The 230686-nt window shown below is 64.5% G+C and carries 174 protein-coding genes and 2 pseudogenes (1 of these 176 cut by a window edge); 102 read left to right on the forward strand and 74 right to left on the reverse strand.

The features are described 5' to 3' along the window. Nucleotides 1–312: 312 nt before the first annotated feature. From AC1DSJ_RS17025 to AC1DSJ_RS17035, 3 genes are all read right to left on the reverse strand, one after another. Entirely contained in the window at nucleotides 313–1269 is a 957-nt protein-coding gene (locus AC1DSJ_RS17025) for a LysR substrate-binding domain-containing protein (protein ID WP_054423354.1), read from the reverse strand. Between the two features lie 101 nt (nucleotides 1270–1370). Then, nucleotides 1371–1895 carry a RidA family protein gene (locus tag AC1DSJ_RS17030; RefSeq protein WP_441371831.1) on the reverse strand — a complete coding sequence of 175 codons (525 nt, stop codon included), beginning with the start codon at nucleotides 1893–1895 and terminating at the stop codon, nucleotides 1371–1373. Between the two features lie 23 nt (nucleotides 1896–1918). Beyond that, complete coding sequence (locus AC1DSJ_RS17035) at nucleotides 1919–3376, reverse strand: 2-hydroxymuconic semialdehyde dehydrogenase (RefSeq protein ID WP_175170289.1); 1458 nt, start codon at nucleotides 3374–3376, stop codon at nucleotides 1919–1921. A 165-nt stretch (nucleotides 3377–3541) separates the two neighbouring features. Here AC1DSJ_RS17035 and AC1DSJ_RS17040 point away from each other — a divergent pair, with 165 nt between their 5' ends. Then, nucleotides 3542–4018: a MarR family winged helix-turn-helix transcriptional regulator gene (locus AC1DSJ_RS17040; protein WP_427947074.1), complete on the forward strand. Its 477-nt coding sequence runs from the start codon at nucleotides 3542–3544 to the stop codon at nucleotides 4016–4018. Between the two features lie 196 nt (nucleotides 4019–4214). On the opposite strand, the pseudogene AC1DSJ_RS17045 reads toward AC1DSJ_RS17040, so the two are convergent. From AC1DSJ_RS17045 to AC1DSJ_RS17065, 5 genes and pseudogenes are all read right to left on the reverse strand, one after another. Next, nucleotides 4215–5105: pseudogene (locus AC1DSJ_RS17045) on the reverse strand (YihY/virulence factor BrkB family protein); the annotation flags it as partial. A gap of 340 nt (nucleotides 5106–5445) precedes the next feature. Further along, nucleotides 5446–7086 (reverse strand): chaperonin GroEL, encoded by a 1641-nt coding sequence (gene groL / locus AC1DSJ_RS17050; protein WP_054423092.1) that lies wholly within the window; start codon nucleotides 7084–7086, stop codon nucleotides 5446–5448. A gap of 37 nt (nucleotides 7087–7123) precedes the next feature. Beyond that, complete coding sequence (gene groES, locus AC1DSJ_RS17055) at nucleotides 7124–7411, reverse strand: co-chaperone GroES (RefSeq protein WP_054423089.1); 288 nt, start codon at nucleotides 7409–7411, stop codon at nucleotides 7124–7126. 795 nt (nucleotides 7412–8206) lie between these two features. Beyond that, on the reverse strand, nucleotides 8207–9157 hold the full coding sequence (locus AC1DSJ_RS17060) for a sce7725 family protein (RefSeq protein ID WP_346551456.1): 951 nt from the start codon (nucleotides 9155–9157) through the stop codon (nucleotides 8207–8209). Nucleotides 9158–9220: 63 nt separating this feature from the next. Next, a complete protein-coding gene (locus AC1DSJ_RS17065; RefSeq protein ID WP_391565712.1) occupies nucleotides 9221–10078 on the reverse strand; it encodes a sce7726 family protein in 858 nt (285 codons plus the stop codon). Nucleotides 10079–10761: 683 nt separating this feature from the next. On the opposite strand from AC1DSJ_RS17065, the gene AC1DSJ_RS17070 reads away from it, so the two are divergent. Then, nucleotides 10762–11211 (forward strand): lysozyme inhibitor LprI family protein, encoded by a 450-nt coding sequence (locus AC1DSJ_RS17070; RefSeq protein ID WP_441371832.1) that lies wholly within the window; start codon nucleotides 10762–10764, stop codon nucleotides 11209–11211. A 373-nt stretch (nucleotides 11212–11584) separates the two neighbouring features. Here AC1DSJ_RS17070 and AC1DSJ_RS17075 read toward each other — a convergent pair whose 3' ends face one another. From AC1DSJ_RS17075 to AC1DSJ_RS17085, 3 genes are all read right to left on the reverse strand, one after another. Then, entirely contained in the window at nucleotides 11585–13978 is a 2394-nt protein-coding gene (locus tag AC1DSJ_RS17075) for a TonB-dependent siderophore receptor (RefSeq protein WP_441371833.1), read from the reverse strand. A gap of 103 nt (nucleotides 13979–14081) precedes the next feature. Continuing rightward, on the reverse strand, nucleotides 14082–15017 hold the full coding sequence (locus tag AC1DSJ_RS17080; RefSeq protein ID WP_441371834.1) for a FecR domain-containing protein: 936 nt from the start codon (nucleotides 15015–15017) through the stop codon (nucleotides 14082–14084). After that, nucleotides 15014–15523 (reverse strand): sigma-70 family RNA polymerase sigma factor, encoded by a 510-nt coding sequence (locus AC1DSJ_RS17085; RefSeq protein WP_054423081.1) that lies wholly within the window; start codon nucleotides 15521–15523, stop codon nucleotides 15014–15016. Before AC1DSJ_RS17085 ends, AC1DSJ_RS17080 begins: the two co-directional genes overlap by 4 nt. A 271-nt stretch (nucleotides 15524–15794) precedes the next feature. Here AC1DSJ_RS17085 and AC1DSJ_RS17090 point away from each other — a divergent pair, with 271 nt between their 5' ends. From AC1DSJ_RS17090 to AC1DSJ_RS17110, 5 genes are all read left to right on the forward strand, one after another. Further along, nucleotides 15795–17186: an SWIM zinc finger family protein gene (locus AC1DSJ_RS17090; protein WP_441371835.1), complete on the forward strand. Its 1392-nt coding sequence runs from the start codon at nucleotides 15795–15797 to the stop codon at nucleotides 17184–17186. Then, nucleotides 17183–19762, forward strand: a complete 2580-nt coding sequence (locus AC1DSJ_RS17095; RefSeq protein WP_441371836.1) for a DUF6493 family protein — start codon at nucleotides 17183–17185, stop codon at nucleotides 19760–19762. The genes AC1DSJ_RS17090 and AC1DSJ_RS17095 overlap by 4 nt, the downstream gene beginning before the upstream one ends. 197 nt (nucleotides 19763–19959) lie before the next feature. Then, the gene (locus AC1DSJ_RS17100; protein WP_054423075.1) at nucleotides 19960–20511 is read left to right on the forward strand and encodes a hypothetical protein; all 552 of its coding nucleotides are present in this window, start codon (nucleotides 19960–19962) and stop codon (nucleotides 20509–20511) included. An 81-nt stretch (nucleotides 20512–20592) separates the two neighbouring features. Continuing rightward, the gene (locus AC1DSJ_RS17105; RefSeq protein WP_441371837.1) at nucleotides 20593–21990 is read left to right on the forward strand and encodes an Nramp family divalent metal transporter; all 1398 of its coding nucleotides are present in this window, start codon (nucleotides 20593–20595) and stop codon (nucleotides 21988–21990) included. A gap of 62 nt (nucleotides 21991–22052) precedes the next feature. Further along, a complete protein-coding gene (locus tag AC1DSJ_RS17110; protein WP_441371838.1) occupies nucleotides 22053–23033 on the forward strand; it encodes an NAD(P)H-quinone oxidoreductase in 981 nt (326 codons plus the stop codon). Nucleotides 23034–23088: 55 nt separating this feature from the next. Here AC1DSJ_RS17110 and AC1DSJ_RS17115 read toward each other — a convergent pair whose 3' ends face one another. Together AC1DSJ_RS17115 and AC1DSJ_RS17120 are read right to left on the reverse strand one after the other, a co-directional pair. After that, nucleotides 23089–23643, reverse strand: coding sequence for an arylsulfatase (locus AC1DSJ_RS17115; RefSeq protein WP_441371839.1), 555 nt, complete (start codon nucleotides 23641–23643; stop codon nucleotides 23089–23091). 193 nt (nucleotides 23644–23836) lie between these two features. Beyond that, a complete protein-coding gene (locus tag AC1DSJ_RS17120; protein WP_054423067.1) occupies nucleotides 23837–24388 on the reverse strand; it encodes a cytochrome b in 552 nt (183 codons plus the stop codon). A gap of 105 nt (nucleotides 24389–24493) precedes the next feature. On the opposite strand from AC1DSJ_RS17120, the gene AC1DSJ_RS17125 reads away from it, so the two are divergent. From AC1DSJ_RS17125 to AC1DSJ_RS17155, 7 genes are all read left to right on the forward strand, one after another. Further along, nucleotides 24494–24997, forward strand: a complete 504-nt coding sequence (locus tag AC1DSJ_RS17125) for a hypothetical protein (RefSeq protein ID WP_441371840.1) — start codon at nucleotides 24494–24496, stop codon at nucleotides 24995–24997. Nucleotides 24998–25225: 228 nt separating this feature from the next. Continuing rightward, nucleotides 25226–26362, forward strand: a complete 1137-nt coding sequence (locus tag AC1DSJ_RS17130) for an RNA ligase RtcB family protein (RefSeq protein ID WP_175170239.1) — start codon at nucleotides 25226–25228, stop codon at nucleotides 26360–26362. Further along, the gene (prfH, locus tag AC1DSJ_RS17135; RefSeq protein ID WP_175170238.1) at nucleotides 26362–26985 is read left to right on the forward strand and encodes a peptide chain release factor H; all 624 of its coding nucleotides are present in this window, start codon (nucleotides 26362–26364) and stop codon (nucleotides 26983–26985) included. The genes AC1DSJ_RS17130 and prfH overlap by 1 nt, the downstream gene beginning before the upstream one ends. Nucleotides 26986–27260: 275 nt before the next feature. Beyond that, the gene (locus AC1DSJ_RS17140; protein ID WP_441371841.1) at nucleotides 27261–28529 is read left to right on the forward strand and encodes a PepSY-associated TM helix domain-containing protein; all 1269 of its coding nucleotides are present in this window, start codon (nucleotides 27261–27263) and stop codon (nucleotides 28527–28529) included. 122 nt (nucleotides 28530–28651) lie between these two features. Then, nucleotides 28652–29161 (forward strand): sigma-70 family RNA polymerase sigma factor, encoded by a 510-nt coding sequence (locus tag AC1DSJ_RS17145; protein WP_054423061.1) that lies wholly within the window; start codon nucleotides 28652–28654, stop codon nucleotides 29159–29161. After that, a complete protein-coding gene (locus AC1DSJ_RS17150; protein WP_441371842.1) occupies nucleotides 29158–30105 on the forward strand; it encodes a FecR domain-containing protein in 948 nt (315 codons plus the stop codon). The genes AC1DSJ_RS17145 and AC1DSJ_RS17150 overlap by 4 nt, the downstream gene beginning before the upstream one ends. 151 nt (nucleotides 30106–30256) lie before the next feature. Beyond that, nucleotides 30257–32656 (forward strand): TonB-dependent siderophore receptor, encoded by a 2400-nt coding sequence (locus AC1DSJ_RS17155; protein ID WP_441371843.1) that lies wholly within the window; start codon nucleotides 30257–30259, stop codon nucleotides 32654–32656. Nucleotides 32657–32797: 141 nt separating this feature from the next. On the opposite strand, the gene AC1DSJ_RS17160 is transcribed toward AC1DSJ_RS17155, so the two are convergent. From AC1DSJ_RS17160 to AC1DSJ_RS17170, 3 genes are read right to left on the reverse strand one after another with little or no spacing between them, the layout of a single operon-like run. Then, on the reverse strand, nucleotides 32798–33553 hold the full coding sequence (locus AC1DSJ_RS17160; protein WP_054423057.1) for a SapC family protein: 756 nt from the start codon (nucleotides 33551–33553) through the stop codon (nucleotides 32798–32800). Nucleotides 33554–33562: 9 nt separating this feature from the next. Beyond that, nucleotides 33563–50374 (reverse strand): filamentous hemagglutinin N-terminal domain-containing protein, encoded by a 16812-nt coding sequence (locus tag AC1DSJ_RS17165; RefSeq protein WP_441371844.1) that lies wholly within the window; start codon nucleotides 50372–50374, stop codon nucleotides 33563–33565. Nucleotides 50375–50398: 24 nt separating this feature from the next. Beyond that, complete coding sequence (locus AC1DSJ_RS17170) at nucleotides 50399–52132, reverse strand: ShlB/FhaC/HecB family hemolysin secretion/activation protein (protein WP_082387055.1); 1734 nt, start codon at nucleotides 52130–52132, stop codon at nucleotides 50399–50401. A gap of 378 nt (nucleotides 52133–52510) precedes the next feature. Between AC1DSJ_RS17170 and AC1DSJ_RS17175 the strand changes: the two genes are divergently transcribed. The 3 genes from AC1DSJ_RS17175 to AC1DSJ_RS17185 all read left to right on the forward strand — a co-directional run bounded on the left by AC1DSJ_RS17175 (nucleotide 52511) and on the right by AC1DSJ_RS17185 (nucleotide 57797). Further along, the gene (locus tag AC1DSJ_RS17175; RefSeq protein ID WP_054423052.1) at nucleotides 52511–53344 is read left to right on the forward strand and encodes a response regulator transcription factor; all 834 of its coding nucleotides are present in this window, start codon (nucleotides 52511–52513) and stop codon (nucleotides 53342–53344) included. Further along, a complete protein-coding gene (locus AC1DSJ_RS17180; protein WP_441371845.1) occupies nucleotides 53337–56183 on the forward strand; it encodes a hybrid sensor histidine kinase/response regulator in 2847 nt (948 codons plus the stop codon). The genes AC1DSJ_RS17175 and AC1DSJ_RS17180 overlap by 8 nt, the downstream gene beginning before the upstream one ends. Nucleotides 56184–56492: 309 nt before the next feature. Further along, complete coding sequence (locus tag AC1DSJ_RS17185) at nucleotides 56493–57797, forward strand: pyridoxal phosphate-dependent aminotransferase (RefSeq protein ID WP_441371846.1); 1305 nt, start codon at nucleotides 56493–56495, stop codon at nucleotides 57795–57797. A gap of 67 nt (nucleotides 57798–57864) precedes the next feature. Here the strand turns inward: AC1DSJ_RS17185 and AC1DSJ_RS17190 are convergent, their stop codons facing one another. Both AC1DSJ_RS17190 and AC1DSJ_RS17195 read right to left on the reverse strand, forming a co-directional pair. Further along, complete coding sequence (locus AC1DSJ_RS17190) at nucleotides 57865–58743, reverse strand: PhzF family phenazine biosynthesis protein (RefSeq protein WP_441371847.1); 879 nt, start codon at nucleotides 58741–58743, stop codon at nucleotides 57865–57867. Continuing rightward, complete coding sequence (locus tag AC1DSJ_RS17195; RefSeq protein WP_254600592.1) at nucleotides 58736–59704, reverse strand: Bug family tripartite tricarboxylate transporter substrate binding protein; 969 nt, start codon at nucleotides 59702–59704, stop codon at nucleotides 58736–58738. Before AC1DSJ_RS17195 ends, AC1DSJ_RS17190 begins: the two co-directional genes overlap by 8 nt. A 224-nt stretch (nucleotides 59705–59928) precedes the next feature. Between AC1DSJ_RS17195 and AC1DSJ_RS17200 the strand changes: the two genes are divergently transcribed. After that, nucleotides 59929–60696 carry an AraC family transcriptional regulator gene (locus AC1DSJ_RS17200; protein ID WP_441371848.1) on the forward strand — a complete coding sequence of 256 codons (768 nt, stop codon included), beginning with the start codon at nucleotides 59929–59931 and terminating at the stop codon, nucleotides 60694–60696. Here the strand turns inward: AC1DSJ_RS17200 and AC1DSJ_RS17205 are convergent. From AC1DSJ_RS17205 to AC1DSJ_RS17240, 8 genes are all read right to left on the reverse strand, one after another. Continuing rightward, entirely contained in the window at nucleotides 60693–62354 is a 1662-nt protein-coding gene (locus AC1DSJ_RS17205) for an ABC transporter ATP-binding protein (RefSeq protein ID WP_441371849.1), read from the reverse strand. The two genes, AC1DSJ_RS17200 and AC1DSJ_RS17205, sit on opposite strands and share 4 nt — an antisense overlap. Nucleotides 62355–62358: 4 nt before the next feature. Beyond that, nucleotides 62359–63249, reverse strand: coding sequence for an ABC transporter permease (locus AC1DSJ_RS17210; RefSeq protein WP_441371850.1), 891 nt, complete (start codon nucleotides 63247–63249; stop codon nucleotides 62359–62361). Nucleotides 63250–63274: 25 nt separating this feature from the next. Then, nucleotides 63275–64216: an ABC transporter permease gene (locus tag AC1DSJ_RS17215; protein WP_054423042.1), complete on the reverse strand. Its 942-nt coding sequence runs from the start codon at nucleotides 64214–64216 to the stop codon at nucleotides 63275–63277. 6 nt (nucleotides 64217–64222) lie between these two features. After that, on the reverse strand, nucleotides 64223–65827 hold the full coding sequence (locus tag AC1DSJ_RS17220; RefSeq protein ID WP_175170229.1) for an ABC transporter substrate-binding protein: 1605 nt from the start codon (nucleotides 65825–65827) through the stop codon (nucleotides 64223–64225). A gap of 67 nt (nucleotides 65828–65894) precedes the next feature. Then, complete coding sequence (locus tag AC1DSJ_RS17225; RefSeq protein ID WP_441371851.1) at nucleotides 65895–67340, reverse strand: amidase; 1446 nt, start codon at nucleotides 67338–67340, stop codon at nucleotides 65895–65897. Nucleotides 67341–67493: 153 nt separating this feature from the next. Beyond that, nucleotides 67494–67967 carry a DUF2269 family protein gene (locus AC1DSJ_RS17230; RefSeq protein WP_175170227.1) on the reverse strand — a complete coding sequence of 158 codons (474 nt, stop codon included), beginning with the start codon at nucleotides 67965–67967 and terminating at the stop codon, nucleotides 67494–67496. Further along, a complete protein-coding gene (locus AC1DSJ_RS17235; protein ID WP_441371923.1) occupies nucleotides 67964–69220 on the reverse strand; it encodes an SDR family oxidoreductase in 1257 nt (418 codons plus the stop codon). The genes AC1DSJ_RS17230 and AC1DSJ_RS17235 overlap by 4 nt, the downstream gene beginning before the upstream one ends. Before the next feature lie 162 nt (nucleotides 69221–69382). Further along, nucleotides 69383–69913 (reverse strand): GbsR/MarR family transcriptional regulator, encoded by a 531-nt coding sequence (locus AC1DSJ_RS17240; protein ID WP_175170225.1) that lies wholly within the window; start codon nucleotides 69911–69913, stop codon nucleotides 69383–69385. A gap of 98 nt (nucleotides 69914–70011) precedes the next feature. On the opposite strand from AC1DSJ_RS17240, the gene AC1DSJ_RS17245 reads away from it, so the two are divergent. Further along, a complete protein-coding gene (locus tag AC1DSJ_RS17245) occupies nucleotides 70012–70548 on the forward strand; it encodes a DUF1697 domain-containing protein (protein WP_342067865.1) in 537 nt (178 codons plus the stop codon). 87 nt (nucleotides 70549–70635) lie between these two features. Here AC1DSJ_RS17245 and metE read toward each other — a convergent pair whose 3' ends face one another. Further along, entirely contained in the window at nucleotides 70636–72930 is a 2295-nt protein-coding gene (gene metE, locus AC1DSJ_RS17250) for a 5-methyltetrahydropteroyltriglutamate--homocysteine S-methyltransferase (protein WP_441371852.1), read from the reverse strand. Nucleotides 72931–73165: 235 nt separating this feature from the next. Continuing rightward, nucleotides 73166–75646 (reverse strand): mechanosensitive ion channel domain-containing protein, encoded by a 2481-nt coding sequence (locus AC1DSJ_RS17255; protein ID WP_441371853.1) that lies wholly within the window; start codon nucleotides 75644–75646, stop codon nucleotides 73166–73168. A 442-nt stretch (nucleotides 75647–76088) separates the two neighbouring features. Between AC1DSJ_RS17255 and AC1DSJ_RS17260 the strand changes: the two genes are divergently transcribed. The 6 genes from AC1DSJ_RS17260 to AC1DSJ_RS17285 all read left to right on the forward strand — a co-directional run bounded on the left by AC1DSJ_RS17260 (nucleotide 76089) and on the right by AC1DSJ_RS17285 (nucleotide 80483). Then, nucleotides 76089–77090: a polymorphic toxin type 44 domain-containing protein gene (locus tag AC1DSJ_RS17260; RefSeq protein WP_441371854.1), complete on the forward strand. Its 1002-nt coding sequence runs from the start codon at nucleotides 76089–76091 to the stop codon at nucleotides 77088–77090. Nucleotides 77091–77097: 7 nt separating this feature from the next. After that, nucleotides 77098–77466 (forward strand): hypothetical protein, encoded by a 369-nt coding sequence (locus AC1DSJ_RS17265; protein WP_441371855.1) that lies wholly within the window; start codon nucleotides 77098–77100, stop codon nucleotides 77464–77466. A 60-nt stretch (nucleotides 77467–77526) separates the two neighbouring features. Continuing rightward, complete coding sequence (locus tag AC1DSJ_RS17270; RefSeq protein ID WP_441371856.1) at nucleotides 77527–77724, forward strand: hypothetical protein; 198 nt, start codon at nucleotides 77527–77529, stop codon at nucleotides 77722–77724. Nucleotides 77725–77805: 81 nt separating this feature from the next. Next, nucleotides 77806–78810: a polymorphic toxin type 44 domain-containing protein gene (locus AC1DSJ_RS17275; protein ID WP_342067862.1), complete on the forward strand. Its 1005-nt coding sequence runs from the start codon at nucleotides 77806–77808 to the stop codon at nucleotides 78808–78810. Beyond that, nucleotides 78807–79175, forward strand: coding sequence for a hypothetical protein (locus tag AC1DSJ_RS17280; RefSeq protein ID WP_054423024.1), 369 nt, complete (start codon nucleotides 78807–78809; stop codon nucleotides 79173–79175). The genes AC1DSJ_RS17275 and AC1DSJ_RS17280 overlap by 4 nt, the downstream gene beginning before the upstream one ends. A 60-nt stretch (nucleotides 79176–79235) precedes the next feature. Further along, the gene (locus AC1DSJ_RS17285; protein WP_441371857.1) at nucleotides 79236–80483 is read left to right on the forward strand and encodes a hypothetical protein; all 1248 of its coding nucleotides are present in this window, start codon (nucleotides 79236–79238) and stop codon (nucleotides 80481–80483) included. Here the strand turns inward: AC1DSJ_RS17285 and AC1DSJ_RS17290 are convergent. Further along, complete coding sequence (locus AC1DSJ_RS17290) at nucleotides 80468–80890, reverse strand: hypothetical protein (RefSeq protein ID WP_346551408.1); 423 nt, start codon at nucleotides 80888–80890, stop codon at nucleotides 80468–80470. The two genes, AC1DSJ_RS17285 and AC1DSJ_RS17290, sit on opposite strands and share 16 nt — an antisense overlap. Nucleotides 80891–81058: 168 nt before the next feature. Then, nucleotides 81059–84898 (reverse strand): response regulator, encoded by a 3840-nt coding sequence (locus AC1DSJ_RS17295; RefSeq protein WP_441371858.1) that lies wholly within the window; start codon nucleotides 84896–84898, stop codon nucleotides 81059–81061. Nucleotides 84899–85529: 631 nt separating this feature from the next. Here AC1DSJ_RS17295 and AC1DSJ_RS17300 point away from each other — a divergent pair. The 8 genes from AC1DSJ_RS17300 (at nucleotide 85530) to AC1DSJ_RS17335 (ending at nucleotide 94677) form a co-directional block, all read left to right on the forward strand. After that, nucleotides 85530–86534: a ligase-associated DNA damage response exonuclease gene (locus tag AC1DSJ_RS17300; protein WP_441371859.1), complete on the forward strand. Its 1005-nt coding sequence runs from the start codon at nucleotides 85530–85532 to the stop codon at nucleotides 86532–86534. A gap of 36 nt (nucleotides 86535–86570) precedes the next feature. Next, on the forward strand, nucleotides 86571–88175 hold the full coding sequence (locus tag AC1DSJ_RS17305) for an ATP-dependent DNA ligase (RefSeq protein ID WP_441371860.1): 1605 nt from the start codon (nucleotides 86571–86573) through the stop codon (nucleotides 88173–88175). After that, the gene (locus AC1DSJ_RS17310) at nucleotides 88172–90634 is read left to right on the forward strand and encodes a ligase-associated DNA damage response DEXH box helicase (protein WP_441371861.1); all 2463 of its coding nucleotides are present in this window, start codon (nucleotides 88172–88174) and stop codon (nucleotides 90632–90634) included. The genes AC1DSJ_RS17305 and AC1DSJ_RS17310 overlap by 4 nt, the downstream gene beginning before the upstream one ends. Then, nucleotides 90618–91301 (forward strand): ligase-associated DNA damage response endonuclease PdeM, encoded by a 684-nt coding sequence (pdeM, locus tag AC1DSJ_RS17315; RefSeq protein ID WP_175170215.1) that lies wholly within the window; start codon nucleotides 90618–90620, stop codon nucleotides 91299–91301. Before AC1DSJ_RS17310 ends, pdeM begins: the two co-directional genes overlap by 17 nt. Before the next feature lie 83 nt (nucleotides 91302–91384). Continuing rightward, a complete protein-coding gene (locus AC1DSJ_RS17320) occupies nucleotides 91385–92425 on the forward strand; it encodes an acyl-CoA dehydrogenase family protein (RefSeq protein ID WP_441371862.1) in 1041 nt (346 codons plus the stop codon). Then, nucleotides 92413–93000 carry a class I SAM-dependent DNA methyltransferase gene (locus AC1DSJ_RS17325; RefSeq protein ID WP_054423008.1) on the forward strand — a complete coding sequence of 196 codons (588 nt, stop codon included), beginning with the start codon at nucleotides 92413–92415 and terminating at the stop codon, nucleotides 92998–93000. Before AC1DSJ_RS17320 ends, AC1DSJ_RS17325 begins: the two co-directional genes overlap by 13 nt. Nucleotides 93001–93010: 10 nt before the next feature. Continuing rightward, complete coding sequence (locus AC1DSJ_RS17330; protein ID WP_441371863.1) at nucleotides 93011–93688, forward strand: glycosyltransferase family 2 protein; 678 nt, start codon at nucleotides 93011–93013, stop codon at nucleotides 93686–93688. 197 nt (nucleotides 93689–93885) lie between these two features. Beyond that, nucleotides 93886–94677: a BON domain-containing protein gene (locus tag AC1DSJ_RS17335; protein WP_441371864.1), complete on the forward strand. Its 792-nt coding sequence runs from the start codon at nucleotides 93886–93888 to the stop codon at nucleotides 94675–94677. A gap of 22 nt (nucleotides 94678–94699) precedes the next feature. Here AC1DSJ_RS17335 and AC1DSJ_RS17340 read toward each other — a convergent pair whose 3' ends face one another. Beyond that, nucleotides 94700–95011 carry a hypothetical protein gene (locus AC1DSJ_RS17340; protein WP_054423002.1) on the reverse strand — a complete coding sequence of 104 codons (312 nt, stop codon included), beginning with the start codon at nucleotides 95009–95011 and terminating at the stop codon, nucleotides 94700–94702. A 184-nt stretch (nucleotides 95012–95195) separates the two neighbouring features. On the opposite strand from AC1DSJ_RS17340, the gene AC1DSJ_RS17345 reads away from it, so the two are divergent. Then, nucleotides 95196–95747, forward strand: a complete 552-nt coding sequence (locus AC1DSJ_RS17345) for a type 1 glutamine amidotransferase domain-containing protein (protein ID WP_175170210.1) — start codon at nucleotides 95196–95198, stop codon at nucleotides 95745–95747. A gap of 60 nt (nucleotides 95748–95807) precedes the next feature. On the opposite strand, the gene AC1DSJ_RS17350 is transcribed toward AC1DSJ_RS17345, so the two are convergent. The 9 genes and pseudogenes from AC1DSJ_RS17350 to AC1DSJ_RS17390 all read right to left on the reverse strand — a co-directional run bounded on the left by AC1DSJ_RS17350 (nucleotide 95808) and on the right by AC1DSJ_RS17390 (nucleotide 110835). Beyond that, a complete protein-coding gene (locus AC1DSJ_RS17350) occupies nucleotides 95808–103163 on the reverse strand; it encodes an autotransporter domain-containing protein (RefSeq protein WP_441371924.1) in 7356 nt (2451 codons plus the stop codon). Nucleotides 103164–103193: 30 nt separating this feature from the next. Beyond that, nucleotides 103194–103298, reverse strand: a pseudogene (locus tag AC1DSJ_RS17355) (ESPR domain-containing protein); the annotation flags it as partial. A gap of 160 nt (nucleotides 103299–103458) precedes the next feature. Continuing rightward, nucleotides 103459–104400: a 2-hydroxyacid dehydrogenase gene (locus AC1DSJ_RS17360; protein WP_441371865.1), complete on the reverse strand. Its 942-nt coding sequence runs from the start codon at nucleotides 104398–104400 to the stop codon at nucleotides 103459–103461. Nucleotides 104401–104482: 82 nt separating this feature from the next. After that, nucleotides 104483–105184: a GntR family transcriptional regulator gene (locus AC1DSJ_RS17365; protein ID WP_427948824.1), complete on the reverse strand. Its 702-nt coding sequence runs from the start codon at nucleotides 105182–105184 to the stop codon at nucleotides 104483–104485. Between the two features lie 5 nt (nucleotides 105185–105189). Continuing rightward, a complete protein-coding gene (locus AC1DSJ_RS17370; RefSeq protein WP_441371866.1) occupies nucleotides 105190–106191 on the reverse strand; it encodes a 5-oxoprolinase subunit C family protein in 1002 nt (333 codons plus the stop codon). Beyond that, nucleotides 106188–106955: a 5-oxoprolinase subunit PxpB gene (gene pxpB, locus AC1DSJ_RS17375; protein ID WP_441371867.1), complete on the reverse strand. Its 768-nt coding sequence runs from the start codon at nucleotides 106953–106955 to the stop codon at nucleotides 106188–106190. The genes AC1DSJ_RS17370 and pxpB overlap by 4 nt, the downstream gene beginning before the upstream one ends. Then, a complete protein-coding gene (locus AC1DSJ_RS17380) occupies nucleotides 106952–108025 on the reverse strand; it encodes an ABC transporter ATP-binding protein (RefSeq protein WP_441371868.1) in 1074 nt (357 codons plus the stop codon). The genes pxpB and AC1DSJ_RS17380 overlap by 4 nt, the downstream gene beginning before the upstream one ends. Before the next feature lies 1 nt (nucleotide 108026). Further along, entirely contained in the window at nucleotides 108027–109733 is a 1707-nt protein-coding gene (locus AC1DSJ_RS17385; RefSeq protein WP_441371869.1) for an ABC transporter permease subunit, read from the reverse strand. A gap of 52 nt (nucleotides 109734–109785) precedes the next feature. Next, on the reverse strand, nucleotides 109786–110835 hold the full coding sequence (locus AC1DSJ_RS17390; protein WP_441371870.1) for an ABC transporter substrate-binding protein: 1050 nt from the start codon (nucleotides 110833–110835) through the stop codon (nucleotides 109786–109788). Nucleotides 110836–110980: 145 nt separating this feature from the next. On the opposite strand from AC1DSJ_RS17390, the gene AC1DSJ_RS17395 reads away from it, so the two are divergent. Next, the gene (locus AC1DSJ_RS17395; RefSeq protein ID WP_175170202.1) at nucleotides 110981–111757 is read left to right on the forward strand and encodes a LamB/YcsF family protein; all 777 of its coding nucleotides are present in this window, start codon (nucleotides 110981–110983) and stop codon (nucleotides 111755–111757) included. Between the two features lie 41 nt (nucleotides 111758–111798). Here AC1DSJ_RS17395 and AC1DSJ_RS17400 read toward each other — a convergent pair whose 3' ends face one another. Further along, nucleotides 111799–112737 (reverse strand): LysR family transcriptional regulator, encoded by a 939-nt coding sequence (locus tag AC1DSJ_RS17400; RefSeq protein WP_054422912.1) that lies wholly within the window; start codon nucleotides 112735–112737, stop codon nucleotides 111799–111801. 296 nt (nucleotides 112738–113033) lie between these two features. On the opposite strand from AC1DSJ_RS17400, the gene AC1DSJ_RS17405 reads away from it, so the two are divergent. The 4 genes from AC1DSJ_RS17405 to AC1DSJ_RS17420 all read left to right on the forward strand — a co-directional run bounded on the left by AC1DSJ_RS17405 (nucleotide 113034) and on the right by AC1DSJ_RS17420 (nucleotide 117734). Further along, a complete protein-coding gene (locus AC1DSJ_RS17405) occupies nucleotides 113034–114023 on the forward strand; it encodes an N-carbamoyl-D-amino-acid hydrolase (protein WP_054422910.1) in 990 nt (329 codons plus the stop codon). A 42-nt stretch (nucleotides 114024–114065) separates the two neighbouring features. After that, nucleotides 114066–115094 carry a threonine ammonia-lyase gene (locus tag AC1DSJ_RS17410; protein WP_082387040.1) on the forward strand — a complete coding sequence of 343 codons (1029 nt, stop codon included), beginning with the start codon at nucleotides 114066–114068 and terminating at the stop codon, nucleotides 115092–115094. Between the two features lie 148 nt (nucleotides 115095–115242). Continuing rightward, on the forward strand, nucleotides 115243–116229 hold the full coding sequence (locus AC1DSJ_RS17415) for a Bug family tripartite tricarboxylate transporter substrate binding protein (protein WP_175170200.1): 987 nt from the start codon (nucleotides 115243–115245) through the stop codon (nucleotides 116227–116229). Nucleotides 116230–116234: 5 nt separating this feature from the next. After that, the gene (locus AC1DSJ_RS17420) at nucleotides 116235–117734 is read left to right on the forward strand and encodes an N-acyl-D-amino-acid deacylase family protein (RefSeq protein ID WP_441371871.1); all 1500 of its coding nucleotides are present in this window, start codon (nucleotides 116235–116237) and stop codon (nucleotides 117732–117734) included. A 61-nt stretch (nucleotides 117735–117795) separates the two neighbouring features. Here the strand turns inward: AC1DSJ_RS17420 and AC1DSJ_RS17425 are convergent, their stop codons facing one another. Next, nucleotides 117796–118140 carry a type II toxin-antitoxin system PemK/MazF family toxin gene (locus tag AC1DSJ_RS17425; RefSeq protein ID WP_346551371.1) on the reverse strand — a complete coding sequence of 115 codons (345 nt, stop codon included), beginning with the start codon at nucleotides 118138–118140 and terminating at the stop codon, nucleotides 117796–117798. A 17-nt stretch (nucleotides 118141–118157) separates the two neighbouring features. After that, the gene (locus tag AC1DSJ_RS17430) at nucleotides 118158–118427 is read right to left on the reverse strand and encodes an AbrB/MazE/SpoVT family DNA-binding domain-containing protein (protein WP_175170198.1); all 270 of its coding nucleotides are present in this window, start codon (nucleotides 118425–118427) and stop codon (nucleotides 118158–118160) included. Nucleotides 118428–118791: 364 nt separating this feature from the next. Here AC1DSJ_RS17430 and AC1DSJ_RS17435 point away from each other — a divergent pair, with 364 nt between their 5' ends. From AC1DSJ_RS17435 to AC1DSJ_RS17450, 4 genes are read left to right on the forward strand one after another with little or no spacing between them, the layout of a single operon-like run. Further along, nucleotides 118792–122220, forward strand: a complete 3429-nt coding sequence (locus tag AC1DSJ_RS17435) for a response regulator (protein WP_342067280.1) — start codon at nucleotides 118792–118794, stop codon at nucleotides 122218–122220. Between the two features lie 35 nt (nucleotides 122221–122255). Next, nucleotides 122256–123095, forward strand: a complete 840-nt coding sequence (locus AC1DSJ_RS17440) for a CheR family methyltransferase (RefSeq protein ID WP_441371872.1) — start codon at nucleotides 122256–122258, stop codon at nucleotides 123093–123095. Then, nucleotides 123092–123730: a chemotaxis protein CheB gene (locus tag AC1DSJ_RS17445; protein ID WP_441371873.1), complete on the forward strand. Its 639-nt coding sequence runs from the start codon at nucleotides 123092–123094 to the stop codon at nucleotides 123728–123730. The genes AC1DSJ_RS17440 and AC1DSJ_RS17445 overlap by 4 nt, the downstream gene beginning before the upstream one ends. Before the next feature lie 20 nt (nucleotides 123731–123750). After that, a complete protein-coding gene (locus tag AC1DSJ_RS17450; protein ID WP_175170194.1) occupies nucleotides 123751–124899 on the forward strand; it encodes a hybrid sensor histidine kinase/response regulator in 1149 nt (382 codons plus the stop codon). A gap of 104 nt (nucleotides 124900–125003) precedes the next feature. Here the strand turns inward: AC1DSJ_RS17450 and AC1DSJ_RS17455 are convergent, their stop codons facing one another. Both AC1DSJ_RS17455 and AC1DSJ_RS17460 read right to left on the reverse strand, forming a co-directional pair. Continuing rightward, complete coding sequence (locus AC1DSJ_RS17455; protein WP_441371874.1) at nucleotides 125004–127064, reverse strand: DUF8189 domain-containing protein; 2061 nt, start codon at nucleotides 127062–127064, stop codon at nucleotides 125004–125006. A gap of 246 nt (nucleotides 127065–127310) precedes the next feature. After that, nucleotides 127311–128030, reverse strand: a complete 720-nt coding sequence (locus AC1DSJ_RS17460; RefSeq protein WP_441371875.1) for a hypothetical protein — start codon at nucleotides 128028–128030, stop codon at nucleotides 127311–127313. Nucleotides 128031–128154: 124 nt separating this feature from the next. Here AC1DSJ_RS17460 and AC1DSJ_RS17465 point away from each other — a divergent pair, with 124 nt between their 5' ends. The 20 genes from AC1DSJ_RS17465 to AC1DSJ_RS17560 all read left to right on the forward strand — a co-directional run bounded on the left by AC1DSJ_RS17465 (nucleotide 128155) and on the right by AC1DSJ_RS17560 (nucleotide 150317). Further along, nucleotides 128155–128703 carry a fimbrial protein gene (locus tag AC1DSJ_RS17465; protein ID WP_245636317.1) on the forward strand — a complete coding sequence of 183 codons (549 nt, stop codon included), beginning with the start codon at nucleotides 128155–128157 and terminating at the stop codon, nucleotides 128701–128703. A 286-nt stretch (nucleotides 128704–128989) separates the two neighbouring features. Continuing rightward, nucleotides 128990–130396: an amino acid permease gene (locus tag AC1DSJ_RS17470; RefSeq protein WP_441371876.1), complete on the forward strand. Its 1407-nt coding sequence runs from the start codon at nucleotides 128990–128992 to the stop codon at nucleotides 130394–130396. A gap of 153 nt (nucleotides 130397–130549) precedes the next feature. Further along, the gene (locus AC1DSJ_RS17475) at nucleotides 130550–130957 is read left to right on the forward strand and encodes a hypothetical protein (RefSeq protein WP_342067285.1); all 408 of its coding nucleotides are present in this window, start codon (nucleotides 130550–130552) and stop codon (nucleotides 130955–130957) included. Nucleotides 130958–131012: 55 nt separating this feature from the next. Further along, entirely contained in the window at nucleotides 131013–131546 is a 534-nt protein-coding gene (locus AC1DSJ_RS17480) for a fimbrial protein (RefSeq protein ID WP_054422889.1), read from the forward strand. Nucleotides 131547–131783: 237 nt separating this feature from the next. After that, nucleotides 131784–132314 (forward strand): fimbrial protein, encoded by a 531-nt coding sequence (locus tag AC1DSJ_RS17485; protein WP_054422888.1) that lies wholly within the window; start codon nucleotides 131784–131786, stop codon nucleotides 132312–132314. A 93-nt stretch (nucleotides 132315–132407) separates the two neighbouring features. Continuing rightward, nucleotides 132408–133160, forward strand: coding sequence for a fimbrial biogenesis chaperone (locus tag AC1DSJ_RS17490; RefSeq protein ID WP_054422886.1), 753 nt, complete (start codon nucleotides 132408–132410; stop codon nucleotides 133158–133160). A gap of 11 nt (nucleotides 133161–133171) precedes the next feature. Continuing rightward, entirely contained in the window at nucleotides 133172–135715 is a 2544-nt protein-coding gene (locus AC1DSJ_RS17495; RefSeq protein ID WP_441371877.1) for a fimbria/pilus outer membrane usher protein, read from the forward strand. Further along, complete coding sequence (locus tag AC1DSJ_RS17500) at nucleotides 135706–136893, forward strand: fimbrial protein (protein WP_175170188.1); 1188 nt, start codon at nucleotides 135706–135708, stop codon at nucleotides 136891–136893. The genes AC1DSJ_RS17495 and AC1DSJ_RS17500 overlap by 10 nt, the downstream gene beginning before the upstream one ends. Nucleotides 136894–136949: 56 nt before the next feature. Next, nucleotides 136950–137378 (forward strand): acyl carrier protein, encoded by a 429-nt coding sequence (locus AC1DSJ_RS17505; RefSeq protein ID WP_175170187.1) that lies wholly within the window; start codon nucleotides 136950–136952, stop codon nucleotides 137376–137378. After that, the gene (locus AC1DSJ_RS17510; protein WP_054422882.1) at nucleotides 137368–138588 is read left to right on the forward strand and encodes a beta-ketoacyl-[acyl-carrier-protein] synthase family protein; all 1221 of its coding nucleotides are present in this window, start codon (nucleotides 137368–137370) and stop codon (nucleotides 138586–138588) included. Before AC1DSJ_RS17505 ends, AC1DSJ_RS17510 begins: the two co-directional genes overlap by 11 nt. A 308-nt stretch (nucleotides 138589–138896) precedes the next feature. Next, a complete protein-coding gene (locus AC1DSJ_RS17515) occupies nucleotides 138897–139535 on the forward strand; it encodes a response regulator (protein ID WP_054422880.1) in 639 nt (212 codons plus the stop codon). A 121-nt stretch (nucleotides 139536–139656) separates the two neighbouring features. Then, nucleotides 139657–141291, forward strand: coding sequence for a Na+/H+ antiporter (locus tag AC1DSJ_RS17520; RefSeq protein ID WP_427948862.1), 1635 nt, complete (start codon nucleotides 139657–139659; stop codon nucleotides 141289–141291). A gap of 97 nt (nucleotides 141292–141388) precedes the next feature. Further along, nucleotides 141389–141661: a YtcA family lipoprotein gene (locus tag AC1DSJ_RS17525; protein WP_441371878.1), complete on the forward strand. Its 273-nt coding sequence runs from the start codon at nucleotides 141389–141391 to the stop codon at nucleotides 141659–141661. Nucleotides 141662–141705: 44 nt separating this feature from the next. Continuing rightward, nucleotides 141706–142755, forward strand: a complete 1050-nt coding sequence (mdtN, locus tag AC1DSJ_RS17530; protein ID WP_175170184.1) for a multidrug transporter subunit MdtN — start codon at nucleotides 141706–141708, stop codon at nucleotides 142753–142755. Beyond that, nucleotides 142739–144661 (forward strand): FUSC family protein, encoded by a 1923-nt coding sequence (locus AC1DSJ_RS17535; RefSeq protein WP_441371879.1) that lies wholly within the window; start codon nucleotides 142739–142741, stop codon nucleotides 144659–144661. Before mdtN ends, AC1DSJ_RS17535 begins: the two co-directional genes overlap by 17 nt. 1 nt (nucleotide 144662) lies before the next feature. Beyond that, nucleotides 144663–146159, forward strand: a complete 1497-nt coding sequence (locus tag AC1DSJ_RS17540) for a TolC family protein (RefSeq protein ID WP_441371880.1) — start codon at nucleotides 144663–144665, stop codon at nucleotides 146157–146159. Nucleotides 146160–146195: 36 nt separating this feature from the next. Next, nucleotides 146196–147692 carry a metal-dependent hydrolase family protein gene (locus AC1DSJ_RS17545; protein ID WP_476760345.1) on the forward strand — a complete coding sequence of 499 codons (1497 nt, stop codon included), beginning with the start codon at nucleotides 146196–146198 and terminating at the stop codon, nucleotides 147690–147692. A gap of 144 nt (nucleotides 147693–147836) precedes the next feature. Continuing rightward, the gene (locus AC1DSJ_RS17550) at nucleotides 147837–148532 is read left to right on the forward strand and encodes a response regulator (protein WP_175170181.1); all 696 of its coding nucleotides are present in this window, start codon (nucleotides 147837–147839) and stop codon (nucleotides 148530–148532) included. A gap of 69 nt (nucleotides 148533–148601) precedes the next feature. Continuing rightward, complete coding sequence (locus tag AC1DSJ_RS17555) at nucleotides 148602–149879, forward strand: EAL domain-containing protein (protein WP_175170180.1); 1278 nt, start codon at nucleotides 148602–148604, stop codon at nucleotides 149877–149879. A gap of 30 nt (nucleotides 149880–149909) precedes the next feature. Continuing rightward, nucleotides 149910–150317 (forward strand): DoxX family protein, encoded by a 408-nt coding sequence (locus AC1DSJ_RS17560; protein ID WP_181953187.1) that lies wholly within the window; start codon nucleotides 149910–149912, stop codon nucleotides 150315–150317. A gap of 21 nt (nucleotides 150318–150338) precedes the next feature. Here the strand turns inward: AC1DSJ_RS17560 and AC1DSJ_RS17565 are convergent, their stop codons facing one another. Next, on the reverse strand, nucleotides 150339–151010 hold the full coding sequence (locus AC1DSJ_RS17565; protein WP_054422859.1) for a response regulator: 672 nt from the start codon (nucleotides 151008–151010) through the stop codon (nucleotides 150339–150341). 274 nt (nucleotides 151011–151284) lie between these two features. Here AC1DSJ_RS17565 and AC1DSJ_RS17570 point away from each other — a divergent pair, with 274 nt between their 5' ends. Together AC1DSJ_RS17570 and AC1DSJ_RS17575 are read left to right on the forward strand one after the other, a co-directional pair. Beyond that, nucleotides 151285–154005, forward strand: coding sequence for a hybrid sensor histidine kinase/response regulator (locus tag AC1DSJ_RS17570; protein WP_441371882.1), 2721 nt, complete (start codon nucleotides 151285–151287; stop codon nucleotides 154003–154005). Between the two features lie 68 nt (nucleotides 154006–154073). Continuing rightward, nucleotides 154074–157538 carry a hybrid sensor histidine kinase/response regulator gene (locus AC1DSJ_RS17575; RefSeq protein WP_441371883.1) on the forward strand — a complete coding sequence of 1155 codons (3465 nt, stop codon included), beginning with the start codon at nucleotides 154074–154076 and terminating at the stop codon, nucleotides 157536–157538. Nucleotides 157539–157541: 3 nt separating this feature from the next. On the opposite strand, the gene AC1DSJ_RS17580 is transcribed toward AC1DSJ_RS17575, so the two are convergent. Further along, entirely contained in the window at nucleotides 157542–158432 is an 891-nt protein-coding gene (locus tag AC1DSJ_RS17580; protein WP_054422851.1) for a LysR substrate-binding domain-containing protein, read from the reverse strand. A gap of 130 nt (nucleotides 158433–158562) precedes the next feature. On the opposite strand from AC1DSJ_RS17580, the gene argH reads away from it, so the two are divergent. Then, nucleotides 158563–160095 carry an argininosuccinate lyase gene (argH, locus tag AC1DSJ_RS17585; protein WP_441371884.1) on the forward strand — a complete coding sequence of 511 codons (1533 nt, stop codon included), beginning with the start codon at nucleotides 158563–158565 and terminating at the stop codon, nucleotides 160093–160095. A gap of 25 nt (nucleotides 160096–160120) precedes the next feature. Next, nucleotides 160121–161083 carry a Bug family tripartite tricarboxylate transporter substrate binding protein gene (locus AC1DSJ_RS17590; protein WP_054422847.1) on the forward strand — a complete coding sequence of 321 codons (963 nt, stop codon included), beginning with the start codon at nucleotides 160121–160123 and terminating at the stop codon, nucleotides 161081–161083. Between the two features lie 39 nt (nucleotides 161084–161122). On the opposite strand, the gene AC1DSJ_RS17595 is transcribed toward AC1DSJ_RS17590, so the two are convergent. Continuing rightward, nucleotides 161123–162889: an alpha/beta hydrolase gene (locus AC1DSJ_RS17595; protein WP_441371885.1), complete on the reverse strand. Its 1767-nt coding sequence runs from the start codon at nucleotides 162887–162889 to the stop codon at nucleotides 161123–161125. Nucleotides 162890–163020: 131 nt separating this feature from the next. Between AC1DSJ_RS17595 and AC1DSJ_RS17600 the strand changes: the two genes are divergently transcribed. After that, nucleotides 163021–163788 carry a class II aldolase/adducin family protein gene (locus AC1DSJ_RS17600; protein WP_175170174.1) on the forward strand — a complete coding sequence of 256 codons (768 nt, stop codon included), beginning with the start codon at nucleotides 163021–163023 and terminating at the stop codon, nucleotides 163786–163788. Between the two features lie 150 nt (nucleotides 163789–163938). Here AC1DSJ_RS17600 and AC1DSJ_RS17605 read toward each other — a convergent pair whose 3' ends face one another. After that, complete coding sequence (locus AC1DSJ_RS17605) at nucleotides 163939–164745, reverse strand: hypothetical protein (protein WP_054422843.1); 807 nt, start codon at nucleotides 164743–164745, stop codon at nucleotides 163939–163941. 233 nt (nucleotides 164746–164978) lie between these two features. Between AC1DSJ_RS17605 and AC1DSJ_RS17610 the strand changes: the two genes are divergently transcribed. The 3 genes from AC1DSJ_RS17610 to AC1DSJ_RS17620 all read left to right on the forward strand — a co-directional run bounded on the left by AC1DSJ_RS17610 (nucleotide 164979) and on the right by AC1DSJ_RS17620 (nucleotide 167207). Beyond that, nucleotides 164979–165563: a YceI family protein gene (locus AC1DSJ_RS17610; RefSeq protein WP_054422838.1), complete on the forward strand. Its 585-nt coding sequence runs from the start codon at nucleotides 164979–164981 to the stop codon at nucleotides 165561–165563. Nucleotides 165564–165706: 143 nt separating this feature from the next. Then, nucleotides 165707–165964 (forward strand): helix-turn-helix domain-containing protein, encoded by a 258-nt coding sequence (locus tag AC1DSJ_RS17615; RefSeq protein ID WP_175170173.1) that lies wholly within the window; start codon nucleotides 165707–165709, stop codon nucleotides 165962–165964. Then, entirely contained in the window at nucleotides 165957–167207 is a 1251-nt protein-coding gene (locus AC1DSJ_RS17620; RefSeq protein ID WP_441371886.1) for a type II toxin-antitoxin system HipA family toxin, read from the forward strand. Before AC1DSJ_RS17615 ends, AC1DSJ_RS17620 begins: the two co-directional genes overlap by 8 nt. A 33-nt stretch (nucleotides 167208–167240) precedes the next feature. Here AC1DSJ_RS17620 and AC1DSJ_RS17625 read toward each other — a convergent pair whose 3' ends face one another. The 3 genes from AC1DSJ_RS17625 to AC1DSJ_RS17635 form a co-directional block, all read right to left on the reverse strand. Then, nucleotides 167241–167687, reverse strand: coding sequence for an SRPBCC family protein (locus tag AC1DSJ_RS17625; protein WP_054422837.1), 447 nt, complete (start codon nucleotides 167685–167687; stop codon nucleotides 167241–167243). 86 nt (nucleotides 167688–167773) lie between these two features. Continuing rightward, a complete protein-coding gene (locus AC1DSJ_RS17630; protein ID WP_441371887.1) occupies nucleotides 167774–169339 on the reverse strand; it encodes an FAD-dependent monooxygenase in 1566 nt (521 codons plus the stop codon). A gap of 249 nt (nucleotides 169340–169588) precedes the next feature. After that, complete coding sequence (locus tag AC1DSJ_RS17635; RefSeq protein WP_054423329.1) at nucleotides 169589–170098, reverse strand: DUF1993 domain-containing protein; 510 nt, start codon at nucleotides 170096–170098, stop codon at nucleotides 169589–169591. 198 nt (nucleotides 170099–170296) lie between these two features. Here AC1DSJ_RS17635 and AC1DSJ_RS17640 point away from each other — a divergent pair, with 198 nt between their 5' ends. The 3 genes from AC1DSJ_RS17640 to AC1DSJ_RS17650 all read left to right on the forward strand — a co-directional run bounded on the left by AC1DSJ_RS17640 (nucleotide 170297) and on the right by AC1DSJ_RS17650 (nucleotide 172910). Further along, on the forward strand, nucleotides 170297–171172 hold the full coding sequence (locus tag AC1DSJ_RS17640) for an NAD(P)-dependent oxidoreductase (RefSeq protein ID WP_054422833.1): 876 nt from the start codon (nucleotides 170297–170299) through the stop codon (nucleotides 171170–171172). Between the two features lie 67 nt (nucleotides 171173–171239). Continuing rightward, entirely contained in the window at nucleotides 171240–172205 is a 966-nt protein-coding gene (locus tag AC1DSJ_RS17645) for a Bug family tripartite tricarboxylate transporter substrate binding protein (RefSeq protein WP_054422832.1), read from the forward strand. Between the two features lie 36 nt (nucleotides 172206–172241). Then, nucleotides 172242–172910, forward strand: a complete 669-nt coding sequence (locus AC1DSJ_RS17650) for an RraA family protein (protein WP_054422831.1) — start codon at nucleotides 172242–172244, stop codon at nucleotides 172908–172910. 163 nt (nucleotides 172911–173073) lie between these two features. Here the strand turns inward: AC1DSJ_RS17650 and AC1DSJ_RS17655 are convergent, their stop codons facing one another. From AC1DSJ_RS17655 to AC1DSJ_RS17680, 6 genes are all read right to left on the reverse strand, one after another. After that, entirely contained in the window at nucleotides 173074–173436 is a 363-nt protein-coding gene (locus tag AC1DSJ_RS17655; protein WP_427948889.1) for a hypothetical protein, read from the reverse strand. 39 nt (nucleotides 173437–173475) lie between these two features. After that, the gene (locus AC1DSJ_RS17660) at nucleotides 173476–174141 is read right to left on the reverse strand and encodes a GntR family transcriptional regulator (protein ID WP_391565829.1); all 666 of its coding nucleotides are present in this window, start codon (nucleotides 174139–174141) and stop codon (nucleotides 173476–173478) included. Nucleotides 174142–174208: 67 nt separating this feature from the next. Continuing rightward, complete coding sequence (locus AC1DSJ_RS17665; RefSeq protein WP_441371888.1) at nucleotides 174209–175075, reverse strand: nucleotidyl transferase AbiEii/AbiGii toxin family protein; 867 nt, start codon at nucleotides 175073–175075, stop codon at nucleotides 174209–174211. Nucleotides 175076–175095: 20 nt separating this feature from the next. After that, the gene (locus tag AC1DSJ_RS17670) at nucleotides 175096–175722 is read right to left on the reverse strand and encodes a DUF6088 family protein (protein WP_254600582.1); all 627 of its coding nucleotides are present in this window, start codon (nucleotides 175720–175722) and stop codon (nucleotides 175096–175098) included. Nucleotides 175723–175893: 171 nt separating this feature from the next. Beyond that, nucleotides 175894–177249 (reverse strand): ATP-binding protein, encoded by a 1356-nt coding sequence (locus tag AC1DSJ_RS17675; RefSeq protein ID WP_441371889.1) that lies wholly within the window; start codon nucleotides 177247–177249, stop codon nucleotides 175894–175896. Next, nucleotides 177246–177914 (reverse strand): response regulator transcription factor, encoded by a 669-nt coding sequence (locus AC1DSJ_RS17680; RefSeq protein WP_441371890.1) that lies wholly within the window; start codon nucleotides 177912–177914, stop codon nucleotides 177246–177248. The genes AC1DSJ_RS17675 and AC1DSJ_RS17680 overlap by 4 nt, the downstream gene beginning before the upstream one ends. 132 nt (nucleotides 177915–178046) lie before the next feature. On the opposite strand from AC1DSJ_RS17680, the gene AC1DSJ_RS17685 reads away from it, so the two are divergent. The 4 genes from AC1DSJ_RS17685 to AC1DSJ_RS17700 all read left to right on the forward strand — a co-directional run bounded on the left by AC1DSJ_RS17685 (nucleotide 178047) and on the right by AC1DSJ_RS17700 (nucleotide 182596). Next, nucleotides 178047–178811, forward strand: a complete 765-nt coding sequence (locus tag AC1DSJ_RS17685) for a MipA/OmpV family protein (RefSeq protein ID WP_054422824.1) — start codon at nucleotides 178047–178049, stop codon at nucleotides 178809–178811. A gap of 171 nt (nucleotides 178812–178982) precedes the next feature. Beyond that, a complete protein-coding gene (locus AC1DSJ_RS17690; protein WP_441371891.1) occupies nucleotides 178983–179972 on the forward strand; it encodes a Dyp-type peroxidase in 990 nt (329 codons plus the stop codon). A 320-nt stretch (nucleotides 179973–180292) separates the two neighbouring features. Further along, entirely contained in the window at nucleotides 180293–181261 is a 969-nt protein-coding gene (locus tag AC1DSJ_RS17695) for a reverse transcriptase family protein (RefSeq protein WP_441371892.1), read from the forward strand. A gap of 3 nt (nucleotides 181262–181264) precedes the next feature. Further along, a complete protein-coding gene (locus AC1DSJ_RS17700) occupies nucleotides 181265–182596 on the forward strand; it encodes an AAA family ATPase (RefSeq protein WP_441371893.1) in 1332 nt (443 codons plus the stop codon). A gap of 204 nt (nucleotides 182597–182800) precedes the next feature. Here the strand turns inward: AC1DSJ_RS17700 and AC1DSJ_RS17705 are convergent, their stop codons facing one another. Beyond that, nucleotides 182801–183448, reverse strand: coding sequence for a hypothetical protein (locus AC1DSJ_RS17705; RefSeq protein ID WP_441371894.1), 648 nt, complete (start codon nucleotides 183446–183448; stop codon nucleotides 182801–182803). Further along, a complete protein-coding gene (locus tag AC1DSJ_RS17710; RefSeq protein ID WP_441371895.1) occupies nucleotides 183438–183977 on the reverse strand; it encodes a hypothetical protein in 540 nt (179 codons plus the stop codon). Before AC1DSJ_RS17710 ends, AC1DSJ_RS17705 begins: the two co-directional genes overlap by 11 nt. Nucleotides 183978–184086: 109 nt before the next feature. On the opposite strand from AC1DSJ_RS17710, the gene AC1DSJ_RS17715 reads away from it, so the two are divergent. Then, a complete protein-coding gene (locus AC1DSJ_RS17715) occupies nucleotides 184087–185115 on the forward strand; it encodes a hypothetical protein (protein ID WP_441371896.1) in 1029 nt (342 codons plus the stop codon). Between the two features lie 65 nt (nucleotides 185116–185180). On the opposite strand, the gene AC1DSJ_RS17720 is transcribed toward AC1DSJ_RS17715, so the two are convergent. The 3 genes from AC1DSJ_RS17720 to AC1DSJ_RS17730 all read right to left on the reverse strand — a co-directional run bounded on the left by AC1DSJ_RS17720 (nucleotide 185181) and on the right by AC1DSJ_RS17730 (nucleotide 189670). Beyond that, nucleotides 185181–186986 (reverse strand): ATP-binding response regulator, encoded by a 1806-nt coding sequence (locus AC1DSJ_RS17720; protein ID WP_441371897.1) that lies wholly within the window; start codon nucleotides 186984–186986, stop codon nucleotides 185181–185183. A gap of 18 nt (nucleotides 186987–187004) precedes the next feature. After that, nucleotides 187005–188792: a sensor histidine kinase gene (locus tag AC1DSJ_RS17725; protein ID WP_441371898.1), complete on the reverse strand. Its 1788-nt coding sequence runs from the start codon at nucleotides 188790–188792 to the stop codon at nucleotides 187005–187007. A gap of 194 nt (nucleotides 188793–188986) precedes the next feature. Beyond that, nucleotides 188987–189670 carry a LuxR C-terminal-related transcriptional regulator gene (locus AC1DSJ_RS17730; RefSeq protein ID WP_054422817.1) on the reverse strand — a complete coding sequence of 228 codons (684 nt, stop codon included), beginning with the start codon at nucleotides 189668–189670 and terminating at the stop codon, nucleotides 188987–188989. A gap of 233 nt (nucleotides 189671–189903) precedes the next feature. Here AC1DSJ_RS17730 and AC1DSJ_RS17735 point away from each other — a divergent pair, with 233 nt between their 5' ends. The 5 genes from AC1DSJ_RS17735 (at nucleotide 189904) to AC1DSJ_RS17755 (ending at nucleotide 197358) form a co-directional block, all read left to right on the forward strand. Then, nucleotides 189904–191763, forward strand: coding sequence for a methyl-accepting chemotaxis protein (locus AC1DSJ_RS17735; RefSeq protein ID WP_054422813.1), 1860 nt, complete (start codon nucleotides 189904–189906; stop codon nucleotides 191761–191763). Nucleotides 191764–191855: 92 nt separating this feature from the next. Then, nucleotides 191856–192662, forward strand: coding sequence for an alpha/beta fold hydrolase (locus AC1DSJ_RS17740; RefSeq protein ID WP_441371899.1), 807 nt, complete (start codon nucleotides 191856–191858; stop codon nucleotides 192660–192662). A 92-nt stretch (nucleotides 192663–192754) separates the two neighbouring features. Next, complete coding sequence (locus AC1DSJ_RS17745) at nucleotides 192755–194296, forward strand: hypothetical protein (RefSeq protein ID WP_441371900.1); 1542 nt, start codon at nucleotides 192755–192757, stop codon at nucleotides 194294–194296. A 52-nt stretch (nucleotides 194297–194348) separates the two neighbouring features. Then, on the forward strand, nucleotides 194349–196877 hold the full coding sequence (gene uvrA, locus AC1DSJ_RS17750) for an excinuclease ABC subunit UvrA (RefSeq protein WP_441371901.1): 2529 nt from the start codon (nucleotides 194349–194351) through the stop codon (nucleotides 196875–196877). Between the two features lie 31 nt (nucleotides 196878–196908). Continuing rightward, nucleotides 196909–197358: a GNAT family N-acetyltransferase gene (locus AC1DSJ_RS17755; RefSeq protein WP_441371902.1), complete on the forward strand. Its 450-nt coding sequence runs from the start codon at nucleotides 196909–196911 to the stop codon at nucleotides 197356–197358. A 66-nt stretch (nucleotides 197359–197424) separates the two neighbouring features. On the opposite strand, the gene AC1DSJ_RS17760 is transcribed toward AC1DSJ_RS17755, so the two are convergent. Continuing rightward, nucleotides 197425–198201 carry a bestrophin-like domain gene (locus AC1DSJ_RS17760; RefSeq protein ID WP_054422804.1) on the reverse strand — a complete coding sequence of 259 codons (777 nt, stop codon included), beginning with the start codon at nucleotides 198199–198201 and terminating at the stop codon, nucleotides 197425–197427. 144 nt (nucleotides 198202–198345) lie between these two features. On the opposite strand from AC1DSJ_RS17760, the gene AC1DSJ_RS17765 reads away from it, so the two are divergent. The 3 genes from AC1DSJ_RS17765 (at nucleotide 198346) to AC1DSJ_RS17775 (ending at nucleotide 202406) form a co-directional block, all read left to right on the forward strand. After that, entirely contained in the window at nucleotides 198346–199395 is a 1050-nt protein-coding gene (locus AC1DSJ_RS17765) for an NADP(H)-dependent aldo-keto reductase (RefSeq protein WP_441371903.1), read from the forward strand. A 14-nt stretch (nucleotides 199396–199409) separates the two neighbouring features. After that, nucleotides 199410–200018 (forward strand): hypothetical protein, encoded by a 609-nt coding sequence (locus AC1DSJ_RS17770; RefSeq protein WP_441371904.1) that lies wholly within the window; start codon nucleotides 199410–199412, stop codon nucleotides 200016–200018. 222 nt (nucleotides 200019–200240) lie between these two features. Then, nucleotides 200241–202406, forward strand: a complete 2166-nt coding sequence (locus tag AC1DSJ_RS17775) for a TonB-dependent siderophore receptor (protein WP_175170157.1) — start codon at nucleotides 200241–200243, stop codon at nucleotides 202404–202406. On the opposite strand, the gene AC1DSJ_RS17780 is transcribed toward AC1DSJ_RS17775, so the two are convergent. Further along, the gene (locus AC1DSJ_RS17780) at nucleotides 202403–203212 is read right to left on the reverse strand and encodes a metallophosphoesterase (RefSeq protein WP_054423324.1); all 810 of its coding nucleotides are present in this window, start codon (nucleotides 203210–203212) and stop codon (nucleotides 202403–202405) included. The two genes, AC1DSJ_RS17775 and AC1DSJ_RS17780, sit on opposite strands and share 4 nt — an antisense overlap. A gap of 180 nt (nucleotides 203213–203392) precedes the next feature. Between AC1DSJ_RS17780 and AC1DSJ_RS17785 the strand changes: the two genes are divergently transcribed. Continuing rightward, nucleotides 203393–203803 (forward strand): lysozyme inhibitor LprI family protein, encoded by a 411-nt coding sequence (locus AC1DSJ_RS17785; RefSeq protein WP_054422797.1) that lies wholly within the window; start codon nucleotides 203393–203395, stop codon nucleotides 203801–203803. After that, nucleotides 203800–204468: a DNA-3-methyladenine glycosylase I gene (locus AC1DSJ_RS17790; RefSeq protein ID WP_441371905.1), complete on the forward strand. Its 669-nt coding sequence runs from the start codon at nucleotides 203800–203802 to the stop codon at nucleotides 204466–204468. The genes AC1DSJ_RS17785 and AC1DSJ_RS17790 overlap by 4 nt, the downstream gene beginning before the upstream one ends. Before the next feature lie 188 nt (nucleotides 204469–204656). Here AC1DSJ_RS17790 and AC1DSJ_RS17795 read toward each other — a convergent pair whose 3' ends face one another. Then, nucleotides 204657–205277 carry a TetR/AcrR family transcriptional regulator gene (locus AC1DSJ_RS17795; RefSeq protein ID WP_054422794.1) on the reverse strand — a complete coding sequence of 207 codons (621 nt, stop codon included), beginning with the start codon at nucleotides 205275–205277 and terminating at the stop codon, nucleotides 204657–204659. Nucleotides 205278–205393: 116 nt separating this feature from the next. Between AC1DSJ_RS17795 and AC1DSJ_RS17800 the strand changes: the two genes are divergently transcribed. The 8 genes from AC1DSJ_RS17800 (at nucleotide 205394) to AC1DSJ_RS17835 (ending at nucleotide 213469) form a co-directional block, all read left to right on the forward strand. Beyond that, entirely contained in the window at nucleotides 205394–205954 is a 561-nt protein-coding gene (locus tag AC1DSJ_RS17800) for a chalcone isomerase family protein (protein ID WP_441371906.1), read from the forward strand. After that, entirely contained in the window at nucleotides 205951–207240 is a 1290-nt protein-coding gene (locus AC1DSJ_RS17805) for an NAD(P)/FAD-dependent oxidoreductase (RefSeq protein WP_441371907.1), read from the forward strand. Before AC1DSJ_RS17800 ends, AC1DSJ_RS17805 begins: the two co-directional genes overlap by 4 nt. Further along, a complete protein-coding gene (locus tag AC1DSJ_RS17810) occupies nucleotides 207237–208055 on the forward strand; it encodes a DUF1365 domain-containing protein (RefSeq protein ID WP_441371908.1) in 819 nt (272 codons plus the stop codon). The genes AC1DSJ_RS17805 and AC1DSJ_RS17810 overlap by 4 nt, the downstream gene beginning before the upstream one ends. Continuing rightward, nucleotides 208045–209274: an SAM-dependent methyltransferase gene (locus tag AC1DSJ_RS17815; protein ID WP_245636312.1), complete on the forward strand. Its 1230-nt coding sequence runs from the start codon at nucleotides 208045–208047 to the stop codon at nucleotides 209272–209274. The genes AC1DSJ_RS17810 and AC1DSJ_RS17815 overlap by 11 nt, the downstream gene beginning before the upstream one ends. Beyond that, entirely contained in the window at nucleotides 209271–209693 is a 423-nt protein-coding gene (locus AC1DSJ_RS17820; RefSeq protein ID WP_441371909.1) for a nuclear transport factor 2 family protein, read from the forward strand. Before AC1DSJ_RS17815 ends, AC1DSJ_RS17820 begins: the two co-directional genes overlap by 4 nt. Nucleotides 209694–209863: 170 nt before the next feature. Then, the gene (locus AC1DSJ_RS17825; protein WP_441371910.1) at nucleotides 209864–210829 is read left to right on the forward strand and encodes a bifunctional helix-turn-helix transcriptional regulator/GNAT family N-acetyltransferase; all 966 of its coding nucleotides are present in this window, start codon (nucleotides 209864–209866) and stop codon (nucleotides 210827–210829) included. 173 nt (nucleotides 210830–211002) lie between these two features. Further along, complete coding sequence (locus AC1DSJ_RS17830; protein WP_082387030.1) at nucleotides 211003–211182, forward strand: hypothetical protein; 180 nt, start codon at nucleotides 211003–211005, stop codon at nucleotides 211180–211182. Nucleotides 211183–211231: 49 nt separating this feature from the next. Beyond that, nucleotides 211232–213469, forward strand: coding sequence for a phosphocholine-specific phospholipase C (locus tag AC1DSJ_RS17835; RefSeq protein ID WP_054422782.1), 2238 nt, complete (start codon nucleotides 211232–211234; stop codon nucleotides 213467–213469). 12 nt (nucleotides 213470–213481) lie between these two features. Here the strand turns inward: AC1DSJ_RS17835 and AC1DSJ_RS17840 are convergent, their stop codons facing one another. After that, complete coding sequence (locus AC1DSJ_RS17840) at nucleotides 213482–214177, reverse strand: pentapeptide repeat-containing protein (RefSeq protein ID WP_441371911.1); 696 nt, start codon at nucleotides 214175–214177, stop codon at nucleotides 213482–213484. A 270-nt stretch (nucleotides 214178–214447) separates the two neighbouring features. Between AC1DSJ_RS17840 and AC1DSJ_RS17845 the strand changes: the two genes are divergently transcribed. Next, nucleotides 214448–215608 (forward strand): BamA/TamA family outer membrane protein, encoded by a 1161-nt coding sequence (locus AC1DSJ_RS17845; protein WP_175170297.1) that lies wholly within the window; start codon nucleotides 214448–214450, stop codon nucleotides 215606–215608. Nucleotides 215609–215626: 18 nt separating this feature from the next. On the opposite strand, the gene AC1DSJ_RS17850 is transcribed toward AC1DSJ_RS17845, so the two are convergent. The 4 genes from AC1DSJ_RS17850 to AC1DSJ_RS17865 are packed head-to-tail and all read right to left on the reverse strand — an operon-like array spanning nucleotide 215627 to nucleotide 223701. Beyond that, complete coding sequence (locus AC1DSJ_RS17850; RefSeq protein WP_054422778.1) at nucleotides 215627–216277, reverse strand: response regulator; 651 nt, start codon at nucleotides 216275–216277, stop codon at nucleotides 215627–215629. A 55-nt stretch (nucleotides 216278–216332) separates the two neighbouring features. Next, on the reverse strand, nucleotides 216333–219641 hold the full coding sequence (locus AC1DSJ_RS17855) for a hybrid sensor histidine kinase/response regulator (RefSeq protein ID WP_441371912.1): 3309 nt from the start codon (nucleotides 219639–219641) through the stop codon (nucleotides 216333–216335). 14 nt (nucleotides 219642–219655) lie between these two features. Continuing rightward, nucleotides 219656–220873 (reverse strand): EAL domain-containing response regulator, encoded by a 1218-nt coding sequence (locus AC1DSJ_RS17860; RefSeq protein WP_054422775.1) that lies wholly within the window; start codon nucleotides 220871–220873, stop codon nucleotides 219656–219658. Nucleotides 220874–220875: 2 nt separating this feature from the next. Next, nucleotides 220876–223701 (reverse strand): ATP-binding protein, encoded by a 2826-nt coding sequence (locus AC1DSJ_RS17865; protein WP_082387029.1) that lies wholly within the window; start codon nucleotides 223699–223701, stop codon nucleotides 220876–220878. Nucleotides 223702–223997: 296 nt separating this feature from the next. Here AC1DSJ_RS17865 and AC1DSJ_RS17870 point away from each other — a divergent pair, with 296 nt between their 5' ends. Beyond that, nucleotides 223998–224807 (forward strand): hypothetical protein, encoded by an 810-nt coding sequence (locus AC1DSJ_RS17870; protein ID WP_054422773.1) that lies wholly within the window; start codon nucleotides 223998–224000, stop codon nucleotides 224805–224807. A 78-nt stretch (nucleotides 224808–224885) separates the two neighbouring features. Here AC1DSJ_RS17870 and AC1DSJ_RS17875 read toward each other — a convergent pair whose 3' ends face one another. Both AC1DSJ_RS17875 and AC1DSJ_RS17880 read right to left on the reverse strand, forming a co-directional pair. Further along, nucleotides 224886–225332: a gas vesicle protein gene (locus AC1DSJ_RS17875; RefSeq protein ID WP_175170146.1), complete on the reverse strand. Its 447-nt coding sequence runs from the start codon at nucleotides 225330–225332 to the stop codon at nucleotides 224886–224888. A gap of 47 nt (nucleotides 225333–225379) precedes the next feature. Next, a complete protein-coding gene (locus AC1DSJ_RS17880; protein WP_441371913.1) occupies nucleotides 225380–226663 on the reverse strand; it encodes a ParB/Srx family N-terminal domain-containing protein in 1284 nt (427 codons plus the stop codon). Nucleotides 226664–226946: 283 nt separating this feature from the next. On the opposite strand from AC1DSJ_RS17880, the gene AC1DSJ_RS17885 reads away from it, so the two are divergent. Then, on the forward strand, nucleotides 226947–227618 hold the full coding sequence (locus AC1DSJ_RS17885) for an ankyrin repeat domain-containing protein (protein WP_441371914.1): 672 nt from the start codon (nucleotides 226947–226949) through the stop codon (nucleotides 227616–227618). A 135-nt stretch (nucleotides 227619–227753) separates the two neighbouring features. Here AC1DSJ_RS17885 and AC1DSJ_RS17890 read toward each other — a convergent pair whose 3' ends face one another. After that, entirely contained in the window at nucleotides 227754–228863 is a 1110-nt protein-coding gene (locus AC1DSJ_RS17890; RefSeq protein WP_476760346.1) for a porin, read from the reverse strand. A gap of 300 nt (nucleotides 228864–229163) precedes the next feature. Between AC1DSJ_RS17890 and AC1DSJ_RS17895 the strand changes: the two genes are divergently transcribed. Together AC1DSJ_RS17895 and prs are read left to right on the forward strand one after the other, a co-directional pair. Next, nucleotides 229164–229835, forward strand: coding sequence for an NUDIX hydrolase (locus AC1DSJ_RS17895; protein WP_441371915.1), 672 nt, complete (start codon nucleotides 229164–229166; stop codon nucleotides 229833–229835). A gap of 96 nt (nucleotides 229836–229931) precedes the next feature. Then, on the forward strand, nucleotides 229932–230686 hold the 5' portion of the coding sequence (gene prs / locus AC1DSJ_RS17900; RefSeq protein WP_441371916.1) for a ribose-phosphate diphosphokinase. Its footprint extends 88 nt past the window's final position; only the first 755 of its 843 coding nucleotides appear in the window; it begins with the start codon at nucleotides 229932–229934; the stop codon falls past the right edge of the window.

The following is a 230686-nucleotide window of genomic DNA, read 5'->3' on the forward strand; positions in this document are numbered from 1 at the left end:
AGACCTCGGGCACGCCAAGGCCCTTGTCTGTCACCATCCGCACCGCCTCGAGCTTGAACTCCGCCGTAAAGGCACGCCGTTTTATCTTGGTCATGACTCACCTCCTAGGTTCAACCTATCTGGGTGTCCACCAAAATTAAACCACCACACGCCGCGCGGGCGGCCTTGTGGGGCGTCGGCAGTGTCTTGCGTCGGGATGCTGTTGTGCGGGGCGCTGCGTTGACCTCGTTGCTCTCGTAGGGTGGGTGACGCGCGCGCGGTACGTCATCGGTGCGCTGATGGTGATCGCGCGCAACCCATCTCGGCATTGCCTTACGCGCGTTGTGCCGTGATGGTTTTTAGATATTCCACCAGCCTTTGGCAGGCGGGCGTCATCGGCCTGTCGGCTCGTATGGAATATCCTACGTCGCCGAAATCTCCGAATACCTCGGTGGGCAGGCGGGCTAATAGTCCCATCGACAGAAACTGCGCCGCGGCGTCGTACGGAATGAGTGCCAGCGCGTTGCTGTGCATCAGGATGCCGATGTTGGTCAGCAGGGATAGCGACTCGACGTGGCGGGTGGGCAGGCGCAGGCCGGCGTCGAAGAAGGTGCGTTCCACCGATGCGCGTAGCGGGGAGGTGGGGGCGGGCAAGATCCAGATGTGGTCGATCAGGTCGGCCAGTGAGATGTCTGGCGCGGTGGCCAAGGGGTGTTGGGCGCCGACGACCAGGCAGAGCGATTCGCGGTAGAGCTTGTGATGGTCGACGGCGACGCCGGAAATGGATGCCATGTCGGCGCCGGGCAGGCGGCCGACGACGATGTCGACGTCGCCTGTGGCGAGCGCGGGCAGGAGTTGGGCCGAGGGGCCTTCGCGGACCGTAACCTGAATGCCGGGGTGGTCGGTCATCAGGCGGGCGATGGCTTCGGGCAGCAGTTTGGCGGACGCGGCGATCAGGGTGCCGACGACGACGTGGCCGCTGGCGCCGCCCAGGACGGCGTCGATGTCGTCGGCCATGTAGCGCACTTCGGCCAGCATGGCGTGTACGCGGCGGCCCAGCACCAGCGCCAGTTCGGTGGGGGTGACGCCTCGGTTCGAGCGTTCGAAGAGTGTTGATCCGAAGAACGCTTCCAGGTCGTGGATGGCTTTGGTGACGGTGGGTTGGGTCAGGTGCAGTTCACTGGCCGCGCGCGATAACGAGCGGCGCGCTAGCACGCGTTCGAAGATCTGCAACTGGTGCAGTTTCAGCTTGTGGCTGAGCGCGTTGGGCGTGATGCGGAAGTTCGACATGCCTGCGGTCGCCCGGGCGGCGTGCCGCGAGCCATCGTCCTGTGCTTGGTGTGAACACGAAATGCCGTCGCCCATCATGCATGCGCCGCGTCGTCTTGTGGCTAACGCGCCAGCGGTTTGTAGGCGACCGCCTTGATCTCAATCAGCAATTGCGGGTGCGGCAACTGATGCACCGCGACGGTGGTGCGCGCCGGGCCATCGGCGTCGAAGAACTCGCCGTAGACGTGATTGTATCCACCGAAGTCGTTCATGTTGACCAGGAAAGTACTGATCTCGACGACGTCGGCCAGCGTGGCGCCGGCGGTGGCGAGGATGTCTTGGATGTTCTCGATGACGGCGCGGGTTTGCACGCGGATGTCGAGCGTGGTGGTGCCCATGGCGTCGACTTCAGCGCCCGCGATGCGGTTGTCGGGCAGGCGTGAGCTGGTGCCTGATACGAAGAGAAAATCACCGGCGCGTTTGATGTGCGGGTATTTGCCGCGGGGCGTGGCTTTGCCGGCGACGATGGTGGCGCTGGTGCTGGTGTTGGTGTTGGTGTTGGGGGTGGGGGTGGCGGTGGTATTGGCGACGGCGTCGGTATTGGCGTTGGCCTGGTTGCCGTCGGCGGTGGTATTGGGCTGGGTCATCGTGCGTTCCTTTGCGTGCGGGGTCAGAGCTTGATGCAGACGTTGGTGGGCTCGGTATAGAAATGCAGCGAGTGGCGGCCGCCTTCGCGTCCAATGCCTGATAGTCCGCTGCCGCCAAATGGGGTGCGCAGATCGCGCAGGAACCAGCAGTTCACCCAGGCGAGTCCGACTTTCATGGCTTGGGCCACGCGGTGTCCGCGCGTGAGGTTCTGCGTCCAGACGGCGGCGGCCAGGCCGTAGCGTGTGTCGTTGGCCAGGCGGATGGCTTCGTCTTCGGTGTCGAACGGGGCGATGTGGCAGACCGGGCCGAACACTTCTTCCTTGATGCAGCGCGCGTCTTCTTTCAGGCCGGTCCAGATGGTGGGCTGGACGTAGGCGCCCGCGTCGCGCGCGTCGCCAAACACCGGCACGCCGCCGCCCGCGACAACGGTTGCGCCTTCTTCGCGCGCCAAGGCGAAGTACGACAGCACTTTCTCGCGATGCTCGCGCGACACCAGCGGGCCCATTTCCGTATCCGGGTCCATGGGCCAGCCGATGCGCATGTCACGGGCGCGCGCGGCCAGCGCGGCGACGAAGCGGTCGTAGATAGGGCGTTCAACGTAAACGCGTTCGGTGCACAGACACACTTGCCCGCAGTTGGCGAAGACCGAGCGCGTGACGCCGTCCACCGCCGCATCGAAGTCCGCGTCGGCGAAGACCAGCGCGGCGTTTTTGCCGCCCAGCTCAAACGACACCGGCTTCACGCCGGACGCGACGGCCCGCATGATGGTGGCGCCCGTGGCGGATTCGCCAGTGAACGTGATGCCGTCGATGTCCGGGTGCGAGGTGATGAACTCCCCCGCCGAGTCCGGCCCAAACCCGTGCGCCAGGTTCAGCACGCCAGCCGGCAGCCCGGTGTCGTTCGCCACTTCCGCCAGCAGCGTGGCCGTGCTGGGCGTGACTTCCGACGGCTTCATGATCACGGTGTTGCCGAACGCCAGCGCGGGCGCGACTTTCCACGTCAAGAGCAGCAGGGGCAGGTTCCAGGGCGAGATCACGCCGACCACGCCCAGCGGCTTGCGATAGGCGTAGTTCAGCGCCTGCCGGCCGTCGGGCGTGTCGGTCATATAGCTTTCCATGTCCAGCGTGCGGGCCAGTTCCGCGAAGGCGCGGAAGTTGGCGGCGCCGCGTGGAATGTCGATCTTGCTGGCCCAACTGACGGGCTTGCCGGTGTCGCCGATCTCGGCTTGCAGGAAGTCGTCGAAGCGGCGTGTGATGCCATCGGCCAGCGCCAGCAGGTGATCGGTGCGGGCCGCCACTGACAGGCCCGCCCAGGCCGGCAGCGCGCGATGCGCGGCGGCGACGGCGCGGTTGACTTGATCGCGGCTGGCTTCGTGCACCTGGGCGATGCGTTGGCCGTCTACGGGGCTGTGTTTGTCGAAGGTGGACGCGCCGTCTTCAAAGCGGCCGTCGATGTAATTGCGCAGTTGGCGGATCGTCACGATCGGGCCCCTTGAATGGTGTTCGGGTCTGACGGGAATCAGGTAAAAATAAATACGTATACGTACTAATTGTTCGGATAATAGGCAGCGCGACCGCTCAAGTCAATGCGCATTTGCGAGCGGGGCAGCGCCTACAATCGCCAAGCGTCTTACCCTGGAAGCCCCATGAGCTCTACTGTCCGACCCGCCTCGCCCCGTGCGTTGAAGTCCTTCGATCTGACCCAAGTGGCCTCGCACCTGCTGCGCCGCGCGCACTTCCGTGCCGAAGCGCTGTTCGTGCAGGCGTTTCCGGACGAAGACCTGACGCCGCGCCAGAAAGCCCTGCTGATCACCGTGTATCAGAACCCCGGCGCCACGCAGAACCGCATCGCCGAGTTGATCGCGCTGGACCGCAATTCGTTTGCCGAGATGATGGCGCGGATGACGGCCAAGGGCTATGTGCGCCGCACGCGATCCGCCGAAGACGGGCGGGCGTATGCGTTGGAGATTACGGATGAGGGCGTGGCGCTGCTGGCGCGCATTCTGCCGCAGGATGCCGAAGTCGAGGCGCAGGTGCTGGCGCCGATTCCTGAAGAACTGCGGCCGGTGTTTTTGAAATGTCTGCGGCTGATGGCCGGCCTGGACTCGCAGGACGCGGCCTGATCGGGGATTACGCGCCGGGAGGACGATTCGAGGGGAGGGAAGAAGGGGCTGACGAAGGGGCTGACGCCGACGTCGGAGCTGACGAAGGGGCTGACGAAGGGGCTGACGCTGGCGCCGACGTAGGAGCTGACGTAGGAGCTGACGCAGGTGACTGCGTCGGGGCTGAAGAAGGCGACGGCGGTTCCGGGTTCGTCTGGGCTGCGGGCGGTTTGCCCGCCTTGCCGAATCGCACTGCGAATTGCCGTGTGAACACCGCGCCAAAGAAGAAGATCTGCGCGGAATAGTAGATCCACAGCAGCAGCGCAATCAGCGATCCCGCCGCGCCGTAGGCCGACACGGCGGCACCCCGGCTGAGATACAGGCCGATCCCCCACTTGCCCACCAGGAACAGTGCGGCCGTCACGATGGCGCCCGGAATCACGTCGGGCCAAGAGATCCTGGCGCTGGGCAATAGCTTGAAGATCACGGCGAAGAGCGCGACCACAATGGAAAAGGAAAACAAGGTCGACAGCCAGTCCGCCACCGTCGCGAAGGTGGAGGCCATCCACAAGTCGCCATAGTATTTGCTGGCCGCGCCCAGTGCAGCGTTGACGGTCAGCGACACCAGCAGGAACAGCGCCAGCACCAGCACCAATCCAAACGACAGCATGCGGCTGCGCACCATGCCCTGAATGCCGCCTTTCTGGTTGGCGGGCACATCCCACAAATCATCCAGGCTGGCCTTGAGTTCGGCAAAGGCCGTGGTGGCGCTGAAGATCAGCACAAAAATGGAAATCAGCGCGGCAATCCAGCCGCCGCCGGATTCATGCGCGCTGGCCAACACCGTCTGGATGACTTCCGCGCCGCGTTCGCCCGTCAGGTCGCGCAATTGCGTGAACAGTTCCGACCGCACGGCCTCTTCGCCAAAGAACGCGCCGGCCACGGCGATCACCAGGATCAGCATGGGCGCCAGCGAAAACACCATATACAACGCCAGCGCCGCGCCTTTGCTGGACGCGCGGTGGCTGGACCACTGGTTGGCGGAGTCCATCAACAGTCCGCCGATCTGAGACGGACGCAAGGCGCGCAGGCTGTGGGGAAGTCGCATAAGGCAGGGCGGCTTGGGGCTGGGAAGCCTTCATTGTAGGGACGCATGCGCGCGGGCGAAACCGCCAGTTTGTGCGCAAACGTGTTCGCAAGTCACTGAAGCAACAAGGTCAGCCTCATCAATACGGCCTGCCCAATCAATAAGGCCTTGCCCAATCAATAAGGCCTTGCCCAATCAACAAGGCCTGCCTAATCAACAAGGCCTGCCTCATCAACAAGGCCTGCCTCATCAACAAGCGCCGCCACAAAAAGAAAAACCCCCGGGGCGAAGGTCCGGGGGTCTTTCGGGATACTGCATTCCCCGGCGTAGCGCCGGGGAGGCCTTGCAAGGGAAGCGGGACTTAGAAGTCCATGCCGCCCATGCCGCCCATACCACCCGGCATGGCCGGGGCAGCGGGCTTGTCTTCGGCCAGTTCGACCACGGCGGCTTCAGCCGTCAGCAGCAGGCTGGCGACGGAGGCAGCGTTTTGCAGGGCGGTACGGGTCACCTTGGTGGGGTCCAGAACGCCTTGCTCAACCAGGTCGGTGTACTCGCCGGTTGCAGCGTTGTAGCCGTAGTTGCCCTTGCCTTGCAGCACGTTGCTGACCACGACGCTGGCTTCTTCGCCGGCGTTCGTGACAATGGTGCGCAGCGGCTCTTCCACAGCACGCAGGATCAGCTTGATACCGGCGTTCTGGTCAGGCGTGTCGCCCTTCAGGTCAGCGATGGCTTGCTTGGCGCGCAGCAGTGCAACACCGCCACCAGCCACAACGCCTTCTTCCACTGCAGCGCGGGTAGCGTGCAGGGCGTCTTCGACGCGAGCCTTCTTTTCCTTCATTTCGACTTCGGTGGCAGCGCCAACGCGAATCACGGCAACGCCGCCGGCCAGCTTAGCCACGCGTTCTTGCAGCTTTTCACGGTCGTAGTCGGACGTGGCTTCTTCGATCTGKATGCGAACTTGCTTGACGCGAGCTTCGATCGACTTGCTGTCGCCAGCGCCGTCGATGATCGTCGTGTTTTCCTTGCCCACTTCGATGCGCTTGGCTTGGCCCAGTTCAGCCAGGCCGGCCTTTTCCAGCGACATGCCGGTTTCTTCGGAGATCACGGTGCCGCCCGTCAGGATGGCGATGTCTTCCAGCATGGCCTTGCGGCGGTCGCCGAAGCCCGGAGCCTTGACGGCGGTGGTCTTCAGGATGCCACGGATGTTGTTCACAACCAGGGTGGCCAGCGCTTCGCCTTCGACGTCTTCTGCAATGATCAGCAGCGGACGGCTCGACTTGGCAACTTGCTCCAGCACGGGCAGCAGGTCACGGATGTTGCTGATCTTCTTGTCGAAAATCAGGACAAACGGATCTTCCAGCACGGCAACTTGCTTTTCCGGGCTGTTGATGAAGTAGGGCGACAGGTAGCCGCGGTCGAATTGCATACCTTCGACGACGTCCAGCTCGTTTTCCAGCGACTTGCCGTCTTCGACGGTGATGACGCCTTCCTTGCCAACCTTGTCCATCGCGTCAGCGATGATCTGGCCGATGGAGGCATCGCTGTTGGCCGAGATCGAGCCGACTTGAGCGATTTCCTTGCTGGTCGTGACCGGCTTGGATTGCTTCTTCAGTTCGGCGACGGCGGCGGCGACAGCCTTGTCGATACCGCGCTTCAGGTCGATCGGGTTGAAACCGGCGGCAACGTACTTCAGGCCTTCCATGACGATGGCTTGAGCCAGCACGGTGGCGGTCGTGGTGCCGTCACCGGCGTTGTCGGAGGTCTTGGAAGCAACGTCCTTGACCAGTTGTGCGCCGATGTTCTCGAACTTGTCCTTCAGTTCGATTTCCTTGGCGACGGACACGCCGTCCTTGGTCACGGTCGGGGCGCCGAACGAGCGCTCCAGCACGACGTTGCGACCCTTGGGGCCCAGGGTGGTCTTAACAGCGTTGGCGAGAACATTCACGCCGCGGACGATGCGCACGCGGGCGTCGTCACCGAACAATACTTGCTTGGCAGCCATTTCTTAGCTTCCTTCGAAAATTCGTTTGAGGCGGGGTTTACAGAACCACGGCGAGGATTTCGTCCTCGCGGATGACGAGCAGTTCTTCGCCATCAACCTTCACGGACTGGCCGGCGTACTTGCCGAACAGAACCTTGTCGCCAGCCTTCAGGTCGACCGGCAGAATCTTGCCTTCTTCGGTCTTCTTGCCGGGGCCGACGGCCACGACTTCGCCTTGATCAGGCTTTTCTGCGGCGCTGTCGGGGATGACGATACCCGAGGCAGTCTTGCGCTCGTTTTCGAGGCGTTTGACGATCACGCGATCGCCCAGGGGACGCAAGGCCATGAGGAACTCCTGTTTGCTTAAAAAGTGAATGATCAGTTAGCCCCGGGAGGGCTGTTAGCACTCACCGGTGTCGAGTGCTAATTATAGGGATGATGTTCCGGGGTTCAAGGGGGGGAGGCTGCGCTGTTACATTTTTAGGTGGGTCAGGCGATAACGGCGTATCGGGGACGCACCCCCTGTCGAAATTCATCTAGCTTGGGACTTACGTCATGCAGTTTGGGAATCGATAATTTTCGATATACAAGCTCTGGCGCGGCCTCCAGCCCGTTTTCACCCCTGGAGGTCCGATTTCCTGTGTCACAGTAGGGCGATCCGCCGTTCTCCCCGGTATGGTGCCTTTGCCTGCGGCTAGCACTGCGACGTGTCAAACGACGCCCGCCAGGACCTGCTTTGGCCGTGTACGCCAAATACGGCTGCCAAACCACGGTCGCTCTCTACCTGGTCTGCTATTGGACGACGGGCCGCTTCCGACCCATTACGGCCATTGGTCTAGATAGTTTGATCGGCTGCAATGCAGCGATAGTGGACCTAGCCTGCGGAACAGTTCGGGACAGCCATCTGAGCCGGCTTGAGTTAGTTGCTAGCCGCCGAACACGTTCCGATGCCTGTACGCCTACGGCGGGGTAAACCAGTCGCGGCTAGGCAAACCAAGTGCAACACGTTCTCCAACTGAGGTGGGGAGTGGCGACACTGCTCACACCTCATCCGGCAAGAAAGGGTTGCAAACATGGGACATCTTTGCAGCGGCCAAGCTATATCGTCTGGACTACTGGCCCCAGAAGGCTCGTGCCGACTTTAGAGAGTGCCGTCAAGTAGGTCCAGCATCAGGCAGATGTGATGTTCTAGCTGCAGAACCTTGTTGGTACCGAGCCCGGGGAAATGGCTCGCTGCGACGTGATTGGCGTACCCGTCTAGCGCGAAATTTGTGCCGAATTCCTTGGGGCGGGTCTTCGCAGCCTTCACGAGCTTGCGGGCGGCCTGGAGGAACTTGTCTTCGGTGCTCCCGACATCCTTGTCGGTGTCGTCAGACACGAAGTGCTCAATCCATACGTCGCTGGACTTGTGCTTGTAGATGGCGTGAATCGCTACGGCCGCAGGCTGACCGCCACCTGGCGTGAATGCCGAGCCAATGGCTGCATAGTCGCCGAACCCCACCCACGAGGGTTTGAACGTCTTGTACCGGTCGGTGAAGAGTTCAGCGCCGTCGTAGTCGGAGTTGCGGTCCAACTTGTTGAAATAATCGCGGATGTCAACCCGCCTGGCAGACGGCAGGAGCGTCTGCTGAGCTACGGTCATCTTCTCGTTCAACACGATGTGGAAACGCACGTTCGCATCGGCGGCAAGCGTCTTTAGCTCAGCGTCAGTCAAGGCCGGGCTTGAGTAGGCTAGTGCGACTTTTCGCCCGGCAAAGCGCTTGAGGAAGGACGAAACATGGGCGAGCGTCGTAGTCGAGACGCATCGGAAAGTCGGCAAGATGGAATCGTGCTCATCAACGACCTCCAGGACCTCTTTGAGCCATGCTTTTGCCTCGTCCTTGGGCTTCAACTCATGCTTGTCTGGGTTGAGGATGACTGCCAATGTTTGACCGGCCTTGCCGAACTCCTTGATGCATCTAGCAAGGTCTGAGCTATTGCGCTTGACCGGCTCTATCACCGGCACCAGAGCCTCGAGCGACCTATGGTCGTCCAGCATGGCGCGCAAGGCTAGGAATTCGGAACGACGCCCATAGACAAACGGGAAATACATGACACCTCCCCCAATCTCGTATCCGTTACGAAATCTAATAATTAGGAGGTAAATGTAATGGGACTAAATGGATTCGGCAAGGGCATCCAAAAGGCGCTGTCGCTTAGGTCGTGAAAGCGGCGTCTCGTACGCCAATACTCGAAGGCTCTGCGGCAGGGAGGAAACGAACGCCACCGAATCTTCGTCAGTCGTGCGCGCACGCATGGTGGAGACGAGTACCTTGTGCGCTTGCGGACTAGTCAGGCGGCAGAAGAGCTGCTCGTAGTGCTGATGGAGACGCCCATTGGGCATCGCTGGCTGAGGCCCGAAGTGTTTGTGAACCGCGTCCATGTACTCTTGACGGCGCAGCATGCGGAAGACGACCGCGGTTTCAACGCGAGAAATGTCACGGACGGACTTACGCACCTCTCGAAGGCTGCCCTTATCGGTAAGGCAAAGGATGCCCACACGTTCGTCGACCAATGATGCGTAGCGCCGGGCGAGGTCTGGATGTGTCACCACGTAGACGCTATCGAAGGCTCGAAGATACGCAGGTGTTTGCGTGTTCAATCGTCGATGGCTGTCGTATTCGGTCTTGACCTCGTAGGCCGTCGAAGTTCCGTTGAAAACGGCCACATCGATGATGGAACCAGCGACGCCGAGCTCGATGCTCATGCTGGAGGTGCGAGGGCTATGCCTGCCGAAGACAATGCGGTTGGCAATGGCCGCCTTGTACACGTACTCGCAGCGGAATTCCTGTCCCAGTTCAGCAAGCGATGCATCGAACAGATCCGCTACGGAGGCGTCGTGCTTGGCTGTCCGCACACCTAGCCCCGCGAGTCGCTTCGCGACGTGCTTCGCCGTTCCCCGCCGTGCGATGTCATCAAGCACAGGTCGGGAGAAGATGCGGGCAATTAGGCGGGAGCGTTCGGTTTCGGTCATGGAGAAGGGTGGTGTCGCTCAGGATCCAATGTGAGAGCGACCGCTTAAACGCGCCACCAAACCTCGCGGCGCAGCCGCAGAGTGTAGCTTTTAATGGGGAAGCCCGCGACCGCTCGGTGGCCCAAGGAGGTCGTGGGGCGAGGCTCTAAAGCAGGGGCGCTTGCCAACCTTTTGATTGGTGAAATCCCCTAGGACGGAATGACTGCTACCAGCCTGAAGCGGGCACTCAGCCAAACTTTCCAGTGACCGCTCCTGGCCGCTGGCAGACGTTCGTCAACCGCGTCTAGCTCACAGCCGTTGTAGGGTAGGGCAGGCGCACTGGCATGGGGGCCTCGAGATGTGATGGTCCCAATCATCACCCAAGTTCAATGAACTTTTTGGGGAAGAATGCGATGTTCAATGAACCACTGCGGCCAAAGTGAATGAACCAAATTTCGCTAAGTCCATGATTTACAACATGTCGAGTTTCCACCTTCAATGAACTTCGACATGGAGGTCCAATTTCGTGTGTCACGCCTAGGGTGATATCGCTTTAAACCGGCCGTCATCGATGTAGCGCTTGAACACCTGCCACGGGTTCAAGGCATACGAGAGCCAAAAGTTGCACAACTTTTCGACAAACGGGAAAATCGTCTACTTGGTCCACCCTATCCGTGGCCGCAGACTATTCAGGAGTGAAGGACGTGCGCAACCCCGTTCTCGCGGCAATACCGACCGGCATCATGGAAGGCCGGTGCCGGCAAAGCGCTCAAGGCAAACACGCGATCCTGCATGCTGTAATTTGCGCGGTCCTCGCCAGCGCTCCTTTCCTGCAGAGCGACGCCGCCTATGCCGCCGGCTTCGACTGCAAGGCCGCGAAAACCCATGTCGAACATCTCATCTGCGCCGAACCATCGTTGTCCAAGCTGGACGATCAGGTGAAGGAGCTTTACGACAAGATTCAGGCCGAAACCGCTGGCCGTGACGGTGAAAGCGGTGAATGGCGCGATCCTGTAGCGAAAGAGCAGACGCAATGGCGCACCACTGTGCGCGACCGTTGCCCCGACGCCGCCTGCCTGAAGTCCGCCTACGTGGACCGCATCGCTGCCATGAAAAAGAACTGGGCAGAGGCGCTGGGCGCCGCAGGCAAGTAATACGCGAAGCCCTCCGGGGGGGGGGCGAATTTTGCTATTTAAAAGCATCCTGTGGGGGCCGAAGTAAAAGTGAGCCGCCATGCGTCCGATCGCCGGTTCGATGGCGCTGCAGTGATCTCACCAAGCCGAGATCGAAGCCGCAGGGCGGCTTGCCGATATCGCAAACTCCCAAGCTAAGTGACGCTTTCACCGCAAAATCTCAACTTAGGTGCTCACCCGATCCCAGTGCCAGAGATTGAAGGCTTCTAACCCGTTGAATTCGCTGCCATCCGGGTTTCATTTTTCGCGCAGTTCGACACCAGAAACGCTTCCCCCTGGACTCCATGCCGCCCCCGCACGAAATCCGGAGTGACTGATCAAGCTTGTTTTCTCTTCAGTACTGGTACCGCATCGTCAGCATGACGCTGCGCGGCTGGCCATAGTAGTTCTGGCGCGAGCCGCCGCCGAGCTTTTCGTAGTAGACGCGGTCGAAGACGTTGTCGACGGTGAGGGTGCCGTCGAAGTGCTTGTTGTAGCGGTAGCCGACCTGGGCTGAGAGGGTGGTGTAGCTGCCCTGGTCCCAGCGGACGTTGCCGGTTTGCTGGTAGAAGCCGCTGTTGTAGCGCACGCCCGCGCCGACCGAGAAGCCTTGCAACTCGGGTTGGCTGAAGTGGTAGCGGGTCCAGAGGTTGATGGCATGGCGCGGGGTGATCTGACTGTATGCCATGCCCTTGGTGGCTGCGGGGGCCTCAAGGTACTTGGTGTTGGTGTAGGCGTAGCCGGCGATGATTTCCCAGCCGGGCAGCGGGGAGCCGCTGACTTCGGTTTCGAAGCCCTGGCTGCGCACTTTGCCCGCGGCGATGGAGAAGAGCGGGTTGTCCGGATCGGTCATGGCGCGGTTGCGGTCGACGATCTGGAACAGGGCGGCGTGCGTGTTCAGGCGGCCGTCGAGCAATTCGCCTTTAAGGCCAGTTTCGACTTGGCGGCCGGTGCGCGGCTGGAGGGTGGAGCCTTGGGCGTTGGTGGCCGTCTGGGGCTGGAAGATGTCGGTATAGCTGACGTAGGCCGACCATTGGGGGGTCAGATCGAGGATGAGGCCGGCGTAGGGCGAGGTGCGGGCGTCGATGCGGTCGACATTCTGGCTGAAGTCGCCGAAGTACACGTTGTCGCTGCGTGCGTCGTTTTTCCACCAGGCCAGGCGCGCGCCGACGACGAGCTTGAGCGGGTCGGCCAGTTGCAGATTGGCGCGCGTGTAAAGGCCGAATTCGCTGACGCGCCCGTTGCTGCCGTTGACCTGCTCCATGTCCGGCTTGGGCATGTTGGTGACGGGCTGATAGATGTTGGTCGGGAAGATCGCGCCACCCCCATAGGTGAACTCCTTGTGGGTGTAGCTGTAGTCGGCGCCGACGAGCAGCGAGTGTTCGCGCCCGAAGGCCTGGAAGGGCTGGTTCAGGTTGAGGTCGGCGCCGGTCGTTTTCCAGTGGTTGCGGTAGGACCAGGCGATCAGGTTGGTGTTGCCCGTGGCGGGGTCGACGGCGCGGTTGGGCCAGGTGAAGTCGCGCACGGGGGTGTCGGTGTCGCGATGAAAGACGCCGGCCTTCACGCGGCCGCCGCCATCCAGGCGATGCTCGAGGTCGGCGAAGATTTCGGTGGTTTCTTCTTCGATGCGGTTCCAGTCGGCGCTCAGATTGGTGGAACGCCGCACGTCAAGCAGGCCGCCGTCGGCGTAGGCCGGCAGGCCGAAGGCGGGGGTGGCGCGCAAGCGCTGGTGGGTGATGCCTGCCGCCACCGTGGTGCGGGACGTCAGGTCGGCTTCGACGATGCCGTAGAGGGTCGGGCGCTGCGACTCGACGCGGTCGACGAAGGAACCGCGGTCTTCATAGGCGGCGATGAAGCGGCCGCGCACCTTGCCTTCGCTGTCTAAGGGGGTGCTCAGGTCGGCGACGGCGCGGTAGTAGTCCCAGGACCCGACGCTGGCTTGGGCGCTGAAGGCGAAATCTTGCAGGGGCCGCTTGCGCACCAGATTGATCGAGCCGCCGGGTTCGCCGGTGCCCTGGTAGATGCCAGCGGGGCCGCGCAGGACTTCGATGCGGTCGTAGATGGCCAGGTCGAAGCCCGGCGAGAGGTTGCCAGCGCCGGCCGGGGTGGACAGGCCATCGACCTGGAGCTTGTCCAACGAGTAGCCGCGCGAGATGAAGCCGGACATGCCGCCGCCGGAGCTGAGCGTCTCGACAGTCACGCCGGTGACATTGCGCATGGCGTCGCCCAGGCTGTTGAGGTTCTGGTCGTCAAGCTGCTGCCGCGTGATCACGGACACCGATTGCGGGATGTCTTTCAGACGCTGCAGACCCTTGCCGATCGTGACGGCTTCGGAGGTGTAGGAGCCGGTTCCTTCGCTGGTGGCGCGTTCCGCCATGCCGGTGACGGTCACGGGAGCGAGTTCGCTAATGTGGGACTCGCGGTGCAGGGCATAGCCCCCGGCGCCATCGGGCACCACCCGAAAACCACAGCCGGCCAGAAGACGATCGAAGCCTTCCTGCACACCGTAGTTGCCGGTCAGGCCGGGGCTTTGGCGGCCGGCAAGCTGGGCCTGGTCGAAGACCAATTGCACACCGGCGGCGGCCGAGTAACTGGCGAGCACCGCGCTCAAGGGGCCGGCGGCGATTGCTACCGGGCGGGCCTGCGCGGTGCCCGGCAGGACCACGGCGCCGGCCACCAGGGCGCCGCACAGCGCCGACAACATCCAAAGCTTGCGCGGGCCCAACCCGGCGTGATTGCGTGCAGTCACTCTTTCGTCCTTTCTGTCATCTGGGGAAATTCGCCCGCCGAAGCGGTGTCATTTCCCTAGCCGCACGAGAAGGAAAAAGTGCTCATGTCCGACAAACTTTTTTTCACCGGGAGGCGACCGTCACCCAATAGGCGCTGCGGCGCAGCACCTTGACTGGCAAGCGGGCGGCCATTACGCGCAGGGCGGCGTCTGTGTCGCTGACCGACAATGCGCCCGACAAGCGCAGGCCGGCGACTTCGGCGTCGCAACGCAGCACCCCGGGACGGTAGCGGCCGAGCTCTGCCACCACGTCGGCCAGACGCTCGTCGCGCACCACCAGCATGCCTTGCTCCCATGCAGTGTCGTCGGCGTTGGCGGGCAGGGGCATGTCGATGCCTGCCTCGGTAAAGCGGGCGGATTGGCCGGCGTCCAGCCGCAGCGGCTGGCCGTGACGCGGGCGGATTTCGACGGCATGCTCGAACACGGCTGCCTTGCAGGCGCGCTCGTTCAGGCGCACGCTGAACCGCGTGCCCAGGGCCTGGACTTCGCCGTGCGGCGTCTGAACGAGCAGTGGCCGGGCCGCGTCCTTGCCGGTGGTCAGCAGCAGTTCACCGGCCAAGAGGACGAGCCGGCGCTCGGTGGCGGTGAAGCGCACGTCCACGGCGCTGCCGGTATTGAGCACGACGCGCGTGCCGTCGTCCAAGGTCCAATCGCGCTGTTCGCCCGTGGCCGTGCGCAGGTCGGCCATCCAGACCGGTGCTTGGCGCCAGGTTATCCAGCCGGCCGGTAAGAGCAGCCCGCCCGTGATCAGGGCGCGCACGACCGAGCGGCGTCCGCGCGAACGCAGGACGTCGCGCCCGATGCTGGCGGGAACGCGATCGAAATGGCCCAGCACCCGTTCGGCGCGCGCCCAGGCCCGGGCATGGGCGTCGCTCTGGGCCAGCCAGCGCGCGAAAGCTTCGCGAGTATCCGCATCGGGGGTGTCGTAGCGCAGGCGGATGACCCAGTCGGCCGCAGCGTCCAGCAGGGCGCGGTCCATCGCGCCATCGGCGGCGCTCATGCCGCGACCGCCATGCAGGCCGTCAGCGCCTTGTGCAGATGGCGGCGCACGGTGATAAGCGGCTTGCCGGTGCGCGCGACGATCTCGGCTAGCGTCAGGCCCTCGAGCTGAGCCAGCAGGAAGATATCGCGCGTGACGGTAGGGAGCCGGCTCAGCATGGCGTCGATCTCGATCAGGGTCTGGATGATGATGAGGCTGGTCTCGGGCGACGGCGCCTGCGGCTCCGGCAGGTGGGCTACCGCTTCCAGGTAGGCCTCCCGCACGGCGCGGCGCCGCCAGTGGTCCACCAGCAGCCCCTTGGCGATATGGGTGATGAGGGCGCGCGGCTCCTCGCGCAGCACCGTGCCCTGGCGGCCGGTCATCAGGCGCACGAAGGTGTCCTGTGCCAGGTCGGCCGCATCGCTGGCGTCGCCGACTTTGCAGCACAGCCACCCCCGCAGCCAGCCGTGATGGCGGCGGTACAGGGTTTCGATCGCGGGGAGGGTGAGCGGGTCGGGCGTGGACAAGATGCCCGCAAGTCTACCCAATAAGAATGAGAAAGACTATCAATGCGATTTTGGTGCGGCGTCTGTGCAACATAGGCAGACTGCACTATCCCAACCCGGGAAAATGGGGACGCCCGTTATCATGTCACCCAATGAATACGCAGCGAAAAGTCTCATCGACACAGACGCCCGGCAGCAGGCGTTCGCCTCAGCCAGATCGCGCTCGGCGGCCCCTTACCGCGACGGCACAGAGTCAGCGCGGCGTCCCGCCTATAGCTAGAAGCTACGCAGCATGACGGAGCTGGCCTATGCCTATCTTGCCCCCTCCGAATTCGCCCAGCGGCAGGGCCAGGCCGACCTGAGGCTGGCTACCAGCGGCGGTCTTACGCCGTCGGGCGCGGTGGCGCATCCCTTCTTCTTTTCCGGTTTTGTGGCGCAGCCCGCCGTGGTGGCGCAAGCGCTGCTGATGCTGGCGCGGGTGGCGCGCACGCGTTTCTATGTGCCGCCGAATACGCTGGCCGCGGTGCTGCGGGCGGCGGACCCGGTCGTGACGTCCACGCCCGAGGGTTTGCGCTTCGAGTCCTTCAGCGTGTGCTGCGGCGTGTATGCGCGCCTGGACGTGGACGCGGCGGCGCTGGACGTCACGCACTCGGCGGCGGGCGTCACCAACGTGGACGTGAATCCACCGCTGCGCCAGGCGCTGGCGGGGTTGCGCGCGTCGGAACCCTTGCACCTGAAAGTGGGCGGTGATGCGTTGCGGGTTGCGACGCCAGAGGGCGAGATCGTCGAAGAGAAAGTCCCTCTGCCCACGCGCTGGCTCAAGGGGTTTGCCGAGACGCAGATGCTGTCTGCGGGCATGATGCCGCGTCACGAATTGACGGGCGTGGCGTTGCGCCAGTTCGTGCAGGCACTGCCGCGTTCGTCGGCGACCAAGACGGTGATGTGGGCGACCCAGGCCGCCCGTTCACTGCGGCTGGCGACGCAGGCGACGCCCGGCGCGGTTTGCGTTGCGGGACCGGAGCGGCTGCGCGCGCTGGAGCCGCTGCTGCGCTACGCCACGGCGTTGCGCGCCTACGGGGCGGATGTGGCGGCGGGCGGGCAGCCGCAGGCCAGCGCCTGGGTGCTGGAGCTGCCCGGGGCACGGGTCACGCTGGGGCTGAGCCCGGAGAAGGCGCGCGGCTTTTCGGGGGAGGGCTCGGTGCTGCATCTGATCGCGGGCGGGGATGCCAACGAGGACGCGGCATTTGTCTCAACGCTCCTGGCCTTCGAACCCCGCATCGATATTGCCCATCTGGCCGCGCGGGCCATGTTGCCGGAAGCGCAGATCGCGTCCGCGCTGGGCGTGCTGGCGTCGTCCGGCCAGGTGGGTTTCGATCTGGCGGCGGGCGCGTATTTCCATCGTCCGCTGCCGGTGAAGGCGGGGCTGCTCGATACGTTGCATCCGCGGCTGGCCGACGCGCGCAAGCTGTTGGCGGGCGGCGGAGTGCAGCCGGAGGGCGAGGGGCAGTACACGGTGCAGTCGGGGCAGCAGCACTACCGGGTGGCGCTGGGTGCCGAGCCGGCGCAAGACCGCTGTACCTGCCCCTGGAACGCCAAATATCAAGGCACGCGCGGGCCTTGCAAGCACACGCTGGCCGTGCGCATGTTTCTCGATCCTCTCAACGCGCCTGGAGCCGACGCATGACCCTGATGAGCCTGACCGAACGCCGCGCGGCGCTACGCGAGGCCGCTAGCGGCAGCGCGACAGACATCGCCGCCTTTGCCCGCGCGCTGGCAGGCGCGAGCGAGGAAGACCGCGCCGCGCTGGCCAAGGCCTTGCCGCCATCGCGCCTGTTCAGCGCGGAGGGGCCGACGCCCAGGGCGTGCTTCGTGTTGGCCGCGCTGGGCAAGCCCAAGCTCGTGGCGGACACACTGGCGCCGGCGGATATGCAGCGCAAGCGTGAATATGGCGCACTCCATGGCGCGATGGCGCCAGCCGTCATCGCCGCGGGCAGCAGTCGGGACGCACCGTGGCGCGCCGCATTCATCGAGCTGTTGGCAGAGCAGTACTGGTGGGGCGAGCATCTGGTATGGCCGGTATGCCACGCGCTGGTGCAGCTGGACGGCGACGCGCCCTTGTCCGTGGCCTATCTCCGGAGTTTCGTGCAACAGGTCACCGCCATCGGCGGGGACGGGCAACTGGACGAGGACCATGGCAAGCTCATGGCCGCACATCTGCAGGCGCACCCCGATTGGATCGAGCGCGAGTTCTGGGCCTTGTTCCGCGTCGAGGGCATGGGTGCCGATTACCTCCTCATCGAGCGTACCGGACCCGCATGGGACGCCGCTGTTCTGGCGCTTTGCCAGGACAGCCCGGCGTTCCGGCAACGCCTGCTCACGGAGTCGCTTGCGGCCCTGCTGCGAGATTTCTCGGCGAAGACCATCGCCTGGTACCTGCGCATGCACCGTTTGGCCGATCCGTCCGCGCAAGAAGTCGCGGCCAGCCCGCACACGTATTTCTCGGTGCTCGGCACGGCGCCCAGCACGGCGGTCGGCCTGGCCCAGGACATGCTCAAGCGTGCTGCGGGGCAGTTGGACGCAGACGCCATGATCGAGGCCGGGGCCGCCGTGCTGACCCGTTCGGAGAAAAAACTGGTCAAGGCCCAGCTCGGGCTGCTTGCCGCGCTGAAGACCGATGCCGAACAGCGGGATCGCATCTCGGAGATTGTCGGCGGGGCGCTGGAAGGCATGCCGTTGGACCTCGCTGCGCTGGCGCGCAAGCTGGTGGTTCCGTCCCGCGAGACGCAACCGGCCGATGCGAATGGCGACGCGCGCACGAAGGATGACGCCGGAACCCGGGCGATCATGATGCCGGCTCCGCGCCGCGAGCCGCTGCCAGATCTTCCCGATCAAGCGCCCGCCATTGGCGACGACGAGGAATTGCACGCGTTGATCGGGGCGCAGTTCGAGGGCGCCGGGCACGGCGCTGTGTTGCCGCGCATCTTCGACTATTTGGCTGGCCGTCCGCAAATGCCAATGCCCGAGGCGCTGCAACGCCGCGGCGCCGAGATCATCGAGTCGGTGTGGGATGAACGCCATGCCTCGCCGCGGCGCCTTCTGGCCGCCGCGCTGCTGGGCAGGGATGACGTCAGCTTCAAGGGCTATGCCCGCTTCGTGGCAGTCAGCGCGGGCAAGCCGGACCCCGTTGGCGTGGCACTGCAGGACCACGCGTTCACCAGTAGCGAATACGACGTGGAGACTGGCAACTGGGAAATCACGGAGACGGGGACTTCCCGCTGGGGCTATCAATACGTGCCGACCCATTCGCCGCTGGCCTTGCTGGCCGGCGCCTTTCACGACCTGCGGTCGAGCCGGGCGCAGGGCAAGCCGTTCAGTCCGCCGGCGGCAGTCTCGGGGCAGCGTTTCGTGTGGGAGCGAGTGCTTGCCGCGCCGGGCGAGGGCACGTTCTCGCGCGACCTTGACGTGTTGGGAGAGGGACCCAAGCCGTTCTGGATCGCGACGGGCGCCACCAGAGAGGCCGACGCCTCTGCCTCGCCGGCCCTGGATGTCACCGCAGTGTCCGCCGAATTCACTTTCCGCGCCCAAGAGGCGCGGGAGCAGGATGGCTACGACCAGGTCGTGCAATGGGCGGCCTGGCTGCTGCGGTCCAACCCCGACACGCTGGCCGCGCATTTTCATCCGATGTTGTGCGCGGCGGTGCAGGTGATCAATGTGCGCGGCCTGGGGCCACTGCTGACGGCGTTGGGCGCGTCCCGGCTGGTACCGGGTGCGCCCGTGTACTCGGCCTTGGCGCTGGCCGCTTCGGCGAAGATGTCCGAGCATCGCGCCCAGGCGGCAGAGGCGATTGCGCGGCTGGCCGATTCCGGCTTGCTTGATCCCGCGCCGTTCGCCGCACAGATCGCGGCGCATCTGGCGCAGGGCTTCGCGTTGGCCGGACGTTTGGCGCAAACCCTGGCCGACGCCGCGTCCATCAGCGCGCTCGCCGGCTGCCGAGTGCTTCAGACGTTGGCGGCGCTGCTGCCGCAGATGTCCGATGTCGAGGGCAAGCCACTGGCCCAGGCCGGCAAGCTCATCGAACTTGCCGTGCGCCTGTCCAATGACTACGGTATGCCAGTCGCTTTGCCCGCCACGCTGGCGGCGCGGCGCAAGGGCGCGTCTGTGCTTGCGGTGAACTTGCGCAGCCTGGAAGCCGTCGTGCCGCGTGTGACGCCTTTGGCCGAAACCGCCGCTGCCGCCGCGCAGCAGACGCACGAGGCATAGCCTCTCGCGACTGAAAACCACGCTTTGGTATGACCTTTCCGGTCGGTTCCGCATACCAAGAGATAACTGGTTGAAGGCTTGATTCAGGCCGATAGTGAGGCCTCATTCAACGACGTCAGCAGCAGGTGCGAGCGTGTTGATGAGTTCATCAGCCGCCACTTGAGCAGCGGCCTAATCGCCTACCAGGAAATCTGATCATGTCCGACATCATCATCACTGAAAAGCAGCTGTCTTCTTCCGCTTACAGCGCAGTCATCAACGCTCCGATCGAAAAGGTCGACATCGCCGACTGGCTGTTCAACCTGCCCGAGGCCGAGTATCAGCGCTGCTGCGCGCCTGACCATATCTCGGCAGGCGCCACGACTACCGATGATGGCAAGCGTATGTCGATCAATGTTGAGATGATTGGCAAGACCCTGATGGTTCAACATTACGTCGCCGAAGTGGCAACGCCTACGCTGTGCAAGATGGTCTCTACCTCGGACGCGTTCACCCCCAATGGCCGCACGCGGGTGCAAGTGATCTGGACGCTGAGCGTGAAGAAGATTGACGACAACACCTGCGAATACACCAATAGCGTGGTGGCGCACCCGACGCAGGAATTTCTGAACTTCATCGAACTGCATGGCACGCCGTTCCAGGACGCCGCCGACGCGCGTCAGCGAGACGGCGGCGACCATAACAGCCGCGAGACGCCGCTGTTTGCCGCCAGCATCGAACGTCGCGCGTTGGCGGCGAGCGCGGCTTGAGCAACCTGATGGGGCAGGACGCGTGGCGGGCGTAGCGCCGCCGCGCCCGCCCGATGCTGTCTGCATGAACAGGAGACTGCTGTGCCCGGACAGGAACAGCTGAATGTGGCGCCAGGCGGCAGCGCGGCCGCCATGGCCGGCGTGCGTGGCCGGGATCTTGTGGGGCGCGGTGTGGCCACGCTCAAGCGATCACGCAGGTTTCTTGGCCCGGCGCTGCTGGTGAGCGTGGGCTATATGGACCCGGGCAACTGGGGGACCGACCTGCAGGCGGGCGCGCAGTACCGGTACGCGCTGCTGTGGGTGGTGGCCTTGGCCGGCGCGATGGCAATTGTGCTGCAGTTGCTGGCAGCGCGTCTGGGTCTCGTCACCGGCAAGAATCTGGCCCAGGCGTGTCGCGACTGGTATCCCAAATGGTGCTGCATGCCGCTGTGGATATTCTGCGAGATCGCGATTGGCGCGTGTGACCTGGCCGAGGTGCTCGGCTCCGCCGTCGCGATCAATCTCTTGTTCGGCACGCCGATCCTGATGGCGGTGATGTTCACCGCCGCCGACGTGCTCCTCTTGCTCATTCTGCAGAAAAGCGGAATGCGCGCCATTGAACGCGTGGTCGTTGTGTTGGTGCTCACCATCGCAGGTGCGTTCTTTATCGAACTCTTCGTGCTTCCCGGCACCAGCCTGAATTTGCATGAGATGGGCGCGGCGCTCGTGCACCCTTCGCTGGCCGGCGCGGGCATGGCGAGCATCGCGGTCGCGATCATCGGCGCCACGGTGATGCCCCACAACCTGTATTTGCACTCAGCGTTGGTGCAGCGTTCTGAAGCGGACCCTGCCGGCGGTAAGGCATCGGCCAAAGTGGCGTTGCGGTTGAACGCCGTGTCGACGGTGGCATCGCTGACGATGGCGTGCCTGGTCAACGCCGCGATCCTGCTCTTGGCGGCCAAGGTCTTTCATGGCCGCAGCGACATTCTCGTGAACGGCCAACGCTTCGTTCTGGGGGATGACACCGACTGGCTCCAGCTTGCTTACCTGACGTTCACGCCCGCGCTGGGCACAGCGGTGGCGAGCCTGATCTTTGCGGTGGCGCTGCTGGCGTCGGGGCAGTCGAGCACGATCACGGGCACCCTGGCCGGCCAGGTCGTGATGGAAGGTTTCACGCACTGGCGGCTAACCCCGTGGAAGCGCCGGCTCATTACACGTTCGCTGGCCATCGTGCCTGCGGTCATCATTATCGGTTTGCGCGGAGACAGCAGTGTCAACGACCTGCTGATTCTGAGCCAAGTCGTATTGGCGCTGCAATTGCCGTTCGCGATGTTTCCCTTGCTGCATTTCGTGACCGCACGCCGCCTGATGGGCAACTGGCCCACGCCGTGGAGCTTGCTGGTGCTGGGCTGGTGCTCGGCGTTGGCGATCACTGTGTTCGATATTGTGGGTTTGCCCGGCAGTGTCGCGGATGCGGCGCGTATCGTGTTCGGACACTAGCCGCTATTCATACCGCCTTGGCGATGGTCGCCGGGGCGCTCTACAACCTGATGGAGATGGCCATGAAAGCCATTGATTTTGATAGTTTCGGTTCCGCTGATGTGCTGCATTGCGTGGATGCGCCCGATCCCGTGCTGCGGCCGCATGATCTGTTGGTGAAGGTTCACGCGGCCGGTGTGAACCGTGCGGATCTGCTGCTGCGCACGGGCCATTACGGCCGCCCGGACTTTGGTGATTCCCATCTGATGGGGCTGGAAGCCGCAGGCGAGGTGGTCGCGGCAGGCGCCGAGGTGCAGGGCTATCAGGCCGGTGACCGCGTGATGGCCATCACCGGCGGCGGCGCGTACGCCGACTATGCCCGCGTTGACTATCGCATGGCGATGCCGATTCCCGCGGGGTTGGACTACGTGCACGCCGCCGCCGTGCCAGAAGTCTTTGTGACCGCGCACGAGGCGCTGATGCATCTTGGGCGGCTTCAGCCCGGCGAAGCCGTTCTGATTCACGCTGCGGCGGGCGGTGTGGGGTCAGCCGCCGTGCAACTGGCGCACGCGGTGGGCGCCAAGGTATTGGCATCGACGACCGCAGAGAAGGCTGCCCGGCTACGCGCATTGGGCGCGGACGTGGTGATCGACTACCGGTCAGAGGACTTTCATGATGTGGTCACGCGTGAGACCGCGGGCGCCGGTGTGGATGTGATTGTGGATTTCGTCGGCGCGCCGAATTTCGCCCGCAATATCCGATCGATGAATTTTGGCGGACGCTTGGTCCAGGTCGGGCTGCTGGCAGGCGGAGCAGGCGCGGAGATTGATCTGCAGACCGTTCTATACCGTCATCTGCAGATCATGGGGACGGTGATGAAGTCGCGTCCGCAATCGGTGAAGCACGCCATGGTGGCTCGCTTTCGCGACCGCTGGCTGGATGACTTGGGCGCTGGGCGTCTTACGCCGGTCATCGACAGCACGTTCCCGATGGCGCAAGCCGCAGACGCGCATCGCCGCATGGAAACCAACCAGAGCTTCGGCAAAATCATTCTGACGAATTGAACCCGCCTGCCGCGTGGCCGTCGCAAGGGGAGGCGGGGCGGGTTGAGCATCCGCTTCAGAACGACGAGTGGGCGCCGACCGCGCGCAGCGCCGCCTGCGCGCCGTGCATCGGCTGGCATTCCTCTCCCACCAATGCACTGGCGCCTGCCATCCAGGGGTGCGCATAGGCCACGACATCAAAGCCCTGAGCATGCGCGTCACGTGCGGCTTGAGCGCATGCCGCCATGCACTCAGCATAATTGCCTTCCTGATAGAGCGCCCAGGCGCCAGGGATCAGTTTGACGGTCACGCGAGCACCGGTCGTGGCCGCGTAGCGCCCGAAGAGCACCTGATTCGGCGCCACGGTGGATTCGACCGCACAGAGTACGGCGATGTTGTTTCCTGCGCGCGAAGCCGCTTCCGCCAGGGCCGCGTCGGCCCGGATGATGGGAACCGTGGATGATTCCAGGGTGTCGATCGCGGGGCCCAGCGTCGCACAAGTCACGATGATTGCATCGGCCTCGGCCGCCAAGCCCTGCAGCGTCTGGTGGATCAGGGTGTGTGCATCGCCGCCTGCGCCTGGCGGGTGCGCCATGGCCTGCCGAAGATCTTCGCGCACGGTATGGCGCATACGTTCTGGGGGGCAGCCGGCTTGCTCAGCTTCGTGTCCGAAGACCGCTACGCTGCTTGCCATCGTGTGCAAGAACGAGATTCGCATTTGAACAATCCTCTCAAGTAAATCGTCGAGAGGGATTGTTCTATTGGCCCCGTTCGGCAGCAAGACCATTGGTGATGCTGGTATCCGTACTACCCCTTGCGACGTGTCAGCGCCGTCCGGGCAGCATGCGCACAAGCGTGTTGTCGCGAAGCATATAGTGGTGCAGCAGCGCTGCGGCGGCATGCAAGCCCACCAGGAAGTAGCCGACCGTCGCCAACGTTTCGTGCAGTTCCTTCACCTGGTCCGCCAGGGCTTTGTCGGCGCCCACCAAGGCGGGCACGTTCAGGCCAAACAGCGGAATCGGCTTGCCGGCTGCGCTGAGCGTCAGCCAGCCCAAAATCGGGGTGGCGATCATGAATGCATACAGTGCGTAGTGCATCAGCCGCGCAAGAATGTCTTGCCATCGTGGCATCGGCGGGCGGACAGCGGGCGCATTGCCTGCGGCCATTCGGATTGCGAGCCGCAGGACGACAAGCCCGATCACGCATAGCCCAAGCGAGAAATGCAGCGCTTTGATGTTGTTGTACAAATCGCTGCCTTTCGTGGCCAGCCCGCGCAATTCCATACAGGCGTAGACCAACGCCAGCACCACGAGCATGAGCCAGTGCATGGCAATGACCAGGCCTGCATACTGCTTGTCGGAATTCTTGATGGACATGGCTTTTCCTTTCTTTATCGCCCGCGGCCGATGGTTGGCATCGATGCCAGGCCGGTTCTCAGAATACTGCGCGAATGCGCCCTGTGAGCCACCTGATCTCTGTGCATGCACCGCGATCAGGTGGTTCACGGGGGTGAAGCATATGCCCCCAACTCTGAACCCATGATGAACGAGCCGCGGCGGGGCAAACGTCAATTCATGCCAATCAAGGCGCACGGCAAGATGCAGGACAAGGCGCATGGCAAGACGCATGGCAAGACGTATGACAAGACGCAGGACAAGACGCAGGACAAGTCAGCCAGCCAAGACCTCATCGGGGATGTGCGGGTGTCGCGAATTTCCGACACAACGTTGTGCGCCGAGGGATTTTTTAATTCCCATCGATACCGCTCACAAGAACCGATGATAAAGTGCTCGCACTCGGCAATATGCGCCATGCGCAGCAAAAAATCATTGCCCTGGATCAAACCTATTCGCAGCCGCAGCCGATCATTGCGTCCCACGCAAACCCCAACGGTATCCGCTTCTGCCCGCCCAAATAACAACCGTACTGCACAGGAGGAAATCATCATGCAAAAACAAACTTCCCGCCTTGCAGGCCGCGCCTAGTCAGACCGAATTCTTCCTTCTGTAAATCCTACAGAACGCATTCGCAGTATCTCGGCCCGGACCTGTCACACAGGGTCTTTTCGCAAGCATCGCCCGCGCGCACGCATCCTGCATGGATGCACGTTGCGTGCGCGTCTGCCCGCCGCGCCACGCCTGTACACCGGGCACGGCGGCGCGTGGACGCCTGCGATGCAAGCAAGCCCTTTCATGACCTGATCTGGAATTTCCATGGGCAATTGCATTCAACAATTGTCCGAGAGCGTGACACTCATCGCCTCGGACGACACGTGGATCGAAGGCAACGCGATCCAACAACTACACACCACTTCCAAGCTTGCCGGCATGCGCCGCGTGGCGGGCTTGCCTGATTTGCATCCCGGCCGGGGGTATCCGGTAGGCGCCTCGTTTTTCTCTGTGGGGCGCCTGTATCCCGCGTTGATTGGCGGGGATATCGGCTGCGGCATGGCGCTGTGGTCCACCAACCTTGCCGCTGGCAAGGTGGCGGTCGACAAGCTTGAGAAGCGGCTGGGCAACATCGATGGTCCGCTGGACGCATCGTGGCAGACGCTGGTGTCGCAGCTGGCGCCAGCGGGCGTGGGCTTTGGCCAGGCCTTGGGCACGATCGGCGGCGGCAATCATTTTGCCGAGCTGCAACGCATCGACGAAATTTATGACCCGCACGCGCTTGCCGCGACGCCGTTCAACGCCAAGCAGCTGGTGCTGCTGGTGCACAGCGGTTCACGTGGACTGGGCCGGGCCATTCTTGAGGAACACGTTCAGCGTCACGGCCATCATGGCCTGGCGGACGATAGCGCCGACTGCCAGGACTATCTGGCGCAGCACGACGGCGCGTTGCAGTTTGCGCGCGCCAACCGGCAATTGATTGCGCGCCGCATCCTGAGCCGCTTGGGCGCAACCGGCGAAGCGCTGCTGGATGTGGATCACAATCTGGTTACGCCCGCGCGGGTCCAGGGTGAGCAGGGCTGGCTGCACCGCAAAGGCGCCACGCCGGCGGATGCGGGCATGGTCGTCATCCCGGGTTCGCGTGGGGATTTCAGCTATCTGGTGCAGCCTGAACCCAGCGAGGCCAGCTTGTTTTCGTTGGCGCATGGGGCAGGGCGCAAGTGGATGCGCAGCGAGTGTAAAGACCGGTTGGTCAAGCGCTACACGCCGGCGCAACTGACCAGGACCAAGCTGGGCAATCATGTTGTCTGCCAAGACAAGGCGCTGATCTACGAAGAAGCGCCCGAGGCGTACAAGCCAGTGGACAGCATCGTCGCCAGTCTTGCCGAGGCGGGCTTGGTGAAGGTGCTGGCAAAGCTGCGTCCGGTGTTGACCTACAAGACGCGCGGAGGCTGCTGCTGATGGAGCTATTACAGTTATCCGCCGCGCACGGTCCTGACGAGTGCTGCCTGGCGGTGGCCAAGGCCTTGGGCTTTCTGTTGCGCGAAGCGCGGGCGCGCAGCGTGTGCGCCGATGTTCTGGAAAGCGAAGCCGGAAGCCGGCCAGGCACGTTGCGTTCCGTGTTGTTAAGCCTGGACGGCGACGGCGCTGACGCGCTCGCGGCCGCATGGGAAGGGTCGATCCAGTGGATCTGCCCAAGCCCCTACCGGCCTGGGCATTTGCGCAAGAACTGGTTCATCGGCGCTTCGCGTTGCGAGGCGCCCGCCACGAACGTGTCAGGTGACATCCGCTTTGAAGCGACGCGGGCGTCAGGCCCGGGCGGCCAGCACGTCAACAAAACCGAATCGGCGGTGCGCGCGACCCATGTCGCGACCGGCATTTCGGTGAAGGTCCAGACAGAGCGCAGCCAGCATGCCAACAAGCGCATCGCCGTGCTGCTGATTGCGCATCGGCTGGCCAACCGTGAGCAGGATCTGCGGGCGGCCCAGCGCGCGCAGCGCCGGCAGTTCCATCACGAGGTCGAACGCGGCAGCCCGGGGCGCGTGTTCAAGGGGGAAGGGTTCGAGCTCGTAAAGGGAAGGTGAAAAAGAACGTGTGAGAAGGGTACGTGAGGCGGGCATGTGAGGCGGGCATGTGAGGCGGGCATGTGAAGCGGGCATGTGAAGCGGGCATGTGAAGCGGGCATGTGAAGCGGGCATGTGAAGCGGGCTGTGGCGTAGCGGCATGGGCGTGGCCGAAGCGGCCCGCACCGGCCGCAACGCCCGTGAACGCGTCACGCCCTGGCATCTTTTTCCGTCTTGTCCGGTGTACCTGATAAGGCCCCTGCACATTCGCAGGCGGCCAGTCATCGGGTGCAAGAATGAAAGCCGCTTCAGCCTCCACCAGCCCACGCTCCGCCGTTGCATCGGCCAGCGCCTCCAAGCGGAAATGGTGGTTTTCCGTGCATAGTTGGGCGGGGTTGAAGCTCAGCCTGTTGATGGCCTTCATCTGCATGACGGGCACCTTGGCGGTCATCGCCACCGAGCTCGACTGGCTGGTGCAGCCGGCGATGCGGGTTGAGCCGGCACCGCGCCACGCCAGTTGGGGCGACATGGCCGAGGCCGCTCAGGCGGCGTACCCGGGCTGGACGCTGTTATCAATCACCGCGCCCCATGCCTCCCGCTTTGCTGCGCAGGCCCTGATGCGCACGCCGCAGGGCAAGCAACGCTTCGTCTGGATCGATCCTTATCGGGCTGTTGTCACCGGCGACACGTCGTGGTTCAGCATCCAGCGTTGGCTGCGCAATACGCACCGGCACCTGTTCTTGCCCACGCGTTATGGCGTGCCGTTGGTGTCGGCGCTGTCGATTCCGTTGACCGTGCTGATCGTGACCGGCCTGGTCATCTACAAACGCTGGTGGCGCGGCTTTCTGGCGTGGCCACGGCGCGGCAAGCGCCGGCTGATGTGGGGCGACATGCATCGGCTGCTGGCCGTATGGAGCCTGTGGTTCGCCGTGGTCATTGCCGTGTCGGGGTTGTGGTATTTGATCGAATCGTTGGGCGGCCATGCCCCACCGCTGCCGGCGATCACCACCAAAGACGCGCCGCGCGCCGCGACGCCATTCAACGCCCAAACGCTGGATTCGGCTATTGCCCGAATTCGCCAGCAATGGCCGGAACTTGAAATCCGAGTCTTGCGGCTGGAGGCTGGCGGGCGGGCAGGGCAGGTGGAAGGGCAGACACCAGCCTGGCTGGTCCGGGATCGCGCCAATGCCATCCGCCTGCCGCTGGAACAGGGCGAGTCCGCGCGCCGCAGCGCTGCCGACCTGAGCGTGCACCAGCGCATTTCGGAACTGGCCGATCCCATTCATTTCGGTTCGTTCGGCCCTTGGCCGGTGCGCGTCATCTGGTTCCTGTTCGGCGCGGCGTTGACAGCGCTGTGCCTGACAGGCGCTTATCTATATGGACTGCGCATTGCGGGCGGCAGCGCAACGGCCAGGGCAAAGGCCGGGCATGGCGGTGAACCCGCCACGCCTGCGCGCGAGGCGTGGACCGGCATGCGGCCGTGGCGATGGCTGTGGGTGGCGCTGTTGCTCTTGTCGCAGGGGTTATTTGTGTGCGAGGCGATGGGCTGGGTCAGTCTGTTCTGATGATCCGGGCGGACGCCAGGCTGAAGATGATGCAAGAGACGGGCGCGATTCCAGCAGTAGATTCCAGTATTATTAACAGAACTCATTATCACTAAGATCTTCTGCTGGCAGTTCCTGGTCCCATGTCCCAAACCTGCGCGCCTCGTCCCCTGGCCCTGAGCGGTCTCTACGCTGATCATCACAAATGGCTATACGGCTGGCTCCGTAAACGTCTGGGCAACGCATGGGATGCCGCGGACCTGGCCCATGACACGTTTCTGCGCGTGTATTCCAGTAATCGCTCCCTGGAAATGCCGGAGCCCCGCGCATTTCTCACTCACGTCGCCAAAGGCCTGGTCGTCGATTTATGGCGGCACCGCAATGTCGAGCAGGCCTATGCCGATTCGGTGGCGACGCTGCCCCCCGAAACCGCGCCGTCGCCAGAGACGCGCGCGCTGATCCTCGAGGCGCTGTATTGCATCGACCGGATGTTGGACGCCATGCCGGGGCGGGTGCGCAATGTCTTCCTGCTGGCGCAGCTTGATGGGCTGACGTATGCCGAGATCGCCGCCGAAACCGGCTTGTCGGTGCGCACCGTCAACCGCCACATGCAACACGCGTATCTGGCTTGCCTGACGGCGATAGACGCATGACGTCCGCGCACGTCCCCGACGCGCTGCTGGCTGAAGCGGCCGGTTGGATGGCCCGATTGCACGATGCGCCCAATGATGAAGCCTGCTTGCGGGCGTTGTCCCGTTGGATCGCTTGCAGCCCCGCGCACGCGCAGGCGTGGGCGCGTGCCGAGCGCGTGATGGGAACCTTCGGCCAAGTGCCGCCGGCCATGCGTGCTCAGGCGCTGCAAGGGCTGGCCAAGCCAGATCGCCGGCGCCTGGCTGCGCGGCTGCTGTGCCTGACGGCCGTGGCGCCCATCGCGTATCTGGCGTGGCGCACGCAACAAGCGGACCTGGAAAGCAGCACCGGCCAGATCCGCCAGACCACGCTGGCGGACGGGACGGCGCTGACGCTCGATACCGCCACGCGAGTGGATGTGCGCTATTCGGATACCGAGCGATTGCTGTGGCTGCGGGCCGGCCGCATCTTCGTGTCAACGGCCCCGGACGCCGCGCTGCGCGCGCGCCCCTTTCTGGTTCAGACGCCCGTGGGCGTCGTGCAGGCCATCGGTACGCAATTCACGGTCAGCCTTCAAGCAGACAGCGCTCAGGTCAAGGTCTATGACGGCGCGGTGATGGTGCGGCCCAGGGATGGCGCGGGCAGCCAGGTCGTGCGCGCCGGCCGGCAGGTGCGCTTTGACGCCGCAACCGTGGCCCCCGACGCGGCATTGCCCGAGGCCGAACCCGCGTGGAAGCGGGGCGTGCTGACCGCGGACGACTTGCGGCTGGCCGACTGGACGCAGGCCATGGCGCGGTACCGGCCAGGCATCCTGCGGTGCGCCAGCGACATCGCAGACCTGCGCGTCGTCGGTTCGTTTTCGCTGCAAGACACCGACGCCAGCCTGGCGCTGCTGGCGCGGACCTTGCCGGTGCGCATCGCATTTCGCACGCGGTATTGGGTGGAAATCCAGGGGCGCAACGCCTAGCGGACCGGCGCGGGTGGCTTGCCACGCAGGGTGGCATGTTTTCCGGCGTCGAACGGTGTACAGGATATAGGCCTTGAAACCGCATCGGGATCAGGCTGAGTTCCGATCCGAAACCGTTTCTTTGAACATCTACTCTCGCGGCGCCGTCCTCATGTCCCAGTCCAGTCATTCCGTCGTCCGTGCGACCGCGGTGCTTTGTCTTTCCGTTCTGTTGCCCGTTGCCGGTGCAGCGCAGGCGCAGGGGCAGCAGCAACCCGCCGCCACCTCATCTGCAACGCGCGACTATCGCCTGCCGGCCGGCTCGCTGGGGTCGGTGCTTGCCCAGTTCGCCACCCAGTCCGGCGTGCGTTTGTCGTTTGCGGGCGCCTTGGTGGAAGGCATGCAATCGCCGGGCTTGAGCGGCAGCTACACGGTGGACGCAGGCTTTGCCGCGTTGCTGTCCGGAACCGGGCTGACCGCGGTTCGCGCGGGCGCCAATGCCTACACCTTGTCCGCTGCATCCGCGCCCGTCGCGCAAATGGAAGCCGTGACCGTCACTGCCGCGTACTCGGGCGCGCTGATGCCGGCGTTCGCGGGCGGCCAAGTCGCAAGCGGCGCAAGCCTAGGCATGCTGGGCGAAAAAGGCATCATGGATACGCCCTTTTCGGTCAGCGCCTACACCAGCGCGCTGATGCAGCAACAGCAGGCGCAAAGCGTGGCCGATGTCGTGTCCAACGACGCGTCGGTGCAGAACACCAACCCCAGGACCAGCCGCTTCGACCAGTTCTCCATTCGGGGCTTTCCGGTCTTGAATAGCGACATCGCGTTGAACGGCTTGTACAGCGTCTTGCCGACTTATGCGCTGGCGGTGGAAAGCCTGGAGCGGGTCGAAGTGCTGAAAGGCCCCAACGCCCTGCTTAACGGCATGGCGCCGTCGGGCGGCGTAGGCGGCGCCATCAACGTGGTGCCCAAGCGGGCGGAAGACACCCCGACGCGGCAGGTCACGGCCAGCTATGGCACGCATGACGTGGCGGGCGGCCATGTCGACCTGGGTCAACGTTTTGGAGACAAGGGCGAACTCGGCATCCGCATCAACGGCGCCTACAAGGGCGGCGACACGGGCGTTGGGTCGCAGCACATGACGCGTGGCCTGATGACATTGGGCATGGACTATCGCGGCGAGCGCACGCGCTGGTCCGCCGATATCGGCCATCAAGACCGCAAGGTCGACGCGCCGCAGGAACGCGTGGGCGTGGCGGCGGGCGTACCGGTGCCGGACGCGGGGCGGGTCGATCGTGGATACGCACCCGACTGGACGTATGCCAATTCACGCGACAGCTACATCGCCTTGCGCGCCGAGCATGATGTCACGGACCAGACCATGGTCTATGGCGCGTTCGGCGCACGCCAGGGCGATTACAAGTTTCTGCGCCTGAATGTCACGGCGCGCGATGCTGCCGGAAACTTCTCGGGCAGCCCCAGCTATTTCCTGCGCGATGAAGAGGTCCGCACCGGCGAAATCGGCGCACGAACGCGCTTTGCAACCGGCGCCGTGTCGCACGCGGTGTCGCTGAGCGCCACGCAATTCGACAAGACGTTCGGCAATCTCAGCTATGACTTTGCCACGGTTCGATCCAACATCTATGCCCCGCTTGCAACGACCGCGCCGTCCGTGGCGGGATTGAGCACCGACATTCCGAAGTCCGGCGAATCGCGCCTGACCAGCTTTGCGCTGGCCGACACGCTGTCGGTGTGGGACGAGCGGTTGCAACTGACGGTGGGCGCGCGCTCCCAGCGAGTGGTCACCGATCAATACGATGAAGACGGCAATCGAACCAGCCGATACGACAAACGCAAAGTCACGCCCGCCATCGCCTTGCTGGGCAAGCCGTCGCAGCATGTATCGGTCTACGCCAACTACATCGAAGGCCTGAGCGAAGGGCCGACCGCGCCCCTTACCGCGGTGAATGCCAATGAGGTGTTTGCGCCGATCAAGTCCGAACAGATCGAGGCCGGCGTGAAGGTCGAATACGGCGACGTGGGCGCAACGTTCAGCGCCTTCCAGATCCGCCGCCCCAGCGGGCTCACGGACCCGGCCACAGGCATCTATTCGGTCAACGGCATGCAGCGCAATCGCGGGATGGAGTTCAACGTGTTCGGAGAACCCGTCAACAACGTGCGCGTGCTGGCGGGCGTGATGTTTCTGAATGGCCGGTTGACCAAAACCGGCAATGCGCTCACCGAGGGCAACGTCGCGCCCGGCTCGCCGCGCTACAGCATGAACCTTGGCGTGGAATGGGACACGCCATTTCTGGCCGGCCTGACCATGTCGGCGCGCGCCCTGCGCACGACGTCGCAATACCTGGACGCCGCGAACCGTCAGGAGATCCCCAGCTGGACTCGCGTTGACGTGGGCGCACGCTATGCGTTTCGCGCGGGCAACACCCCGGTCACGTTGCGCGCCACCGTCGAAAACGTGTTCAACAAAGCGTACTGGGCCTCCGCGTCCTCCAACGGCCTGACGATCGGCGCACCACGCACGGTCCTGCTGTCGGCCACGGTGGATTTTTAACGGCGGCTCGTATCACGCGTCACACGTTCGGCCATAAAAAAAGGCGCCGATTGCGTCGGCGCCTAAAGGCCTCGAAAAAAAATTTCCGAGTGGGCGGGGGCAAGCCGGTGCGGTGACCGGCCTTGCCGCGCTGCCAGGAAATCACGCCTCGGCGGATTCCTCAGCCACCGCCACCGGCTGCACTTGGTTGATCAGGGCAGGCCACGTGTTGATCGACAGCAGGTGGCAATAGACCAGCGGCAGCCAGCCGTTGGCACGCCAGCGCAGGAACTCTTCATCCGACAGCTTGTTGAACTTGGCTTCGTCGATCACCTTGAAGCCGGACATGGCCAGGCGCTGGCCGTCGGGCAGGGTGATGTCGGCGCGGTTCTCGATCAGCAGGTCGGCAGCGGCCAGGGCTTGTGCGAACTCCATCGTGTAGGCGTGCTGGTTCTGGTAGTCGCGGCAGAATTCCAGGGCGCTGCGCGCCAGGTCGGTGGGCTCGCCGGCGTCGTCGAAGAACGGGTTGTCACGGCCTTCCACCACGGATGCGGCCTTCTCGTCCACGCACAGCGTGAACTGGCTGCGGTCTTCGTTCTCCATGAAGATGAACGGGTAGCGGCGCACGTAGGCCGGGATGTAGGTGCCGGCGCGCCATTGGCCGTCGGCGTCGACGAACAGGTTCTCCTGGCCGCGCACGCCTAGCACCGCGACGGGCGTGGGTTGCTCACCGTCGGTGAAGACGATGGGGAAGTGGCGGCAAGCCGTGGGCAGCTCGGTGGCCACCAGCGGCACGGCGTTGGTGTTGGCGGCATAGGCAAAGCCCGTGTTGCCGGCCAGCGACAGGTTGGCGTGCACGCCGGCAGCCAGAGGACGGGGTTGTTCGTAGAACAGGGGAAGCGAAGTCTGCGTAGTCATGGTGTCGAATCAAAGAGTGCGGGATTGCGCGTCGTTGTCGCGACGCTCGTCGTCGGAAGACGGATTGCCTTCGGCGACAGGTTGTTGCGGGTTGCTGCCCGGGGCTTGCAGTACCGACGTGTTGCCGGCCGGTACGTTCAGCATGGCGTTGTCGCCGGAAGGCAGCAGCCAGTTAAAGCTCGCAGCGGCCACCTTCAGCACCTGCGGATCGGCGTATGCATTCAGCGCATCAGGGCCGAAACCATCAGGCGGGACCGTACCACGGAACAAAGAATCGGCGGTAGGCGTGGTCGGGATGATCGGCTGCGGCGCGGTGATGGCGGCCAGGCGGTCGATGGTGCCCGTCGGCCCCCACGTGACGCCGTTCAGGTAATACGGCGAACCCACCAGCGAGCTCTTGATGGAAGCGGCCGCCAGGGCGCCCGTCTTGCCACCGACCGTGCCCCACACGTCGGCCGAACCGGCGGTGGGAACGATCAGCTCAGCCACGTCCAGCTTGTGGCTCAGGTTGCCGTCGTTCAGACCGATGCGCAGCGCGCCCAGCGGGCCGGCGGCCAGCGTCAACGAAGTTTGCGGGCCAGACAGGCCGACGGCGGTGATGTTGCCGTTGGTGCTGATGGTGGCATTCGCGCCTTGCAGCGTGGCCGGGGCGCCCAGGTTGATGGGGCCTTGGGTCACCAGCAGTTGCGCGGGCAGCGTCAGGCCGGCGCCGCCGGTCTGGGTGAAGCCCGTGGCGGCCTTGACCGTGGAGCCGGAGGCAAACGTCGTCGTGCCGGCCGGGTCGGTATTGGTGACACGGATCGCGCCGGTGTCGGCGGTGACGTCCTTGCCGAACGACACGGTGCCGCCCGAGATGTCGATGCCGTCCGGTCCCGTGGCACGCACCGCGCCGTTGTAGCTGGCGGACTTGGCCTCCAGCTGCTGCACGCGGTAGGCGCTGACGTCACCGTTGAACACAATGGTGTCGACGGCGCGCAAGGTCAGCGAACCCAGGCCGGTGGCGTCGCCCGCCACCTGCACGTTCTTGCCGGCGTTGATGGCCAGGTTATTGCCATTGCCGCCGTCCAGCTTGCTGCCCAGCACGACGGAGCCCGTGCTGCTGGTCAGTTCGCGGTCGCCCGTCAGCGTGACCGCGCCGGTGTAGACCTGGTCGCCCGTGGTGACGACCTTGCCCGGACCCATCGTGGTCGTGCCTTGGACGGCCAGGCCGCGCAGCGGCGTGGTGCCGCCGACGTCGCCCTGGATGTCGGCGTTGCCGGCAATGATCAGGCCTTGTTGGCCCGGCTCGGTGCCGTCCACGCCGGCCTTCAATTGCACGTTGGTGCCGGTCAGCGTGGTGTCCACGCCAGACAGGATCACGTGCTGGCCGTACTGCTGAGCACCCGTGGTGTTGACTGAACCGCCGTTGATCAGCAGGTCGCCGTTGCCGCTGGTTTGCAGCGAGGCGGTGCGGACCGGGCCGTCCAACACGGTGTCGCCCGCGGCGTTGATCGTCAGGTTGCCCAGACGTGAATCCTGGCCCACCGGGCCGGCGAAGGTGACGTCACCCTTGCCTGCCGAGACCGCCAGATCATGCGTGCCGTCAACCGAGTCGTTGAAGCCGATATCGCCGTCGCGGCTGGCCACCAAGACGTTGCCGCCCAGCGTGACCGCGCCCTTGTACGACTGGTCGCCCGTGGTGGCGATGCTGCCTTCACCCAGCGTGGACTTGCCGTTGACCGTCAGGCTGGCCAGCGCGTCTTGCGCACCGAACGGGCCCTTCAGCACGGCGTCGCCGTCGATCGTCAGGTCGTGTGCGCCGTCACCGCCGCCCAAGAGACTCACGGTGCTGCCCTTCAATACCGTGTCGCCGCCCAACACGGCCAGTTCGCCGTAGGACTGCGTGCCGGTCGTGTCGACCAAGCCGCCGTTGATGGCGAGCGTGCCGCCGGCATCCGACGTGATCGATGCCGCGTACACCGCGCCGTCCAGCGTCGTCGCGCCGTTGCTGGCGATGGTGATGTCGCCCAGACGGCCGCCCGTGGCGTCGCCGACGGGGCCCGTGAAGGTGACGTCGCCTGCGCCCGTGGACAGCGACAGGCCATGGCCATCGCCTTGGCTGCTGGCGACCGTGTCGTTGAACGCGATGTTGCCGCCTTGCGTGGTCAGCGTGACATCGCCGTCCAGCGTGACGGGGCCGTTGTACGACTGCTCGCCCGTGGTGCCGATGCTGCCATCCAGGCTGGACGTGCCGTTGACCGTCAGGCTGGCCAGTGCGTCTTGCGCACCGAACGCGCCCTTCAACACGGCGTCGCCGTCAATCGTCAAGCCGTGTGCGCCGTCGCCGCCGCCCAACAGGCTGACGGTGCTGCCCTTCAACACGGTATCCGCGCCCAGCACGGCCAGTTCGCCGTAGGACTGCGTGCCGGTCGTGTCGACCAAGCCGCCGTTGATGGCGAGCGTGCCGCCGGCATCGGTGGTGATGGAGGCCGCGTACACCGCGCCGTCCAACGTCGTCGCGCCGTTGCTGGCGACGGTGATGTCACCCAGGCGGCCGGCGGCGTCGTCGCCCACTGCGCCCGAGAAGGTGACGTTGCCCGTGCCAGTCGCCAGCGACAGGCCGTGGCCGTCTTGAGCCGAACTCACCAGCGTGCCGCCGAAGGTGACGTCGCCATTGGCGCTGCGGCTGTCCAGATCGTCGGTCAGCGTGACGTTGCCTTGATACGACTGCGCGCCAACCGTGTTGATCGTGCCGCCGCCCAGTTCTGCGTCGCCGGTAATGGTCAGCGAGGCCAGGCGGGCGTCGGTGCCGTTACCCAGTGCGCCGTTGACCACGGCGTTGCCGTCGATGGTCAGGCCTTGGGTTTCGTCAACCGAATCCGCGCCTTGCGCCAGCGTCACGTTGCTGCCCTTGAGCACCGTGTCCGCGCCCAGCACGGCCAGTTCGCCGTAGAACTGCGTGCCGGTCGTGTCGACCAAGCCGCCGTTGATGGCAAGCGTGCCGCCCGCGTCGGTGTTGACGGACGCGGCATAGACCTCGCCGTCCAGCTGGGTGGCGCCGCTGCTGTTGATGGCCAGTGCACCCAGGCGGGCGCCAGCGTCGTCGCCGGCCTTGCCCGACAGGGTGACGTTGCCCAGACCTGCGTTGATCGTCAGGCCGTTGGCGTCGCCGTCCGTGCTGGCGATGGCGCCGCCGAAGCTGACGTTGCTGCCGGCCGCGCCGTTGGTGTTGACCACCAGCTCGTCGGACAGGGTGACGTTGCCTTGGTACGACTGCGCGCCCACGGTGTTGATCGTGCCGCCGCCCAGTTCCGACGCGCCGGTGATGGTCAGCGCGGCCAGGCGGGCGTTGTCGCCCACCGCGCCGTTGATCACGGCGTTGCCGTCGATGGTCAGGCCTTGGGTTTCATCAACCGAATCCGCGCCTTGCGTCAGCGTAACGTTGCTGCCCTTGAGCACCGTGTTCGCGCCCAGCACGGCCAGTTCGCCGTAGGACTGCGTGCCGGTGGTGTCGACCAAACCGCCGTTGATGGCGAGCGTGCCGCCCGCATCGGTGGTGACGGATGCCGCGTACACCGCGCCGCCCAGCGTGGTTGCGCCGTTGCTGTTGATGGCCACATCGCCCAGGCGGGCAGTGGTGGCGTTGCCCACCCCGCCCACAACGTTGACGTTGCCGTTGCCTGCGCCGATCGTCAGGTTGTTGGCTTCGCCCGCGGCGCTGGCGATGGTGCCGTTGAACGTGACGTTGCTGTTGGCGGTGTGAATGTCCAGATCATCGGACAGCGTGACGTTGCCTTGGTAGGACTGTGCGCCGACGGTGTCGATGCTGCCGCCGTTCAGGTCAGCCGCGCCAGAGATGGTCAGGGACGCCAGGCGCGCGTTGTCGCCCAATGCGCCGTTGATCACGGCGTTGCCGGTGATGGTCAGGGCTTGGGTTTCGTCAACCGAATCCGCGCCTTGCGCCAGCGTGACGGTGCTGCCCTTGAGCACCGTGTTCGCGCCCAGCACAGCCCGTTCGCCGTAGGACTGCGTGCCGACCGTGTCGACCAGACCGCCGTTCAGCGCCAGCGTGCCGCCGGCGTTGGTCGTGACCGAGCCTGCATACACCGCGCCGTCCAGCGTGGTGGCGCCATTGCTGTTGATGGCCAGCGCGCCCAGACGGGCGCCGGCGTTGTCGCCGACCTGGTCCGCCAGGGTCACGTTGCCCAGGCCCGCGTTGATCGTCAGGCCGTTGGCGTCGCCAGAGGTGCTGGCGACCTTGCCGCCGAAGCTGACGTTGCTGCCCGCCGCGCCCTGGGTGTTGACCACCAGATCGTTGGCCAGCGTGACGTCGCCTTGGAAGGACTGCGCGCCCACGGTGTTGATGACGCCGCCGTTCAGGTCCGCCGTGCCGGTGATGGTCAGCGAGGCCAGGCGGGCGTTGGCGCCCGCGCCGACCGCGCCGTTGATCACGGCGTCGCCGTCGATGGTCAGGCCTTGCGTTTCGTCGGCCGACTTCACGCCTTGAGCCAGCGTGATCGCGCCGCCCTTCAGGACGGTGTCCGCGCCCAGCGTGACCAGCTCGCCGAAGGACTGCACGCCCGTTGTGTCGACGCGGCCGCCATTGATGGTGACGGTGCCTGGCGCATCGGTCTGCACCGATGCTGCGTACACGGCGCCGTTGAAGGCGGTGTCGCCCGCGGTGTTGACCGTCACGTTGCCCAGGCGTTGGCCTGCGGCGCCCACGGCGTCAAAGCTGACGTCGCCGCCCGCCGTCGAGGCGATGAGGAGGTTGCGCGGGCCGTTCAACGTGTCGTCGAACGTGACGTTGCCGGTGGTGGTGGACAGCGACTGATCGCTGCCCAGCGTCACGGCGCCCTGGTAGTGCTGGTTGCCCGTGGTGGCGATGCTGCTTGCGTTCAGCGTGGCCGGGCCGTTCACGGTCAGGCTGGCCAGCTTGGTGTTGGCGCCGATGGCGCCCGCCAGCGACGCGTCGCCGCTGATCTCCAGCGCATGCGCGCCGTCTGCGCCCTGGCGCAAGGTGACCAGGCTGCCGGTAAGCGCGGTGTCGTCGCCCAACACCACGCGGCCTTCGTAGTACTGCGAACCGGTGGTGGTGACGTCGCCGCCGTTGAGGGCGACGGCGCCCGTGCCCGCCTGCCCCAGCGTGGCGATGTTGATCGCGCCATCGTAGGTGGAGGCGCCGGTGGTGTTGACGGTCAGCGTGTTGGCGCCCGACACGTCACCCGTGAACGTCACCGCGCCGCTGCCCGTCACCACGCTGACGCCGCTGGCCAGAATGGCCGCGCCATCCACGCCGAAGGCGCCGTTGGTCGTGATGTAGTTGCCGCGCAGCGTCGTGTCGCCGTTGTACTGCTGCGCGCCCGTGCTGTAGACGTTGCGCAGGGCGATGTGGTCGCCGGTGATGGTCAGGCTGGCCAGGTTCTGGGCGTCGCCGCCCAGCGTGACGTCGCCGTCGCTGGCGGTGATCACCGCCTGTTGATTGCCGCCGTTTAGCGAGCCCGTGATGCTGATGTCGCCATTGGCGCCGGTAGCGGTCAGGGTGCGCTTGGCGCCGTTAAGCGTGGCGTTGCCGGTAATGTCGATGGCCGTGCCGGTCAGGTCGCCGGTCAGCGTGACATTGCCGTTGTAGGTCTGCGCGCCTGCGGTGTTGGCGGCGGCCATGCCGATTTGCGCGCCGATCACCGTCAGGTTGTTGACGTCGGTGTTGGCGATGGCGTGGTTGACGCCGACGTTGCCCGAGACCGAGCCCAGGAACACGTCGCCGTGATTGCCCGCAGACAGCTTGACGGTGCTGATCAGGTCGCCCACAGCGGCGATCTGGATGTCGCCATCGGCCGTCGCGATGTTGCCCAGCGTCAACGGGCCGGTGCCGTCCACGAGGATGTCGCCTGCGCCCAGCACGTTGGCCTTGAGATAGCGCGCCGACGTGTTGAAGGCGGCGCTTGCGTCGCCAATGCCGTTCAGGCTGGTCAGGTCCAGGCTATTGGTCGTGAGGTTGATCCCCGCGCCCACCAGCGAACCTTCAGCGGCGGCCAGGATGACCGCGCCGTTCGTGGCGCCGGCATCGATCAGGCCGAACGCCACGTCGCCGTGCTGCGAACTCAGGTCGATGGTGCGGCTGTTGCCGAGGGCCGCAGCCGACACGTTCAGCGTGCCGGTGGCGGTGGCGGTGATGTTGCCGTTGGACGTGTTCAGATCCGCGGTCAGCGCGCCGGTGTTGTTCAGCGTGAGGTTCGCCGGCGCCGTGATGCCGGTCAGGTTGACATTGGCGTTGGCGACTTCCGTCGTCAATACCGTGTTGCCGCCTGCCGCGCCGCTCGTGAAGTTCAGCGTATCGCCGCGGACGGTGATATTGCGCGGCGTCGCGCCGGCTGCGACCACATCCCGCGTACCCACCAGGGTGACGGTGTCATTGGCTTGTACGCCCGCGCTTGCAACCGTCAGCGTGCCAGCCGAAGACAGCAGCACATTGTCGGCGGTGTTGGACAGGCCGGAACTGGCGTTCAGGTCGCCCGACGAGCGGATGTAGACCGAGCTGTTGTCGCCCGTCTGGGTGACGTCGCCGTTGAGCGTCAGGGCGCGGGTGCCCACGTTGTTCAGGACGATGACCGCGCCATCGGCGCCCGTCGTCAGATCGCCCAGCGACGCAACGTTGGTGCGCAACGCAAGGCCGCCCGTGCCGTTGGCCAGGTTGGCGGCCGTGCCGATGCTGCCGCCGGCCGCCGCCGTCAGGCTGTTGCCGAAGACCAGGTTGCCCTGCAGTGCGCCCAGGATCGAGCCAGCCGCTTTCAGCGTGACGTCGCCCGAGTTCATGGCGTCGATCGTGTTGATCCACAAGTCGCCATTGGACGTGGCGATCGAGATGTCGTTCGCCGTCGAGTTGGTCTTGGTGATGGCGCTGGTGACCAGCGTGGGGCCAGCCGTGGTGATGCCGATGGCGCCGTTCTGCGTAATGATGGAATTCAGCGTTGTGCCGGCCGCGCGGTTGTCGTCCAGGAAGATCGAGCCGTTGCCGGTGACTTCCGCCGTGATGATGGCGGCGGTCGTCTGCACCTTGTCAGGCGAGCCTTCGGCGCCGCCGATGCCCGCGCCAGCCTTCAGCGTGACCGAATTGCCGATGATGCGCGTGGATTGCTCGCGGTCATCAACGATGGTGCTGCCGGTCTTGCTGTAGTCGATGTTGACCGAACCCACGCCCGCGTCGATATTGCCCGCAACCAGCTGGCTGTTCGTGCCGTTGCCGACGATCTTGATCGTGCCGTTGCCGTTGGCGGCGATGGCGTTGGCGATTTGCAGGTTGCCAGCCGCGGCGATGTCGATGGTGTTGCCCGACAGGTACGAGTAGACGGAGTTGTTGTCCGCCGCCAGGTACATCGCGCCGTTGGTGGTGGCTTCCACGCGCTGGCCGGTTGCGTTGATGCGGCCCAGCGTGCTGTTGGCGCCGATGCCGCTGCGGGCGTTCAGCGTTACGCCGTACGCCTTGATGGTCGCGCCGGCCGCATCCGCCAGGATGGAGCCGTTCTCAGCGTTCAGCGTGATCTGGCCTTGCGTGCTGCCAGCCTGCACGTTCTTGACGGTGATGTTGCCCGAGGTGGTGTTCACCGAGATGCCGTTGCCGGCTGCATCGGTGCCTGACGTCATGCTGGTGAGCACCAGGTTGCCCGCCGACGTGACACGCGTTGCGCCGTTCGCGACAGACGTTGTCAGGCCGCCCAGCAGGTTGGTGGTGCTGTTCAGGAACAAGGAACCCGCGCCGGTGACGGTGGCGGACACGGGGTTGTACGGCGCCGCGATCTTGATCGCGGCATCGTTCGTGCCGATGCCATTCTTCGCGGTCAGCGTGATGGCGCCCGTGCCAGAACCCGAGATGGCGCCGCCGCCGTCCAGGATGCTGCCGTTCTGGGCGTTCAGGGTCAGCGTTTTGTCGGTGCCGTAGCTGACCGCGCCGACCAGGATGTCGCCCGTGGTGGTCGTCACCGACAGGTCTTCGCCCGCGCGCAGATTGCCCAGGTTGATCGAACCTGTCTGCTTCAGCCAGATGCCACCCGAGGCCGTGGCCGAGATGTTGTTGACCTGGGTGTTCAGGGCGTTGCCCGCGGAGCCGATCGCGTTGGTGGTGTTGCCCGACGCGGTGGACAGCGTCAGGTCGCCCGCCGTGATCTTCGACGAGCCGTTCATGCCCTGGATGGAGCCGCCGGTGTAGTAGTACGGATTGGTCGACAGGTTGACCGAACCGTTGGACGTTACGTCGATATCGTGCAGGGTGATCGAACCGATCGCCTTGTACGTGAAGTTCAGGCCGGTGGTGTCACGAACGACGGTCAGCGCGGTGTTGGTGCCGTTGTCGTCGCCGCTGAACGTCAGGTTCTGAGCGTTGATGGCCAGGACCCCATTGCTGCCATTCTGATTGCCCGTGGCGTTGTTCCGGTTGATCGTCAGGTCGGTCAGGTCGGCCAGGTTATCAACGTAGATGGCGCCCGGGGTGTTCAGCGTCAGCGACGGCGTGTCCAGGTGGAGACGGGTCGTGATCGTGCCGATGCTGCGTGCCGAGCCATAGTCGGCCGTCAGTGTGACGCTCTTGCCGGTGATGCGGTTGTTGTTGTCCACACCGATGATGTTGCCTTGGCCGGTCTTCAACGCCACCGCGCCATCGGTGGTGCTGATGGTGCCCACCAGCAGATCGCGGCCGCTGCCGGCGGTGTCTGCCGTCAGGGTGATGTTGCCGTCGGCCGTGGCCGATGCCACGCGCAAGCCGTAGGTTTCGGTCAGCGCAATGCTGCCGTCCGCCGTGGCCGTCTTGCGCGCGCTCAACGTCACAGTCGTCGTAGCGCCACTGATGTTGGTGGTGCGGATGGCGCTCTTGTTGCCGATCGAGCCGTTGGCCGTCAGGTCGACGGTGGTGGCGTTGCTGATCGTGCCGCTCAGGATGGAGCCGCCGGTGTTGTTGACCGAGAACGCGTTGCCGTTGGTGTTGACGGTGCCAAGCTCGATGTCGCCCACGGTATTGCTGACCGAGCTTGCGCCCGTTGACGTCAGGCTGGGCAGGCTGGTGTTGCCTTCCACCGTGATGTACGCGCCGCCATTGCCGGCGCGGCCCGTCAGCGTGCTGACACGGGTGTCGATGGCGTTGCCAGCGCCCGCGGCGCCGATCGCGTTGTTGGCGTTCAGCGTCAGCGATGCGGCGTCGATCTTGGTGTTGGCATCGCCATCGCCCAGCAACGAGCCGTTGCGCGAGGTCAACGCGACGTTGTCGTAGCCGACGTTGATGGTGCCGACGGTGATGGTGCGGTCGCTGGTGACGGACAGATTCAAGCCGCCCGCGTCCGTGATGTTGCCCAGCACCAGGCCAGCCGCGCTGCCGCTGCCGCCGTCGGTGGCGGTAAAGCCGATGTTGCCGCCCTCGCGCGTCGGCGAGTTGATGCTGTAGGTGCGCGCGGCGTTGCCCATCGCGTACAGCGACAGCGAATCGATGTGCGTGTCGGAATCGATGTAGACGTCGCCGGTGTTCTGGATGCTGACAATCGGCGCGGACAGATTGATTTCGCGGCCCACGGCGCCAATGCCGCCCGTGCCTTGGGCGACGATCGATACCTGGCCCGCGGTGATGCGCTGGCTGTCGTCGGCGTTGCCCAGGATGCTGCTGTTGCTGGACAGGCGGACGGTGCCGGTGGTTTGCGTGTCGATGATGCCGATGTCCTGGCCCACGCTGCTGGCCAGCGACAGGTTCAGGCCGGTGTCGTCACGGACTTCGTTGACTTGCAGGCGGCCGTTGTGTTCAACATTGAACACCAGTTGGTCCGACGTGATGTCGTAGGTCGACGGCGCTACGCCGGTCGCGTAGAGCGACAGGCTGGCCAGGTCGCGGTCGTTGTTCACATAGACGTGGCTGCCGCCCGTCAGGTAGAGCTCGCTGGTCGTCGTTTGGATCTTGTCGGCCGGGCTGGTGCCGATCTGGCCGGTGGCGAACAGCGACACCGAATCGCCCGTGACGTGGGACGTCGGCGACAGGTTCACGATGTTGCTGCCGGCGCCGTTGGCGGCCAGGCTGACGGTGTGGGCCGGGCCCGTGTCGATGTTGCCGATGTTCAGCGTGCGGTCACCAGAGAACGAGAAGTTCAGGCCGGTGGTGTCGCGCACGTCGAACAGGTTGTAGCCGCCGGTATCGGTGACGTTGAACGTCAGGCCCTGGGCAGCGACCTGGACCACGTTGTCCACAGCCTGGTTCGCGTGGTTGGCGGTGACGTTCAGGCTGAACAGGTTCGACGCGTTGTTCAGGTACAGATCGCGGCCGGTCTGTGTGATCAGCTGGCGCGTATCGGTTTGCACCGCGTTGCCGGCGGCGCCGATGGATTGCGTGGCGGTCAGCGTCAGCGCGGGGGCGACGAAGCGGCTGCCGGCGCCTTGCATGATCGACCCGTTGGTGACGTTCACCTGCGCGGAGCTGGCGGCGCTGTTGTTCAGCAGCGTCAGGTTCTTGTTGTTCGACACCCACAGGCTGCCGCGCACATTCGAAGACAGCGTGTCGACGCTGACATACAGCGGTTGGACCGTGTTGTACGTGCCCGAGACCGAGCCCGCATTCAATGTCAGATCGCCCGTGGTGATGTTGGGGCTGCTGGCGCTGGAACTGTTGCCGTAGATGTTGCCGCTGCTGCCCAGCGTGACCGAGCCGCCCGCGCCGGTGTTGACGTTGCTGACGGTTAGCGTGCGGTCCGACGACAAGGACAGCGCCAGGCCGTTGGACGTGATGTTGTTGAGCGTCATGCCATTGACGCCGTTCGAATCGCCGAGCGAGAAGTTCAGGCCGGTGGCCGAGATCGCGTACGAGTTGGTCTGCGCGCCGGTGGTGTTGCTGTGGTTCGCCGTCAGCGACAGCGACGACAACTGCTTGGTGTTGGAGACGCTGACGTTGCCAGCCGAGGCGATGGACAGGTTGTTGGTGTTGGTGGACCCCGACACGCTGCCGTTCGTGCCCAGTGCATTCAGGCTGACGCTGTTGCCGGTGATCTGGCCGGAATTGCGCGAGATCGTGGGGTTGAGCAAACTGTTCGCGTAGCGCGAGGTCAGCGACACCGAACCCGTGGCGCCCGTATTGATCGTATTGGTCGCGATGGTGGAATCGGCGCTGATGGCCAACGCGGCGCCGTTCATGTCTGCCGTGATAAACAGGACGGTGCCGCCGCTGAGCGACAGCGATTGGCCGCCCAGCCCGGCAAAGGAATAGGCGTTGGTATCGGCAATCGTGTCGTTGTAGGCGTCGCGGCGCGTCAGGTTCAGGTCGATGCTGCTAAGCGCCTGCCCGCCGTTGTTCAGGGTGATGTCGCCATTGTTGGCGATCACCAGATTGTTGGCGGTGGTGCGCAGGGCGCGGCCGGTGCTGCCGATGGCGCCCGTATTGGCGTCGCGAGCGGTGTAGCTGTCGCTGCCGGTTGCCGACAGTTTGACCGTGCCGGCCGTGATGCGGCCAGCGCCAGCATCGCTGGTGATGCTGGAATAGACGCCGCCGCCCGCCGTGGTCAGGTTGACCGCGTTGGTGGCGGTGATGGCGCCCACCTGGATGTTCTTGCGGCCGGTGAAGCTGAAGTCCGTCAGCCCGCCGGTGATCTGTTCCAGGTACTGCGTGGTGCCGTCATCGCTGATCTTGATGGTCTGGCCGGCACCGCCGCCAATGGCGATGGTGCTGGTGGCGCCCGCCGAACGCAGGCTGTTGATGGCCAGGCTGCGCAGCACGGTGTCGCTGGCGACATAGAAGCTGTTGCCCGCGGTCAAGCTCAACGCCGACGTGCCGTTCAACGCCAGCGTGCCGCCGGTGGCCGACGAGCCGATCGAGCCGCCAGCCCCCGCCGTCAGCGCGACCGTCCCGGCGCGGATGGCGCCGGGGTTGGCCAGATCGTCGTTGGCGATGTTGTTGGACGAAACCAGGCTGACCTTGCCGCCCGCGCCGGCATCGATGTTGCCGACCAGGATGTTCTTGCTGTTGGCGGAAAAGCCGAAGTCCAGATTGGTCGAGCTGGCGATGTCCTTCAGGTGGATGCCGCTGGCGTCATCCGTCAGCGTGAAGGCCGTCAGGTTGGGCGCGGTGATCGCATAGGAGCCGTAGGCCGAACCATTGCGCGTAACGGCCAGGCGCGTCAGACCCGTCAGGTTGTCAACGGTGATGTTGCCGCCGCTGGTCAGGCTGACGTCCGGGGCCTGCAAGGTCAGCGCAGCGCCTGCTGCGCCCAGTTGGCCGCCCGCCGACAAGGCAATGCTGCCGGCCTGGATCTTCGTGGCGGCGTCGCCGTCGTCAAGGAGGGAACCCGAGGTGTTGGCCAGCGACGCCGGCCCAGTGGCTTGCACGCTGCCCACCGTCGTGGTGCCGAACGACTGGGTGTAGCCGAGCTGGCCGCCCGCCGTCAGCGTGACCAGCTTGACGTCGCTGGTGGTGCCGTTCAGGTAGATGTCGCCGCCCGCATTGGCCTGGACGTTGACCAGACCCACGCCGCCTACGCCCACATAGCGCAAGGCGCCCGCGTACGTGCCGCCGATGGAGCCGGCTGCCGTCAGCGCGATGTCGCCGCCGCCGGCGTACGCGTTGCCCGAGCCATTGGCCAGGATGGAGCCGTTGGCCGCGTTCAGCGTAACGTCGTCGTTCCAGCTGCGTACCGTGCCGGAGACCACCAGGTCGCCCTGGCGCGCATCGATCTGCACCGCGTCGGTCGCCGTGATGTTGTTCAGCGTGATGATGCCGGTGGTGTTGCCGGAGCCGGTGGGCTTGAGCAATTGGGCATAGAAGCCGCCATTGCCGGCCGAGCCAGACAGGTTGCTGGTCAGAATGTCCAGATAGCCCGTGCCGGTGGCGCCGATGGCGCCGCCAGCGATCAGGTTCACCGAGTTGGCCAGTAACTGGGTGTTCTTGTTGCCGTCGTCGCTGATCGCGCCCGTCGTGTTCAGCGTGATGGAACCGCTGTAACCCGTATCGATGCTGCCGACGGTGACGTCGCGGTCGCTGATGAAGCTGAAGTTCACCGAGTTGCTGTCGCGCACCTCGTGAATGGTGTGGCCGGTGACGTCGTCCGTGATGTTGAACAGCAGCGACGGCGCGCGCACGTCCAGCACATAGTGGTCGTCTTCGCCCTTGTGGCGAGCGGTCACCGTCAACGAAGACAGGTCGGCGATGCTGGTTGCGTAGAGATTGCCGCGCGTGTCCAGCGACAGGTACGGGGCGTTGACCGAGACGAAGTTGCCGCTCGTGCCGATGTCTTGATTGGCGGAAAGGGTGACTGCGCTGGCCGTGACCCGCGTTTCGGCGTTGCCATCGTCCAGAATGCTGCCTTGCGTGGACGTCAGAGAGATCCCGCTACTGGCGCGGATGTTGCCCAGCTTCAGCGTCTGATCGCCGTTGAAGATGAACTGGTTCAGCAGCGAGCTGTAGACCTGCTTCAGTTCGTACGCGTTGCCCACGTCGTCATTGACGTCGAAGGCGAGGTAAGGGGCGGACACCAGCAGCGTGTTGCGCCGGGCCGGGTCCATGTGCGTGTTGCTGATCGACAGAGACGTCAGCGTCTTGCCGGGGTTGTCGATGTAGATGTCGCCGCCACTGCCCAGCGTCAGGCTGGTCGTCGCGGTCTTGATTCGGTCGCTGCTCGTGCCAATATGGCGCCGGGCTTGCAGGTTGATGCTGTTGCCCGCCAGTTCGCTGTTGGCATTGGCGCGCAGGATGTCGCCGCCCTGAGCAGTGAGCCAGAGGGTGCCGGTGCCGGCATCCAGCTTGTTGGCGGTCAGGTCGGCGATGCCGATAACGGAAATGCCGTTGAAGGCTTTCAGGTCATCCAGCAGCACCGAGCCTTGCGCTTGGTTGATGTAGATGCCGCCGCCCGTGGCGTGCAGTTCACCCGCCGCCGTGCGCAGGAAGGTGCCGGTGGTGCCCACCGTGTAGGTGCTGCTGGCCGCCGGGGCCAGCAGGGTGACGACGTTGCCGGTGATCAGCGATGCCGACGACCCCGTGATGCTGCCCGCGCGCGCGGTAAGCGTGACGTTGCCCGACCCCGCGTTGACCTGACCGGCGAAGATGCTGTTGCCGGTCAGGTTGACGGCGCCGCCAGACGAGCTGACGTTGTTGGCCGACACACTGCCCGCGCCAGTGATCACGATGGCGGCGTTGTTCGCCTGTGCCTGCGTGATGGTCAGATTGCTGCTGGTGCTGTCCAGATACACGCCCGTGCCGCTGGTGGCGGACACGCTGCTGGCGTTGGTCTTCAGGCTGCGGTTCGCAGCGCCGATGATGCTGTTCTGCGCCGACAGAGTCAGCGCGTTGGTGTTGATCGAGGTGGCGTCGTCGCCATCGTCAAAGATGCTGCCTACATTCGACGTCAGCACGGTCGTGCCGGCCTTGATGGCGCCCACCTTCAAATGACCGCCGGCCCAGACGGACAGCGCGCCCGTGGTGTCGATGGAGCGCAGCGTCATGCTGCCCGAGTTGTTCACATACACGCCGCCCGACCCACTGGCGGCCGTGAGCGAGGTCGTGTGCGTGTTCAGCGCCAGCGCAGAGGAGCCGATGGCGCCATTGCCGCCGGTGCTGCCTGCGGCCTTCAGCGCGATGGTGCTGGCGCCGATGCTGTTGAGGCTGTTGCGGGCCAGGATGTCTCCGGCCGTGGACGTCAGCGACAGGGCGCTTGCGCCCAGCGCGATGGTGCCCACGTTGATCGTGCGGTCGCCGGTGAACGAGAAGTTCAGACCGGCCTGGCTGACGGTGTTCAGCTGATAGCTGCCGTTGTCCGTCAGCGAGAACGTCAATCCGTCGGACGACAGTTCGTACGAATTGTTGACGCCGGGTTGCGCGTGGCGGCTGGTGATGTCCAGCGTGTTCAGCACCGAGCGGTTGGCCACAGCCAGGTTGCCGCCGGTGGCCAGCGCCAGCTTTGCGGTCTGGGTGTTGATGGCGTTGCCGATCTCGCCGATGCTGCCGCCGCTGGCGTCCAGCGTGACGGTGTTGCCCGCCACGACCTGGTTGGCGCCGCCCGTGTTGCGGATGGTGCCCGCGCTGGTGCGCACCAGCGCTGCGCCGCTGCCGGCGTCAATGACGTTGGCCAGGTTGATGTCGCCGGTGGCGTTCAACGTGATCGCGCCGCCACGGCTCGTCAGCTTGCCGATGTTGTCCAGCGTGCTGCCCACACCCAGCGCTTCCAGCGTGATCGCGCCGCCCTGGGTGCTGATTTCAGTATTCGAATTCTCGAAGCGGATGCCGCCCGTCTGCGTCGAGCGCAGCGTGAAGCTGTTGCCCGAGGTGGTTTGCAGATTGATCGCGGCCATGTCCGCAATCGTGATCTGGCCGGTGGCTTCCAGCTTGATGTTCGTGGTGCCGGCCAGGCTTTCCAACAGGCCGCGCGACACGGTGTTGTTGGCCGCGTTGGCGTCGCCGCCGTTGACGGTGCCGTCACCGGCATTGCCGTCCAGCGCGCCCGAGCCGGCGTTGGAATCAACGATGCGCAGGTCGGTCGGGTCGATCAGCAGCAGGCCCGTCTTGCCCTTGGGCGCGCGCATGTCCACCGAACCGGTCAGGCCGATGTTCTTCTTGCTGGAGACTTCGGCAAAGCCGCCGTCACCGCCTTGTTCACCGCCACGCGCCGACAGGCTGCCGGCGAACGCCGTGGCTTCGTTGGACCACATCGTGACGCTACCGCCGTTGCCCTTGACGATGGCGTCGGCCTTGAGCGTGGCGCCCGCGGCCACCTTGACGGTGGACGACTTGCCGCTGAACGCGGCCGAGCCGTCGTCCGGGGCAACGCCCAGGCTGCCCAGTGCAATCTCGCCGCCGCCTGCGGCGCCGGAGACGTCGATGGCGGCGCTGCGCGTCACATCGACGTGTTCGCCGGTGACAACGACCTTGCCGCCTTGCTGGCCTGCGCCAGCGCCCGTGGCGTCGACCGTGCCAGCGATCTTGACCGTGCCGGCGTCACCGCCAGACAGCACGATCTTGCCGTTTTGCGTACCGACCGATTTGGCGCTGATGATGCCGTCAGTGTTGACGACGTTGTCGATCACGCCCTTGACGGCGCGCGCCGTCATCAGCACGGTGCCGCCGTCTGCGCGGATGACGCCAGTGTTGGTGACCAGGGCCGACACGGGCTTGCCGCTGGCGTCCTTGGGCAGTTCGCCGACGGTTGAGGTGGCGTCAAAGCTGAGCAGCCCGTCGCCTTGGAAGTCGACCGTAACGGTCTTCGCGCCCGCCAGGGCCACGCGGCCCAGCTTGGCTTCGATCACGCCCGAGTTGCGCACCGACGGCGCAACCAGCGCGGCCAGGCCGCTGTCCTTGATGCTGATCGTGCCTTCGTTCACGATCATGGCATTCGCTTTGGACGACGCCTGGTTGAACTTGTAATTGCCCGCCAGGAAATCCTTGTCGCTGATGTTCGCCGTGGTGGCGACCAGGCCGCCCACGTCGATGCGCGCACCCTTGCCGAACACCACGCCGTTCGGGTTGACCAGCATCACCGTGCCGTTGGCGTTCAACTTGCCGAAGATCGCCGAGGGGTCATTGCCCACCACGCGGTTCAGCGTGACGCTCTTGCCGCCGGGCTGGCGGAAGTTGACCGTCTCGTTGGCGCCAATGCTGAAGTCTTTCCAGTTGATGATGGCCTTGCCGGTCGACTGGTTGATGTCCAGTGTGCCGTTGCCGCGGTCGATTATGCTGGCGGCGCCACCCACCACGTTGCCGCCGGTGGGATTGGCGTGCGCGCCGCCTGTGGCGAGCGAACCAATCACCATGGCCAGCGTGCTGAGCGCGGGCAGGGCGGTTTCTTTCTTCAGGCGCGAACGGCGAGCGGATTGGGCGAGGCTGCGGGAATTGCGATTCATGGTCGGTCTCTTGTCGTTCGCTGCTTAGTACTGCGCCGAGATGCTGAAGAACACGCGGGGATCTTTGTTGCCCTGGGTCAGGACATCCGAGCTGGTGGGCTTGGCCACTTCAAGCGTGGCGTACAGGTTCTTGCTCAGGTTGGCGCGCATGCCCGCGCCAAACGAGGACACGTTGGCGTGCGTCAGGGGCGCGCTTTCGCTGCGCGACCAGATGCGGCCGCCGTCGATGAACGAATACACGTGCGCGCCGTGCGGCAGGAATTGGTCGGTGGACACCGCGTAGCGCAGTTCCAGCGAACCGGCCACGCCGGAGTCGGCAGACATTTCGCCGTCGTCGTAACCGCGGCCGAAGTTGGGGCCGCCCAGCGCGAATTCTTCGCTGGCCAGCAGCGGGCTGGCGCTGTATTGCCCTGCGAAGGTGGCGACCAGCGACAGGCGTTCGGTGAGCTGTTGCAGACGCGTCAGTTCGGCGGTGAACTTCAGGAAATCCGAGCGACCCTTGGCGCGCGAGGCCAGCTCAGCGCCTTCTTGCGTAGCGCCCATCGCGTTCAGGCCCTGGTGCACCGTGCCGCGGATGGCGGTGATGCCGTTCCAGCTGTCGGTGCGGTCATAGCTCAAGCCGCCGCGCAGCACGCGCAGACGGTCGCGCGTGAAGGGCGTGTCGGTGATGTCGGTGGCGACGTTGCGCACATCGAACATGCCGAAGGCACGCAGGTTTTCCAGGCGCGAACGGATCAGCGGGTAGGTGAGGGTGGCGGTGTAGGCCTGCACGTCGCTGGCGACGTTCAGCGGGGCCAGATCGCGGCCCGGCTCGCTCTTGGCATAGCTGGCGGCCAGACCAAAGGTCATGCCGCTGTCAGAGACCAGCATGTCGTAGTTGCCGGCGACGGCCTGGCTGCGATACGCCGGAAAGCCCAGGCGGCCGCTCAACGTGAACGTGTCGGCGCGTTCGCCGAACGAATTCAGCGTGATCTGGCCGGTCATTTCGCTCCAGCCCAGGTAGGGCGAGCCGCGGTTGTCAAAGCCCAGGCGCGCGTCGACCGGCTTGCGTTCGCTTTGCACCACCAGCACCGAGCCGCCCACTTCCTTGGGCGAGGCCTCAAGCGATGCGCGCACGACCAGGCCGTTCAGGTCATTGGCCAGCAGCAGCTGGCGTTCAACCTCGGCCACATTGATGGGGCGCACGCCGCGCAGGCGCTGCACCAGCTTTTCCACCGCCGCTTGCGCGGGGCCGATATCGCCTTCGTACTTCACATCCGAGACGTAGCCTTCAACCACCACGATGCGGAAGACGCCGCCATCGACGGTCTGCTCCGGCACGATGACGCGCGTGGTCACATAGCCGTCGTTGCGATAGAGCAGTTCGATGTCATTGGCCACCTTGAAGGCGTCAGCGACGGTGATCGTCTTGCCCAGCAGCCCTTGATACAGCGCGCGCACTTTCTCGGGGGAATAGTGGGTAACGCCGTCCACGCGCATGTCAGTCAGCGTGAAGCTCAGCTTGTCGGCGCCCGCGGGGGCCTCGGACGCGCTGCCCTGCTGCACGGTCACCTGCGGCGCGGTGGTCATGCTTTCCGGCATGGCCGGTTGCGGCAGCGTGCGGCCCGGCTCGGCGGCCGACGGCAATTGCGGGCGCACGTTTTGCGCCGCGACCGGTCCGGCGGCAAACGCCAGGGCTGCGGCGGCAAGGCCAACTTGCAGGGAAATGGGGGACAGGCAGAGGGCGGCAGGACGGCAGAATCGGGATAGGCGGCGCATGGGTGCTCGGACGGCGGCTTGTTACATTTGGAATATATAGATGCTATTTGACATATAAGTCACGCTTGGGTACACAACATTTTTGCAACCGCCAAGCGCGGATATAGGCCTTCGCTCATGACGCCGTCACTGGGCAGGTAGAGGGAAATTCAAGGAATTGCAGGTTCCGGCAGGCTGTGGCGGCAACGCGACAGCCAGGCGGAAAAAGTGGTTACCCAACCAGTTTCGCGCTGTAACAAACATTATCGTAAGTACGCAAATATTCCATTACTGAGGTTTGCTGGAATGCCAGGTAGGTTTGCCGCAAGGAAAATTATTCGAGCCGCGGCCTCGGTTTTGTCTCCTATTGCCCACGCGAGCGTCGGCCGGCATGAAAGAATGCGCGGCATGAACGACGCCTTCTTTCCGATGGCTCCGGGCCAGCTCGCCGGTTTACGCGTGCTGGTCGTCGAGGACCGCCCCGAAGACCGCATGCTGCTGGTGGATTTCCTGACCAGTCAGGACTGCCGGGTCTATGTGGCCGAGGATGGCAACGACGGCTATCGCAAGGCGCAGCTGGTGCAGCCGGACATCATCCTGATGGACGTGACCATGCCGGTCTGCGACGGCTTGGCGGCCTGCCGTCTGCTGAAGGCCGACCAGGCCACGCGCGCCATTCCCATCATCTTCCTGACCGCGGCAGCCTTGCCCAGCGAACGGGTGGCCGGGCTGTCGGCGGGCGCGGTCGATTACGTGGCCAAGCCGTTCGATTTCGAGGAAGTGCGCCTGCGCCTGCTGATTCATCTGCGGGTGGCGTCGACGCCTGCGTCTTCGCCGGCTCAGGCCGCGCCCGAGACAAGTGCCGAAGACGGCACCTCCGCCGCCGCGGCAGGGGCCACGCTGGACGGCGTTCTGTTTCGCGCCGCGCGCAAGCTGCTGCGCGAACGCTTGGACCACACGCCCGAACTGATGGCGCTGGCCCAGGCGCTGAACACCAACGCGCGGCGGCTGAACCAGGCGTTCCGGCGCTGCGCGGGAACCACCGTCTTCGAGTTCCTGCGGGAAGAGCGCATGCGCGAGGCGCGCCGGCTGCTGTGCGAGACGGGCCTGGATATTCAGGCCATTTCACAAGCGGTGGGCTATGGCAACCGCGGCAATTTCTCCACCGCTTTCCGCGAGCGCTTCGGCATGCCGCCGACCGCCTTGCGCCAGGAATTTGATCCTCATGCCTGATCGTCGCCTGGGCTTGCCGGGCTGGCTGCCGCTTTCGTTGCCGTTGCCGTTGCTGTTGCCGTTGCGGTTGCTGTTGCCGTTGCGGTTGCTGTGGTCGTTGCCGTTATTGCTGTTGGCCCTGTCATGCCTGCTGCTGCCCGCGCGCGCGCAGGCGGCCGAAGCCGTGCAACCCACGCAATCCGCTCAATCCGCGCAACCTGTGCAACCCGCGCAACCCGCGCAACTCGCGCAACCCGCCGTGGACCTGAGCGCCGTGACCGGCAGGCTGCACCTCAACCATGAATTGCTGGGTATCGAGGACAAGACCGGTAAGCAGGACGCCAGCCAGATGCTTGACGGCCCCTGGCAACCCGTGACCCCCGCCTGGCTGAACCAAGGCTTTTCGGCATCGGTGTTCTGGCTGAAGCTGGACGTGCAGAATCCCACCGAAGGCTTCCTGGAGCGCTGGCTGTCGTTCGGCGTGCCCCGGCTGGAAGATGTGCGGTTCTATCTGTATCCCGACGGTCAGCGGCAACCCTACAAAGTCTTGCTGGCCGGCAACCGCGAGCCGCTCGCCTTGCGTGAAGTGCCGTCATCCGTGTCCGTGGCGTCGTTGCTGCTGACCCCGGGTGAGCGGATGACGGTGCTGGTGCGGGTGCAAAGCCGCTCGGCCATCAGCATGGAGCCCACCTTGTGGACGCCGGGGGCGTTCGTGGGGGCGGCGCAGCGCGGCACGCTGATCCTGGCGCTGTTGATCGGCGCGCTGCTGATGGTGGCCATCTACACCGGGGTGCTGGGCATGGCTCAGCGTGATCTGGTGTTCCTGCTGCTGGCCGCCGCCATCATCACCGAAATTCTCTACAGCATTTCTTTCCAGGGTTTGCTGTACCGCTACGTGCTGACGGGCGGAGGCGAGGCGGTGCTGCGCGCGCCCAGCGTGCTGGGCACGCTCGCCGCTACCGTGTTTGGCTTCTCGGTAATGTTGTTTGCCGACTTGCATCGGGTGCGGCTCTGGCGCTGGGTGTATGGCACGCTGATCGTCATGGGCCTTGCAGGCACCGTGTGGGCGGCCGTGGGCAATTACCGCGTCAGCGCGCAGGCGTTGGTCGGGCTGGTTTTCCTGTGGGGCTTGGTCTGGCCTGTTTCCATGGCCGACGGCTGGCGGCGCGGGCATGCCAATGCGCGGATCTTCCTGCTGTCCTTCGCGGTGTATTGCGCCTGCCTGTTCCTGCGGCTGGCCTTCATCCATGGGCTGCTGCCCGGGCGCTGGGAAGGCGGGCCTGAGGTGGCTTGGGATCTGTTGTCGGTCTCGCTGATGCTGGCCGTGTTGGTGCACGGGCGCACGCGCCAGCATCGCCAGGAAAAGCTGGCGGTGCAGCGCGAACTGACCGAGGCGCGCGAACGCGAACACCAGCGGCTGGACCAGGCCGTCACCGAGCGCACGAAGGCGTTGCAGGCGGCGCTTATCCAGGCCGATGAAGCCGGCCGCGTGCGCCAGGACTTCCTGGCGCGCATCAGCCATGACCTGCGCACGCCGCTGACGTCGATCATCGGTTTCGCAGACCTGATCCAGGCAGGCGGCCGCGATGATGCGCCGCGCGGCGCGATCATTCGCCGTAGCGCCGACCACATGCTGGGCATGGTCAATGATCTGATCGACTACGCGGCCGGCGCGGGCGGCCAGGCGCTGCGCTTGTCGCCCGAATATGTGCACGCGTTGCTGGATGCCGTGGCCAAGGAATCCGCCCCGATCGCCGCCCGGCAAAACAACCAGTTCGTGCTGCGGGTGTCGGAGTCGGTGCCGGCCGTGTTGGAGATGGATGGCAAGCGCGTGCGGCAGGTGCTGTCCAACCTGATCGACAACGCCGCCAAGTTCACGCGCGGCGGCGTCCTGACCTTGACGGCCGACTACACCGCGCCCGCCGCGGGCGAGGCCTCGGGGCGGCTTGCGCTGTCGGTGCGTGACACCGGCTGCGGCATAGCGCCGCAAGACCAGCAGCGCATTTTCGAACCCTTCCAGCGGCTGGCGTCTGCGGATAACCAGCCGGGTGTCGGGCTGGGGCTGCCCATCGTTCAGCAATGGGTGCTGCGCATGCAGGGCCATATCCGCGTCGAGAGCCACGTGGGGCTGGGTACGTTTGTCTGCGTGACGATACCGGTCAGGAAGATGGATGAGTCCGGCATCTCGCACCACTACATTGCCGCCGCGCCGCATGTGTTGCCGACGCTGGATGGATCGGGCATGCATCTTTGGCTGGCTGAAGATACGCCAGAGATCCGTGAGTTCCTGGTCGAAGAACTGGCCAGCATGGGTTTTCAGGTGCATAGCGAGGCCGATGGCCAGGGCATGGTCGCGCGCATCCAGGCTGACGACGCCCGCCGGCCCGACTTGATTCTGACGGACCACCGCATGGAAGGCGTCGACGGTTCGGCGGTGCTTGCCGCCGCGCGCGCGCGCTGGCCGGACCTGCCGGTTGTCGCGGTGTCGGCAACGCCGCACAACACGCAGGGCCTGGGCGGGGAAGACTACGACGCCAGCTTGCTCAAACCCATCAGCCTGGTCGAGCTGCGCCATGTGTTGGCCAAGCTGTTGCATCTGGCGATCAAACCATCGGGCAACGACGCCGAGCCGGTGTCGGTGCAAGCGCCGCATTTGTCAGGCGCGGAGCTGGCGCAGGTGCAATTGCTTCTGGACAGCGGCGCTATTTCGGACCTGATCGACTGGGCGCGCGCGCTCCAGACGCGCGACCCGGCGTTTACGGACTTCAGCGAACAACTGCGGCGCATGGCGAAACAGGGCGACATCGGCGCGATTCGCAAGCTGTGCGAGACGATGGGCGAGGCATCGGGTCAGGAATAGTCCAGGGTGACGTCATTCAGACTGCAATTTACCCGCGTAGTCAGACTGCACAGATAAATTGCGGTCTGACTGCACAAAAGTCCACGACGCTGGGCAAGCAGGGCTCGGAAGACCTGGTCTGGGGCTTGCCGGTGCAGGTGCCCGAGGGCAGGTAAAAGGCGACAGAACGGGTTTCGGGGACGGAGTTCAGGGTGCGCCGCAGCAAAGCGCCCGCCAGAGGGCGTATTATTTGCATCCATCCGGCGACCAAGCACCTGATTGATCAATGCGCCCGACCTGGATACGCGCGCATTCCACGGAACTCCGTTCATGAAGACCATTAGCAAATCGAGCAAGCTGGCTCACGTCCTGTACGACATTCGCGGCCCCATCATGGATCGGGCCAAGCAAATGGAGGACGAAGGCCAAAAGCTCATCAAGCTGAACATCGGCAATCTGGCTGTGTTTGGTTTCGATGCCCCCGAGGAAGTCCAGCAGGACATGATCCGCAACTTGCCGAACTCGGCGGGTTATTCGGACAGTAAGGGCATCTTCGCCGCGCGCAAGGCGGTCATGCACTACACGCAGGCGCAAGGCGTGGAAGGCGTGACGCTGGAAGACATCTATTTGGGCAACGGCGCGTCCGACCTGATCGCGATGGCCACCAACGCGCTGCTGGACGATGGCGATGAGCTGCTGCTGCCCGCTCCCGACTACCCGCTGTGGACGGCCGTGACGAGCCTGTCGGGCGGCACGCCCGTGCACTATCTGTGCGACGAGGCCAACGGCTGGATTCCGGATCTGAACGACATCCGCGCCAAGATCACGCCGCGCACCAAGGGCATCGTGGTCATCAACCCGAACAACCCGACCGGCGTGATCTACCCCGATCACGTGCTGCAAGAAATCATCGCCATCGCGCGCGAGCATGGGCTGGTGATTCTGGCGGACGAGGTCTACGACAAGGTCCTGTACGACGACGCCACGCACACCGCGATGGCTAGCCTGTCCACCGACGTGCTGACGCTGACCTTCAACTCGCTGTCCAAGAGCTATCGCGCTTGCGGCTACCGCGCCGGCTGGCTGGTGGTCTCGGGCGACAAGCGCGCCGCCCGCGACTACATCGAAGGCCTGGACATGCTGGCCAACATGCGTCTGTGCGCCAACGTGCCGGGGCAGTGGGCCATCCAGACCGCGCTGGGCGGCTACCAAAGCATCAATGACCTGGTGTGCGAAGGCGGCCGTCTGCGCCGTCAGCGCGACCTGGCTTACGAGCTGATCACCGCCATTCCAGGGGTGACCTGCGTCAAGCCGCAAGCCGCGCTGTACATGTTCCCGCGGCTGGACCCCGAGATCTACCCCATTGAGGACGACCGCCAATTCTTCCTGCAACTGCTGGAAGTGACGCGGGTGATGCTGGTGCAAGGCACGGGCTTTAACTGGTCGCGCCCGGATCACTTTCGCATTGTGTTCCTGCCGCACGAGACGGACTTGCGCGAGGCGGTTGCCCGCATCGCCAAGTTCCTGGCCGATTACCGCGCCAAGCATGCCAACAAGTCGCTGGCGTCCGTGGAGGCCGAGACGGCCGAGAGCGCGGATGATTTGCAGCTTGAGCGGGCGAAGAAAACGGCGTAGTGGAAACTGCGTCAACGCAAGGGCGTCGCGGGGTAGCAGTTACCCTTCGACGCCCTTCTTGTTTACCTCACATCCACTGCGTGACGCCGCTTAGCCAACAGCCCTGCGCGTCGCCGCGCGCACGCAGCTGGATGGCGGAGGGCGACCCCATCGCCACGCCCTGGCGCACTGTGTAGACCTCACTCGCCGGCACGCTGCCGGTCTTGTTCAAGTAGCCCCACAAAGCTGCTGCCGCGATGCCGGTGGCGGCGTCTTCGGGGTAGCCGGATGCCTTGGGAAATTGCCGGGCGCTGGCACCGTCGTCGCTCAGCGCGTAGGGATACAGGCCGGTCGATTCGATGGCTTCGCATACCTCACGCACCGCGCTGAAGTCAGGCGCCAAGGCGTTCAGCGCCGCCACGCTGGGCAACCGGATCAGCGTCTTCACGCGGCTGGTGCTGGCGTTGATCATGTGCAGGCCCGGCAAATCAGGATCAATACGCAGCACCGCCGCAATCGCGCGGTATTGCTCTGCCGTCAGTTCGGACGTGGTGACGGCGGGCTGCGAGACCCAGGCGCGGTCGCGGGCGCTATCCCATTCAATGTCCACGCTGCCGCTCAGCGTCTGCACGCGCGCAGACGGCGTCGTCCAATAGCCCCATTGGCGCAGCGCCCACAGCGTGCCCACGGTGGCGTGGCCGCACATTTCCATTTCATGGCCCGGCACGAAAAAGCGCAGCCGGCACAAATGGCCTTCGCGCTCGGCCGGCACCACAAACGATGACTCATGGCCGTGATGCGCCGCCAGCGCCTGCATGTCGCTGGCCGCCATGCCTTCCGCGTCAAGCACCAGCGGCACGGGGTTGCCGCCTTGCGCCGCCTGGGCGGGGTCAACGAACACGCGTAGCAAGGCCGCCTCGCCGGCAGGCGGCGGGGCAGGGGGGCGAGGGGGTTGAAGGTCAGTCAAACTGGACTCCGGTAGTGGTGATGAGCTCGCCCCAGAAGGCGAGGTCGTGAGAGACGGTGCGGCTCAAGGCCTCGGCCGTGTCGGGGCGCACATCCACGCCCTTGGCCGCCAGGTCTGCGGCGATGGCCGGATCGCGCAGCACGGTGTTCAGCGCAAGATTCATTTTTTGCACGATGGCGGGCGGCGTGCCTTTGGGAAAGGCCAGGCCATACCAGAGCGACTGCGTATACGTCGGCATGCCCTGGGCGGCGAAGGTCGGCACGTTCGGCAGGATGGGGGTGGCCTGGGTGGTGGCCACGGCAATCAGCTTGCCGCTCTGCACGAAGGGCGCCAGGCCCACGGGGTTGTCGAACATGATGTCGACCTGGCCGCCGATCAAATCCGTATAGGCGGGCGCCGCGCCGCGATACGGCACATGCGTCAAATCCAGCTGCTTGTCTTTCTTGAACATCTCGCCCAGCAGATGCGACACGGTGCCCGCGCCCACCGATGCATACGTGCCGCTGCGGCGTGCCTTCAGCGCATCGATCAGCGCGGGCAGCGTGCTGGCCTTCAGCGCCGGCTGCGCCGCCAGCACATAGGGCGACGTGCCGATGAAGCCGATGTAGTCGAAGTCCTTCTCCGGGCGGTACGGCAGGTTCTTGTACAGGTTGGCGCTTAGCGCCGTGGTGCTGGTTGTGACGGCCAGCGCGGTGTAGCCGTCGGGCTTGGCGCGGGCGGCCTGGCCCGAACCCACCGTGCCTCCCGCGCCGCCCGCGTTCTGGATGATCACGGTCTGCTGCAGTTGACGCGTCAGCGCCGGTTGCAACGTCCGCACCACCAGATCCGTTCCGCCGCCAGCGGGGAAGGGCACGATAAGGGTGATCGGTTTGTCAGGCCACGCGGATTCGGCCCCCGCGTGGGCGGCAGGCAAGAGCAGCAGGGCGGCGGATAGCAATGCAGACGGCAGTGCGCGATTCATGAAATTCCCCTTGTATGTAATGGATTGAATGACCCGATCGTAGGGAGCCGCCGGCCCGGCGGCGAACCACCACGCGACAGCGGCTGATCCCGCATGCGACAGCCCGAACGCGGCGCGGGCGGCGGGCTTGCGTCAAAGCCGCCGTGCGCGGATACTGGCCAAACGCCTATTTCTTGCCGCCGCCGGGAATCCCGCTGGCGAACATCACGCCCCGCACGCCCCTCATGAAGCGTTCCGTCCCGCTTTCTTCCAAACAGGATCTGATCGCCCAGACTGGCTTCGCCCTGGCGGCCAGCCGCCAGCCGCGCTACGCCTTTCACTGGCACGAGCACGACTGCGCCATGCTGCTGTGGCCGCGCGCAGGCGCGCTGGGTAGCGCTTGGCAAGATGAAGAAGGGGCGCGCCGCCGGTGCCGTCTGGTTCGTGGCCAGGCGCTGCTGCTGCCGTCTCACGTCGAACACAGCACGCGCGCCGAGAGCGTCGCGCAGCAGCACGGCGAACTTTATCTGGCTCCGGAACTGTTGCGCGCTTGTCAGGCTGGGGGCGTCCTGCAGCTGGACGGCGCGGCGCAGGCCATGCTGGATGCGCTGTGGAAACCCGCGTTGTCGGCGTCGGCGCTGCCCATGCTGGTCGAAGCCTTGATCGCCCAGCTTGACGCCAGCCACCGGCAACAAGCCCAAACCCGCGCGTTGCAGGCGCCGTTGCCCTTGGCGCGGCAATGGATGGAGCTGTTGCGCGCCCGGCTGGAAGAGGGCCAACCCTTGCCGGCCATCGCCGAATCCGCCAACGCGCTTGGCGCCACCACTCGCACTTTGCAGCGGGCCTGCCTGGACGCCTATGGCCAATCCCCCATCGCCTTGCGCCGCAAGGTGCTGGCGCAGGCCGCGCGGCAACGGATCGCACTGGGCGAACCGGTTGCGAGAGTCAGCGCCGAATTGGGATTTTCCAGTAGCGGACACTTGGGCAGGCTGCTGCGCGCGGTGGAAACCTAAACCGCCGTGGCGGGCTGGGGGGACGCGTGGCCCGGAATGGATGCGACGAGCTCGCGCGTGTAGTCGCACGACGGCCGCAGGAACACATCCCGCGCCGCGCCAATCTCTACCACCTTGCCCCGCTGCATCACCGCAATGCGATGGCATAGCCGCGCCGCCACACGCAGGTCGTGCGTGATGAACAGGATGCTCACGCCCAGCCGTTCGCGAATCGATTCAAGCAAGTCCAGAATCTGCGCCTGCACCGACACATCCAGGGCCGAGACCGCTTCGTCCGCAATCAGAATTTCCGGTTCCATCATGAGCGCCCGCGCGATCGACAAGCGCTGCCGTTGCCCGCCCGAGAACTCGTGGGGAAAGCGATCCAGCGCACTCGCATCCATGCTGACCAGCGCCAGCATGTCGAGCATGCGGGCATGGACCTGCCTGGGGTCCGCGCCAAAATTCAGCGGGCCTTCGGCCAGCGTGCGGCCCACCTTGCGCCGGGGGTTGAAAGAACGGAACGGGTCCTGGAACACCATCTGCACGCGCTTGCGATAGCTGCGCGCCTCGCGCGCGCCCAGTTTTCCCACGGCGTTGCCGTCAATGTAAATCTCACCCGAGGTCGGCGTGGCGAAGCGGGCCAGGCACCGGCCCAGCGTGGTCTTGCCGGAACCCGATTCGCCCACAATGCCCAACGTTTCGCCGCGCGCCAGTTGCAGCGACACGCCGCCCAGCGCATCGACGCGGCGGCGCTTCGACTTGAACATCGATTTGGTTTCGAAGCGCAGCGTCAGGTCGCGCACTTCCAGCACGGGCGGGTCGGAGGCGGGCAATGCCTGGGCGCGGAAATCTCCGCGGGGGCGCGCGGCCAGCAAGCGCTGCGTGTAGGGGTGCTGGGGGCGTTCCAGCACATCGGCAGCCGCGCCTTGTTCAACGATGCGGCCTGCCTGCATCACGATGACCCGGTCTGCAATTTCGGACACCACGTCGAAATCGTGCGTGATGAACAGCACGCCGTTGTCGTGGCGGCCACGCAGGTCGTTCAGCAATCGCAGCACCTGCGCCTGCGAAGTCACGTCCAGCGCGGTGGTGGGTTCGTCGGCGATGATCAGGCCGGGCTCCATCACGAGCGCCATCGCGATCATCACGCGTTGGCGCTGGCCGCCCGACAACTGATGCGGATACGCATACTGAAGCTTCTCGGGGTGCGGCAGCCGCACGTCGGAGAGCAGGTCCAGCACGCGGCGGGCGACGGCGTCGCGGCTGAGCCCCTTTGCATGGAACTCGAACACCTCTGCAACTTGGTCGCCGACGCGCATGAGCGGGTTCAGCGCCGTCATCGGCTCCTGGAAGATCATGGCCATGCGGTTGCCGCGCAGCTTCTGCAATTCGTCACGTCCGGCGTGCGTGATGTCGCGGCCGGCCAGCAGGATCTGGCCGCTTTCCAGCGTCAGCACGCCCTTGGGCAACAAGCCCATCACGGCGCTGGAGGTCACGGATTTGCCCGAGCCGGATTCGCCCACGATGCAGACGATTTCACGCGCATGGACGGTGAACGATACGTCGTCCACGGCGTAGCGGCGGTCACCGCCACCGGGCAGACGCACCTTCAGGCTGCGAATGTCCAGGATGGGCGAGGCGGACGGCATGGCTTGCGGCCGGGTTGCTGGGTTCATGGCGTCAGCTCTTGGTTTTGCGTGAAAGACGGGGGTCAAGGCGGTCGCGCAGCGCGTCGCCGAACATGTTGGCGGCCAGGATCAGCAGGGCCAGGAACACGCCCGGCACCAGCACAATCCATGGCGCGCGCTGAAAGAACGGGCGGCCTTCGGCAATGATGCTGCCCAGGCTGGGAATCTCGGGCGGAAAGCCCAGCCCAAGAAATCCCAGCACGGCTTCGGTCAGGATGGCCGCGGCGCAGACGAAGGTGGCTTGCACCACCAGCGGGTTGATGGTGCTGGGCAGAATGTGCCGCCACAACACCTTGAGCGCGGGCGTGCCGGAACCGATCGAGGCTTCGACGTAAGGTTCTTCACGCACCGACAACACGACGCTGCGCACCAGCCGCGCCACGCGCGGAATCTCGGGGATAGAAATGGCGATGACCATCGTGACGATGTTGGCGCCGCCAAGCGCCACCATGGCCACCGCCAGCAGCAGGCCCGGAATGGCCATGATGCCGTCCATCAACCGCATGACGGGCGCGTCCAGCCGCCGCACATAGCCCGCAGCCAAGCCGATGACGAGCCCCGCGACAATCGCAATGAGGCTGACCAGCGCCGCCAACGTGATCGACAGGCGGCCGCCATACAGCACGCGCGACAGCAGGTCGCGGCCCAGCGAGTCCGTGCCCAGCCAATACACATCGGACGAGCCCTGAAGCCGTGCGCGCGGCGTCAGTGCGCCGGGGTCATGGGACGCCAGCAGCGGCGCGCCGACGGTGAGCGCCACCAGCAGCAACAGCAACAGCAGCGAGCCGAGCATGACGGGGTCGTGGATGACGGCGCTTGCAGCTAGACGCCAGCGCGAAGGCGGCGGCGCGGCGGGCAGGGCAGAGGCGGGAGAGGTTGACATCAGATAACTCCGGATCGTCCGCGGGTCAGTAGCGGATACGGGGATCAAGCACGACGTAGGCCATGTCGATCAGCAGATTGACGAACACGTAGATGAACGAGAAGAACAGAATGGTTCCCTGCACCACGGGGTAGTCACGGGCCAGCACCGAGTCAACGATCAGCCGGCCCACGCCCGCGATGTTGAAGATGGTCTCGGTGACCACCACGCCGCTGATCAGCGTGGTCAGCGCCACGCCCACGATGGTGACGATGGGAATCGCGGCATTGCGCAACGCATGGCGAAACAGCACAAAGCGTTCGGTGACGCCCTTGGCCCGCGCCGTGCGCACAAAGTCTTCGCCCAGCACATCCAGCAGGCTGGCCCGCGTGATGCGCGTGATCAGCGCCACAAACACCATCGCCAGCGTTACGGTGGGCAGCAGCAGGTGCTGCGCATACCGGCCCACGCCATCGGCAAGCGGCGAATAGCCCTGCACCGGCAGCCAGTTGAGCTTCACCGAGAACACCAGAATCAACAGGTATGCCACGACGAACGCCGGCACAGAAAACGCCAGCACCGCGCCAGCCATGATGCCGCGATCCGCCAGGCCCCGATGCCGCCATGCCGCCAGCACCCCCAACGGTATCGCCGTGGCGATGGTCAGCAGGATGGCCCACGCGGCAAGCGAGAACGTCGGGCCCAGCCGCGCCTTGATGAGCGTGGTGACGGGCTGCTTGGATTGGATCGAATGGCCCAGATCCCCTTGCACCAGCGCGCCCATCCAGCGCAGGTATTGCGTGCCGATGGACTGGTCCAGGCCCATCTCTGTGCGGATCTGCGCGATGGATGCTTCGCTTGCCATGTCGCCCGCAATGACGCGGGCGGGGTCGCCCGGCGCCATGCGCAGCATCAGAAACACCACCGTGGCCACGATGAGCATCACCGGAATCGCCGCCAACAGGCGCTTAAGGATGAGTTCAATCATGGCGTGCTACCAGAACAGCGGGATCTGCGCGTCCGTCATGCGTCCCAGCTTGGCGGCGTTGTAGCCCTTCATCTTGGAGTACGTGCCCAGCGGAATGAAGAACACCTGGTCGTAGTTGAGCTTCTGAATTTGCAGGGCGATGTCCTTTCTGCGGGCCGGGTCGTCCGTTTCCGCAAATTGGTCGCGCAGCTTTTCCATCTGTTCGCTCTTGGACCAGCCGACATAACCCGCCGTGCCGCGCCCATCCAGGTTGGGATTGGTCAGCGGGTTCATCAGGTCCAGGCTGGTGAAACCCGTCTGGAAGATGCTCCAGCCACCTTCTGCCACCGGGTCTTTCTTCGAATAGCGCGACAACAAGGTCGCCCAGTCCATGGACTGGATTTCGACGTTCATGCCGATGGTCTTCAACGCCTGCGCGGTGACGGACGCCAGGCTGGCCAGCACGGGCAGGTCGGTCGGATGCAGAATCACGACCTTGCTGCCGTCGTAACCGCTGTCTTTCAACAGCGCCTTGGCGTGCGCCAGGTCAGGCTCTTTGGTTTGCGTGGCGCCGTCCTCTGACGCGTAGGGCGAATTGCAGCTCAGCACCGCGCCGCACAGCTTGACCATCTTCTCGTCGCCAATCTGCGCGGCAAGATAGTCGCCTTGATACACGGCGGCGAGCACGGCGCGGCGCACCTTCACGTTGTCAAAGGGCGGTTGCAGCCAGTTCATGCGCATCGTGAAGATGTTCGTGCTGTCGCCATAGGACTTCAGCGCCACGCCCTTCGCGTCCGCCAGCTGCGGCAGAAGATCGGGCGGCACGTCTTCAACAAAGTCGATCTCGCCGCGGCGCAGCGCGTTGACGGCGGTCTGCGAGTCAGAGATGTTGACCAGTTCCAGCCGGTCAACGACGGCGACCTTGGCGCCGGCGAATCCGCTTGCCGGTTCCTTGCGCGGCACATAGTCCGTGAACTTCACGTAGGTGGCTTTCACGCCGGGCTGGAAGTCCGCCGCCACGAACTTGTACGGGCCCGAACCGATCACTTCGGTGATCGTCTGCGAGACCGGCACGGACGCGATGCGCTTGGGCATGATGAACGGCACGGGCGACGCGGGCTTGGCCAAGGCGTCGATCAGCATGCCGAACGGCTGCTTGAGGTGGAACACGATGGTCGTGGCATCGGGGCTTTCCAGGCTGCGGGTGGCGGCCATCAGGCGCAGGCCCAGCACATCGCGTTCGGCCCAGCGCTTGAGCGAGGCCACGACGTCTTCACCCGTGACCGGCGAGCCATCATGGAACTTCAGGTTTGGGCGCAACGTCAGCGTGACGGTCAGCCGGTCGGGGCTTTCCTGCCAGCTTTCCACCATTTCCGGCTGCGGCTTGCCATTGGCGTCCAGCGCGAACAGCGTGTCGAACACCATGTAGCCGTGGTTGCGGGTGATGTAGGCGTTGGTCAGGATGGGGTCGATCACGCGCAAGGGCGCCTGCATGACGATCTTGGCGGTCGTTTCGGCGTGCAGCGTGCTGATGGGCGCAAGCGTTGCCGTCAGTGCGGCGGCGCAAAACAAGGCGGGGGCAAACGCGGCGGGCGCGCGGACGCGTCCCAGGCCGGGATTCAATTTTTTCATACCGATACCTTCAAGGTGAGGGTGAATCAGGCGAAACGGGGCAAGGCTCGGCGGCGAGCCTTGCCGATCAGCCGAACTGCGGTCTGCGTGCGGCCCACGGGGCCAGGCGCTCAAGCTGCGCCGAGAGTTCAAGCACGATGTCTTCACGCCCGAAATGGCCGATCAACTGCGTGGCGACGGGCAAGCCGTTGGCCGTCCACGACAGCGGCAGGCTGGCGGCGGGCAATCCCGCGCCATTGATGACGGGAAGAAAGGTGGAATACGTTGCTGCACGCGCCCGGTAATCGCGAAAACCCAGACCGTCGGACGTGTTCAATGCCAGGTAGTCGAGCTTGCAGGGAAGCTGCGCCAGCGTCGGCGTCAGCAGCACATCCACGTCAGCCATCGCCGCGGCAAACGCGCGCCCCACGGCATGCAGGCGTGATACCGCGTCGATGTACGCCACGGCGTCGAGCCCCTTGCCGACGTGATAGCCGTCGAGAATGACGGATTCAAGGTCGCCATCGCGCAACGCGCGGCCAAGCAGCTTCAGGCGCGCGTCCACGGCCACGACGATGTTGCTGGCCAGGATGCTGCCGTGCGCATGGACGAAGCCGTCGTAGTCGATGACGGGCAAGGGCGCTTCGAACACCTTGTGCCCCAGGCGCTCAAGCAGCGTTGCGGTATGCGTGACGGCGGCGTCGCACTCCGGCGAAATCGTGATGCCATTCCAGCCGTTGCGCAGGATGCCCACGCGCAGCGGCCGAACGGCTTGTTCGCGTACCGCATCGATGAACGAACGCGGCTTGGGCGGCGAGCCATACGGCGCGCCGGGCTCGTAGGCGTCGATGCTATCCAGCGCTGCGGCCGTGTCGCGCACGGAAATGCTTAGCACGCCATCTGTCGACATGCCGGCCCATCCTTCGCCGCGCATTGGCCCCATCGGCACGCGGCCCCGCGAGGCCTTCAAGCCGAACACGCCGCAGCAGGCGGCCGGAATGCGGATGGAGCCGCCGCCGTCGCTGCCGTGCGCCACCGGTACGATGCGCGCCGCCACGGCCGCTGCCGCGCCACCGCTGGAGCCACCCGCCGAGCGTGTGCGGTCCCAAGGGTTCAACGTGGCGCTGCCGTTGCGCACGGCCTCGGTAGTGCCGGCCATGCAGAGTTCCGGCACGGTCGTGCGCGCAAACGGGATGAAGCCCGCCGCTTCGAATCGGTTGGCGACGGTGGCGGAGTACGAGTAGGTGGTGTCGTTGAACAACGCCGAGCCGATGCTGGACGGAAACCGCTGGTGGGCGAAGCCGGAGTCCTTCAGCAGAAAGGGAATGCCGCGAAACGGGCCGCGTGGAGTCCAGTCGGCCGCGATGCGGCGCGATTCGTCGTAGCGCGGGTAGGTGATGGCGTTAAGCGTGGGATTGCGCGCTTCGGCCAGTGCGATGGCGCAATCCATGAGCTCGGCGGACGTGGCCTCGCCGCGCTCGAGCAAGTCGGCCAGCGCAAGGCCGTCCAGGCGCTCGTAGTCGGTGGTTTGCATGTTTCCCCTTGTATTTGCTGCCTGTGTCGTTCACGGCAGATGCAAAGTCTAGGGATGCATGTGGCAGGGGCCAAACCCGGATGCGACAGTGCGCCCGTCCCAAATGCGACATGCCCAAGGACGTTGGGGAAAACTCGGGGGGCCTTTCGAAACCTACAGCGCGGGCTTGAACACCATCAGGAAATACACGGCCACCATCGCCAGAAACGCCGGGTAGCCCAGGCCTTCCCACCACCGCGCAAAGCGCCAGTAGCGTGCGGGCAGCGCCGTATCGCCGGCCGTGTGCGCAGCGCCCGCCATCTTGGCCATTTCGTATTGCAGCCACACCACCGGCAGCCAGCACACGCCCGCCAGCAGATACAGCGCAATCGAGGCCAAGATCCACGGCGTGTTCCATTGCCAGCCGGCCGCATGCGCCAGCCACAACCCCGACAAGGGCTGGATGACGACGGCGGGCGTGGTGAACCACAGGTCGGCGCGCACCACCAGTTTCGACACCGCGCTGATTGCCGGGATGTTGCCGGTGCGGTTGGCGAAGAACAGATAGAACGCCGTGCCAAAGCCCGTGCCCACGAGCAGCACCGACGAGAGAATGTGCAGGGTCTTGATGGTCAGGTACGGGTTCATGGCTTGGGTTCCTCGGTAAGCAGAATGAAGAGCAGCGCGACGACGGCGGCGTTTTTCAGGACCGGGCCGAACGGGTGCAACAGGAATTCGGGCAAGGCGACGGCGATCACGGCCGTGTACCCCAGCACCAGCGCCAGCTGCGCGGCCCACAGGCGCCGGCCGGGCCACCAGAGCGTGGCCACGCCGAAGGCGAAGTCCAACCCGGCCGCCAGATACAACGCCGCCACCGCCGCGCCGCCATGCAGGCCGACCGGTTCCAGCAGCTTCACGCTGCCCGCAACGGGATAGAGCCAGACGCTGCATATCGCCGTCCAAAACCAGATCAGCGCCAGCGCACCGCGCAGCAGGCCAGGGCGCCACGCCGCCAGCGCCTGGTGGCGCAGCGCCAGCGCATCGGCAGGCGCGATGAAGGATTCAATGCCGGCGGGCGGGCGGCCCAATGCGTGAGTGGTGGTGGCGGCGTCGGCGGTGTTGCCGGCGCGCAGCATTCGCCAGGTGTCGCGCGTCAGCAAAGAGCCGGGAAGCCGGTTCAGCAACACCGCGCCGGTTGACACCAGCCAGGCTGGCACGGGCACCTGCGATGCGGGCGCGAACCCCATGGATGCCCGGTACGCCGCCAGCATCTGGCGAAACGCCACCTCGGTGCCGCCGACCAAGTCGAGCACGGCAGGGCCATCAGCATCGCCACGCAGCAAGCGGACGACGATCTCGGCCAGTTCATTCACATGGATTGGACGGAGCCGCTGGTGACCGCCGCCGGGCAGAAGATGCACAGGCACTGTTGACAGCGCCCGGAAGAATCGCGCCGATGCGCCGTCTACGCCATACACCAGCGCCGGCCGCAGGATGTGGTGCGCGATGGGCAGCGACTGCAAATAATCGTCGGCGGCGCGCTTGCTTTGGAAGTAGGGCGTATCGCCATGCTCGGCGCCCAGCGCCGACAGTTGCACGATGTGCCGGACGCCCGCGCGCTGGGCGGCATCGAACAAGGCAATGGGCGCGCGCTGGTGGACGTTGTCAAACGTGGCGTGGGCGCTTTCAATCAGGATGCCAACGGCGTTGATGACCACATGAATGCCGCGCAGCCGATCCGTCCAGGCGGCCGGGTCGGTGTCCGCCATGTAGTCGATGGCGATCTCGTCCGGCCCGGTTGGCACGCGCACGCCTTTCAGCACGCGGTGGCCGTCGCGCGCCAACGCCTCGCATAGGGCACGTCCTACAAAACCGTGGGCGCCGCAAACCAGGATGTTCATGCCGTTGCCTTGTTGGAGTAAGCCGTTCATGGCGGTTATGAATGCAGGTGAAGAATGCAGGTGAAGAATGCGGATTTAAAGATTCTTCGGTTTCTGCAATTTCTGTACAGACAGAAATAGCAGATCAAAAAAAGGGCGCGGCTTTTCACGCGCCCTGGGTGGCTACGCCTTGCCGCGCCGCATGGTCTTGCTGATTTTCGCGCCCATGCCCAGCGTCTTCATCAAGGTTTCGGGTTTCATACGCAGCATCTCGTCCGACCACGTCGTCAGGATTTCCAGGAATTCCAGCGTCTCGCGCACGCGTTGCTCGGTGGCGCGGCTTTCGTTTTCGATTTCGGGGCTGGCCAGGCTATCGCGCAGCATGGTCAGCGTGGGGTCGATCTCGCGTTGCCGGCGGCCTTCGACGATGAGCTTGAACAGCTCCCAGATATCGGTCGACGTTTCAAAGTGGTCGCGCCGGTCTTCCATTACATGCACCACGCGCGCCAGCCGCCACGCCTGCAACTCCTTCAGGCTGTTGCTGACGTTCGAGCGCGCAACGCCCAGCGTGTCGGCAATTTCTTCAGCGGGAACGGGGCGGCCCAGCAGATAGAGCAGGGCGTGGATCTGGGCGACCGTGCGGTTCACGCCCCAGCGCGAACCCATTTCGCCCCAGTGCAGGATGAATCGTTCGGCGATGGGTGTGAGTGTCATGGAAGCCACTGTAGGAGGTTTCTGTTATTTCTGTCAAGACAGAAATAACAGAAACCAACTATGCTGCCCGGCATCGCAATTTGCCCAGATGCCGGACCATGAAGACAACGATCATTCTGTTGCGCGGCGTGATGCCAACGGGAAAGAACAAGGTGCTGATGGCGCCGCTGCGTGCGGCGCTGGAAGCGGCAGGCTTGCACAATGTGCGCACATACATCCAAAGCGGCAACGTCATTGCGTCCACCAAGCTGGGTCAGGCGTCCGTTGAAGACCTGGTGCATCGCGTCATCCACGAGCAGTTTGGCGGCGATATCAAGGTCTTGGCCCGGCCGCCGTCCCATTTGATCGATGCGCTGGAAAACAACCCGTTCAAGGGGGAAGACCCCGCCAAGCTGTACTTCACGCTGCTTGCCTCCCAACCGGAAGGCGCCATGCTGTCGTCGTTCCACGGGCTGAGCCACGCGCCGGATCAGGTGCAAGTGGTGGGGGACATGGCCTATGTGTTGTGCGCCACGAAATACAGCGATCTGAAGGCCAACAACAATTTCATCGAACGAAAGCTGAAGGTGGCCGCCACCACGCGCAACTTCAACACGATGTCGAAGCTGATTGCGCTAAGCGCGGCTGGCGAATAAGCCCGCGGGATAAGTGCGGATGCACAAAAAAACCCCCAAGGCCGCAAAGCCTCGGGGTTTTTCACGTCTGCAAAGCCGCGTGTGCGATCAGTTCGCTGCGGCGCGCAGCGCCTTGGCCGCCTGCACCATGTTCGTCAGCGCCGGCAGCACTTCGCTCCATTGGCGGGTCTTCAGGCCGCAGTCGGGGTTCACCCACAGGCGTTCCGGCGGCACGCGTTCGGCCGCCAGCTTCATCAGCTTCACCATGTATTCCTCGTTCGGAATGTTCGGCGAATGGATGTCATACACGCCCGGGCCGATTTCGTTGGGGTACTCGAAGCTCTTGAACGCGTCCAGCAGTTCCATGTCCGAACGGCTGGTTTCGATGGTGATCACGTCCGCATCCATGTCGGCAATCGACTTGATGATGTCGTTGAACTCCGAATAGCACATGTGGGTGTGGATCTGCGTGTCGTCCGTCACGCCGTTGGCGGTGATGCGGAACGATTCCACGGCCCAGTCCAGGTATTCCTGCCATTGCGCCTTGCGCAGCGGCAAGCCTTCGCGCAGGGCGGCTTCGTCGATCTGGATCACGTTGATGCCGGCCTTTTCCAAGTCCAGCACTTCTTCGCGGATGGCCAGCGCCAGCTGGTAGCACGACACCGAACGCGGCTGATCGTCGCGCACGAACGACCAGTTCAGGATGGTGACGGGGCCGGTCAGCATGCCCTTCATGGGCTTCGTGGTCAGCGATTGCGCGTACTTGATCCACTCAACCGTCATGGCCTTCGGACGGCTGATGTCGCCAAACAGAATCGGCGGCTTCACGCAGCGCGAGCCATACGATTGCACCCAGCCGAACTGGCTGAAGGCGTAGCCTTCGAGCTGCTCGCCGAAGTATTCGACCATGTCGTTGCGCTCGGCTTCGCCGTGCACGAACACGTCCAAGTCCAGCGCTTCCTGTTCCTTCACGCAGCGGGCAATTTCAGCCTGCATGGCGGTCTTGTAGGCGGCGGCGTCCAGGCGGCCTGCCTTGAATTCGCTGCGAGCGTGGCGAATTTCAGCGGTCTGCGGGAACGAGCCGATGGTGGTGGTGGGGAACGCCGGCAGCTTCAGCAGTTCGGCTTGCTTGGCGGCGCGTACTTCGTAGGGGTTCTTGCGCTGGCCCAGCTTGGCGTCCAGTTTGGCAATGGCGGCCTTGACCGCAGGATTGTTCACGCGCGGCGAGTTGCGGCGCGCGTCAACGGCGGCGGCATTGGCGGCCAGTTCGGCGCGCACGGCGTCGCGGCCTTGGTTCAATGCGGTGGCCAGCACCGACAGTTCGGCGAGCTTCTGCTTGGCGTACGACAGCCACGACTTGATCTCGCCATCCAGCTTTTGTTCGCTGTCCAGATCCACCGGCACATGCAGCAGCGAGCACGACGGTGCGACCCACAGGCGGTCGCCCAGTTGCTTGGCAACCGGTTCCAGCCAGTTCAGCACGGCGGTCAGGTCGGTCTTCCAGATGTTGCGGCCGTTGATCACGCCCAGCGACACCACGCTTTGCGCGGGCAGGGCGCGGATCAGCGCATCGACTTCGTCGCGGGCATTGATGGCGTCCAGGTGCACGCCTTGCACCGGCAGGCTGGCAACTAGCGGCAAGTTGCTTTGCAGCTGGCCGAAGTAGGTGGCCAGCAGCAGCTTGACCTTGCCCGTGTTCAGCGCCTGATAGGCCTTCTTGAACGCGGCGTCCCAGCCGGCTTCCAGTTCCGTCACCAGGATGGGCTCGTCGATTTGCACCCACTCGACGCCTTCCTCGGCCAGCTTGGCCAGCAGTTCCACGTACACCGGCAGCAGGCGATCCAGCAGCGCCAGCTTGTCGGAATCATCCTTGGCCTTGCCCAAGGCAAGATAGGTCACCGGGCCGATGATGACGGGCTTGGCTTTCACGCCTTGCGCGCGGGCTTCGGCCAGTTGCTCCAGCAGGCGCGAGGCGTCCAGATTGAACGCGGTATCCGCCTTGAATTCCGGGACGATGTAGTGGTAGTTGGTGTCGAACCACTTGGTCATTTCGCCTGCGGCAACGCCGCCGCAGCAGCCGGCGTGCGCTTCGGCGCCTTGCGCCGAACGGCCACGGGCCACGCGGAAATAGTTGTCCAGCACGTCGCCATGGAAGCCTTGGACGCGGCTGGGCAGGTTGCCCAGCGTGAAGCTCATGTCCAGCACCTGGTCATAAAAGGCGAAGTCGCCCACCGGCGCCAGATCCAGCGCCGACTGCAGCGCCCAGTTGATCTTGCGCTGCTCAGCGCCCACGGCCTTGAGCTCGTCGCGGCTTGAAAGCCCCTTCCAATACGATTCAAGGGCGAACTTCAATTCGCGCTTTGCGCCGATACGGGGGAAACCCAGATTATGAAAACGTGCCACGACGACCCTCCTGTCGATTGATAGAGTGCTGCCATCGTAGGATGCTTGATCTATGAATAAAAATGGTATTAATTCATAAATCAATGAATTATGCGCATGTGTGAGTGGACGCAAGCGGCGTCGCCTGACCGCTTTTCCTGAGCGTGCGTGAAGCCGATGTGCGAATCGGCTGGCGGCGCGCGTTGTGCAGATGGCGCTCGCCCATCGGAATGAGCGGTAGCGCCATCTGGGCGGCTTAGGTCCGCGCCGGGTCTGCCTCTGCCTCTTCGCGCGCCTCGAGCTCGTTGCCCAGCACCTCGGAAGAATCGTCGTTGCTGGCTTCCGGTTTCAGGCGGCGGCGCGTGTGGCCCGCAGCGCGGGCGTCCTCGCCTTCGTCGGGGCTGTCGGGCTGCAAGGTCACGTTGGCGGGCGGCGCGTAACCCCGCTTGTCTTGCCCGAAATACACCACCGTGTGCGGGTACGGCAGCTCGATGCCGGCGGCGTCGAAGTGCTTCTTCAACAGCCGGTTGTAGCCGCGCTGCACGGCCCATTGCATGCCGGGCGTGGTCTTGATCAGGATGCGGATGGTCACGCCCTTGTCGTTGACAGCCGTGACGCCGGCCACCGTCATCTCTTCCAGGATTTCAGGCCCCAGCACCGAGTCGGTCATCAGCTCGGCAAACGCCGCGCGCAGATGCTCGATGGCGTCGTCCACGCTTTCGCGATGTGCGATGGTGTATTCACCCAAGTGATACGAGAAATCGCGCATGTGGTTGGCCACCACATCCACCGACGAGAACGGCACCAGGTGATACCCGCCGTCCAGCGTGCGGATGCCTACCGAGCGGATGGTCATCTTTTCCACGGTGCCGAACACGCCCGCGACTTGCACCACGTCGTTTTCGTTCATGCCGTTTTCAAGCTGGATGAAGACACCGGTGATGATGTCCTGCACCAGCTTCTGCGCGCCAAAACCAATGGCCAAGCCCACCACCCCCGCGCCTGCAATCAGTGGCCCGACGTCGATGCCGATCTGCGACAGCAGCACCATCAACGTCATCGTCACAATGACGATCAGCGCGGCGTTGCGAAACAGCGCCAGCAGCGTGCGCTCGCGCGCGGTGGGCATGCCGCGCCCCTCGCTCTGGCTCAGGCGGTGCTCGATGACGCTGGCGATGACCGTCCAGGCCAGCGCCGCGATCAACAATACGATGGCGATGTTCACCACCATCCTGATGGCCGCGCCGCCCGCATCCGAGGCCAGCCAGCGCGACAAGTCGAACGCATGCCACGCATCCAGAATCAGCAGCACAACCACAATGCGGATGATCCAGCCGACCACTTTCAGAATGGCCGGCACGTAGGCGTTGACGCGCGCCTCCAGCAGCGGCAGGCGCCGCCGCAGGTCATCCGACAAACGGATAGGCTTGGACAGCACGGTGTTCAGCAGCAGAATCAACAAGCTGCCCACGCCGATGACCAGCAGCGTTTGCGCCGTCGCACGCGCCATGAAGGGCAGCGCGTTCAGCGGGTCGATCTGGCTGACGATGAGCAGGATGGTGAAGTAGCCAATGCCCAGCACGTGCCAGATGCGCGACAGAAAGTGCAGCCGCGACCCCAGGAACGTGGCCGCCGTGGCGGCGTGGCGGTTCATACGATCGCGCACCGCATGGCGGTTCTGCCAGATGACGCGCACGGCGTACACGTACACCGCCAGCATGATGACCATGCTGGCCAGCCGCCCCAGCGCGGGCGACAGCGCGGCGGACATGACGGGGTCGATCAGCAGCGTGCCGTAACCGGCCGCCGCAACCACGCGAACCAGCCACGCATTCCAGTACTTGGCCAGTTCATCGGACATGGGCAACAGGCGCAGATGCGGATGGCGCACGGCGAACACCGTGCGGATCAGCACCTTCACGATTTCCACCGCCACGAAGGCTTGCAGGAACACGGCGGCCAGCGAGTCGAGCGTGCCGCGTCCGGGCGTGCTCCACAACGCGGCCGCGCCGCCCGCCATGGCAGCCAGCAGCACGACGCCCGCATCGATAGCCACCGCGCCGATGATGGCGCCCGCGCGCCGCGCCAGCACGCGCATGGAGGCGGGTGAGCGGCGCTTGGACGATGGGCGTGGCGCAGCCGTCGTCATGATCGGGGGCACGGACGCGGGCGCAAGCACGGGCGTGGCCGCAGGGTCTGGCATCGCTCCAGGCGCGCGAGCATCCGACGCCGCTTCAGTCTCGCAACCATGCTCGGCCACCCAGCGGTCAATGCGCGTGTAGATGCGCATCGCGATCATGCGCAGCAGGATGAAGGCGATGATTGTGGCGACGGCGGCCAGCAACAAGGGCATCAGCGCGCGGCTTGCGGTGCCGCTGTCCATGCGCAAGCTGCGTCCTGATGCCAGCGCGCTCATGTCGTCCACGCCCTGGCCCATGTCCGAGGCCACACCGGTCAGAAAGCGCTGCACGCCATCCGCCATGCGTTCCTGTAGCCCGGGCGCTTCTGCTTTCTTGGGCGGCTCGGCCGCAGCGGCAGCGCGGGAAGACGCGGGCTTGGCCCCAGATGCCTGCGCCCGCAATTCATCGACCAGCGCCTTGCGCGCCTCGGGGTTCTCCAGCAGATCCGCCAACGCGGCGGGCGTCAGCGCAGTCGCTGCCGCGGCAGGCTGCTGCGGCGCCAACGGATTCGCCGCCACGGCTTGCGCCTGCCACACGACCGACAAGCAACTTAGCATCACCGCCAGCAACAAGGCCGCCAGCCAGGGCCTTTCCCGTCGTCGCCGCCAAAAATGGGCGGCATGGTGCAGGGGCGGGAAGGAATGGGATGCTGTCGTTGCGGATCGAACCACTAATAAATCTCCTCTACGATCAAGGCAAAAACGCGGCGCTGGAGCACGGCCGCAGAGTCGCTACGGGGTTGATGATAAAGCCTTGTGATGCTGGCAGCCGGTTCAGGCGGGGCGTTGCTCGAGTCTTCAAGGACGATGCTGGGCTGCATATTGAAGTGAGAATTTGCAGTCTGAAATATTGATAGCCATCTGTGAAATTGGTTTGAAGCGGCGTCAACGTGCGGGTTTGCGCCGCTGGGTTTGGTAATCGTCTGATTCTTGGTGGTGGGATCAGCGGGACATCTGTTTCCCTAAGTAGACTCGGCACGACCTCACATCAGGAGCGAACATGGCCGGCCTTCCTATTGTTCGGATGGGCGACAGCACCACCCATGGCGGAACCGTTTTGCAGGGCGTTGACCAATACACCATTGACGGCCGGCTTGCGGCGGGTCTGGGTCATCTGGTGAGCTGCCCCAAGTGTGAGGGGACGTTCCCGATCGTGCAGGGCGTGGCTGCCTTCACTGTCGATGGCGTTGCGCTGGCGGTTGAGGGGATGCGAACGTCATGTGGCGCGGAGCTGATTGCCAGCCAAGGCATCGCGTTCTTGGAACCCGGTCCAGGAGAGTTTGCGAGTCAACCGCTATGGAACCCTACGCGACATACGCCATGCAATCACCCCGATACCGTGCTCGGCATCGCCGAATACATGGCCCGTGAGATGAAAACAAATCCGTTCTCGATTCGCGGGCGTGAGATCTATGACGCAAACCACTACGATCTGGCCGCCCACGTTCAGCAGCGCGAAGCGCTTCCCTGGTATGCAAGAGCGACGGCGGGAAAGAGCTATTCCGAGGCAGTGGTCGAGCGCAAGCTTGCCGCCTATGCGTTGTGGGCGGATATCGTCGGGCCGGGTCAGCCTTGGGACCATAAGCCCTTCTTGCGCGCCAATTTGGTATCGAAGGGAATTTTTAATAGGGGATGGCTGAAGTATCGAGACAGCGAGTATTTTTTTGATATTTGGTCCAATATCCACTACGGCTACGTTGGCGTAGCGCTTGGCTTCTCTGCGACCGAACTCATCCACGGAGCAGGGCTGGCACAGGCGCTGGACGATTACCTTAAAGATAGGCCGCAGCAGCATCACCCAGAGCACGGGGCGTGGCCGGCAAGTGCGGACGATGTGCCTGACCATATTTCGATCACACTCGGAACGTCCTTGTACGACGAGGTTAAGCCCCACGAATTGACAGTCGATGTGCTGCTGGAAAAGATTGAGGCCGTGGCGCTTCCATGGGGAGCGGGAAAGAATCAAGCGAAAAGGCGGCATCGCTGCGAATTCGAGGACTGATAAACGTATGGGAAAGCGCTACTTGAAGTGGGTCGCCATTGCAATTCTCATGGCGCCGTTCGTATGGATCGCCTTTTGGTTTCATTGCAGGCCCATCATCGCGCTGCACTACTCGGATGAAGCTAAGGACGCGATCGGCTATTTTCTCAACGACAATGATGTCATTACCAAGCGTGGATTGAATCCGGGAGAATCCGTTAAGTACCCTACGGCAATGTTCCCTAAGCCTGACATGTGGATCTTGCTGACTTTTCCCTTCGACAGCAATGACGCCCTAGAAATCACAAAACCCTTCAGCCGCATCGATGTGTTTATCGGCCCAGGGGCAAAGATAGAACGAACGGAAGTCCACGACGGATTCTTTGCTCGTTTTTGATCCGCACTATTGCGCACCTGCGCCACACCGCCATTTCACCAAGCCATCACCCAATCGACGATGAACAAGCCTGAAACCGACCCCCGCAAACGCTGGCTGATGTCGGCAGCCGGTTCAGGCGGGGCGTTGCTCGCGTCTGGAATCCTGATGCGCCGCTGCATTTTGAAGGGAGAATTGCAGTCTGAAATATTGAGGGCCATCTGTGAAATTGGTTTGAAGCGGCAACAACGTGCGGGTTTGCGCCGCTGGGTTTGGTAATCGTCTGATTCTTGGTGGTGGGGTCAGCGGGACATCTGTTTCCCTAAGTAGACTCGGCACGACTTCACATCAGGAGCGAACATGGCCGGCCTTCCTATTGTTCGGATGGGCGACAGCACCACCCATGGCGGAACCGTTTTGCAGGGCGTTGACCAATACACCATTGACGGCCGGCTTGCGGCGGGTCTGGGCCATCTGGTGAGCTGCCCCAAGTGTGAGGGGACGTTCCCGATCGTGCAGGGCGTGGCTGCCTTCACTGTCGATGGCATTGCGCTCGCGGTTGAGGGGATGCGAACGTCATGTGGCGCGGAGCTGATTGCCAGCCAGACGGTCGCAATTCTGGAACCCGGTCCCGGAGAGGTAACGAGGCAGTCGCTATGGAACCCTACGCGACATACGCCATGCAATCACCCCGACACCGTGCTCGGCATCGCCGAATACATGGCCCGTGAGATGAAAACAAATCCGTTCTCGATTCGTGGGCGTGAGATCTATGACGCAAACCACTACGATCTGGCCGCCCACGTTCAGCAGCGCGAAGCGCTTCCCTGGTATGCAAGAGCGACGGCGGGAAAGAGCTATTCCGAGGCAGTGGTCGAGCGCAAGCTTGCCGCGTATGCGTTGTGGGCGGATATCGTCGGGCCGGGTCAGCCTTGGGACCATAAGCCCCATCTGCAAAGGATGCTTGGGGCAGACTTTAATGACGGATGGAATAAGTACGGCGAGTTCGACTATTTCTACGATATTTGGTCGAACATTCATTATGGCTATGTGGGCGTAGCCCTTGGCTTCAGTTCAGCAGAAATGATAAATGGGGCTGGCTTGGCTCAGGCATTGCACGACAAGTGGACAGGCAAGCGGCTGCAGCATCATCCGGAGAACGGGTCATGGCCGGCAAGCGCTGATGATGTCCCGGATCACATATCGATCAAAGTAGGAGCCGAACTGCACGGCCACGTAAAGCCTCACGCGTTGACGGTTGATACGCTGCTCGAGCTGATTAGCTCTGTACCCGCACCATGGGGCACGGGGGAAGATTTTGCGAAGGAGCCGCATAACTGTGACCGGAAGCTCAGAAAGAAATGAAAATTCGAATTCTGAAATGGATGGGCATTATTGCCCTCCTGACGCCGCTGCTGTGGATCATGTTTGTTTACTTCTGCCGACCTGTTGTGGCCCTGCACTATTCGAAAGAAGCCACCGAGCGCATTGGCTACTTTTTTAACGACAATCATGCCATCTCCAAGCGGGGCTTAAGTCCAGGTGAGTCTGTCGAATACCTTACTGCCATGTTCCCTAAACCTGATATGTGGATTCTGCTAACGTTCCCGCGTGACAGCAATGACGCCCTAGAGATCACAAAACCCTTCAGCCGCATCGATGTGTTTATCGGGCCAGGGGCAAAGATAGAACGAACGGAAGTCCACGACGGATTCTTTGCTCGTTTTTGATCCGCACTATTGCGCACCTGCGCCACACCGCCATTTCACCAAGCCATCACCCAATCGACGATGAACAAGCCTGAAGCAGTCCCCCGCAAACGCTGGCGCGAGCAGCAACGTTCCCAGCGGTTGGAACAGGCGGACGAGCAGCAGGCGGCGCTGCTTGTGCAAGCCAACGCCCAGCAGGCATGGAACGCGCGTGCRCGGCAAGCGCCGGTTGTGGATCACGTGACCTGGCAAGGCCAGACATACCGCGTATTGAATCTCGCGGATGCGCAGTCGCTGCTGGGCCGGATTCGAGATACCGACAAGGCGCCGTACTACCACTTGCTGGACGAGGCCGCGATGGCGTTGCGGCCAGTCAGTGATGACAAACAGTGGGTGGTGTTGGTGGCGGAATCGCCCGTCACGGCGCTGGCGTTGGAGTTGCCTGCGCAATTGCCCGATCATCCGTCGTTGCAGATTGCAGGATGGGTGTGCACGGCGGGGTTGAATGCGGAAGTCGTGCGCGTGGAAGACGGCGTGATGTTCGCCGTGCTGGGGCCGGCGCGCGCCGGCTTGATGGTGTTGTCTGCGGGGCAGCACGCCTTCACGGAAGGCTTGAACGTGTCGGCGCTGTTGTGCAGACACTATCGTTGTCAGGTGCTGGTGCGCGGCGCTTTGCTTGCGGACTGTTTGATCGGTGCGGGGAATGACGTGGCTTGCACCGACCCACCGCTGATCAATCTGCTGGCGACTGATGACGCCGACCGTCATCGCAGCCGCATCATGACGCGGCAGGGGCGCAGTTATCGCTTTTATCCGCCCACGCACGCGCTGGAAGCCATTGTGGCCCCGCGCTGGCTGCGCCGTGACGCACGCGGATCTGCACGGCTCGTCGAGCGCCTGGACGAGCTATCCGATGCACAGACGTTGCTGCGGCCGCGCGATGCAATCGATGCGGTCTACGACGGTTTCGCGGCCGAACTTGAACAGGCCATGGAGACACTGTCGGCCGTGCTGCGCCACGCCGGGCCGGCGCAACTTTCCGCGCGATTCGGCCCCAGCCCTTCCAACCATGCGCAGTATTCCGAGACGGCCGAGGGCGGGCGCGAGCTTGTGCGGCAGATTGATCATTCGGAAACGGTTCGCGTCAGCGCGACGCAGCCGCGCGCGGGTGGGCCGGCCGCGTTGCAGGTGATGCATCTGAGCGCACCCGTGCGCGACCGCCACGTGCGTAATGCCCAGCCCGATGATGACGACCCCGAGGCGCGCATGATCAAGCTCGCGTTGCGCGATGCCGTTGCAAGGTTATTGGCGCATTACGATCCGGCTTGACGGGCCACGGGCTGGATCACCTCGCGGATCGCCTCGCGCATCGCTTGCAGGTCCAACGCCCGAGCGGCGGCTGACAGCGGCATCTGCTCCAGTCCTTGAGCGACGCAGGCCGCGATGGCCTCCGGCGTAGCGGCGTCGCCCATCGCGGCGACCTCCGCGCGCGGCACGCTGATGACCACGTCCAGCGTTTCTTTCTTGGCGTAGTACTTCGCCGACGCCTCAACGCCCGGCCCGGCGCACGCCGAAATGCTGCCGCCCAGCCATAGTGTGATGTCCAGCGTTGCCAATCCCGGCACGGCAAGGGGCGCCAGCGCGGCCTTCAGCTTCGGGCGAAGCATGACGATGGCGGCCAGGCACCGAACGCCGGTTTCCGGGCCGCCCATTCTTCCGTTCAATGTCACGTTCACCGTGGCTCCTGTCGATTTGCCGCTGCACTTATAGCATCCCCCATCGCCGCCAGCAGGTTGCCGCTACCAAGGCACCAGCGACAGCGCAAGCGATACGGCGACGACAAGTACGACGAGGGTCAGGATGTGTTTGGTTCGCATGCAGACTCCTTGGATAGGGATGACGCATTACCCGCGCTCCGCATGGCCGGCAGGTTGCACCAGCATCGCGAAGACGCGTTCGAGCTGCTGCGGACTGTAGGGCTTGAGCAATTGATGCACACCGTTCAAACCCGCGCGGGTACTGGCGTCGGCCAGCACGTCGCGCCCCGACGAGAACACGACGGCCAGCGTTGGCTGGCGGGTGCGCGCCCAGACGGCAAGGTCGATGCCCGAGCCATCAGGCAACCCGACGTCCGTCAGCAGGATGTCGATATGGTGCTGCAATAACTGTTCGCTTGCCTGTGCAGCGGTTGCGGCATGTATCACCTCATGTCCGAGGCTGCCCAGGATTTCTTCGGTGGTCAGGCGCACGGCCTCCATGTCTTCCACCAGCAGCACGCGCTTTGCCAATGCGGTGGTGGGCAGGGCGGTGTCTGAACGCAAACCCGAAGCCTGCGGCCGTGCGCGCAGCACCTGGCGCAGTTTGCGCGCCAGCGTGGCGGCGGTGTAGGGCTTGGACAGCAGCTCGATGCCTTCATCCAGCCGTCCGCCGTGGACGATGGCGTTGTCGGCGTAGCCGGACGTGAACAGCACGGCCAGCCGGGGCAGGCGCGCGCGGGCACGCAGCGCTACGTCGCGGCTGCGCAAGGGGCCGGGCATGACGACGTCGGTGAACAGCAGGTCGACGTTGACGCCGCTTTCGATGATGGACATGGCGCTTTGCGCGTCGGCGGCCTTCAGCACGCGATAGCCCAGGTCTGCCAGCATCTCGACGACCGTGGTGCGCACGTCTTCATCGTCTTCTACCACCAGCACCGTTTCATCGCCGCCTTCGGCGTCGCTGGCATCCAATTCCGTGATCTGGTCTTCCGCCTGATTGGCACGCGGCAGGTAGAGGCGCACCGTCGTGCCCATGCCGGGTTCGCTATAGATCTTGACGTGGCCGCCCGTCTGCCTGACAAAGCCATACACCATGCTTAAGCCCAGCCCGGTGCCTTGGCCTTCGGGTTTGGTGGTGAAGAAGGGTTCGAACGCGCGCAGCACCAGTTCCTTGTCCATGCCGCAGCCGGTGTCGCTGACGGCCAGCATCACGTACTGGCCGGCGCGCACTTCGGCGTGGCGCGCGGCGTAGTCGTCATCCAGCTGTGCGTTGCCGGCCTCGATGGTGAGCTTGCCGTGCCCCTCCATGGCGTCGCGCGCGTTGATCGCCAGGTTGAGCAGCGCGTTCTCGACTTGGTAGGGGTCGACGAGCGTGTTCCACAGCCCTCCCGAAATCACGGTTTCCACTTCGACGCCGTCGCCCACCACGCGGCGCAGCATGTCGTCAAAGCCGCGCAGGAAGCGGCCCAGGTTGACGACTTTGGGCGCCAGCGGCTGCCGCCTGCCGAACGCCAGCAGTTGCGACGCCAGCTTCGCGCCCCGCTCAACGCCGGCCATGGCGTTGCGCGTGCGTTGCTGGGCGCGTTCATCACCGGCCAGACTGCGGTTAAGCAACTGGAGGTTGCCGCCAATCACCTGCAATAGGTTGTTGAAATCATGCGCGACACCGCCGGTAAGTTTGCCCAGCGCTTCCATCTTCTGCGCCATGCGCAGCGCCTCTTCGGTTTCGTGCAGCGTTTGTGCGGATACCTTGTCAGCGGTGATGTCGCGGCCCACGCCGTGAATGCTGTCCGACTCGGCGTCGAACGACCACATCCACGCCATCCACCGCCATTCGTCATCTGCCGTGCGCAGCCGGTGCTCGGCCCGCAGGCTGCGCGTGCCCCCGCGCAGCGCATGAAACTGCGCCTGCGCTTGGGCAAGGTCGTCAGGATGGAGCAGGGCGTCGTATCGCTGGAACACCAGTGCCGTGTCGGGATGGCCCAGGCGCCGCGTCCAGGACGGGTTCAGCCGCAGCATCCGCCCTTGGCTATCGGCAATGACGAAGAGATCGTCGCTGTGTTCCCACAAGCGGTCGCGCTCGGCGATGGCCTGATTCACGCGCAGCTCAAGCGTGCGGGCTTCTTCAGCCAAACGCTTTTCCGTTTCTTGGCGCAGCGCGTTCAGGCGCAGGCTGCTGCTGACGCGCGCCAGCAATTCGCGCGCGGAAAAGGGCTTGATCAGATAATCGTCAGCGCCCGCGCGCAAGCCTTCGACCGAGGCTTCTTCGCCCGCGCGTGCGGACAGCAGCAGCACGGGTATGGTGCGCAGCGCGGCGTCTTGGCGCAGTGCGGCAAGCAGGCCGAAGCCGTTCAGCCGCGGCATCATGACGTCGGACAACACCAGGTCGGGCCGGTGTTGGCGCACGTGGGCAAGCGCGGCTTCACCATCCTTGGCGGTGTGGATACGGTAGTGCGCGGTACGCAGCACGCGGCAGATGTAGGCGCGCATGTCGTCGTTGTCGTCCACAACCAGAATCGTGCCCAGGTGATCGGTCTGGGTCTGGGTTTGAGTCTGAGTCTGAGTCGGGGAGAGCGCCGTGTCGTCCAGCGCCGGCGCGTCCCAATCGGCCGCATCGATGTAGTTGCGTGACAGCGCGTGCATCACGCCAGGGGCGATGGCGCTGGATGCCGCTGCGATGTCCAGCGCCGGCCCCAGCGGCAGGCGCAGCGTGAAGGTCGTGCCGACGCCCGGTGTGCTGGCGACAGCGACCGATCCGTTTTGCAAGCGCATGAATTCCTGGACCAGCGCCAGCCCGATGCCGCTGCCCTCGATGCTGCGGCCATGCACGCCTTCCACCTGATGAAAGCGGTCGAACACACGCGGCAATTCGCTTTCGGGAATGCCCATGCCCGTATCGGAAATTTCCACGACGGCGGTTTCGCCATCGGGCGACACGCTGGACGCAATCCGCACGCCGCCCCGATACGTGAATTTGTACGCGTTGGACAGCAGGTTCAGGATCACCTTTTCCCACATATCGCGGTCCAGCATGACGGCGCGCGGCAGGGGCGGGCAGTCTACGTCCAGCGTCAGCCCGGCCTTTTCAAGCGATGACTGAAACAGCGAGGCCAGGTCCGCGGTGAACGCAGAGATCTCGGTGGCGCGCAGGTCCAGCTTCACGCGGCCCGCCTCGATGCGCGAGAAGTCCAGCAGCGTGTTGACGAGCTTGAGCAGGCGCTGGCCGTTGCGGTTCGCCATCTCCATCGCGCCTTGCAGGCGGGGCGGCATGTCGGGGTCGGTCAGCATGTCTTCCAGCGGCGCCAGCATCAAGGTAAGCGGCGTGCGGAATTCGTGGCTGATGTTCGAGAAGAATGCAGTCTTGGCGTGATCCACTTCGGCCAGCGCCTGCGCCCGCGCGCGTTCGTGTTCGTAGGCGCGGGCGTAGCGGATTGACGCGCCGATCTGCGCCGCGGCGAGCGTCAGAAATTCGCGGTAGTCGTCCGTGAACAGGCGCAGCGGATTGAGCGCGCTGATCAGCAGGCAGGCGGGTTCGCCTTCGCTGGAGGGCAGGATGGGGATCAGCACCGCTTGGGCGGCGGGCCGGTCCCATACCGTATTGGGGAGCTGCCCGCCGAACTGAGCGGCCAGGTCGGCGACCAGCAGCAGCGCGCCCGCGCGTAGCGCCTCGCCGCAGGGCCACGCGCCGCCGTCCAGCGGCAGGGCCTGTGGCGCACCAGGGCCGTCGGGCTCGATGCCGTAGGCGCCCACCAGCTCGGCCGTGCCGGTGCCCGAGTCCACGGCGTAGAGCATGGCGAAAGGGATGTCGTAAGGGTTGGCGGCAAAGGCCTGGGCGCTGAGCGCGCAGGCCTGGCGCCACGTGGCTGACTGCGGCATGGCGATCGCCAATTCGCGCAGCAGGTTCTGCTGGCGGTCAGCGATGACGCGGCGGGTTTCGTCGCTGTTGACGCAGATGATGCCGCGGGTGACGCCGTCGTCGCCCGGCACGGGGCTGAACGAAACGTGTAGTAGGTTTCCTCCGGATACCCGTTGCGTTCCATGATGAGCAGCTTGCGCTCTTCGTAAGTGCCTTCCGCGTCCGCCATGGCGGTTTGCAAGAGCGGCTCGATGTACGGCCAGATTTCGTGCCACACGAGGCGCGTCGGTTGCGCCATGGCGGCCGGATGCCTGCCGCCGATGATGGACAGATAAGGATCGTTATAGAAGAACAGCAGGTCCGGCCCCCACCCGATCCAAATAGGCTGGCGCGCGGTCAGCATGATCCGAAGCGCCGTCTTCAAACTTAGCGGCCAGCCTTCCGGTGAACCCAGCTCCGACCCCGCCCAATCGTGGGCGCGGATGAGCGCGCCGGTCTGGCCGCCGCCGGCAAGAAAAGCCAGGGGGTCCGCTGAGGCGGAGGCGGGCGGATGGTCGGGCACGTTCAGATCCTTTTGTCGGTGGCCTGGCCGAATGGCGCGCGGCCGCTCGGCATGAAAGTTGCGATTTCGACGCTACTTGTTATCCCGTTTGGCGTCTGAAACCGAACTTTAATTTCCACGTCGGAAGGTTTCGGCGGCTTCGCGGTATAACGTTTTTTCCACTGGCTGCGGCGTTTGCTGCGGTGCATCGGGAGCAAGCCATGCGTGACATCGTGCAATTGCGTCCGGAAGGGCTGTATTGCCCCGCCGGGCGGTTCTATATCGACCCCTGGCGTCCCGTTGACGTGGCGGTGCTGACCCACGGCCACGGCGACCACGCCCGCGTGGGCATGGGCTGCTATCACACCAGCGCCGAAGGGCTGCCCATTTTGCAATGGCGCCTGGGCGACCAGGACTATCGCGTGCATGGGTATGGCGAAGCCTTTGTGCTGGGCGACGCGCGGGTGTCGCTGCATCCGGCCGGCCACGTGTTGGGATCGGCGCAAGTGCGCATCGAAGTGGACGGCCAGGTCTGGGTCGTGTCTGGCGATTACAAGCGGCAGCCCGACCCCACGTGCAGCCCCTTCGAAGTGGTCCCCTGCGACACCTTCATCACCGAGGCGACCTTCGGCCTGCCGATCTACCGCTGGCCCAGCGCCGCCGATGTGGCGCGTGACATCGTCCAATGGCGCGACCACTGCGCCGCGCGCGGCGAGGCCGCCATCTTGTATTGCTACGCGCTGGGCAAGGCGCAGCGCGTGTTGGCCGAGCTGAAGCCCGTTATCGACCGGCCGGTGTTCTTGCACGGCGCCATTGCGGCCGGGGTGGACGTGTACCGCCGCGCAGGCATCGGCATGGCCGACACCCGGCTCGTCATGGAAGACGGCGGCAAGTCGGCGGCGGCAGGCACGGGGTTTGCTGGGGAGCTGATCCTGGCGCAGCCATCGGCGGCCGGCAGTGCGTGGCTGCGGCGCTTTCGCAAGGCGCAGCACGGCTTTGCGTCGGGCTGGATGCGGCTGCGCGGCAACCGCCGCCGTCGCAACATGGACCGTGGCTTTGTGGTGTCTGACCACGCGGATTGGCCGGATCTGCTGCGCACCATCCACGAGACCGGCGCGCGCCGCGTGATTGCCACGCACGGCGATACCGACGCGCTGGTGCGCACGTTGAACGAAGGCGGCGTGGCGGCCGATACGCTGGCCACGCAGTATGGCGAGGATGACTGACGGCGCTGACCATCACCCCGGGAGACGGACCCCAGCATGAAGCGATTCGCGGCGTTGTATCAGGAACTGGACCGCAGCACGGCCACCTTGGATAAGCGGGCGGCGCTGGTGGCGTACTTCCGCGATGCGCCGCCGCGCGACGCCGTGTGGGCGCTGTATCTGCTGGCGGGGGGCAAGGTCACCAGCGCGCGCCGCAAGATTGCGGCGGTCGGTGAGATGCGCGCATGGGCAGCCACTGCGTCCGATACCGCGCCGTGGCTGGTCGATGCCAGCTACGACCAGGTGGGCGATCTGGCGGAAACTTTGGCGTTGCTGATTCCCGACCCCACCCAAGCCGCGCCCGAACGCGGGCTGGCCGACTGGATTGAAGAGGTGCTGGTGCCCATCGCCAATCGCGACGAGGCCGAGCGCCGCGATGTCATCGTCAATGCCTGGCTGGGCTTGCCCTTCGACGAACGTCTGGTCTTCAACAAGCTCTTGACGGGTGCGCTACGCGTGGGCGTGTCGCAACGCATGGTGCAACAGGCGCTGGCGGAAATGTCGGGCGTGCCGATTGCGCGCATCGCGCAGCGCATGCTGGGCGCCTGGGCGCCCAGCCCCGCGTTCCTGCGCGATCTGCTTAGCGCCGACGAACTGCCGGGCGACCGTCAACAGCCGTACCCTTTCTTTCTGGCCTCGCCGCTGGAAGGTGCGCCCGCCGCGCTCGGGGCCATCGACGACTGGCTGGTGGAATGGAAGTGGGACGGCATCCGCGCGCAGTTGATCCGGCGTCATCGTGAAGTGGCGTTGTGGTCGCGCGGTGAGGAACGGCTGGATGGCCGTTTCCCCGAAGTGGAGTCCGCCGCCGCTGCGCTGGATGTGGACTGCGTGCTGGATGGCGAGCTGCTGGCCTGGCAGGACGACACCGCCGAGCCCATGCCGTTCTCGGCGTTGCAGACCCGCATTCAGCGCTTGAAGCCTGGGCCAAAATGGCTGGCCGAGGCGCCGGTGCGCATGCTGGCGTACGACTTGCTGGAGCTGAACGGCACTGATCTGCGCGACCTGCCGCAGGCCGAACGCCGCCGCCAATTGGAAGCCCTGTTGCTGCGGCATCCTGACCCGCGCCTGCGCCTGTCGCCGCTTGTGAACCTGGCGAACTGGGACGAGGCCGGGGCGCTGCGCGACGAATCCCGCGAGCGCGGCGTCGAAGGCTTCATGCTGAAGCGCCGCAACGCAGCGTATCAAAGCGGCCGGCGGCGCGGGGATTGGTGGAAGTGGAAGATCGACCCGCTCACCATCGACGCCGTGCTGCTGTATGCGCAGTCGGGCCATGGCCGGCGCAGCACGCTGTACACCGATTACACCTTCGGACTGTGGCAGGGCGATGCGCTGGTGCCCATCGCCAAGGCGTATTCCGGTTTGGATGACAAGGAAATTCTGGAGCTGGACCGCTGGCTGCGTGCGCACACGCGTGAGCGCTTCGGCCCGGTGCGCTCGGTGGAACCTGTGCAGGTTTTTGAGCTGGGCTTTGAAGGCGTCAATCTGTCCAAGCGCCACAAGTCCGGCGTGGCCGTGCGCTTTCCGCGCATTCTGCGTTGGCGCCATGACAAGCCGGCCGATCAGGCGGATCAGCTGGACACGCTGAAGGCGTTGGCGCGATGAGTGCCGGGCCTCGGGGCCGCGATGCGCCGCTGATCGCATGGTTTGCCGCGCGCGGCTGGAAGCCTGCGGCGTTTCAGCGTGAGACCTGGCGGCGCTATCTGGCCGGCGAATCGGGCCTGCTGCACACGCCCACCGGCAGCGGTAAAACGCTTGCGGCGTTTGGCGGACCCTTGCTGGAAGCGTTGGCGCAACAACGCGACGAGCCGCCCGCGGCGGGCAGCGGGCCGCAGGTGCTGTGGATAACCCCGTTGCGCGCACTGGCGACGGATACCGCACGCGCGTTGGCGCAAACGTCAGCGGAACTGGGCCTGGATTGGGCCGTCGCCATGCGCACCGGCGACGCCAGCGCGCGCGACAAACGGCTGGCTCGACAGGGCAAGGCGCAGGTGTTGGTGATCACGCCCGAGTCGCTGGCGCTGCTGCTGTCCTACGCGGACGCGTCCAGCCGTTTTCGGGCGTTGCGCTGCATCGTCGTCGATGAATGGCACGAGCTGCTGGGCAATAAGCGCGGCGTGCTGTTGCAGCTGTGCCTGGCGCGGCTGGCGCGTTTGTCTCCGGCCGCGCGTACGTGGGGCTTGTCGGCCACCTTGGGAAACCTGGAAGAAGCGCGTGCGGTGTTGCTGCCCCGCGCGCCGGACAGCCCGCTGGTGGCGGGCGCACGGCCTCGCAAGATTACCGTCACGACCTTGCTGCCCGAGCGCAACGCCAGCTTGCCGTGGGCGGGGCATCTGGGCTTGTCGCAGTTGCCGCGCGTATTCAAGCGCTTGTTCGATGTGCGCGCGTCGTTGCTGTTTACAAACACGCGCGCGCAGGCAGAGTTATGGCATCGGGCGCTGGAATCCATCTGGCCGGAAGACCTGTCCACGCTGGCGTTGCACCACGGCTCGCTGGACCCCCGCCTGCGTGCGGCGGCTGAGCAAGGTTTGCGCGATGGCGCCATCCGCTGCGTGGTGGCGACGTCCAGCCTGGATCTGGGCGTGGACTTTCCCGCCGTGGATCAGGTGTTGCAGATTGGCAGCCCCAAAGGTGTCGCGCGCCTGCTGCAACGCGCCGGGCGCGCCAAACATCGGCCGGGGGAATCGGGCCACGTCATCTGCGTGCCGGCGCAGGCGTTGGAGCTGATTGAATATGCCGCCGCACGTCAGGCCATCGCGCGAGGGGAAATCGAATCGCGCACGCCGCCGCAGGGCAGCCTGGACGTGCTGGCGCAACATGCGGTGACGCTGGCGCTGGGCGGGGGATTCGACCGGGACGAGCTGTACCAGGAAGTGCGCGGCACGCACGCGTACGCCGGGCTGGACGCGGCCACGTGGCAAGCCGTGCTGGACTTCATTGTGCAAGGCGGCCGGGCGCTGGCCAAGTACCCCGACTTTCATCGCGTGGTGCGCGATGACGACGGCTGCTACCGCGTGCATGACCGTCGCATCGCGTTGCGCCATCGCTTGTCCATTGGCACCATCACCGCCGATGGGGCGGTGTCGGTGAAGTACTTGCGCGGCGGCAGCCTGGGGTCGGTGGAAGAGGGGTTTCTGGCGCGTCTGCGTCCTGGCGACCGCTTTCAGTTCGCGGGCCGCACGCTGGAACTCGTCAGGCTGGAAGGCATGACGGCTTACGTTCGGCGGGCCAAGGGCGGCGATGGGCCGGTTGCCACCTGGCAGGGCGGGCGCATGCCCTTGTCCACGCAATTGGCGCGCGAAGTGCAAAGCCTGTATACCGAGCCCGGCGCGCACCCTGAAATGCGCGCAGTCGAGCCGCTGCTGCGCATTCAGGAGCAGGCCAGCGCGTTGCCGCAACCCGGGCGTCTGGTGGCCGAACGCATCGGCACGCGGCGCGGCATGCATCTGTTCCTGTTCCCATTTGCGGGCCGGGCGGTGCACGAAGGCATGGCGGCAATGCTGGCGTTGCGTTGGGGCAGGCGGCAGGCGAACACGTTTTCCTACACCGTCAATGACTACGGCCTGATGCTGACGCTGGCCGAACCGGCTGCGCTGGATGGCGCCTTGCTGCGGCAATTGCTCAGCCCGGATGACATGGCGGATGACTTGCGTGATGGCGTCAACCTGGGCGAACTGGCGCGCCGCCAGTTCCGCGAAATTGCACGAGTCGCGGGCCTGTTGACGCCGTCCTTGCCGGGCCGCGCCGCGCGTTCGTTGCGGCAGGTGCAAGCGTCCAGTGGTCTGCTCTACGACGTATTACGCCGCTACGATCCCGACCACTTATTGCTGGCGCAGGCAGAGCGCGAGGTCTTCGAATTGCAGCTGGAAGCGCCGCGTCTGATGGCGGCGTTGCGCGATTGCCAGGCGCGAACGCTGGCGCTGACGGAACCGCGCGCGTTGACGCCGTTGTCGTTTCCGCTGTGGACGGAAAGCCTGCGCGGCCAGCTCAGCACCGAGACCTGGCAGGCCCGCGTGCGCCGCGCCGCCGAACAACTGGAAAAGCGCTATGCCCGAATCGCGTGAGGGTGCGTTGAACATCGTGCTGGCGGGTGAGGCCGTCGTGTTGCTGGGCGAGCGCGCCCTGTTCTGGCCCGCGCGTTCGCGGTTGATCATCGCGGACTTGCACCTGGGGAAAAGCCATGTGTTCCGCCGCGCGGGCATCGCCGTGCCACGCGGCGCGACGCAGGAAGACTTGCAGCGTCTGGCGGCATTGGTCTTGGCGACGGCGGCGCGCGAATTGTGGATTGTGGGTGACGTGCTGCATGGCCCGGCGTCGCAAGCCGCCTGGCGTGACGCATGGTTGCAGTGGCGGCAGGCGCACGCGGCGCTGGACGTGGCGGTGCTGACGGGCAATCACGACCGCGCGTTGGATGGCGCGGCGTTGGGCATGCGCGAATTGGGCGAGGCGCAAGCCGATGGCCCGTTCCTGTTTCGCCATCTGCCGCAGCCTGATTCGCAAGGCCGTCATGTGATTGCGGGCCACGTGCATCCCAAGACGCGCATTCCCGGTGTGCCGCGCAGTTGGCCGGCGTTTTGGATGCGGCCGGGTATCACGGTGCTGCCGGCCTTCTCGGATTTCACGGGCGGGCATGCGGTGGGCTGGGAGCCAGGCGCGGGGCTGGTGGCGTGCGTGGAGGGCGCCGCGGTGCCGTTGGGGCGCATCCCGCCCGATTCGCCCGGCTCGCCCTGATTCCTTCCGCGTGCAGCAGCGGTTCTGCCTCAGGCACGAGGCTTGCTGTATCGGGGCACACCTCACCCCGCTACCCGCCCGCCATGACTGACCGCCCCGGCTTTGTCTCCCTGTTGGAATCTCCGTTGCATTCCATCAGCCAGTTGCTGGCCGATGCGCACGCGCCGGTCGACCCCGGCGTTTGGTTGCGCGCGTTGGTGGACCACGGGCATGACCAACTTCCGCTGCCGGGCGGGGGCGACACGCTGGGCCGCTGGCAGGTGCTGGCGTGTGTCGCGGCGGCGGACCTCAGCCTGGCCAAACTCTTCGAAGGGCACACCGACGCGCTCGCCATCCTGGCCGAATTGTCGGCGCCTGCGGGCGAACCCGGCTCCCGCCTGTGGGGCGTGTGGTGCGCGGAACCGCCCGGCCATCGGCTGGCCATCGTGCCCGGGCCGGCCGGTTCCGCGATGTTGCGCGGTACCAAGGCGTGGTGCTCTGGTGCGGGCGCATTGACGCATGCCTTGGTCAGCGGCTGGAACCCGGCGGGCGAGCCTTGCCTGGCTGCGGTGGCGCTGGACCAGCCGGGCGTCACCATCACGGACCAAGGCTGGCACGCGGTGGGCATGCGGGCGTCAGGCAGCGTCGATGTGGTGTTCGACAACGCGTCGGCAACACTGATTGGCCCGCCCGGCGCTTACGTGCATCGCCCGGGCTTTCTGCATGGCGGCGCGGGGGTGGCGGCGTGTTGGTACGGCGGCATGACCCGGGTGGCAAATACCCTGCTTGCCGCACTACCCGGCGGTTCTGCGGATACGCATCGGCTGGCGCATCTGGGCGCAATCGATGTCGCCATGGTTCAGGCGCGCGCGGTGCTGCGCGAGGCCGCCGCCGATATCGACGCGCATCCTCGCGACGCTTGCGCGTTGTCGTGCGCCCGCGCTCGTCTGGCCGTGGAGTCGGCCGCGGCGCAGGTGCTGGAACGCGCGGGCCGTGCGCTGGGCGCGGGGCCGCTCTGCCGCAACGCCGCGTTTGCGCAGGTGATGGCCGACCTGCCGGTATTCATCCGGCAAAGCCATGCCGAACGTGATCAGGCGGCGCATGGCGCCGCCGTCCTCAAGCAGGAGACCCCATGGGCGCTATAGACACGCATCATTTCGAACATCTGTACCGCGCGCATGCCGACCCCTGGCATGTGGCCAGCGCCTGGTATGAACGCCGCAAGCGCGAACTGTTGCTGGCCACGCTGGGCCGCGAAAACTATCTGCATGCGTTCGAGCCGGGCTGCGGCAACGGCGAGATGACGCGCCGTTTGGCGCCGCGTTGTGCGCGCCTGTGCGCGGTGGATGTGGCCAGCGCGGCCATCGGCCGTTGCCGCGCGCGTCTGGCCGCCGACGGCATCCGCCATGTCGACGTCATGGCCTTGGACTTGCCCTGGGAATGGCCGCCGATACCGCCGGGCGGTTTCGATCTGATCGTGGTGTCTGAGCTGGCGTACTACCTGGATGATGCGGCGTTGACCCAATTCCTGAATGCGGTGGATTCGTCGCTGGCCAGCGGCGGCGAGCTGATCGCCTGCCACTGGCGCCCGGACTTCAATGACCGCGTGCAGTCCACCGATGTCATCCATGACACGATGGCGGCGCTGCCCGGACTCACCGCCCAAGCGCAGCATCGCGAAGACGCATTCCGCCTGGATCTTTGGCGCAGGCAATCCTAGGAAGCGAGCCATGATCGGAATCTGCATCCCCGCGCACAACGAAGAGAAGGCCATCGCCACCTGTTTGCGCGCCGTCACCCGGGCGGCGCAGCATCCCGGCCTGCGCGCGGAGCCGGTGAAAATTGTGGTGGTGCTGGACCATTGCCGCGACCGCACCGCCACCGTATCTGCCGCCTGGCCCGTCCATTGCCTGAGCATTCAAGCCCGCAACGTGGGCGTGGCGCGCGCATTGGGTGCGCAGCATCTGCTGGACGCCGGCGCGCGGTGGCTGGCCTTTACCGACGCAGACACCCGCGTGTCGGCCGCCTGGCTGGTGGACCAGCTTTCCCTGGAGGCGGAAGTCGTGTGCGGCACGGTTGCCGTGTCGGGCTGGGCCGCGCATGGTGTTCACGCGGCATCCGCGCGAAAGCGGTTTGCGCAGCACTACCAGGACCGCGATGGACACCGCCACGTACACGGCGCCAACCTGGGCATCGAGGCAAACGCGTACCGGCGCATCGGCGGCTTCGCCGCGCTGTCGTGCAGTGAAGATCAGGCGCTGGTCGACAAGCTGGAAGAAGGCGGCGCGCGTATCGCCTGGACGAGCCTGCCACGGGTCACGACCAGCGCACGTCCCTATTCGCGCGTGGAGGGCGGCTTCGCCAGCGCGCTGCGGGAAGGGTGGAATCAGCCCCGGAAAACCCGCTGAAGCCGCAGCCCATCGCGGTACTTCTTACCCGGCTTGTAAGAACTGCCGGACGCACGGTGCGTGAAAGCCGAAGCGCCGGGTTCGTGCGTTGTCTTCGCCGGCCGTCCGGCACACCACTTGCTGCGCGAATGGCTGAGCGCGCCCGCGCGGAACCTCTGCGCAGGCGCGGCAGCACACCCACTTTGAGGAGGCTGAACATGAACCGTGACCAACGATATCCGTGGCGTGACGACGAGGATGATTTCAACCGCAATGTCGGCCACGACGCGAGCGCCCCGCAGGCCCGCGACCCCTACCGCCAGGCGCAGCAACGGGGACGGCAGGGCGGGCAAGCGCCGCGTGACCCCGCCTGGGATGCGCGCAGGCAGCAACACGCCGGCAACCAGGAACCCTGGCGTGACCTGGCGCCCTCATTCGGCTACCAGGGCGAAGGCACAAGCCGCGCACCGGGTACGCGCGAAACACGTGACCGCGTGCGCAGCCGCAGCGCCGACCCCGGCCAAAGCAGCTACGGCGGTTTCAGCGGCCAAGACCCGTCCTACCAGCGCGAGCAGGTGTACGGATCGCGCCAGCCGACGTACAGCGGCCCCACTTCTTATGGCGACGACGAAGGCGGTTACTACGGCGACCGTCCGCAATGGGCGGATGAACCCGAGGCGTCTTTTGAAACCGCCGAGCGCGGCGGCTACAACCGCGGGCCGACGGCATGGCGGGATCGCGGCTCCCGGCGCACCGACCCCAAAGGCTATACGCGCACCGACGAACGCGTGCGCGAAAACGTCTGCGAACACCTGGCGCACAGCGGTCTGGATGTGAGCGATGTGTCGGTGGCCGTGGCGGATGGCTGCGTCACGCTGGAAGGCACCGTGCGGGATCGCCGCACCAAGCATCGCATCGAAGATTGCGCGGATGCGTGCGTGGGCGTGCAGGATGTGGATAACCGGATTCGCGTTGCCGGTGCAGCGGAAAAAGGGGCGGCGTCGGCATGACGTCACCCCTGTCGCCGCGCCGTCAGGAAACGAAACGGTAGGCCAGGGCCAGCGTCAATAATATGGCGCTGCCCAGCATCCAGAATGCAACCGCCAGCGCAATGGCTGGCGGTACCCGCAACGGGCGGGGGGCTTTCGGATGCAGGGAAATCGGGATGGCCGGGACACTGATCGGCGGCAGCATCGCGCCGACGCGAACATCCGTCAGCACGCTGTCGTTGGCCGCTTGCGGCGTCGGGGCGGACGCAGCCGCGGTGACTTGCGGCGCAAGGCGGACGGTGATGATGTTGCCGACCGCAGTCGACGGTAGAGGGAGAAGTTCGGGCGAGTTCATGGCAGTCTCGGCGGTTGAGCAATACCACAACGATTAAAGAGTGGAGGGGGAAAGGGAAGGGTCCGTGGTGACGGGCTCGGGCACTACAGCAAGCCGCGTGCCTGAGCGTGCGGTGCCTGCCGGCCGTGGCATGGCGATTGCTGAAAGCCCTGCGCACAGGTCTCAACCAACACAGGGAACAACCATGGGAACACTTAACGATCTCAACGTCGCGATGCTGGCCGTCGACGGATTTGAACAAGTCGAATTAACGGGGCCGCGCCACAGCCTTCAGGCGGAAGGCGCGCGCACCGTGCTGGTGTCGGCGCGCACCGACCCGATTCTGGGGATGCATCACGACAAGCCGGGCGACCGATTTCCGGTTGACCTGACGTTCTTGCAGGCCGCCACCGAACCCGAGGTGTTCGACGCGCTGCTGCTGCCCGGTGGCGTGGTCAACGCCGATGAAATCCGCATGCACCCCAAGGCGCAGGAGTTGGTGCGCGCGATGTTCGACGCCGGCAAGCCCGTGGCGGTGATCTGCCACGGCGCATGGCTGCTGATTTCGTCAGGCGTGGTCAAGGGCCGCAAGATGACCAGTTGGCCGTCCTTGCAGGACGACCTGAAGAATGCCGGCGCCGAGTGGGTGGATCAGGAAGTGGTGGTGGATGGCGTTCTGGTTTCCAGCCGCAAGCCGGACGACATCCCGGCGTTCAACCGCGCCTTCATCGAGGTATTGCAGGCGGCCAAGCGGTAGGGGCAGCACAACAAAAAAAGGGACGCCATTGGCGTCCCTTTCTTCACATCGCAGCGGGCCTCAATAGCGCCAGCGCACGTTCAACGACCCCGCATGTTCGCGGTTGCCGCCGCCGTACTGGCCGCTGTAGTTCAAGCCCAGCGACGCATTGCGCGACACGGCCACTTCCGCGCCCAGCTCCGCCACCGCCGCGTTGCGCGCGATGGGCGCGCCCGCCACGGTGAACGCCTGACCGCCGTCAAACGCCATGGTGGACTGCGGCAACACGTCGCCAAACGCATGGCGCCAGCCCAGCGTGCCGCGCAGGCGGCCTTCGGCGCCGGCCAGCGTGAAGTCCGTTTGCGCGCGTACGCCCAGCGTGCTGCTGGTTTGCTTGTCGCTGCTGCTCTGGCCGGTCAAGGCTGCCGAACCGCCCGTCTCCTGGAAGCTGCGGCTGCGCAGATCGCTCCACGCCACGCCCGCGAAGGGTTCCAGGGTGGTGCGATCGGACAAGGGCATCGCATAGCCCAGTTCGGTAAAGAGCTGGGTGGTGCTGGCGCCGTAGTCGGCGGTGAGCTTTTGCGATGCGCCAGCAACCGTCGCGTAGCGTTCCGTGTTGACGTCGTGCCAGGTGTAGGACGTGCCGACCAGCAGGTTCAGCTTGCCCGCGCCCGCGTCAAACGACTTGCCGCCGTAGATGGACGCGCTGTAGCCGGACACGTCCGCCTTCGAGGCCAGGTCGTCAACGCGGATCTTGCTGTCGGTGTAGCCAACCGCGCCGCCCACGCGCCAGCCGTTGCCCACCGCATGGTCAGCGCCGGCGAAGACGCCGCCGGTGTGCTGACGGACTTGCGCAGTGTTGTCGGTGGCGTTCTGCGTTTGCCAGTTGCCCACGAGCTCCGCCCAGGCGGGCTGCGCGTTGGACGAGGGCAGGGCGGATGCGGACAGCGTGCCGCCGGCTTGCGCCGTCGGTGCGCCAGGGCGCATGCCCGCGTTCAGGTTGGCGCGCAGGTGCGACAGCGGCAGCGTGCGCACGGTGTTGATGGAACCCATCAGGCTGGACGCCACGCTGGCGTGCGCTTCGCCCGACAGGCTGTTGAAGGCGGCAGCGGGTGCGCCTTCCGGCAAGGTCAGGATGTACTCGTGCAGCGCATTGCCCGACGGCAGGCTGTCCAGCGCGTTGGCCACGGCGCGCTGGTTGCCGGTGCGTGCGGCGTCCGCGAACGCGATCGGACGGCTAGGCGTTGCCGGGTCGCCTTGCACTTGCTTGCGGCCGAGTTGCAGCGTGACGTCTTGCGCGCCGTAGCGCAACGCCGGGTCCAGGAACGCGTAGTTGGACGACACGGTGTTGAACTGGCCGTTGATGGAACCCGCCGTCAGGATCGTGTACTGACGCGTGCTTTCAAAGCCGCCTTCCGGCCCGACGTGCACGACGGAACCGGCAAGATTCGCCACGCCGCTCACCACCACGCGCGCGCTGGCGGACGAGGCCGGGTCAGCCGCCACTTGGTAGACCGAACCCGGCATGAACGTCAGGTCGCCCGCGACGTTCAGCGTGCCGTTGACGTTGCCCGGCGCAAGAATCGCACCGCTTTGCAGCGTGGTCGCGCCCACCTGGCCCGCGCCTTGCAGCAGCGCGCCGTTGGCCAGCGTCAGCGTGCCACCGAGCTTGCCGGCTGACGCGATGTTCAAGACGCCCGATTGCACCAGCGCGTTGCCGGTGTAGGCGCTGCCGTCGCCCGACACGGTGAGCATGCCCGCGCCGGTCTTGGTTACGTCACCGCTGCCAGTGATGGCGCCAGCCAGGCCGAACGTCGTGCCGGACGCCACATCGATGCCGCTCGATCGCGTGATCGACACCGCGCGGTTCGTATCGAAGCTGGCCGTCGTGGCCAGCACGCCGCCGCTTAGCGTCAGGCCGCCTGCGGCTGCGCCCAGGTTCGCGTCCTTCGCCACCGACAAGGCGCCCAGGCGCACATCGGTGCCGCCGGTGTAGGTGTTGTCTGCGGTCAGCACCAGCGTGCCGTAATCGGTCTTGGCCAGCTTGCTGGCGCCGGTCAGGCGGGATGCGATGGTGCCGGTCGTGGCGGCGTCCGCACTTGATCCCGCGCCCACGCGGATGATGCTCTCGCCGCCAGACCCTTGCAGCGCGATGTCGTCGCCTTGGATGCGATAGCCGTCAGTGACGATCTGCATGCCGGTGACGCCGATTGCGCCGGCCGAGTTGTCGACCGTGACCGTGCCTGTCGTGCCTTGGAAGATGGCGAACGTGGGGTTGGGCTGGAACACGCCGTTGAGCGTGCCGTCCATGTTGGCCCAGTTGCGGCCATCGGCGCGCCACGTGCCCGAGCCGCCGTCGATAACGCCGTTGTCGTGGCGGGCGGTATTGCTGCCGTCCCAGAAGCTCAGCGTGGCGCCGGACGTTGACGCCAGGTTGACCTGGCCACGCACCGCGGTTTGCAGCGTCAGCGCGCCGGCGGCGACGCCAGCCGGCGTGGCGCCCACGGTCAAGCCGTTGTCCACCAGGTTGCCGCCGTAGTCGAACAGGCGATAAATGCCCGCGCCAAACCCGCCGCTATCGGTCACGTTCAAGGTGCCGGCCAAGGTCAGGTTGCCGCCCACATTAAACAAGGCCGAGGCCGGGGTGGGCGCGCGGCCCAGGAATACGTTGACCTGGGTGGCGCTATCCAGGGTCAAGTCGCCGTCAATGGAAAGCTGGGAGCCTTGCTCGGCGAGCAGCACGCCGCCTGCCAGCGTGGCGTTGCCCGTGATACGGCCACCGTTGAACAGCGTGCCGCCACCGCTGATCGCCGCATTGCCGTCCAGCTCGCCAGTAATGTACAGAAGCCCGCCCGTGATCGAAGCATCGCCGCCCAGCTTGTTCAACACCATCAGCGTGCCGGCTTGCACGTCGGTGCTGCCGGTGAAGGCGCTGCTGTCGGCCGTCAGCGTCAGCGCGCCCGTGCCGGTCTTGGTGAGCTGGCCTGCGCCAGACAGCACGCTGTCGTAAGAGGAACCCGCCGTTTGATCAAAGTGCAACGTCGCGCCCGAGGCAATCATCGTATTGCCGGTGTAGCGTCCTGCGCGAGCCGTAAGGATGCCCGCATCAATGCGCCAGTTCTGACCGCTGATGCCGGTCAACGTCAATTCGCCCGCGCCTTGCTTGACCATCGAACCGTTGCCGGAGATATAGCCGGCGTAGCTGGCATCGGTGGCCTGTTTGAACACGACGGAGCCTTCGTTCGCCAGGTCGCCTCGCACAGAGGCCGCATCGCCCACGAGCGTGCCGGCTAGCACTTGCGTGTTGCCGTAGCTGTTGGCGCCCGTCAGCGTCAAGGTGCCTGCGCCCAGCTTTTGCAGGGTGCCCGTGCCGCCGATGGCGCCTTGCAAGCCCAGTGAGGTGCCTGCCGCCACCGTGATGGCGCCGGCCTGCGTCAGCGTGACGGCGCGCGCGGAATCAAAGCTTGCCGTAGTGGCGAGCGCGCCGCCATTGAACGTCAACCCGCCTGCGGCCGCGCCCAGATTCGCGTCGGACGACACGGACAAGGTGCCCGCGCGAACTTCGGTGCCACCCGTGTACGTGTTGCTGCCTGCCAGCACCAGCGTGCCGTAGTCGGCCTTCACGAGCTTGCTCGCGCCGGTCAGGCTGGAGGCGATGGTGCCGGAGGTGGCCGAGCTGGACGCCACGCCCGAACCCACGCGCAAAATGGTTTCCGCGCCGCCCGCCAATGCAATCGGATCGCCTTCGATGCGGTAACCGCTGATCGCGATCTGCATGCCCGTCACAGCCACGCCGCCGGCCGTCGCATCGACAGATACCGTGCCTGCCGTGCCTTGGAACACCGCGAAAGTCGGGTTGGGTTGGAAGCGGCCGTTGAGGGTGCCGTCTGCGTTGGTCCAGTTCAGCCCATCCGTGCGCCACGTGCCCGCGCCGCCGTCGATGACGCCGTTATCGCGCCGCGCGGTGTTACTCCCGTCCCAGAAGCTCAGTGTGGCGCCCGCGGTGGACATCAGGTTGACCTGGCCGTTGACCGCGGTCTGGATGCGCAAGTCATTGGCGGTGATGCCGGTGGGGGCGGTGCCGATGGCCAGCGTGTTGGTGGTCAGTGCGCCGCCATAGTCGAACAGGCGGTACACGCCCGCGCCGAATGCGCCCTGGTCGGTGATGTTCAGCGTGCCAGCCAAGGCCAGGTTGCCACCCACAGTGAACAGCGCGTTGGCCGGGGCGCGGCCCAGCGCCACGTTGACCTGGCTGGCGCTATCCAGCGTGAGGTCGCCGCCGATCTTCAACGTTTTGCCTTGCGTGCCTTGCAGGATGCCGCCCGTCAACGTGACGTTCTGGCCGATGGTGCCGGCGCCAGACAGGATGACGTTGTTGCCAATGGCGGCGTTGCCGCTCAAGGTGCCGTTCACATGCAGGCGGCCGCTGGTCACATTCGCATCGCCGCCGAGTTTGTTGGTGACGATCAGCGTGCCGCTCGTGACGTTCGTCGTGCCGGTGAACGCGCTGCTGTCCGCGTTCAGGCTCAGCATGCCCGCGCCGGTCTTCTCGAATGTGCCGCTGCCGGACAACTTGCCCGCGTAGTCGGCATCGGTGGCTTGGTTGAAGCGCAGGGTGCCGGCAGCGCCGATGGTGGCGTTGGCCGAGTACCGGGTCACGTCGCTGACGAGCGTGCCTTGCTCGATGTTCCAGTTCAGCGTGTTCAGGCCATTCAGCGTCAATATGCCCGCGCCGCGCTTGGTAATGGCGCCGGTGCCGAGCAGCATGCCGGACACGCTGTCATCCCACGTTTGATCAAAGATGACCGTGCCGGCGTTCTGCAAATCGCCGCGGATGGATGCGCTGTTGCCGATCAGCGTGCCGGCTTGCACACGCGTGCTGCCGTAGGTGTTGGCGCCGGTCAGCTCCAGCGTGCCAGCGCCCTGCTTGATGAGAGCGCCCGAGCCCGATACGGTGCCGGTCAGGCCCAGCTGCGTGCCAGTCGCGACGTTGATGGCGCCGTCTTGCGTCAGCGCGATATTGCGGTTGGTGTTGAAGCTGGCCGTGGTGGCCAGCGTGCCGCCGACCATGGCCACGCCGGTGTTGGCGGCGCCCAGGTTGTTGTCGGCCGAGACCGACAGCGTGCCGAACTGAATGTCGGTGCCGCCGGTGTAGGTGTTGTTGCCGCCCAGCACCAGGGTGCCGTAGTCGGACTTGAACAGCTTGCTTGCACCGGTCAGTGATGCGTTGATGGTGCCGGTGAAGGCGCTGCTGGCCGGGGTGCCGTTGCCGACCCCTATCGTCGTCTGGCTGCCGCCTTGCATCGCGATGGAATCGCCTTCGATGACGTAGCCGTCCGTGCCGATCGTGATGCCTTTGACGCCGATTGCGCCCGCGCTGGCATCCACGGTCACGACGCCCGCCGCTCCCTTGAACGTGGCAAAGGACGGCGTTGTGAACGTGCCGTTCGTCGCGCCATCGGACGTGGTCCAGTTGCTGTTGCTGGCGTTCCAGACGCCCGAACCGCCGTTGACGGCGCCGTTGGTGTGCGAGCCGGCGGTGTCGCCATCCCAGTAGTCAAACACCGTGCCGACGGTGGACACCAGATTGATCTTGCCCCAGAGGAACTGTAGCGTCAGATTGCCCGCGCTGACCCCGGTGGGCATCGACCCGTAGCCCACTGAGCCAATCGCCGTCGTGCCGTAGTTGAACAGGTTGTAGACACCTGTGCCGAGTCCGCCCAGATCCGTCACATTCAGGGTGGCATTGTTGAGGGTCAGGGAGCCGCCCACATCGAACAAGGCGGCAGATGACCCCGCAGCGCCCAATGCCACATTGATCTGGACGTCCGATGCGTTCAGATTGCCACCGATCGTCAATGTCTGGCCTTGCGTCCCTTGCAAGGTGCCGCCCGACACGCCAACGTTTCCACTGATCGTGCCGGAACCCGCTAGCGTGGCGCCGGGAGACACGGTGACGTCGCCGCCTAACTTATTCGAGACGGTCAGTCCGCCGCTGGACACGGTCGTTGAGCCCGTAAAGGCGCTGCTATCGCCAGTCAATGACGCAACGCCAGTACTATTTTTAACGATGGTGCCGGCACCGCTGAAGGCGTTGCTGAGCGTTGCGTTGTTGGAACGGACCAGGGCGACCTGGCCATTGTTCACGATGGCGCCCGAGCCAAGGCTGCCCGTCGTGCCGCCGGTTCCGAGTTGCAGGATGCCGCCCGACACGGTGGTGGTCCCTGCGTAGGTGTTGTCGGCCTGCAGCGCCAGGGTGCCCAATCCGCTCTTGGTCAAGCTGCCCGCACCCGATAGCACGCCACCGAGGATGAGCGCGTTGCTACCGGATACGGTCAGGCCACCGGGGGCCAACACCACCGCATTACTCAGGGTCAGGCTCGACGCGCCCGCTAGCAAGTCGCCGCCGTTGGCGGTCACCGCGCCGGGGCCCAGCGCCGCTGCGTTGTCGACGGTCAGCCGGCCGCCATTGAGCGTGGTGGTGGTGGTGCCTGTCAGGACCGGGCCGGACAGGTTCCACGTGCCGCTGGTGACGATCAGGTTGTTGAAGTTGACGTAGTTGGCGGAGGAAATGCTGCCCGAACCGGCTGTGCCGGAACCGCCACCGATGGCGTTTTGCAGCGTCAGGGTGTTGTTGCCGCCCACGCCGCCATCGACCAGGCCGGCTTTCGCGAACGCCATTGTCGAGTTCTGAACCGGAAGGGCATCCATCATGCCGGCGCCTTGATCCACCCATGAGCCCGTAATCGCGGTGAATTGGTTCGGGCCTTTCCCGGCGCCCAGAGACACGCTGCCCGCGATTGTGCCGGTGTTGGTGAATTCGTTGCCGCCCGCCGATGCTTCGAACGCCACGCGGCCGGCAATGGTGCCGGTGTTCGTCATGCTGACCTGGCCGCCGCCCGAGATCGCCACGACAGGCGCATCGGCGGTCGCCATAGAAATCCCCAGCAGGGGCATCGATGAAATGGTCCCCGAATTGGTGACCGTCGTGGTGCCGAAGGCGCCGTTCTGGATATTCAGCGCCACGCCCTGAACAGTAGGCAGGTTGACGCCCAGCACCCCCACGGTACCTTTGATAACTCCCAGGTTTGTGACGCTCACAATGCTGTTGTTGGCATTCCCGATGGTGACGCCAGAGGCCAACATTGTGCTGGGGTTCCCCGACGGCTGAACCGTGCCGAGGTTAGTAAACCGTGTGTTGTTGCCGCTCAACGTCAAGGCACTTGGATCGCCCAGTATCACGTTGACCTCCGCGCCGGAGGCCACCGTGACATCCATATTGCTGACGAACGAATTGAGGCTGAAGTCGAAGCCCGTGCAGATGACCCTCGCGCCCGTGCTAAATCCCGGGCTGCACGTAGCCTGCGCCGCAGGCAAATAGCCGAATAATCCGCACACCGCCGCCATGGCGACCACCAGGCTGCGCTTGCGCGGCATGCTGCGTGTTTGTGGCCCTGCGATGTGGCCTGCTGCTCCACGGGTAGCGCTCTTGCCCCTGACCCTTGCGGTTTCTGGCGCGGCGACCCAGGCGCCCAGGGACGGATTCCAAATGGAGCAGAAGGTTTTATTCATAGCAGCCTATTAATGGGAGGCGTAGGCTGCTCCTCTTGAGTCAGCCCGGTTGTATCGGATTATTACGCAACATTTTAAATCCTGTAACAAATTTTAGAAATAACTGAAACTGGGTAGTTACATGGGCGCCACACTGGCGTAATGCCGTCACACCGATGTCTTAAATCGGGGTAAGCAGCGGTTCCCCGGCATACAGGCGGCGGGCGTTTTCCAGGAACTTGTCCACCATCAGTTGCATGGCCTCGGGCGACCAGCCGGCCACATGCGGCGTCAGCACCAGGTTGGTCAGATCCGCCAGCCCTGCGGGCAACTGCGGTTCGCCTTCGTAAACATCCAGCGCCGCGCCGGCAATCGTTTGTTCGCGCAGCGCGCGTTCCAGCGCGGCCGTGTCCACCACGCTGCCACGCGCGATGTTGATCAGGTACCCGTTCGCGCCCAGCTGCGCGAGGACATCAGCGTTGATCAGGTGATACGTCGAATCGCCGCCCGGGATGGCGACGAGCAGCACGTCGGCCCATTGCGCCAGTTCATCCAGCGTTGAAAAGTACCGGTGCGTGGCGCCCGCGCGGGGACGGCGGTTGAAGTAACCGATCTCCATCTCGAACGCCAGTGCCCGCGTCGCCACCTTTTCGCCGATGCCCCCCAAGCCCACGATGCCCAGCTTCTTGCCCGACACGTTCGGCGGCAGCGGCACCTGGGTGCGCCAGACGCCTTGACGCGTGAGCTGATCCAGGCGGGGAATGCCGCGGATGACGGCAATCAGCAGCCCCATGGCGTGGTCCGCCACACAGCTGTCATTGGTGCCCGCGCCGTTGGCGACTTGCACGCCGCGCAGCCTGGCATGCGCCAGGTCGATCTTCTCGTAGCCCGCGCCCATCGAATAAATCATTTTCAGGTTGGGCAGCGCGTCGATCTGTTGCGCAGTCAGGCCGATGGCGCCGATCGTCAGAACGACGTCAACGCGTGCGGCGTGCGCGGCCACGGCGTCTGCATACTGTTCCGGCGTGGGCGCGAAGATCACCTCGAAGTGCTGGGCGATCTGGTCCCGGTCGGCCTGCGTGACCGGGTTCATGATGATGAGGAGGGGGGGCGAAGGCTGCATGCGGAGTCGGAGAGGCGAAGTGGGGGGCAAAATTCGGAAGGCGGAATGTTCGGAAGGCGGAAAGCGGAATGGGGAATGCACCCTAGAGTTCGGTGTGCCGCGCCACCAAGCCCACGCGCACATTGCTTAGGTGCCGCTGCATGGCCGCGCGCGCGGCCTCCGGGTTGCGGTCCAGGATGGCTTGCAGAACATCCATGTGCTCATCGCAACAGGGAATCAGCCGTTCGGGCGCGCCGTTCTGATCAAAGCAGCGCGCCTTGATGCGCAGGTCGTGAATAGCCTGCGCCATCAAGCGGTTGCCGCTGGCTGCTGCAATGCTGTCGTGCAGCAGGTTGTCGACGCGGTGATTCTCTTCATGAGTGGAATGCTGGCGGCGTTTGATCTCGCTGACCTGCTCAAGAATCGCGGCGGCCTGCTCGGGCGTCATGCGCGTGGCGGCGGCGGCGGCTGCGTCGCCTTCCAGCAGCAGGCGCATTTGAAAGATCTCAAGATACTGGCGCAGCGTGGGCTCGGGCACGATCAATTGCCCGCGCGCCGTGCGCACCGCGAAGCCGCCGCCAATCAAGCGGCTCATTGCTTCGCGCAGCGGCGTGCGCGAGACGCCCAGCGCACTGGCCAGATTGCGTTCCTGCAAGGGCTGGTTGATGGGCAACTGGCCCAGCTGGATCATGTCGAGCAACGTCGAATAGGCTTCATCGACCAGATCGCGGGACTCATCGGCGGCGCTTGCCGCAACCGGCGCGGCCGCGCGCGCAGGGCGTTCCATGGCTTGAGTAGGGGGCATAGGAATCACGGAAGCAGAAGAGGGAAGATGGGAAAGTTCGGATCGGCGCGCAGCTCGCGTTCGCGAGTGTCCAGCCATTGCGTATCAGAGCGCAAGCGTTCTATGGCGGCGGCCGCATCCATCGCTTCGAATCGCAGCGGCTGGCCCGGCCGCATCTGCGCCAGGCGCGGCAGGTCGGCGCTGATGACGGTGGCAATCTTGGGGTAGCCGCCGGTGGTTTGACGGTCATTCATGGCGATCAGAGGCTGGCCCGCGCCAGGGATCTGGATGCTGCCTGCCGCGATGGGGTCGGTGATGATATCAGCGCCCTGGGCGTGCGCGATGGCGGGACCGTCCAGGCGCAAGCCCATGCGGTCGGACTGCGGCGCCAGCCGATAGGTGGCGCTCAAAAAGCGGCGGATCTCGCTGGCGGAAAAGTGATCTTGCTGCGGCCCAAGGATGACGCCGATGGGGGCATCGCGATAGAACCACGCGGTGTGGCGCAACGGCACCCAGCGCCGCTGGAACGGCGCGCGGGCGCGGCCGATGGGCAGGATGTCATCGCGCTTTAACGCTCGGCCTTCGATCCCGCCCAGGCCAGCGCGCGTGAGCGTGGACGCGCTGCCCAGCACCGGCTCCACCGCGATGCCGCCGCTTGCCGCCAGGTAGCCGCGCATGCCGCGCGCAAGTGGCCCGATGGTCAAGGTGGCGCCGGCCGGCACGCGGTGCGACTGCCACGGCGCGAGCGTGCGCGCAGGCAAGCTGCCCGCCGCCGACACATGCAGCGCGGCGCTGCCCGCAAACGCCAGGGTGCAGTCGGCATCCAGCACGCGCAGCCGGCCGCCCGTCACCGTGAATTCCAGCGCGGCAAGTTCAGCCGGGTTGCCCACCAGCGCATTGGCCAGACGCAGCGCGCCCGGGTCCATCGCGCCCGACGGCGGCACGCCCATGTGTTCATAGCCGGGCCGGCCCAGGTCTTGCACGGTGGTCAGCATGCCCGGCGCAACGATGTGCAGCCGCGCGCTCATGCGTGGCCTCCGGTGCGCGGCTGCGGCCGGTAGCTGGGATCGGCATGCAAGGCGTCGATGCGCGCGAATTCGTCTTCGCTGATCGGCGTGAACACGATTTCGTCGCCCGCCTCGAACAGGAAAGGATGGGCGTGGCGCAGGTCGAAGCTGCGCCATGGCGTGCGCCCGATCAAGTGCCAGCCGCTGGGGCCAGGCACCGAGGCGATGGCGGTTTGCTGGCCGCCAATGTTCACGCTGCCGGCAGGCGTATGTGCGCGCGGCATGGCGCGGCGCGGGGTGTGCAAGACGGGGTCCAGCCCGCCCAGATACGCAAAGCCCGGAAGAAACCCCACCATGAACACGCGGTACACCGGCGCGCTGTGGCGCGCGATGACCTGGGCGGGTTCTAGCTGATGACGTTCCGCCAGCGCGTGCAGGTCTTCGCCATGCCCGCCGCCGTAGCAGACGGGCACGTCCCAGCGGCGCGGCGTGGCGTGGCGGGTAATGGCCGACGTGTCCAGGCAATGCGCAATCACGTCTCGCACCGCCGCAGGGCTGATCGTCAGCGGGTCGAAGCGGATGCTTAGCGAGCGATAGGCCGGCACCACGCCCAGCACGCCGCGCGTCTTGCGCTGATGCGCCCGCAACGCCTGCGCCAGCGCCAGCACGCGCGCATTGGTGTCGGCGTCGATGCGGTTGGCGAATTCGACCAGCAGCGTGCCATCGCCCGCCGCCAGAATGCGCGGCGCGTCGTCGCTGCAAGAGGAAGGCGTGGCGCTCGTCATGCTGCGGCGGAAAATTCCATGGCGTCGGTGGGGTGAAAGCCCCACGTCACGGCTTGGCCCGGTGTGCGCTCGGCCGCGTCGATGCCCAGCGGTGCATACGCCAGGATGACCTTGTCGTAGGCTTCGATGAACACTTTCCAGTGCAGGCCGCAGAAAGTTGCGGCCACGACGCGGCCCGCGTGACGCACGTCCGCGCCGCCCAGCTGGCTGCCCAGGCGCAGGTGCTCGGGCCGCACGCCCAGGGTGGCATCGGTACTGGTGTTGGCCGCCGGCAGAAAATTGCATTCGCCCAAGAACCCCGCCACAAACGCGCTGGCGGGCTGGCGGTACAAGCCTTCCGGCGAACCGGCTTCGACGATGCGGCCTTGCTCCAGAATCACGATGCGGTCAGACAGGTTCATGGCCTCTTCCTGATCGTGCGTCACAAACACCACCGTCAGCCCCAGGTCTTGATGCAAGCGGCGCAGTTGCAGCTGGATGGCCTGGCGCAGGTTCTTGTCCAGCGCGCCCAGCGGCTCGTCCATCAACAGAATGTCGGGGGTGAACACCAGCGCGCGCGCCAACGCCACGCGCTGTTGCTGGCCGCCCGACAGTGCGCCCGGCTTGCGGTCTTGCAGCGGCACAAGGCTCACCAGCTCCAACGCTTCCCCCACGCGGCGGCGGATGTCGTCTTCATTCAAGCGCCGCATGCGCAAGGCGAAGGCCACGTTCTCGAACACGCTCATGTGCGGAAACAGCGCGTAGTTCTGAAACACCATGCCGATGTTGCGGTCCGAGATTGGCGTGTGCGTGACGTCGCGCCCGCCGATCTTCACCACGCCCGCGTCAGGCGTCTCGAAGCCCGCAATGATCTTCAGCAGCGTCGTCTTGCCCGAACCCGACGCGCCCAGCAGCGTGCAGAATTCACCGCGCGCAACCGTCAGGTCAACATCGGGCAGCGCCACGGAATCCCCGTAGCGTTTGTGGATGCCGGTCATGACCAGCTCCTTGCCCTGGCGTTCCGGCGGACGTTGCGGACGGATGTCGTAGGCAGGCGGCATATCAGTGGTGTGCGTATCAGCGGTGTGCATATCAGTCTTCCTTCTTCCTGCGCAGCAGCAGGTTGGCAAGCAGAATCAGCGCCGTTGCCCCAACCAGCAGGCAAGAGGCCGAGATAACCGTGGGGTCGAAGTCGTTGGCCAGGCCTTCGAACATGAGTTTGGGTAGCGTGCGGTTGCGGATGGTCGTCAGGAACAGCGCCATGACGACGTCGTCGAACGAACTCACCAAGGCGAACACCGCGCCGCCGACCAGGCTGGGAATCAGTGCGGGCAACATCACCAGCCGGAACATGCGTGGCCACGACGCGCCCATGCCCAGCGCGGCCAGTTCCAGGTTCGGGTCCAGGCTGCGCAGCGCCGCGCGCATGGTGATGTAGACGTAGGGCGCGGCCAGCACCGTGTGGCCCAGAATGACCGCCATGGAGTTCGCCACCCAGCCGATGGGCGCAAACAGGTAGTACAGCGCCACCGCCGTGACGATGGCCGGCACCGACATCGGAATGATGAAGAAGGCATCCAGCCAGCCCTGGCGGCGCGCGGCCAGCCGGCTGACGCCCAGCGCGGCGGCGGTGCCAAGCACGGTGGCCAGCAGCGTCACCACCATGGCGATCTTGGTGCTGGAGGCCAGCGCCGCCAGCCACTTGCCGTCGGTGAAGAAGTTCTCGTACCAGCGCAGGCCATAGCTGGGCGGCGGAAAGATCGGGAAGTCCGTCGTGCCAAAGCTCATCGGAATCACGACGACGATGGGCAGCAGCAGGAAGATCGCGCAGGCCACGCCCAGCAGCGCCGCCACGCGCCCGCCTGGTGTGCGCCGGTAGCCCGTGTGGTTGCTGCCTTTGCCGGAGCTTGCGCTGATCAGGTTGTTCAGGCCGAAGAGACGGTTGAACAGCCATAGCGACAGCAGCACCGTCACCAGCAGCACGCCGGCCAGCGCCGACGCCAGCCCCCAATTCAGTTCTTCGGTGATGTTGTGCGAGATGAGTTCGGCCGCCATGCGTTGGGCAGGCCCGCCCATCAGCGACGGCGTGATGTAGTAGCCCACCGCGTTCATGAACACGATGATGCCGCCTGCGACCGCGCCGGGGCTTGTCAGCGGCAGGATGACGCGGCTGAAAATGCCCGCGGACCCCGCGCCCAGGCTCTGCGCGGCCTGCACCAGGCTGCCGTCCAGCGAGCGGAACGACGCATACAACGGCAACACCACAAACGGCATGAGCACATGCGTCATGCCGACCATCACACCCGTGAAGTTGTACAGAAACGCCATGGGCTGATCCAGAATGCCCACGGTGGTCAGCAGCGTATTGAGCGGCCCGTTCTTGCCCAGCAGCGCAATCCAGGCCGACGTGCGCACGAGCGCGCTGGACCAGAAGGGCAACAGCACGGCAAAGAACAGCACGCGCGCCACGGTCGGCGACACCGTCGCCATCAGATAGGCCAGCGGATAGCTCAGCACCACGCAAGACACGGTGACGGCCGCGGCAATCGTGAAGGTGTTGCCCAGCACGATGCGGTAGATCGGGGTGTCCAGCAGATGCCGGTGATGCGCCAGCGTCAGGCCGCCGTCCTCGCCCTTGAACCCATTGCTGAGCAGACCCGCAATGGGGCCGGCGAAAAACAGCAACAGGAACAACAGCAGCGGCAATGCGGCAAGCGCCGCCACACGGCCGCGCCGGCGAGCGGCGGCCGGACGAAGTCGGGCGGCGGGCAGGGGTAGGGCGTCGGTGCTCGTAGTCATGGCAGGGGGACGCCGGCGCGCACGCCGGCGTCTGGGTAAGGAGGGTGGCGGATCAGCGGGCGCGGACCTGGTTGTAGCGCTCGGTGATGGCGGGGCCGTTTGCGTCCCAGAATTCCGAGTTCAGGAAGATGCTGTTCTTCAGGCGCTCGGTGGTCGACGGCAGACGTTCCAGCCGCTTGGCGTCAATCAGGGGCAGCGCCGCTTCGGTGGTCGGGCCGTAGGCGATGTACTTGCTGAACTCGGCCTGGTTCTTGGGCTGGATCATGAAGTTCAAGAGCTTGATGGCCGCATCGCGGTTGGGCGAACCCTTGACGATGGCGAAGTAGCCGACTTGCGCAATGCTGTCGCCCCAGCCCATCGCAATCGGCAGGCCCGAGTCGATACCGGCCTGAAAGCGCCCGTTCCAACCCAGCGCCATCACGACTTCGCCGCTGCCCAGCGCGTTGACGGGCTCGGCGCCGCTTTTCCACCAGCGCGCCACATGCGGCTTGATGGCTTCGATCTTCTTGAAGGCGCGGTCCAGGCCTTCTTTGGTGGCCAGCACCTTGTAGACGTCGGCGGGCGCTACGCCATCGGCGATCAGCGCAGCCTCGATGACCGTTGCCGGGTCATCCTGCATGGTGCGCTTGCCGGGGAATTTCTCCACATCCCAGAAGTCGGCAAAGGTGCTGGGTTGCGGCTTGCCGGGGGGGAAGGCCTGTGTGGAAAAGCCGATGTTGGTCGAGAAGATTTCCGACGGCACGCCATAGTCGTTGCGTGCGTTGGCAATGACGTGATCCTGCTTGACCATGTCCGGCGTGATCTTTTCAAACGCGCCCAGCTTGATGCCGCGTGTGAGGCGGGCGCTGTTCTCGGTCACGACGTCCCACGTGACCGACTTGGTGTCGATCATGGCGCGGATCTTCGCCACTTGCGGGTCGGTGTCCTCGTGGATGGTGATGCCGCTTTCCTTCGAGAACGGCTTGAGCCACGCGTCACGGATGGCGCCCTGGTAATTGCCGCCCCAGCTTGCGAAATTGAGTTCGGCGGCTTGCGCCACGCCTGTGGCCATTGCCAACGTGGCGGCGACGGCGCACGTGACATTCTTCCATTTGAGATGCATTGCTTGGACTCCGTTCGAGAAGAAAAACGCGATGGGCAGACCTGCCCCGATCCTGGGCATATCGCCTCAGCAAGTCCTTGGCATGCAAATTGCATGCCAACGGTATGCCAAACATCGACATTCGCTTTTTTTCGGAGTCCCACACATGTACGACGTAGACCTCAATTCCGACCTGGGAGAGAGCTTTGGCCCCTACAAAATCGGCGCAGACGAGGCCATGCTGGACCTCATCACATCGGCCAACGTGGCCTGCGGATTTCACGGTGGCGATGCTTCCGTCATGCACCAAACGGCGGCATCCGCCCTAAAACGGGGCATAGATGTGGGCGCGCATCCGGGCTTTAACGACCTGTGGGGATTTGGCCGGCGCAAGATCACGGGCGATAGCCCGCAAGCGATTGGCGACATGATTGCGTACCAGATCGCCGCGATGCAGGGCATGGCGCGCGCGGCGGGGCATCGCGTGTCGCATGTGAAGCTGCATGGCGCGCTGGCCACGCAGGCCTTCGAAGACCGCGCGCTGTCGGAAGCGTTGACGTGGGCCATGCGCGCGCTGGACCCGGACCTGGTGCTGGTGTGCACGCCGCATAACGAAACCGAGCGCGCGGCGCGGCGGGCGGGCATCCGCGTGGCGTGCGAAGTGTTTGCGGATCGTCTCTATGGCGACAACGGCCTGACGCTGCCGCGCAGCGAACCGGGCGCCGTCATTCACGACCCGGTGGCGGCGGCCGCGCAGGCGCTGCGCATGGTGCGCGAACAGGCGATACGGACGGTGGGCGGCAAGGTGGTGGCGATGCCGGTCCACACGATCTGCGTGCATGGGGACAACCCGCAAGGGGTCGCCATTGCGCAGGCCGTGCGCGATGCGCTGCTGGCCGAAGGCGTGCGCCTGCGGCCGATTTCGCAGCTTGACTTTCAGTAGGACGCGCCGCCACGCAGGGCGCATCGTTAGTCGGGGATTCTTTAGAAAGGCGCGTCTTTCTGCGCCTGCTTGATCAGCGCCTTCAGCACGCTGGCAAAGCGCCGCGCGGTGCTCGATAGCGGGCTGCTGGCCGAATGCAGCAAATGAATCGCATGGCCCAGCGCCGGGTCGGTGGGCAACAGCACGAAGTCTTTGCCGAAGCTTGGGTGATAGCCGAACGACTCGATCAACGCCACGCCCACGCCTTGGCGCACCAGCGCCAGCGCTTCGGGTGTCGAGCGGATTTCAATTTGCGGCTGCACCGGCACCGGGCCGGAATTCAGAAAGCGGCTGGCCAGCCGCCCAAATGGCGTGTCCGCGCCGTAGCCGATCAACAGATGCCCTTGGAGGTCTTCCGCGCGCACGCGGCTGCGCACCGCCAGCGGATGGCCGCGCGGCACCGCACAGCCCAGCCAGCCCTGGCCGATTTCTTCACTGACGATATTGGCGTTGACCGGGGGCGGCATCGAGGCCAAGCCAAAGTCGGCCTGACCCAGCAGCAGGTGCGGCAACAGCGCATCAAAGGCCAGCGGCCGGTAGCGGATGGGCGTGTCGGGGTGGCGTTCACGAAACTTCTGGATGGCGTGCGGAATCAGCCATTCGCTGAAGCTGGGGCTGGACACCAGGCTGACCGTGCCGGCCGACCCTGCGCCCAACGCGCCCGCCAGGGCGTTGAAGCGGTTGACGCGGCCGAAGATTTCTTCGGCCTCGGCGTACAGCCGCCGCGCTTCCGGCGTGGGATGCAGCCGGCCTTTGACGCGTTCAAACAGCTGGTAGCGCAAGCGGTTTTCAGCGGAGGCCAGCACGCGGCTCACGGCGGGCTGCGTCACGGACAGCATGCGGCCGGCTTCGCTTAACGAACCGGTCAACATCACCGCGTGGAAAACCTCGATCTGGCGAAGCGTCAGGGCTCCGGGCGCCGAAGGGAGGGGGCCGGCCATGGGAAGGAACGTCCGCAAAGGAAAAGGGTGGCTGCCATTTTATGGCCTGGCCGGGTCGCGCGGCGTGTCCGCCACGCGCGCGCCATGACGTTTTGCGCGTAGCCCATAACTAAATGCACAGTCCTTGGCAGTTTGTCCGCGTGCGGTGCTGCGGTCAGAACCCTTTGTTTTCAACGGTTTCCAGCGGATTTCCCCCGTCGCTGCACGCGATTTTCTGCGCCACGGGACGGCTTCCCGGCGCGCGCGCCGCGCGGCATGCTGCCAGCAACCTCCCTTTCACCCTCCAGGAACGCCTTATGTCCCGCATCGTCACTGTCGCCGCCGCCCAGTTGGGTCCCATTCAACGTGCCGAGGGGCGCGAGGGGGTGATCGGCCGCATGCTCCGATTGTTGGAGCGCGCGCACCAGCGGGGCGCGCAGGTGGTGGTGTTTCCCGAGCTGGCGCTGACGACGTTTTTCCCGCGCTGGTACTGCGAAGACCTGGACGAGGCCGACGCCTGGTTCGAACCCAGCCTGCCGTCGCCCGCCACGCAGCCGCTGTTTGACGCCATCAAGCGCTTTGGCGTGATGGTGTATCTGGGCTACGCCGAGCTGGCGTGGGAACCGGACGAGCAGGGCATTGTGCGCAAGCGCCGCTTCAATACGTCGGTTGTCATCGCGCCCAACGGCGAGATCGTGCTGAAGTACCGCAAGGTCCACCTGCCGGGTCACGCGGAATTTGCCGAGCACCGCCAGGTGCAGCATCTGGAAAAGCGCTATTTCGAAGTGGGCAATCTGGGCTTTCCGGTGGTGCGCGCACCCGTTGCGCCGGGCGTGGACGCCAACCTGGGCATGCTGATCTGCAATGACCGGCGCTGGCCGGAAGCGTGGCGCGTGCTGGGTTTGCAGCAGGTGGAGCTCGTCATGCTGGGCTACAACACGCCCAGCCGCAATCAGGACAACCGCGGCTTTGAAGCGCACCACCTGCGCGTGCTGCACTCGCATCTGTCGATTCAGGCGGGCTGCTACCAGAACGCCACCTTCGCCGCCGCCGTCGCCAAAGCCGGCACCGAAGACGGCCACGAGCTGCTGGGCCATTCCATCATCGTCAATCCGCAAGGCGAAATCATCGCCATGGCCGCCACCTGGGACGACGAACTGATCGTTGCCGACTGCGATCTGGATCTGTGCGAGCTGGGCCGCAACACCGTCTTCAACTTCGCCAAACACCGCCGCCCCGAAGCGTATACCCGCCTGGTCGAACAGACCGGCAGCGTGGCCCCCGCCGTGTGGACGCCGTCGGTCTGACGCGCGCCCCAATCGACTCTTTCCCTGGATTGAACCTGCCTCATGACCGCGACGCTACTGCCTCCGACCATCGAACATGAAATGCTGGGCACGATGCGCGTGCCCGGCTACGCCGACGTCACCGCTGCCGCCGAGCGCCTGGCCCCCCACGTGCGCCGCACGATGCTGCTGCGCTCGCCCGTGCTGGATGAGCGCGCGCAAGCGCCCATCTGGCTGAAGCTGGAAAACCTGCAAGTCACCGGCTCGTTCAAGGCGCGTGGCGCGTTCAACGCGCTGCTGAATATGGATGCCGCGCAACGCGCGCGCGGCGTGGTGGCGTACTCAACCGGCAACCACGGGCAGGCGGTGGCGTGGGCCAGCCGTTGCCTGGGCGTGCCTGCGACCATCGTGATGCCGGTGGATGCGCCAGAGAACAAGGTGGAAAAGGCGCTGCGCCATGGCGCGAAGGTCGTGCGGTATGACCGCCTGCGCGAAAGCCGAGAAGCCATCGGCATGCGGCTGCTGGCCGAAACCGGCGCGACCTTGCTGCCGCCGGGCGATCACCCCGATGTGCTGGCGGCGCAAGGCACGCTGGCGCTGGAAGCCTTGCAAGACCTGCCCGCGGCCGCACGCGAAAACCTGGGCCTCTTCGCCACGCCTTGCGGCGGGGGCGGCATGGCGGCGGGGTGTTCGCTGGTGTTGCGTGAGCTGGCGCCGCAGGCCCGCATGGTCGCGGTGGAACCCCGTGAGTACGACGACACAGTGCGGTCCCTGGCGTCCGGCAAGCGCGAAAGCAATCCGGCTGGCGCCAAGACGATTTGCGATGCGTTGCAAGCCGCGACGCCTGCTGAACTGCCCTATGCGATCAACAGCCGCAGCCTCAGCGCGGCGGTGTCGGTCAGCGATGCCGAAGTTGCCGCCGCGATTCGTTTCGCACTGGATGAATTGCGTCTGGTCGTGGAACCGGGCGGCGCGGTGGCGTTGGCCGCGTTGCTGGCAGGCCATATCTCGGCCGACGGCCGCGACGCCGTCATCGTGCTGTCGGGCGGAAATATCGATTTGCCCTTGTTGCGACAAATCGCGCTGGAGTAATTGTTCGCGCCGGGCTCCCGGTTGACGGGAGCCGCAAGGACTCTTGCCATGCAGTACCGCAGTACCGCAGTACCCGCAGTACCCGCAATACCCGCGCCGGACGCAGAGCTGGCGTGGAAACACCCATAACAGTCCAAGGAAGAAAACCATGTCCACGTACCAAAGCAGCGCCAAGCGCTGGCTCGCCGCGGCGAGCGCCGTGCTGAGCCTGACGGCGGCGTCCGCCGCGCAGGCCGCCTACCCCGAGCATCCCGTCACTATCATCGTGCCGTTCAACACCGGCACCACGCCCGACATCGTGTCGCGCCTGCTGGCCGCCGAAATGGCCAAGCAGACGGGCGGCAACTTCGTGGTGCAGAACCGCACGGGCGCCTCCGGCATCATCGGCACGCAGGCGGTGGCCAACGCCACGCCGGATGGCTACACGATCGGGTTCGCCAACGTGGCCACGCTGGCCATCAACCAGGGCCTGTACGCCAAGCTGCAATACGACGCCGACAAGCAATTGGCGCCCGTGGCGTTGACCGGTTCCGTGCAGAACATCCTGGCCGTGCGCCCCGGTTTGAACGTCAAGAGCGTGGCCGACCTGATCGCGCTGGCCAAGAAGGAGCCGGGCAAGCTGGTGGTGTCGTCAGGCGGCAACGGCACGACGGGGCACCTGAGCGCCGCCATGTTCAGTTCGATGGCGGGCGTGGAATTCATGCACGTGCCGTACAAGGGCGGTGTCGAGGCGGACCTGGCCGTGCTGCGTGGCGAAGCCGATCTGGTGTTCGACAACATCTCGTCCATCGCGTCGTTCGTGGACCAGGGCAAGGTCGTACCGCTGGCCGTGACCGACCTGCAACGAGATCCGTCCATGCCTGCGCTTGCCACGATGGACGAGCAGGGCTTGAAGGGCTACCGCGCGGTGGCGTGGACAGGGTACGTGGCGCCCGCCGGCACCGACCCGAAGGTGCTGGACTACCTGAACGCCGCGATGAACAAGGCGCTGCAATCGCCCGACGTTCAGGAAAAGCTGAAGAGCCTGGCCTATGTGCCGAACATCGGCCCGCGCCAGCAGTTGTTTGACCGCGCGCATGCCGAACGCCCGGTGTGGGCGCAGGTGATCAAGCAAGCCAACGTGAAGATCGACTGACCGCCATGACCCTGACCGCCGTGACCCAGAACGCCGTGATCCAGAACGCCATGATCCAAGAACGCTACGACTTGCTGATCCGTGGAGGCACGGTGATTGATGGCACGGGCGCCGGCCGCGTCCGCGCCGATGTGGCCGTGCGCGCGGGCCGCATCGCGGCCGTTGGCGACTTGCATGGCGCACAGGCCGCGCAAGTGCTGGATGCCGCCGGCCGCATCGTCGCGCCCGGCTTCATCGACACCCACACCCACGACGACCGCTACCTGTCGATCGACCCCGGCATGCCCGCCAAGCTGAGCCAGGGCGTGACGACGGTAGTGACGGGTAACTGCGGCATCAGTCAGGCCCCGTGGCGTTCGGGCTGGCGCAGCGACGTGCCTGCGCCGGTCAACCTGTTGGGCAATGACGTCAGCGATTTCCCCTACGAAACGTTTGGCGCCTACCTGCGCAACCTGGACCGCCACCCACCCGCCGTGAACGCCGCCTGCCTGGTGGGCCATACGTCGCTGCGCGCCGCCGCCATGGACGAGCTGGACCGGCCCGCCACCGCCAGCGAGATCGAACACATGCAGGCCTTGCTGCGCGAGGCCATGCAAAGCGGCGCGATCGGTTTGTCGACCGGCACGGCGTATCCAGCCGCCATGCCCGCCACGCTGGACGAACTGATGGCGGTGGCCAGCGTGCTGCGCGAACACGGCGGCCTGTACGCCAGCCATATCCGCGACGAAGGCGACCGCATCTTCGCGGCGCTGGACGAAGCCTTCGCGGTGGGCGCGGCCGGCGGCGCACCGGTGCTGATCTCGCATCACAAACTGATCGGCCCGCGCAACCACGGCCGCTCGGTGCAGACGCTGGCGCACATCACCGAAGCCAGCCAGCGCCAGGAAGTGGCGCTGGACTGCTACCCCTACGTGGCCGGTTCCACCATTCTGCGCAAAGACCGCCTGGCCGTGTCCAGCCGCGTCATCGTGACGAAGTCGGTGCCGTACCCGCAGTACGCCGGGCGCGATCTGGATGACATCGCCCGGGAGCTGGGCTTGAGCCCGGAAGACGCGGTGGACGCCCTGCAACCGGCAGGCGCCATCTACTTCATCATGGACGAGGCCGACGTTGAACGCATCCTGGCGTACCCCGGCACGATGATCGGCTCGGATGGCATGCCACACGACCCCGCGCCGCACCCGCGCCTGTGGGGCACCTTCCCGCGCGTGCTGGGCCACTACTGCCGCGACGTCGGCCTGTTTTCGCTGGAGCAGGCGGTGCACAAGATGACCGGCAAACCCGCCGCCTACTTCCGCCTGCCCGAACGCGGCCGCATCGCGGTAAACCATGCGGCGGATATCGTCGTGTTCGACGCCGACACCATCGCCGACACGGCGACGTGGGCCGCCCCGACCCGCCAGGCCGAAGGCATCGACTACGTTGTGGTCAACGGCAGCGTGGCGTGGCAGGCGGGCGCAAGCACGGGATCGCGTAGCGGCTTGGTGATCCGGCCGGGGGTGTGAAGATCAAAAGACCCGGGCATCAAACGACCCGAGATCGAAAGACCTCGAATGGGGCCTTTTGCTAAGAGAAGATCTGCCGCAAGCGGGTCAGGATCTCGGTCAGTTGTGCGGGGTCGACAGACCCCGCCAAGGACTGCAACCGTCTTTTGTCCAGGGTGCGTACCTGGTTCAAGACGGCGTAGCCTTTGGCGCCGTCGGCTTGCACCCAGAGCGTTAACCGGTCTTCCTTGCCCTTCGAGGTAATCGGCAAGGTTATGACGGTGTTGTTCGCCGCGATACGGTTCAGGGCGTCAGGCCCCACGATCAATACGGGGCGGCGGTTGCCTTGTTCGCTTCCGATGACGGGATTCAGATCGGCCCAGTAAATCTCACCGCGCCGGGGTTGCGGAAATACAGCCGAGCTCATGGGCGGGGCCTCCTGGATTAGAAGTCGGCGTCCTCGGGGAACACATCGGGAATCAGCGTGGGGGTGACGGCGCCGGCGTCGATCTGCGCCAGCATGGCCGCACCAAAACCGAACGGGTCCGCATTTTCCTCAACGGGCTGCAGGCGCAGCTCTTGGCCCGTCTTCACCACCCGGATGCCATGCGAGAAATCGAGCCCTTCCAGCATGGCTTTGGGCAGCACCACCCCTTGCGAATTCCCAATCTTCCGTAAGGACAGGATCATCGTTTTGTCTTCCACTTTGGGCATAGGTCCTCCGGGATGGCGATACGGCCACAGAAGTTATAACGGTTATAACTACCCGGAAGCGTAAGTCAGGCGCGCCCGAACTGTCAACGGCGGCGCCCGGGCCAATGATCAGCGCCAATGCAGCGCAGCGGCGCGCGCGACGTGATTTCTAGGACACAAGGGTGTCTGGCAATAGAAAAATAAGACCAAATCACCCAGACGGCGTAGCAGCCTTCGCCCCTGCGGCGGCTCCCCGTCGCCGCTTCGACCCTGTATAGTCCTGCGCTTGCACCGCTTGCTATGACTGCGCCTTGTTTCCATCAGCTTGCGCATCGGCTCTGCGCGCCGCCGCAGGCCTGAATCCATTGGACCGGTACCCGCCCTCATGCCGAATTCGTCGCCTCAGCGTTCCCGCCGCTATCCTTTTCCGAAGACGTTGCTTGCCGGATTCATCACGGCAGCCTTGGCCACCTTGGTCATCGCCTTCGTCAACGTGCGCTCCGCCGATACCCGGGTGCAGGCCGTGAAGGCCATGGACCGCACGACGGAAGTCTTGCGGCAGTTGAGCTTGTTCAACTCGGCGCTGAAAGACGCCGAGATCGGGCAGCGGGGGTATCTGCTGACGGGTGACCTGGCCTACTTGCAACCCTATCTGCGTTCGTTGCCGCTGATCGAACAGCGGCTGGGCGTGGTCAAGGAAGCGGCCAGCGAAGATTCGGCGCAGCGCCGCATTGCCAACGATATCGATGGCATCACGCGCCAAAAGCTGGTGGAACTGCGTGACACCATCGAGATGCGCAAGGCCGGTGATGTGGAAGGCGCGATGGCGGTGGTGCGCACCGATGCGGGCAAAGAGGCCATGGACCGGCTGCGTGACCTGGTCGCCGACCTGTACTCGCGACAGATGGGCGAGCTGGCCGAGGGAAAGGAAGCCTGGGCCGCCGCCGCCACGACCTCCACGTATTACTCGTGGGGCGGCTCGATGGTGCTGCTAGTGCTCATCCTGATTTCCGGCGCCATGACCATGCGCGAGTACCGCGTGAAGGCGCGCCAGACGTGGGTGACGACGGGTCTGTCGGGCCTGAGCATGCGTTTGCAGGGCGATCACCGCGTCGATGAAATCGGCAAGCGGTCGCTGGAATATCTGGCCGAATACCTGGACGCGAATGTGGGCGCGGGCTACGTGCTGGACCGCAGCACGGGCGAACTCGAACTCTTTGGCGGCTATGCGCTGCCGCCCGAGCGGCTGGCGCAGAAGATCCAGCCGGCTGAAGGGCTGATCGGGCAGGCCGCCGCCTCGCGCAAGCTGCTGCATGTGCGCGACGTGCCGGCGGGCCACCTTGAGATTGCATCCGCCTCGGGCCGCTCCAATCCGGCCGAGCTGATCCTGGCGCCCGCCATGCAGAATGGCCGCGTGTATGCGGTGCTGGAGCTGGGCTTCAACCACCCGGTGGGCGAGACCGAGCGCGCCCTGCTGGAAGGGGCGTCGGAAATGCTGGCGTCGTCCATCCGCTCGGGCCTGGACCGCACCCGTCTGGAAGCGCTGCTGGAAGAAACGCAGCGCCAGTCCGAAGAGTTGCAGACCCAGCAGGAAGAACTGCGCGTCAGCAACGAAGAGCTGGAGCAACAGAGCCGCATCTTGCAGGAATCGCAGGCGCGCATGGAGCTGCAACAGACCGAACTGGAGCAGACCAACGCCAACCTGGAGCAGCAGGCCGAACAGTTGATGCGCGTGCAAGATGCGCTGTCCGACAAGGCCCGCCAGCTGGCGCAGGCGAGCCAGTACAAGAGCGAGTTCCTGGCCAACATGAGCCACGAACTGCGCACGCCGTTGAATTCCACGCTGATCCTGGCCAAGCTGCTGTCGGACAACAAGCCCGGCAACTTGAGCACCGAGCAGGTCAAGTACGCGCAGACCATCTACGCGGCAGGCACCGACCTGCTGACCTTGATCAACGACATTCTGGATCTGGCCAAGATCGAAGCGGGCCAGGCCACCGTAGAGGTCGAGCAAGTCGCCATCCCCGCGCTGCTGCAACGCTTGTTCGACCCGCTGCGGCCGATTGCGCAAGAGAAGAAGCTGGCGTTCGAACTTGAGGTGGACGCGGATGTGCCCGCGGCCATGTATACCGATCCGCAACGCTTGGGCCAGGTGCTGAAGAATCTGCTGTCGAACGCGTTGAAGTTCACGCAGCAAGGCTCGGTGGCGCTGCGCGTGTCGCGCGCGCCGGGCAACCGGCTGTCGTTCGCCGTGCGGGATACCGGCATCGGCGTGCCGGAAGACCAGCAGGAACTGATTTTTGAAGCCTTCCGCCAGGCCGATGGCAGCACGCACCGCAAGCATGGCGGCACGGGGCTGGGCCTGTCGATCTCGCGCGATCTGGCCGATTTGCTGGGCGGCTCGCTGACGGTGGCCAGCACGCCGGGCCAGGGCAGCGTGTTCACGCTGCAAGTGCCGATTCGCCTGACCGCCGCGCCGCCCACGCCTGCCCAGCGCGCCCGCAGCGCGCCGCCGGCCCCTCAGGCACGCCCGGCAACGTCAGACATGGCCGCACGTATCCTGCAAGATGCAATGCCCGCCGCGCAGTCGCGGTCGGACGAGGCTCCGGCCGACCCCCAGGTGCCAGGCCGCACCATCCTGGTCATCGAAGACGACGAACGCTTTGCCGGCATTCTTTCCGACTTGGCGCGCGAGATGGGCTTTGGTTGCCTGCTTGCGCATACGGCAAGCGACGGCCTGGCGCAGGCGGTGCAGCAAAGCCCCAACGCCATCGTGCTGGACATCAACCTGCCTGACTTCTCCGGGCTAGGCGTGCTGGATCAGCTCAAGCGCAATCCGCAGACCCGCCACATCCCTGTGCATGTGGTGTCGGTGGCTGATTACGCGCAAGAAGCGATGGGCCGTGGCGCCATCGGCTACGCGCTCAAACCCGTCAAGCGCGAAGAGCTGGTTCACGCGTTGCAGCGCTTGGAAGCCAAGTTCACGCAGAACATGCGGCGCGTGCTGGTCGTGGAAGACGACGACCGCCAACGCGAAAGCGTGCGCCAGCTGCTGGCGCGCAATGATGTTGAGATCGTGCCAGCCGCAACCGCCGCCGCCGCCTTGAATCAGTTGCGCGAAACCACCTTTGATTGCGTAGTGATGGACTTGAACCTGCCAGACATGAGCGGGTACGAGCTGTTGCAGCAGATGACCGAGCAGGACAGCGTGTCGTTCCCGCCCGTCATCGTCTATACCGGCCGCGCGCTGTCGCGCGACGAAGAGCAGCACCTGCGCCGCTTCTCGAAGTCGATCATCATCAAGGACGCGCGTTCGCCCGAGCGCCTGCTGGACGAAGTGACGCTGTTCCTGCATCAGGTCGAAGCCGAGCTGCCGCCCGAGCATCGCCAGATGCTGGAGCAGGCGCGCAGCCGCGACGCCGGGCTGGAAGGCCGCACGGTGCTGGTGGTGGAAGACGATGTGCGCAACGTGTTCGCGCTGTCCAGCATCCTGGAGCCGACCGGTTTGCGCGTGGAGATTGCGCGCAATGGCCGTGAAGCGCTGGATGCGCTGGAACGCGCGGGTTCCGATGGCCACGCGTCGATTGACCTGGTGCTGATGGACATCATGATGCCCGAGATGGATGGCTACACCGCCATGCGCGAGATACGCACGCGGCCCGAATGGCGCCGCCTGCCGATCATTGCGCTGACCGCCAAAGCCATGAAAGACGATCAGGAGAAATGCCTGGCCGCGGGCGCCAATGACTACATCGCCAAGCCGCTGGACGTTGAGCGCCTGCTGTCGCTGGTGCGTGTCTGGATGCGCAACTAAGGCGCTGCCTGCGCAACATCGAGTCGAGCACAGCCATGCCCCACAAGACCAAGGCGCATATCGCGGACATCGAGCAGCGGCTGCTGCTTGATGCGATCTATCACCAGTACCACTACGACTTTCGCGCGTATGCGCAGGCGTCGCTCAAGCGCCGCCTGCAAAGCGCGCTGACGCAGTTCAGCTGCAAGACGCTGTCGCAGCTGCAAGACCGCGTGCTGCATGAGCCCGCCGTGTTCACGGGCCTGCTGCAATACCTGACGGTGCAGGTCAGCGACATGTTCCGCGACCCCAGCTACTTTCTGGCGTTGCGCAACGAGGTCGTGCCCATCTTGCGCACCTATCCGTCCATCAAGGTGTGGGTGGCCGGGTGCAGCACCGGTGAAGAGGTCTATTCGCTGGCCATCCTGCTGCACGAGGAAGGCTTGCTGGACCGCACGTTGATCTACGCCACCGACATCAATCCGCACGCCTTGCGCGCGGCCGAGCAGGGCGTTTTTGACCTGGACCGGGTGGCGGCCTTTACCGAGAACCATGTGCGTGCGGGCGGGCGCAGCTCGCTGTCTGACTACTACACCGCCCGCTACGGCCGCGTGGTGTTCGACAAGGCCTTGCGCGAACACATGGTGTTTTCCGATCACAGCCTGGCCACCGACAGCGTGTTCGCGGAAGTGCATCTGATTTCGTGCCGCAACGTGCTGATTTATTTCGAGCGCGATTTGCAGAACCGCGCGCTTGGCCTGTTCCACGACGCGCTGGTGCATCGCGGCTTTCTGGGCCTGGGTTCGAAAGAGTCGTTGCGGTTCTCGGCGCAGGCGGAGCACTTTGACGACTTCGTGCTGGAAGACCGCGTCTATCGCAAGAAGGCCGGCCGATGAACGCGAGCGCGGCGAATGCACCCAACACGCCGGCTGGCGGCCCAGGAGGCCCCTACCAAGCGATCGTCATCGGCGGTTCGTCGGGGGCGATCGACGTGTTGAACGTACTGTTGCCGCGCCTGCCCGTGGGGCTGCGCGCGGCGGTGATCGTGCTGCTGCATTTGCCGCGCGACCGCCGCAGCCTGCTAGTCGATATTTTCCGCACGCGTTGCGCGCTGCCGGTGCAAGAGGCCGAAGACCAGCAGCTGATACAGCGCGGCCATCTGTATTTCGCGCCGCCGGACTACCACTTGTTGATCGATAACGGGCCGCGCCTGGCGCTGTCCGTGGATGCGCCGTTGCATTTTTCGCGGCCTTCGATTGACGTGTTGTTCGAGTCGGCCGCGGACGGCTACGGCGACAAGCTGGTGGGCGTGCTGCTGTCTGGCGCGAATGATGACGGCGCAGCCGGCCTGGCCGCCATCCATGCAGCAGGCGGCTACACCATCGTGCAGGACCCCGCCAGCGCGTCCATGCCCACCATGCCCGAAGCGGCGTTGGCGCGCTTTTCGGGCCAAACCCCGGCCCCCCACGTCCTGACGCCGGATGCCATTGCGGCCCGGTTCATTCAACTGCATGCGCAACGATTGTTGTGATCCCAACCTGTTTTGACGCCATGATCCTGACATCCGCCAAGCCCCTTGAAGACCGCATCAAATGCCTGCTGGTCGACGACGTCCCCGAGAATCTCGTTGCGCTGGAAGCGCTGCTGGGTAGCGATCGGGTCGAGGTGCTGAAAGCGCAGTCCGGCCCGCAAGCGCTGGAACTGTTGCTGACCCATGGTGATGTGGCGCTGGCGCTGCTGGATGTCCAGATGCCGGACATGAATGGCTTCGAACTGGCCGAACTGATCCGGGGCAGCGAACGCACCCGTCACATCCCGCTGATTTTCATTACGGCCGGCACGCGTGAACAGAATTGGCAATTCCGTGGCTACGAGAGTGGCGCGGTGGATTTTCTGTACAAGCCGATCGACCCGCACATGCTGAGCATGAAGGCGAACGTGTTTTTCGAGCTGCATGAACGCAAGCGCGCGCTGGCCCGGCAGCTGGAAGAGCGCACGGAAGCGTTGCGGGTGAACGAGATGTTCATGGCGGTGCTCAGCCACGATCTGCGCACGCCGTTGCAGTCCATCGTGATGGGCGCCGCGCTGTTGCAGCGCCAGAGCGACCCGGCGCGTGTCGCCAGCCTGGCCCAGCGCATGGCGCAAAGCGGCGAACGCATGACGGGCCTGATCGAAGATCTTCTCGACGTGACGCGTATCCGTCAGGCGGGCGGGCTGACGTTGTCGCCGGCTGAAACCAGCATGGAAGGGCTGGTTCAGCGCACGCTGGATGAAGTGCTGGCGGGCGCGCCCGACCGCGTGATCGAACCCATCTACGAAGGGGATCTGATCGGCACGTGGGATGGCAAGCGGCTGAGCCAGGTGCTGGCGAATCTGATGGGCAATGCTTTGCATCACGGAGATGCCGATCTGCCAATTCGCGTGGAAGTAGATGGTACGCAGCCGGGGCAGGTGGGTGTCACGGTCAGCAACGGCGGCACGATTCCGCCGGCCTTGCTGCCCCACCTGTTCAACCCGTTCCGGGGAGGCGAGCGCCGCCCCGATAGCCACAAGGGCCTGGGGCTGGGGCTGTTCATCGCGCAGCAGATCGTGCTGACCCACGGCGGCCGCATCAGCGCGGAATCCAAGGACGGCATCACGCGCTTTCGCGTGGAGCTGCCGCGCCAGGTGCCGGTGCTGGCGCCGCCGCGCGTCTTGTAGCGTTCAGTCGATGCCGGTGGCGCCTGTCCCGTAGTGTTCAGTCGATGCCGGTCGCGCCTGTCCGCGTCACCGGCACGCTGCGGGGCGACGCCGGCTGATCCCGCTTACTGCACCGTCGTTGGCGTGGCGGGCCGTGACACCTGCGTGGGCATGCGCTCGATGCTGAGCGTGCTGGGATCGGTCGTTGAAGGCCGCACCACCACGGTGTTGTTGGCGCCGTGCGAACCCAGGTTGGGCAGATCTGCCGGGCGGGCCGCCAGCGTGGCGAAGGGGCCGCCGCCTGTGGCCGGCACGCCATCCAGCGTGACTGCCGTGGCCCATGCGCCGCTGCGCCGCGACAGCACCTGATAGCGCTGCGGGCCGCCTGCGGTGCGCGCCACGATGTAGAGCGTGCCATCGATGATGTTGAGCGCGGGCGGCGAGGCGGCTTCGGCGTCCAGCCGCGACGGTTTGCCATGTTCAACCAGCCACAGGTGGCCATCCGCGCGTTCCAGCACGGCCAGCACCACGTTGCCCTGCGCATCGGCGTTGATGGCCGGGCGGCCGATGAAGGGCACGCCCAGGTCGGCGGCCTTGCTCCAGTCCATGTCCATATCCGTGGTGTCGCCCGCTTCCACCAGCTGGGTCAGGTGGTTGCTGCCGCGCTGGCGGAAGTAGAGTTCAACGCGATTTTCATGATTGCGAATGGCCGCCAGCCCGCCCGCCGTTTCGGGCGCGGGGACGCGACGCCAGGCATGCCATTCGGGCCGCTGGCCTTTGGCCGCGGGCAACTGGCGGGTGTAGAAGAGTTCGCCTTGGGTGGTGGAGGCAAAGATCACATAGCGCCCGTCGGCGCCGCGCGCCGCAGCCGGCGCGCCGGTGGCCCCTTCCAGCGGCGGCAAGTCTTGCCAGGTGCTCCAGCTGCCATCGATGCCGGACGGCGCAATCCAATGGAGCAGGCCGTCATAGCCTAAGGCCACAGCAGCGGCTTCGCCGCGCGGCGCCACGGCCGGAATCTGCGTCACGCGCAGGCCGCCCAGCGCTTGCCAGCCCTGCCAGGTGCCGTCGTGCCGTTGCTTGTTGGCCCAGACGCCGCCCAGCGGGTCGCGCGCCATCAGCCCGGCCGTGCCATCGGCATGGGTGAACGACACCAGCGGGCCGCTCGTGCGTCCGCCCAGGCTTTGCCAGCGTTGCTGGCCCGAGTCCCAGCGGTTGACGGCGGCATTGGTTTCGCCCGCGGCGAACACGACCAGGCCGCCGCGCCCATCCGGGTACAGCTGCGGGGCGATGTCCTGGCGCGACACGTAGTACGCGCGTTGCACCCAGGCGGCGGCGGGGCCGGCGGGTTCCTTGCAGCCGGTCGGGCCTGCGCAATAGTGGTAGTCGTTCCAGGCGTAGTGCTGGAAGATCACTGACTTGGTCTCAATTTCCGCTTCAGCCAGGTTGGTGGCGCGTTCCTGGCTGGGGTAATCGATGTAGCCGGTTTCGGCGTAGTTGCCGGGCGCGCGCACCATGGCTTCGCGCACCAGCCGCGCGCTGGCGATGTGGTCGGGGTGGCCGTGGCCGGCGCAACGCCAGCACAGCTGCGTATACGGCACGCTGATGGTGTCGTCCAGATGGCGCACCGTGGTCGGCCCGTATTGGCGGATCAATTCCGCCAGCGTGTCGATCAGTTGTTCGCGCGTGTAGACCTCGGGGTTGGGGCCTAGCGTATCCACGCTTTGCCCGGCTTCAGATTCGGTGCGCGACAGCGGCGTCAGGCTGCCCCAGCCCTTGCCCAGCCAGGGGTCTTTCAGGCGCATGTGCCAGAGCTGCACGCGCGGATTGCCCTGCAAGGTGAAGCGCGCAATGTGGCGGCCGTCGGCCATGCCCACGTCCGTTTTCCACAAGTCGGGCTTATGCGCCATATAGGCGTAGGCCGCGCGCACGCCGCGCTCACGGCCCAGCATGTACGTTTCGCCTTCACCGGCATCGCTGGCGGTCATGTAGACCACGCGCACGCATCCGCCCGCCTCGATGTTCGAGGCGATGTCCGGGTTCATGAATAGCAGGTCGTCGTCCAGGTGGGCGACGAAAGCCAGGTCTTTGATGCCGTGGCATTGCGCCAGCGTGGGCGGGGCGGCCAGCGCGGGCGAGCAGACTAGGGCGAAAACTGCACAGAGTAGGGCGCGTCCAAGGGGACGCATCAGGGCCGTCAACAAAGGCATAAGTGAGCGTCGCTTAAAAGGCGCGGCGCGGGAAAATGGAAGTGAAACGAGTATAGCGGCGGGGTGATGCAGCTTGATGAGCCGTGCGGCACAGGATGTTGGATAGGGTGTCCGGGTGCAATCGGTCCGTCACTTATTTTTTGCGGGTGCGCCAGCGCCGGGCGCGTGGCTCAACGCGCGGGGGAGCGCTACCCCCGCTGTCCCCGTCTGATTGCGATGGTGCCGTCAGACCGCGCGCCGCCACTGCCCCGATTCCGGGCACACCACCGCGCGCACGCCGTCCACCCACACCTGTTCGTCAGCCAACTGCTTCGCGGTGGCGGGGTCCACATCAAACGTCACGCCCAGCGCCTGCGCCACGCGGGCGTCTTCAATCGGAAGCTCCCAGGTCAGGAACCACTGCGACAGGTCTTCGTCTTCTGGAAAATCAGACGCCGTGTAGCCACTGGCGCCGCGGCGGATGACGGCGTGGGGCTGGCAGGTATCGAACAGCATGGCCACGCCGCGCGTGAGCGGGATGCGTTGGCCCGTGTGCGGAAAATGCACGTCCAGCCCCTTGTCGTCGGAGACGAACAGGTTGCAGAAGGCGGCGCTGCCGTATTGCTCGCCATCATGGTGATACCGCGCGCCCCGGCACGCCATCAAGGCGATGTCGCTTGCGGCCAGCAGGTCTTGCAGGCCGATCGATTGCGTCCAGGCTTGCATGGCGCGCAGGCAATCGTCGAATGCCGGCCAGCGAAAGCGCGTGCGGGCGAGCGGCATCTGTTCCACGTCGCCGGGTTCCAGCAGGGTTTGCGTGCGCGTCTCGCGTTCCCAATTCGCTACGACGCGGGCAGGGGGCGCGGGCGTGTCGATCACACCGTGCAAGACCGCGCCGCCGACGCTGCGGCTGCGCAGAACGTTGGCGCTCAAGTAGAAAGACGTGGAGGGCTGTGGGCTGAACATGCCGAAAAAATAGGACCAGTCCGAGGTTTCCGCGATTATGGCTTTTTTTTGGTTCGCATCCGATATCAAGCGCCGGGACGCATCGGTACACTCAGAAAAAATTTATCCATGCACTGAATAAACAATGAAAATGAATCTTGCAACGCCGCTCCTGATGATGGCGTTGAGCCTCACGGGCGCGACCGCTCACGCGCAAAGCTACGCACTGACCATGACGGGCCTGGTGACCAGCCCGTCGTGCGGGCTGACGGTTGACGCCATTGCCTTGGGCGACGTGCCGTTGTCGGAATTCACGTCGTCGAATGTGCCGGCCTCGCGGTACAGCAAGTCCTTCGACGTCAGATTGCAGAATTGCGAAGTCAGCTCCTTGTCGGCGGCCTCGTTGAAGTTCTCGGGCACGATCACCGGCAGCACGTCGATTCTGGCGCTGACGAATATGAATGGCGCGGGTGTGGCGGTAGGCATCGGCGTGCAAATCACCACGAACGATTCCCAGCATGGCAGCACCGGCACGCCCGTCAAATTTGATGGCTCTGAGTCGTATGCGTTCCGGCCGTCGTCGGGAAAGAGCAGCTATACCTTCCTGGCGAGCTATATCCGTTCACCGACGGCACCTTCACGCGCGCCCGGCACCGCCAACGCGACCGCAACGGTCACGCTGACGTACTCCTAATCACGCTCTCAAGCCGCGCGGCCTTTGCGCCGCGTGCGCCATTCAGCCAGCTCCGGCTGAAAGTCCCGCCCACGCGCCCCGTCCACGCGACCCGTCCTGGCTGATCCGCATTCGGCTCACGCCCGGCCCAGCTTCGTACTCGTCCGATTGAACGGGGGTACGGCGTCCTGCACACTTTCCCCATCGTATTTGCCCATGCCCGCCAGTGATCCTGCTGCGCGTGTCGAGCGCCGCCGCACGTTTTGCGCGTCTGTTTCGCGGCCTAGGCGCATCCTTCTCTTTTGCTATGAAAATCAACCAGATCATTCGCCGGGAATCCGGCCTGCCCGCAGTATTTACGCGCGGACAATTGGCGGCGATTGCGGTCGGCGCCGTCATTAGTTATGGCGTCGTGTCGGGCAGCGCATTTCCGCTGACGGTGGCCGGCCCCGCCGCGGTGCTGAGCTATGCAGCGGCCGCGCTGATCGCGCTGTTGTTGATGCGCTGCCTGTCAGACATGACGGCCGCCCATCCCACGCCGGGCGGTTTCGCGTCGTATGCCGAAGCGTTTCTGGGCCATCGCACCGGTTTTGTCGTGCGGGCCGCGTATGTCGTTTCCGTTGTGACGATCGTGGGAACCGAAATCGCCATGCTGGAGCGCGTGCTGGCCTGGTGGATGCCGCAGGTTCCACCTTCGCTGGTGGTCATTGCGTTGCTGGCCGGACTGAATCTTCTGCATTTGGCGGGCGCACGTGTGTTTGCCTGGGTCGAGTTCGCATTAAGCGCCGTAAAAGGGCTGGCGTTGCTTGCCCTGATCGTGATTGCGTGCGTCTACGCCTTCAATGCCGCGCCGCCCACGGTTGACGGCGCGCGCACCGCATCGTCCACGATTCTTGCGGGCATGACTGGCCCGCAGGTGTGGCAGGCGTTCACGATTGCAACGATGGGCTTTATCGGCCTTGAAGTGATGTCGATTGCGGGTGCCGAGACCCGTGTTCCGGCCCGTGTTCCGGCCCGGGCGCTGGGCCGCTCGATGCGGATGGCGGCGTGGTGGGTGGTGGTGCTGGTGGTGGCGGGCGTCGCCGCATCGGCATGGTTCCAGTGGCATGAGCCCGTCGCGCCCAACCTCACGCCGTTTGTGCAGTTGCTTGAACTGGCGAAGTTGCCGGGCGCGCAGCTGGCGTTCACTGTGTTGATGGCCGTGACCGTGGTGTCGGTACTGAATTGCCAGATCTATGGCGGTTCGCGCATGGTGTTCAGCATGGCCCGGGCGGGTCAGGCGCCCGCCGTGTTGGGGCGAGCCGGCAAGCTGCGCGCGCCCGTCACGGTCGTGGTGGGGGCGGCCATGCTGGTCTACGCCGCGCACCTGGTTTTTCCAGGCGTGGTGTATGTGGCCGCATCGTCCATGGCGATTACCAGCTTGCTGGCGATATGGATGGTGATCTTTCTGGCCTACATCCGCTTTCAGCGGCTTGGCGGCGAAGCGCGCGGGGCCAAGGGGGCGTGGCGCGGCATCGTGGGCGTTGTCGTGATGATGGCGATTGCGGTTTCAACGCTACAGATCGATGCCTTCGCGCCGGCCCTGTTCTATGGAATCCCGTTGTGGCTGTTGCTGTCATTGGCCGCCTTGTTATTACGCAACAAAACCGGGAATAGTCATCCCGATAATCTCGGCGGCAAACGCAAAAATATGAAAGATTTGGTTGAGATTTAGGACGGGTACGAGTCGGAAACGTTTGGGTCGGCATATTTCGTTCTGGACCGATATTAATCATTTTCCCCGCGGACTATTATCTTTTCACGCTCATAGATAGGGCGACGCAAGGCCAAAAGCCTTTTCGTGAAATTAATACATCGAGTAATTCGAATGAGCAAGTTAGGTATCTGGGTTGATTTTTCGCAGAAGATCGTGTGCACCGAACTGCGTCGGCAAGATCTGATTTCAGGATCGGATTGGGCCTATGACGCCAGCGACTGTGCACAGAAATTTTCGGCGATGTCTTACCAGGGATACCGCCTTTGGGCCGTGCCGTGTCTGCGATTGATGCGTAAGCATCCGGCGTTGACTCGCGTGCTGGCCACAGCCGTCCGGTGGATGGTGGCTGATATTAAATATCAGCGGGGTGTGAATAAAAAACCGCACGTAATGGGTTTGATTATTCGCCGGGGTATTTTCTGGCCCGCTAACTTGTTAATGGGTGGTTTAGTGGTCGTTGCGCGTGCCGACAGGTTCCTGCACGAACGCAACACCACGGGAATCGGCATCGGTGGTTAATCAGCGAATGTGTGTTTCTTTTACGACTCAACTAAAACTGGATTTTTCCAACATCATGACTAAGACTCTTCTCAACACTCTGTTGGCCGCCTCTTTTGTGGTTGCCGCTGGTGCCGCAACGGCTGCCGACACCGGCAACATCTCCTTCCAGGGCGACATCACGCAGTCGGCCTGCTCGATCGGCGGCGGTCAGCAAGGCGCCGACATGCTTGTGAAGATGGGCAGCATCTCGACGAACATGTTCAAGGCTGTGGGCGACAAGGGCCCGCAAACCGACTTCAAGATTTCGCTGCTGGGCTGCGACACCACCGTGTCCACGGCCGCCACGATCTCCTTCCGTCCGGGCGCTGGCAGCGTCATCAGCAGCCGTCTGCTGAGCCTGGAAAACGGCAGCGGCGCCCAAGGCGTCGCCGTCGGCCTGTCCGATGAGAACGGTACCGCCATCGAAGTCGGCGGCACCGGCCGCCAGTACAACCTGGTCTCGGGCACCAACAACTTCAACTTCAAGGCTTACTACGAAGCCACCGCTGCAACGGTGACGGCAGGTAAGGCCAACGCCCAAGCCGTGTTTGAAGTTCAGTACTCCTAAGCATGTGAAAGGGGTCTAGCGCCCCTTCTTGGCGGAACCGGAGGCTCTCTTCGGTTCCGCTCCCACCCGTACTGGGTGGGTGTCGGCCACGCAAAGCGGCGCCAAACACGGCGATCTCCCTATGGCGAGTCCGCTTCGTTTTACGCGAGGCCCGGCACAACTCCCCGAATTCCAATTGCATGCGCGCATCAGCTGTCGCTGAGCGGCAAGCGTGCGCGTCTGTATCGGCATACGACTATGAAATGCAACCTTAAATACTCCTTGGTCGCGGCGGCGCTGTGCCTGATGGCAGGCGCGGCTCAAGCCCAGCAGGCGACGGTGTCCGTCACGGGCAGAATCACCAACACCGCCTGCACCTTGTCCGTCGGCTCGGTGGCCATGGGCGACGTGCCCATCAGCGAGTTCGCGAGCAACGCCGTGCCCTCCGCGGCCTACCAGAAGAATTTCAACGTCACGCTAGGCGGCTGCTTGCTCAGCACCTTGAACGCGGCGTCGCTGAAGTTCAAGGGCACCACCATCAACGATGCCTCTACGCTGGCGCTGGCCTCGGGTACGGGCGCGGCGTCGGGCTTTGGCGTGAGGATGTTCGCAACCGACACCACCCACGGCGCGGCAATGGTCAATTTCAACGAAGCCTCGACCCACAACTTCAACATTTCGTCGGGCAAGAGCACCTACCAATTCACCGCGTACTACTACAAGTACGGCACGACTGCGAAGCCCGGCACCGCCAATGCTTCCGCCACGGTGACGCTCACTTACTCCTGATTTTTCTTCGTCATCCCGGCGCCGTTCGGGATGACGCTTTCCCCTGCACTAATCGTTTGCGCGCCGCAGCGCTTGAACCTGCCGGACATAGCCATGACTCTACTCTTCAAACGCCTCCTTCCCGCGTGCGTCGCCGCTTCCTGCGTGCTTGCCGGCAGCGCCGCTCACGCAGCCATTCAGTTGTCCAGCACTCGCGCGATCATGAACGAGAAAGACCGCAACGTTGCGGTCTTCGCCAAGAATCTGACGGCCACGCCGTTCGTGGTGCAGGCCTGGATCGATGGCGAAAAAGAAGAGATGGAAACGCCGTTTTTCATCACGCCGCCGCTGAGCCGCTTTGACGGGTCTTCCGAGCGCAGCCTGAACATCACGCGCGTGGGCGACGATATGCCCAAGGACCGCGAGTCGTATTACTGGATCAATGTGCTGGAGATTCCGCAAAAGAGCGAGTCGAAGGACAACAGCCTGACGCTGGCGACGCGCACGCGCATCAAACTTTTCTACCGCCCCGCCGCCATCGACAAGATGCCGCGCGGCGCCGAGCAATCGAAGTGGTCGATCGCGCGCGACGGCAAGAGCTGCCGCCTGGCGGTTGACAACACGTCGGCCTACAACATCAACTTTGCTCGCGTCGATGTGCCCGGCGAGCCGGAAGGCCTGGGCAAGACCGTCGTCGCCAAGCCGCTGGCAACCACCTACATCCCGCTGGGCAAGTGCCCGGCAGGCGCCGTGTCCGTGACGCCGCAGGTCGTCAATGATTACGGCGTCATCGAAGCGTGGCCGACGGTCTCCGCAGGCGAGCGCGGCGCAGAGGCCGTGCAAGCAACGGTCGGAGGCCAGAAGTGATACCTAGGCGTATGCCATGCCGTCCCGTTGCACTGGGCATGGGGGCCATCCTGGGCCTTGCGAGTACTCAGCTCATCTGGTCCGCCGAACTGGCGCCGTCGCCGGTTTCGGCCGCAGCGCAGGAGCAAACCCAGGAGCAAACCCAGGCGCCTGCGGCGTTCGACAATAGCTTTTTGCATCGCGGCAGCAGTCAGCCCAGCGTTGACCTGTCGGTGTTCGCGTTTTCGAACCGCGTGCTGCCGGGATTGAAGTCGGTGTCGGTGCGCCTGAACGGCCAGTTCCTGGGCGTGAGAGATGTGGATTTCGTGCAGGTTGACGACAAGGAAGACGCGCAACCGTGTCTGCCCGTGCCGTTCCTGGAAGACATCGGCGTGAACATGCTGGCGTTCCCGAAGTTGGCGCAAGACAAGGACGTGCAATGCACCAAGACGCTGGAGTTCATTGCGTCGTCCTCGGCGGCGTTTGACGCCGACAAGAACGTGCTGACGCTGTCGATTCCGCAAGCCGCGCTGGTGCGCCAGGCGCGTGGCGTCGTGTCCCCTGACTTGTGGGATGTGGGCGAGACCGCGTTCTGGTCGTCCTACCGTTTGTCGTACAACGACATGCGCAGCTCGGGCGGCCGAAGCAATTCCAGCGGCCACTCCAGCTTTCTGAGCCTGCGCAATGGCTTCAATCTGGACGCCTGGCGCCTGCGCGCCAACGGCACGTTCTATGACAACGATGGCAGTTCCAAATGGGACTGGAGCGACTTCTATGCGGAGCGCGATGTGGCTGCCTGGCGCGGCTGGCTGCGCCTGGGCGATAGCTCGACCTCTGGCAACGTCTTCACGTCGACGCGCTTTCGCGGCGTGCAGTTGCGCTCTGATGAAGGCATGCTGCCGGACAGCATGCGCGGCTACGCGCCCATCGTGCGCGGCGTGGCGCCCAGCAATGCCAAGGTGACGGTGCGCCAGAACGGTCATGTGATCTATTCCACCTTCGTGGCGGCCGGTCCGTTTGTGATTGACGACCTGTATTCGACACCGGGCGCGGGCGACCTTGAAGTGGAAATCGAGGAACTGGGCGGCCGCACGACGCGGTTCTTCCAGCCGTTCTCGGCCTTGCCCGCGATGATGCGCGAAGGCATCTGGAACTACAACTTTGCGGTGGGCCAGTACCGGCCCACCTATGGCGACGCCAAGCCGATGCTGGGCCAGGCCACGCTGGCCTATGGCTTGCCCTTCGGCTTCACGGCCTATGGCGGCTGGACCAGCGCGGCTGACGGCTACCACGCAGGCGCGATTGGCCTGGCCCTGAACATGCAATCGCTGGGCGCGGTGTCGGTGGACACCACCAATTCGCGTTCGCGTCAGCGCGACGGCAAGACGCTGGTCGGCACGGCGGCGCGCATCCAATATGCGAAGTCGTTCCCGGGCAGCGGCACGGACTTCACGCTGGCGGGCTACCGCTATAACTCAACCGGCTATCGCAGCCTGGAAGACGCCGTGCGCGACCGCACGGAAGGCGACCTGTTCCAGGGCTATCAGCGCCAGCACGAGTATCAGTTGTCGTTGTCGCAACGCTTGGGCAATGTGGGCTCTTTGTCGTTCAACTACTACGGCATCGGCTATCGGAATGCGCCGCGCAAGGCCGAGTACATGCAGATGGGGTTCTCAAGCGCGATCGGCCGAGTCGGCTATTCGCTGAACCTGGGCAGGAACAAAAGCCCCTGGCAGGACAGCCAGACCACCATCATGTTGACGCTGAGCCTGCCGCTGGGCGGCACGAACACGGGCAGCTATGCCATGAACCACAGCTCGGGCCAGGGCACCAGCCACGACGTCAACCTGAACGGCGCATTGACGGACGATTACGCGGCCACCTATGCCTTGCAAACGGGCGTGACGAGCGGCGGCACCGATAGCGGCGGCCATGCTTATGGGTCGCTGGGTTATGCCTCGTCCATCGGCCAGGCCAACCTGAGCCATGCGTATTCGCGCAACAACTCCAGCACCAACGTCGATTTCAGCGGCGCCTTGGTGGTGGACCGCAAGGGGGTGCTGCTGGGCCAATCGTTGGGCGAAACCGCCGTGGTGGTGGACGTGCCGGGCGCGGCCGGGGTGCAAGTGGACTCCTATCCGGGCGTGCGCACCGACGGCTCGGGCCGTGCCTTGATTCCCTACGCCAGCCCGTACCGTGAAAACCGTATTTCGCTGACACCGAACCATGACGATATGACGGCGACGATTCAAGAGAACGTGCAGACCGTGGTGCCGACACGTGGGGCCATCGTCGTGGCGCATTTCAATACGGAACTGGGGCGCACGCTGCTGGCGACGTTGCGCGGCGCGGACGGGGCGGAAGTGCCGTTCGGCGCGGCGATCTACAACGTTGACGGCGAGCAGCGCGGAGTGGTCGGACCGGTGGGGCGTGCGTGGCTGACCGGCCTGCAAGGTGCGAACCGCTTCATCGTGAAATGGGGCGCCAACCAGGAACGGCAGTGCGCGTTTGACATTGATGTGTCGGGCGAAGAACTGAAGACCGACGAAGTGAAAAAGGAACTGACATGCGCATGATCGGACTGTCGCGCACTATCGTGAAAAGTCGGGGCGGCGTGCGGAGGCCTGTGTTGCCCGCCCGAGCGTTGCCCGCCGTAGCGGCCACCTTCGCCCTGGTGGCTTGTCTGGGCGGCATCACCGGGACCGCCTACGCCGGTCCGCTGGACACGCGCGCCGTGTCGTGCACCGTGAACAGCGGGGGCACGACAAGCAAGGGCAATCAGTATTACGCGTACTCCTCGACGGCCAACGTGTATTCCCTCAGCCCGACACGCACCGTCCAACCCATGCCCGCGCCGGGTACGACCGGCAGCGTGCTGTTTTCGACGGTGGAGCGCGTGCTGCCTCAGTATGAAGGCGCGTCGCAAGGCTATGCGGCGCCGTTGTACAACTGCCCGCCCGGCACCCAGGAATATTTCCGGGGCAACGGCAGCTACGATTCCTATTCCAGAAGCTATGCGACTGGCTTGCAAGGTATCGGATATCGCGTCTATTACTACATCGGCAATGGCGAGGAGTTGGCCGCGCCGCAGACATTTGACAATACCTATGCGACGGGCGCGTTGGTGTTCCCGATGTCGTCAAGCGCACGCGGCACCTACCGCACGCGTATCGATTTCGTGGCGACGGGCGCCACGATCAAGCCGGGCGTCATTGTTGGAAGCAACATCTTTGGCCAGGCCTCGGTGTCTGCCGGCTCAGCGCCGGCGGGCTTGTATCGCGTGGGCATGAGCGGCAATATTACCGTCACCGCCCCGACCTGCCAGATCAAGAATCCGCAAAGCCAGACGATCGCGCTGGGTAACGTTACCGCCACTGCCATGAATAGCGGAGCGGGCGAAAACGCCTTGTATACCAGCGAATTGCAGGTGGATTGCGGCATGAGCAGTCAGGCGTCGCCCACGGTCAAGTTGACGACGAACTATGCGGCCAATGGCTCGCCCGACACGGTCTCGAACCAGGCCCAAAACGGCGCGCAGGGCGTGGGCGTCAGGTTGTGGCTGTGGAACCCGGGTTTGAACAACTTTGAACGGGCGGCGTTCAACAGCACCTTGCCCAATCGCGGTACGCTCATCAGCTCAACGCCAAATTCCACGTGGTCGTACAAACTGGGCGCGTCTTATCTGCGCACAGGGGGCACGGTCACGGCGGGGTCGGTGTTGTCGACGGCGACCATCACTTTTACCTATAGTTAACGCCGCCGCCCGGGCGCTTTGGGCAGAAGATCAACCCCATCTTTCATGGTGCGTTAATGCGAGCCAAGTTCGAATCTGATATCCCTCCCTTGCCCGAAGACCCCGAATTCCGGGAGAAACTGGCGACCATTGTTTCTTCCATCGGCCGGTGCGATCGTGACGCGTTGCTGGAAGGGAAATCCTTCGCAACCGTGATGAGCGATTTTGATTCGATCATGGTGCTTGAGATCCTGCTGGAAATCGAAACGGAATTTCACATCACTACGGACGACATGCTGCCGACCGACGGGGCATACAAGCCGCAGGAAATCACGAACGCGTTTCCGCAAGACCTGGACGGGTTGATGGCCTACATGCGCACGGTCGTCGTTCGGGTTGCCGAGGAAAAAGTGGCGGCAAAGGAAGCGGCACGGCTGGCGGCCTTGGCCGCGACCGACGCGCCCACGCCGCAACCCCCTGAAAAGGCTGATAAAGATGCAACGTAGAAGAGTCTTCATCACGGCGGTTGGCATGGCCACGCCGCTGGGCGACACGGCGGATAAAACGTTCGACGCGCTGATGGCGGGAAAATGCGGCGTGGGTAAGCATCCCGACGCCGCCATCGACAAGCAGGTCGGCTTCATCCGCGAACCGCTGGACGTGGATGCCTCGCCCAGCCAGTTGCGGTCGATGGACCGCGTGGCGCTGGTGGCGCAGTACGCCGCCGATCAGGCGCTGGCCGCCGCCGCGCTCAGCGCCGAACAGAAAAAGCAATGCGGCGTGTTTGTGGGAACGGGGATCGGCGGCGTGTCGTCCTTGTCGGAAGCCATCGAGATCCATCACGGCCTGGCGCCCCGGCGCACGTTTCTGGTGGTGCCGTCGGTGATGCCCAATGCCGCCACCGCGCAAATCGCGCAGACGCTCAAGACCACGACCGAGGCGCAGACCTACGCCACCGCCTGTTCCGCCGGGGCCGTGGCCATCGGGGAAGCTTTTCGCCGCATCCGCGACGGCTATCTGGACGTGGCCATCGCGGGCGGAACCGAATCCATGTTGACGGAAACCATCGTCACGGCCTGGAAGCAGCTGCATGTGCTGAGCGCGGAACTGTCCGAAGACGGCAGCGTCGGGGGCTGCCGGCCGTTCAGCGCGCGCCGCTCGGGCTTCGTGCTCGCCGAAGGCGCGGCCATGCTGGTGCTGGAATCGGAAGCGCATGCGCGCGCGCGCAACGCGGTGGTGATCGCCGAACTGGTGGGCTACGGCGTCAGCAACGACGGCACGCATCCGCTGCGGCCCGACGACGAAGGGCAGGCCCTGGCCATGTCGCGGTGCTTGTCAGACGCCGGCCTGACGCCCGAGGACATCGGGTACATCAACGCGCACGGCACGGGCACCTACGTGGGCGACCGCATCGAAACCTCGGCCATCAAGCGCGTCTTTGGTGAGCGCGCCGGGTTGGTTCCGGTCAGCAGCATCAAGGGGGCGCTGGGGCACACGATCGGCGCGGCGGGCGCCATCGAGGCCGCCGTCACCGCGATGTCGTTGCGCCAGGCCCAGGTGCCGCCGACCTTGTTCTTCGAACCCGGCGATGAGCAGTGCGATCTGGACTATGTGCCAGGCGCGGCACGGCCGCTGCCGGGGCTTCAGGCGGCGCTGAGCAACTCGTTCGGCATGGGTGGCAACAACGCCGTCCTGGCCTTCAAAAAAGCAAGCTGATGCGCCTGCCGGAGCGTCAGTTGCATGGGAAACCGCGCCCGCATCGCGGGATAAGCATGGAGTTTTGATCAGTCCCATGCGTCAGGCGGGCGTCTTCGGTCGAGTCCGATTGCCCCGCCGTCTGAACCTGGATAGCCTCACTGTCAATCCTTAGCCAAAACATAAAGGACACAGATGAGACACCTCCTGCGTATTCCGTTCGTCAAGCACGACCTTCGCCGTCGTCATCGCGTTGCCCTTGCGCGCAAGCCGGGCATTGCGCGCGGCGGCAGGCGTGGCTTCTTCAACGGTTTAAGGTGAGGGACGCCGTGCGAGACGTCATTCGCGTTGTCTTGGCCGACGGGCACCCCATTTGCGTCAAGGGCGTGCAAATCGAGATATCCGTGGCCGATATTGCCCAGGTTGTCGCCTGCGCCTTCAATTCCACCGAGCTGTTCGACATTCTGGACACGCACCACTGTGACGTGCTTGTCAGCGACTACGTCATGTCGGGGGCGGATTTTGGTGATGGTCTGAGCATGTTCGCGCGGATACAGGAGCGCTATCCCCGCCTAAAACTGGTGGTGCTGACGTCGCTTGATAATCGCATCGTGTTGCAGGCGCTGGAAGCGCTGGGGGTGCGCGCCATCGTCAGCAAGGGTGACATGCCCGAGCATTTGCGCCGGGCCTTGTACGCCGCATGGTGTGGCGAGCCGTACCGCTCGCCGCGCATCCAGGCGGCGTTGGAATCGGATACCGCCGCTGAGCATGAAGACCCGCTGACCCGGTGCGAAGTTGAAGTGGTGCGCCTGTTCCTGTCGGGCTTCTCGCTTGGAGAGATCGCCCAGAAATTCCATCGCAGCAAGCAGACGGTCAGCGCGCAAAAGCGGGCGGCCATGCGCAAGCTGGACGTACACAGCGATATGGATCTGGTGCGTTACGGGCTGAGAAGCGGGCTGGCGGCGTGAGGGATCGGCGCCCGTTCTGATCTTGATGTTGCATTTCAACAATTGGGATTGCGCGTCCTCTGGCGCGAGGGTAAGGTCGCAACGTAGGATTTATCCGATGTTGGGCTTACAGGGGTGATCGTTGGGGACTTTCACGGTAGTGGTGGCGATGCTGGTCGCCGTTTTGCTCAGCGGCGTGATCGTCCGGCTGATTCCCCTTGCCATTCCCTTGCCGTTTGTGCAGATCGCGCTGGGCTTTCTGATCGCCGCCGTGTTTCAGCGCGGCGTACTGATCGAACCCGATATCTTCTTCCTGCTGTTCCTGCCGCCCTTGCTGTTCCTGGATGGCTGGCGGGTGTCGAAGCTGGCGGTGATTCGCGAATCGTCCTCGATCTTGCAGCTGGCGTTCGGCCTGGTATTTCTGACGGTGATTGGCGTGGGTTACCTGATCCACTGGATGATTCCCGACGTGCCGCTGCCGGTTGCATTCGCCATTGCCGCCATTGTGTCGCCCACGGACCCCGTGGCGGTCGAGGCGATCTCGCGCCGCGTCCACATTCCCCGCCGCATGATGGCGATTCTGGAAGGCGAGGCGCTGTTCAACGATGCAAGCGGCCTGGTTGCGTTCCGCTTCGCCGTGGCGGCAGCCGCCACCGGCACGTTTTCGCTGTCGGAAGCGGCGCTGTCGTTTCTCTGGGTGTCCATCGCGGGCCTGTCGATTGGCGCGGGGCTGACGTGGCTGATCATGCAGGTGCGCAGGTTCATCACCAAGCGGCTGGGCGAAGAGCCGGGCTCGGAAGTGTTGCTGAGCCTGCTGACGCCGTTCTTCGTGTATTTCGTGGCCGAACACGCCAACGCTTCCGGCATCCTGGCGGCCGTGGCGGCCGGGGTCATGATGAGCTATTCCGAGCTGTCCGGCCGGGCGCTAGCCGCCACGCGCATGGAACGCCGCGCCGTTTGGGACATGGTGCAGTTCACGCTGAACGGCATGATTTTCGTGCTGCTGGGCGAACAGTTCCCGACCATTCTGGCCGGATTGTCGCGTGCCGCGGGCGAGGCGGGCGGGCTGTCCCTGTACTGGTTGCCGGTGTACGGGCTGGCGGTGTGCCTGGGCCTGATCCTGTTCCGCTTGCTGTGGGTGACGGTGTCGCTCAAGCTCAGCGCGATGGCGGCGCGGCGGCGCGGGACTGAACCGCCCGAGGTGGGCATTCGGGTGATTCTTGCGGTGTCCGTGGCGGGCGTTCGTGGCGCGGTTACGCTGGCGGGCGTCATGACGCTGCCGTTCGCGCTGGATAGCGGCGCGCCGTTTCCCGCACGCGATCTGGCGGTGTCACTGGCGGCCATGGTCATTGTGTTTTCATTGCTGCTGGCCAGCCTGACCTTGCCCAGCCTGATGCGCGGCCTGCACTTTCCCGCCAACAGCCGTGTGCAACGCGAAGCGTCTTTGGCGCAGGAAGCCATATTGCAGGCCGCGCTGGACAGCGTGGCCGCGGGCGCCAAGCGCCGGGTTGCGGAACATCCCGACGAGGCCGCTCTGTATCTGGAAGTGGCCGACAGCCTGACCGCCACCTTGCGCCGCCAGGCGGGCGAGGCGCCGGACGGCACCTCCGCCGAACAGGTCGCCAAACAAGCCGCCATTGAACGGCAGTTGCGGCTGGAGGCGATAGCGGCCTCGCGCGATGCCGTCTTCCACCTGGCGCGCACCCACCGTATTTCCGATTCACTGGCGCGCGAGCATGCGCGTTTGCTGGACCTGCACGAAGCGCATTTGCGTTAGAGGGCGTGYGCCCCTGGCCGCGTGTCAGGGTGACGGCGCGTGCGCTACTGAACGCTTTCCACCGGCTCGATGACTTTGAAGGGTGAAGAAAAAGAACATGGCTAGCTTTCCGATGCATTGGCCCGCCGTCATCGCCGCCGTCCTGCTATCAGGCTGCGCTCCACGCAGCGCGCCGTACGTGACGGTGTTCGATTCCTATTTTCCGGCCTGGATACTGTGCGCCGTGATCGGCGTTGTGGGCGCATCGCTGGTGCGGGTGCTGCTGGTGCGTTGGGGTATTGACGACGTGATGCCATTACGCGTGCTGGTGTACCTGAGCCTGGCCGCCGCGCTGATGTTCCTGAGTTCGCTTCTGTTTTTCACCCGCTGACTTTCACCCGTTGACTTTCACCCGCTGACTTTCACCTGCTGACCATGCCGACCTTCAAGTCCTCTTCCAACAAGCGGCGCATCGCGGTGGTGATGGCCGTGCTGATCGTGGTGCTGGCCGTGGCGGCCGGGCTGGCGTATGTGATGCGGATGGAAGCCAAGCCGCTATCCGAAGATGCGGTGCTGACGACCGACGTGGCGCGCGTGGCCGCCGCCGTTCCGGGCCGCGTCGTGGCGCTGAACGTGCGCGAGAACAGCCAGGTCACCCGTGGCCAGGTGCTGTTTGCGATCGACCCGGAGTTCTATCGCTTGCAGGTTGAGCAGGCCGCCGCAGGCTTGCGCATGGCGGAAGCGGCGCTGAGCTCGCGCGGCCGGTCGGTGCAAGCCGAGCAGTCCAACGCCACCATCGCGGCCGAACAGATTGCTCGGGCGCGCGCCAATGCGGCGCTGGCGGCGCAGACGTGGGAACGGCTGAATGCGCTGCTACCCAAGGGCTACGTAACGCGCCAGCAGGTAGACGAAGCGGCCACGCTCAAGCGCAATGCCGAGACCAGCCTGAAGGAAGCGCAGGCGCAGCTGGCGGCCGCGCAGGCGCTGGTCGGCGACGCCGAGGGCGCGCAAGCGCTGGTGGCCGAACGGCGCGCGGCGCTGGCCATTGCCGAACGCCAGCTGCGCGAAACCGAAGTCAAGGCGCCGTTCGATGGCCGGGTCGCCGGCTTGTCGATCACCGAGGGCGATTACATGGTGCCGGCGCAGTCTGCGTTTTCACTGATCGACACGACGCGCTGGTTTGCCACGGCCACGTTTCTGGAAACCGAGTTGCCCGCCATCCAGCCCGGCGATTGCGCCACGGTGTACGTGGCCGCTGACCGGCGGCTGGGCTTGAAGGGCGTGGTGGAATCCACCGGCTGGGGCGTCAGCGCCGAAGACCTGATCAACCTGCCGCGCCGCTTGCCCTATGTGCCCAAGTCCTTGAACTGGGTGCGCGTGGGCCAGCGCTTTCCCGTCCGCGTGAAGCTGGATAACCCGCCCGCCGAACTGATGCGCGTGGGCGCGTCGGCCGTCGTCTTGGTCGATCATGAAAAGCGGTGTTGACGCCGCCTGGCTGAGCCAGCTCGCGCCCTTTCCAGGCCGGGCGGCGATGGCTTGGCGGATTGCGCTGGTCTGCGCGTTGACGGCCATGGTCGCCATGACCTACGGCATTCCCGAGTCGGCCATCAGCTGCTACCTGGTGTTCTTCGTGATGAAGCCGGACGCGGCCGAAAGCTCGGTGCTGGCGGTGGCGCTGTCGGTGCTGGTGATGCTTGTCGTCGGCGTGCTGCTTCTGCTGACCAACCTGACGCTGGCGCAGCCGGCCATGCGCATTGTGGCGCTGGCGGTGTCGTCGCTATTGCTGTTGTTCCTGGCCTCAGCCAGCAAGCTGGGGCCGCTTGGCGGCATCATCGCGCTGGTGCTGGCGTTTGGCTTGACGCTGCTGAGCTACGTGCCGGTTGGCGAAGCGGCCACGCGGGGCATCCTGTATGCGTGGCTGATGGCGACGATGCCGATGGCGCTGGTGCTGATCGTCAGCATCACGATCGGCCGGCGGCCGCTGACGTTGCTGCGCACGACGGTTGGCGACCGGCTGGACGCCGTTGCCACGTATCTGGAAAGCGGCGGACGCGCGGGCCGCGCGCGTCTTCGCGAGATGCTGGGCGAAGGGCAAGAGGAATCCATGAAGCGCTGGGGGCTGCTGCGCGGGCTGGCGCTGGCGCGGCGCGATGAAACGCGTCGTTTGGGAATGGCGTTGCAAGAGTCCTACCGGCTGCTTTTCGCCGCGCTGGCGATGCGTGGCGGCGGGCAGGATGCGCTAGCCGCTCGTGCGCGCGAGGCCGGGCAGGCCCTGGCCGCGGGCCGCGCTGCGCCGGCCGCCGCCGTTCCTCCTACGCATTCCCCGACGCACCCCCCGGTGCACGACTCCACGCAACCCCCCACGCAACCCCCCACGCAACCCCCCACGCACCTTCCCACGCACCCCCCGGTGCCCGACTCCACGCACAGCCCCACGCAACCCGCCGCAGCCCGGCAAGCGTGGCGCGCGCTGTCGGCAATGGGGGGCGACGCCTCCACCATGCCCGCTCCGCAGCCCGCCGAACCGTTCATGGCGCCCGATGCGTTCAGCAATCCGGAACACGTGCGTTACGCCATCAAGACCACGGCCGCCGCGCTGATCTGCTACCTGATCTACTCCGCGCTGGATTGGCAAGACATCCACACCGCGATGATCACGTGCTACGTCGCCGCCTTGGGTTCCGTGGCGGAAACCACGCAAAAGCTGATGCTGCGCATCATCGGCTGCCTGATCGGCGCGGCGATGGGCGTGGGCGCCATTCTGTTTTTGATCCCGCACATGAGCAGCGTGGGCAGCTTGATGGTGCTGGTATTCGCCGGCGCGTTCGTGGCGGCTTGGGTGGCGGTGGGCTCGGAGCGCGTGTCGTATGCGGGCGTGCAGATTGCGCTGGCATTCATGATGACGGTGTTGCAGGGCTTCGGCCCCAGCATCGATATGTCTGTCGCCATGGACCGCGTGATCGGCATCTTGCTGGGCAACGTGGTGCTGTACCTGGTGTTCACGCAGTTGTGGCCCGTTAGCGTCGGCCACCGGGTGCGCGAAGATCTTGGGCGTGCGCTGGAGGGCTTGGCGAAGTTGGCGCGGCTGGGCGAGGGCGGGCGCGACCGGGCAGTGGCGCAGGCCAGCGCCGTGGCCGGGCAACTGGCGGGCATCCGGCGCGCGCTGGGGCTGGCCACGCTGGAACCCCGAACGCTGCGGCTGGATAGCGCCCGCTTGCGGGAATTGATCGCGGTCACGCAGTCGGTGCAGGCGCTGTGCATGCGCTTGCTGATCGACGCGCCTGAGCCGGACGAGGCGCTTGCCGCACGCCTGGAGGCTATGGCGCACGCGGTGCGCAATGATGAGCCAGGAAGCGTCAAGCAGGTGAACCAACTGATGGAAGGGCAATAGGATGGAAGGACGGATAGCCTCGGCGGGGCGTGCGGCGGCGATGGGGCTGGGCGCCATCGCGTGCCTGATGGCGCTGACTGCATGCGTGGCCACCGGCAACCAAGGCGCGCCCGAGTCGGCGCAACGGCAGTGGCAGTCATCCGATGCGCCCGCCGAATGGCGCGCGCTTGCCGTGTCGGGCGCGCCTGCCGCCAATCTGCCCGGCCAGCCGCCGCCATTGGACCCCAGCCGCGAATACGATCTGCCCGCTCTCATCGACCTGGCCCAACGCAACAGCCCCGACACCCGGCTCGCATGGAGCCAGGCGCGTCAGGCCGCATCCACCGTGGGCATCGCCGACGCCACGTTCCTGCCGATGCTGTCGGCGCACGTGGTGGGCGGCTACATCTCTACGCGCAATCAACTGCCTGAAATCCTGGGGCAGCGTCCGCACGTGGATACGAGTTCCAGCGGCGTGGTGCCGCTGGCGACCTTGCAGTGGCTGCTGTTCGATTTCGGCCAGCGCAGCGCCTTGCGCGACAGCGCGCGCAGCCTGTCGCTGGGCGCCAATTTTCTCTACAACGGTGCGCACCAGAAGCTGATCTACAGCGTGATGAGCACCTATTACGAACATGACGCGGCGCGCCAGCGCAGTGAGATCGCCAAGGCGTCGTTGGGCAATAGCGAAGCGGTGCTGGCGGCGGTGGACGCGCGGCGGCGCAACGGCATGGCCACCACCATCGAGCTGGCGCAGGTGCGGCAACTGGTGGCGCAGGCGCGCTTGCGCGTCGTCACGACGCAAGGCGCCGAACGCAACACATACCAGGCGCTGGCCGCGGCAGTGGGTATAGACCCCACCGTCACGCTGCGCATCGCGCCCCTGACACGGCGGCCGCTGCCGCCTGCGACCGATGTCGCCAGCCAGGAGATCCTGCATCAAGCGCTGGCCGACCGGCCGGACGTGATGGCGAGCGTGGCGGCGCTGAAAGCGGCGGAGCATTCCGTGGACGCCGCGCGCGCGGACTTTCTGCCCAAGGTGTATTTGGCGGGCTTTGCCGCAGCCGGTAACCGCAACCTGGATGTGGGCAACCTGCCCATTCTTGCGGGCCAGTCGAACGCCAACGGGGTGATTGTCGGGATCAGCGTGCCGATCTTTGATGGCGGCCTGCGCAGCTCGCGTTTGCAGGACGCACGCGAACGCGTGCAGGCCTCGCAAGCCGCGCTGTCCAAGTTGCGGATGGAAGCGATGCGCCAGATTGTGGTGGCATCCACCACGCTGGAATCCGCGTTGCAGGCTAACGAAGCCGCGACAAGCCTGGAGGAAGCCGCCACGCTGACCTACGACGCCGCGTTGGATGCATACCGGCATGGCGTAGGCACCGTTACCGCCGCCACCGAAGCCGCCAATGGTTTGCTGGCCGCGCGCAGTGCGCGGGCCGATGCGTATTCCGCCGCCTTGACCGGCGCGGCCACACTGGCTTTTTCGCTGGGGCGCATCAACGCCGACAGCGCGCAATAAGTCTTCAGACACGAATCCAACCCGGGAGTCACCTTCATGTTCGATGTGGATGCCACGTCCATCAACCGGCTAAGCGCCGTCAACTGCGGCTGCCACAACCCGGCCGCCGCCCGCATCAACGCGTTGTACGCCGTGCATGAAGCGGCCTCGGCGAATCTTGGCGGCGCCGCGGCGCCAGCTGCCACAGCACCGGCTGTCGCAGCATCGGCTGCCGCAGCATCGACAGCCGCCACCGCCCCGCACAGCACCGTCGCACCGCATCCCGCCGCCCATCCGCCCATCGCCTTTGTGAACGTGCGCATCTTCGATGGCGTCTCGGACGCACTCCTGACCGGCATGCGCGTGGTAGTGGAAGGGCGCCAGATCAAGGCGGTGGAGCCGCAATCGCTGCCGCTGCCGGAAGGCTGCCAGGTGATCGACGGCAAGGGTGGTGTGCTGATGCCCGGCCTGATCGACGCGCACTGGCATTCGATTTTGGCGCGCCCCAGCATCCTGATGGCCATGACCGCCGACTTCAACTACGTGCATACGATGGCCGTGGTAGAGGCGGGCGCCACGTTGATGCGCGGCTTCACCACGGTGCGCGACATGGGTGGCCCGGCCTTTGGCCTGAAGCGCGCCATCGACGAAGGCCTGACGCCAGGGCCGCGTATTTACCCGTCGGGCGCCTTCCTGAGCCAGACCTCGGGCCACGGTGATTTCCGGCTGTTGTCCGATCTGCCGCGCTCGCCGGAGGGCGGGCTGAGCTATGTGGAAAAAGTGGGCGTCACCGCGATCTGCGACGGGGCGGATCAGGTGCTGCTGCGCGCGCGCGAACAGTTGATGCGCGGCGCGTCGCAGCTGAAGTACATGGCGGGCGGCGGCGTGATGTCTTCCTACGATGGCCTGGACGTGACCGAGGGCTCGCTGGAAGAACTGAAGGCGGCCGTGACCGCGGCGGAAAACTGGGGGACCTACGTGACCGTGCACGCCTACACTTCGCGCGCGGTCGGCATGGCGCTGGATGCGGGCGTGCGTTGTATCGAGCACGGCCAGTTGATTGACGAAGACACCGCGCGCCGTATTGCGGACATGGGGGTCTGGTGGAGCTTGCAGCCCTTTCTGGATGACGAAGACGCCGTGCCTACGCAGTCACCGTCGTCGCGCCAGAAGCAGCTGGCCRTGGTCGCCGGCACCGACCGCGCCTACGAGATGGCGCACCGCCTGGGCATCAAGACCGCGTGGGGCACGGACACGCTGTTCGACGCGCGGCTCGCCACGCGCCAAGGCGCGCAGTTGGCGAAGATGAGCCGCTGGTACGGTGCGGCCGAGGTGCTGCGCATGGCAACCAGCGTGAATGGTGAACTGTGCGCCATGGCCGGCCCGCGCAATCCGTATCCCGGCAAGCTGGGCGTGGTGCAAGCCGGCGCCATGGCCGACCTGCTGCTGGTGGATGGCAACCCGCTTGAAAACCTGCAACTGATCGCGCAACCCGAGCAAAGCCTGAGCGTGATCATGAAAGACGGCAAGGTCTGCAAACCCGCGCAGGGGTAAGCGCCGCCGCTGCCCCCTTTTCACTTTCGTACTAATCCGATCTGTCCGGGTGCCGTAGCGGGACAAGTACGAGATGAATTGCGGGGCACGGATACTACATTGGCTGCATTTGGACCTGACAAAGCCCAGGAGGCTGGATGCGCCATGCAGATATCTCTCATCATTGCCGATGATCATCCCGCCCTGATCACCGGCGTCAAGCACGAACTGGCGGACTTTCACACCATCTCCATCGTGGGCACGGCCAGCAATTCGACGGAAACGTTCGAGTTGCTGGCGAAATCGCACTGCGACGTGCTCGTGACCGACTACGTGATGCCCGGCGGCGAGTTCGGCGATGGCATGACCATGCTGTCGTTTCTGCGCCGCCGTTATCCCGACCTGAAGATCATTGTGTTCACGACGATCGACAACCGCGCCATGGTGGCCGAGATGGTGAAGATCGGCGCGCATGCGGTGTTGAGCAAGGTGGATGTGATCGGGCATCTGATCTCGGCCATCCATGCGGTGTATGCCGGCGCCACTTACTTTTCGCCGAAGTTCCGGTCATCCTCCGCTGTTGGCCGCGTGGCGCAGATCGACCCCGCGCAAAAGCTCACGCGGCGCGAGACCGAAGTGGTGCGCCTGTATGTGTCGGGCGTCTCCATCAACGAGATCGCCAGCCAGTTCAATCGCAGCAAGCAAACCATCAGTTCGCAGAAGACCAGCGCCATGCGCAAGCTGGGCATTGAGCGCGATGTCGAGCTGTTTCGCTTTGCCTACGAAACCGGGCTGTTGACCGAAGGCGGTACACCGAGCGAGCACGACACGATGGACGCGATGCTGGCCGAGCACGAGTAGCGCGCGCGGAGCCGTTTTGGTACTAGTCAGATTGTTCGTGCAGGGGCGTCAGACCATACTGAGTCCACTATGCGAGTCGTCAATATGGTTCATCACATCTCCCCTCAACGGCCGGGCAGCGCCCGCGGATTGGCCGCCATCAAAATGGGTTGCGCCCCGCGCAGCGCCACGGCGTTGAATGCGTTGCTCGACGGCGGCATATTGCACACGTTGCGCAGCGCCTGCGGCCTGGATGCTCTGGCCATCGCGCTGCGCGAACAGGCGGCGGATCTGGTCGTATGTGAAGTCACCGGCGTCGCTTGTGAAGGGCTGCTGGTGCCGGGGCGCCTGCAAGGCGAAGTCCAGGCTGGCCGCCTGCCGCGCATGCCCGCCGTGCTGTGGATCAGCGATCTGCCGCGATGTGTGCTGGACGCGTATGCCAGCGGACTGCGCGCGGCGGGCGCCGTGATCCACATCGTGCGTAGCGCGGCGTTCATTCCGGCCGCGCTTGCCCGTTTTTCGCAGTGGCAAGAGCCGGTCAAGCCCGACGCGCCCGCGCCGCGCTTTACCGATGAAGATGTGATTTTGGCGCTGGGCGCCAAGGACGGCATCCGCGTGGTGTTGCAGCCGCAAGTCGACCTGGCCACAGGAAGAGTTCTTGGCGCCGAGGCGCTGACCCGGTGGCGTCATCCGCAGGCAGGCGATGTGCCGCCAGCGGAGTTCGTGCGGGCGATCAGCCGGCTGTCGATGGACCCGATGCTGTTCCACTTCGTGACGGAACGCGTGCTGGACGTGCAGGCGCAATTGGCGGGCCAGGGCGTGTCGCAGCGCATATCCGTGAATGCTTCGGTGTCGACGTTGTCGGCGCCGGGCGTTGCGCTCAGTCTGGAAACACGCACCTTGCGCCGGGGAATTTCGCCGGAACTGATCACCGTCGAGATCACCGAAGATGAAACCATCCAGGACAAGACGGCCCTGGAGGCCGGACTGCGGCGGCTGCGCGCGTGCGGCTTCGGCGTCAGCATGGATGACTTCGGCACGGGCGCTTCCACGCTGGAACGCCTGACGCGCCTGCCGTTCAGTGAACTCAAGATTGACCAGTCGTTTGTGCAACGGTTGGAGTCCGGCCAGGCCTCGCATGCCGTCGTGAGCGCCGCGTTGTGGCTCGGACGCGCGCTGGGACTGGCGGTGGTTGCCGAAGGTATCGAAACGCAGGAGCAGGCGCGCCAGCTGCACGCGCTGGGCTGCCGCATCGGTCAGGGGTATGGGCTGGGGCGGCCGATGGAGGTGGACGCTTTCATTGAACACGTTCTGCCGGCGTCTTCATGCATGCGCCTGCCGGCGAGGCGCAAACAGGCGGTGGCGTGAGGGATGCCAGGCGTCGTCGCGGCGTGGCCTATGGGAATACTCTCGCTGTGCGTGTTTTGTCTGCGCACCTATGTCGCCGCCCAGTTCATGGAGCGGGGGGTGGCCATAGCCGCTGACTGGCAGGCGGCCGTGGCGTTATTCACGCACGATTTTCCCTTGCCGCTGATTACGCCGGTGTGGTCGGCTGGCCTGTTTGTGGCGGCCGACATTGTCTGTGCAGTGCTGTTGATTCTGGGCGCATTCATGAGCAGCGCGTGCGCGGGCTTGCTGATGATCAATGCCGCGTCGTTGTTCTTTGAACCCTTGCTGTGGGATCTGACGCGGCCTGCTCCCTTGCTGTTCCGGCTGTATTCGTCGGCGGCCCTGCTCATGCTGCTTGCGTGCGGGCCGGGACATCTGTCCTTTGACGCGTTGCGCAAGGCGGGAAGACGGCCATGAGCCGCGCGGCGGTATGGCGTATCAAGCCTGCTGCGGCTCGCTGTCGCCCGCATCCGATGTCACGGTGATGCCGGTTTCAAAGGCGAAGCGGAACAGGTCAGCTTCGCGTTCAATTCCCAGCTTGCGCATGGCGCTGGCTTTCTGAGAACTGATGGTCTGCTTGGATCGGCTCAGGTGCGAGGCGATTTCGTTGACCGACATGCCCGTCACGTACAGGCGGACGACTTCGAGTTCGCGCTTGGTCAGGTCGGGGCCGGCGGTGCGCGGTTTGGTCGGCGCGGCCGACGCGCCGATGCCCTCGGAAGGAAAGTAGCGCGCGCCCGCGTAGACCGCATGAATGGCGGAGACGAGCTGGCTCGTCTCATGCGCCTTGCTCAGTACCGACTGCACGCCCAGCTTGGATAGCTCTTGCACGATGGCCGGGTTGTCCAGCGTCGTGAAGACCACGATTTTCACATCGGGAAAATGGCGCCGCAGGTACGAGATGAACATGATGCCGTCGCCGTACGCGCCGCCTGGCATGGCGTAGTCGGTCACCAGCACATCGCAGGTCGCGCTGTTGAGCAATTCGACCAGTTGGCCGGAGTCGCGCGCCACACCCTGAATGGCGATGGACGGTATGCAATCCAGTTCGTGCTTGATGCCCGCAAGCAGGGCGGGATGGTCATCGGCGAGCAAGACATGAATTTTCATGGCGCGGCGTGTGGCCTGGCAAGGGCCGAATGAGCTGGGGATAACCCAAGAAATGTAGCGTAATCCGCCGGAATCGGCTGGATTTTTTGCAGGCTATTTCGGCCTGTCGTTCCGGTACGAATCTGGCGCCAAGCCGTGTCGGACCCGTACGGAACTTGCCCGCAACGCCGCGTTATTGGGACGCGGCATCACATAATCTTTGACTTTACATAGGACGGGACCCGACAGGGCCTGTGGCGCAAGCGTGTCCTCCGACAGCAACCTTAAAACCTTGATGAACCTTCGCCGGTATCAGCGACGTTTGCTGTTCGGTGGAGGCCTGGCAAGCACGTTGATTGCATTGATGATTCTTGGCATGGGCGTACGCACGGGCATCAATGCGCATGTTGAGGCGCAACGCCGCGCGTTCGCGCTGGGCCACGCCATGGTGATGGAGCATGGGCACCGGGCGCTGATCGACCCGGCCAGGATCACGGGCATGCAGGGCATTGCGATGATCGTCGATGAAAACGGCGAGGTCACCGAATGGGTCGGCGACTGCTGCGATGGCGGGCAGGCGCCCACGCGTGAAACGCTGCGGCGTGTGGCTGCCGTCGGTATCGAGCACCAGCAGGACTGGCATGACGAAGGGCTGTTTATCTTGTCGCAAGGGCTGGACGACAAGCACGTGCTGGTGTTCGCCTATGCCGGCAGCAGCATTGCAGCCGCCGCCAGCGAAGATGTATTCGTGGATGTGATGCTGACCTTGCCGACGCTGGGCATGATGTGGCTGCTATTGATTTCGTTGAAGCTGCGAGTGTTTCGTCCGCTGCTGGAATGGTCCCGGCGCGTGTACGAAGGGGAAAAACTCAGCCGCACGCTGATCGATACCGCGCCGGTCGGGCTGGGGCTGATCTCGTTGGATACCGGCAAGGCGCTGCTGTGCAGCCCGGCCATGGCGGAGATCGCCGCGCGTATCGCGCCGGGCGAGGACGCGCTGCCCGATGCGTGCATTCAATTGCACCAGGCGCATGTGGCGCGCGGTGACGTGAGCTGGCGGCAAGGAACGTTCAACGAAGACCTTCAATTCCAGACGCAGGACCGTATCGGCCTGGACTTGTCGGTCAGCATGGTGCGGGCGCGTTATCAGGGAAAGAACGTGCTGGTCACGGCGTTCACGGACGTCACGGCGAAAAGCCGGGTTGAGCAGCAGCTGCGCAAGGCGCGGCAGGCGTCGGATCGGGCCAATGCGGCGAAGTCCGCTTTTCTGGCGGCGATGAGCCATGAAATCCGCACCCCGCTGAACGCCATTCTGGGCAATCTGGAACTGCTGTCGCATTCGGCGCTGGATGCCCCGCAGCGCGACCGGCTGCGCACGATACGGTCGGCGTCTGACGGCTTGTTGGCCATCGTCAGCGATGTGCTGGATTTCTCGAAGATCGAGGCGGGGGAGCTGCGGCTGGAGTCGATTGAATTCGACGTGCTGGAAGTGGCCGCGCAGGCGTTGCGGATGTTCACGCCCACCGCGCGCGGCAAGGGGCTGATCTTGACGGGCCAACTGGGCGACACCGTGACTTTGCCCATGCGGGGAGACCCGACGCGGCTGGGGCAGATCATCAACAACCTGCTGTCCAATGCGGTCAAGTTCACGGAGCAGGGGGGCGTGGCGCTGTCCTTGACCATCGACGAGGCGCAGGCGTCGCTCGTCATGACCGTGGAGGATACGGGCATCGGCATGTCGGCCGAGCAGTTGTCCCGATTGTTCCGCGCGTTCAGCCAGGCCGATCCGACGATCAACCGCCGCTTCGGCGGCACCGGCCTGGGCCTGGCGCTGTGTTCCAGGTTGGCGCAGGCCATGGGCGGCGCCTTGTCGGTGCAAAGCGAAGCGGGGCGAGGCAGCCGGTTTACGTTGCGCTTGCCGTTGGGCGACTGCGAACAGGCCCGGCAGATGCCGCGCTTTGCGGGCGAGCGCATTGCGCTGCTGGCCGCGTGCGCATCGGCGCGAGCTTATGTGGGCCGCAGCCTTCAGGCATGGGGCCTGTGCGTCGAGACCTATGCGCATCCGGCGGCGCTGACACCGGATGGCTTGGGCGAATTCGCGGCGGTGGTGCTGTGGGGCGAGCGGAATGCGTGGCAGGTCGACGACGAGAATCGGCTGGTCGAGGAAGCGCCGTGGGTGATTGATTGCGGTGAAGGCGGGCCGACGGACCCCGTGGCGATGGGCCGCGTGCTGAGCGTGTCGATGGTCGGCTTGACGGGGCTGGCAAGCAGCTTGGGCCATGCCTTGCACGGCACGCCGCTCAGCGCGCCGGATGTGCGGCGGCCGGTGCTTGCGCGGCGGCTGAACGTGCTGGTCGCCGAGGACAATCCGGTGAACCAGCGCTTGTTCGAGGAGCAGCTGCGCGTGTTGGGCTGCGAGCCGACGGCAGTCGAAAATGGCGTGCAGGCGCTGGCATGCCTGGAACAGGCGCCGTTTGATGTGTTGCTGACCGATCTGGCCATGCCAGAGATGGACGGCTATGCGTTGGCCCAGGCCGCGCGTGCGCGCTGGCCGGCCATGCCGGTCGTGGCGGCCAGTGCCCACATGACGCCGCTTGAGCGGGTGCGTTGCCAGCAGGCGGGCGTGGCGCTGGTGCTGGGCAAGCCCTTGCCGCTGGGCGAGCTGGCGCAAGCGCTGTCCGACGTCACCGGCGTGCGGACGTGGCGTCTGGAGGTGGACAAGCCGCGCAGCTTCCTGGGCGGCCGCGCCATGAGTGAGGACTTGAAGCGCACGTTCCGGCTGGCCTGTGAATCGGCGCTAGCGGAAATCGGCCAGGGCAGGCAGGCGGGGAATATCCCGCAACTGTTGGCGGAGCTGCACAAGCTGCGCGGCATGCTGGATGTCTTCGGCGAACCCGGGTTGAGCCGGCTGACGGCGGATGCCGAAACCTGTCTGAAGACGGGCCGTGGGCTGGATAGGGCAGAGGGACTGCTGGACGCGCTTGCGGCCGGGCTGGCGCGCGCCTCTTCCCCATAGGGGGGTGTCACGTCATAATCGGCGCTACGCCCATCATGGCGTCAGCGCCCTCCCGGCATCCCCGACTCATGACGACTCCCGAGCAAAGCAGTGTTTTGGCCCGTTTGCGCCGCTATCAGCACTTGCTGGTCATGGGGGGCGGGGCGGTCATCACGATAGTGGTGCTCGTGGCCGGCCTGATGGATGTGGCGGCCTCGGTCAATGCCTATCTGGCGCGCATGAAGGAAGAAGTGTCGATCGACATGCGCCGATCCATGGATTTCACGACGCGCGCCGTCGGCACGTTGCGCAACAACGTCCAAAACATGGAGGAGGCCTGGAGCACCGCGGACGCCGACAAGCAGGATCGCGAGGCGCCCTTCGGACCCGATGGGCTGCTGCGCGTGCAGCCGGATGCGGATGGGCCGCCGTTGCTGGTGTTGCGCAGCGATGCATCCGCCAGCGCCACTGATGCGTGGCGCTACGTGCGGCTGGCGCGCAGAATGGCCGCAACCACCGCAAGAATCGCCGCGCGTAACGCGGGCGATCTGACCGTCTACTTGTTCAGCCCCGATCGTCAAACGCTGGTCCTGTCCGTCCTGCCGTGGGGCGGCAGCGCGTGGCAGGACAAGGTAGCGGCCGAGCGGCCCGCCCTCTTTGCGGCGCTGACGTCTGCTGACGGCGCAGGCATTGCACCGCCCGAAGGCGGTTGGCGCGACCCCGCCACCGGCACCCCCCGGTTCCGTTGGCTGACGCCCTACGAGAGTCCGCTGACCGGCAAGCAAGCCGTGCGCATCGCGACGGAATTGCGCAGTGCGGCCGGTACGCCGTTTGGCACCCTGGTGTACGAAATGCCGCTGAGCGCGCTGGCCGAACACTTGCCCGAGACCAGTTTTGCAGGCGCGTGCCTGGTGCTGGCGCCGGACGGCTCCTTGGTCGTCGCGTGCCCCGATGCGGCGTCCGCCGCGTTGCTGCCCTTGGCGCGCCAGGCGCAGGCCGCGGGGCTGGACAAGCCGTCGCGCAACGTGTTTCTGGAAGGGCACGTGTTATCCGGCTGGCCCTTGTTGCCGACCGGGTGGACGTTGGTGCACGCGCAGTCATGGCGCGACATTGTGACGGGGGTGCGTACGCAGATCATCCTGGCTGCGCTGACGTCGGCCGTCATCATCGCGCTGACGTGGGCGCTGTTGCTGTTGGTGAAGTGGCGCGTGTTCGTGCCGGCAGTGCGGCAGTCGCAACGCGTGTTCGATAGCGAGCAATTGAGCCGGACGCTGGTGGAAACCGCGCCCGTCGGGCTGGGCCTGATCACGGCGAATACGGGGCAGCCGCTGCTGCGCAGCCCGTCGATGATTGCGACGAACAGCCGTGTGGTGGTGGACGGACCGGGCCTTTCCTACGCCTTGTCGCGGCACTTTCTGCAGCAGGAAAAACTGGCCCCGCCGCAATCGGGCGGCGCGGCGGTTTTCGAAGATGACCTGACGTTTTCCACGCGCGACGGGCAGCGGCTGGATTTGTCGGTGAGCATGGTCCGTGCGCGCTATCAGGACGAAGACGTGCTGGTGACGGCGTTTACCGACGTGACGGCCGACAAGCAGCTGGAGCAAGAGCTGCGCAACGCCCGGCAGGCGGCGGACTCCGCCAATGCCGCCAAGTCCGCCTTCCTGGCCGCCATGAGCCACGAGATCCGCACGCCGCTCAACGCGGTGCTCGGCAACCTGGAATTGCTGGCCTACTCGCCCCTGGACGAATTGCAGCGCGACCGCTTGAACACCATCCGCAATGCGTCTGATGGCCTGTTGGCGGTGGTTAGCGACGTGCTGGACTTTTCAAAGATCGAGGCCGGTGAACTTCAGCTGGAAGACCAGGAGTTCGATGTGCTGGAGCTGGCTTCGCAGACCTTGATGATGTTTGCCCCCGTGGCGCGCGCCAAGAAGCTGGCGCTGGCGGGTGAGCTGGGCGATACCCTGACCTGGCCCCTGCGAGGAGACCCCGCGCGGCTGGGGCAGGTGATGAACAACCTGTTGTCCAACGCGATCAAGTTCACCGAGACGGGGCAGGTGACGCTGCGCTTGTCGCGCGATGAGGCGGCGTCACAGGTGCTGATCGAGGTCGAGGATACGGGTATCGGCATCAGCGCGGATCAATTGCCGGCCCTGTTCCAGGATTTCACACAGGCGGATGCGACGATCACCCGGCGCTTCGGGGGCACCGGTTTGGGCCTGGCGTTGTGCCAGCGGCTGGCCCAGGCCATGGGCGGCACACTGACGGTGCAAAGCCAACCCGGCGTGGGCAGCCGTTTCACGTTGCGCTTGCCGCTGCACGCTGACGCATCCACGGCCAGCGAGCGTCCGCGCTTCGATGGTGAACCCGTGCTGCTAGTGGCGGCAATACAAGCCGAGCGCACGCGGCTGGGCAGCATCTTGCAAGCGTGGGGCGTGGGCGTGACGAGCTACGCGCATCCGGCCTTGATTGCGCAAGAATCAGTCGAAGACGCCAGCGCGCTCGTGTTCTGGGGCGATCGCAAGACCTGGCATCCCAGCGACGAGAATCGCTTGGTGGAGGACGCGTCATGGGTCGTCGATTGCAGCGAAGACGGGCCGGCCCAGCCGGTGGCCTCCGGACGCGTGATCAGCGCGTCGGTGTACGGCCTGCACGGGCTGGCGAGCGGTTTGCAATATGCCTTGCAAGGCCGCGCCTTGGCCGCGCAGGCGGTGGACGGCATGGTGCTGGGCAAACGTCTGCGTGTGCTGGTGGCCGAAGACAACGTCGTGAACCGCAAGCTGTTTGAAGAGCAGCTGGCCCTGTTGGGCTGCGACGCTACCGCCGTGCCCGATGCCGAGCAGGCCTTGGCGTGCCTGGAGCAGGACACGTTCGATGTGTTGCTGACAGACTTGGCCATGCCGGGGCAAGACGGCTTTGCGCTGGCGCGGCAGGTGCGTCAGCGCTGGCCCGCGATGCCGGTGATGGCCGCTACCGCCAATGTGACGCCGCAAGAGCGCGAAGCGGGCGAGCGCGCCGGCATGGCGCGGGTGCTGGGCAAGCCGCTGTCGCTGGCCGACCTGGGCTTGGCGTTGTCAGAGGTCGCGGGTCTGCCGCCATTGCGCCGCGACGCGTTGGCCGGCAGTGGCCTGTTGGGCGGCCGCCCCGTGGCGGACGCCACCTGGCAGGTGTTCGTGCAGTCTTGCCGCGATGCGGTGCAGGCCTTGCAGGACGGGCTGCGCGCGGAAGATGGCCCCCGATTGCTGGCGGAACTGCACTCTCTGGGCGGCGCGTGCGCGGTGTTCGGCTTGAACGACATCGCAGCACGTGGCGCGGCGCTCGCGCAGTCGATTTCCGCGCAGGGCGTGCGCGCGTGCGAAGCCGAAATCCATGCGTTGGGCGATGCGCTGCTGGCGGTGGTGTTGCAAGAGCCGCTGCATTTGATCAACGTGGCCGACCAGATCATCGCTCGGTTGGAAACCCCTGATGGCAGCGTCAATGCGGCAAGCGTCGCCGAGCTGGCCAAGACTTTGCGCGCAGGCCTGCACGACCGCGGCGGCAGCCGTGCTGGGTGAGCGTCATGCGCTGGCGCTCAGTGCTTTGAACACGTCCCGCACGCACGCTTCCATTTGCTGGGCAGGGCTGCTGACAGGGAAATGGTCTGAGCTGACCGCGTAGCTATGAAATTCGATTTTTTCGGAAAACGGAATCTCGCGTAAGTCAGGCAGGCTCAACGCGCGTGACACCACGGGATTCACGATCGACACCCCCAGGCCCTTGCCCACCATGGTGCAGATGGTGGTGGCGTAGGGCGTTTCGATGGATAGGATTCTGGCGTCGTCGGAAAAATGCCGGTCAATGGCGGCGCGGTTGAAGCTGCCGGAGGGCAAGCAGATGAAGTTCTCGCCAGTGAAGTCGGCGGGGCTCAACCGCTTCTTGCGCGCCAGCCGGTGCGTGCGCGTCACGATACCCACGCCGTACGCGGTATTGATCCGGTCGTATTGCAAGCCTGGCACGTCGGTCTGGATGGAACAGAATCCGATGTCGCAAAACCCCGTGGCCATCCATTTGGCAACGACGTCGGAGCCGCCTGTGTTGACCACGACGGAGACGTCGGGGAACGTGTCGCGAAACAAGCGGATGGCGTCGGGCAGGACGCATTGCGTGATGGACCCGACCGCTCCCACCCGCAGCAGGCCGGTGCCACGCCGGCGGATCGAGTTGGCGCTGTCATTCAGCGATTCCAGGCCGATGAAGGCGCGTTCCACGTCGGTGTAGAACGCATCGGCTTCGGGCGTGGGGATCAGCCGCGTGCCGACGCGTTTGAACAGCACAAAGCCCAGCGTCGCCTCAAGCAGCGCGATCCAGCGGCTGATGTTGGGCTGTGACGTATGCATCAGCCCGGCCGCCGTGGTCATGGACCGCGTCATCATGACGGCGCGGAACGCTTCAATCTGCTTGAAATTCATGGGCGGATGCTCGCAAATATGCTGAGATCAAATCATATCAATTCTGTATTCGAAGCTATGAAAATCTGATTTGACGCATGAATTGGCGCGGGCGGAGACTACGGTTTTACATGCTCAGACCGACGCGAAAATGGAATCCAAAGTCAGCAGCCGCTTGAAGCAACCGCTCGCCCCGGAAGTGCTTCAGTACATTTTTCTTCCGCGCTTGAATCGCGAGTTCTTCGCCAATTTCGAGATGCTGAACCAGATCAATCTTGCGCATCTGGTGATGCTGCACGAGCAAGGCATTCTGGATCACGACGCGTCGGTTGAGCTGGCCCGCGCCCTGCTCAAGATGCAGGCGGATGGGCCGGACGGCATCGAGCTGGACCCGGCGCGCGAAGAAGCCTACTTCAACTACGAAGCGCACCTGATCAAGCTGGTGGGGCAAGCGCTGGGCGGACGGTTGCACACGGCGCGCAGCCGCAACGATATCGGCGCCACCATCGACCGCATCCGTGCGCGGGATTTTGCGACGCGGATCGCGACGGCGCTGATCGGCGTGGCCGATGCGGCATTGGCGCGGGCCGAGCAATATGCCGACTGCGTGATGCCCGGCTACACCCATATGCAGGCGGCGCAGCCGATCACGTATGGCTACTACCTGTCGGCGCTTGTCGATGCCTGGTCACGGGATGTCGCGCGCTTGCTGCACGCTTTGGACACCGCAGATGCCTCGCCGTTGGGCGCGTGTGCGCTGGCGGGCACGTCGTTCCCGATCAACCGCGACGCGACCAGCGCGATGCTGGGCTTTACGCAGCCCTTGGCCAATGCGCTGGACGGCGTGGCGTCACGCGATTTCGCATTGGAACTAAGCGCCGCGCTGTCGATCATGATGATCACCAGCAGCCGTATGGTGCAGGACTTTTATATCTGGTCCACGCCCGAGTTCGGGTACCTGAGCTTTCCCGACAGCATCGCCAGCACCTCCAGCATCATGCCGCAGAAGAAAAACCCGGCGGTGCTGGAGTACCTGCGCGGCAAGACGGGCCATGTGATTGGTTTGACCACCGCGGCGTTCTCGACGGTGAAGTCCACGCACTTCACGCACTCGGGCGACAGCAGCCGGGAGAGCACGCGCACGTGCTGGGAGGCCTGCGACGAAGCCTTGAAAGCCCTGGCGCTGATTCAGTTGCTGGTGGAAAAGGTGGAGCCGAACCGCACGCGCATGGCGGCCCGTGCGGCTGACGATTTTTCTACGGTGACGGACCTGGCCGACCTGCTGGTGCGCAAGGCCGACGCGTCGTTTCGCGATGCGCATCACATCATCGGCGCCGTGGTGCGGCAGGCTCTGGAGGCCGGCATCCCGGCCAAGCACATCACGCCTGCAATGATCAATACCGCTGCGGCTGAACAACTGGGCCGCCCGGTTGCGCTGCACGAAGACGATATCGCCGCGTGCCTGGACCCCGTGCGAAATGTGGCCGCGCGGGAATCGCTGGGCGGGCCGGCGCCGGGCCGGGTGCGCGCGCACATCGCCGAGCAAAAGGGTTTGCTGGATCAGTATCGCGGCATCATCGGCGCGGGGGTTCAGCGTGTGGCCAACGCGCAAGCCTTGCTGCAGCGGCGCGTGGGTAAGCTTGTGTCATCCAAGCCAGCGGAGCGTTCCGTTCAGGAAGCCTGACTGGCCCATCATCAAGGGGAAATCAATGCTCAAGACCGTCGCGGCGTTTGCCGCAGCCATGGGGATCAGCCTGGGCGCGCATGCCCAGACGTATCCCGTCAAACCGATAACGCTCGTTGTGCCCTTCGCGCCGGGCGGGACGGTGAACCTGATGGGGCGCTTGCTGGCCAACCGGATGTCGGAATCGCTGGGCCAGCCGGTCATTGTGGAAAACAAGCCGGGCGGCGGCGGCAGCATCGGCGCGAACTTCGTCGCCAAAGCGCCGGCCGACGGGTACACGCTGTTGTTGGCGACGATGGGGCAGCAATCCATTCAGCCGCTGTTGACTAAGAACCTGCCTTACGACGCCAACAAGGACTTTGCGCCGGTGGCGTTGTTTTCCACCGTGCCTAATGTGCTGGCCGTGTCGGCCGACACGCCGGCAAAGACCGTGGCCGAGCTGGTCGAGTATGCCAAGCAGCACCCCGGCAAGCTGAACATGGCGTCGGCCGGCATGGGGTCCGTCAATCATCTGACGGGCGAATTGTTCATGTACCGCTCGGGCGCGAAGTTCGAGCACGTGCCGTATCGCGGCGCGGGGCCGGCCACGGCAGACTTGCTGTCGGGGCAGGTGCAGGTGCTGTTCGCGAATCTGCCGAACGTGTTGCCTTACATCAAGCCCGGCAAGGTCCGCGTGTTGGCGGTGGCGAGTGAACACCGCAGCGCCGCCATTCCAGATGTGCCGACCTTGGCGGAAGCGGGGGTGAAGGATGCGGTGGTGGAGTCGTGGTACGGCGTCATGGCGCCCGCCGGCACGCCCGACGACGTGGTGCGCAAGTTGCAGGAAACGGTGATTGCACTGGCCAAAGACCCGTCGATGGTCGCGCACCTGGCCGAACAGGGCGCCGTGCCGTTTGCCGGCACCCGGCAAGACCTGGCCAAGTTGTCTGATGAAGAAACGGTGCGCTGGAAACAGATCATCGACGGCGCGAACGTGCAAACGAACTGAACTGCCCCGGGGGCGGGGGCGGGCACGCTTGGCTGCCTGTCATCCGCCCCGATTCTCGTACGCGCCTTCCTTGCCGTCTGCATCCCCCATCGCCGCGCGCATGCGTTCGGCCAAATGTTGCTTCAGGCTGTCCAGCGCGCCGGGCGTCCAACCCGGCGCGCCCGTCACAGCCAGCCACGCGTCCACATAGTGTTGCGGCGCGTAGACGTGGCCATAACCAATGGGCGTCTCGGTGCTGACGGACATATCCAGCGCCAGCTGCAACATCGTCACGACCGGCACCCAGCGCAGCTCGGGCGACACATCCGGCCCATAAGGCGGGTCCATCCAGGCGGGGCGGCGGTACAGGTCGCGATAGTCGAAGAAGGTCACGGCGTCGCTGGCATATTGCAGGAATACGATGCGCATCGGCCCCCAGGGCGCATCAGCAGGCACGGGCGACCCGTGTTGATTCATGAAGCGCACGAAGCTGCCGTCGCGCAGTTCAGGCCGCCAGGCCGGGGAGTCCGGGTTGCGGGCGTCGGTAATCGCGCGCCAGATGCGGCTTTCAAAGGGTGGGCCGCTCCAGAGCGCGCCGTGGATGGGGTCGCCGATCATTTCAAAGAGCTCCGCCGAGCGCGCGGAATTCATTGCGCCCAGGCTCAAGCCATGCAGATACAGCTTGGGCCGCTGGTCGTGGGGCAGGGTCGTCCAATACCCGTACACCGCACTGAACAGCGCACGCGCGGCTTCCGATCCGTATTCGGGTTGGGCCAGCAAGGACAGCGGGCTGGAGAGGTATGAGTACTGCAAGGCCACGCTTGCGACATCGCCATGCAGCAGATATTCCACGGAATCCATGGCGGCCGGATCGATCCAGCCCGTGCCGGTGGGGGTGACGACCAGCAGCGTGGACCGCTTGAACGCGCCGACGCGTTTCATCTCTTCAAGCGCCAGAGCCGCCCGCGCCTGCGGCGTATCGGCGCCGCGCAGGCCCACGTACACGCGGATGGGTTCTTGCGCGTCGCGGCCGGTCTGCGCGCGAATCTCGCTGGCGTTGGGGCCGGACGCAATGAATTCCCGGCCGGCGCGCCCCAATTCATTCCAGGCAATCAACGAACCGGGTCCGCCTGTCTTGGCGCCGTCCGACGGCTGGGGGCGTTCCGGCTCCAGCAGCGCGTCGTATTCGCGAAACGACGCGTCCAGCACATGCAGCGCCGCGCGGAAAAACACATTGTTGGCCAGCGACCAGAAGATCAGGACGGCGATGGCCGCGCCCGTCACATTGGCGACCCGCCGCGGCACAACGCGGCGTACGTGTCTGGCCAGAAAGCGCGCCAGCAATTTGAATAGCCGGCCCAGCGCCAGCAGCGCGGTAAACGTGATCAATGCTGTCGCGCAAACCTTGAAGGGATGAGCGCTGGTCACGGGCTCCATCTGCATCAGCGCGCGTATGGTGTTTTGCCAATCGGCCGCGCGCCACAGGAACAGCGCCAGCACCGACAGGCACACCACGGTGATGACGGCGTTGACGATGCGCGCCGCGCGGGCGCGGGGCTCGGGCAGTTCCAGATAGGCCCATAGCCAGTGCCACAGCACGCCCAGCCCATAGCCGGCGGCAAGACACGCGCCGGCCAGCACGCCCTGCGTGAGATAGGTGCGCGGCACGAGCGTGGGCGTGAGCGACGCGGCGAAGAACAAGGTGCCCAGCAGCAGGCCGACGCCGGATAGCGATTCCAGGTGCGACCGGAAAAAGGCGGGAAGGCGATGCGGATGCTGCGTCAATGGGGCGTCCTGATCCGTGGGTTCCGAGGGGGATTCTCGCATGGGCGCCCCGGATTTTCATCAGGTGGACGGCGGATTGCCCCCTTGCACCTGCTTGCGTCAAAAAGAATAAAGTGCGAAACGGGTCCCGTGGCGCGGTCGTTGCGGGACGACATCAATAACAGGAGACGGGAATGGATACGGTAAGCAAGCAGGGCGGCAGCGTGCGTGAACAGGTCAGCGCAACCGAATGGCAGGTGCGCACGGATTTGGCGGCCTTGTACCGGCTGGTGGCGCTGTTCGGATGGGACGATTTGATCTTCACGCACATCACCGCCAAAGTGCCGGGCACCGAACATTTCCTGATCAACCCGTACGGCATGATGTTCGACGAGATCACGGCGTCCAGCCTGGTCAAGATCGACCTGCACGGCAACAAGGTGATGGAGTCGGAATACAACATCAACCCGGCCGGCTTCACCATTCACAGCTGTATCCACGCAGCCCGCAAGGACGCGATGTGCGTGCTGCACACGCATTCCATCAATGGCGTGGCGGTGTCGGCGCAGAAGGCGGGCTTGTTGCCCTTGTCGCAGTTCGCGTTCATTGCGCTGCGTTCGCTCAGCTATCACGACTACGAAGGCCTGGCGCTGAACCCGGAAGAGCAACCGCGTCTGGTCCATGACCTGGGTGCGAACAACTACATGATCCTGCGCAACCATGGTTTGCTGACGGTGGGCCAGACGATGGCCGAGGCCTTCCAGGCCATGCACCGCCTGGAAGCCGCCTGCATGGCGCAGGTGCGCGCGCAGGCGGGTGGCGGTGAGCTGATCTTCATTCCGCCGGAAGTGCTGGCGCGCGCCGCCGTGGAATCCCCGGCCGACCGGGCCTATAAAGCGTCGCTGGCCTGGCCGGGCTTGCTGCGCCGGCTGGACCGCCGCAATCCGGGCTACGCCGACTAAGGGCGTAGGTGGGCGGGGGGGCGTAGCGGGTGGCCGTTATGGCTGCGATAACGCATTGCGGTTGCGGCTTTCCGGTTAAGGCTTTCCCGGTTGCGGCTTCCAGGTTGCGGCTTTCCCCGTTCCGGCTTTTTCCAGTTACGGCTTTTCCAGTTACGGCTTCGCTTTGGGCGTCACGTCCAGGAATTCGCTGCAATCCGGCACCGGCTTGGCGGGCTCGTAGAGTCCGCCATCGGGGTTCCAACGGTACGTTGCCGTGTAGCTGCATTCCGTATCGGCTGCGGGCGCGGCTTGTGCCGCGGTCAGCGCCGGCCGCTTCGTGGAATCCGCGTAGCGGCTCGCGCCAGCGGGCGCGCGCGTGGCCTGCGTCGTCACCTGCAAGTCCGGATACTCCTTGCCCGTTGCGCCCGCCGTGCCAGGCAGAGCGGCAAGCTCCGCCTGGTAGCGGTACGCATCCATGCACTGGCCCGCACGCTTTTTCTCGTCGGCTTGGTTAAAGCAGGCGCGGATCGACGCGCTGGCCGACTTCGGCATGATGAACACCAAGTTTGAACTTGTGGACTCGCCCAGATCCACTTCGAACAGATACAGGTCTTCGCGCGTGAAACTGCCGCCCGAGAACGGCGTTTCCAGGTTGTAGTCCGGCTGCGACGGGCCGATGACGCCGACAATTGCCCGCTCTTCGCTCAGCCGGATCAGATGGGGCCAGACGGTGAAGCTCTTGAAGTTGGGAATGTCGGGCAAGTCCCAGACTTTGCGGTCGGTGCGCAGCGTGCGGCTCGTGGCGTACGGGCCGTTCGTTTCCATCGTGCCCTCGGTGTTGATCCCCACACACCAATCCGTTTGCGCGTTGCAATACAACTTGTTGTCCGCGTTGAGCTTCAGCGGTTCCACCGTGGGTTGCGCCAGGGCCGCTGCCGGTAACGCGGCCGCGATCAGCAAAGCAAACACTTTATTCATAGTGGTTCCCGTGATTGCGGAGCAGGTATGCGCGCATTATTGCGTGAATCGAAGTTACGCCTTTACAAAATGGTGAGGGTTTCGGACAAGGCGTTGCAGGCTGCCGGCCAAACGAGAAATGAAGTCAGACTTCACTTGCAGTCTGACTGCAACCTGAATGATATTGTTGGTGTTTCGAGCTAGGCAGCGCGCGTTTCGCGCCTGGCCAAATCCACCCGTCATAAGGAGCTTTGATGAAGTTGATTCCGACCCTGCTGTTGGGCGCCAGCACGCTGATGCTGACCCTGCCTGCCGCCGCCGCCCCGGTGACGTATGACCTGGACCCGTCCCACACCTATCCCAGTTTCGAAGCCGATCACTTCGGCGGCCTGTCCACCTGGCGCGGCAAATTCAACAAGTCCCAAGGCGTGGTCGTCTTGGACCGCGAAGCGCGTACCGGCACCGTGGACGTCACGGTGGATATCAATTCCGTGGACTTCGGCCACGACGAAATGAACCAGCACGCCGTCGCGCCCGACATCTTCGACGCCGCCAAATACCCCACCGCCACCTTCAAGGGCACCTTCACCAAGTTCGACGGCGACCGCCCCGAAGAAGCCACCGGCGATCTGACCCTGCGCGGCGTCACGCGCAAGGTGACGATGGATATCGACGACTTCAAATGCATCCAGCACCCCATGGAAAAGCGCGAGGTGTGCGGGGCGGACGTATCCACGAAGTTCAGCCGCAAGGATTTCGGCCTGAACTTTGGTTTGGACATGGGCTTCAAGCCAGAGGTGGAATTGAAGATCCAGGTGGAGGCAGGAAGGCGTCCGTAAGGCTAGGCTGTCTGTATGAAAGTACGAAATATCGTACAAAAATTAGGTATAACTAAATTTTGTCTGTTTTATCGTACTTTTCGAAGCGGCTTTGATGTACGGTATATCCACCATGGTGGGATTCAGTTCGAGGAATGTCGACGATGCCGTACTTTCCAACCGCAGTGCTTCCTGCGCAGTTCGGAGCCAGTTTTAAGCGCGAACGAAAGCAGCGCCAGCTCAGTCAGGCAGAGCTCGCCCAGCGAGCCGGCCTGACACGCCAATTGATCGTGCAAATCGAGAAAGGTGAAAACGTGGGCCTGCATTCGATCATGCGAGCCCTGGCCGTGCTCAACATGGGTCTTCGGATTGATACCGCAAGCATCAACTATGACGATGTGGAGCGCATGAGCGATGAGTAACGCGAAGATAAAGCAGCTGGAAATCAGCACGCCGCAAGGCGAGTCGGGGTTACTGGAAAAGGAATCCCGTTTTGTCTTCAACTACACGCGGCCGGAACAAAACCGGGAGATCTCGCTCATCATGCCGCACCGCGCCGAGAGTTACGCCGACACCGTCTTGCCACCGATTTTTGCCATGAATCGGCCAGAGGGCTATCTGTATGAAAAGCTCTGGGAACGCTTTGGCAAAGACGTGCAACTGGACGACATGCGTTTGCTTGCCTTGACCGGCAGTAACCAGATCGGACGCCTGCGCTATCGAGAACCTGGCGCGGATGCCATGCGGGTTCAGCCCACGATGGGACTCTCGGCGTTGCTGGCCAGCGGGGCAAGCGTTGAAATTTTCGATTACCTGGTCAGCACCTACCTTACGTCCGGAATTTCGGGGTTTCAACCGAAAGTCATGATGCCGGATGCGGACACCGCCAATGCGAAACCCGTCGTCGATAAATCCACCACCTTCACGTCGGACCTGATTGTGAAAGCGGCGGGCGAAGACTATCCCTTTCTGGCGCAGAACGAATTCCTATGCATGAGCGCGGCAAAAAAAGCCGGCCTGCGCGTGCCGGACTTCTGGCTGTCGGACGATGGCTCTCTCTTTGTGATGCGGCGCTTTGATCTGGAAGGCCCGGAACAACTTGGGTTTGAAGACATGGCCGTGTTGTTGCGCAAGACCGCAAAAGAGAAGTACCTGAGCTCATACGAGACCGTCGCAGAAATGATCGGCCTGTTGTGCGGCGCCAATCGAATGGAAAGCCTGGCGCGATATTTTGAGTACGTGACGCTGTCGGTCATGGTGCGCAACGGGGATGCGCATCTGAAAAATTTTGGATTGCTCTACCGCCACCCGGGTGCCGAGCCCGCGGCGTTGGCGCCGCTGTATGACGTGGTCACGACCAGCGTGTACGAAATTGAGGACCCGCAGTCTGGCCGCACGCTGTCTGACCGCACCCTTGCGCTGAAGATGAACAAGAAAAAGGAATATCCGACGCGTAAGGGCTTGCTGCAATTCGGCCGTACGGCTTGCGCCGTGCCGCGGCCCGAAGCGGTTATCGAACGGATAGCGGCAGCCATGGACGAAGTCCTGCGGGACGAAGCGCACCGTGTCGACGCAGAATTTCTAGCCAAGATGAAGCGCGAATGGGACAACGGTTGCGCGTCGCTGCGGGCGCCCATGGTGTTCGTGGCAAAGCCGGACGCGTAGTGCACCCAGCGCACCCCAGCGCACCCGCCCCGCTCAGTCTGGAATTTCCGGCTCGACCAGCTTCGCCAGCTGCATCAGTGATTCCTGCCAGCCCAGATAGCACATCTCGGTGGGAATCGCGGCCGGGATGCCTTCCTGCACCACGGTGAGTTCCGTGCCGCACATCACTTTGCGCAAGGTCACCGTGGTGATCATTTCGCCAGGCAGATTGGGGTCGTCGAAGCGGTCGGAGTAGCGCAGCTTCTCGGACGGCGACAGTTCCAGGTATTCACCGCCAAAGTGGTGGCTGTGGCCGGAACCAAAATTCTTGAACGACATTTTGTAGGTGCCCCCGACTTTGGCGTCCAGGTGGTGGACCTGGCACGTGAAGCCATACGGGGGCAGCCATTTGGCCAGCGCGTCGCCGTCGATGAATGCGCGATAGATGCGATCGGGCGAGGCGCGCAGAACGCGGTGGAGCGTTACGGTTCCGGTAGTCATGGTGTGTCCGCCTTGAATGAGTGGGTCGTATTGCTACGACGTTCAGCGGACACCCAAATCGACATCACCGGGATCGGTAATAACCCTTAGGTGCGCAAGCGGTCGATGTAGGCCGCCAAGGCTTCGGCATGGTCCTGTCCGGCTCGCAGGCCTACGTGGCCGTCCGCCCGGATGACCAGCAGCACGATGCCGCGCACGCCCAGCGTGTCGGCAACGTCAACTGTCAGGTACGCATCCGCGCCCGCCACGCCGGCATTCGCACTCAGCGCGACGACTTGTTCGATGATGGGGCCGCCCGACAGCGCTTCCATCTCGCGGCGCACGCGCGCCAGCTCGTCTGCGTTTGTGTGGGCGCAGCCGATCAACACGGCGGTATGGCCCACGCGATAGGCGCAAGCATGCAAGCGCCCTGTACTTCCGTCCGCAAAAGCAAGTGAGATCTGGTCGGGCAGACGCTGGCCCGGCCAAAGCGCGGCTTGCGGTTCGCCCATGACGATGGGAGAACCAGCGTAGTCGATATCCAGTTCGGCCTCCGCCACCGCTTCATGGTGCCGGGTGTCGGGGTCGGCAAACGCCGCTTGGATCGCCATGTCCCGCTCATGGCGGGCGCGCTGCCCTTTGACCGACTGCGCGCTTTCGGCCGCATCGCCCGAGGCCATCACCTGGTCGGCCACGGGCCGGCGTTCGGCGTGATAACTATCCAGCAACGTCTCGGCGCAGTGGCCCTGGCAGACCAGCGCAAGCTTCCATCCCAGGTTGTAGGCATCTTGCAGCCCCGTATTCATGCCGTGCCCTTGCGCCGGGCTGCACGTGTGCGCGGCGTCGCCGGCAAGCAGCACGCGGCCAGACCGGAAGTGCTGCGCAACCTTGGCATGGCAATCGAATCGTGTGGGATGCGAGACGTCGTCAAAGCGCGCATCGGGCAGATAGCGTTGCAACGTGACCAGCGCGTCGGCCACCAGATCGGAATCCGCCGAGGCAGGGCGCAGGTACACGCGCCATCGGCGGCCGGGCAGCGCCGTCAGAATGACCGGCGTCGGGTCCAGATAGGCATAGTTCGCTTCGTAAGACATCGGCCACGCGGCAATGGACGCGTCGAATACGGCCCAGGGCTGATGAATGTCGTGGCCGTCTTGTTCAATGCCCATCAGCGTGCGCACGGTGCTGCGGTGCCCATCGCATCCCACCACCCATTGCGCGTGAACCTGCGAGCGCTCGCCGTGGTGTTCGACGGTGGCAATCACGCCATCGGATTGCACCCGCAAATCCACCAGCGTGGTGGCGCGCGTGACGGCCCCGCCAAGGGCGACAAGATGATCGTGAAGAATGGATTCAGTCACTTCTTCAGAAATGCCGATATTGAAGGGATACCGGCTGCCGCACAGTGACAGGTCAATGTCGCCCAACACGGCCCCGTCGGCATGGATATGGGCGTGGCGCTGCTTGACGCCTGCCTGCAAGAGGGGTTCAGCGATACCCAGTGCGTCCAGGATTTCGAGTGATCGAGGATGCACGACGGTGGCGCGGTCCCAGTCCATGGGTTGTTCGTGCGCGTCGATCAGCAGGCATTCGACGCCGCGCCGGGCGAGCTCCGCGGCGGTCAGCAAACCGGCGGGGCCGGCGCCTACGATCAGAACGGGGGTGGCGATCATCTTGGAACTCCCTGGGCGGGGGCAGCGATGGAAGAGCGTAGGCGGGTGGTGCGTCATGCGGCGTCGCGTCTGGCGATTAGAGCGAAGCAAGTGCGCACCGTCAACGCCGTGCGCACCCGTCGGATGGCCGAGGAAAAAGCGAACCGGTGCGCGTGCACCAGGCGCTGAGTGCCAATGAAAAGGGCCGCGAATCTGTGATTCGCGGCCCTTCTTTACGTGTGCGGCGTCAGCCGCCGACGCGCTCAGGCATCAATACGCGCCCATGTAGTCGCGCTTGCCGACTTCAATGCCGTTGTGGCGCAGGATCGCGTAGGCGGTCGTGACGTGGAAGAAGAATTGCGGCAGACCATAGTGCAGCAGGTAGGCGCTGCCCGACAGCTTCTTTTCCTTCGGCGTGCCGGGGCGCAGCACGATTTCCAGCGAGGCGCTTTGCTCGAACTGTTCCGGCTTGAACGAGCCCACGTGCGCCAGCGTCTTGGCGATCAGCGCTTGCAGCTCGGCAAACGTGGGTTCGCCATCCGGCCACGACGGCACGTCGGCGCCAGCCAGACGGGACGCAATGCCCTTGGCGAAGTCGGTGGCGATCTGCACTTGGCGCGACAGCGGGAACATGTCCGGGTACAGGCGGGCGCCCAGATAGGCGGACGCGTCGATGTTTTTCTCGGTGGCGTGAGCCTCGGCCTTTTTCAGCACGTCCGACAGTGCGGACAGCATTTGTTTGATGACGGGGACGGAGGCGTCGTAAAGGGGGGCGGTCATGAGGTGTCTCGCTGAAATGTTGAAGGCGGGCGCGGGCAGGGCCTGCGCGGCTGAGGGCAAGACTACCAGCAATCGATGATGGGGTTTCTTGTACTTTTAATGTTTCCAAAAACTGGGGAAACCTAGGGTTTACACGAGTTATACGGCCAAATTCTCCCAGGCTATAACGCTGTATGTATTTTTTTTGTATTTATGAAGATGAAAATTGCACTGATAGGTTGTGGAGAAGTCGGCGATTGCTACGCGCGTGAGTGGGTGGCGGGCGGGCATGTCATTGTGGGTATCGGCGAATTGCGCCAGGACGCCGAGATGCAGGCGCGCGCCGCCTCGCATGGCAGCGTGCTGCACGCCGAAGCCGGCCCGTGGCTGGCCGAGGCGGACATTGTCGTGTCAGCCGTGTTCGGCCACGCCGCGCTTGAAGTCGCCAAACAGGCGCTGCCGCACCTGCGCAAAGACGCCGCCTATGCGGATTTCACGACCGCCAGTTCGGGTGACATGCGCGCGGCGGCCGAGGTCGCTGCGCAGTTGGGCGTGCCCTTTACCGACGTCGCGATCATGGGCGCCATCGCCTTGCTGGGCGCGCGCACGCCGCTCTTGTGTGCCGGCACAGGCGCCCCTGCGGTGGCCGCGTTCACGGCCGGTTGCGGCGCGCCTGCGCAAGCCATCGATGGCGAGGCGGGCGACGCCGTGCGCCTGAAACTGCTGCGCAGCATTCTGACCAAGGGCATGGAAAGCCTGGCCGTCGAATGCCTGGTCGCCGCTGAAAGCATGGGCTTGCGCGCATCGCTGTATGAAGTGTTGTCCGATATGGACCGCACGCCGCTGACGACGTTCGTTGATTCCTTCGTCCGCTCGCACGTGCTGCACGCGCCGCGCCGCTTGGCCGAAGTGCGCGAAGCGCGCGAACAACTGGTGGAAGCCGGCTTGCAGCCGCTGGTGCTGGACGGCGTTGAGCGCTTGTTCGCGCGCACCACGCAAGGCATTGAAGCGGCCCGCGCAGCAGGTTCGTTCAACGTACCGGATTCGGTTGCCGACCGGCTGGCGTGGTTGACGCCGCTGGCGCGTCAATCCTGATCGATCAGATAGACAGGGCCGGCCCCGCAGAGGGCTGCCCGATTTCAAAACACAAGCGAGGAAGACAATGACATCCCTGAAAACACTGCTGACGGCCACGCTGCTCGTCGCCTCGGCCGCGGCAAGCGCGGCCGACATGGGCTCGGCCCCGATCACCCTGATCTCGCCCTTTCCGCCGGGCGGCGGCACCGACACGCTGACACGCATGATCGGTTCGGCCATCGCGCAGGACACGGGCTGGAACATCGTCGTGGAAAACAAGCCAGGCGCAGGCGGCAACCTGGCGCTGGACGCCACGGCGCGCGCCAAGCCGGACGGCCACACGTTGGTGATGGCGCAGACGGACAACATCGTGCTGAACCCGTGGCTGTACAACAAGCTCAGCTACGACACCTTCAAGGACTTCAAGCCGGTGGGTCTGGTGGCCTCGTCACCCAGCGTGTTCGTGGTGGTGCCGGAGTCGCCGTACAAGACGCTGGATGACGTGGTCAAGGCAGCCAAGGCGCGCCCGGGCCAGGTCTCGCTGGGCATTCCCGGCATTGGCGGCAGCGGCGATTTGATTGGCCATCTGTGGCGCAAGGCGGCCGGCATGGAACTGATGCACGTTCCGTACCGCGGCTGGTCGCAAGCGTTCCCCGATCTGGCCAGCGGCCGCATTGATCTTTACACCGGTTCCGTCGCATCGCTGTTGCCGCAGATTCGCGGCGGCAAAGTGCGCGCGCTGGCGGTAGTGGCCGACGCGCGTTCGCCCGCCTTGCCCGACGTGCCGACCTTTGCGGAAAGCGGATTCAAGACCATCAACCAAACCATCTGGTGGGGGCTGATGGCGCCGGGCAAGACGCCGGACGATGTGGTCGCCACGCTGAACCAGGCGCTGAACAAGTCGCAAGCGAAGCCGGATGTGGTGAAGAAGCTGGAAGACTCGGGCTATAGCGTCATGACGGGCACGCCTGCCGACCTGGGCAAGCGCCATCGCGCCGACCACGACGTCTTCGGCAAGGTCGTGCAGGAAGCCGGCATCCCCAAACAATGATCTTGCAAGATCCCCTGAACGCCATCGGAGCCACCCATGATCGGTTTTGAAATCCACCCGCGCAAGCGCGCGGTCAGCAGCGACTTCGTCGAGAAATTCCGCCGCATTCCTGTTGCCAATATCAGCGACTGCATGTCGCGCATGACGGCGGGGGGCGCCCGCCTGCGGCCCATGCACGACGGCCATCCGCTGGCGGGCCCCGCGCTGACGGTGCGCACGCGTCCCGGCGACAACCTGCTGGTGCACAAGGCGCTGGAACTGGCTCAGCCGGGTGATGTGGTGGTGGTGGATGCCGGTGGCGACCTCACCAACGCCATCATCGGTGAAATCATGACGACCTATGCGCAAACGCGCGGCCTGGCCGGCATCGTGATCAACGGCGCGATCCGCGATTGCGGCACGATCCGCCGCAGCGCCTTTCCCGTGTATGCGGCGGGCGTGACGCACCGCGGGCCGTACAAGGATGGCCCCGGCGAAATCAACGCCGTCATCTCGCTGGACGGCATGACGATTGAACCGGGCGACTTGATTCTGGGCGATGAAGACGGCTTGTTGTCGTTGCCGTACGACCAAGTCGAAGCGCTGTACGAAGCCGCATCCGCCAAGCACGCAGTGGAAGAACAGATGCTGGCGCAGATCGCCGCCGGCACGCTGGACACGTCGTGGATCGACGCGCGGATGAAGGCGCAGGGCTGGAAGCCTTAAGGGCCTGGCGATAGACATCGCTGAACGGCTGAAGGGCTGAACGGCTGAACGTCTGAACCGCTGAACCGCTGAACCGCTGAACCGCAGAACCGCGGAATTTCGGAACCGTTGAAGGGCTGAAGGGCCGCCGCTTGCGTGCGCCCTTTAGCCCATTTTGTTTCCTTCAGCCCTTATCGTTTTTCGCACGGCCCAAAATGCGATCCATGATTGCGCCGCCATACGCCCACGACAGCACCGCCAGTACCAGCATCGCCACCGTGAAATATGCGCGCGCCGACAGCGGCACCGGATTCATTTCGGCGATGGTGCGAAACGGCTCATAGTCCGTGAAGTCGCTGACCGCCAGGCAACTGAACAGCAGCGTCAACAGCGGCCCAGCGAAGCGCGGGCGTTCGCCACGAGTGGGCGAATAGGGCTGGGTCTGCCATCGAACCAGTTCCACCACCCGCACCATCAGCGCAATCAGCGGAATGACGACGGCAAGCAGCAGGACGAAAAGGGCGACGAGGATCTGGGGCGAATACATGGGAACGAATCAAAAAGGGCGCTGAAATCAGCCGCCGTGTCACGCGGCAGGCGTCGGCGCAGGCGGCTTGCGCTGGCTGCGAAAAAGCAGGTGCGTGGTGGTCAGGTGAAAGCGCATGGCGATGTCGGCGCACGCCGGATCGCGCGCGCGCAACGCGGCGATGATCTGGCGGTGATGCTCCACGCTGCGCAACATGTCGTCATGCGTGTAGAAATAGAACGAGCCGATGATGATCGGCATGTCCAGCAGATTCTCAACCATCGTGCGCACGCGCGCCGATTGCGCCGCATCCAGCAAGGCGTGATGGAAAAGATTATTGCAATGCTGCACGCGGGCGACCTTGTCAGTGTCGTCGGAAAGAATCGCGTCCAGCATGCGCTGGTTGATCTGTTCCAGATGGTCGATCTGTTCGGGCGTGGCGCGCTCGGCGGCGCTGCGGGCGGCATAGGGTTCAAGCAGCAGACGCAGCTCGAACGCTTCGTTGATGTCACGATCCACCCAGCCCAACACTTCCGCGCCGCGCCGCCCTTCACGCTTGACCAGCCCATCGGCAATCAARCGTTCAATGGCGCTGCGCACCGGCGTCCGGCTAACCGAAAGCTCCGCCGCAATATGCTCTTCACGCAAGCGCTCGCCAGGCAGGAACACGCCGGACATCAGCCGTCGGCGGAGTTCCCCGTAGACAAGGTCGCGGGCGCTGGTCATGGTGGCGAAGCTTTCCTGGAGGGCGCGAAGAGTTCCAGACTATACCCGAAGCAGCGCCCAAGTCTGCTCACGTTCTAGGCCTTGAGAAGACCCGATTAGCGTGGCTCTGGATTTCGGCGCATAGGGTCATGACGTCATCAAACCCGGCCGCATTCTCCGCGAGCAATCCGGCGTTGGTCATCCGTTCAAAGTCGTCGCGCAGGGTTACGAGCGCTGCCCCTTCAGGGATCAGCGTCAGGCCGCCGCCCACGGCGTCGTGATAATTGATTGGGATGCCAGCGGCGTCTTTCTCGGCATAGAACCGGGATTTGTGCGTGGCGACCAAAGCCGCTACGGCGTGGTCATCAAAGACGGCCTGATGCGGATGGCGGTAAATCTCTGCCAGGTCGTACCAGTGGCGGGCGAATCGTTCGCCGCGCAAGCGGGCTTGCAGACAGTACACATGCGCAGCCGTGGCCTTTTCCCAGAAGGTTCGGCTCAGGCTCATGACCAAAGGCGCTGCGGCCGGGAAACTGAATTGGCGGCTCAAGGCGTCAACGCTGGCCAGGTCGCAAGACACCGGCATCACCGCGTGCGGTTCCCCCGTTGCGCGTGCGCCGAATTCGAATAGAACGGCAGGCTGCACGTAAGCGCTATCGCTTGCATCCAAAGCGCTCGGATAGCGCAGCAGTACTTTGTCTTCGCCCTTGCCTGCACTGGCAACCGGTTTGATTTCTGCCGTCAGCTGCTGCGCCGTCAACGCGCTTTGAAGGGTGGGGATGAATTCGGTTTCGATCCTTGGAAAGCGAGGTGCCGCCCTTGAAGGTAAGGCTTGGCCCAAGGCGCGAACCATAAATGGTTTGAAGACCCCAAACGACCCAGACGTCCTTCTCAAGCAAGTCCGGTAAGCGCCCTGATTGGTCGCTTCCGTATTGCAGGGCTTCGCGCCGATCACCAGAAGGCTGCTGAAGAAAGCTAGGCAGCACAGCCCATCTCAAGGCCCACGGCCTTGGACATCCATGCAGGAAAACGCCGGCGGGCGCCCACAAGCGCCGCCCAGGCTGAGGGGGAAAGTGTTTGGTGCAGGGTACGCAGGGCATTTGGAGCGGCAATAGGCCCCAGCCATTCAATGGCGCGAGCCGCCGCCGCCGCCTCTTCTTTGCGAAGGAAAAAACTGGCGGGCGGCACGTGTTCCACCTGCACGTTGTTCTTGCCGAAGGAAAGCACCCGGCGAGGCCCCGAAGACAGATAGACCTTGCGGATAGGCATCTGTGTGGTGAGCCCAAGGCGATTGGCCTCGGTCGCGCCATGGGGCACAAACGCTTCGCCCGTCTGCGCTTCAAGCGCGTGCAGCACTTTTTCGGGGGAGGGCGCACGTTTGCCATACGAGCCCGCGACTGGCGCGGCGTACACGCCACGGCCTACTCGCAGCAATTCTCCTGCCTTGCTCAAGCGGGAAAAAGCTTGGTCCACGGCCGCGCGAGATCCCAGATGCAGGAATTCACGAGGCGATACGGTGCCGCCCTCGGGGAGGGACAGGGCAACGTCGAGGATGGTTTTGGGCAGGGATTTCATTGAGAGGATTTGTGCGATGGTGCGCAAGTATGTCAGATTATAGAAAAATATCTGACATTTTCAAGTCGGGAAACGTCGCACAAGTGGGTGTATCGTGAAAAATCAGGGGCGGTTCACCCGTGCAGCCGCACGTTTCTTGGCGATACGCCGAACAGGCGTTTGAAGACCGTGGCGAAGTTCGCGGCGGCGGGTTGTGGTTTACGCGCCGCCGCTTGCGAACGTGATCGTGATGCCTACACCACGCCCATCCAGGCCTGGCCCCCATTCGATGCGCGCATTGTGGCTGGCGGCAATTTGCGCCACCAACGACAGGCCGATGCCGCTGCCGCGTTCCGCCGTGCCGGGCTTGCGGTAGAAGCGGTCGAACACGCGTTCGCGTTCGGCGGGTGCGATACCCGGCCCGTTGTCTTGCACCGTCAACCAGGCGCCGCCGTTGTCCAACGGCCCGCACGCGACCGACACGCGGCCGCCGTCTGGCGTGTAGCGCAACGCGTTGTCCAGCAGATTGCGCACCAGCACGCCCAGCGCGTCGACGCCGCCGCGCACTTCTGCCGCTTGCGTGTCCAGGCTGATGCGCTGGTGTTTGCGATGCGCCAACCCTTCGTTGTCGCGCACAATCATTTCCGCCAGGCGGTCCAGCGCAACGGGTTCGGCAGCGCCTTCGACCTGGGCTTCCATGCGCGCCTGATCCAGCAGCTGTTCGGCCAGACGGGTGGTGCGGGTAGCGACGTCGCGCAGTTTCAACACGGCCTGTTCGCGTGCTGCTGCGGTATCGCTGCGCGCCGCCAGCTCGGCATAGGCGCTTAATGCGGCAAGCGGTGTTCGAAGCTCGTGCGCGGCATCGGCCAGAAAGCGCCGCTCGCGTTCCAACGACGCCGACAAGCGCCCCAGCAGATCATTGATGGATGCGATGAAGGGCTGCAATTCCCCGGGCATGCCCTGCGTGGGCAGTGGCGTCAGGTCCATGCCCGTGCGGCTGAGTATTGCCTCGCGCGCGCGGTCCACGGGGCGGAAGGCGCGACGTATCACGAGCCACGTCAGCCCGGTCAGCACCACAAACAGCACGCTCAGGAAAGCCAGGCCGCTACCCATGCGTGTGGCGGTGTCACGCCGCAATTTCGCGGCTGACTTGGCGAACTGCACCTGCACGCGGCCATCGGCGTCTGACACCGCATAGGCGCGCCACGGTGCGCCGGCCAGCGTGACGTCGTGAAAGCCATCGCGAAAGTCGGGCACCAGCGGCTCGTCGGGCGCCCAGGGGGATTGCACGAGCCGCCGCTTGTCATCCAGGGACCACACCTGGAAGCTGAGGGACTCGCCATCAAAAGGCGTCGACACCGGCAGTTCAAAGCGGTCTTCGCCAGAACGCCCGGTCTGCATCAGGCTGGTGGGCAGCGACATCAACGCCTTCTGCGCGCCGTCGCGCAGGTTCTGGTCCGACATGCCGGTCTCGGCGCGCGTCTGCTCAAGGTAGATCAGCGTAAAGACCGTGGCCCATGTGGCCAGCATGGCCAGCAGCAAGGTGATGGCGACGCGCCGGCGCAGGGTGGTCATGGTGCGCTGTCCGGCACGATGCGGTAACCCAGGCCGTGCTGCGTTTCGATCAGCCCGTCGCCCAGCTTGCGGCGCAATTGATGGACGTAGACCGCAACGGTATTGCTTTCGATGGTGCCGCTGCTGCCATACACGGCCACTTCCAGCTGATCGCGGCTGACGGTGTGGCCCATGCGCTGCATCAGCGCCAGCAGCGTGTGATATTCGTGTGCGCTCAACGAGACTTCGTCACCGCCTTGCGTCACGATGCGGCGCGCGGGTTCCAGCACCACATCGCGGCAGCGTAGCGCGGACACCACGCTGTTGCTGCTGCGCCGAAGCACGGCGCGCAGGCGCGCCAGCAGTTCATCCAGCTGAAACGGTTTCACCAGATAGTCATCGGCGCCTGCGTCCAGGCCCTGGATGCGTTCGCTTAAGCGGTCGCGCGCCGTGATGATCAGCACGGGCGTGGTATCGAAACGGGCGCGCAAGGTCTTGAGCAAGGTCAGGCCGCTGCCCTCGGGCAGCCCCAGGTCCAGCAGCACGGCGTGGTAGCCGTGGTCCACCAGCGCCAGGTGCGCCTGGGGCATGTCGCGCGCCCAGTCCACGTCGGCGCCATCTTGAATCAGGCCCGCGCGCAAGGCGTCGCCCAGCATGGGGTCATCTTCTACAAGCAGGATACGCAAACACACTCCAACGCCGTCTCCGGCGCGTGGCGGCGGAGTCTTAAAGAATTATTAAAAGTTGCTCGGGACAATGCTGCCCATTCCCGGGGGCGGTCGCCCCACGGCCAGTGAATAGAACGGAAGGAAGTCCGGATGCGGATGGGTATAGTAGCAAGCGGCCTCGCGGCAGGCGTGGCAATCAGCGGCGCAGGCGCCGCGCACGCGCAAAGCACAAACTTCATCGGATTAGGGGTCGGAGTGGTCCCGGTTTATGAAGGGTCGAGCGAGTACCGGGCCTTGCCCGTGCCGCTCATCAATTACCACTCGGGCAATTTCTTCATCACGCCGCGCATGGGTTTGCCGGCGATGGGCTTGAAGACGTCGCTGGCGTCCGACCTGGACGCAGGCGTCTTCGTGGGCATGAGCCTGGGCCGCAAGGCCGACGACGCCGACCTTACCAAGGGGTTGGACGACATCAAGTTCCATGGCGCCTACGGCGCCTATGTGGAATGGCGGCCGGGCCGGTATTCGCTGGGCGCGGGCTACAAGCAGGCGGCACGCAGCGGCTACGGCGGCAACATCGAATTGCGTGCGTCCTACGCCGCGCTGATGACCGAGAAGCACACGGTGCAGGTCGGCGTGCGCACGGAATGGGCCAACCAGGACGCCATGCAGACCTGGTACGGCGTGACGTCGTCGCAGGCGGCGCGCAGCAAGGCGGGGCTGTCCACCTACAGCCCGTCCTCGGGCTTCAAGTCGGCTGCGCTGTTCACAACGTGGTCGTATCGCATCAACCCCAGCTGGAGCACTGTGTCGTCCATTGGTGTGTCGACCTTGTTGGGTGACGCGCGCGACAGCCCGCTGACTGAACGCAAGACGAACGTGTTTGGTTCGGTGGGCGTGGCGTACCGCTTTTAAGATCCGGCGTACAGGCGAATGTCGGGAAGCCGGCGGGGCGGAAGGCATAGGCAAGGGTCAGGGCGCAGGCAAGGGCATAGGCACAGGCCAGGCCAGGGCCGTTGGCAAACACGGGCAGGCGGATACAATTTCCGCCTGTCATCCGTCAACACGTCTTGAGCCTTAGCCCCCATGTCCGACTTCCCGCCTGAACCCCAAGCCGTCCACAGCCCCAACACGCGCCACGCGATCTTTCTCGTCGCCACGCTCAACCCGGGCGCCGACGCGGCCGCCACGGTGCGCGCGTGGTGTGAAGACGTCGCCACGCTGACCCGCACGGTCAGCACGCGTTCGCCGTCGGAAAACCTGTCCTGTATTTGCGCATTCGGCTCCCAGGCATGGGACACGCTGTTCGGGCAGCCGCGCCCGGCCGGGCTGCATCCGTTCCGGGTGTTCGGCGAAGGCACGCGCCAGGCGGTGTCCACCCCGGGCGACATCTTGCTGCACATCCGCGCCGAATCCATGGACATGTGCTTTGAACTGGCCACCTTGCTGATGAATGGCCTGGGCGATGCGGTGACTGTCGTCGACGAGACGCATGGCTTTCGCTACTTTGACCGCCGCGCCATCATCGGTTTTGTGGATGGCACCGAGAACCCCGAAGGGCGCGAGGCCGTCCACTTCACGATGATCGGCGATGAAGACCCCGGCTTTACCGGCGGCAGCTACGTGCTGGTGCAGAAGTACTTGCACGACATGGCGGGCTGGAATTCGCTTAGCGTCGAAAGCCAGGAAGGCATCATCGGCCGCCACAAGCTGTCGAACGTGGAACTGGACGACGACATCAAACCCGCGTCGTCGCACAGCGCGCTGACCACGCTGGAAGAGAACGGCGAAGAAGTGAAGATCCTGCGCGACAACATGCCCTTTGGCCGCGCGGGCATGGGCGAATTCGGCACGTACTTCATCGGCTACGCGCGCAACCCCGCCCCGATCGAACAGATGCTTGAAAACATGTTCGTAGGCCGCCCCGCCGGCAACTACGACCGCTTGCTGGACTACAGCCGCGCGGTGACGGGCAGCCTGTTTTTTGTGCCGTCGGCGGATCTGCTGGAAGAACTGGCGGGGCGCGAGGTAGGGCAAAGCCAGTTGACGGCGGCTACCGAGCAAGCGGCTCAGTAAGTGAGGACGGCTTGAAATTTCATCGGCTTGCATTCGCCGCGCAAATGGGCGGCGATTCGTCTGATATTGGCTTTTGGCTACCCCGGTATGTGCTTGAATACGGAGGTTGTGCCAAGCGGGGAATTTAATCAGGATGTCTTGCCGCCCAACTTCTACGCCCTGTGCGGAGGCCCGTATTCATACGCAGCCTCCACACAGGTAGATCAGACGGCCTAGAGGCTAGCCTTTGCGACTGGAGCTGCTCCTAGTCAGCTAGCATGCGGGAAAGTGTACCCCCGCTGCGGGGCTGGTGTACAGCGCGTGGTCCATCCGGAAAGACGATGCATACGATAAAGCAGTCTCTTGAAGCTCTGTTCGACGCCATGCACCATGGCAAACGGGATTTTTCGGATTTCGCCAGTTGTCAGGTTGAGCCGAACTATGTTCGGCATGAGTTTCGCAAGCAGGGCAAAACGAGGGTAGTCCTGAATCCCAACGAGAAATTGCGCGCGTATCACGAGTTTTTGCGTCTTTTTCTGTTCGACTTTCTTCCTGTCAGGCGCGACGTTGTCTTCTCTTATCGTAAAGGTGTCAGCGCCTACGATGCCGTCATTAAGCATGCTGGAAGCAAGCACTTTTTCGTCTGCGATATCGCGGATTTCTTTCCCAGCATCAGTCGAGATCGGATTCGAAGGACGATCGTCGCAGGCGGGCATTCAACTCCGATTTTGGACATTGATCAATGGGTTGATCGAGTCCTCGATCTTGTAAGCGTTGAAGATGCGCTGCCACTAGGGTTCTCCACTTCACCCTCCATTAGCAATTCAGCGCTATTGCCTTTGGATGATGCCATCCAGCGGCATTGTGTCGCCCATGATCTTATCTACACGCGCTATTCAGACGATATCGTGGTGTCGGCGGTAGACGCGGAGCGGTTACGTGGCGTGGAAGGTGTGCTTGCGACCTGTTTCGCCGAGCACATGGAAGGGGATATGGCGCTGAATCCTGCCAAATCCAAGCTACTGCATACCGGAGGAAAGATCCGAATATTGGGCATGGTGCTGCTGCCGAACGGAACTGTTTCCGTCGACGCCAGCGTCAAATCCGAGATCGAAGTGCTCATCCATTTCTACATTCGAGACAGAGGTAAGTTTGCGGATAGAGTCGAAGGCGATGCGCAAAAGGCAGAGGCCCGGCTGGCGGGATTGCTGAATTATGTGAACACCGTGGACCGAGCTTACCTGCAAAAGCTGCGCAAGAAATTTGGCGCAGCCGTCGTCGATTTGTTTCTACACCGATCCTTTGGCTGAGTCATGCAGTTCGTCGTGGAGATGGTGGAAGTTCGCCCAATTAAAGCGCTTCGATTTGAGATCGACCTTGAACGCAATCAACTGTTGTGCATCGTCGGGAAAAGCGGTTCGGGAAAAACCACCTTAGTCAAATCGATCCTCAATTTCACGCTGTCGGACACGCTCGCCAGGACGGCCCCTGAAGGCATCGTGCAACGCGATAGTAGGGTGCTCTATCGCTTTGGTGAACAGGAGTTTCTGTTTACCTACGATGAAAGCCTGCGCATGTTGAACACCAGGGTACCCGTGCCGGCTGCGCTGAAGGCCCAGGTTTTAGTAGAGTTGCCAATGCCCTACGGGCACCGCTTCAATTTCTTTCGCACACTCAGTGAGTCGGACCATGAGATCCGAAGAGCGATAATTTTGGGAGACTATCGAGTCCCCGTGGAACTTATCGCATTTCTGACGAGGATCTACGGCGAACGGCGCTTTGATGCGTTCGTTGAAATCGAATTGCGGGGCGGGTCCTGCTGTTGTGTGCTCTTGCCCGATGGGCGCTATTTGCGGGAGGACTATTTCAGTTCCGGGGAGTACTCCCTGATCAGCCTTTTTCGCAAGGTAAGGAAGGGCGCGCGGCTTCTTGTAGTGGATGAGATCGACATTTCCCTGGATGCCCGGGCGCAGGCGAGACTTGCCGCAGAGCTTCGAGAGCTGTGCGCACAGCACGGTGTGAATATTGTGGTCACCAGCCATTCGCTTGCGATGATGCAAACGCTGGGAAGCGATGAGTTGCTGTATATGGATCGGGCGGCCCACGAGGTTACTTTTTCGAAGACGTCTTTCAGCTATGTGAAGAGCCTGATGTTCGGCTTCTCGGGACGTGATCGATACATCCTGACGGAAGACCCTGTCTTGAAAGCGTTCCTGGAATATCTGATTCGCAGGTATTGTCCGCCTTCGTTTTATAGCTATCACCTGATCGATGTCGGTGGTGCTTATCAGGTCGTGGACCTCATGATCCGAAACGAGCAAGAGGAATTTCTTGGGCCGTCACAGGATGTGATTTCCATTCTGGACGGAGACCAGCAATCAACCAAGTTCTCTCAATCGAAAAATGTGTACTGCATCCCCTTGGAGAGCGTGGAGAAGGCGCTTTGGACAGAGCATGAGAGATTCGCTTGCCTGCCAAGTGTCGCGGTGAAAATGCAAGGGCCAAAAGCGCTGTACAAATATGTCATTCGCGAAAAGATCCTTTCGTCTGAGGAAATATTCGCATTGCTGTGTGACCGTCATGATGCAGCCATGCTCGACTTTTCAAAGACATTGCAGGCGTTCCTGTGCCGGCCGGAGGGGTGATCCAAGAAGGGTTCGGCTTCCCGCAAGGGAGTGTCCTTAGCGGTGGGGAGGAAGGGCCGGGGGCCATTTGACAAAGCCCTCCACCTCCCCATCGAGACTCTGTATTGCGGCGCGCGCTGAAAGCGTTGATCTTCCTGGCAGTGGCGTTCAACGCCGGCAATACGCTGACGCTGCCGTTGCCAGCGCTGTTCGACTTCTGAACGTCTACAGTTCTTCGATGCGCGCAGTGGGCGCGAACGGCGTGCCCAGGTTCAAGGTGGCGTACACGCGGTCCAGGATGCGCTGGCGCCGCGTGGGCTTGCCCAGCCGCCAGCGGGTGTCCAGGAACAGCAAGGGCAGGGCGAAGACGAGCCACACGATCAGCATGCCGCCGCCAATGACGGTGGCCAGTTCGGGCAGTTCCGCCAGCGTCTGCGGCGTGCCTGTGGTGTAGACGATGCCCACGAAGATCAGCCACGTAATCAGCAGCAGCCAGCCGATCAGTTTCAGCATCGGCGTGCGCTGGCCCGGCCCCACGCCCACCGGTCCGATGTCGGTATGCAGGAATCGGAAGACACGGTGGCTGACATAGACCCGGTCGTCTTCCAGATTGCGCATCGCATAGACGAGCCGGTGCGGATCGTCGCTGGCAAGCGGCGCGTCGTGTGCGGCGATCTCGACCTGGTCGCCTTCGGCCAGAAAAGGCAACGCATTGCCAAAGTTCTCGCCCGCGTACATCACATAGGGCTGATGCCCGATCAGAAAACGGTAGATGCCGTAGCTGGGCCGTTTGTTGGCGCCGACGTGCGCCTCGTGCGTCAAGGCATGCAGCGTGCCGCTGATGCGTTGGATGGACGGCAGGTCAGCGGACATGGCTTCCTGGCGAATAGGTCTGCGCGCATTGACGGTATTGCGCTTCGCTTTGCAAAATGGCGCGGCGATGGCGCAGGGCGCTCCACAGGCCATAGGCGCTCAGGCCGGACAACAGCAGCGCGACCAGCGCCACCGCCAGCGCCAGCGTCATCAGCAAGGTGCGTGGAAACGAAGACACGCCCAGCAGCCACGCGCTTGCCAGCGCAACCGCGGTGACAATCGCCCCGATACCGATCTGACGGCCGCCACGGCGCCACTCGTCGCGGTAATACCGCGGCGGCACGCCAGGGCCTTGCGGCGTGATCAGCCAGCTGAAATGGCGCTTGCCATGTTCATCCTGAATGACGCCGACAAACGCCGGCCGGCCTGTTTCGTGCACCCGGCGCAGCGTATGGACCACGGGCGCTTCCTGGATGACGCCAAACACGGGCACACCGTTCACGCGCAAGTGAACATTGCCGCGAATGGCGGGCACCGCCACGCGCAGTTTGTCGATGGGGCCTTCGATGATGTCAGCGGATGCGCGCAAAGGGGCGGCCTGTCTGTAGGAAAAGAGCTTGAGTGTAATGCGTGCGGCGCCAAAATCAGGTCACCTGAACTAGTGTAAAAACAGGGTTTCCGATTGCGCCGAACCGGCTTTGTCTTCGATGACCGACACGCTGATCTCTTATCGAATCGATGCGCCCGCCCCGGGTGTGATGCGCGTGCACCTGCGGCAACGGCCCATGATCGCGCTGCTGGTCATCGTCTGTGTGACGCTGATGGGCATACCGGCGGGTTTTGCCGCTGACCTGTTGGCGGGCAGCCATCCCTTTGCCAATCTGAATGGCAAGCCCGCCCTGGCGCAAGCCATTGCGATGCTGGGCCTGGCCATGCTGAGCATTGCGGGGCCTGCGGGCCTGTGGTTGTGGCCGGTGCGTGAATCGTTGTTGCTGTCGCGGCCGGACCAACGCGGCTGGCGGATCACCCGAAATGTCTTTGGCCTGCGCCGGCGCGTTGCCGATACGTTTTCGCTGGAAGGCGTGCGCGGCTTGTTCTTGCGGCGGGGCAAGGCTGGCGAGCAGGTTCATCTTGAGCCGGTGCTGGTGGATCAGCACGGCGAGCCGCACCCGCTTAGCTTTCAATCGGGGCTGCTCAAGCCCGGGTCGAAGCGGGCCGATGATTATCTTGCCGCGCTGTCGGACTATTTCGGCAAGCCCTGGCCGGAGGCGGTCGCGGACCCGGCGGCGTGGCAACAGCTGATGCAAAAGCAGAAGCCGCGCGGAAAATCCCCCGGAATGGTTGCCGGAAAATCCCGCACGCAGACCACGAAGCACCAGGCGTTGCCGCCATCGGCCGAATCCGCATTGGCGTCCGAGCCGCCGCCGATCTCGATGCCGCTGCGTGTCACGCTGGGTCTGGTCGGCGTGTTCTTCGGCCTGGTGGCGGTCAACAACGTGCTTGCGGTGTTAAGCGGCTTGTTCAGCGGGCGCCTGGTCACCAGTGGCAGCCGCTTTTCGCATAGTACGAACGTCGCGCGCGTGGCGGTAGAACCCGTCTGGTATTCCGTCAACGTGGCCATCGAAATCTTCGGCGTGCTGTTGTTGGCGTCCATCGCCTACGGGTGTTTGCGCGTGGCGCTGCGTGCGCCTGCGGATCGGGCCAGTCAAGGGCCGCTAGACAGGTGATCCGCTCGGCGCGCGCCTTCTTTGCACACCCCTTCTTTGCACCCCCCCTTCTTTGCACACCTCCATTACGTGCGTGCGGCCTGCAACAGGCTGGCCACGCGCTCACGCAATGCCGGCACGGACACCGGCTTGTGCAGCAGCGGAATGCCGCGCGCGGCGGCTTCGGCAAGGCGCGCCGGGTCGGTGTCGCCGCTGACCAGCAGCGCAGGCAGCTCCGGGTCGTTGTATTCCTCGCGCAGCCGCTCGATGACGTGGATACCGGTTTCGTGGTCGCGCAAGCGGTAGTCGCTGACGATCAGCGCCGGGCGTTCGGCCAGCGGCAGCACGCTATCGAACAAGGCGTTGCCGCTGGTGGCGGCAATGACGCGGCAGCCCCAGCTTTCGAACAACATCGTCAGGCCGGCAAGGTTCTGCGCATCGTCGTCCACCAGCAGCGCCAGTTGGCCGTGCAGGCTGGCGCCGTCGCCTTCCACGTGCGGGTGGGCGGGCAATGTGGCCGCGTCCGGCACGCCGGCCTGATCGGCGTTGGCAAGCGGCACAGTCACCGTGAACACGGTGCCCCGGCCGTCTTCAGAGCGCATCGCCAGCGCATGGCCCAGCAGCCGCGCGGTGCGGCGCACGATGGCCAGCCCCAGCCCCAGGCCCTTGCTGCGGTCGCGCTCGGGGTTACCCAGCTGATGGAATTCCCAGAACACGCGTTCACGTTCCGCGTTGGGGATGCCTTTGCCGTTGTCCCACACCTCCAGCCGCAACTGGCCGGCGGCCCGGCGGCAGCCGACCAGCACGCGGCTGCCGGACGCATGCGTGATGGCGTTGCTGATCAGGTTGCGCAGCACGCGTTCCAGCAGCACCGGGTCTGACCACACATAGGCCGCGCTGCCGCGCACGCGCAGCGACATGCCTTTTTCGCGGGCTTGCGGCGCATATTCCGCGCGCAGCTGATCCAGCAGCGGGATCAACGGAAATGCTTCCCGGCGCGCTTCAATCACCCCTGCGTCCAGCCGCGACAGGTTCAACAGCGCGTCAAACAGATGGCCCATCGCGGAAATTGCGCTGGCGATGTTGTCCACCAGATAGCGGCCGTGGCGCGACAGCGGCTCGCTCGTCAGCAGGCCCAGAAACAGATTGACGGCGTGCACGGGTTGGCGCAGATCGTGGCTGGCGGCGGCCAGGAAACGGGATTTTTCCAGGTCGCTGCGTTCGGCCGCGGTCTTTTCTTGCCGCACCTGATCCAGCAGCGCCAGGTTTTCGTAGCCCAGCCGCAACGCGTCCAGGTGCGTGCGATTCATGCGATGGATGAAGGCCAGCGTGGCGACCAGATACGCCAGCCCGCTCGTCACCAACGCCAGGTGGATGGCCGACGGCTGCACCGCCAGCGCAATGAACATGGGCGCAAAGGCGGGGATCTCGAATGCGTACATGACCGGCAGCAGCATGTAGTTCGAATAGATGGCGCCCGTGCCCAGGCCAAACAACAGCACGATGAAGAACAGCTGATATTCCAGCGGGACGAAGAAGGTCCAGTACGCAAACGGCAGGCCCCAGAGGATGCCCGAGCACAGGTTGCCGATCAGCATGCGCCGCACCCAGCGCGCCGCGGCCGTGGGGTCGGTGCGGTGGCGGTCGTAGGCGATCACAGCCGCCGTGCGCAGGATGCCGACGGCCAGCGTGGCAGCGATCCACCACAGCACTTCGTGCAAGGGCAATACGTCGTGCAGCGCATAGGCCGAAAAGCAGGCGGTGATCAGCGAGCCCGCCAGCGCAAAGGGAAAGCTTCGGCGCAGCGCATCAATCTGCACCTGCAAGATGCGGGCGCCGTAGGTTGAGGCGGGCGGGGGCGCGGAAGAAGACGAGCCGAGGTCGGTCTGCACAGGTCTATGGGGCTCCGTTCAGGCCGATTGCGCTGCGGCGGGACGCAGTTGCAATACGGCGGTCAGTACCGTCCGGCCCGGCGCCGACACGATGTCCAGCGTGCCGTGTACGCGAGCGATGCGGGCGTGCATGCTGCGCATGCCCACGCTGACGCCCGCCTGCCGCACCGCCGCCACATCGAAGCCCGCGCCATCGTCTTCAATGCGCAGTTCCAGGCGGTCGGGTTCGGGTTGATGCAGGTGCAGCGCCACGCGGCGGGCGCGGCTGTGCTTGACGACGTTGGTCAGCGCTTCTTCCACCAGGCGCGTCAACGCCAGGCATTGCAGCGGATTCGGGGGCGTGCGCCATTGCGGCGGGAATTGCCAGCGGGAATCCAGGTCGAGCTCGTCGAACAGCTGCACGAAGCGGTGGCGCAGGGGCGCGGCCCATTCCTGCGGCGTCGCCGGCACCTTGACGCCTGCGCTGGAACCGCTGTCGATGGTCTGGCGCAAGTCATCGCGCAGCAGCTTCAACATGGACAGGAATTGTTGGCCTTGCAACGGCCGGTCGGCCTGTTCCACCATGGCCATCATGCGCACCAGCGAGCCGCCCAGCCCGTCATGCAGATCGTGCGCAATTTGCAGCCGTTCGTGCAGGCGCGTGTTGGCCATGGCCAGCGTGTGTTCGCGTTCCAGCGTGGTGGCCAGTTCATGGCGCGCCTGGAAGATGGCGTCGGCCAGCTCCTGGTTGAAGCGTTCGATTTGCCGCACGTTGCGCGCGTGACGCAAGCCCAGGATGGCCGACATGCACAGCGTGACCACGACGCTGGAGTAGGGCGTGGAGGACTGGCTCGGAGCGGTCAGGTTCAGCATCTGCAGCAGATCGTGCAGGCAGAGCACAAAAAACACCAGCAAGCAGGCGGCCAGCATGATGTGTTCGGGGCGGCGCGTCCGCCACGCATGCACGGGAAATTGCAGGCAGTTGATCAGGAAGATGGCGGCGGGCACCAGCACGCCTACGCTTAGCGCGGTGGGCAGCGCGTCGTCGGGCGTGACCACCATCATGACCAGCAGCGCTGCGGTCAACACCCACAGCGCCCGTTCGATGCGCGGCAACCGTTGTTCGCCAAAGCGCCAGGTGAACAGGCAGAAACACGGCACGTACATCACCAGCGCCATGATGTTGGCGCGCGCCAGCGACAGCGTGTCCGGAAAGGGCCAGGGGCTGGTCAACAGCACATTGCAGATGAACAGCACCCAGAACAGTGACATCAGCGCGTACCAGCCATACGTCGTCTGTTCGCGCCGGACCACCCAGATGCAGAAGAACAACCCGCCCAACACGCTCGAAACAATCACGTTCAGGATGAACAGCGAACGGTTGCGCCACCACAAATCTTCCTGAATGGCCTGCATGGCGCGTGCATCGCCCAGATACACCGGGCCCAGCCCGGGCGTCTGCTGCGCAAGGCCCGTCACGCGCACCCACAACGTGTTCACGCCGTCGCGCACGATGCTGTCTGGCAGGCGCCAGTAACGCGGCATGTTCCAGCTGCGCGTCAGCGGTTCCACCAGCTGAGGGTCGCTCCAGATCAAGTCATCGTTCACGAAGACTTCACCCGCCATCACAACCGATTTCAGCGTCAGGCCGACGGGGCCGGGGCGGCCGCCCGCGCAGGCCTGTTGCCAGTCGATGCGATACCAGACCGATCCGCTATAGCCAGGCCAGCGCAGGTTCCAGTCGTCCGGTAGCGTGACCGGCACCCAGTCGGCGGAAGGCGGCCGGCCGCCATCGGGGGTGGGCTTTGCAGCCGAGACCGACAGCACCTGAACGGTGCATGCGGCGGAAGTGGGATCAAGTGTGGGCGCTGAGGCGGGGCTTGAAGCGGAAGCAAAGGCCGGTGCGACGCACAACACCAGCCAGCAGGCCAGCCACCATTTCAGTCCAGCAAACCACGCAGTAGCGCATCGTCCAGCAAACCGCGTTGTTGCGCATCGTCCAGCCCACCACGCCGTTGCGCTTAGTCCAGCAAGCCACGCGTACGCGCGGCGTGGATCGCTCGCGTGCGCGAGGAGACAGCCAGTTTGCGGTAGATGTGCTTGATGTGGCATTCGACGGTGTAGCGCGACAGGAACAGCTGTTCGGCGATTTCGCGGTTGGCCAGACCTTCAGCCACCAGACGAAGAATCTGGCTTTCGCGGGGGCTAAGTATCTCACCGCTTGCCGTGCCAGTCTGCTCCGTGGGCCGGGGCCGCAACTCGTCGATGATGCGGCGGGCCACGAAGGGGTCGATAGGGGCACCGCCGCGCAGCACGCTGCGCAGCGACAGCGAGACCTCCATGTCGTCGCGTTCCTTCAACACATACCCCGTGGCGCCGGCCCGCAGCGCGGCCAGGATGGCGTCTTCGGTGCACCAGGCGGAAATGACCAGGATGGCCAAGCCGGGGTCGGCGGCGTGCATGTCGGCGATGAGTTCGATGCCGCTGCCGTCGGGCAGCCCCAGGTCCACCAGCGCCAAGGCGACCGGCTGGCTGGCCAGGCAGGCGCGCGCTTCGGCCAGCGAACCCGCGAAGATCAAGGCGTCAGCCTGATAGCCCAGCTGCAGCAGCAGCCCTTCTAGCCGGCGGCAGACCAGCGGTTCGTCCTCCACCAGCAGCACCGGAGCGGGCAGCGTCAATTCGGAGGCAAGGGGAGAGGCGGACATAGGAGATAAGGCGGAAAGAGGGCCAGGATTGACCGATTCTAATTGTGCCGTCGGCGCGCGCGCCCGGATATCCCTTGAACTGGGTATTTGACGCCCGGAATTGGTGTTTACCCCTAAAGTCCGCGCCGCGTATGCCGTAAGTCCATCGTGGCCGCCGGTTTTCTGGGCGGACCAGATACCCGCGCCGTTCGGCGTGGGCGGGGGCTGTACGAAAGCAGGTTAAGAAGGCAGGCATGAAAATTACGTCGTTGCGCAACCGAATTCTATTGATCTCGTGCTTTACCGTGGTGGGCGCGCTGGTTCTTTCGGGGATAACCACCTACCAGATCGTGCGCAGCAATATGATGGCGACGATTTCCGGCAACCTGGACGCCATCGCCGCCGGCAATGCCAGCGCGATCGAACGCTGGTCGGCGGACAAGGCCCAAGCGGTCTCCGCCACCGCCGCCGCCATTGAAAAGGGCGACCCCCGCGGCTTCACCAAGCTGATGGGCGAAACCAACGGCTTCCCGATTTCCACCGTCGGCTGGTCCGACAAGACGTTTTTCTCGACCACGCAGGTCGCAGCCGACTATGACCCCACGGCCCGCCCCTGGTACAAGAGCGCCGTGGCGGCAGGCAAGCTCACCGTCACCAAGCCCTATGGCGATTCCGCCTCGGGCAAGCTCTACGTGGCCTTCACCGCGCCGATGATTCGTGGCGGCCAGACGACCGGTGTGCTGAGCGGCGCCGTGCCGCTGGACGGCATCCAGAGCATCATCCGCGCCATTCGTCCCACGCCGTCCAGCCTGGCGTTTGTGGTGGCGACCGACGGGCAGGTCATTTCGCATGTGAACGACAAGCTGGCGTTGAAGCCGTCCACCGACGTGGCCCCGGAGCTCACGCCCGCCGCGCTTGCCGCCATGGCGCATGACGGCGCGGAACCGATCACGGTGGCGCTGGATGGCGTGCCGAAACTGATCAAGGCGCGCCAGATTCCCGGCACCGACTGGTCGCTCGTGATTGCGCTGGACCGCGCCGAAGCCACGGCCGGCCTCACGCAAGTGCTGAACGCCACGCTGATTTCGCTGGTGGTGCTGACGCTGGCCGCTGTGGCGATCTCCAGCGTGGCGACGTCTCGCGCGTTCAAGCGCCTGTCGGCCGTGCGCGACGCCATGGACACCATCGGCTCGGGTGACGGCGACATGACGCACCGGCTGGAGGTGGTGGGCCATGACGAAGTGGCGCAGATCTCGGCGTCGTTCAACGCGTTTGTCGACAAAATCAGCCATGTGATGTTGGAAGTGCGGTCGGGCGTGCACTCGATGTCGGCCGCTACCAGCGAAATCGACATGGGCAACCGCGACTTGTCGCAGCGTACCGAAACGTCGGCAGGCTCCTTGCAGGAAACGTCATCTGCGTTGACGCAGCTGACCTCCAGCGTGCGCCAGACCGAAGAAGCCGCCGAACACGCCACGCGTCTGGCCACCGAAGCCAGCTCGGCTGCTGAACGCGGCGGCAAGGTGGTGACGGATGCCGTGACGACGATGAGCGCCATTTCGCAGTCGTCGCAACGCATCACCGAAATCATCAGCGTGATCGACAGCATCGCCTTCCAGACCAACATCCTGGCGCTGAACGCCGCGGTGGAAGCCGCGCGCGCGGGTGAGCAGGGCCGCGGCTTTGCGGTGGTGGCGGGCGAGGTGCGCACGCTGGCCCAACGCAGCGCGGCGTCCGCGCAGGAAATCCGCACGCTGATCCAGGCGTCGGTCGAGAACGTCAAGAGCGGTACCGAACGCGTGCAGGCTGCGGGTTCGACCATGGGCGAGATCGTGGACGGCATCGCCCGCGTGCAGCGCCTGGTCACCGAAATCCACGGCGCGATGACGGAGCAAAGCGTGGGCATCAGCCAGATCGACCGCAGCGTGGCTGACATGGACCAGGCCACGCAGCAGAACGCGGCGCTGGTGGAGGAATCTGCCGCGGCGTCCGCCATGCTGAGCGACCAGGCACGTGTGCTGGCCGACACGGTGGGCCTGTTCAAGCTGCGTGGCGACACGCACGCGGCAGGCCAGAAAATGCTGGCCCTGCCGCAGACCGCCTCGGCGTACTGACTGGCGCGGCCATCGCGTCATCCGGGCGGCAGTTGCCTGCCAGCCCGGAAGGCAGCAGAATCTGCGAAGCCCATGGACTGAACAGAGGATGAATGATGGCCGACCCCGCCGCTCGCGCGCCTGAAGACACGCTGATCCCGACCGCCCACGGCCGGGTCCACGCCCGGCGCTGGCCGGGTTCGCCGCAAGGCGAGGGCGCCCCGATCATCCTGCTGCATGACTCGCTGGGCAGTGTGGACTTGTGGCGCGACTTTCCCGCCAAGCTGGCGCAGGCCACCGGCCGCACCGTCATCGCCTATGACCGGCTGGGCTTCGGCCAATCTGACCCGAACCCCCACCGCCTGCTACCGGACTTTGTCGCCAGCGAAGCGCAAGACGCCTTCGCCGCACTTGTCGACCATTTCAAGCTGACCCGCTTTATCGTGTTTGGCCATAGCGTGGGCGGCGGCATGTCGGTATCCATTGCGGCGGCGTATCCCGGCCGCTGCATCGGCGTCATTACGGAATCTGCCCAGGAATTCGTCGAAGACCGCACGCTGCAAGGCATCCGCGTGGCCGGCGAGCAGTTCCGCGACCCCGCCCAGCTAGATCGCTTGAAGCGTTACCACGGCGAGAAAGCGCAGTGGGTGCTGGACGCCTGGGTGCAGACCTGGCTGTCGGCGGAATTCGCCAGCTGGAATCTGGACACGACCTTGCCGCGCCTGACCGTGCCGCTGTTGGCCATCCATGGCGAAAACGATGAGTACGGGTCCATGCGCCATCCCGAAAAGCTGGTGGCGCTGGCGGGCGGCCCGTCGGCGATGTTGCCGTTGCCCGGATGCGGCCACGTGCCGCATCGCGAGCGCGAGGACGTTGTGCTGGAGGCGGTGGGCGCGTTTTTGGATCAGCGCGGCGTTTGATCGGATCGGCGTAACCCGCTCGCCCCTTAACTTTTCGGCTTTCGTGCCGTTAAACCGGGCACTGCATCAAGCGCCAGGATTCCATCGCCGCCATGACTACCATCAGCTCACTGGGAGGCGTGCAGAGCGTCACCCCGCTCAGTACGGACACCCTCATTTCGCGCGCAGCCTCCCCTCAGGTGCCGAGCATCGCGCCCGCATCTACCTCGGTGTTGCTGGGCCAGAGCCCGTCGGGCGCCAGCGCGTCGACGTATACGGAGACGGGGGCGGTCAACGACGCCGTCTCGGTGGTGATGGCCAGGAATGTGGCGTCGCGCGGCGCCGGCAACCCATTCTCGGGTGTGGGCGTGGCGCTGCTGAGCCGGTTTCGCACTGAAGGCGGCAACTATTCTCAATGGGCGCCGGCGCGCCAGGACGTGCAGGCGCAAGGCGTATCGGGCACGGCTTCGGCGGCGTCGTTGCAGGCAACCAATACGGTGTCGCTTCAAATGACCACGGCCAGCGGCGCCAAGGTCGATATCACGCTCAAGAGCGGCGCCGAAGGCATGGCGGTGCAGATCGACGTGACCGAAGGCGCGCTGACTGAAGATGAGCGCAATGCGATCGCGAATTTGTCTGGCGCGTTCCAGGACGCGCTGGACGGCTTGGCTCAGGTGCCTCCCCGTCTGGCGCTGGCGGGTCTGGCGGACATGGATACGTCCTTGCTGTCGTCGGTCAATCTGCGCGCGACCACGCAAGCCAACGGCTTGGCGGTGCAGACCATTGAATTTCTGGCTGACAGCACGCAACGGTCGCTGATGGTGTCGGGGCCAGACGGAGACATCAAGGTCAGCGCAGACCTGACCAAGGCCGCCACCTTCGGCACGGCGGAACAACAGGCGGCGGCGGTCAACAAATATCTGCAGCAATTCGACGCCGCCCGCAGCCGTGGCGACGGCGACGCCGCGTTGATGTCGTTGTTCAAGGACGCGTTTGCCACCGTGCACAGCAGAGGCGCGGCGCAGGCGCAGCGTTCGCAACCGGAGGGCACCGTCGTTCGCGTGCCGTCGTCGGATGCGCATCGCAGCCTGTTGTCCGGGCTGGCGGACTTTTCGGCGTCCATCAAGCAGGTCACGCAAGCGATCAATCCGGGGCGCCGCGAAGAGGTCGACGGATTCTCGTTTCAGGTATCGCAGAATAGCCGTGTCGCGGGCCAGGCCCGTTGGAATCAGGTCGTGTCGCAGGATCAGCAGTCATCGCTGAAGGCCAGTTTCCATCGATCATTGACACCCGATGTGAAGTTGGCGCTAACGACGGACAAGTCGTCACAGAACTATCTTTACTATCAGATTGATGACACTACCCGCAGTCAGACGGACCTTCGCTTTGAGCGTGGCGTGTTGGCGTCGGCAACGTTGAGCCAGACGCGCAACCTGTCCATGCAAGTGTCGAAGTATGTGCAAGGCGAGCTGGTGGACCACACCGTTAACCCAACGGTGGATTCGTTCACGCGTGATTTGTTGCCGCTGTTCAAAGCGGCGAATCTGGACGAACCTGACAAGAACAGCCGCGACCCGCGCGACCAGGTCGATGCCCTGATGCGCCGCCGGTACCTGGACCTAGCGGAGGCGGTGGCGGCGCTGAGGCAGGGGTAAGGCCGGCAACCGGCCATAAAGCGGCCCCTGGCGCGTCCATTATCATGGCTCCATGAGCCAGCGAAAGAACTCCGCCAAACTGCGCGCCGACGCTTGTATTCGCGTCCGGGGCGCGCGTGAACACAACCTGAAGAACGTCGATGTGGATATCCCGAGAGACGCGCTCGTCGTGTTCTCTGGGGTATCCGGGTCGGGCAAATCGTCGTTGGCGTTCGGCACGCTGTACGCCGAAGCGCAGCGGCGCTACCTGGAGTCCCTGTCCCCGTATGCTCGCCGCCTGATCGATCAGGTGGGTGTGCCAGACGTTGACGCCATCGAGGGCTTGCCGCCCGCCGTGGCCTTGCAGCAGCAGCGCGGCACGCCGAATGTGCGGTCGACGGTGGGCAGCATCACGACGCTGTCCAGCATGTTGCGCATGCTGTATTCCCGCGCCGGCACCTACCCGGCGCGTCAGCCCATGCTGTACGCGGAAGACTTCTCGCCCAACACGCCGCAGGGCGCCTGCCCGAATTGCCACGGCTTGGGCCATGTGTATGACGTGACCGAGCAATCCATGGTGCCCGACCCGTCGCTGACCATCCGCGAGCGCGCCATTGCGTCCTGGCCGCCCGCCTGGCACGGACAGAACCTGCGCGACATCCTGGTCACGCTGGGCTACGACGTGGACAAACCGTGGCGCGACCTGCCCAAGAAAGACCGCGACTGGATTCTGTACACCGACGAGCAGCCGACGGCGCCTGTCTATGCCGGCTTCACGCCCGCCGAGACCCGCGCGGCCGTGCGCGCCAAGCAGGAACCCAGCTACATGGGCACCTACACCGGTGCGCGCCGGTATGTGATGCACACCTTCGCGACGACGCAAAGCGCCATGATGAAAAAGCGCGTGGCGCGTTTTCTGACCGGCACGCCTTGCCCCGTGTGTGGCGGGCGGCGCTTGAAACGCGAGGCCTTGTCGGTGACCTTCGCGGGCATGGACATCGGCACGCTGACGCAACTGCCGCTTACCCGCATCGCAGAGGCCCTGACGCCGGCCGCCCAAGGCAGCGTCGATCAGCCGGATATGTCGCCAGAAAAGCGCATCGCCGCGCAACGGCTGTCGCAAGATCTGGTTGAGCGCATCGGCACCTTGCAGGCGCTGGGTCTGGGCTATCTGGCGATGGACAGGTCCACGCCCACCTTGTCGCCGGGCGAACTGCAACGCTTGCGGCTGGCTACGCAGATCCGCTCGAATCTGTTTGGCGTGGTGTATGTGCTGGATGAGCCCTCGGCCGGCTTGCATCCTGCCGATGGGCAGGCCTTGCATCGCGCGCTGGATCAATTGAAGGCCGCGGGCAATACGCTCTTTGTCGTCGAGCACGACCTGGAGACGCTGCGCCGCGCGGACTGGCTGGTGGACGTGGGCCCCGGCGCGGGCCAGCACGGCGGCCAAGTGCTGTACAGCGGCCCGCCTGATGGCCTGCGCAAGGTGGGCGCGTCGCTCACGGCGCGCTATTTGTTTGGCGCGCCGGCTCCTGTGCGCAAGACGCCGCGCGAACCCGCAGGATGGTTGTCGTTGCGTGGCATTCATCGCAACAACCTGCATGGCATCGACGCGCGTTTTCCGTTGGGCGCCTTCACGGCGGTGACGGGGGTGTCGGGCTCGGGCAAATCCAGCTTGGTCAGCCAGGCGCTGGTGGAACTGGTGGGTGAACATCTGGGCCACGAACCGGTGGCCGAAGACGCCGAAGGCGACGTGCCGCAACCGGGCAGCGTGGCGCGCACGACGGGCCGGATCGACGCGGGCGTTGACGCGATCAAGCGGCTGGTGAACGTGGATCAGAAACCCATCGGCCGCACGCCGCGTTCGAATCTGGCGACCTACACGGGCCTGTTCGACCACGTCCGCAAACTGTTCGCCGAGACGAAGAAAGCCAAGTCGCGCCGCTACAGCGCCGGCCGCTTCTCGTTCAACGTGACGCAAGGCCGCTGCGAAACCTGCGAGGGCGAAGGCTTCGTCCACGTCGAACTGCTGTTCATGCCGAGTGTCTACGCGCCATGCCCGACGTGCCATGGCAGCCGCTACAACGCCAAGACGCTTGAGATCGAATGGAACGGCCGCAACATCGCGCAAGTGCTGGCGATGACCGTCGACGAGGCGCTGGCCTTCTTCAAAGAAGAACCCGTGGTGCACCGTCCGCTGACGCTGCTGCACGAGATCGGCCTGGGCTATTTGCGCCTGGGTCAGCCCGCTACCGAATTGTCTGGCGGCGAAGCGCAGCGCATCAAGCTGGCGACCGAGCTGCAACGCAGTCAGCGTGGCAACACGCTGTACGTCCTGGACGAACCCACCACCGGCCTGCACGCGGCGGATGTGGATAAGCTGATGGCGCAACTGCACGGCCTGGTCGACGCCGGCAACACCGTCGTCGTCGTCGAACACGACCTGCGCGTGGTCGCCGGCAGCGACTGGATGATCGACGTGGGCCCCGGCGCAGGCGAAGAGGGCGGACACATCGTCGCCGAAGGACCCCCCGAGTCCGTCAGCCGTCAAGGCAAGGGCGTGACGGCGCCGTTTTTGAAGCGGATGCTGGGGGGCGGTTGACGCGTTTTTCTTTAGCCGTATCCTTGCCAACATGACCATCACCTACCGCCCCGCCATTCCCGAAGACGCCGCCGATTGCATCGCGCTGCGCACCCGAACCCGCGAGAACGCCGTCACCGAAGCGCAGCTCGCCGACGCCGGCATCACTTGCGAAACGTGGAGTGCGGGGATTGAAGCGGGCTTGTATCCCGGCTTTGTCGCGCTGGACGGCATCAGGCTTGCCGGCTATTGCTTCGGGCATCGCGACACCGGGGAAATCGTTGTGCTGGCGCTGTTGCCGGAATACGAAGGGCGCGGGGTGGGGAAGACCGTCTTGCACATGACCCGCGACGCGCTGCGTCAGCTGGGTTTCAAGCGATTGTTCCTGGGGTGCGCCACGGACCCTGCCGTGCGGTCTTACGGTTTCTATCGCCACTTGGGATGGCGCTCGACGGGCACGTTCGACGCTGCGGGCGACGAGGTGCTGGAGTACGTGTTCTGAAGGCCGGACGAGCTGGAAGCGCGAATTCCCTATATCTTGGACTCGCCGCACGCCCGGAACCCTTCGCTACATTTCCTGCTCCAGCGTCTTCTGCATCCGCTCCATGCTTTCCTGATTGACCTGGATCACGCCGGTTCCCGGCTGATCGATGTCGACGATAAACGTCAGCACCAACGCGATCAGCGCGGCAAACAGACCGGTTGAAATCAAGCGCCTGCGCCCATGCAAGCCCGTGCCGTAGGCAATGAACGCCACGGCTCCCCCGCTGACGATGAACAGCAAATAGAACACCGGCTCGGGCACGTGGTTTTCAAGCGCCACGCGGCGCTTCTCGTTGATCTGCGCCATCTCGTTGATGGCCTGAATGAACATGATGGTCGACACGGCGGGCGGGTTGTCGGCGGTGGCGGCGGCCAGGGCGCGAATCTGGCGTTCGATGCGGCGTGACGTGGCGCTGGCGGCGTCAAAGCGCGGAGCGTCGTTTTCCGCGTCATGCAGCTCCAGCGCCGCCTTCGTGTATTCCAGCAGCAGCTTCGGCACCTGCGCCCGTGCGGACGGCGCAATCAGCTGCGAACGCCAGTACGCGTTGCCCACGGCGTTGGCTTCTTCCAGCACCAGGTTCTTGCGCGCCTCGAAGCGCGTGACCGACATCGCAAAGGTAAAGCCCAGCAGCAAAGCCAGCAGGCCGAGCAGGGCGGTTTGCAGGGCGGTGATGTGCGTGCGGTGCGTTTCATCGCCGGGCTTGCGCTGGTGCAGGCCCAGCCGGAAGCAGAGCTCGATGATGCCCAGGAAAACGATGACGCCGATGAAGAAGAGATAAGACTCGTCGAAGTTCCTGAGCATGGCGCTCCCCGTCGCGAAGAGGCCAGCGTATGCGGATTTGCGGGCGGGTGGCAAGCTGCCGGATGCCCTGATTCTGTCAGCGAAACGCCAAGTACTTGCGGTAAGGTGTCGGTTCCTCTCTAAAGACCCCGCACGGAGCAGAACTTGAAAACCCGCAAACTCGGCCGTACCGACCTGGATGTCAGCCTGATTGGATTGGGCACCATGACCTGGGGCGAACAAAATACCGAGGCCGACGCTCATCAACAACTGGACTACGCGCTGTCGCGCGGCGTCAACCTGGTCGACGTGGCCGAAATGTACCCGGTGCCGCCCAAGCCCGAAACCCAGGGCCTGACCGAAACCTATATCGGCACGTGGCTCGCGAAGCGCAAGCGCCGCCAGGACATCGTGCTGGCCAGCAAGGTGGCCGGCCCGGTGCGCGACCCCAAACGCCCCGGCCACATCCGCGATGGCAAGACCTTCCTGGACCGCAAGAACCTGACCGAAGCGCTGGACGCCAGCCTGAAGCGCTTGCAGACGGATTACCTGGACCTGTATCAGCTGCACTGGCCCGACCGCACCACCGCCACGTTTGGCCAGCTGAATTACCCGTGGGTCGAAGACGAGCACACCGTGCCGATCGAAGAGACCCTGTCGGTATTGCAGGATTTCGTGCGTGCCGGCAAGGTGCGCCACGTGGGCGTGTCCAATGAAACGCCGTGGGGCCTGTCGCAGTTCCTGCGTCATTCGGATACCCAGAACCTGCCGCGCGTGGTGTCGATTCAGAACGCGTACAGCCTGTTGAACCGCGTGTTCGAAATCGGCCTGTCGGAATTCACGCACCACGAAGGCGTGGGGCTGCTGGCGTACTCGCCGCTGGCGATGGGCATGCTCTGCGGCAAGTACCTGAACGGTGCACGGCCCGAAGGCGCCCGCCTGACGCGCTACACGCGATTCACGCGCTACAGCAATCCGCAGGCGGAAGCGGCCACCAGCGAGTACGTGGCGCTGGCGCGCGAACACGGCATCTCGCCGACGCACCTGGCGCTGGCCTGGGTGAACCAGCGCCCGTTCGTCACCAGCAATCTGATCGGTGCGACGACGCTGGAACAGCTGAAGGAAAACATCGACAGCGTCGACGTCACCTTGGCGCCGGACGTGCTCAAGGCGATTGACGCGATCCACACGCGCTATCCGAATCCGGCGCCTTGATCGAAACCTGGCCCATGCAACGCTTCCTGACCACGCTGCTGCTCTCCGCGCTTGCTCTCCTGATGGCGGGCTGCGCGTCGACCAAGACGTACACCGAAAACGTCTCCACGTTGATGGTGTCGTCGGACGGCAAGACGTTTGCGGTGCTGGGCCCGCAGTATCACTATCTGTTCGACATGCCGCCAGCAATGGCGCAGGCGATGCAAGCTGACTTCCGGACCCGGCTGACCGCCGGGATTCCGCGCGATTTTTATGTTGGGGCCGATGGCTTCACGTGGGGCTATGTGCGCTTGCAGCTGATGGGCAACGCGACGCCGCGTGATCGTGAACAGGCGCTGGCCATGCACTTCCAGACCACGAAGGAAGGCATGGTTTATTACACGCATCACATCAAGGGCAAGCGCTACCTGGCCCGGCCTGGCATGCCCAGCGTGGCGCAGGCGGGCGGGGGCAAGCAGACGGCGCTGGACCAGTCGTACCCGGTCACGGTGCAAGACTCGCAAGGCAGCGCGGATATGGCGCGCGCGCTGTCGCCCGTGATGTTCCTGGCGGGCACGGGGTTCGTGGTGGCGAATCCGGCGATTGTGCTGTTCGCCTTGCCGGTGGCGGGGCTGGAGCCTTAAGTCTTCGAGCATCGCGGGGCAGCAGCTTCCGCTGTTGTCCCCGCGCGACATGCCCCGCCATGGGGCAATTCGGCGCAAGTGATTGATCCATCAAACGTTTTGAATGCGTCACGCTATCCAGGCAGCAGTCAGCGTTGTGCGGAATCGTAAATATTATTGCGAATCAGTATCGTTAATAATAAAAATCCAATCTTTCTGCCCGTCTGCTCTGGAGAATTCAACGTGGTCCGTCCGACTTCCAACCGGAAGTGCCGTGCGCGCAAGCTTGCACGGTCTGCTGTTACGCCTTCTGTTCTTGCCCTGGCGTTGGGCATGGTTTTCTCAGGCGGAGCACAGGCCCAATCCGCCGCCGACTCGCAGGGCGTGGCGCAATTGCCGGCGGTGACCGTCAACGCGACATCAATCGACGACACCTTGGAGCACTTGTCCGCACCCGTGAACACCGGCGCGCTGGGCAATCGCAGCCAACTGGAAACGCCGTTTTCGACCACGGTCGTGACCGCGGCAGACATCCAGGACCGGCAGGTCAACAAGCTGGGCGATGTGTTCGCGCTGGACGCGTCCGTCAGCGACAACAGCGCGTCTTACGGCGCGTGGGCCAGCTACCTGACGGTGCGCGGCCTGCCGCTGGATTGGCAGAATTCTTACCGCATCGATGGCAAGCCGTTCCTGAGCTATGTGACGACGCTGCCGTTCGAACAGTTCGAGCAGATTGATTTGTTGAAGGGCGCCTCGGGCTTCATGTACGGCTTTGGTTCGCCGGGCGGCCTGGTCAATTACGTGACGAAGAAGCCGACGGACGAGCCGGTGCGCAGCATCGAACTGGGCTATGTGTCCAAAGGCTTGCTGCGTGAACAGGTGGACCTGGGCGGGCGCGTGGGCCAAAGCGGCACATTCGGCTACCGCCTGAACGCGACGCACGAAGAAGGCAACACGTACAACGGCGGCTCCTTGTATCGCGACTCCGTCTCGCTGGCGCTGGACGCGCGCTTGACCGACAAGCTGACCTGGGACTTCCAGTCCATCTACCAGGACCGCAAGGCGATCGGCCAGGAACCCACTATTTACGCGGGCCAATTGGCGGGCAGCGAGTTGCCGTCGCCCGTACGCAATGACAACGGCAAACTCGTGGGCGAAGGCCCGTACGCCGACAACGCATTCCGCTACTACTCCACGGGCCTGAAGTACCAGCTGTCGTCCGACTGGAGCGTGCGCACCGATTACAGCTACAGCTCGACGCGCACGCGCCGCAATGAATCTGTGCTGTTCCTGCAAAACCAGGCAGGCGACTACGACGACTACCGTTCCGATTACGGCGAGGCCTACGGCTACAACCAATGGCAGGGCATGGTCGAAGGCAAGTTCGCAACCGGGCCGCTGAAGCATCACGTGGTGGCGGGGGCGTCGTGGCAGAAGCAGAAGAACGACTACAGCGTCAATGGCGTGTACCAACTGCAAGGCACGGGCAACCTGCGGTCGCAGAACACCAACACGTACTACAGCGAAGGCAGCCTGGACTTGTACCGCGCGGCCGAGATCACGCAAAAGGCGATGTTCGCCAGCGACACCATCGACCTCACCGGCGGCTGGTCACTGCTGGGCGGCCTGCGCTATACGAATTACGAGCAGGTGGGCTTTGATGCGACGGGCGCGCAGTCGTCACGCTACGACAAGAACGGCGTGCTGACGCCGACCGTGGCGTTGATGTACAAGATCACGCCGCAGACGATGGCCTACGCCAGCTACATCGAATCGTTGGAGCCGGGTTCGTCGGTGGGCAACACCTATGCCAACTACGGCGCCTTGCTGAACCCGCTCAAGAGCAAGCAGTACGAATTGGGTTTGAAGACCAACCAGGATGACTGGGCGGCCACCGCGGCGCTCTTCCGTATCGAGAAAAAGGCCGAGTACGCAAACGCTGCCAATGAACTGACCCAAGACGGCAAGTCGATTTATCAGGGCCTGGAGCTGGGCGCGTCGGCGCGAGTGGCCACGAACTGGAACGTAGGCGGCAGCCTGATGTTCCTGGATTCGGAGTACAAGAAGGGCAGTGCCTACACGGGCAACCGCGTGGCGGGCGCGCCGAAGCTGGTGGCGGCGGCGCAGGTGTCGTATTCGGTGCCGCAATTGCCGGGCCTGAAGCTGCGCGCCGATGTGAAATACACCGGCAACACCATGCTGGGCGCGTCGAACAATGTGCGCGTGGATGACTACGCCATCATCAACATCGGCGCCACCTACGACACGCGCATCTATGGCTACGAGACGACGTTCCGCGCCGGGATCAACAACCTGGCGGACAAGCGCTACTGGCTGTTCCAATCGTCGGATTACGTGAAGGCCGGCGACCCGCGCACCTACGGCTTGAGCGCCAGCCTGAAGTTCTAAGCGTTCACTTCCCAAAGGCGATCAGGCGAAAAGTCAGCCTGTTCGCCTTTTTTGGCATAGCCCAGCGGGTTGGCCACGACCCGGCAGCCGTCTTTCACGTAGTCATGCGCGCAATGCAGATGGCCGTGCATCCACACGTTCGCCAGCGGCAGCAACGCGTCCAACGTATTGCAGAAGCCGGCCGTGCCGGGCGTGACGCCGTAGCGCGGGTCGGCGCTGGCAAGCGTCGGCGCGAAGTGGGTGATGGCCACCGTCGGGCCGTCAAACGGCACGCGCAGCGCGGCGTCCAGCCATTGCTGGCAGACGAGCCCTTGCTCGCGCATCTGTTCCGCCATGAAGGGCGCGCCCTGGCGGCGCATCTGCGCCTTTTCCAGATAGAAGTCGGCCGCGCGAAATGCCTTGGCGCGCTTGGCAAGCGCCACGCCTAGCGCGTCGCTGTCTGATGCCAGCGCATCGAAATCTGTCCACAGCGTGGTGCCAACCAGGCGCACGCCGTCGATGACGCAGGTGTCGCGTTCCAGCCATTGGATGCCCAGGGCGTGGCAGAGCTCGCGCAGGCGATCATGCGTGTCGTCGAAATCCAGGTTGTCGTATTCATGGTTGCCAGGCACGAACACCACAGGCGTGGGCCAGCCGTTGCGTGGCGCGTAGCTGCCCAGGCCGAAGTCGGTGCTGGAAAGTTTCGAGCCTTCACGGTACGAGCCGATGTCGCCCGCCAGCACCAGCAGGTCGGCGCCAGGGGTGGGCCGCGCCAGAAAGGTCGGGTCGGATTCCAGGTGCAGATCAGAGAGCAATTGAATCTTCATGGCCGATATCTTAGGCGATGGGCCGGCTGCGGCATGCGCCACCGTACCCATCCATGCGACACTTTCCCATCAGACGGACGCTTCGGGCGCCATTACTTACCGACTCAACCCTTTACCGACTCAACCCTTTTACCTACTCAACCCTTTTACCGACTCAACCCTTCAACAGGAGAAACGTTTATGCGTATCGCAATCGCCACGGCTGCCGCGCTGATCCTGGCGGCCAGCGCACAGGCGCAGCCGCTGAAAAATTGCAGCAATGCCGAAACGCAGACCGACATGAACCTGTGCGCCGACCAGGCCTATCGAACGTCCGACGCCGACTTGAACGCGGCGTACAAAGACGTCACGCAACGGCTGAAAGACGATAAGACCAAGCTGACCCAATTGCAGGCCGCGCAAAAGGCATGGCTGTTTTTTCGCGATGCGGAATGTGCGTTCTCGTCAGCCGGCACCACCGGCGGCAGCGCCTATCCCATGGTGCTGAGCCAGTGCCTGGACAAGCTGACGCAGGCCCGCACGAAAGAACTGCGCGCGTACCTGAAGTGCGAAGAAGGCGACATGAGCTGCCCCGTACCCGGTAAGCAATGACGATGCCAGCGCTTGAAGACGCAGCGGGCACGTCACCCGCGCCCGACAAGGCTGGCCTGATTCTTGATGCAGCGGGCGCGCCGCGCTGCTTCTGGCAGCCGTCAATGCCGGAATATCACGATCACGAATGGGGGCGGCCCGTCGGCGGCGACCGCCGGCTGTACGAGAAAATCTGCCTGGAAGGGTTTCAGGCGGGCATGGCGTGGATCACCATCTTGCGCAAGCGCGAGGCGTTTCGCGAAGCCTTCGATGATTTCGATTTCGAACGCGTGGCGCGCTATACCGAGCAGGATGTGGACCGCCTGATGGGCAACCCGGGCATTGTGCGCAACCGCGCGAAGATCGTGTCCGCCATCAACAACGCGCGCCGCGCCGTGGCGCTGGCCGAGGAAACCGGTTCGTTGGCGGGCTGGTTATGGCGGCACGAACCGCAGCCTGCTGAGCGGCCCCCGGCGATTGACCTGGATTACTGGAACAACAACCCGACATCCGCGGCATCCACGGCGCTATCGCGTGCGTTGAAAAAGCGTGGCTGGACGTTCGTGGGGCCCACCACCATGTACGCCTTCATGCAGGCCGTGGGCATGGTCAATGACCACATGAGCGGCTGCGTCTGCCACGCCGCCATTGAACAGGCGCGGGCCGGATTCAAGCGGCCTGGGTAAGCGCCGAATCCGCGCCGGGATCAGCGCCGGATTCATGCCGGGATCAGCGCCGGGATCAGTGCCGGATTCACGCCGGGATCAGCGCCGGGACCAGCGCCCGATTCACGCCGGGATCAGCGCCGGGACCAGCGCCCGATTCACGCCTGGGGTTTGCGTGCTGGGTTTGCGCCCCGGGGTGGCATCGGACGTCAGCGCGCGGCCAGTCCGTTAAACGTGGTGGTGATCAAATATTCGACGATCTCGTCGGGCTGGAACGCGCCGCCCATTTTCAGGAAGTTGCCCACCGGGTCGCACGACCGCGCGTAGATCGTGTAGAGGATCACTTCGCCCGGCAAGTCTGACGACAGCTCACCGCTTTCCTGCGCCGCCAGAATCCAGCCGCCCAGCGTTTCGGTGACCTGGCTCAAGCGTTCCAGGTAGGGCGTGTGCGTGATCAGCGCCTGCTGGATCGTCGACCGGGTGGACGGCAAGAGCGGCATTTCGTCGTCCAGGTGCGTCCGAACGGCCCAGCGCACCACTTCCTTCAGCCGGTCTACCGGCCCCAGCGATTCCGGCAGCGCCGCAATCACCGCCAGCGTGCGGTCCAGCAGCCGCGTCATCGACGCCGCCGCCAACGCGTCCTTTGACGCGAAATGCTTGTACAGGCTGGCCTTGGAAATCCCGACATCGGCCGCGACTTCGTCCATCGTCATCAGGTCATAGCCCTTCACCGCCAGCATTCGGTTGACCGAATCCAGGATGGCATCTTCGCGCAGCAACAGTTGCTGTTGTTTGAAGGACAGTTTCTTGACGGGGGCGGCAGCGGGCATGGGGGACAGACCATTCAGGCAGAAATTTGCCTGCATAGTCTAAATCTAAACTGCATAGTATTTTTTTAAACTTGATGGTTTAATCGTGACTAATCGGTTCACAACAAGGCGGCGACATGGCCACCCCGACGTCGAAACCCCTGGAAGTTGCGTTGCCGTCCGCGTTGCTGACGGCGCATCCCGCCGATTGGCGGCTGATCGGCCATGGCTTGCTCACGTGGAGCGTGTTCCGGCTGTATCACGCCTATCTCTATGTGCCCGCAGCGGCACCCGACGCATCGGCGCCCGAAGCAACGGCGCCCGACACGTCCACATCGTTTGATCCCGATGGCGACTTCGTCTTGATGCTGCGCTACCTGCGCAACATTCCGGGCGAGCAGATCGTCTCCACCTCGACCGAAGAAATTGCCCGGTTGACCGACACGCCCGCCGACGAATTGGCCGCCTGGACGCAGGCCATGCGCGAACGCTTTCCTGATGTGGCCGCGGGCGACCGCCTGACCGGCTGGTTTCGCCGCGGCGAGGGCGTGCGCTTTTTCCGTGGCGACACGCCGGCGGGCGATATCGACAGCCCCGCCTTCGCCCGCGCGTTCGCTGCCATCTGGCTCGACCCCCGTACCCGCAGCCCGGCCTTGCGCGCGAATCTGCTGGGCCTGAATCGTCAGGACGCCGCATGAACCGCGCCCTGTCCGCGCCGATCCCGCCGGGCGGCCGCATTGCGGTGGTCGGTGGCGGCGTGTCGGGCTTGAGCGCGGCGTGGCTGCTGTCTGAAAAATACAGCGTGACCTTGTTTGAAGCCGGCTCCTATGTGGGCGGCCACACGAACACCGTAGACGCCGAGGTCGACGGCATATGCTATCCGGTCGACACCGGTTTTCTGGTGCATAACGACCTGACCTATCCCAACCTGGTGCAGTTGTTCCGGCATCTGAACATTCCCGTACACGCCAGCGACATGACGTTCAGTGTGTCGCTCGCGCAGCCCGATCTGGAATGGGCTGGCACAAGCCTAGGCACCGTGTTCGCGCAACGCCGCAACCTGATGCGCCCCGCGTTCCTGGGCATGCTGCGCGACATCCTCCGCTTCAATCGCCACGCCGCGCGTTATCTGGCGCGTTGCGGCCCCTATGCGCTCTTGGGCGATCTGCTGGATGACGAAGGCTACGGCCAGGCCATGCGCGATTGGTATTTGCTGCCGATGGCGGGCGCCATCTGGTCTACGCCGCCCAGCATGGTGTTGCAGCAACCGGCCCGCACGTTTCTGTCGTTCTGCCTGAACCACCGCCTGCTGCAAGTGGCCGGCCGCCCGCAATGGAAAACGGTCAAGGGCGGCGCGCGCCAGTATGTGAATGCGATGCTGCCGCGCATTGCAGACGTGCGCGTGTCCAGCGCGGTGCATACCGTCAAGCGGCTGGCCGATGGCGTGGAAGTGCGGTCGGCCGGGCATGTTGACCGCTACGATGCCGTGGTGCTGGCCTGCCATGCGCCAACATCGCTTGCCATGCTGGATGCCAGCGAAGACGAACGCGACGTGCTGTCGCGCGTGCGCTATCAGCCCAACGTGGCCGTGCTGCACACCGACACGGCCTTGCTGCCGCGCCGGCGCGCCGTGTGGTCGGCGTGGAATTATCTGGCCGGCCCCACGGCGGATGCGCCCATGTCGGTCAGCTATCTGCTCAACCACTTGCAACCGCTGCCGTTCAAGCAGCCGGTGATCGTCACGCTGAACCCGCAGCAGGAACCGGCGGCCAGCAGCGTGTTGGGCCGGTTCGACTACGAGCACCCCGTCCTGGACGCCGACACCGTTGTGGCGCAAGGCCAGTTGGCCGGCATCCAGGGCCGCGCGCGCACGTGGTTTTGCGGCGCGTGGACGGGTTATGGGTTTCATGAGGACGGCTTGGCATCCGCCATCCGCGTTGCGGCTGACTTCGGCGTGTCGCCACCGTGGAGCACCGCGTCATGACAGTGGCGCTTACCACCGCCCCGATCGAACTCGCTCGCGCGCGCGTGGTGCATGCGCGCACCCGCCCCGTTGCGCACCGCTTCACGTACCCCGTGTTCTGCCTGCGCGTGCGCGTCGACCAGGCGGCAGAGATGGATGGACGGTCGTCATGGCTGTTCGGCGTCAACCGCCGCCGCCCCGTGGCGTTTCATTTTGCCGACCACGGCGACCGCAGTGGCGGCAATCCGATGGACTGGCTGCGTTCCCGGCTGGACATCGCCGGCATCCGTATGGACGTGGGCGCCGTGTGGTTGCAGAGCTTTCCCCGCGTGTTCGGGTATGTCTTCAACCCCGTCAGCTTCTGGTACGTGCATGACACCCATGGCGTGTTGCGGGTGCTGGTGGCCGAGGTCAACAACACCTTTGGCGAACGCCATCAATACGTGTTGCGAGCGCCAGACGGCGGGGCCATTCATGATGGCGAAGCTCTGCAAACCACGAAGGAATTTCATGTGTCGCCGTTCTGCCGCGTGGTAGGCGTGTACCGCTTTCGCGTGCATGAGCAGGGCGATACGCATCGCGTCGCCATCGACTACTTCGATGATCCCGCGTTGCCCGCGCCGTTGCTGCACACCGCCATTCAAAGCGTCGGCACGCCGCTGTCTACGGCGGCCTTGCTGCGCGCGCTGCTCGCCATGCCGTTCATGACGCTGGGCGTCGTGGCGCGCATTCACCTCCAAGCCTTGCGCCTGTTCTTGCGCAAGGTGCCATACCAACGCAAACCCGCTGCGCCGCCAAGCGAAGTGACCTACCCGCGCGAGGGCCATGATGAGTGAAGACGAACTCAGCGTTGAATGCGCTGCCGCCAGGCCCGGCTGGGCCGCGCGTGGATTGATGGCGATGGCGGCGCGCTTGCGCGTCGGCACGCTGGCCTTGACGGACCCATCGGGCGGGCACGCGCTGTACGGCGAGCCCGGCGGCGGGCCGCATGCCGAACTGATCATCCGCGATTGGCGGGCGGCGCCGGCCATCTTGCGACAGGGCGACATCGGCTTTGCGGAAAGCCTGCGCCGGGGTTGGGTGGACAGCCCCGATCTGCTTGCGCTGTTCACCCTGGCCTTGCGCAACGAGGCCGCATTGTCTCAAGCTGTGGCAGGCAAGTGGTGGGCGTTGCTGGCGCGGCGCTTGTCGCATCTGTTCCTGCGCGACAACACCCGCAAAGGCAGCCGCCGCAATATTCTTTCCCACTACGACCTGGGCAACGACTTCTATCGTTTGTGGCTGGACCCGTCGATGAGCTATTCCGCCGCGCTGTTCGGCGCGGATCGCACGGAATCGCTCCAGGCCGCGCAACACCGCAAGATCGACCGGCTGCTGGATGCCTTGAACGCCCGGCCCGGCCAGCACGTGCTGGAGATTGGTTGCGGGTGGGGCGGCTTTGCCGAGCGCGCCGCGCAACGCGGCTTGCACGTGCACGGCATCACCTTGTCCGACGCGCAATTGCAATGGGCTCGCGCGCGTATGCAAACGCAAGGGCTGGACGGCCGCGTCACGCTGGAACTGCGCGACTACCGCGACCTGGGCGCCAGACAGTACGACCACATCGTCTCCGTTGAGATGGTCGAAGCCGTGGGCGAGCGCCGCTGGCCCGTGTACTTCGATACCTTGGCCCGGAACCTGCGCAGCGGCGGCCGGGTTGCGCTGCAATCCATCGACATCGCCGACGCAGCGTTCGATACCTACCGGCGCGGCACGGACTTTATTCAGCAATACATTTTTCCCGGCGGCATGCTGCCCTGCCCACGCGTGATCCGTGAACAAACCGCACGCGCCGGGCTCGACATCATCGACGAACACGCGTTCGGCCTGGACTACGCCGATACGCTGCTGCGCTGGCGCCACGCGTTTGACGCGCAGGTGCAGGCGGTGCGCGCGCAAGGTTTCGACGACGCCTTCATCCGCTTGTGGCGCATGTATCTGTGCTATTGCGAAGCCGGCTTTCGAGAAGGCCGCACGGATGTCCGGCACTGGGTTTTAGAGAAAAGGACGCAATGATGAACGCACGCCTGCAAGAAATCGCGGCCTGGTTTGAAGCGCTGACGCCGCAAACACTGCCCAGCATTGATACCGTCTACGCGCCCGATGCGCACTTTGCTGATCCGTTCAACGATGTGCACGGCCTGCCCGGCATCGCACAGGTTTACGCCCACATGTTCCAGAATCTGGAGCAGCCGCGTTTTCATATCTTGCGGCAGGGCGGACAGGGCGTGGACGCGTTTCTGGTGTGGCGGTTTGACGGCGCGTTCCGAGGCCACGCGTTCGACTTCGAAGGGGCCAGCGCGCTGGTGTTGGACTCGCAAGGCTTGATCATCGACCACCAGGATTTCTGGGACCCGGCGGCGCATATTTACGAACGCATTCCGGTGCTGGGCGCCGTGCTGCGCCGGTTGCGGCGCAAAATGTCCGCTCGGTAGCGCGGTAGCGCGGTAGCGCGGTGGCGCGGTGGCGCCGTAGCGCCGTAGCGAGGTAGCGAGGTAGCGAGGTAGCGAGGTGGCCGGGTAGCGGGGTGACGCTGAAAATTCCTTGATTTGGTTGCGGCTCGCAATTATATTGGTTGCGAACCGCAACTTATTGGGGGCGCCCCATGGATCTCATCGATTTTCCTCCTCAGTCCCGTGAGCAGACCATCCGGGATTTGCGGGAATTTTCCCGCAAGCTGGTACGCGAACTTGGCTTCATGCGCACGTCGCTGGCCGGCAGCGATCTCGCCCCTTCCGCCGTACACGCCATCATCGAAATCGGTTTGCAGCCCGGCATTCAGGCGCGCGACCTGGCGGGGATTCTCAGGCTGGATAAATCCAACACGAGCCGCCAATTGGCCAAGCTGGAATCAGCCGGCCTGGTGACGCGTGAAACCGATACTGACGATGCGCGCGCATCCCGCTTGACCTTGACCGCGGCCGGCCTGGAGCTTCGTGCGCGCATCGACCAGTTCGCCACCGATCAGGTGTCGCGGGCGCTGCGCAAACTGGCGCCTGACGACCAGCAATCGTTGATCCGCTTCATGTCGCTGTATGCCGATGCGCTGTCACGCGAAAATCCCAACCTGGCGCCGCCCGCCACATCCATCAGCGATTCGATTCACGACGGCTATGTGCCCGGCTGCATTGGCGATGTCGCCAGCCTGCACGCGCGCTACTACGCACAAACGTCGGGCTTTGGCGTGTACTTCGAACGCAAGGTCGCCAGCGAGCTGGCTGCCTTCGCGGAAGGCCTGCCCGCACAGGGCAAAGGCATATGGCTGTATGTGGACGGGGGCAGGGTGTTGGCCAGCATCGTGATCGACGGCGATCTTGCGAAGCGCCAAGCGCACCTGCGCTGGTTCATTGTGGACGACGCCTTGCGTGGCATGGGCGTGGGCCGCGCACTGCTTGAGCGCGCGCTGGCCTTTGCCGACGCGCACTACGACGAGACCTATCTGTGGACCTTCAAGGGGCTGGACGCCGCGCGCCACTTGTATGAGTCAGCGGGCTTTGTGCTGACCGACGAATCCGAAGGCCAGCAGTGGGGCAGCGTCGTCGTCGAGCAGCGCTTCCTGCGCCGCCGCTGACCTCGCGTCTTACGCACATGACACGCGGATGTCCGCGTGGACATACGCCGATACAACGCGGCCTGAATCACCCCGTGAGGATTCACGGGGTTGTCACGTCGCGTTCCTAGACTCGCTGGGGTCTTGCTGCTTGAAAGCGGCATGAAAGTTTTTCCTCACCCCACCGACTCCCCATGCCTCCCAAACGCATTGCACGAACGCTTGCGGCCGCCTTGCTCGTGGCCGTCACCTTGTCCGCCTGTGGCGGTGATGATGACGACGAGCCGTCATCGCCCACTCCCGAGCCTCCTGTCACCGAGCAGCCTCAGCCTCAGCCGCCCGCGCCTGCGCCGCTGCTGCGATGCGCGCCTTGAACGCCGTCGCGCTGACTTGCCCTGACCTCAACGACCCAGAAGCCTCGAGATGAATTCACGCCGCAATTTTCTACAGACCGCCACGGGCGCAGGCTTTGCCGCCGCCGCGCTGGCCGCATTTCCGCCCAGCATCCGCCGCGCGCTGGCCATTCCGGCCAACAACGCCACGGGCACCATCAAGGATGTGGAGCACGTCATCATCCTGATGCAAGAGAACCGATCGTTCGACCATTACTTCGGCACGCTCAAAGGCGTGCGCGGCTTTGGCGACCGCTTCACCATTCCCCTGGCCAACGGGCGCCGCGTCTGGCAGCAAGAGCGCGCCAACGGCGCCGTGCTCACGCCTTACCATCTGGATGGCAGCACCCACAACGCGCAGCGCGCGGATGGCGCGCACCACACCTGGGTGGATAGCCAGGCCGCGTGGGACCACGGCCGTATGACGCAATGGCCCACGCACAAGACCGACATCGCGATGGGCTACTTCAAGGAACGCGAGATTCCGTTCCAGTTCGCGCTGGCCAACGCGTTCACTTTGTGCGACGCCTATCACTGTTCGATGCACACTGGCACCGACGCCAACCGCGCGTTCCACCTGACGGGCACCAATGGCGCGACGGCAGGCGGCGCGTCGTTCGTGAACAATGAGTGGGACTGGATCGACGGCCGGCCGGCGTCGCAGAACACCGGCTACACCTGGACGACTTATGCCGAACGGCTGGAAGCCGCTGGCGTCAGCTGGATTTCGTACCAGAACATGCCGGACGAATGGGGCGACAACATGCTGGGCGCTTTCCAGCAATTCCGCCGCGCGAACATCGCGTCCGGCTTTCCGGTATCCAGCGGGGGCGAGCCCGGCGTGCCGTACGCCAACACCGGCCAGGCATTGCCGTATCACGCCTACGACGCCGCCAGCGACAACGCGCATAACCCGCTATACAAGGGTGTGGCGAACACCTTGCCCGGCACCGCGCCCGAGAACTATCTGGACGCCTTCAAGCGCGACATCCGCGAAGGCAAGCTGCCGCAAGTCAGCTGGATGAACGCGCCGTCGATCTATTGCGAACACCCCGGCCCGTCCAGCCCGGTGCAAGGCGCGTGGTTCCTGCAAGAAGTGCTGGACGCGCTGACCGCCGTGCCCGAAGTCTGGAGCAAGACGGTGGTGCTGGTGAACTTCGACGAGAACGACGGCTACTTCGATCATGTGCCGTCGCCGTCTGCGCCGTCGCCCGATTCGGGTTTGGGCAAAGCGGGCAAGTCCACGCTAAGCGATACGGACATGGCGTTTGAATATTTCTCGCATCCGGCGCCCGCCGGCAGCAGCAGCCAGCCCGCGCCGGATGGCCGCGTCTATGGCCCTGGCCCGCGTGTGCCGATGTTCGTCATCTCTCCCTGGAGCCGTGGCGGTTGGGTCAATTCGCAGGTGTTTGACCACACCTCGGTGCTGCGCTTTCTGGAAGCGCGTTTTGGCGTGCAGGAACCCAACATCAGCCCATTCCGCCGTGCCGTGTGCGGCGACCTGACCAGCGCATTCAATTTCCAGACGCCCAACACCGAGGCCTTGCCCACGCTGGCCGGACGCAGCACCCGCAGCGCCGCCGACCAGTTGCGCAGCGCACAGGAAGCGTTACCCGCCATGCCTTTGCCCACGGATATGCAGTTGCCCATTCAGGCCAGCGGCACGCGTCCGTCACGCGCCTTGCCGTATGAACTGCACGCCAGTGCGCGTTGCAGCGCGGTGGGTACGGTGGAATTGCTGTTCTCCAATACCGGCACGCAGGCGGCGGTGTTCCATGTGTATGACCGGCTGAACCTGGACCGCGTGCCGCGGCGCTATGTGGTGGAAGCGGGGAAGTCCTTGTCGGATACCTGGAATGCGTTCCAGGACAATCTTGGCCGGTATGACTTGTGGGTGCTGGGGCCGAACGGCCTGCATCGCCACTTCAAGGGCGATACCAGCCGCATCGCGGACTCGGGTGTCGCGCCCGAGATCCGCGTTTGCTACGACATCGCCAATGGCGACGTCTATGCCGAGCTCATGAACGCGGGCGCCAATGCCGGTGACTTCACGGTGACGGCGCTGGCCTATCGGCAGGACGGCCCGTGGAAGCAATCCGTGGCGGGCGGCGCAACGGCATCGTTGCACTGGGCGCTTGCCGAAAGCGGACAGTGGTATGACTTCGCCGTCACGTGCGCCAGCGACCCGGCTTTCTATCGCCGCTTCGCCGGGCGAGTGGAAACGGGCAAGCACACGGTGAGCGACCCGGCGATGGGCGCCGAAGGCTAACGCCCGTGCGCGTCAGATCACACTGATGCGCAGCTCGGCCAGCAGCGCGGCGGCCTGCGTCTTGGAAATGGTGGCGCCGGCCAGCCGCGCGGCGGCGGTCAGGTCGATGCCGCTTAAATCCACTTCGCGCAGGTCGGCGCCTTCAAAGCGCACGTTTTTCAGGTTGGCGTTGCGCAGGCTGCCGCCGTGAAAGACGGTGTCGCGGAAATCACTGCCCGCAAGATCCGCATCTGAAAAGTCCAGCTGCATGAGGGCGGTTTTGCGGAACGACACGCCGCGCAAGAGCGCACCGACCAGCAAACATTCTTCAACCGTCCAGCCCAGGCAGGCGATGCCGTCGAAGTCGGAACCGGTCAGTTTGCATCCCTGGAACCGGGCGGCGGCCAGGCGCGCACGGCGCCAGTTGGCGTTGTTCAGATCGCAGTTCTGGAAGACCGCGTCGCTGGCATCTACCGACGCAAAATTGGCACGGCCGCCCCGGCAACGCACCCAGGTGGTGTCGGCCAGCGTGGCGCCCTGAAACGAGGCGTCGGCGATGGCGCAGGCGGTGAATTGCGCGCCGCGCAGATCCAGCCGGGAAAAGTCAGCGTTCTGGAAATCGCAGTCCTGGAAGAACAACGGGCGGCCCGCCGCTTGTTCAAGCAGCGCCTGCATGGCGTTGCGGTTCACTTCCTGGTCGGTAATGGATTCAAATGCGTCTTGCGTCATGCCACGGTCTCGGTTTGATGCGCCCGAGCAATGTAGACGCAAAGGCGCGGCGTCAGCTCGGGCAAGCCCCAAAGGATACCAAGCCAGAAGCGCCGCTTCCGCGCTTGTGAAACAGCCTGTATTTCTTTACTGTTTCGTCAGCCGGTTTGACGTCCGCAGGCCGGCTTCCTCCCGTTCACGCAAGTCAAGTCGTGTTGAAAGGAACCGTCTATGCAGGTGCAGGAAGGGGGGGCCAGCCATCGGCTTGAAGCAGGTCCCCGGATGAAAGCGATGCGTCGGGGCCGATGCGCCCGGGCGATCACGGGTTGGGCGATCACATTTTGGGCGATCACCGTTTTGGCCTTCACGGCGCTGGCCTTCAATGCGCACGCCGCAGATTCCGCCTCGTTCACAGACACGCAGGATGGGGACTTCGACACCAGTGATTTTCTGTTGCACCGTAAAGGTGTCATGCCGATTCCCATCGTCATCACCGAACCCGCGGTGGGGTACGGCGGCGGGGCGATGCTGCTGTACTTTTCGGAGTCACTGGAAGAGGCCGGCAGCGCGCCTCGCGAAGAGGGTGAAAAGGCGCCGCCGAACGTCACCGGCATCGGTGGCGCGCTGACCGAAAACGGCAGCCGCTTTGGCGGGCTGTTCCACTTTCATACTTGGGACGGCGACCGCTACCGCTATCTGGGCGCGCTGGCCCACGGCCGGATGAACCTGGATTACTACGGCAAGCTGAATGTCGGACGAAGTTACGAGCTCAAGGGCACGTTTCTGGTGCAGCAGCTGCTGGCGCGCGTAGGGGATTCGCGCTGGTACATCGGGCCGCGCTACACCTACTTCAATTCCACGACACGCTTCACGGGGGACGCCGCCAGCGAACTTAGCTCGGCTGACCAGCAGGGGCGCATCGGCAAGCTGGGCCTGGTGGTCGATTACGACAGCCGCGACAACATGTTCTACCCCACGAAGGGCAGCTATGCGGAAATTGAGGCGCAGTTTGCGCGGGGCTGGCTGGGCAGTTCGCAGTCGTTCGATACCTACAGCGCGCGCGGCTACACGTGGATGCCGTTGAATCCAGAGTGGAACCTGGGCGTTCGTCTGGACGGCCAGACCACCAGTGGCGCAGTGCCGTTTTACGCGCAGCCGTCCATCGATTTGCGCGGCGTGTCGCGCGGCCGCTATCAGGACAAGACTGCGCTGGTGTCCGAGCTGGAGTTGCGGTGGAACGTCACACCGCGTTGGTCGCTGCTGGCGTTCTCGGGGCTGGGCAAAGCCTACGGCCGCTGGAATTCATTCAGTGAAGCGCCCAACGTGGTCAGCGTGGGGACGGGCTTTCGCTATTTGATCGCTAAGAAAATGGGCTTGTCCGTCGGTATCGACGTGGCTCACAGCAAGGATCAGAACGCGTTCTATATTCAGGTGGGCAGCGCCTGGCGCTAAGGCCAGGGGCGGACGGCGTTACTGGAAAATCTCGGTTTCTACGCAGAACGCCACCAGTTCCTGGTCCGTCTGCACGTTCAGTTTTCGCATGGCGGATATCTTTTGTCCGCTCACGGTCTTGACGCTGCGCTTGAGCGTCTCGGCCACTTGCATCATGGATTCACCCCGAATGAAGTGGCGCAGCACTTCGAATTCCTTGGGGGACAGGCTGTTGATGCGTTCGCCGATGAACTTGGTGCGGGAATCTACCGTGCCGTCGCGCTGAAACCCGGGGGGATAGTATTTGCGCCCGGCTTGCAGCGTCTGCAATGCCGTGACAATTTCGGCCAGGTTGTCGCGCTTGAGCACCACCGCCGCAACCCCTGCGTCATACAGTGCTGAAATGATCATCGGGTTCGACACCATCGTCAGCACAACGACCTGCGCGCGCGGAAAATGCCGGGTCAGGTATTTCACCAGCCGGATGCCGTCGCCATAGGTTTCATCGCCGGGCATGGAGTAATCGGTGATGACTACATTCGGCAGATCTTGTGTCAGGTGTTCGACCAGCTCGGTCGGGCTGGCCAATGTTGCCGTGACCTCAAAGCTGAGATCCTTATCGAGCAGATCGCGCATGCCCATAAGCACAAGCGGGTGATCGTCTGCCAAGACTATTCGAAGTCGTTCCATGCGGGGACGCGGAGTATTGATGGGATGAATTATCGGGACCATTCTGCACCAAGAATCAGACTTGGACCAGAAGGTCTTTGAGTTCAACTATCAGCGTCAAGGTGTCCTGAAAGGCTTGTTCGTCCCGGTCATTGCGCTTGAGCCGGGATTCGATGGCTTCGAGCTGAGATGACAGTGGCGTCATTTTTACCATTACCAGCGCGCCGCGCATGCGGTGCATGGTTTGCAGCGCCACCCGCACGTCGCGCTGGGCGATGGCGGCTTCCAGTTTGGCCAGATCCGACTCCATGGTTTCCCGGAACAGGCGGCGGTACTGGGCGGGGACGAGCGGAGACAGCGCATCGGTGTTGGTGGGGGTATCGGCGTTGGGTGTATCGGCAGCGGCCGGGGGCGTGTCCGAAGGGGGGGCCGCCTTGTCGTGGCGCCGCGGCGCCACATTGCCCAGGTGGCGGCGCAAGGTGCTGAGTTCAATTGGCTTGACCAGCCACGCGTTCATGCCCGCCGCCATGCAGCGCGCTTCTTCGTCGCGCATGGCGTTGGCGGTGACGCCGATGATGGGTTGCGTGAATCCGCGCTCGCGCAGCGTGCCGGTCAGCTCGTAGCCATTCATCTTGGGCATGTTGACGTCGGTCAGCAGCAGGTCGTAGGCGCCCAGTTCCCACAGCGACAGCGCTTCCGCCCCGTCTGCCGCCACCGTCACCGTACAGCCCAACTGCTCAAGCTGATGGCGCAGCGTGGCCTGGTTGATCGGGTTGTCTTCCGCCACCAGCACCTGCAAGTCGAGTGGGTCCAGGACGGCATCGGCACTGACCGCGGGCGGCACGACCGGATCGCCCCGCACCAGGCGCGCGATGGCGAACCCGATGCTGTCCAGGTCGTGGCCATCGATCTGTTCCGGCGCGCCGGGGGCGCTGGCCCAGGGGTCGCCCGCCGCCAGGTAATGCCCGGCCCAGTTGACGGGCCGGGCATCGTTGGCGCCCAGCAGGTCCAGGAAGACATCATCGCGTTCGCCGCGGGGCTGCGAGCCGGTGGCAGGGTCCGCTGTCGCGCCCCAGCGGTTCAGCCAGAGGCAGACGTTATCGGTCAGTTCGCGATGCGGGCTGCGCACCTGGATGCGAATGCCGTGCAGATCAGGCAGTTCGATGGCGGGGCCGTCGGCCGGCTGCAAGACGAGGTCCAGCGCGAAGCTGCTGCCCAGGCCCAGTTCGCTGGTCACGCGGATCTGGCTGTCCATCAACTTGGCCAGGCGGGCGCAGATCGACAGGCCGATGCCCGCGCCGCGCACGGTGTGGCTGGCGCTGTCGATTTGGTAGAACGGGCTGAACAGCTGGCTTTGTTCGGACTTGCCGATACCGATGCCGGTGTCCACCACCTGCAATGTCAGCCGTTGCGCGCCGTCTTGCAGATTCGCCCCGCGCAGCCGCACGATGACGTGGCCGGACTCGGTGAACTTGATGGCGTTGCTGAGCAGGTTGCTGAGAATCTGCCGGATGCGCACAGCGTCCCCCATTACCCAGGGCGCCACGGAACCGTCCACGCAGGCGAACAGCAGCAGCCCCTTTTGCCCTGCCATGGCGGCAAACGAGCGGGTGCAGCTTTCCACCAGGTCGCGCGGGCTGAACACACTGGACTCCAGCGCCAGCTGACCTGATTCGATCTTGGTGATGTCCAGGATGTCGCTGATCAATTGCAGCAGAATCACCGACGAGTTCTGGATGCGTTCCAGATGCTGGCGTTGTTCGGTGTTCAGTTCGGTCATGCCCATCAGTTCCAACGTTCCCAGCACGCCATACAGCGGCGTGCGGATTTCGTGGCTCATCGTGGCAAGAAAGGTGGATTTGGCCTCGCTGGCTTTGTCGGCGTCGCGCTTGGCCTGCGCCAGCGTGCGCTCGATTTCGGCGCGCGCGCTGATGTCGGCGAAGGCGCACAGCACCACGCTCTGCTTCTTGTAGCGGGTGGGCGAATAGGCCACGTACAGCGGGCGGCCGTCGTCGGCGTGGAAGGTCTCGATGGTGCCGGGTTCCGTGGCGTGCAGCACCTGGTCCAGCAGGGGCTGCGCGGCGGGCGAATCACGCAGCCCCTGTCCGGCTGCGGCGCCCAGCCATTCCAACGCCAGGCTGTTGGCGAACAGCACATCGCCATCGGCTCGCGCCAACACGCACAGCGCGATGGGCGCCGTCTGGATCAGCGTTCGATTGAATTCTTCGCTTTCGGCGATATCGCGGTGCGCGATCTGCGCGGGCTCGATCACGCGTCGGCTGTACCACCGCTGATAGCCGATGCCGCCTGCCAGACTCAGCAGCAGCGCCAGCAGGGCGCTGACCGGCAGCCAGAGATTGTCTTGAAAGAAGTTGCCATAGCTGACGCGGTAATGCGCCGTCCAGCGCCCGGCCGGGTCCGTCACCTGCATGACCAGGCCATCGGCCATGTAGTTCAGGCCATCGTGGCCGCCCACGGGGGCGGGGCCGTCGCCGATCATCAGGCCTTCATCGCGGTGGCTCAGCCAGAAGGCGTCGTATTGGATGGAGGGCAGCGCCTTATCGTAGATGTTGATGCGGTTGCGGCTGAGCAGCGTGACGGCAAAGAGCTCGGCACGCTTGCCGTCGCGGTTGCTCCAGGCGGCGTCAGGCAGGCCGGCGGCCATGATGCCGATCATGCGGTTGTTCAGCCCTGGCGCGCGGAACCACTGCACCGTCCGGTCGGGTTGTTCGTCGATGATTTCCGTGTCGGAGGCAGCGGCTGAAGGGGGCGTGGTAACGGGTTGGGGCTTGTTCAGCCAGGCGCGCACGCCGTCATCGACCAGCAGCAAGGTGCCTTCGCTGAGCGGGACGCCATAGCCGGGCTTCACGTTGATGGCAGGCACGGCGACCGTGACGCTGTCGGTGCGGTTCACCAAAAAGGCGGCGGCCGAAGGAAAGTACGAGTTGGCCCAGAACGTGCTGTAGAAATCGGCGAAGTAGCCGGACGCTGCCGGGACGGGGCTGCCCGCTGCCGGACAGTCGGCGGCGTAGCGGCAAAGCAGCGAAAACGGCATGGCCACAAACGCATGCTGTCCGCGATAGAGCCGAAAATCGGGGCGCGAAGCCGCCATCGGGGCGCCAAGCTCAACGTGTTCGATCGGCGGCCGGCCATCCAAACGTTGGTTTTCCTTGCTGAACTGGATCAGGAAGCCTTCCTGTTCGTGGATATAGCCCACGAGGACGGCGAAATCCATCAGCAAACGGTCTTCTTCCTGCTTGATGATGCGTTGTGCGCCCCACAGCAGAGCGCCGATCAGGATCAAGGCAACGGGCAGAATGCCGAACAATGCGGTATTCAGGCGGCGAGAGGTGCGAGCGATCCTGCTTAACGGCGTTTCCTGCATGCGCGGCAGTAGTCCTATAGCGGATGGGTGGCGTACGGGCGGGGTTCGTTAGCCAGCAAATCGGTGAAGTCGTGGGCGTTGACGGCGGCGGATATCAGAAAGCCCTGGGCGAAATCACAGCCGATATCGCGTAAAAACTCCAGTTCTTTCGTTGTTTCCACCCCTTCGGCGGTAATCAGCAAGCCTAACTGGCGGCCGAGTTGCACCGAGGATAACAACGCCGCGGCGCGGACTCCATCTTCGACGACGCCACTGACGAAGGCGCGGTCGATCTTCAATTCGGTGAAGGGGGTGGAAATCAAGGTGTACATGGAGTTGTATCCTTTGCCGAAATCGTCCTGCGCCAGACCAAAGCCCTTCAAGCGCAGGCGGCTTGCCCCCATGTAGTACTGGCCAGGAAGCGTTGCGGTGTCGTCTTCCAGCAGTTCAAAGGTGACGTCCTCAAAGGGGACGTCTTGTTCCGCGACAAGATTGTAAAGCTGGTCGGGCAGATCAGGTTCATCAAGTAACCGCGTGGGCAGATTGACCGAAACCGGCATCTTGAATCCCATGTGGCGCCAGCGGCGGTAGGCCGTCAGCGCGTCTTCCAGCATCCGCATCAGTAAGGCGTGGTCCAGGCCATGATGCCGGACCGCACCCAGGAAAGACGCGGGCAGCATGAACCCGAACTCTTCGTGATGCCAGCGCGCCAAGGCTTCGGCCCCAACAATATTGCCGGTGGCCAACGCCTTCTTGGGTTGGAACCAGGCTTGGATCTGGCCGGTGTTCAGCGCCTTTTCCAAGGTCTGGCGTTCGAAGAGCCGGGCAGGGTCTAGAATGGGCGCCAGGTGCGCGACAGGGTCCGGACGAGCCTGGCGCAGGCGGTTGGCCAGCGCTTGCGCGTTTTCCCGGGTGACGGGTTTGGTGTACGCACCGATGACGGCCAGCCCCTTTTCCTTGGCCATCAGGCTGACGCTGTTCATGATGCGGCGCGAGCACGCGGTGGTAATCGCCAACATCGGGCTCAAGTGCTGCCGGGCCAACTCGTGGATGAACTGCACGCCATCCATGCCGGGCATATTCAGCTCCATCAGAATCAGCTCATAGGAATGCAAACGCGCTTTTTCCAGCGCTTCTTCTGCGGTGCTTGCCATGTCCACCTGTTCGAAGCCGGCGTCTTCAAGCAGGCCGCGCATCTGCGCGCATTGGAATGGGTGGTCGTCAAGGACCAGTACCTTGTAAACGGAAAGCATCGTTAACTCCGGGGTTCTTTGACCGTTTGCAGGGTTTGACGCAGAACGGCTAGGGGCAAGGGCTTGACCAACAGGCTGGTCATGCCCGCATTCATGCCGCGCCGCTGTTCATTGGGAAATGCGTTCGCGGTGACCCCGAGGATGGGCTTGTCGTATCCGCGCTTTCGCAGGATGCGCGTGAACTCGTAGCCGTCGACCAAGGGCATGTTCAAGTCGGTCAGCACTGCGTCAAAGCCCATCAGGTCAGGCAGGTTCAACGCTTCCTGGCCGTTGCCCGCCAGCGTGACGGTGCAGCCCAGGTGCTCGAGCTGCTCGCGCAGGATCAATTGGCTGATGGGGTTGTCTTCCGTGACCAGTACGCGCAAGCCCAGGAGTTCCGGTTTGGCCTTGGCGTCCAGGGAAGCCGAGCGCGCCGCGCCGCCTTGCGCCATACGAACGGCATGATGGATGCTGGCCTGGTTGTAGGCGGTAGCGAACCAATTGCGATGGCTGTCGTCAATGCGCGGGCGCAATCCGGGCGGATGAATGATGACCTGCGGGCCCGTCCAGTTACTGATCTTCTGCGCGTGCGGCCAGGCCTGCACCAGCACCGAGGGTTCCGCCGATGGCGTGCTTTCGCCCGTGAATGGCAGCGCCACCGCGCCCCACCGGCGTAGCCAGTCGCACAGGTTGTTGACGATCTCGGGAACGGCCCCTTGCACGTAGACGGTGGTGTTGTCCAGGCCCGGGCTGGCGGCTTCCGGTGTGTCAGGGGCCAGCGGCAGGCGGACTTCGAACGTGATGCTGGTGCCCAGGCCGGGTTCGCTGACGGCGTTCAACCGGCCATTCATCATGTCGGACAAGCGGCGGCAGATGGACAAGCCCAGCCCCGTGCCCGGCGCCGATACGCCGTTGTCGGCATCCACCTGGTAATACGGTTCAAACAAGCGCGCTTGATGTTCAGGCGCGATGCCGGCGCCGGTGTCGGCAATCTGGAAGCACAGGTCGACGTCGTCGCGGCAACGGCTGTTGAGTTTCAGGCGCAGGACGATCTGCCCGGAGTCCGTGAACTTGATGGCGTTGCTGACTAGGTTGTCAAGAATCTGCCGGATGCGGGTGGCGTCGCCCAGGACGGAGGGGGGCGTGTCGGGGTCGGCCACGGCATAGCTGCGCAAGCCCTTGGCGTGTGCGCGCGCCGAGAAGCTGGCGACCACATTGTTCAGCAGTTCGACGGGCGAGAACGCCGCGCGTTCCAGTACGGTGTGGCCGGCCTCGATGCGAGACAAGTCCAGCGTGTCGTTGATGGTGCGCAACAACGTGGAAGAAGACTGCTGGATGGTCTCAAGGTATTGCGATTGCTGGCCGTTCACACGGGTCAGCGAGAACAGTTCAAGCGTGCCAAGAATGCCATAGAGCGGCGTGCGGATTTCGTGGCTCATGGTCGTGAGGAATACGGTCTTGGCCTGATTGGCGGCCTCGGCGTCGCGCTTGGCTTGCAGCAGCGAATACTCGATACGCTTCAATGCCGAGATGTCGCTGATGCCGCACAGCACAACGGCTTCGCCGCGGTAGGTGGTAGGCGCGAACGTCAGGTACGCCGTGCGCCCATCCTTCAACTTGTGCTCGCGGCCCATTTCATCGCCCTGATGAGACAGGATCTCGGCGCGCCAACCGGGCGTGCCTTGGAACCAGCGGCGCGCCATGTCGTTGGACAAGACCACCGCGCCGTCGGAGCGCCGCAGCAGGCACAGGCCCACCGGCGCAACTTCGATCAGCTTGAGGTTGAGCGACACACTGTCGGCCAGCGCTTCATATTGGCGCAGCGCCGGCAACACCAGCCGGCGGCGGATGTAGCGCACCCGCAAGACCACCGTAATGATCAGCAGCAATGACGTGATCGAAGCCATCTGCAACGCGAACGCGTTGTCGCGCAGGACGTGCAGGATGGGCGTGTAGTAAACAAGGCGCCAGCCGTCGTCGCCCACCGATTTGCTCAGGACAAGATACTCGGGCAGCCAGCCCCGGCCTTGAAGGCCGAAGGCGTCTTCACGCATCGTTTTCGTCAGCGTGTGTTCAACGGCGCTGCCGTCCGGGCTATGCAGCACGGGCCGGCTTTGCTCGTCAAACAACACATAATTTCCCGCGCCGAAACGCGGCGCATTCACGGCGGTTTCCACGCCGTGGACTTCAAGCCCGATCCAGCCGGTTTCGGGGTGAACGGGGTCGAGCGGCGTGAACAGGAACAGGCGCTTGACCGTATCTTGCGGCGGATGCAGCCAGACGATGGGCGCCTGTCCGTGCGGAGCGGGGCGGGTTTCGATATCGGTCAGCGTCAGCGCCAGCCATTGCTGGATGGCCGGGGGAATCGTTGACACGACGATCTGGCCGTGTGCGGCGACACGCGTGGTGGTGGCATTGCGCAACGAGCTGTACACCACTTTGGTGTTGGCCAGCGCCAGGCGGCGCAAGTCGCGAGGGGTCAGGATCAGCGCCCAGTCGAAGGTGTCGGGCGCGTCTTGCAACGGCAGGACTTCAATCTGGCCGGTCTTGCCGAAATACGTGGGGGTTTCGCTGATGGGCGCGTGGTTGGTGTTGCGCACGGCGGCAGCGGCGACGGACCGCAGCAAGGCTTCGCGCTGATCGAAGAACAACTGCGCCTCGTAAGCCGCGGCATTCATATGGCGGCGATACGTGGAGACGACGTTGCTGAAGGTCCAGTACAGATAGAAGGTCGCGCCCGCCGCAATGCAGACGAGCAGGGCCACTGCAAGAAAGTGCAGCAGCAAAGAGGCGGCGCGCGGCGCGGCCTGAGGTTCTAGGGCGAGTGCGCCACGGTCTTCTACCAGCATTTGACGCATGGTAGAAACACCTGCTTACCCAGAGAATAAGAAGAATCTCAAAGTGGGTGAGGCGTTGATGCCGCCCCTGGCAAGGTCGATATTGCGCGGGGATTAAGAATCTTCTTGTTCATTCTGCGGGCGGCCTTAGGCACCATTCCCAAGATATCGGACTCCGCCACGATCCAGCTGCGCACCGGGCTCAGGCGCCGCGCCGCCACTGCCTACGGCGGGTATACGTTAATCGAGAACTGAATGAAATTGTCCCGGACCCGACCTTCCGCGCATCGCCACGCCCGGGTGACGCCATGAGAGACGACGCTCGATTCTGGTCTCGTTGCAGCGAATCTGTGTTGTTGCGCTTTCAGCCCGTGTTCACCGCGCAAGGGCAGGTCTACGAATATGCCGTGCTGGGGCGCAGCCGCCCATCCCCCTGGAGCGGATTGAATCCCTCCGGCTTGGGAGCAGGCCTTCAGGCTGGCGCGGCCTTCTTCAAGAAATTCAGCACCCCAATCGACATCTCGTTCGAACATCCGCTTGATGTCACAGGCACAGGCGATCTTGCCGAACGCTTGTGTGCGGAACTGGGCATAGGCCTGGAAGGCGATCGCATCTGGATCAACAAGACGGCCCACCACGATGACGCCATGCCCTTGATGCTGGCGAGCAAGCGCCTCATGTTCACGTTGCCGCTGACCGAACGGCTATCGGAACGCGCGGACGTGCTGGCGCGCTACCCCGAATTTCAGGCTCGCCTGCGCGCGCGTCTGGTGCCTGCCAGTATCAATGGCAGGGTTCTGGAATGTGGCACATTGCGCCCCGACGGCTTGCAAGTGCAGATTCCTTTGGGCTTGTCCGAAAACCGATCCTTGCAAGGCCGCTTCTTCACGCTGATGGAGCGCGCATGGAACGCCAAGCTGCACGTCGTGGCGGGCGGCGTCGATGACATCCGCGACTTTGCCTGGATGCGCCTGCATAGCGATCTGCTATTCCGCGGCCACGCGTTATCTGCGCCGCTTAGCGCGGAATGTCTGGATTCCTGGCTGCAAGCCGACAGCAGCGCGTGGCGCACCTTCAACGCATGCACCACGCGCTATGCCGGCGCAGACGGCTTGTAAGCCGCTTAGCCCGCCAGCCGCCAGCCAGCCAGCCAGCCCACCAGCCACCAGCCACCAGCCACCAGCCCGCCGCCAGCCTTAGCCCGCTTGCAGGCGGCCCAGGATGAAGCCGTCCACCGAGCTCGTACGGCCGCGCCACAGCGTGGGCTGACCGGCGATGGGTGAACCGTCTGCCGAGAAGAACAACGCGTCGGCAAGGTGGATGTAATTAGGCAGCGGGTCCACGGGCTGCGGCACGCGGAAGACATCGCCCAATTCCGCCAGCGACGCGCGCACGCCGTTGCGCGTATCCGCATCCAGCGTGTCCAACGATTCGGTAAAGTTGGCGGCGAAGCGGTCAAAGTAATCAGCGCCCGACACAATCGACCCCGACACCAGCATGCCGCCCATCTGCAACGTCACGCCGATGCTCTCGAGCTGGCTGCCGTTATTCACCAGGTTGACCAGAAACTGAAGAAAGGCGTCCGCGCTGGGCGCAGCGTTCGAGTTGGCGCTGGAGGCGGCGATGGGGGAGTCGATGCTCATGGGTGACGTCTCTGAAAAAGGGGCGGAAAGAGCGACAAGATACTCGATTACCAGCCCCAGCAGGTGCCGGCTGCCGGTTTGCCGCAGGCGCGGTAGTTGACGGCGAACCACAGTTTGCCGGCGTTGCGCGGCGAGCCATCGCTTTTGCGGTCCACGCGCGGCAGCTCTTCCAGCGCGTCGCGTGAATCCTTCACCGAGACGCCATTGGCCACGTTGGCGGTTAACGGAATGCCGCCCAGGCTGGCGGCGGTACGGTCATCGAACACGACGTCCGCCGGGGCCAGCGCGCCCATCTTCAATGCGGCATCGCGCACGGCAGCGGCGTAGCTGTCGTTGGCGCCGCCGGGCACCAGCGCCGCGTTCATGGTGCTGACCGCCAGAATTTGCGCGGGCGTTGCGGGCGCCACCATCTTGTACTGGTCCAGCGCGGGCAGTTGGCTGCTTGCCACTTGGCGCCGCAGCCAGTCGCCCCACAGGAATTCCGCGAACTCCGGCAGGCTGCCGTTCTTGTAAGCGACGTCGCGCGTGAAATACACCAGCGAGCGATAGCGGTCTTCCTGCATGCCGCCGGCTTCGTCGGTGCCGGCCAGACCCAGGCGGCTGGGCAGTTGGTCAACGGTGATCGGCTGGTTCTGTCCATCACGCAGCCAGGCGCGGCGTTCGTCGACCATGCGTTGCCAGAAGGCGGCGGCGGTGGTGAGGTCGCTGTAATTCGCGTCTACCTTGACCCAGACCGGCAGCTTCGGGCCGCCGTCGAAAATTTCCCGCAGCGACGAGAACGTGTGATGGCCGTCTGTCAGGTACAGATTGCCATCCCAGCCGACCACGACGGTCTTCAGGTTTTCGGTATGCGTGCCGGGCGCGTCCTTGCAGGCGAAGGTGGCGGGCTGGTCCAGGCGGGCGGCGCGGGCGGCGGCGATGTCAGTGAATTTTTGCGCCCGTTCGGTGCCACCCATGTCTTCGCAGTAGTCGTCGAATTTCTTGCCGACGGTGCGGTCCAGATAGTCCAGCTGCATGGCGGCGTCGGCCGACCAGGTGGGGCGGTTGAAGTCGCCTTGCCAGCGGCCCAGCTTGTAATAGATCTGGTCGTAGCCGATGGCGGCTTGCGTGGGGTGCAGTTCTTCGATGCGCACCTGAATGACGTCGCCCGGCTTTGCGCTCAGGTAGGCCGTGTTGCGCGACGGCGTTTCAGGTTGGGGCTCCGGTTCCGGCGCTGGGTCCACGACTGCGGGCGGCGGTGTGACGATGGGGGAGTCTGTATCGTCATCGCTGCCACCGCCATTGCACGCGGCAAGCGCCAGCGGCAGCAGGGCGGCGGCCAGCAAGCGCACCAGCGGGGACCTCAGCGGTGATACCGGCGCGGAAACTCCCGGCGATCCCACCGAAGACTCCAGCGGACACTCCAGCGGAGATACGCAAGGGCGGGGCGAAAGGGCGGGCTTCGGAGGGTGGAATTCAGGAGTCATGGGCCGTGTGGGTCTGCGTTCTAAAAGTATCCAATCATGACTGCCGCGTGTTTCCCCCGTATTGCACGGGCAAGACCGCGCGCCGATTTCCCATTACTGACAGGCTTGTCCATAATCATCGGTCGATTCAGTCAGGAGGATACCGGCTATGGCGATCATCAAATTCTGGCGGGCGTGTTTTGTGTTGGCGGTCAGCGCGCTGGGGGCAGGCGCTGAGGCGGCGGTGGACCCGGCCGCGCAATTGCGGGATGCCGCCGCGCAAGGGGAAACGGCGCGGGTGCGCGAATTGCTGGCGCAAGGTGTGCCGTTGGAAGGGCGAGACGTGCAGGGCAATACGGCTTTGCTGCGGGCGACGCAAGCAAATCAGGTGGACGCCGCGCGTGCGCTGATCGACGCCGGCGCGGATGTGAATGCGCAGAACCGGATGCAGGACAGCGCCTATCTGCTAGCGGGAGCCGAAGGCTACCGCGAGATCCTGGACCTGGCCTTGCGGCATGGCGCTGACTTGAAAAGCACCAACCGCTATGGCGGCACGGCGCTGATCCCGGCGTGCGAACGCGGGCATGTGGAAGTGGTGAAGACGCTGTTGCAAGCGGGCGTTGACCCGGATCACGTGAACCGGCTGGGGTGGACGGGCTTGCTGGAGGCCATCATCCTGAGCGACGGCGGGCCACGGCATCAGGCGATTGTCGCGCTGCTGATCGCGGCGGGCGCCGATGTGAACCTGGCCGACCGCGATGGCCGGACGCCGCTTCAGCATGCCCGCCAACGCGGGCAGGCTGAAATCGTGCAGATGCTTGAGCGCGCGCAAGCGCGTTGAACGGAAACGGGGCCCATGGAAACGGGGCCCACGGAAACGGGCCAATGGAAACGGGCCAATGGAAACGGGCCAATGGAAACGGGCCAACGGAAACGGGGCCCGCCATACACTGGCGGGCCCCGTTTCGTTTTCCGCTTAGAACTGGTGGCGGATGCCCAGGCCTGCGGCGGTGCTCTTCAGGCCGTCGATGAACGCGTAGTCCGTGCCGTACGAACCGTAGGCGTACAGGTTGGTGCGCTTGGACAGGTCGTAGGTGTAGCCCACGCTGTACACGTTCATGTTGGCGTCGCCGCCCGTCAGCTTGTCGTTGGACGGAGCCACGTGCTGCCACGAGGCGAACACGCTGCTGGCGCCGCCAACCGGCAAGGTCGCGCCCAGCATGTAGGAGTTGGCCTTGAAGCCGTTCACGAAGCGGTTGGTGCCGAACTCGTCGCTGAACGGGGTGCCGGCGGGCAGGTCCTGGCCGACGAACCAGCCGTCGGTGGTGCGGCCATAGGCGGCGGCCAGCTTCACGACTTCCAGGTCATACGACACGCCCAACGCGTACTGGCGCGGCGTGGCGTTGCTGTCGATGGTGGCGCTGCGGTTGGAACCGTTCAGTTGGTCGTATGTCAGCGCAACGTTCAGCGGGCCTTGCACATAGCGCAAGCCAGCGGTGATGCCGCGCGTGTTGTCGGCGGTGCGGAAGCCCGTTTGATCAGCCGTCGTGTCGTCGGCGTTGAACGAGTAGCCGATGCCGAATTCAAATCCGTTCACCGAAGGGGTGCGGTACATGACCATGTTGTCCCAGCGCATGGTGTTGGCCGCGCTGAAACCCAGGCCCAGGTTGGATTGGGTGTAGCTGGTGTAGAAGGGATCGATGTCGGCCAGGTAGTTCGAGCCGATCGTGGCTTGGCGGCCGAAGTCCAACTGGCCCCAGGCGTCGTTGGYCAGGCCGATGGTGGCTTGGCGGCCGAACAGGCGGCCCGATTGTCCGCGCTGGCCGTTTGCGGAGTCGAACCCGCTTTCCAGCTTGAAGACGGCGCGCAGGCCGTCGCCCAGATCTTCGGAGCCACGCACGCCCCAGCGGGAGCCGGCCTGGATGCCGTTGATCATGCCGAGCTTGCTACCACTGTAGCCATCGCCCTTGATCTTGTTGTAGCCGAGGCCGGTGTCGATGACACCATAGAGGGTGACTGACGGTTCTGCCTGAGCAATGCCTGTAAAAGCGGTCAGCATCGCAGCGGCGAGCAGCGTCTTTTTCATCCGGGGATCTCCTGGGAATTTGGGTTGGAAAAAACAAAGGGAACAGCACGTTCGGCAGTGAGCCGAACGGTGTTCCCGGCCAGCAGTATAAACAATTACGTTATTTTCTGCGTCATTTTCTGGGTCATTTTCTGTCTATTGCCTGGGATGTTCCGTCTATTTCGTCTAATTCGTGGCGGCTGAATCCCGAACTGATGGTGTGCCTGATGGCGTGCCTCATAACGTGCCTGATGCATGTCATTTGACGGCTGCACGCCATAGTGGCATCTTGCCCCGAACCCGCATTCATGGAACCCGCCCGTGGACTATCCACTGCCTCTTGTCACTGTTGACGCCGTCTTGCTCACCTTGCGGGCAGGCGCGCTGGAAATTGCCCTGCATCAGCGCGACCGTGCGCCTTTCAAAAATGCGATGGCCTTGCCGGGCGGCGTGGTGCATGCGGACGAAGACGACCACACCGAAGCCAGCATTCGCCGCGTACTGCGGGAAAAGACCGGCTTTGAACCCCGCTACCTGGAACAGTTGCAGGTGTTCTCCGGCAAAGACCGCGACCCGCGCCAATGGTCTCTGTCGGTGTCGTACGTAGCGCTGGTGCCGGCGGCGGAATTGGAAGCCGCAAGCCAGGCCGGTTTCCCGGGTTTCCAGGGTTTCCGTTTCGTCAGCGTGGACGCGCTGCCGCCGCTGGCGTTTGACCACGCCAGCATCGTCACCGCGGCCGTCGCCCGGCTGCGCAACAAGTCCAGCTATTCCACCTTGCCGTTCTTCCTGCTGCCCGAACGCTTCACGCTGACGGAACTGCAACACACCTACGAAGCGATCTTGCAGACTCGGCTCGAAAAATCCAACTTCCGCCGCAAGATGGACGCCTGGGGCGTGCTGGAAGATACCGGAGAGCAAGTCGGGGGCGCGCAACGGCCCGCGCGCCTGTATCGCCTGAAGGACTTCACCTTGTTCGACCGCAGCGTCGCATAGCACCGGGCGACGTCCATTCCCTACTTAGTTGCAAACAAACAATAAGTAGGTTTATACTCGCTTCACTTAGTTTTGAAATGCCACTAAGGGCTGATCATGTTCACCATCACTGCGGTAGTAGAAGGGCAACGCATCACCGGCACGCCGGCCGCGTTTGTATTTCCCGGGGGCGAAAGCCAGGTTACGGTGCCGGCCAACTTGCAGGCCCAAGCCGATGCCGCCAGCGCCTTCCGCATCCACGCGTTGCTGAAGTCGGCCGACGATGTCATGCAATTGCTGATGCTGACCGACGCGCTGCGCCGCCTGAACCCGGGCGTGCCGGTGCACCTGGACATGCCTTACGTGCCGTACGCGCGCCAAGACCGCGTCTGCAATCCCGGCGAGGCGCTTGGCGCTGCCGTGTTCTGCAAGCTGATCAATGACCAGCAGTACGCCACCGTGACGGTCGTGGAACCGCACAGCGACGTGACGCCGGCGCTGCTGCAACGTCTGCGCGTGGTGGACGCCGCCGCGTTCCTGAAGAACGCGCTGGCCGCACCCGCCTTTGCCCAGGGCGTGACCCTGATGGCGCCTGACGCAGGCGCCCGCAAGCGCGTGCAGGCTCTGGCCAAGACGCTGGGCGTGGCGGACGTGCGCTACGCCGAAAAGGTGCGCGATACGCAAACCGGACGCATCACTGAAACGCGCGTGCCGGACGATATCCCCGATCAGCCCGTGCTGGTGGTTGACGACATCTGCGACGGCGGCCGCACGTTCCTGGAACTGGCCGCCGCCTTGGGCGACAAGACCCGCCAGCCGCTCTACCTGTATGTCACGCACGGCATCTTCAGCAAGGGGCTGGCCGAACTGAA

It is taken from the genome of Achromobacter sp. 01N37, from assembly GCF_056399725.1.

Bases quoted from the DNA above. Each gene is read 5' to 3' on its own strand.
- AC1DSJ_RS17025 (WP_054423354.1), bottom strand. From the start codon at position 1,269: ATGTCGAACTTCCGCATCACGCCCAACGCGCTCAGCCACAAGCTGAAA.
- AC1DSJ_RS17030 (WP_441371831.1), bottom strand. From the start codon at position 1,895: ATGACCCAGCCCAATACCACCGCCGACGGCAACCAGGCCAACGCCAAT.
- AC1DSJ_RS17040 (WP_427947074.1), top strand. From the start codon at position 3,542: ATGAGCTCTACTGTCCGACCCGCCTCGCCCCGTGCGTTGAAGTCCTTC.
- groES (WP_054423089.1), bottom strand. From the start codon at position 7,411: ATGGCCTTGCGTCCCCTGGGCGATCGCGTGATCGTCAAACGCCTCGAA.
- AC1DSJ_RS17060 (WP_346551456.1), bottom strand. From the start codon at position 9,157: ATGTATTTCCCGTTTGTCTATGGGCGTCGTTCCGAATTCCTAGCCTTG.
- AC1DSJ_RS17065 (WP_391565712.1), bottom strand. From the start codon at position 10,078: ATGACCGAAACCGAACGCTCCCGCCTAATTGCCCGCATCTTCTCCCGA.
- AC1DSJ_RS17080 (WP_441371834.1), bottom strand. From the start codon at position 15,017: ATGAGCGCCGCCGATGGCGCGATGGACCGCGCCCTGCTGGACGCTGCG.
- AC1DSJ_RS17090 (WP_441371835.1), top strand. From the start codon at position 15,795: ATGACGGAGCTGGCCTATGCCTATCTTGCCCCCTCCGAATTCGCCCAG.
- AC1DSJ_RS17095 (WP_441371836.1), top strand. From the start codon at position 17,183: ATGACCCTGATGAGCCTGACCGAACGCCGCGCGGCGCTACGCGAGGCC.
- AC1DSJ_RS17100 (WP_054423075.1), top strand. From the start codon at position 19,960: ATGTCCGACATCATCATCACTGAAAAGCAGCTGTCTTCTTCCGCTTAC.
- AC1DSJ_RS17110 (WP_441371838.1), top strand. From the start codon at position 22,053: ATGAAAGCCATTGATTTTGATAGTTTCGGTTCCGCTGATGTGCTGCAT.
- AC1DSJ_RS17115 (WP_441371839.1), bottom strand. From the start codon at position 23,643: ATGCGCCATACCGTGCGCGAAGATCTTCGGCAGGCCATGGCGCACCCG.
- AC1DSJ_RS17120 (WP_054423067.1), bottom strand. From the start codon at position 24,388: ATGTCCATCAAGAATTCCGACAAGCAGTATGCAGGCCTGGTCATTGCC.
- AC1DSJ_RS17125 (WP_441371840.1), top strand. From the start codon at position 24,494: ATGCACCGCGATCAGGTGGTTCACGGGGGTGAAGCATATGCCCCCAAC.
- AC1DSJ_RS17130 (WP_175170239.1), top strand. From the start codon at position 25,226: ATGGGCAATTGCATTCAACAATTGTCCGAGAGCGTGACACTCATCGCC.
- prfH (WP_175170238.1), top strand. From the start codon at position 26,362: ATGGAGCTATTACAGTTATCCGCCGCGCACGGTCCTGACGAGTGCTGC.
- AC1DSJ_RS17140 (WP_441371841.1), top strand. From the start codon at position 27,261: ATGAAAGCCGCTTCAGCCTCCACCAGCCCACGCTCCGCCGTTGCATCG.
- AC1DSJ_RS17145 (WP_054423061.1), top strand. From the start codon at position 28,652: ATGTCCCAAACCTGCGCGCCTCGTCCCCTGGCCCTGAGCGGTCTCTAC.
- AC1DSJ_RS17150 (WP_441371842.1), top strand. From the start codon at position 29,158: ATGACGTCCGCGCACGTCCCCGACGCGCTGCTGGCTGAAGCGGCCGGT.
- AC1DSJ_RS17155 (WP_441371843.1), top strand. From the start codon at position 30,257: ATGTCCCAGTCCAGTCATTCCGTCGTCCGTGCGACCGCGGTGCTTTGT.
- AC1DSJ_RS17160 (WP_054423057.1), bottom strand. From the start codon at position 33,553: ATGACTACGCAGACTTCGCTTCCCCTGTTCTACGAACAACCCCGTCCT.
- AC1DSJ_RS17165 (WP_441371844.1), bottom strand. From the start codon at position 50,374: ATGAATCGCAATTCCCGCAGCCTCGCCCAATCCGCTCGCCGTTCGCGC.
- AC1DSJ_RS17170 (WP_082387055.1), bottom strand. From the start codon at position 52,132: ATGCGCCGCCTATCCCGATTCTGCCGTCCTGCCGCCCTCTGCCTGTCC.
- AC1DSJ_RS17175 (WP_054423052.1), top strand. From the start codon at position 52,511: ATGCGCGGCATGAACGACGCCTTCTTTCCGATGGCTCCGGGCCAGCTC.
- AC1DSJ_RS17180 (WP_441371845.1), top strand. From the start codon at position 53,337: ATGCCTGATCGTCGCCTGGGCTTGCCGGGCTGGCTGCCGCTTTCGTTG.
- AC1DSJ_RS17185 (WP_441371846.1), top strand. From the start codon at position 56,493: ATGAAGACCATTAGCAAATCGAGCAAGCTGGCTCACGTCCTGTACGAC.
- AC1DSJ_RS17195 (WP_254600592.1), bottom strand. From the start codon at position 59,704: ATGAATCGCGCACTGCCGTCTGCATTGCTATCCGCCGCCCTGCTGCTC.
- AC1DSJ_RS17200 (WP_441371848.1), top strand. From the start codon at position 59,929: ATGAAGCGTTCCGTCCCGCTTTCTTCCAAACAGGATCTGATCGCCCAG.
- AC1DSJ_RS17205 (WP_441371849.1), bottom strand. From the start codon at position 62,354: ATGAACCCAGCAACCCGGCCGCAAGCCATGCCGTCCGCCTCGCCCATC.
- AC1DSJ_RS17210 (WP_441371850.1), bottom strand. From the start codon at position 63,249: ATGTCAACCTCTCCCGCCTCTGCCCTGCCCGCCGCGCCGCCGCCTTCG.
- AC1DSJ_RS17215 (WP_054423042.1), bottom strand. From the start codon at position 64,216: ATGATTGAACTCATCCTTAAGCGCCTGTTGGCGGCGATTCCGGTGATG.
- AC1DSJ_RS17220 (WP_175170229.1), bottom strand. From the start codon at position 65,827: ATGAAAAAATTGAATCCCGGCCTGGGACGCGTCCGCGCGCCCGCCGCG.
- AC1DSJ_RS17225 (WP_441371851.1), bottom strand. From the start codon at position 67,340: ATGCAAACCACCGACTACGAGCGCCTGGACGGCCTTGCGCTGGCCGAC.
- AC1DSJ_RS17230 (WP_175170227.1), bottom strand. From the start codon at position 67,967: ATGAACCCGTACCTGACCATCAAGACCCTGCACATTCTCTCGTCGGTG.
- AC1DSJ_RS17235 (WP_441371923.1), bottom strand. From the start codon at position 69,220: ATGAACATCCTGGTTTGCGGCGCCCACGGTTTTGTAGGACGTGCCCTA.
- AC1DSJ_RS17240 (WP_175170225.1), bottom strand. From the start codon at position 69,913: ATGACACTCACACCCATCGCCGAACGATTCATCCTGCACTGGGGCGAA.
- AC1DSJ_RS17245 (WP_342067865.1), top strand. From the start codon at position 70,012: ATGAAGACAACGATCATTCTGTTGCGCGGCGTGATGCCAACGGGAAAG.
- AC1DSJ_RS17255 (WP_441371853.1), bottom strand. From the start codon at position 75,646: ATGCTAAGTTGCTTGTCGGTCGTGTGGCAGGCGCAAGCCGTGGCGGCG.
- AC1DSJ_RS17260 (WP_441371854.1), top strand. From the start codon at position 76,089: ATGGCCGGCCTTCCTATTGTTCGGATGGGCGACAGCACCACCCATGGC.
- AC1DSJ_RS17265 (WP_441371855.1), top strand. From the start codon at position 77,098: ATGGGAAAGCGCTACTTGAAGTGGGTCGCCATTGCAATTCTCATGGCG.
- AC1DSJ_RS17270 (WP_441371856.1), top strand. From the start codon at position 77,527: ATGAACAAGCCTGAAACCGACCCCCGCAAACGCTGGCTGATGTCGGCA.
- AC1DSJ_RS17275 (WP_342067862.1), top strand. From the start codon at position 77,806: ATGGCCGGCCTTCCTATTGTTCGGATGGGCGACAGCACCACCCATGGC.
- AC1DSJ_RS17280 (WP_054423024.1), top strand. From the start codon at position 78,807: ATGAAAATTCGAATTCTGAAATGGATGGGCATTATTGCCCTCCTGACG.
- AC1DSJ_RS17300 (WP_441371859.1), top strand. From the start codon at position 85,530: ATGCGTGACATCGTGCAATTGCGTCCGGAAGGGCTGTATTGCCCCGCC.
- AC1DSJ_RS17305 (WP_441371860.1), top strand. From the start codon at position 86,571: ATGAAGCGATTCGCGGCGTTGTATCAGGAACTGGACCGCAGCACGGCC.
- AC1DSJ_RS17310 (WP_441371861.1), top strand. From the start codon at position 88,172: ATGAGTGCCGGGCCTCGGGGCCGCGATGCGCCGCTGATCGCATGGTTT.
- pdeM (WP_175170215.1), top strand. From the start codon at position 90,618: ATGCCCGAATCGCGTGAGGGTGCGTTGAACATCGTGCTGGCGGGTGAG.
- AC1DSJ_RS17320 (WP_441371862.1), top strand. From the start codon at position 91,385: ATGACTGACCGCCCCGGCTTTGTCTCCCTGTTGGAATCTCCGTTGCAT.
- AC1DSJ_RS17325 (WP_054423008.1), top strand. From the start codon at position 92,413: ATGGGCGCTATAGACACGCATCATTTCGAACATCTGTACCGCGCGCAT.
- AC1DSJ_RS17330 (WP_441371863.1), top strand. From the start codon at position 93,011: ATGATCGGAATCTGCATCCCCGCGCACAACGAAGAGAAGGCCATCGCC.
- AC1DSJ_RS17335 (WP_441371864.1), top strand. From the start codon at position 93,886: ATGAACCGTGACCAACGATATCCGTGGCGTGACGACGAGGATGATTTC.
- AC1DSJ_RS17340 (WP_054423002.1), bottom strand. From the start codon at position 95,011: ATGAACTCGCCCGAACTTCTCCCTCTACCGTCGACTGCGGTCGGCAAC.
- AC1DSJ_RS17345 (WP_175170210.1), top strand. From the start codon at position 95,196: ATGGGAACACTTAACGATCTCAACGTCGCGATGCTGGCCGTCGACGGA.
- AC1DSJ_RS17350 (WP_441371924.1), bottom strand. From the start codon at position 103,163: ATGCCGCGCAAGCGCAGCCTGGTGGTCGCCATGGCGGCGGTGTGCGGA.
- AC1DSJ_RS17360 (WP_441371865.1), bottom strand. From the start codon at position 104,400: ATGCAGCCTTCGCCCCCCCTCCTCATCATCATGAACCCGGTCACGCAG.
- AC1DSJ_RS17365 (WP_427948824.1), bottom strand. From the start codon at position 105,184: ATGCCCCCTACTCAAGCCATGGAACGCCCTGCGCGCGCGGCCGCGCCG.
- AC1DSJ_RS17370 (WP_441371866.1), bottom strand. From the start codon at position 106,191: ATGAGCGCGCGGCTGCACATCGTTGCGCCGGGCATGCTGACCACCGTG.
- pxpB (WP_441371867.1), bottom strand. From the start codon at position 106,955: ATGACGAGCGCCACGCCTTCCTCTTGCAGCGACGACGCGCCGCGCATT.
- AC1DSJ_RS17380 (WP_441371868.1), bottom strand. From the start codon at position 108,025: ATGCACACCGCTGATACGCACACCACTGATATGCCGCCTGCCTACGAC.
- AC1DSJ_RS17385 (WP_441371869.1), bottom strand. From the start codon at position 109,733: ATGACTACGAGCACCGACGCCCTACCCCTGCCCGCCGCCCGACTTCGT.
- AC1DSJ_RS17390 (WP_441371870.1), bottom strand. From the start codon at position 110,835: ATGCATCTCAAATGGAAGAATGTCACGTGCGCCGTCGCCGCCACGTTG.
- AC1DSJ_RS17395 (WP_175170202.1), top strand. From the start codon at position 110,981: ATGTACGACGTAGACCTCAATTCCGACCTGGGAGAGAGCTTTGGCCCC.
- AC1DSJ_RS17400 (WP_054422912.1), bottom strand. From the start codon at position 112,737: ATGGCCGGCCCCCTCCCTTCGGCGCCCGGAGCCCTGACGCTTCGCCAG.
- AC1DSJ_RS17405 (WP_054422910.1), top strand. From the start codon at position 113,034: ATGTCCCGCATCGTCACTGTCGCCGCCGCCCAGTTGGGTCCCATTCAA.
- AC1DSJ_RS17410 (WP_082387040.1), top strand. From the start codon at position 114,066: ATGACCGCGACGCTACTGCCTCCGACCATCGAACATGAAATGCTGGGC.
- AC1DSJ_RS17415 (WP_175170200.1), top strand. From the start codon at position 115,243: ATGTCCACGTACCAAAGCAGCGCCAAGCGCTGGCTCGCCGCGGCGAGC.
- AC1DSJ_RS17420 (WP_441371871.1), top strand. From the start codon at position 116,235: ATGACCCTGACCGCCGTGACCCAGAACGCCGTGATCCAGAACGCCATG.
- AC1DSJ_RS17425 (WP_346551371.1), bottom strand. From the start codon at position 118,140: ATGAGCTCGGCTGTATTTCCGCAACCCCGGCGCGGTGAGATTTACTGG.
- AC1DSJ_RS17430 (WP_175170198.1), bottom strand. From the start codon at position 118,427: ATGCCCAAAGTGGAAGACAAAACGATGATCCTGTCCTTACGGAAGATT.
- AC1DSJ_RS17435 (WP_342067280.1), top strand. From the start codon at position 118,792: ATGCCGAATTCGTCGCCTCAGCGTTCCCGCCGCTATCCTTTTCCGAAG.
- AC1DSJ_RS17440 (WP_441371872.1), top strand. From the start codon at position 122,256: ATGCCCCACAAGACCAAGGCGCATATCGCGGACATCGAGCAGCGGCTG.
- AC1DSJ_RS17445 (WP_441371873.1), top strand. From the start codon at position 123,092: ATGAACGCGAGCGCGGCGAATGCACCCAACACGCCGGCTGGCGGCCCA.
- AC1DSJ_RS17450 (WP_175170194.1), top strand. From the start codon at position 123,751: ATGATCCTGACATCCGCCAAGCCCCTTGAAGACCGCATCAAATGCCTG.
- AC1DSJ_RS17455 (WP_441371874.1), bottom strand. From the start codon at position 127,064: ATGCGTCCCCTTGGACGCGCCCTACTCTGTGCAGTTTTCGCCCTAGTC.
- AC1DSJ_RS17460 (WP_441371875.1), bottom strand. From the start codon at position 128,030: ATGTTCAGCCCACAGCCCTCCACGTCTTTCTACTTGAGCGCCAACGTT.
- AC1DSJ_RS17465 (WP_245636317.1), top strand. From the start codon at position 128,155: ATGAAAATGAATCTTGCAACGCCGCTCCTGATGATGGCGTTGAGCCTC.
- AC1DSJ_RS17470 (WP_441371876.1), top strand. From the start codon at position 128,990: ATGAAAATCAACCAGATCATTCGCCGGGAATCCGGCCTGCCCGCAGTA.
- AC1DSJ_RS17475 (WP_342067285.1), top strand. From the start codon at position 130,550: ATGAGCAAGTTAGGTATCTGGGTTGATTTTTCGCAGAAGATCGTGTGC.
- AC1DSJ_RS17480 (WP_054422889.1), top strand. From the start codon at position 131,013: ATGACTAAGACTCTTCTCAACACTCTGTTGGCCGCCTCTTTTGTGGTT.
- AC1DSJ_RS17485 (WP_054422888.1), top strand. From the start codon at position 131,784: ATGAAATGCAACCTTAAATACTCCTTGGTCGCGGCGGCGCTGTGCCTG.
- AC1DSJ_RS17490 (WP_054422886.1), top strand. From the start codon at position 132,408: ATGACTCTACTCTTCAAACGCCTCCTTCCCGCGTGCGTCGCCGCTTCC.
- AC1DSJ_RS17495 (WP_441371877.1), top strand. From the start codon at position 133,172: ATGCCATGCCGTCCCGTTGCACTGGGCATGGGGGCCATCCTGGGCCTT.
- AC1DSJ_RS17500 (WP_175170188.1), top strand. From the start codon at position 135,706: ATGCGCATGATCGGACTGTCGCGCACTATCGTGAAAAGTCGGGGCGGC.
- AC1DSJ_RS17505 (WP_175170187.1), top strand. From the start codon at position 136,950: ATGCGAGCCAAGTTCGAATCTGATATCCCTCCCTTGCCCGAAGACCCC.
- AC1DSJ_RS17510 (WP_054422882.1), top strand. From the start codon at position 137,368: ATGCAACGTAGAAGAGTCTTCATCACGGCGGTTGGCATGGCCACGCCG.
- AC1DSJ_RS17525 (WP_441371878.1), top strand. From the start codon at position 141,389: ATGGCTAGCTTTCCGATGCATTGGCCCGCCGTCATCGCCGCCGTCCTG.
- mdtN (WP_175170184.1), top strand. From the start codon at position 141,706: ATGCCGACCTTCAAGTCCTCTTCCAACAAGCGGCGCATCGCGGTGGTG.
- AC1DSJ_RS17535 (WP_441371879.1), top strand. From the start codon at position 142,739: ATGAAAAGCGGTGTTGACGCCGCCTGGCTGAGCCAGCTCGCGCCCTTT.
- AC1DSJ_RS17540 (WP_441371880.1), top strand. From the start codon at position 144,663: ATGGAAGGACGGATAGCCTCGGCGGGGCGTGCGGCGGCGATGGGGCTG.
- AC1DSJ_RS17550 (WP_175170181.1), top strand. From the start codon at position 147,837: ATGCAGATATCTCTCATCATTGCCGATGATCATCCCGCCCTGATCACC.
- AC1DSJ_RS17555 (WP_175170180.1), top strand. From the start codon at position 148,602: ATGCGAGTCGTCAATATGGTTCATCACATCTCCCCTCAACGGCCGGGC.
- AC1DSJ_RS17560 (WP_181953187.1), top strand. From the start codon at position 149,910: ATGGGAATACTCTCGCTGTGCGTGTTTTGTCTGCGCACCTATGTCGCC.
- AC1DSJ_RS17565 (WP_054422859.1), bottom strand. From the start codon at position 151,010: ATGAAAATTCATGTCTTGCTCGCCGATGACCATCCCGCCCTGCTTGCG.
- AC1DSJ_RS17570 (WP_441371882.1), top strand. From the start codon at position 151,285: ATGAACCTTCGCCGGTATCAGCGACGTTTGCTGTTCGGTGGAGGCCTG.
- AC1DSJ_RS17575 (WP_441371883.1), top strand. From the start codon at position 154,074: ATGACGACTCCCGAGCAAAGCAGTGTTTTGGCCCGTTTGCGCCGCTAT.
- AC1DSJ_RS17580 (WP_054422851.1), bottom strand. From the start codon at position 158,432: ATGAATTTCAAGCAGATTGAAGCGTTCCGCGCCGTCATGATGACGCGG.
- argH (WP_441371884.1), top strand. From the start codon at position 158,563: ATGGAATCCAAAGTCAGCAGCCGCTTGAAGCAACCGCTCGCCCCGGAA.
- AC1DSJ_RS17590 (WP_054422847.1), top strand. From the start codon at position 160,121: ATGCTCAAGACCGTCGCGGCGTTTGCCGCAGCCATGGGGATCAGCCTG.
- AC1DSJ_RS17595 (WP_441371885.1), bottom strand. From the start codon at position 162,889: ATGCGAGAATCCCCCTCGGAACCCACGGATCAGGACGCCCCATTGACG.
- AC1DSJ_RS17600 (WP_175170174.1), top strand. From the start codon at position 163,021: ATGGATACGGTAAGCAAGCAGGGCGGCAGCGTGCGTGAACAGGTCAGC.
- AC1DSJ_RS17605 (WP_054422843.1), bottom strand. From the start codon at position 164,745: ATGAATAAAGTGTTTGCTTTGCTGATCGCGGCCGCGTTACCGGCAGCG.
- AC1DSJ_RS17610 (WP_054422838.1), top strand. From the start codon at position 164,979: ATGAAGTTGATTCCGACCCTGCTGTTGGGCGCCAGCACGCTGATGCTG.
- AC1DSJ_RS17615 (WP_175170173.1), top strand. From the start codon at position 165,707: ATGCCGTACTTTCCAACCGCAGTGCTTCCTGCGCAGTTCGGAGCCAGT.
- AC1DSJ_RS17620 (WP_441371886.1), top strand. From the start codon at position 165,957: ATGAGTAACGCGAAGATAAAGCAGCTGGAAATCAGCACGCCGCAAGGC.
- AC1DSJ_RS17625 (WP_054422837.1), bottom strand. From the start codon at position 167,687: ATGACTACCGGAACCGTAACGCTCCACCGCGTTCTGCGCGCCTCGCCC.
- AC1DSJ_RS17630 (WP_441371887.1), bottom strand. From the start codon at position 169,339: ATGATCGCCACCCCCGTTCTGATCGTAGGCGCCGGCCCCGCCGGTTTG.
- AC1DSJ_RS17635 (WP_054423329.1), bottom strand. From the start codon at position 170,098: ATGACCGCCCCCCTTTACGACGCCTCCGTCCCCGTCATCAAACAAATG.
- AC1DSJ_RS17640 (WP_054422833.1), top strand. From the start codon at position 170,297: ATGAAAATTGCACTGATAGGTTGTGGAGAAGTCGGCGATTGCTACGCG.
- AC1DSJ_RS17645 (WP_054422832.1), top strand. From the start codon at position 171,240: ATGACATCCCTGAAAACACTGCTGACGGCCACGCTGCTCGTCGCCTCG.
- AC1DSJ_RS17650 (WP_054422831.1), top strand. From the start codon at position 172,242: ATGATCGGTTTTGAAATCCACCCGCGCAAGCGCGCGGTCAGCAGCGAC.
- AC1DSJ_RS17655 (WP_427948889.1), bottom strand. From the start codon at position 173,436: ATGTATTCGCCCCAGATCCTCGTCGCCCTTTTCGTCCTGCTGCTTGCC.
- AC1DSJ_RS17675 (WP_441371889.1), bottom strand. From the start codon at position 177,249: ATGACCACCCTGCGCCGGCGCGTCGCCATCACCTTGCTGCTGGCCATG.
- AC1DSJ_RS17685 (WP_054422824.1), top strand. From the start codon at position 178,047: ATGCGGATGGGTATAGTAGCAAGCGGCCTCGCGGCAGGCGTGGCAATC.
- AC1DSJ_RS17690 (WP_441371891.1), top strand. From the start codon at position 178,983: ATGTCCGACTTCCCGCCTGAACCCCAAGCCGTCCACAGCCCCAACACG.
- AC1DSJ_RS17695 (WP_441371892.1), top strand. From the start codon at position 180,293: ATGCATACGATAAAGCAGTCTCTTGAAGCTCTGTTCGACGCCATGCAC.
- AC1DSJ_RS17700 (WP_441371893.1), top strand. From the start codon at position 181,265: ATGCAGTTCGTCGTGGAGATGGTGGAAGTTCGCCCAATTAAAGCGCTT.
- AC1DSJ_RS17705 (WP_441371894.1), bottom strand. From the start codon at position 183,448: ATGTCCGCTGACCTGCCGTCCATCCAACGCATCAGCGGCACGCTGCAT.
- AC1DSJ_RS17730 (WP_054422817.1), bottom strand. From the start codon at position 189,670: ATGTCCGCCTCTCCCCTTGCCTCCGAATTGACGCTGCCCGCTCCGGTG.
- AC1DSJ_RS17735 (WP_054422813.1), top strand. From the start codon at position 189,904: ATGAAAATTACGTCGTTGCGCAACCGAATTCTATTGATCTCGTGCTTT.
- AC1DSJ_RS17740 (WP_441371899.1), top strand. From the start codon at position 191,856: ATGATGGCCGACCCCGCCGCTCGCGCGCCTGAAGACACGCTGATCCCG.
- AC1DSJ_RS17745 (WP_441371900.1), top strand. From the start codon at position 192,755: ATGACTACCATCAGCTCACTGGGAGGCGTGCAGAGCGTCACCCCGCTC.
- uvrA (WP_441371901.1), top strand. From the start codon at position 194,349: ATGAGCCAGCGAAAGAACTCCGCCAAACTGCGCGCCGACGCTTGTATT.
- AC1DSJ_RS17755 (WP_441371902.1), top strand. From the start codon at position 196,909: ATGACCATCACCTACCGCCCCGCCATTCCCGAAGACGCCGCCGATTGC.
- AC1DSJ_RS17760 (WP_054422804.1), bottom strand. From the start codon at position 198,201: ATGCTCAGGAACTTCGACGAGTCTTATCTCTTCTTCATCGGCGTCATC.
- AC1DSJ_RS17770 (WP_441371904.1), top strand. From the start codon at position 199,410: ATGCAACGCTTCCTGACCACGCTGCTGCTCTCCGCGCTTGCTCTCCTG.
- AC1DSJ_RS17780 (WP_054423324.1), bottom strand. From the start codon at position 203,212: ATGAAGATTCAATTGCTCTCTGATCTGCACCTGGAATCCGACCCGACC.
- AC1DSJ_RS17785 (WP_054422797.1), top strand. From the start codon at position 203,393: ATGCGTATCGCAATCGCCACGGCTGCCGCGCTGATCCTGGCGGCCAGC.
- AC1DSJ_RS17790 (WP_441371905.1), top strand. From the start codon at position 203,800: ATGACGATGCCAGCGCTTGAAGACGCAGCGGGCACGTCACCCGCGCCC.
- AC1DSJ_RS17795 (WP_054422794.1), bottom strand. From the start codon at position 205,277: ATGCCCGCTGCCGCCCCCGTCAAGAAACTGTCCTTCAAACAACAGCAA.
- AC1DSJ_RS17800 (WP_441371906.1), top strand. From the start codon at position 205,394: ATGGCCACCCCGACGTCGAAACCCCTGGAAGTTGCGTTGCCGTCCGCG.
- AC1DSJ_RS17805 (WP_441371907.1), top strand. From the start codon at position 205,951: ATGAACCGCGCCCTGTCCGCGCCGATCCCGCCGGGCGGCCGCATTGCG.
- AC1DSJ_RS17810 (WP_441371908.1), top strand. From the start codon at position 207,237: ATGACAGTGGCGCTTACCACCGCCCCGATCGAACTCGCTCGCGCGCGC.
- AC1DSJ_RS17815 (WP_245636312.1), top strand. From the start codon at position 208,045: ATGATGAGTGAAGACGAACTCAGCGTTGAATGCGCTGCCGCCAGGCCC.
- AC1DSJ_RS17820 (WP_441371909.1), top strand. From the start codon at position 209,271: ATGATGAACGCACGCCTGCAAGAAATCGCGGCCTGGTTTGAAGCGCTG.
- AC1DSJ_RS17825 (WP_441371910.1), top strand. From the start codon at position 209,864: ATGGATCTCATCGATTTTCCTCCTCAGTCCCGTGAGCAGACCATCCGG.
- AC1DSJ_RS17830 (WP_082387030.1), top strand. From the start codon at position 211,003: ATGCCTCCCAAACGCATTGCACGAACGCTTGCGGCCGCCTTGCTCGTG.
- AC1DSJ_RS17835 (WP_054422782.1), top strand. From the start codon at position 211,232: ATGAATTCACGCCGCAATTTTCTACAGACCGCCACGGGCGCAGGCTTT.
- AC1DSJ_RS17840 (WP_441371911.1), bottom strand. From the start codon at position 214,177: ATGACGCAAGACGCATTTGAATCCATTACCGACCAGGAAGTGAACCGC.
- AC1DSJ_RS17845 (WP_175170297.1), top strand. From the start codon at position 214,448: ATGCGTCGGGGCCGATGCGCCCGGGCGATCACGGGTTGGGCGATCACA.
- AC1DSJ_RS17850 (WP_054422778.1), bottom strand. From the start codon at position 216,277: ATGGAACGACTTCGAATAGTCTTGGCAGACGATCACCCGCTTGTGCTT.
- AC1DSJ_RS17855 (WP_441371912.1), bottom strand. From the start codon at position 219,641: ATGCAGGAAACGCCGTTAAGCAGGATCGCTCGCACCTCTCGCCGCCTG.
- AC1DSJ_RS17860 (WP_054422775.1), bottom strand. From the start codon at position 220,873: ATGCTTTCCGTTTACAAGGTACTGGTCCTTGACGACCACCCATTCCAA.
- AC1DSJ_RS17865 (WP_082387029.1), bottom strand. From the start codon at position 223,701: ATGCTGGTAGAAGACCGTGGCGCACTCGCCCTAGAACCTCAGGCCGCG.
- AC1DSJ_RS17870 (WP_054422773.1), top strand. From the start codon at position 223,998: ATGAGAGACGACGCTCGATTCTGGTCTCGTTGCAGCGAATCTGTGTTG.
- AC1DSJ_RS17875 (WP_175170146.1), bottom strand. From the start codon at position 225,332: ATGAGCATCGACTCCCCCATCGCCGCCTCCAGCGCCAACTCGAACGCT.
- AC1DSJ_RS17885 (WP_441371914.1), top strand. From the start codon at position 226,947: ATGGCGATCATCAAATTCTGGCGGGCGTGTTTTGTGTTGGCGGTCAGC.